General features: G+C 40.2%; 209 protein-coding genes, 8 pseudogenes and 1 riboswitch (2 of these 218 running past the window's edge). Of the genes and pseudogenes, 126 read left to right on the plus strand and 91 right to left on the minus strand.

Annotated elements, in window-relative coordinates:
• Both Ana3638_RS12105 and Ana3638_RS12110 read left to right on the plus strand, forming a co-directional pair.
• A protein-coding gene (locus tag Ana3638_RS12105; protein ID WP_161838257.1) for a class I SAM-dependent methyltransferase crosses the window boundary here: on the plus strand, positions 1 to 154 show its final stretch. 314 nt of this gene lie to the left of the window's left edge; only the last 154 of its 468 coding nucleotides appear in the window; its start codon lies off the left edge, out of view; the stop codon is at positions 152 to 154.
• A 180-nt stretch (positions 155 to 334) separates the two neighbouring features.
• Positions 335 to 988, plus strand: coding sequence for a flavodoxin family protein (locus tag Ana3638_RS12110; RefSeq protein ID WP_161838258.1), 654 nt, complete (start codon positions 335 to 337; stop codon positions 986 to 988).
• A 287-nt stretch (positions 989 to 1,275) separates the two neighbouring features.
• Here Ana3638_RS12110 and Ana3638_RS12115 read toward each other — a convergent pair whose 3' ends face one another.
• The 44 genes and pseudogenes from Ana3638_RS12115 to Ana3638_RS12330 all read right to left on the minus strand — a co-directional run bounded on the left by Ana3638_RS12115 (position 1,276) and on the right by Ana3638_RS12330 (position 41,410).
• The gene (locus Ana3638_RS12115; protein WP_161838259.1) at positions 1,276 to 2,844 is read right to left on the minus strand and encodes a recombinase family protein; all 1,569 of its coding nucleotides are present in this window, start codon (positions 2,842 to 2,844) and stop codon (positions 1,276 to 1,278) included.
• Positions 2,831 to 3,262, minus strand: a complete 432-nt coding sequence (locus tag Ana3638_RS12120; protein WP_161838260.1) for a serine integrase family protein — start codon at positions 3,260 to 3,262, stop codon at positions 2,831 to 2,833. Before Ana3638_RS12120 ends, Ana3638_RS12115 begins: the two co-directional genes overlap by 14 nt.
• The gene (locus Ana3638_RS12125; protein ID WP_161838261.1) at positions 3,263 to 4,825 is read right to left on the minus strand and encodes a recombinase family protein; all 1,563 of its coding nucleotides are present in this window, start codon (positions 4,823 to 4,825) and stop codon (positions 3,263 to 3,265) included.
• 50 nt (positions 4,826 to 4,875) lie between these two features.
• Positions 4,876 to 5,097 (minus strand): SHOCT domain-containing protein, encoded by a 222-nt coding sequence (locus Ana3638_RS12130; protein WP_161838262.1) that lies wholly within the window; start codon positions 5,095 to 5,097, stop codon positions 4,876 to 4,878.
• Positions 5,098 to 5,234: 137 nt separating this feature from the next.
• The gene (locus Ana3638_RS12135) at positions 5,235 to 5,933 is read right to left on the minus strand and encodes an N-acetylmuramoyl-L-alanine amidase (protein WP_161838263.1); all 699 of its coding nucleotides are present in this window, start codon (positions 5,931 to 5,933) and stop codon (positions 5,235 to 5,237) included.
• A 27-nt stretch (positions 5,934 to 5,960) separates the two neighbouring features.
• Positions 5,961 to 7,379, minus strand: a complete 1,419-nt coding sequence (locus Ana3638_RS12140) for a hypothetical protein (RefSeq protein ID WP_161838264.1) — start codon at positions 7,377 to 7,379, stop codon at positions 5,961 to 5,963.
• Positions 7,376 to 7,807, minus strand: a complete 432-nt coding sequence (locus Ana3638_RS12145) for a phage holin family protein (RefSeq protein ID WP_161838265.1) — start codon at positions 7,805 to 7,807, stop codon at positions 7,376 to 7,378. Before Ana3638_RS12145 ends, Ana3638_RS12140 begins: the two co-directional genes overlap by 4 nt.
• Before the next feature lie 76 nt (positions 7,808 to 7,883).
• On the minus strand, positions 7,884 to 10,355 hold the full coding sequence (locus tag Ana3638_RS12150; RefSeq protein ID WP_161838266.1) for a fibronectin type III domain-containing protein: 2,472 nt from the start codon (positions 10,353 to 10,355) through the stop codon (positions 7,884 to 7,886).
• Between the two features lie 11 nt (positions 10,356 to 10,366).
• Positions 10,367 to 10,789 carry a hypothetical protein gene (locus tag Ana3638_RS12155; RefSeq protein ID WP_246240167.1) on the minus strand — a complete coding sequence of 141 codons (423 nt, stop codon included), beginning with the start codon at positions 10,787 to 10,789 and terminating at the stop codon, positions 10,367 to 10,369.
• A 97-nt stretch (positions 10,790 to 10,886) separates the two neighbouring features.
• Positions 10,887 to 12,854: a siphovirus ReqiPepy6 Gp37-like family protein gene (locus Ana3638_RS12160; RefSeq protein WP_161838267.1), complete on the minus strand. Its 1,968-nt coding sequence runs from the start codon at positions 12,852 to 12,854 to the stop codon at positions 10,887 to 10,889.
• Between the two features lie 2 nt (positions 12,855 to 12,856).
• Positions 12,857 to 13,708, minus strand: a complete 852-nt coding sequence (locus tag Ana3638_RS12165) for a phage tail family protein (protein WP_161838268.1) — start codon at positions 13,706 to 13,708, stop codon at positions 12,857 to 12,859.
• Between the two features lie 14 nt (positions 13,709 to 13,722).
• Positions 13,723 to 16,188 (minus strand): phage tail protein, encoded by a 2,466-nt coding sequence (locus Ana3638_RS12170; protein WP_161838269.1) that lies wholly within the window; start codon positions 16,186 to 16,188, stop codon positions 13,723 to 13,725.
• Positions 16,189 to 16,380: 192 nt separating this feature from the next.
• Entirely contained in the window at positions 16,381 to 16,779 is a 399-nt protein-coding gene (locus Ana3638_RS12175) for a hypothetical protein (RefSeq protein WP_456298137.1), read from the minus strand.
• A gap of 8 nt (positions 16,780 to 16,787) precedes the next feature.
• Positions 16,788 to 17,378 carry a major tail protein gene (locus Ana3638_RS12180; protein WP_161838270.1) on the minus strand — a complete coding sequence of 197 codons (591 nt, stop codon included), beginning with the start codon at positions 17,376 to 17,378 and terminating at the stop codon, positions 16,788 to 16,790.
• Positions 17,379 to 17,380: 2 nt separating this feature from the next.
• Positions 17,381 to 17,722, minus strand: a complete 342-nt coding sequence (locus tag Ana3638_RS12185; RefSeq protein ID WP_161838271.1) for a hypothetical protein — start codon at positions 17,720 to 17,722, stop codon at positions 17,381 to 17,383.
• A complete protein-coding gene (locus Ana3638_RS12190) occupies positions 17,719 to 18,150 on the minus strand; it encodes an HK97 gp10 family phage protein (RefSeq protein WP_161838272.1) in 432 nt (143 codons plus the stop codon). The genes Ana3638_RS12185 and Ana3638_RS12190 overlap by 4 nt, the downstream gene beginning before the upstream one ends.
• Before the next feature lie 10 nt (positions 18,151 to 18,160).
• Positions 18,161 to 18,490 carry a head-tail adaptor protein gene (locus Ana3638_RS12195; protein WP_330587551.1) on the minus strand — a complete coding sequence of 110 codons (330 nt, stop codon included), beginning with the start codon at positions 18,488 to 18,490 and terminating at the stop codon, positions 18,161 to 18,163.
• A gap of 1 nt (position 18,491) precedes the next feature.
• Complete coding sequence (locus Ana3638_RS12200; RefSeq protein WP_161838273.1) at positions 18,492 to 18,809, minus strand: head-tail connector protein; 318 nt, start codon at positions 18,807 to 18,809, stop codon at positions 18,492 to 18,494.
• A 19-nt stretch (positions 18,810 to 18,828) separates the two neighbouring features.
• Positions 18,829 to 19,044 (minus strand): head fiber protein, encoded by a 216-nt coding sequence (locus Ana3638_RS12205; RefSeq protein WP_161838274.1) that lies wholly within the window; start codon positions 19,042 to 19,044, stop codon positions 18,829 to 18,831.
• Between the two features lie 13 nt (positions 19,045 to 19,057).
• Complete coding sequence (locus tag Ana3638_RS12210) at positions 19,058 to 20,263, minus strand: phage major capsid protein (protein ID WP_161838275.1); 1,206 nt, start codon at positions 20,261 to 20,263, stop codon at positions 19,058 to 19,060.
• 19 nt (positions 20,264 to 20,282) lie between these two features.
• Complete coding sequence (locus tag Ana3638_RS12215) at positions 20,283 to 20,969, minus strand: head maturation protease, ClpP-related (protein ID WP_161838276.1); 687 nt, start codon at positions 20,967 to 20,969, stop codon at positions 20,283 to 20,285.
• Positions 20,966 to 22,213 (minus strand): phage portal protein, encoded by a 1,248-nt coding sequence (locus Ana3638_RS12220; RefSeq protein WP_161838277.1) that lies wholly within the window; start codon positions 22,211 to 22,213, stop codon positions 20,966 to 20,968. Before Ana3638_RS12220 ends, Ana3638_RS12215 begins: the two co-directional genes overlap by 4 nt.
• On the minus strand, positions 22,210 to 23,814 hold the full coding sequence (locus Ana3638_RS12225; RefSeq protein WP_161838278.1) for a terminase large subunit: 1,605 nt from the start codon (positions 23,812 to 23,814) through the stop codon (positions 22,210 to 22,212). The genes Ana3638_RS12220 and Ana3638_RS12225 overlap by 4 nt, the downstream gene beginning before the upstream one ends.
• Before the next feature lie 78 nt (positions 23,815 to 23,892).
• Positions 23,893 to 24,081, minus strand: a complete 189-nt coding sequence (locus Ana3638_RS12230) for a DUF5049 domain-containing protein (protein WP_161838279.1) — start codon at positions 24,079 to 24,081, stop codon at positions 23,893 to 23,895.
• Positions 24,074 to 24,532 carry a gamma-glutamylcyclotransferase family protein gene (locus Ana3638_RS12235; RefSeq protein ID WP_161838280.1) on the minus strand — a complete coding sequence of 153 codons (459 nt, stop codon included), beginning with the start codon at positions 24,530 to 24,532 and terminating at the stop codon, positions 24,074 to 24,076. The genes Ana3638_RS12230 and Ana3638_RS12235 overlap by 8 nt, the downstream gene beginning before the upstream one ends.
• A gap of 45 nt (positions 24,533 to 24,577) precedes the next feature.
• Positions 24,578 to 25,477 (minus strand): amidoligase family protein, encoded by a 900-nt coding sequence (locus tag Ana3638_RS12240; protein WP_161838281.1) that lies wholly within the window; start codon positions 25,475 to 25,477, stop codon positions 24,578 to 24,580.
• 138 nt (positions 25,478 to 25,615) lie between these two features.
• A complete protein-coding gene (locus Ana3638_RS12245; protein WP_161838282.1) occupies positions 25,616 to 25,840 on the minus strand; it encodes a DUF4314 domain-containing protein in 225 nt (74 codons plus the stop codon).
• Entirely contained in the window at positions 25,833 to 26,642 is an 810-nt protein-coding gene (locus Ana3638_RS12250) for a virulence protein (protein WP_161838283.1), read from the minus strand. The genes Ana3638_RS12245 and Ana3638_RS12250 overlap by 8 nt, the downstream gene beginning before the upstream one ends.
• An 88-nt stretch (positions 26,643 to 26,730) precedes the next feature.
• A complete protein-coding gene (locus Ana3638_RS12255; protein ID WP_161838284.1) occupies positions 26,731 to 28,419 on the minus strand; it encodes a DNA cytosine methyltransferase in 1,689 nt (562 codons plus the stop codon).
• Positions 28,412 to 29,653: a site-specific DNA-methyltransferase gene (locus tag Ana3638_RS12260; protein WP_161838285.1), complete on the minus strand. Its 1,242-nt coding sequence runs from the start codon at positions 29,651 to 29,653 to the stop codon at positions 28,412 to 28,414. Before Ana3638_RS12260 ends, Ana3638_RS12255 begins: the two co-directional genes overlap by 8 nt.
• Positions 29,654 to 29,659: 6 nt before the next feature.
• A complete protein-coding gene (locus tag Ana3638_RS12265; RefSeq protein ID WP_161838286.1) occupies positions 29,660 to 30,238 on the minus strand; it encodes a P27 family phage terminase small subunit in 579 nt (192 codons plus the stop codon).
• 113 nt (positions 30,239 to 30,351) lie between these two features.
• Positions 30,352 to 30,708, minus strand: a complete 357-nt coding sequence (locus Ana3638_RS12270; RefSeq protein WP_161838287.1) for an HNH endonuclease — start codon at positions 30,706 to 30,708, stop codon at positions 30,352 to 30,354.
• A gap of 127 nt (positions 30,709 to 30,835) precedes the next feature.
• Positions 30,836 to 31,072, minus strand: a complete 237-nt coding sequence (locus Ana3638_RS25175; RefSeq protein WP_246240170.1) for a hypothetical protein — start codon at positions 31,070 to 31,072, stop codon at positions 30,836 to 30,838.
• Between the two features lie 208 nt (positions 31,073 to 31,280).
• On the minus strand, positions 31,281 to 32,639 hold the full coding sequence (locus tag Ana3638_RS12280; RefSeq protein ID WP_161838288.1) for a DEAD/DEAH box helicase: 1,359 nt from the start codon (positions 32,637 to 32,639) through the stop codon (positions 31,281 to 31,283).
• The gene (locus Ana3638_RS12285) at positions 32,620 to 32,901 is read right to left on the minus strand and encodes a VRR-NUC domain-containing protein (RefSeq protein ID WP_161838289.1); all 282 of its coding nucleotides are present in this window, start codon (positions 32,899 to 32,901) and stop codon (positions 32,620 to 32,622) included. Before Ana3638_RS12285 ends, Ana3638_RS12280 begins: the two co-directional genes overlap by 20 nt.
• 166 nt (positions 32,902 to 33,067) lie before the next feature.
• Positions 33,068 to 35,463, minus strand: a pseudogene (locus Ana3638_RS12290) (VapE domain-containing protein).
• Positions 35,460 to 35,884 (minus strand): annotated as a pseudogene (locus Ana3638_RS26775) (DUF7768 domain-containing protein). Before Ana3638_RS26775 ends, Ana3638_RS12290 begins: the two co-directional pseudogenes overlap by 4 nt.
• A 15-nt stretch (positions 35,885 to 35,899) precedes the next feature.
• Positions 35,900 to 36,568 carry a Rha family transcriptional regulator gene (locus Ana3638_RS12300; RefSeq protein WP_161838290.1) on the minus strand — a complete coding sequence of 223 codons (669 nt, stop codon included), beginning with the start codon at positions 36,566 to 36,568 and terminating at the stop codon, positions 35,900 to 35,902.
• A 79-nt stretch (positions 36,569 to 36,647) separates the two neighbouring features.
• On the minus strand, positions 36,648 to 38,588 hold the full coding sequence (locus Ana3638_RS12305; RefSeq protein WP_161838291.1) for a DNA polymerase: 1,941 nt from the start codon (positions 38,586 to 38,588) through the stop codon (positions 36,648 to 36,650).
• Positions 38,585 to 39,163 (minus strand): DUF2815 family protein, encoded by a 579-nt coding sequence (locus tag Ana3638_RS12310; protein WP_161838292.1) that lies wholly within the window; start codon positions 39,161 to 39,163, stop codon positions 38,585 to 38,587. Before Ana3638_RS12310 ends, Ana3638_RS12305 begins: the two co-directional genes overlap by 4 nt.
• A 12-nt stretch (positions 39,164 to 39,175) precedes the next feature.
• On the minus strand, positions 39,176 to 40,297 hold the full coding sequence (locus tag Ana3638_RS12315) for a DUF2800 domain-containing protein (protein ID WP_161838293.1): 1,122 nt from the start codon (positions 40,295 to 40,297) through the stop codon (positions 39,176 to 39,178).
• The gene (locus tag Ana3638_RS12320) at positions 40,290 to 40,622 is read right to left on the minus strand and encodes a DNA ligase (RefSeq protein ID WP_161838294.1); all 333 of its coding nucleotides are present in this window, start codon (positions 40,620 to 40,622) and stop codon (positions 40,290 to 40,292) included. Before Ana3638_RS12320 ends, Ana3638_RS12315 begins: the two co-directional genes overlap by 8 nt.
• A complete protein-coding gene (locus tag Ana3638_RS12325; RefSeq protein WP_161838295.1) occupies positions 40,606 to 40,788 on the minus strand; it encodes a hypothetical protein in 183 nt (60 codons plus the stop codon). The genes Ana3638_RS12320 and Ana3638_RS12325 overlap by 17 nt, the downstream gene beginning before the upstream one ends.
• Before the next feature lie 145 nt (positions 40,789 to 40,933).
• Positions 40,934 to 41,410 (minus strand): RNA polymerase sigma factor, encoded by a 477-nt coding sequence (locus tag Ana3638_RS12330; RefSeq protein ID WP_161838296.1) that lies wholly within the window; start codon positions 41,408 to 41,410, stop codon positions 40,934 to 40,936.
• A gap of 221 nt (positions 41,411 to 41,631) precedes the next feature.
• Here Ana3638_RS12330 and Ana3638_RS12335 point away from each other — a divergent pair, with 221 nt between their 5' ends.
• From Ana3638_RS12335 to Ana3638_RS12405, 15 genes are all read left to right on the plus strand, one after another.
• Complete coding sequence (locus tag Ana3638_RS12335; RefSeq protein WP_161838297.1) at positions 41,632 to 44,472, plus strand: NACHT domain-containing protein; 2,841 nt, start codon at positions 41,632 to 41,634, stop codon at positions 44,470 to 44,472.
• A 124-nt stretch (positions 44,473 to 44,596) separates the two neighbouring features.
• Positions 44,597 to 44,788 carry a helix-turn-helix domain-containing protein gene (locus Ana3638_RS12340; protein WP_161838298.1) on the plus strand — a complete coding sequence of 64 codons (192 nt, stop codon included), beginning with the start codon at positions 44,597 to 44,599 and terminating at the stop codon, positions 44,786 to 44,788.
• Between the two features lie 35 nt (positions 44,789 to 44,823).
• Positions 44,824 to 48,054, plus strand: coding sequence for a helicase-related protein (locus Ana3638_RS12345; RefSeq protein ID WP_161838299.1), 3,231 nt, complete (start codon positions 44,824 to 44,826; stop codon positions 48,052 to 48,054).
• A 9-nt stretch (positions 48,055 to 48,063) separates the two neighbouring features.
• Positions 48,064 to 48,675, plus strand: a complete 612-nt coding sequence (locus Ana3638_RS12350; protein ID WP_161840537.1) for a DUF4391 domain-containing protein — start codon at positions 48,064 to 48,066, stop codon at positions 48,673 to 48,675.
• A complete protein-coding gene (locus tag Ana3638_RS12355) occupies positions 48,672 to 49,148 on the plus strand; it encodes a hypothetical protein (protein WP_161838300.1) in 477 nt (158 codons plus the stop codon). The genes Ana3638_RS12350 and Ana3638_RS12355 overlap by 4 nt, the downstream gene beginning before the upstream one ends.
• Before the next feature lie 12 nt (positions 49,149 to 49,160).
• Entirely contained in the window at positions 49,161 to 51,056 is a 1,896-nt protein-coding gene (locus tag Ana3638_RS12360; protein ID WP_161838301.1) for a site-specific DNA-methyltransferase, read from the plus strand.
• Positions 51,057 to 54,227: a type III restriction-modification system endonuclease gene (locus Ana3638_RS12365; protein WP_161838302.1), complete on the plus strand. Its 3,171-nt coding sequence runs from the start codon at positions 51,057 to 51,059 to the stop codon at positions 54,225 to 54,227.
• A gap of 70 nt (positions 54,228 to 54,297) precedes the next feature.
• Positions 54,298 to 56,517: an AAA family ATPase gene (locus tag Ana3638_RS12370; protein WP_161838303.1), complete on the plus strand. Its 2,220-nt coding sequence runs from the start codon at positions 54,298 to 54,300 to the stop codon at positions 56,515 to 56,517.
• A 507-nt stretch (positions 56,518 to 57,024) separates the two neighbouring features.
• Positions 57,025 to 57,495 carry a hypothetical protein gene (locus Ana3638_RS12375; protein WP_202621488.1) on the plus strand — a complete coding sequence of 157 codons (471 nt, stop codon included), beginning with the start codon at positions 57,025 to 57,027 and terminating at the stop codon, positions 57,493 to 57,495.
• 284 nt (positions 57,496 to 57,779) lie between these two features.
• Positions 57,780 to 58,091, plus strand: coding sequence for a hypothetical protein (locus tag Ana3638_RS12380; RefSeq protein ID WP_161838304.1), 312 nt, complete (start codon positions 57,780 to 57,782; stop codon positions 58,089 to 58,091).
• A complete protein-coding gene (locus tag Ana3638_RS12385) occupies positions 58,088 to 58,372 on the plus strand; it encodes a hypothetical protein (RefSeq protein WP_161838305.1) in 285 nt (94 codons plus the stop codon). The genes Ana3638_RS12380 and Ana3638_RS12385 overlap by 4 nt, the downstream gene beginning before the upstream one ends.
• 273 nt (positions 58,373 to 58,645) lie before the next feature.
• Positions 58,646 to 58,927 (plus strand): hypothetical protein, encoded by a 282-nt coding sequence (locus Ana3638_RS12390; protein WP_161838306.1) that lies wholly within the window; start codon positions 58,646 to 58,648, stop codon positions 58,925 to 58,927.
• 382 nt (positions 58,928 to 59,309) lie between these two features.
• Complete coding sequence (locus Ana3638_RS12395) at positions 59,310 to 59,795, plus strand: GNAT family N-acetyltransferase (protein WP_246240174.1); 486 nt, start codon at positions 59,310 to 59,312, stop codon at positions 59,793 to 59,795.
• 560 nt (positions 59,796 to 60,355) lie between these two features.
• On the plus strand, positions 60,356 to 61,318 hold the full coding sequence (locus Ana3638_RS12400; protein WP_161838307.1) for a helix-turn-helix transcriptional regulator: 963 nt from the start codon (positions 60,356 to 60,358) through the stop codon (positions 61,316 to 61,318).
• Between the two features lie 107 nt (positions 61,319 to 61,425).
• Positions 61,426 to 62,052 (plus strand): type 1 glutamine amidotransferase family protein, encoded by a 627-nt coding sequence (locus Ana3638_RS12405; protein WP_161838308.1) that lies wholly within the window; start codon positions 61,426 to 61,428, stop codon positions 62,050 to 62,052.
• Positions 62,053 to 62,846: 794 nt separating this feature from the next.
• On the opposite strand, the gene Ana3638_RS12415 is transcribed toward Ana3638_RS12405, so the two are convergent.
• From Ana3638_RS12415 to Ana3638_RS25180, 3 genes and pseudogenes are all read right to left on the minus strand, one after another.
• Positions 62,847 to 64,058, minus strand: coding sequence for an MFS transporter (locus tag Ana3638_RS12415; RefSeq protein ID WP_161838309.1), 1,212 nt, complete (start codon positions 64,056 to 64,058; stop codon positions 62,847 to 62,849).
• 13 nt (positions 64,059 to 64,071) lie between these two features.
• Positions 64,072 to 64,905: a helix-turn-helix domain-containing protein gene (locus Ana3638_RS12420; RefSeq protein ID WP_161838310.1), complete on the minus strand. Its 834-nt coding sequence runs from the start codon at positions 64,903 to 64,905 to the stop codon at positions 64,072 to 64,074.
• 499 nt (positions 64,906 to 65,404) lie between these two features.
• Positions 65,405 to 65,750, minus strand: a pseudogene (locus Ana3638_RS25180) (type IV secretory system conjugative DNA transfer family protein); the annotation flags it as partial.
• A 226-nt stretch (positions 65,751 to 65,976) separates the two neighbouring features.
• On the opposite strand from Ana3638_RS25180, the gene Ana3638_RS12430 reads away from it, so the two are divergent.
• On the plus strand, positions 65,977 to 66,408 hold the full coding sequence (locus Ana3638_RS12430; protein WP_161838311.1) for a hypothetical protein: 432 nt from the start codon (positions 65,977 to 65,979) through the stop codon (positions 66,406 to 66,408).
• A gap of 241 nt (positions 66,409 to 66,649) precedes the next feature.
• Positions 66,650 to 67,096: a staygreen family protein gene (locus Ana3638_RS12435; protein ID WP_161838312.1), complete on the plus strand. Its 447-nt coding sequence runs from the start codon at positions 66,650 to 66,652 to the stop codon at positions 67,094 to 67,096.
• 246 nt (positions 67,097 to 67,342) lie between these two features.
• Here Ana3638_RS12435 and Ana3638_RS12440 read toward each other — a convergent pair whose 3' ends face one another.
• Positions 67,343 to 68,248 (minus strand): DMT family transporter, encoded by a 906-nt coding sequence (locus Ana3638_RS12440; protein WP_161838313.1) that lies wholly within the window; start codon positions 68,246 to 68,248, stop codon positions 67,343 to 67,345.
• Positions 68,249 to 68,369: 121 nt separating this feature from the next.
• Between Ana3638_RS12440 and pdxR the strand changes: the two genes are divergently transcribed.
• The 4 genes from pdxR (at position 68,370) to Ana3638_RS12460 (ending at position 73,568) form a co-directional block, all read left to right on the plus strand.
• A complete protein-coding gene (gene pdxR / locus Ana3638_RS12445; RefSeq protein ID WP_161838314.1) occupies positions 68,370 to 69,785 on the plus strand; it encodes a MocR-like pyridoxine biosynthesis transcription factor PdxR in 1,416 nt (471 codons plus the stop codon).
• A gap of 509 nt (positions 69,786 to 70,294) precedes the next feature.
• Positions 70,295 to 70,762 carry a hypothetical protein gene (locus Ana3638_RS12450; protein ID WP_161838315.1) on the plus strand — a complete coding sequence of 156 codons (468 nt, stop codon included), beginning with the start codon at positions 70,295 to 70,297 and terminating at the stop codon, positions 70,760 to 70,762.
• A gap of 779 nt (positions 70,763 to 71,541) precedes the next feature.
• Positions 71,542 to 73,002, plus strand: a complete 1,461-nt coding sequence (locus tag Ana3638_RS12455; RefSeq protein ID WP_161838316.1) for a DNA-3-methyladenine glycosylase 2 family protein — start codon at positions 71,542 to 71,544, stop codon at positions 73,000 to 73,002.
• 26 nt (positions 73,003 to 73,028) lie between these two features.
• Positions 73,029 to 73,568 carry a methylated-DNA--[protein]-cysteine S-methyltransferase gene (locus tag Ana3638_RS12460; protein ID WP_161838317.1) on the plus strand — a complete coding sequence of 180 codons (540 nt, stop codon included), beginning with the start codon at positions 73,029 to 73,031 and terminating at the stop codon, positions 73,566 to 73,568.
• A 498-nt stretch (positions 73,569 to 74,066) separates the two neighbouring features.
• On the opposite strand, the pseudogene rsmH reads toward Ana3638_RS12460, so the two are convergent.
• A pseudogene (rsmH, locus tag Ana3638_RS12465) lies at positions 74,067 to 75,117 on the minus strand (16S rRNA (cytosine(1402)-N(4))-methyltransferase RsmH).
• Between the two features lie 313 nt (positions 75,118 to 75,430).
• On the opposite strand from rsmH, the gene Ana3638_RS27050 reads away from it, so the two are divergent.
• From Ana3638_RS27050 to Ana3638_RS12485, 4 genes are all read left to right on the plus strand, one after another.
• Positions 75,431 to 75,592 (plus strand): DEAD/DEAH box helicase, encoded by a 162-nt coding sequence (locus tag Ana3638_RS27050; RefSeq protein ID WP_161838318.1) that lies wholly within the window; start codon positions 75,431 to 75,433, stop codon positions 75,590 to 75,592.
• Between the two features lie 292 nt (positions 75,593 to 75,884).
• Positions 75,885 to 76,430, plus strand: coding sequence for a hypothetical protein (locus tag Ana3638_RS12475; protein WP_161838319.1), 546 nt, complete (start codon positions 75,885 to 75,887; stop codon positions 76,428 to 76,430).
• A 375-nt stretch (positions 76,431 to 76,805) separates the two neighbouring features.
• Positions 76,806 to 77,597 carry a MerR family transcriptional regulator gene (locus Ana3638_RS12480; RefSeq protein WP_161838320.1) on the plus strand — a complete coding sequence of 264 codons (792 nt, stop codon included), beginning with the start codon at positions 76,806 to 76,808 and terminating at the stop codon, positions 77,595 to 77,597.
• Positions 77,598 to 77,649: 52 nt separating this feature from the next.
• The gene (locus tag Ana3638_RS12485) at positions 77,650 to 78,420 is read left to right on the plus strand and encodes a YhgE/Pip domain-containing protein (RefSeq protein ID WP_161838321.1); all 771 of its coding nucleotides are present in this window, start codon (positions 77,650 to 77,652) and stop codon (positions 78,418 to 78,420) included.
• On the opposite strand, the gene Ana3638_RS12490 is transcribed toward Ana3638_RS12485, so the two are convergent.
• The 3 genes from Ana3638_RS12490 to Ana3638_RS12500 all read right to left on the minus strand — a co-directional run bounded on the left by Ana3638_RS12490 (position 78,397) and on the right by Ana3638_RS12500 (position 80,599).
• Positions 78,397 to 79,308, minus strand: a complete 912-nt coding sequence (locus Ana3638_RS12490; RefSeq protein ID WP_161838322.1) for a DMT family transporter — start codon at positions 79,306 to 79,308, stop codon at positions 78,397 to 78,399. The genes Ana3638_RS12485 and Ana3638_RS12490 overlap by 24 nt on opposite strands.
• A gap of 75 nt (positions 79,309 to 79,383) precedes the next feature.
• The gene (gene tnpB / locus Ana3638_RS27055; protein WP_161840539.1) at positions 79,384 to 79,620 is read right to left on the minus strand and encodes an IS66 family insertion sequence element accessory protein TnpB; all 237 of its coding nucleotides are present in this window, start codon (positions 79,618 to 79,620) and stop codon (positions 79,384 to 79,386) included.
• 97 nt (positions 79,621 to 79,717) lie between these two features.
• A complete protein-coding gene (locus tag Ana3638_RS12500; RefSeq protein WP_161838323.1) occupies positions 79,718 to 80,599 on the minus strand; it encodes a PHP domain-containing protein in 882 nt (293 codons plus the stop codon).
• A 322-nt stretch (positions 80,600 to 80,921) separates the two neighbouring features.
• Between Ana3638_RS12500 and Ana3638_RS12505 the strand changes: the two genes are divergently transcribed.
• The 9 genes from Ana3638_RS12505 to Ana3638_RS12545 all read left to right on the plus strand — a co-directional run bounded on the left by Ana3638_RS12505 (position 80,922) and on the right by Ana3638_RS12545 (position 90,429).
• Positions 80,922 to 81,779 carry an AraC family transcriptional regulator gene (locus tag Ana3638_RS12505; protein WP_330587555.1) on the plus strand — a complete coding sequence of 286 codons (858 nt, stop codon included), beginning with the start codon at positions 80,922 to 80,924 and terminating at the stop codon, positions 81,777 to 81,779.
• A 102-nt stretch (positions 81,780 to 81,881) separates the two neighbouring features.
• A complete protein-coding gene (locus tag Ana3638_RS12510; RefSeq protein WP_161838324.1) occupies positions 81,882 to 83,276 on the plus strand; it encodes an aminotransferase class V-fold PLP-dependent enzyme in 1,395 nt (464 codons plus the stop codon).
• A gap of 658 nt (positions 83,277 to 83,934) precedes the next feature.
• Complete coding sequence (locus Ana3638_RS12515; RefSeq protein WP_456298138.1) at positions 83,935 to 84,792, plus strand: sialate O-acetylesterase; 858 nt, start codon at positions 83,935 to 83,937, stop codon at positions 84,790 to 84,792.
• Between the two features lie 63 nt (positions 84,793 to 84,855).
• Positions 84,856 to 85,410: a PadR family transcriptional regulator gene (locus Ana3638_RS12520; RefSeq protein WP_161838326.1), complete on the plus strand. Its 555-nt coding sequence runs from the start codon at positions 84,856 to 84,858 to the stop codon at positions 85,408 to 85,410.
• 154 nt (positions 85,411 to 85,564) lie between these two features.
• Positions 85,565 to 86,473 (plus strand): AraC family transcriptional regulator, encoded by a 909-nt coding sequence (locus Ana3638_RS12525; protein WP_161838327.1) that lies wholly within the window; start codon positions 85,565 to 85,567, stop codon positions 86,471 to 86,473.
• Between the two features lie 221 nt (positions 86,474 to 86,694).
• The gene (locus Ana3638_RS12530; protein ID WP_330587556.1) at positions 86,695 to 87,273 is read left to right on the plus strand and encodes a uracil-DNA glycosylase family protein; all 579 of its coding nucleotides are present in this window, start codon (positions 86,695 to 86,697) and stop codon (positions 87,271 to 87,273) included.
• A 360-nt stretch (positions 87,274 to 87,633) separates the two neighbouring features.
• The gene (locus Ana3638_RS12535; protein ID WP_161838328.1) at positions 87,634 to 88,110 is read left to right on the plus strand and encodes a pyridoxamine 5'-phosphate oxidase family protein; all 477 of its coding nucleotides are present in this window, start codon (positions 87,634 to 87,636) and stop codon (positions 88,108 to 88,110) included.
• 310 nt (positions 88,111 to 88,420) lie between these two features.
• Positions 88,421 to 89,200 (plus strand): helix-turn-helix domain-containing protein, encoded by a 780-nt coding sequence (locus tag Ana3638_RS12540; RefSeq protein WP_246241132.1) that lies wholly within the window; start codon positions 88,421 to 88,423, stop codon positions 89,198 to 89,200.
• Positions 89,201 to 89,670: 470 nt separating this feature from the next.
• On the plus strand, positions 89,671 to 90,429 hold the full coding sequence (locus Ana3638_RS12545; protein WP_161838330.1) for a SagB/ThcOx family dehydrogenase: 759 nt from the start codon (positions 89,671 to 89,673) through the stop codon (positions 90,427 to 90,429).
• A gap of 202 nt (positions 90,430 to 90,631) precedes the next feature.
• On the opposite strand, the gene Ana3638_RS12550 is transcribed toward Ana3638_RS12545, so the two are convergent.
• Positions 90,632 to 91,129: an Rrf2 family transcriptional regulator gene (locus tag Ana3638_RS12550; RefSeq protein ID WP_161838331.1), complete on the minus strand. Its 498-nt coding sequence runs from the start codon at positions 91,127 to 91,129 to the stop codon at positions 90,632 to 90,634.
• A gap of 177 nt (positions 91,130 to 91,306) precedes the next feature.
• On the opposite strand from Ana3638_RS12550, the gene Ana3638_RS12555 reads away from it, so the two are divergent.
• Complete coding sequence (locus tag Ana3638_RS12555) at positions 91,307 to 91,675, plus strand: pyridoxamine 5'-phosphate oxidase family protein (RefSeq protein ID WP_161838332.1); 369 nt, start codon at positions 91,307 to 91,309, stop codon at positions 91,673 to 91,675.
• Between the two features lie 284 nt (positions 91,676 to 91,959).
• Here Ana3638_RS12555 and Ana3638_RS12560 read toward each other — a convergent pair whose 3' ends face one another.
• Positions 91,960 to 92,334 (minus strand): pyridoxamine 5'-phosphate oxidase family protein, encoded by a 375-nt coding sequence (locus Ana3638_RS12560; RefSeq protein WP_161838333.1) that lies wholly within the window; start codon positions 92,332 to 92,334, stop codon positions 91,960 to 91,962.
• Between the two features lie 759 nt (positions 92,335 to 93,093).
• Here Ana3638_RS12560 and Ana3638_RS12565 point away from each other — a divergent pair.
• From Ana3638_RS12565 to Ana3638_RS12575, 3 genes are all read left to right on the plus strand, one after another.
• Positions 93,094 to 93,843 carry a protein kinase family protein gene (locus Ana3638_RS12565; protein WP_161838334.1) on the plus strand — a complete coding sequence of 250 codons (750 nt, stop codon included), beginning with the start codon at positions 93,094 to 93,096 and terminating at the stop codon, positions 93,841 to 93,843.
• Positions 93,844 to 93,956: 113 nt separating this feature from the next.
• Positions 93,957 to 94,520: a hypothetical protein gene (locus Ana3638_RS12570; RefSeq protein ID WP_161838335.1), complete on the plus strand. Its 564-nt coding sequence runs from the start codon at positions 93,957 to 93,959 to the stop codon at positions 94,518 to 94,520.
• 141 nt (positions 94,521 to 94,661) lie between these two features.
• On the plus strand, positions 94,662 to 94,961 hold the full coding sequence (locus Ana3638_RS12575; RefSeq protein WP_161838336.1) for an MGMT family protein: 300 nt from the start codon (positions 94,662 to 94,664) through the stop codon (positions 94,959 to 94,961).
• 162 nt (positions 94,962 to 95,123) lie between these two features.
• On the opposite strand, the gene Ana3638_RS12580 is transcribed toward Ana3638_RS12575, so the two are convergent.
• From Ana3638_RS12580 to Ana3638_RS12590, 3 genes are all read right to left on the minus strand, one after another.
• Positions 95,124 to 95,900 carry an ABC transporter permease gene (locus Ana3638_RS12580; RefSeq protein ID WP_161838337.1) on the minus strand — a complete coding sequence of 259 codons (777 nt, stop codon included), beginning with the start codon at positions 95,898 to 95,900 and terminating at the stop codon, positions 95,124 to 95,126.
• A gap of 3 nt (positions 95,901 to 95,903) precedes the next feature.
• On the minus strand, positions 95,904 to 96,701 hold the full coding sequence (locus tag Ana3638_RS12585) for an ABC transporter permease (RefSeq protein WP_161838338.1): 798 nt from the start codon (positions 96,699 to 96,701) through the stop codon (positions 95,904 to 95,906).
• 202 nt (positions 96,702 to 96,903) lie between these two features.
• Entirely contained in the window at positions 96,904 to 97,683 is a 780-nt protein-coding gene (locus tag Ana3638_RS12590; RefSeq protein ID WP_161838339.1) for an ABC transporter ATP-binding protein, read from the minus strand.
• Positions 97,684 to 98,157: 474 nt separating this feature from the next.
• Between Ana3638_RS12590 and Ana3638_RS12595 the strand changes: the two genes are divergently transcribed.
• Positions 98,158 to 98,988 carry a nucleotidyltransferase domain-containing protein gene (locus tag Ana3638_RS12595; protein WP_161838340.1) on the plus strand — a complete coding sequence of 277 codons (831 nt, stop codon included), beginning with the start codon at positions 98,158 to 98,160 and terminating at the stop codon, positions 98,986 to 98,988.
• Between the two features lie 239 nt (positions 98,989 to 99,227).
• Here the strand turns inward: Ana3638_RS12595 and Ana3638_RS12600 are convergent, their stop codons facing one another.
• Positions 99,228 to 100,643, minus strand: coding sequence for a PQQ-dependent sugar dehydrogenase (locus tag Ana3638_RS12600; protein ID WP_161838341.1), 1,416 nt, complete (start codon positions 100,641 to 100,643; stop codon positions 99,228 to 99,230).
• A 435-nt stretch (positions 100,644 to 101,078) separates the two neighbouring features.
• Between Ana3638_RS12600 and Ana3638_RS12605 the strand changes: the two genes are divergently transcribed.
• From Ana3638_RS12605 to Ana3638_RS12620, 4 genes are all read left to right on the plus strand, one after another.
• Positions 101,079 to 102,806 carry a methyl-accepting chemotaxis protein gene (locus Ana3638_RS12605; protein ID WP_161838342.1) on the plus strand — a complete coding sequence of 576 codons (1,728 nt, stop codon included), beginning with the start codon at positions 101,079 to 101,081 and terminating at the stop codon, positions 102,804 to 102,806.
• Between the two features lie 206 nt (positions 102,807 to 103,012).
• Complete coding sequence (locus Ana3638_RS12610; protein WP_161838343.1) at positions 103,013 to 103,930, plus strand: chemotaxis protein; 918 nt, start codon at positions 103,013 to 103,015, stop codon at positions 103,928 to 103,930.
• Positions 103,931 to 104,103: 173 nt separating this feature from the next.
• Positions 104,104 to 104,838, plus strand: a complete 735-nt coding sequence (locus Ana3638_RS12615) for a LytR/AlgR family response regulator transcription factor (RefSeq protein ID WP_161838344.1) — start codon at positions 104,104 to 104,106, stop codon at positions 104,836 to 104,838.
• A gap of 14 nt (positions 104,839 to 104,852) precedes the next feature.
• Positions 104,853 to 106,193, plus strand: coding sequence for a sensor histidine kinase (locus Ana3638_RS12620; RefSeq protein WP_161838345.1), 1,341 nt, complete (start codon positions 104,853 to 104,855; stop codon positions 106,191 to 106,193).
• A 6-nt stretch (positions 106,194 to 106,199) separates the two neighbouring features.
• Here Ana3638_RS12620 and Ana3638_RS25185 read toward each other — a convergent pair whose 3' ends face one another.
• Together Ana3638_RS25185 and Ana3638_RS12625 are read right to left on the minus strand one after the other, a co-directional pair.
• On the minus strand, positions 106,200 to 106,766 hold the full coding sequence (locus Ana3638_RS25185) for a peptidoglycan-binding domain-containing protein (RefSeq protein WP_246240178.1): 567 nt from the start codon (positions 106,764 to 106,766) through the stop codon (positions 106,200 to 106,202).
• The gene (locus Ana3638_RS12625; RefSeq protein WP_246240181.1) at positions 106,760 to 108,025 is read right to left on the minus strand and encodes a peptidoglycan-binding protein; all 1,266 of its coding nucleotides are present in this window, start codon (positions 108,023 to 108,025) and stop codon (positions 106,760 to 106,762) included. Before Ana3638_RS12625 ends, Ana3638_RS25185 begins: the two co-directional genes overlap by 7 nt.
• Positions 108,026 to 108,475: 450 nt before the next feature.
• On the opposite strand from Ana3638_RS12625, the gene Ana3638_RS12630 reads away from it, so the two are divergent.
• The 9 genes and pseudogenes from Ana3638_RS12630 to ppsA (Ana3638_RS12670) all read left to right on the plus strand — a co-directional run bounded on the left by Ana3638_RS12630 (position 108,476) and on the right by ppsA (Ana3638_RS12670) (position 119,492).
• On the plus strand, positions 108,476 to 110,593 hold the full coding sequence (locus tag Ana3638_RS12630) for an EAL domain-containing protein (protein WP_161838346.1): 2,118 nt from the start codon (positions 108,476 to 108,478) through the stop codon (positions 110,591 to 110,593).
• 138 nt (positions 110,594 to 110,731) lie between these two features.
• Entirely contained in the window at positions 110,732 to 110,947 is a 216-nt protein-coding gene (locus Ana3638_RS12635; protein ID WP_202621489.1) for an effector binding domain-containing protein, read from the plus strand.
• 21 nt (positions 110,948 to 110,968) lie between these two features.
• Positions 110,969 to 111,433: a phage tail protein gene (locus Ana3638_RS12640; protein WP_161838347.1), complete on the plus strand. Its 465-nt coding sequence runs from the start codon at positions 110,969 to 110,971 to the stop codon at positions 111,431 to 111,433.
• Positions 111,434 to 111,653: 220 nt separating this feature from the next.
• Positions 111,654 to 111,754, plus strand: a riboswitch (guanidine-I (ykkC/yxkD leader).
• Positions 111,755 to 111,802: 48 nt separating this feature from the next.
• Positions 111,803 to 112,120, plus strand: coding sequence for a quaternary ammonium compound efflux SMR transporter SugE (gene sugE, locus Ana3638_RS12645; protein ID WP_161838348.1), 318 nt, complete (start codon positions 111,803 to 111,805; stop codon positions 112,118 to 112,120).
• A gap of 455 nt (positions 112,121 to 112,575) precedes the next feature.
• Positions 112,576 to 113,187, plus strand: coding sequence for a TetR/AcrR family transcriptional regulator (locus tag Ana3638_RS12650; RefSeq protein ID WP_161838349.1), 612 nt, complete (start codon positions 112,576 to 112,578; stop codon positions 113,185 to 113,187).
• A 15-nt stretch (positions 113,188 to 113,202) separates the two neighbouring features.
• Complete coding sequence (locus Ana3638_RS12655; protein WP_161838350.1) at positions 113,203 to 115,560, plus strand: PEP/pyruvate-binding domain-containing protein; 2,358 nt, start codon at positions 113,203 to 113,205, stop codon at positions 115,558 to 115,560.
• Between the two features lie 175 nt (positions 115,561 to 115,735).
• A pseudogene (locus Ana3638_RS12660) lies at positions 115,736 to 115,922 on the plus strand (MFS transporter); the annotation flags it as partial.
• Between the two features lie 296 nt (positions 115,923 to 116,218).
• Positions 116,219 to 116,797 (plus strand): TetR/AcrR family transcriptional regulator, encoded by a 579-nt coding sequence (locus tag Ana3638_RS12665; RefSeq protein WP_330587557.1) that lies wholly within the window; start codon positions 116,219 to 116,221, stop codon positions 116,795 to 116,797.
• Positions 116,798 to 116,867: 70 nt separating this feature from the next.
• Entirely contained in the window at positions 116,868 to 119,492 is a 2,625-nt protein-coding gene (gene ppsA / locus Ana3638_RS12670; RefSeq protein WP_161838351.1) for a phosphoenolpyruvate synthase, read from the plus strand.
• A gap of 134 nt (positions 119,493 to 119,626) precedes the next feature.
• Here ppsA (Ana3638_RS12670) and Ana3638_RS12675 read toward each other — a convergent pair whose 3' ends face one another.
• Entirely contained in the window at positions 119,627 to 120,160 is a 534-nt protein-coding gene (locus Ana3638_RS12675; protein WP_161838352.1) for a rubrerythrin family protein, read from the minus strand.
• Positions 120,161 to 120,434: 274 nt separating this feature from the next.
• Between Ana3638_RS12675 and Ana3638_RS12680 the strand changes: the two genes are divergently transcribed.
• The 5 genes from Ana3638_RS12680 (at position 120,435) to Ana3638_RS12700 (ending at position 128,842) form a co-directional block, all read left to right on the plus strand.
• On the plus strand, positions 120,435 to 121,730 hold the full coding sequence (locus Ana3638_RS12680; protein WP_161838353.1) for a LysM peptidoglycan-binding domain-containing protein: 1,296 nt from the start codon (positions 120,435 to 120,437) through the stop codon (positions 121,728 to 121,730).
• Between the two features lie 294 nt (positions 121,731 to 122,024).
• Positions 122,025 to 123,725, plus strand: a complete 1,701-nt coding sequence (locus tag Ana3638_RS12685) for a S8 family peptidase (protein WP_161838354.1) — start codon at positions 122,025 to 122,027, stop codon at positions 123,723 to 123,725.
• A gap of 275 nt (positions 123,726 to 124,000) precedes the next feature.
• Entirely contained in the window at positions 124,001 to 126,613 is a 2,613-nt protein-coding gene (gene ppsA, locus Ana3638_RS12690) for a phosphoenolpyruvate synthase (RefSeq protein ID WP_161838355.1), read from the plus strand.
• 27 nt (positions 126,614 to 126,640) lie between these two features.
• Positions 126,641 to 127,552: a LysR family transcriptional regulator gene (locus tag Ana3638_RS12695; protein ID WP_161838356.1), complete on the plus strand. Its 912-nt coding sequence runs from the start codon at positions 126,641 to 126,643 to the stop codon at positions 127,550 to 127,552.
• Between the two features lie 177 nt (positions 127,553 to 127,729).
• Positions 127,730 to 128,842: a 5-methyltetrahydropteroyltriglutamate--homocysteine S-methyltransferase gene (locus Ana3638_RS12700; protein ID WP_161838357.1), complete on the plus strand. Its 1,113-nt coding sequence runs from the start codon at positions 127,730 to 127,732 to the stop codon at positions 128,840 to 128,842.
• 134 nt (positions 128,843 to 128,976) lie between these two features.
• Here the strand turns inward: Ana3638_RS12700 and Ana3638_RS12705 are convergent, their stop codons facing one another.
• On the minus strand, positions 128,977 to 129,861 hold the full coding sequence (locus tag Ana3638_RS12705; RefSeq protein WP_161838358.1) for an AraC family transcriptional regulator: 885 nt from the start codon (positions 129,859 to 129,861) through the stop codon (positions 128,977 to 128,979).
• Positions 129,862 to 130,073: 212 nt separating this feature from the next.
• Between Ana3638_RS12705 and Ana3638_RS12710 the strand changes: the two genes are divergently transcribed.
• From Ana3638_RS12710 to Ana3638_RS12725, 4 genes are all read left to right on the plus strand, one after another.
• Entirely contained in the window at positions 130,074 to 131,729 is a 1,656-nt protein-coding gene (locus Ana3638_RS12710; protein WP_161838359.1) for a DUF4091 domain-containing protein, read from the plus strand.
• Positions 131,730 to 131,944: 215 nt separating this feature from the next.
• Positions 131,945 to 133,129, plus strand: a complete 1,185-nt coding sequence (locus Ana3638_RS12715; protein WP_161838360.1) for a macrolide family glycosyltransferase — start codon at positions 131,945 to 131,947, stop codon at positions 133,127 to 133,129.
• 61 nt (positions 133,130 to 133,190) lie between these two features.
• A complete protein-coding gene (locus tag Ana3638_RS12720) occupies positions 133,191 to 133,730 on the plus strand; it encodes a PadR family transcriptional regulator (protein WP_161838361.1) in 540 nt (179 codons plus the stop codon).
• A gap of 215 nt (positions 133,731 to 133,945) precedes the next feature.
• The gene (locus tag Ana3638_RS12725) at positions 133,946 to 134,956 is read left to right on the plus strand and encodes a CgeB family protein (RefSeq protein WP_161838362.1); all 1,011 of its coding nucleotides are present in this window, start codon (positions 133,946 to 133,948) and stop codon (positions 134,954 to 134,956) included.
• Between the two features lie 153 nt (positions 134,957 to 135,109).
• On the opposite strand, the gene Ana3638_RS12730 is transcribed toward Ana3638_RS12725, so the two are convergent.
• Together Ana3638_RS12730 and Ana3638_RS12735 are read right to left on the minus strand one after the other, a co-directional pair.
• The gene (locus Ana3638_RS12730; protein ID WP_161838363.1) at positions 135,110 to 136,537 is read right to left on the minus strand and encodes a PQQ-dependent sugar dehydrogenase; all 1,428 of its coding nucleotides are present in this window, start codon (positions 136,535 to 136,537) and stop codon (positions 135,110 to 135,112) included.
• A 252-nt stretch (positions 136,538 to 136,789) separates the two neighbouring features.
• Positions 136,790 to 136,951 carry a hypothetical protein gene (locus Ana3638_RS12735; protein ID WP_161838364.1) on the minus strand — a complete coding sequence of 54 codons (162 nt, stop codon included), beginning with the start codon at positions 136,949 to 136,951 and terminating at the stop codon, positions 136,790 to 136,792.
• 268 nt (positions 136,952 to 137,219) lie between these two features.
• Here Ana3638_RS12735 and Ana3638_RS12740 point away from each other — a divergent pair, with 268 nt between their 5' ends.
• The 5 genes from Ana3638_RS12740 to Ana3638_RS12760 all read left to right on the plus strand — a co-directional run bounded on the left by Ana3638_RS12740 (position 137,220) and on the right by Ana3638_RS12760 (position 141,681).
• Entirely contained in the window at positions 137,220 to 138,398 is a 1,179-nt protein-coding gene (locus tag Ana3638_RS12740) for a PucR family transcriptional regulator (RefSeq protein WP_161838365.1), read from the plus strand.
• Between the two features lie 246 nt (positions 138,399 to 138,644).
• Positions 138,645 to 138,941: a hypothetical protein gene (locus Ana3638_RS12745; protein ID WP_161838366.1), complete on the plus strand. Its 297-nt coding sequence runs from the start codon at positions 138,645 to 138,647 to the stop codon at positions 138,939 to 138,941.
• 146 nt (positions 138,942 to 139,087) lie between these two features.
• Positions 139,088 to 139,510 carry a CoA-binding protein gene (locus Ana3638_RS12750; protein ID WP_161838367.1) on the plus strand — a complete coding sequence of 141 codons (423 nt, stop codon included), beginning with the start codon at positions 139,088 to 139,090 and terminating at the stop codon, positions 139,508 to 139,510.
• Positions 139,511 to 139,686: 176 nt separating this feature from the next.
• On the plus strand, positions 139,687 to 139,950 hold the full coding sequence (locus Ana3638_RS12755; protein WP_161838368.1) for a CD3324 family protein: 264 nt from the start codon (positions 139,687 to 139,689) through the stop codon (positions 139,948 to 139,950).
• 138 nt (positions 139,951 to 140,088) lie between these two features.
• Positions 140,089 to 141,681 (plus strand): ABC-F family ATP-binding cassette domain-containing protein, encoded by a 1,593-nt coding sequence (locus Ana3638_RS12760; protein WP_161838369.1) that lies wholly within the window; start codon positions 140,089 to 140,091, stop codon positions 141,679 to 141,681.
• Here Ana3638_RS12760 and Ana3638_RS12765 read toward each other — a convergent pair.
• On the minus strand, positions 141,655 to 142,557 hold the full coding sequence (locus Ana3638_RS12765) for an AraC family transcriptional regulator (protein WP_161838370.1): 903 nt from the start codon (positions 142,555 to 142,557) through the stop codon (positions 141,655 to 141,657). The two genes, Ana3638_RS12760 and Ana3638_RS12765, sit on opposite strands and share 27 nt — an antisense overlap.
• Positions 142,558 to 142,724: 167 nt before the next feature.
• Here Ana3638_RS12765 and Ana3638_RS12770 point away from each other — a divergent pair, with 167 nt between their 5' ends.
• From Ana3638_RS12770 to Ana3638_RS12780, 4 genes are all read left to right on the plus strand, one after another.
• Positions 142,725 to 143,693, plus strand: coding sequence for a uroporphyrinogen decarboxylase family protein (locus Ana3638_RS12770; protein WP_161838371.1), 969 nt, complete (start codon positions 142,725 to 142,727; stop codon positions 143,691 to 143,693).
• A 335-nt stretch (positions 143,694 to 144,028) separates the two neighbouring features.
• Positions 144,029 to 145,270 (plus strand): hypothetical protein, encoded by a 1,242-nt coding sequence (locus Ana3638_RS25190; RefSeq protein ID WP_246240184.1) that lies wholly within the window; start codon positions 144,029 to 144,031, stop codon positions 145,268 to 145,270.
• 166 nt (positions 145,271 to 145,436) lie between these two features.
• Entirely contained in the window at positions 145,437 to 147,161 is a 1,725-nt protein-coding gene (locus Ana3638_RS25195; RefSeq protein ID WP_246240187.1) for a type 1 glutamine amidotransferase family protein, read from the plus strand.
• Positions 147,162 to 147,303: 142 nt separating this feature from the next.
• Positions 147,304 to 148,392, plus strand: coding sequence for an ABC transporter substrate-binding protein (locus tag Ana3638_RS12780; protein ID WP_161838372.1), 1,089 nt, complete (start codon positions 147,304 to 147,306; stop codon positions 148,390 to 148,392).
• 255 nt (positions 148,393 to 148,647) lie between these two features.
• Here the strand turns inward: Ana3638_RS12780 and Ana3638_RS12790 are convergent, their stop codons facing one another.
• Positions 148,648 to 149,544: an AraC family transcriptional regulator gene (locus Ana3638_RS12790; protein ID WP_161838373.1), complete on the minus strand. Its 897-nt coding sequence runs from the start codon at positions 149,542 to 149,544 to the stop codon at positions 148,648 to 148,650.
• 168 nt (positions 149,545 to 149,712) lie between these two features.
• Here Ana3638_RS12790 and Ana3638_RS12795 point away from each other — a divergent pair, with 168 nt between their 5' ends.
• On the plus strand, positions 149,713 to 150,888 hold the full coding sequence (locus Ana3638_RS12795; RefSeq protein WP_161838374.1) for an MFS transporter: 1,176 nt from the start codon (positions 149,713 to 149,715) through the stop codon (positions 150,886 to 150,888).
• 204 nt (positions 150,889 to 151,092) lie between these two features.
• Here Ana3638_RS12795 and Ana3638_RS27245 read toward each other — a convergent pair.
• A pseudogene (locus tag Ana3638_RS27245) lies at positions 151,093 to 151,277 on the minus strand (transposase); the annotation flags it as partial.
• A 270-nt stretch (positions 151,278 to 151,547) separates the two neighbouring features.
• Here Ana3638_RS27245 and Ana3638_RS12805 point away from each other — a divergent pair.
• The 7 genes from Ana3638_RS12805 (at position 151,548) to Ana3638_RS12835 (ending at position 157,346) form a co-directional block, all read left to right on the plus strand.
• Positions 151,548 to 152,111: a TetR/AcrR family transcriptional regulator gene (locus Ana3638_RS12805; protein WP_161838375.1), complete on the plus strand. Its 564-nt coding sequence runs from the start codon at positions 151,548 to 151,550 to the stop codon at positions 152,109 to 152,111.
• A 50-nt stretch (positions 152,112 to 152,161) separates the two neighbouring features.
• Positions 152,162 to 152,926 carry a flavodoxin family protein gene (locus Ana3638_RS12810; RefSeq protein WP_161838376.1) on the plus strand — a complete coding sequence of 255 codons (765 nt, stop codon included), beginning with the start codon at positions 152,162 to 152,164 and terminating at the stop codon, positions 152,924 to 152,926.
• A 229-nt stretch (positions 152,927 to 153,155) separates the two neighbouring features.
• On the plus strand, positions 153,156 to 153,902 hold the full coding sequence (locus Ana3638_RS12815) for a DeoR/GlpR family DNA-binding transcription regulator (protein ID WP_161838377.1): 747 nt from the start codon (positions 153,156 to 153,158) through the stop codon (positions 153,900 to 153,902).
• 123 nt (positions 153,903 to 154,025) lie between these two features.
• A complete protein-coding gene (locus Ana3638_RS12820) occupies positions 154,026 to 155,114 on the plus strand; it encodes a Gfo/Idh/MocA family protein (protein ID WP_161838378.1) in 1,089 nt (362 codons plus the stop codon).
• A complete protein-coding gene (locus Ana3638_RS12825) occupies positions 155,115 to 155,945 on the plus strand; it encodes a sugar phosphate isomerase/epimerase family protein (protein WP_161838379.1) in 831 nt (276 codons plus the stop codon).
• On the plus strand, positions 155,938 to 156,729 hold the full coding sequence (locus Ana3638_RS12830; RefSeq protein WP_161838380.1) for an alpha/beta fold hydrolase: 792 nt from the start codon (positions 155,938 to 155,940) through the stop codon (positions 156,727 to 156,729). Before Ana3638_RS12825 ends, Ana3638_RS12830 begins: the two co-directional genes overlap by 8 nt.
• A 92-nt stretch (positions 156,730 to 156,821) precedes the next feature.
• Entirely contained in the window at positions 156,822 to 157,346 is a 525-nt protein-coding gene (locus tag Ana3638_RS12835; RefSeq protein ID WP_161838381.1) for a hypothetical protein, read from the plus strand.
• A gap of 386 nt (positions 157,347 to 157,732) precedes the next feature.
• Here Ana3638_RS12835 and Ana3638_RS12840 read toward each other — a convergent pair whose 3' ends face one another.
• Positions 157,733 to 158,434 (minus strand): glycosyltransferase, encoded by a 702-nt coding sequence (locus tag Ana3638_RS12840; protein WP_161838382.1) that lies wholly within the window; start codon positions 158,432 to 158,434, stop codon positions 157,733 to 157,735.
• Between the two features lie 332 nt (positions 158,435 to 158,766).
• Between Ana3638_RS12840 and Ana3638_RS12845 the strand changes: the two genes are divergently transcribed.
• The 7 genes from Ana3638_RS12845 (at position 158,767) to Ana3638_RS12875 (ending at position 166,130) form a co-directional block, all read left to right on the plus strand.
• Positions 158,767 to 159,495: a histidine phosphatase family protein gene (locus Ana3638_RS12845; RefSeq protein WP_161838383.1), complete on the plus strand. Its 729-nt coding sequence runs from the start codon at positions 158,767 to 158,769 to the stop codon at positions 159,493 to 159,495.
• Between the two features lie 242 nt (positions 159,496 to 159,737).
• A complete protein-coding gene (locus tag Ana3638_RS12850; RefSeq protein WP_161838384.1) occupies positions 159,738 to 160,049 on the plus strand; it encodes a glutaredoxin family protein in 312 nt (103 codons plus the stop codon).
• Between the two features lie 177 nt (positions 160,050 to 160,226).
• Positions 160,227 to 162,884 (plus strand): translation factor GTPase family protein, encoded by a 2,658-nt coding sequence (locus Ana3638_RS12855; RefSeq protein ID WP_161838385.1) that lies wholly within the window; start codon positions 160,227 to 160,229, stop codon positions 162,882 to 162,884.
• Between the two features lie 40 nt (positions 162,885 to 162,924).
• Positions 162,925 to 163,551 carry a stage II sporulation protein M gene (locus Ana3638_RS12860; protein ID WP_161838386.1) on the plus strand — a complete coding sequence of 209 codons (627 nt, stop codon included), beginning with the start codon at positions 162,925 to 162,927 and terminating at the stop codon, positions 163,549 to 163,551.
• 207 nt (positions 163,552 to 163,758) lie between these two features.
• Positions 163,759 to 163,872 carry a VOC family protein gene (locus Ana3638_RS26785; RefSeq protein WP_334297139.1) on the plus strand — a complete coding sequence of 38 codons (114 nt, stop codon included), beginning with the start codon at positions 163,759 to 163,761 and terminating at the stop codon, positions 163,870 to 163,872.
• A 136-nt stretch (positions 163,873 to 164,008) separates the two neighbouring features.
• Positions 164,009 to 165,970, plus strand: coding sequence for a leucine-rich repeat domain-containing protein (locus Ana3638_RS12870; protein ID WP_161838387.1), 1,962 nt, complete (start codon positions 164,009 to 164,011; stop codon positions 165,968 to 165,970).
• Between the two features lies 1 nt (position 165,971).
• Complete coding sequence (locus Ana3638_RS12875; protein ID WP_161838388.1) at positions 165,972 to 166,130, plus strand: hypothetical protein; 159 nt, start codon at positions 165,972 to 165,974, stop codon at positions 166,128 to 166,130.
• 19 nt (positions 166,131 to 166,149) lie between these two features.
• Here Ana3638_RS12875 and Ana3638_RS12880 read toward each other — a convergent pair whose 3' ends face one another.
• Entirely contained in the window at positions 166,150 to 168,084 is a 1,935-nt protein-coding gene (locus tag Ana3638_RS12880; protein WP_161838389.1) for a right-handed parallel beta-helix repeat-containing protein, read from the minus strand.
• Positions 168,085 to 168,339: 255 nt separating this feature from the next.
• On the opposite strand from Ana3638_RS12880, the gene Ana3638_RS12885 reads away from it, so the two are divergent.
• The 4 genes from Ana3638_RS12885 to Ana3638_RS12900 all read left to right on the plus strand — a co-directional run bounded on the left by Ana3638_RS12885 (position 168,340) and on the right by Ana3638_RS12900 (position 170,840).
• Positions 168,340 to 168,891, plus strand: coding sequence for a GNAT family N-acetyltransferase (locus Ana3638_RS12885; RefSeq protein WP_330587559.1), 552 nt, complete (start codon positions 168,340 to 168,342; stop codon positions 168,889 to 168,891).
• A 236-nt stretch (positions 168,892 to 169,127) separates the two neighbouring features.
• A complete protein-coding gene (locus Ana3638_RS12890; RefSeq protein WP_161838390.1) occupies positions 169,128 to 170,030 on the plus strand; it encodes a competence protein CoiA family protein in 903 nt (300 codons plus the stop codon).
• Between the two features lie 109 nt (positions 170,031 to 170,139).
• Positions 170,140 to 170,490, plus strand: a complete 351-nt coding sequence (locus Ana3638_RS12895) for an MBL fold metallo-hydrolase (protein WP_161838391.1) — start codon at positions 170,140 to 170,142, stop codon at positions 170,488 to 170,490.
• Positions 170,373 to 170,840: an MBL fold metallo-hydrolase gene (locus Ana3638_RS12900; RefSeq protein ID WP_330587560.1), complete on the plus strand. Its 468-nt coding sequence runs from the start codon at positions 170,373 to 170,375 to the stop codon at positions 170,838 to 170,840. The genes Ana3638_RS12895 and Ana3638_RS12900 overlap by 118 nt, the downstream gene beginning before the upstream one ends.
• A gap of 285 nt (positions 170,841 to 171,125) precedes the next feature.
• On the opposite strand, the gene Ana3638_RS12905 is transcribed toward Ana3638_RS12900, so the two are convergent.
• The 11 genes and pseudogenes from Ana3638_RS12905 to Ana3638_RS12950 form a co-directional block, all read right to left on the minus strand.
• Positions 171,126 to 172,244, minus strand: coding sequence for an ABC transporter substrate-binding protein (locus Ana3638_RS12905; protein WP_161838393.1), 1,119 nt, complete (start codon positions 172,242 to 172,244; stop codon positions 171,126 to 171,128).
• A gap of 10 nt (positions 172,245 to 172,254) precedes the next feature.
• A complete protein-coding gene (locus tag Ana3638_RS12910) occupies positions 172,255 to 173,016 on the minus strand; it encodes an ABC transporter ATP-binding protein (RefSeq protein WP_161838394.1) in 762 nt (253 codons plus the stop codon).
• 1 nt (position 173,017) lies between these two features.
• On the minus strand, positions 173,018 to 174,106 hold the full coding sequence (locus Ana3638_RS12915) for a FecCD family ABC transporter permease (protein ID WP_202621636.1): 1,089 nt from the start codon (positions 174,104 to 174,106) through the stop codon (positions 173,018 to 173,020).
• 133 nt (positions 174,107 to 174,239) lie between these two features.
• Positions 174,240 to 174,413: pseudogene (locus tag Ana3638_RS27250) on the minus strand (IS5/IS1182 family transposase); the annotation flags it as partial.
• 389 nt (positions 174,414 to 174,802) lie between these two features.
• Positions 174,803 to 175,108, minus strand: a complete 306-nt coding sequence (locus tag Ana3638_RS12920) for a spore coat protein (protein ID WP_161838395.1) — start codon at positions 175,106 to 175,108, stop codon at positions 174,803 to 174,805.
• 27 nt (positions 175,109 to 175,135) lie between these two features.
• Positions 175,136 to 175,360 (minus strand): spore coat protein, encoded by a 225-nt coding sequence (locus tag Ana3638_RS12925; protein WP_161838396.1) that lies wholly within the window; start codon positions 175,358 to 175,360, stop codon positions 175,136 to 175,138.
• Between the two features lie 18 nt (positions 175,361 to 175,378).
• A complete protein-coding gene (locus tag Ana3638_RS12930; RefSeq protein WP_161838397.1) occupies positions 175,379 to 176,515 on the minus strand; it encodes a zinc-dependent alcohol dehydrogenase in 1,137 nt (378 codons plus the stop codon).
• Between the two features lie 18 nt (positions 176,516 to 176,533).
• Positions 176,534 to 176,896 (minus strand): spore coat protein, encoded by a 363-nt coding sequence (locus Ana3638_RS12935; protein WP_202621490.1) that lies wholly within the window; start codon positions 176,894 to 176,896, stop codon positions 176,534 to 176,536.
• 40 nt (positions 176,897 to 176,936) lie between these two features.
• The gene (locus tag Ana3638_RS12940; protein ID WP_161838398.1) at positions 176,937 to 177,146 is read right to left on the minus strand and encodes a spore coat protein; all 210 of its coding nucleotides are present in this window, start codon (positions 177,144 to 177,146) and stop codon (positions 176,937 to 176,939) included.
• A gap of 423 nt (positions 177,147 to 177,569) precedes the next feature.
• The gene (locus Ana3638_RS12945) at positions 177,570 to 178,295 is read right to left on the minus strand and encodes an aspartate/glutamate racemase family protein (RefSeq protein WP_161838399.1); all 726 of its coding nucleotides are present in this window, start codon (positions 178,293 to 178,295) and stop codon (positions 177,570 to 177,572) included.
• 213 nt (positions 178,296 to 178,508) lie between these two features.
• Positions 178,509 to 179,678, minus strand: coding sequence for a PucR family transcriptional regulator (locus Ana3638_RS12950; RefSeq protein WP_161838400.1), 1,170 nt, complete (start codon positions 179,676 to 179,678; stop codon positions 178,509 to 178,511).
• 557 nt (positions 179,679 to 180,235) lie between these two features.
• On the opposite strand from Ana3638_RS12950, the gene Ana3638_RS12955 reads away from it, so the two are divergent.
• The 6 genes from Ana3638_RS12955 to Ana3638_RS12980 all read left to right on the plus strand — a co-directional run bounded on the left by Ana3638_RS12955 (position 180,236) and on the right by Ana3638_RS12980 (position 187,682).
• Positions 180,236 to 181,261: a hydroxyacid dehydrogenase gene (locus Ana3638_RS12955; protein ID WP_161838401.1), complete on the plus strand. Its 1,026-nt coding sequence runs from the start codon at positions 180,236 to 180,238 to the stop codon at positions 181,259 to 181,261.
• A gap of 14 nt (positions 181,262 to 181,275) precedes the next feature.
• Positions 181,276 to 182,178, plus strand: coding sequence for an AEC family transporter (locus Ana3638_RS12960; protein ID WP_161838402.1), 903 nt, complete (start codon positions 181,276 to 181,278; stop codon positions 182,176 to 182,178).
• Between the two features lie 79 nt (positions 182,179 to 182,257).
• Positions 182,258 to 183,262 (plus strand): NAD(P)-dependent oxidoreductase, encoded by a 1,005-nt coding sequence (locus tag Ana3638_RS12965; protein WP_161838403.1) that lies wholly within the window; start codon positions 182,258 to 182,260, stop codon positions 183,260 to 183,262.
• A 42-nt stretch (positions 183,263 to 183,304) separates the two neighbouring features.
• Positions 183,305 to 184,513, plus strand: coding sequence for a pyridoxal phosphate-dependent aminotransferase (locus tag Ana3638_RS12970; protein WP_161838404.1), 1,209 nt, complete (start codon positions 183,305 to 183,307; stop codon positions 184,511 to 184,513).
• Positions 184,514 to 184,868: 355 nt separating this feature from the next.
• Positions 184,869 to 186,134, plus strand: a complete 1,266-nt coding sequence (locus Ana3638_RS12975) for an FAD-dependent oxidoreductase (RefSeq protein ID WP_161838405.1) — start codon at positions 184,869 to 184,871, stop codon at positions 186,132 to 186,134.
• Positions 186,135 to 186,314: 180 nt separating this feature from the next.
• Positions 186,315 to 187,682: a hypothetical protein gene (locus tag Ana3638_RS12980; protein WP_161838406.1), complete on the plus strand. Its 1,368-nt coding sequence runs from the start codon at positions 186,315 to 186,317 to the stop codon at positions 187,680 to 187,682.
• 119 nt (positions 187,683 to 187,801) lie between these two features.
• On the opposite strand, the pseudogene Ana3638_RS27065 reads toward Ana3638_RS12980, so the two are convergent.
• Both Ana3638_RS27065 and Ana3638_RS12995 read right to left on the minus strand, forming a co-directional pair.
• Positions 187,802 to 189,912, minus strand: a pseudogene (locus Ana3638_RS27065) (GH39 family glycosyl hydrolase).
• 206 nt (positions 189,913 to 190,118) lie between these two features.
• Positions 190,119 to 190,307, minus strand: coding sequence for a cupin domain-containing protein (locus Ana3638_RS12995; RefSeq protein ID WP_161838408.1), 189 nt, complete (start codon positions 190,305 to 190,307; stop codon positions 190,119 to 190,121).
• 368 nt (positions 190,308 to 190,675) lie between these two features.
• Between Ana3638_RS12995 and Ana3638_RS13000 the strand changes: the two genes are divergently transcribed.
• The 5 genes from Ana3638_RS13000 to Ana3638_RS13015 all read left to right on the plus strand — a co-directional run bounded on the left by Ana3638_RS13000 (position 190,676) and on the right by Ana3638_RS13015 (position 195,470).
• Positions 190,676 to 191,980: an ABC transporter substrate-binding protein gene (locus Ana3638_RS13000; RefSeq protein ID WP_161838409.1), complete on the plus strand. Its 1,305-nt coding sequence runs from the start codon at positions 190,676 to 190,678 to the stop codon at positions 191,978 to 191,980.
• A 109-nt stretch (positions 191,981 to 192,089) separates the two neighbouring features.
• Entirely contained in the window at positions 192,090 to 193,007 is a 918-nt protein-coding gene (locus Ana3638_RS13005) for a carbohydrate ABC transporter permease (RefSeq protein ID WP_246240191.1), read from the plus strand.
• A gap of 16 nt (positions 193,008 to 193,023) precedes the next feature.
• Positions 193,024 to 193,545: a carbohydrate ABC transporter permease gene (locus tag Ana3638_RS25205; protein WP_246240194.1), complete on the plus strand. Its 522-nt coding sequence runs from the start codon at positions 193,024 to 193,026 to the stop codon at positions 193,543 to 193,545.
• Entirely contained in the window at positions 193,455 to 193,874 is a 420-nt protein-coding gene (locus tag Ana3638_RS25210) for a carbohydrate ABC transporter permease (protein WP_246240197.1), read from the plus strand. The genes Ana3638_RS25205 and Ana3638_RS25210 overlap by 91 nt, the downstream gene beginning before the upstream one ends.
• Positions 193,875 to 193,943: 69 nt before the next feature.
• The gene (locus tag Ana3638_RS13015) at positions 193,944 to 195,470 is read left to right on the plus strand and encodes a glycoside hydrolase family 43 protein (protein WP_161838410.1); all 1,527 of its coding nucleotides are present in this window, start codon (positions 193,944 to 193,946) and stop codon (positions 195,468 to 195,470) included.
• A 248-nt stretch (positions 195,471 to 195,718) separates the two neighbouring features.
• Here Ana3638_RS13015 and Ana3638_RS13020 read toward each other — a convergent pair whose 3' ends face one another.
• Positions 195,719 to 197,200, minus strand: coding sequence for an alpha-L-fucosidase (locus Ana3638_RS13020; protein WP_202621491.1), 1,482 nt, complete (start codon positions 197,198 to 197,200; stop codon positions 195,719 to 195,721).
• A gap of 218 nt (positions 197,201 to 197,418) precedes the next feature.
• Here Ana3638_RS13020 and Ana3638_RS13025 point away from each other — a divergent pair, with 218 nt between their 5' ends.
• The 3 genes from Ana3638_RS13025 to Ana3638_RS13035 all read left to right on the plus strand — a co-directional run bounded on the left by Ana3638_RS13025 (position 197,419) and on the right by Ana3638_RS13035 (position 199,503).
• Positions 197,419 to 198,252 carry an AraC family transcriptional regulator gene (locus tag Ana3638_RS13025; protein WP_161838411.1) on the plus strand — a complete coding sequence of 278 codons (834 nt, stop codon included), beginning with the start codon at positions 197,419 to 197,421 and terminating at the stop codon, positions 198,250 to 198,252.
• Between the two features lie 49 nt (positions 198,253 to 198,301).
• Entirely contained in the window at positions 198,302 to 198,895 is a 594-nt protein-coding gene (locus Ana3638_RS13030) for a GNAT family N-acetyltransferase (protein WP_202621492.1), read from the plus strand.
• 182 nt (positions 198,896 to 199,077) lie between these two features.
• Positions 199,078 to 199,503 carry a DMT family transporter gene (locus Ana3638_RS13035; protein ID WP_161838412.1) on the plus strand — a complete coding sequence of 142 codons (426 nt, stop codon included), beginning with the start codon at positions 199,078 to 199,080 and terminating at the stop codon, positions 199,501 to 199,503.
• Between the two features lie 166 nt (positions 199,504 to 199,669).
• Here the strand turns inward: Ana3638_RS13035 and Ana3638_RS13040 are convergent, their stop codons facing one another.
• Positions 199,670 to 199,987 carry a hypothetical protein gene (locus tag Ana3638_RS13040; RefSeq protein ID WP_161838413.1) on the minus strand — a complete coding sequence of 106 codons (318 nt, stop codon included), beginning with the start codon at positions 199,985 to 199,987 and terminating at the stop codon, positions 199,670 to 199,672.
• A gap of 144 nt (positions 199,988 to 200,131) precedes the next feature.
• On the opposite strand from Ana3638_RS13040, the gene Ana3638_RS13045 reads away from it, so the two are divergent.
• From Ana3638_RS13045 to Ana3638_RS13130, 17 genes are all read left to right on the plus strand, one after another.
• Positions 200,132 to 200,389, plus strand: coding sequence for a CD3324 family protein (locus Ana3638_RS13045; protein ID WP_161838414.1), 258 nt, complete (start codon positions 200,132 to 200,134; stop codon positions 200,387 to 200,389).
• Between the two features lie 250 nt (positions 200,390 to 200,639).
• Entirely contained in the window at positions 200,640 to 201,530 is an 891-nt protein-coding gene (locus Ana3638_RS13050) for a GNAT family N-acetyltransferase (protein ID WP_161838415.1), read from the plus strand.
• A gap of 237 nt (positions 201,531 to 201,767) precedes the next feature.
• On the plus strand, positions 201,768 to 202,412 hold the full coding sequence (locus Ana3638_RS13055) for a TetR/AcrR family transcriptional regulator (RefSeq protein ID WP_161838416.1): 645 nt from the start codon (positions 201,768 to 201,770) through the stop codon (positions 202,410 to 202,412).
• 1 nt (position 202,413) lies between these two features.
• The gene (locus Ana3638_RS13060) at positions 202,414 to 204,747 is read left to right on the plus strand and encodes a PEP/pyruvate-binding domain-containing protein (RefSeq protein WP_161838417.1); all 2,334 of its coding nucleotides are present in this window, start codon (positions 202,414 to 202,416) and stop codon (positions 204,745 to 204,747) included.
• Positions 204,748 to 205,093: 346 nt separating this feature from the next.
• Complete coding sequence (locus tag Ana3638_RS13065) at positions 205,094 to 205,681, plus strand: TetR/AcrR family transcriptional regulator (RefSeq protein WP_161838418.1); 588 nt, start codon at positions 205,094 to 205,096, stop codon at positions 205,679 to 205,681.
• Between the two features lie 13 nt (positions 205,682 to 205,694).
• Positions 205,695 to 208,331 carry a phosphoenolpyruvate synthase gene (gene ppsA, locus Ana3638_RS13070; RefSeq protein WP_161838419.1) on the plus strand — a complete coding sequence of 879 codons (2,637 nt, stop codon included), beginning with the start codon at positions 205,695 to 205,697 and terminating at the stop codon, positions 208,329 to 208,331.
• Positions 208,328 to 209,584, plus strand: coding sequence for an MFS transporter (locus Ana3638_RS13075; RefSeq protein ID WP_161838420.1), 1,257 nt, complete (start codon positions 208,328 to 208,330; stop codon positions 209,582 to 209,584). Before ppsA (Ana3638_RS13070) ends, Ana3638_RS13075 begins: the two co-directional genes overlap by 4 nt.
• Positions 209,585 to 209,785: 201 nt before the next feature.
• The gene (locus Ana3638_RS13080) at positions 209,786 to 211,180 is read left to right on the plus strand and encodes a L,D-transpeptidase family protein (protein WP_161838421.1); all 1,395 of its coding nucleotides are present in this window, start codon (positions 209,786 to 209,788) and stop codon (positions 211,178 to 211,180) included.
• Between the two features lie 274 nt (positions 211,181 to 211,454).
• Complete coding sequence (locus tag Ana3638_RS13090; protein WP_161838422.1) at positions 211,455 to 212,555, plus strand: 4Fe-4S binding protein; 1,101 nt, start codon at positions 211,455 to 211,457, stop codon at positions 212,553 to 212,555.
• 3 nt (positions 212,556 to 212,558) lie between these two features.
• Positions 212,559 to 212,999 carry a GNAT family N-acetyltransferase gene (locus Ana3638_RS13095; protein ID WP_161838423.1) on the plus strand — a complete coding sequence of 147 codons (441 nt, stop codon included), beginning with the start codon at positions 212,559 to 212,561 and terminating at the stop codon, positions 212,997 to 212,999.
• Positions 213,000 to 213,017: 18 nt separating this feature from the next.
• On the plus strand, positions 213,018 to 213,188 hold the full coding sequence (locus tag Ana3638_RS13100) for a chorismate--pyruvate lyase (protein ID WP_161838424.1): 171 nt from the start codon (positions 213,018 to 213,020) through the stop codon (positions 213,186 to 213,188).
• Between the two features lie 267 nt (positions 213,189 to 213,455).
• Positions 213,456 to 214,214 (plus strand): nucleoside phosphorylase, encoded by a 759-nt coding sequence (locus Ana3638_RS13105; RefSeq protein WP_161838425.1) that lies wholly within the window; start codon positions 213,456 to 213,458, stop codon positions 214,212 to 214,214.
• On the plus strand, positions 214,211 to 214,813 hold the full coding sequence (locus Ana3638_RS13110; RefSeq protein WP_161838426.1) for an ECF transporter S component: 603 nt from the start codon (positions 214,211 to 214,213) through the stop codon (positions 214,811 to 214,813). Before Ana3638_RS13105 ends, Ana3638_RS13110 begins: the two co-directional genes overlap by 4 nt.
• Positions 214,814 to 214,992: 179 nt before the next feature.
• Positions 214,993 to 215,769: an energy-coupling factor transporter transmembrane component T family protein gene (locus Ana3638_RS13115; RefSeq protein WP_161838427.1), complete on the plus strand. Its 777-nt coding sequence runs from the start codon at positions 214,993 to 214,995 to the stop codon at positions 215,767 to 215,769.
• A complete protein-coding gene (locus Ana3638_RS13120) occupies positions 215,757 to 216,608 on the plus strand; it encodes an energy-coupling factor ABC transporter ATP-binding protein (RefSeq protein ID WP_161838428.1) in 852 nt (283 codons plus the stop codon). Before Ana3638_RS13115 ends, Ana3638_RS13120 begins: the two co-directional genes overlap by 13 nt.
• Entirely contained in the window at positions 216,605 to 217,399 is a 795-nt protein-coding gene (locus tag Ana3638_RS13125; RefSeq protein ID WP_161838429.1) for an energy-coupling factor ABC transporter ATP-binding protein, read from the plus strand. The genes Ana3638_RS13120 and Ana3638_RS13125 overlap by 4 nt, the downstream gene beginning before the upstream one ends.
• Before the next feature lie 267 nt (positions 217,400 to 217,666).
• Positions 217,667 to 217,957 (plus strand): hypothetical protein, encoded by a 291-nt coding sequence (locus Ana3638_RS13130; protein ID WP_161838430.1) that lies wholly within the window; start codon positions 217,667 to 217,669, stop codon positions 217,955 to 217,957.
• 182 nt (positions 217,958 to 218,139) lie between these two features.
• Here Ana3638_RS13130 and Ana3638_RS13135 read toward each other — a convergent pair whose 3' ends face one another.
• The 7 genes from Ana3638_RS13135 to Ana3638_RS13165 all read right to left on the minus strand — a co-directional run bounded on the left by Ana3638_RS13135 (position 218,140) and on the right by Ana3638_RS13165 (position 226,732).
• Positions 218,140 to 219,423: a LysM peptidoglycan-binding domain-containing protein gene (locus Ana3638_RS13135; protein WP_161838431.1), complete on the minus strand. Its 1,284-nt coding sequence runs from the start codon at positions 219,421 to 219,423 to the stop codon at positions 218,140 to 218,142.
• Between the two features lie 171 nt (positions 219,424 to 219,594).
• Entirely contained in the window at positions 219,595 to 220,668 is a 1,074-nt protein-coding gene (locus tag Ana3638_RS13140) for a methyltransferase domain-containing protein (RefSeq protein WP_161838432.1), read from the minus strand.
• A gap of 298 nt (positions 220,669 to 220,966) precedes the next feature.
• Complete coding sequence (locus Ana3638_RS13145; RefSeq protein ID WP_161838433.1) at positions 220,967 to 221,707, minus strand: CPBP family intramembrane glutamic endopeptidase; 741 nt, start codon at positions 221,705 to 221,707, stop codon at positions 220,967 to 220,969.
• A gap of 112 nt (positions 221,708 to 221,819) precedes the next feature.
• Positions 221,820 to 222,629, minus strand: a complete 810-nt coding sequence (locus tag Ana3638_RS13150; RefSeq protein WP_161838434.1) for a MerR family transcriptional regulator — start codon at positions 222,627 to 222,629, stop codon at positions 221,820 to 221,822.
• Positions 222,630 to 222,740: 111 nt separating this feature from the next.
• Complete coding sequence (locus Ana3638_RS13155; protein ID WP_161838435.1) at positions 222,741 to 224,252, minus strand: ATP-binding protein; 1,512 nt, start codon at positions 224,250 to 224,252, stop codon at positions 222,741 to 222,743.
• Complete coding sequence (locus Ana3638_RS13160; RefSeq protein WP_246240200.1) at positions 224,242 to 225,627, minus strand: vWA domain-containing protein; 1,386 nt, start codon at positions 225,625 to 225,627, stop codon at positions 224,242 to 224,244. The genes Ana3638_RS13155 and Ana3638_RS13160 overlap by 11 nt, the downstream gene beginning before the upstream one ends.
• Positions 225,628 to 225,736: 109 nt before the next feature.
• Entirely contained in the window at positions 225,737 to 226,732 is a 996-nt protein-coding gene (locus Ana3638_RS13165) for a leucine-rich repeat protein (RefSeq protein WP_161838436.1), read from the minus strand.
• Positions 226,733 to 227,006: 274 nt separating this feature from the next.
• On the opposite strand from Ana3638_RS13165, the gene Ana3638_RS13170 reads away from it, so the two are divergent.
• From Ana3638_RS13170 to Ana3638_RS13185, 4 genes are all read left to right on the plus strand, one after another.
• Entirely contained in the window at positions 227,007 to 227,519 is a 513-nt protein-coding gene (locus Ana3638_RS13170) for an NAD(P)H-dependent oxidoreductase (protein WP_161838437.1), read from the plus strand.
• An 82-nt stretch (positions 227,520 to 227,601) separates the two neighbouring features.
• The gene (locus tag Ana3638_RS13175) at positions 227,602 to 227,919 is read left to right on the plus strand and encodes a nucleoside triphosphate pyrophosphohydrolase family protein (protein WP_202621493.1); all 318 of its coding nucleotides are present in this window, start codon (positions 227,602 to 227,604) and stop codon (positions 227,917 to 227,919) included.
• 489 nt (positions 227,920 to 228,408) lie between these two features.
• Positions 228,409 to 229,665 carry an alkaline ceramidase gene (locus tag Ana3638_RS13180; protein ID WP_161838438.1) on the plus strand — a complete coding sequence of 419 codons (1,257 nt, stop codon included), beginning with the start codon at positions 228,409 to 228,411 and terminating at the stop codon, positions 229,663 to 229,665.
• 510 nt (positions 229,666 to 230,175) lie between these two features.
• Positions 230,176 to 230,686, plus strand: partial view of a MarR family winged helix-turn-helix transcriptional regulator gene (locus Ana3638_RS13185; RefSeq protein WP_161838439.1) — the 5' portion only. Its footprint extends 53 nt past the window's final position; the window shows 511 of its 564 coding nt (coding positions 1–511); it begins with the start codon at positions 230,176 to 230,178; the stop codon falls past the right edge of the window.

Raw genomic sequence — 230,686 nt, forward strand, 5'->3', positions numbered from 1 at the left:
AAACAACTATGATTTGCTGCTCTCAATCTATGCCGGAGGTATAACAAAATCCTGTAAGAAATATATAAAGCCTGGAGGAATTATTGTATCAAACAACCATCACAAAGATGCTCAGCAGGCTTTAGGGATTCATCTGTCAGACTGGAGGCACTGATCCGCAGAAAGGGAAATAAATACCGCATTGAAAATGGTATAGGTGAAAAAATGCTTAAAGCACTGCAGGAGCATAGTATGCCGTTAAAAAATATGAAGAATTCAAGTAGTGGGATGGAATATGTGGATAATGAATATTATTTTGTGTTTAGAAAGACATTTTAATATGGAGGGATAATCTTTGAAGATATTAGCATTTAACGGGAGTCCAAGAAAAGAGTGGAATACGGCAATTTTATTAAACAAAGCACTTGAAGGGGCAGCATCACAGGGCGCAGAGACAGAACTCATTCATCTTTATGATCTTAATTACAAAGGCTGTATCAGTTGCTTTGCTTGTAAAATGAAAGGTGGGAAAAGCTATGGCAAGTGTGCTGTTAAGGATGATTTAACTCCTATACTCAAGAGTATTGAGGAGGCAGATGGCATTATACTCGGCTCACCGGTATATTTTGGAACTGCTTCAGCTGAAATGAGAGCATTTATGGAAAGGCTGCTTTATCCATATGTAGTATATGAAGCAGAACCACCAGCTCTTTTGAAAAAAAGAATATATACAGGCTTTATTTATACTATGGGTGCTACTGAAAGCCAAATGTCACAATTAGGATATGAACAGCATTTTAAGTTTAGTGAGATGTTTATGGAGCATATTTTTGGTTCGTCGGAAACTTTACTTGTTACAGATACTTATCAATTTGATGATTATTCAAAATATGTATCAACATTATTTAATGCGGATGAAAAGGCGAGAAGGCGTGAAGAAGTATTCCCAATTGATTGTCAAAAGGCCTTTGAAATGGGGGCAAGGATTGCTAAACAAAGCAATATCTAAGACGGATACAATATAGAATATATAGTTTGGATGAAAGCAATATGCATGTTTAATGCGGAATAGAAATGCTTGAAATATCGGCAAACGTTATGGGGAAGCCAGATGTGATTTATCCTACAATAGTTTGGGATGATGAAGCTGTAATTATAATGTTAAATAAAAGATAATAAGCAGATTACTTTAAAGGATAAGCGATTTTATAAGTAAAATTCTCAAAATTTTAAGTCGAAAAGCAAATTAGAGCAAGGCCCTACAATCTATTTTGAAGGATGCCTTGCTTTTTTACTTTATTTTTCCACATCCACCGTCACGCCGGACTTGAATTCCACGGTGAATTTGTCCTCGCAGACGGTCACTTTTTCAATCAGCCGCCGGATAAGCGGCTCATTATATTCAGTAAAGGCGGTAGGCTGCTCCCGGAGGAATTCGCTCATATCGGCAATCCGTTTTCGCAGTTCATCTCGGTTGGCGTTTTCTACCTGTAATTTTTGCTTCTGGTCTCGCAGGTGATAGATTTCATCGGCAACATCCTCATAGTCGGCCTTGGAACTGGCGAGTTTTAATAGCTGTGCTTGTAATTCCTCCAGCCGCTTATCAATGTCAGCCAGGGTTTTGTCATTTTCCTTGCTTAAGACAGTGGTTATGTTGTTCTGCAGGGTGGTAAGGAAAGTATCCTTGCCGCTCAGGGTATCATTGATGGCGGTGACCAGTAACTGTTCGATGGTGCTCTCCGAGACTGTGCGGGCGTCGCAGAACAAGCCGGTGTTCTCCAGTCTGCTGACGCACCGCCAGACGATGGATTTCTTCCCACGGTTGTTCCAGTGGACCCTGCGGAATACCTCGCCGCAGTTGCCACAGATAATCATTTGTGCGAAGCAATGGTTACTGCTGTAACTGCGCTTTTTACCGTTCTTGCTGAGATGGACGCAGCGCCGTCTAATCAGTTCTTCCTGTACCTGCATGAAAATTTCACGAGGGATGATGGCCTCATGGCTGTTTTCCACATAGTATTGTGGAACAAGACCGTTGTTCTTGACCCGCTTTTTCGTGAGGAAATCAACTGTGTAAGTTTTCTGCAGCAGGGCATCCCCGATATATTTCTCGTTCCGCAAAATCTGGTTGATGTTGCTGGTATGCCACCTTTCCTTACCGGCACCGTTTAGGATGCCGTCAACTTCCAAGCCGCGGGCAATTTTCAGCATGCTGGCTCCCTCAAGGTATTCCCGGTAGATACGCTTTACAATTTCTGCTTCCTCGGGGACAATCACCAGGTGCTTATTCTCGTCCTTGGTATAGCCGAGGAAGCGGTTGCAGTTGACTTGTATTTCACCCTGCTGATAGCGGTACTGCAGACCCAGTTTCACGTTCTGACTTAAGGATTGGCTCTCCTGCTGGGCAAGGGACGCCATGATGGTGAGCATGACCTCACCTTTTGAATCCATAGAGTTGATATTCTCTTTTTCAAAGAATACCGGAATATTTTTTTCTTTCAGCTGGCGGATATATTTCAGGCAGTCCAGCGTGTTTCTGGCAAAGCGGCTGATAGATTTGGTAATGACCATATCGATGTGGCCTGCCATGCACTCATCAATCATACGGTTGAATTCCTCGCGCTTTTTGGTGTTGGTGCCGGAGATTCCGTCATCCGCATAGATACCCGCAAGTTCCCAGTCCGGATGGCCGTTTATGTAGGCCGTGTAGTGTTCAATTTGGGCCTCATAGCTGGTGGCCTGCTCATCGCTGTCGGTGGAAACGCGGCAGTAGGCTGCCACACGGAGCTTCGGCTTTTCTTCATCTTTATTTTTTCGGGCGTACTTCCTCGCAGGAATCACAGTTACATTCTTACTGACTTCCATCCTCATGCACCTCCATTTCTATCAAACTATAGGCGTATTCCGCCTGCTGGAACGGGTCGTCAAATTGCTGTTTTGCTTCTTCTGTATAAAAGGCAGTGGGAAAGACCACCTTGGTTTCTTCTTTTGGTTCTCGGATACGGCCCAGTTTCTCAGCCCGCTTGTTACGCTCGGCTTCAGCAGCCGCAAACGTGTCTGGGTCAATGATTGCAGGATAATACTCATTTCCAAGATAACAGGCATTCCGCAGCATCCTGCCGATACCGGCATGGAAGGATTTGATACCGGCTTTTTCGGCGGCAGTATCCAAAGAATCGCCGGACAGATAGGATTGGTATAGAATCTTTATCTGCTCGGCGGAGACCTTGTCTACCACGGCTTTCCCATTCTCAATCCGGTAGCCAAATGGTGTGTGGCCCATTTATTTCACCAGCCTTTCTTTCGGCGTAATGCCGCATTTTAACTCAAATCCTATTTCTGTCCTGGAATAAACAATAATCCGCTCCACAAAGCGTTTAAAAATATCCCCGTCAAAGCCTGTCAGCATCACCGCTTTTGAAGTGTAGTGCAGCAGCTCACTGACTTCGCTTAAGTGTTGGGTGTCGCTGTTTAAGAAGCGGACTAAGGATTCCTTCTGACGCTGCAGGCGTTCGGCCTCCTGCAGCAATTCATTGTTGCCCTTATTGTAAACGGCAGGCTCAAGGTATCCTTTGGTGAGAAGCCCCACCAGTACCTTTCGCTGTTCCGTGTTTTCTTCGAGTTTCTTATCAAGTTCACGGAGATTCACCAGACTATCATCGGAATTTATTCCGCGCAGACTCATAAGCAGCGGCTTGAGGACAGCTTCATGAGCGAAAATGAGCTTATTCATCATGGTGACGAATGCGTATTCAAAATCGGACTCTGAAATATATTTCATAGGACATTTTTTAATGTCCGCAATGTGAGTGGAACAGCACCATGCGGTGTATTTTCTGCCGCTCCCATGGATTCGGCGTTTGAATTTACCGCCACACTGACCGCAGATGATTTTACCGGAAAAAGGATAACGACTCTGGTATTTTTCGTTATACTTTACTACACCTTTTTCCTTGCCGCGCTGCTCGATGGCTATCTGTGCAGCTTCAAAATCTTCATGGCTGACAATAGCCTCATGATGATTTTTAATAAGGTACTGGTCTTTTTCACCGTGGTTGGTGTGGCGATTGAAGTGCTCATCGGTATAGGTCTTTTGAAAAATGGCGTCGCCGGTATATTTTTCGTTGCCGACCATCCCGCGAATGGTTGTTGCCGTCCAGCGCCCACCTTTCTTGGTAGGCACTTTGCGATGGTTCAGCTCATCCGCAATTTTATGGGTGCCTTTGCCTGACAAGATTTCAGCAAAGATGAACCGGACGATTTCAGCCTGGGATTCATTGACGACCATCCTCCCATCAACGGCATCGTAGCCATAAGGCGGATAGGAGATTTTGAAGGTGCCGTTTTGGAAGCGGCGCTTTACCGACCACTTGTTGTTTTCCGAGATGGAGACCGACTCGCTTTCGGCCAGTCCACTCAGGATTGACAGCATGAGTTCGCTTTCCATTGACCCGGTGTTAATGTTCTCCTTCTCGAAATAAATGAAAATACCAAGGTCAATCAGCTTCCTGACCAGTTCCAAACAGTCGGTGGTGTTTCGGGCAAATCTGCTGATAGACTTCGTAATTATAAAGTCAATTTTCTTATTCTCACAATCAGCAATCATCCGAAGCAGCTCCGGCCGTTTTTCCTTTTTAGTGCCAGTAATGCCCTCGTCATAATAAAGACCTGCAAACTCCCAATCGGGATTTGCATTGATGTAAGATTCATAGTGCTTTAATTGCGCCTGCAGGCTTTCCAGCTGTTCATCGCTGTCGGTGGAGACACGGCAGTAGGCCGCAACACGCAGCTTTTGCCGTTCGGTGAAATCAGCCGTATTTTGGGCGATTTTCGTTACCTTTTTCAAATTCTCACCTCCTTGTCAGCATGACATATTACCTCTGAAACCAAGTAATATCAACGATATCTGGGCATAATCTGCGCCAGCGCAGGTGAGAAAGATTGGCGGTTTAGTGTGGTTATCTTGTTGAATTCATCCACAGTAATCAAGTTGTTTTTCAACATGGCTTCTAATATTTGCTGAGCCAGAAAATAATCATACTCATGCTGCAGCCGTTCCTGCGGAACCGGCTTTTTCTCGTAACTGATTTCCAGCTTTTCACCTGTAATGTTTGTCATATTCGTTTCCTCCCATCGGAGGGCAGATAACCCTCTCACCATCCACAGGACAGAAGAGGGCGGTTTGAGTACCGAAAACATGAAGTAAAAAAATAACCGCCGGGTGAAATCAATCACCCGGCGACATCGAAAGGCATTTATTCGGTTTTGATGAAAGCGTCCGTAAATCCGGCTGCTTTAACCTTGGCGAGCATCGCCTCGGCATTGGCCTTGACGCTGTACGCTCCAACCTGAACGCGGTAGAGCTTATTTGGCTCTCCGGGCGTAGGCGCCGGGGCGGTAAGAAGTCTTTTAACATCGGCACGGAAAGTATCCATAGATTTCCCAAACTTCGGGAACCAGTGCATCACATCGGAGTGGTTTGATGCGATACCTTGTTTATAGCCTTCGGAGTGGCAGATGATGTTTTTCTCAGTCAAGCCGTATAGCTTGCAGAGATATACGCAAAGCTCCACGGCTTCCGCATATACATTGCCGAAATAAGATGTGTCAGTCAAACCATCCTCGCAGATTTCGAAGCCGATGTGCGTATCATTGCCTGAACCGCCGCAGTGCCAGCCGCGATGGTTCCACGGAAGAGTCTGGTATGTTGCGATTGATCCATCCGCCAGCTTGCCGATAAAGGCATGGACGCAGACCTGACGGCCATCAGGCTTATCCTGATTCCAGTGGTTGCCGTACTGGTTCTTTCCCAGCAAGCCGTCATCGGGTGCTACGTAGCGTTTCAGCCAAGGATTATTCGCCCCGGTAGAGTGAACCATGATGCCTTTTGGTGTTATCGTTTTTCCCGCCTTATAGCAGGCGTTGTTTGTCAGTATTTGTTTTCGCAGATTCATCGTAATTCTCCTCAAAATTGGAATGTGTTATAGATTTGCAGGATACAGGTGGTAGGTAAACTTCAAGTCACAATAAGCGGTCGACGATGTGCCGTTGCTTCCCAAGCGGATGTACAGCCCATATCCGGCGGGAATCCGACTCTGACGCATTTCAATATGGATGTGCTGGGCTTCATTGGTGCTGTCCGCTCCGATAGGTGTACTCCGGGAGATTCTGGTGAAATTCTGCTCATCGTTGGAGATATACAAGTCCAGCTCTTTCTCACTCGTATCCGATTGGCGGCAAAGGGTTACCAGATGGCAGTCGTAAGCCACCGGCAAAAGCAGACCGCTTTGACCTTCTATAGGCACGCTGCCGACAGGTAGTATTGTGTGCAATGGCCCTCTGATACTGTTGGTACCGCCAGCACCTGTGACATTGCCAGACATGACGTATCTCAGATACGCCGCTCGGGTAAAGGCGTTGATTGTTGCCGCTGCGGTGGATGTCAGCATCAAGGCTGTGTTCGAGTCCTCAGCCTTTTCCAGCAAGAACAGGCTCTCTCCAGGGGCAATGGTAATATCACCGATGGAAAACCTCTGGTTCGTCCAATATGCGGTACATGCTGGATTCGGTTTTGTTCCTGTCCCATAGGCAATATTCGTGTCATCTTGGACGCCCCTTACGGCTTCGGCAAGTTTACTGATGGTATTACGGAGGGTGTCTTGAATCAGTACCTGCACATTGTTTGCTGCGGGACTGCCCAGGGATGTAACGAAGGTATATGTTACCGGACCTATTGCCACGTTGCTGCCAGCCGATATATTTGTGAATGTGATGGCCGCCCTACGGCTCGCCATATCTGGTGCCGTAGCCGTTTCCACCGGATGCCAGTGGTTGAGCAGAATCCCCGTCCGCGTGTACAGCGTGCCACGGGCATCTTCGAGCAGATTGTGCGTATCGTCGATCTGGGAGTTGGCACTGACTAAAAGATCGTGTGTGGTGTTTAGCAAATTATAGTTGTTATTTAACAGGTCATAAGTGAGATTTAGCAGGTTATATATGTCATTCACATTCAGCGCGGCCAAGGCTGAAAGCACTTGATTCAGCCACTCCTGGGCGGGAGGCTCCGGCGGTTCGGCTATACCATCCGCAAGGGCTTCCTCGACGATGGTGAGTATACGCACGCTTTTCCCGACAACATCATCATAAGTGACCCTGATCTCCAGCCGCCCGACGCCAACGAGTGATGTGTCCGTTGCGCTGGGCGACCATGTCAGCACGCCGTTGGCGTAGTCCGTGACCACGGGATAGGCGACACCGTCCGGACGCTTGTAAATGGCGGTTAAGGCGGCGCCGGGATACGTATCATTCAACAAGCTGGAAACGTCAAACTCAAGATGCCGGTAATGGTGCTCGCCGCGCCGCCCGATGAACACCGTTGCCGCTTTTGTCAGGTCAATCAAGTTCTGCCACCTCCAACGGGCGGCTCCTCATTTCGCCCATGAAGCTGCTGGAGCACCGCCTTGAGTTTGTCGGGGATAGGCAGCCCAAGGTGAGCCGAATTTTCAAGGAGGGAAACCCCTTCATTGCTCAGGTAGAAGAAAATCACCGCCGTGCGGAGAGCACCGCTGTTGCCGCCCAGTATCTGCGTGTCGAGGATATGGGCAACACCTACCAGCACGAAGATGAGTACCTTTTTGAAGATGCCCCTCGCGCCGATCTCGCTGGACAGCTTCTTATCCGCAATGGCGCAAAGCACGCCCGTCAGATAATCTACGGCCACAAAAGCAATCAGCGCGTAGAGAAAGCCATCCAGACCGCCCAGATACCATCCAAGGAAACCGCCAATAGCCGCAAGAGCCAGCTGTACCCAATTCCAAATCTCTTTCATTGAAAACACCTCCGTTCATGAATTTGGTTATAAGAAAAGCGCCCCCATGAAAAGCGAGAGCGCTGAAAGTGATGCCTTATAGTGTCAGAATCAAGTTTTGGAGCTGCTGCATCACATCCGCTTTTGGCCGCCCCATTCCGATAGGCAGCCATGTCACGGGCGGGATATCAAAGGTCGGCGAAGCATCGAAGTCGTTGATCATTGTGATGACCGGTTCGATAGCTTTCCGAAGTTCCGTAATATGAAACGGCCAGCTTTTGACGGCGGTCTTGCCTGCGATGATTACCTCGCGCCAAGCCGCCTGTGACAGACAGTGATAGTGGCGTACCGTATTTACAGCTGTTCGGAGTGCTTGGATATGTGCCTCCTTCACATGAGTCACGTTTGCGGTGATTGTCTCAAAAGGCGAAGGCAATATTGTAAAGGTGCGGATGACCTCCGGGCTTGACGACTCGATATCGCTGTCGAGGCAGCGGAAGGCTACGGTATGGTTCCCGACAGGCAATGATTCCGCTTGATATACTGTTTTGGCGCCGCCCACGAGATAGCCGCCTGTAGAGAACTTCTCGGGATTATCCACGCTGTTATTCCACGGTCCCGCATCAATCTTCACTTCCACGATTTGAGTCTGTCCATCCGGCTCAATGCCCGTAGTAATCATAAAACGCGGCGTGGTGTTGTAAGTGGAGCTGCCGGATATTGGGCATATGATTGATGGCGCGGCGGGCGGGCTGTTTTTCTTGACCGTGCCGCTCACCACATAGGGGGAAACGGCATCCAGTACGTCGGTAACGCTGATACGGTATCGGGTGTAAGTTCCTGCTACAGGGGAAGCGGTTGCTTCGTAGGTGCCGGAGGTCGCACTTGAAACGACAATCGCCAACGCCTCGTATGCCGACCAATTCGTGCCGTCCGTAGAGGTAGCCCGCTGGATGACATACTGCTTGATGGCGCTGGTACCCGGAGCTGCGCCGCTCCATGCGAGAGTTACAGTGTTGACCTCGTAGATGGCAGGCGTGGCGTTAAAGGAGGACGGCGGTGTAGGAAGTGTGTTTCTGCGAACACTATTGCTTGATACCGTCCAGTCGGAGTAGAAGCCCTCACCGGCGGTACCACGGGTCCTCACCCGAAAACGGCGGTAATTGCCGCGTATGGCCGGAGGGCTGACACTCACGCTGCCGCTTGTCGCGGAAGTATTGACGGTAGTCAGAGCTGTCCATGCACTCCATGCGCTATTGTCGGAGGAATCGCTATACTGTATTTCATAGGATATGATGGCGTTACCCGCGCCGCTTGCAGCACCGCTCCACGAAAGAGTGACGTTCCCTTCAGACAGCGTAGTGCTTACCGAGCAAGCGGTCGGCGCTCCGCAGGCCGTGATGTCGCAGTAGATGCTGCCCGTGATCTTCTTGGAGGAGTAAACATCCAGTGTGTCGATTGTCCAGATGCCAAACTGTGTATATGTTCCTGGTGTTCTCGATACATTCGGGGTGTAGCTGCCGCCACTGGCCGCCAAGGTCAGCGTAGCCAGAACATTCCACGCGCTCCATGTACTGTTATCCGTAGATGTGCGGCTGGCAATCTGATATCCCTTAATTGGGCTGGTACCGCCTGATGCTCCGCTCCATGTTAGTGTAATGGTTTCGTCGCTGTACGTTGTGGGAGAAGCACTCGCTGTAGTTGGCGGGTTGGGTACCGTATTCCTCCGGACGGAGTTCGTTGAAACCTTCCAGCCTGAGTAATAGCTTGCCCCGGCTGTGCCGCGTGTTCGCACCTGGAATCTGCGGTAATTGCCTCTTGTGGAGGGCGGCGATACTGTCACGCTCCCGCTGGTAGCGGAAGTGGCTACTGTGGTAAGAGCCGTCCACGATCCCCACGTGATATTGTCCGAAGAATCGCTGTATTGGATTTCATAGCCGGATATAGCGTTATTTGTGCCGCCTGATGCTCCGCTCCAGGATAGGGTTACACTGCCTTCCGAGAGTGTGCTGCTCACAGAACAGGAGGTCGGCGCACTGCAGGCCGTTGTTCGGCTTGCCCAGTTAATGGTCAGAACAATCTGGCTTAAGTCGTCTCTTCCACCAAAGCCCATATAGTTGAGGGTACTGGAACCCGCATCCATGAATAGGCAATTGCTGGCGCCGCTGCCGATGGAATCAATGAGAGCAGTAGAAATGGCGATATCCTTGGCACCCTGTCCGGCGGAAACAGTGTAGTTATATCCGGCAGTAACCTTTGTAGGTCTGCTCCCGGATACACTTGAACCCGAACTGGGGGCTGGCATACCGTACGCATTTCCGGCATACAGCGTCATGGTTCTGGCAGAACCCCAGTCACCCGCAGCTATCCTGACAAGGTGAATGGTGGCAGAGGTAGGGTAATAGTTCGCATAAGTATTTCTGATGCTGGTAAGGTCAAACAGCATGGCGCCAACGTTTTCATAATTATTAGCCTCAGGATAAACCCCTTGTCGTACGTAATCAGTTACGCCCGCGATCCAGCTACCGTTACGCCAGGTACACGCATTTATAGCCTGATAGGTTGCCATAGGAATTCACCTCACTCGTAGACCGCCGTTACCAGCGAGTTGACCAGCCCGCAAAGGCTGGTATTTAGCCGGGTATCGGTGATGTTATTTGCGACTATTGATGTGGCGGCAGCCGGTACAAGCACATCGGCAATGCCAAGCTCATAGACGTCGCTGGTTCTCGTCAGTGCCGGAGCTACCGGGTTTGGAGCGGGAGTGCCGGTGACAACGGCAAGCTGAATGCTCCGGCTTATCATGCTTAAGCGAACCACGACCCGGTCGATTCTGGGATTGCTTCCGTTTGCTGTTGCCAGAGGAATGTTTCGGGCATCCGTATTCTCATACCGGTATCCGTTGATCCATGCGCTTCCCGCCGCCACGCTCACGGCCAAGCCGGTTCCTGGTGTGACCTGCAGGTTTGTCGCGGCGGCATAAAAAACACCGTTTGAGACCAAACTTCCGAAATATGCCGCAAAATCCGCTGCGTCATAGACCCTGTCCCGCCGGATGAGTTAAAAAAACCGCTTTTCTCCATATGCCATTACCTCCTTTTCAGATGGTTTTCGTATACTCCAAAATCACGAAACCAGTAAATGCTGTCCGGTCATTACCTGGTTCCACAACGACATTGGTTGTATCCGCATAAAGACCGATTTGCGAGGCAAAGTTGTTGTACCGCGCAAGCGGCAGCGGTAAAAAGAAAGTCCCGTTTGTCGCAATGCCGGTTAAGCCAGTAACGGTGCTGATGTTTGATATGCCGTGCGCTACGCTTTTAGGGGTCGCATTCGTAAGCGAACCCAAGTTTACCACTTTGCGGTAGATCGTCCTGCCGTCTATCCATATACGCCCTGTGTTTTGCTCTGTCGTGGAGTAGTCAGTAAACGCTGCCGCGATTTTGGCAGTGGTAATCGTACGGTCTGCAATCTTAGCGCCGGTGACGGCACCGTCTGCGATCCTCACACCGGAGACTGGAGCGTTATAGACATTGTTGATACTGGCTGCGAAGGTGCTTCCGCGGATGGCGGCTGCTATGTCCGTAAGCGCACCAAGCGGGAAACTCAGCCAGTTTGCCTGACCGGATGGGTTGTTATATAAAAAAACCGAAATCACGTAAAACGTCATAGTGTTCCGGCTGATAAAAAAGCCCATTGCCCGCTGATAGCCGTTTCCTGTGCTGGCCCCGCTGTGCTTGACCAAAAAGATATGCCCGTCGTCACTCGGCTGGTCGCTGAACTTATTACCGCTCCACGAGGTGAAATATATAGAGTCTCCCGGAGCCATGTTGTGCAGGGCGTACTGGCCGGCTGATATGGTTCCCGCGCCTACGATTACCTCGAGAGCAGGGAGTTTTCCGAACAGGTTGTTGATGGTATCTGCAACGGTGTCGCCCTGGATTGCCGGGCTTACTTCCGTCAAGTCGCCGATGGCTTCCGCCACCTCTGACACGCCGGTCGAAGCCGAGAGCGCTGTTTTGACCTGACTCATATCGGAGCGGATCTTCTGGGCAATCGTAAGCTCAGACTTCCCGAATGTCACTCCGACGCTTTGGCCGTCCGCGTCATAGGTTTCCTCGATCTCCATAATCCGGGTGGTCATGGATACACCCCAAGTTTTTGAAACCACTTTGACGGTCTGCCCAATGTCAAAGTCCGTTTTGTAGATAAGGTTGCCATGGGGATTGACCGACGCATCGAAGGAATAGCGTATCGCAAGCTCGCTCAGCTTGCTTTGACCCCGGAAGGTCAGAGCATCCGTGTAATCCCCGCCGAAGTCCTCGCTCCGCAGGTCTTTGGCATCCACGAAAATCTCGCGGCGGGATTCCCCGGAGCCGCCCGTGATGGCCACAAATGTCCGCCCGGCGCCTTCGCCTTCGCCGCCGACAAGCGCGGAGTTGGCGTAATCTGCAGCACTTTCCGTATAGGTCTGCTCGGTCAGGTTTTCATATTCCTTGGAGAACACCGCCTGTGAGACGGCTCCCGCATACAGTGTTACTGTAAAAATACCAGTTGCCGGGGCGAACACGGTCTTTATTCCAATGCTTGATGTGTCGCACATCTCCGTCACCGCATCCAGCAGGTTGCGGTACGATACCTGGGCGCTGATGGGTATGCCGAGGTTCGGTGACGAAAAGGATATACCTGGAATCTGCCGTGCCGGGTCGGAGGGGCTTATGAGGTTGTTGTTTAGAAGCTGCTCCACACAAGCCGAGAGGTCGCCGGAGAGTGTTTCCGTTTGCCACACTATGCGCCGGGCGAGGAAGGATGTAGCGAAGCGACCGCTTGCCGTGATGGTCTCGCTGTCGGTTTGGGATAATTCCAGATGCTCGATGATCCCGGCTTCCTCATCATCGCTCTTCCAGAGAATGTTTCCTTCCTTCAGGAGCGCGGTATTCTCAGGTGTTGCGGTGGCTTTCAGTTCAAAGGAGCCGCACTGGGAGTACCGACGCGTCCAGCGCAGGTATTCGAAGGACTCCACAATGCCCGCCAGTTCCCGGTCTTGATTGAAGATATACAGTTCCATGTTCACACCCCCAGAAATTGAGGTCGGTAGAAGATGCTGACCTCCAGCAGTTCCATATTGACCGAAGCGTCATAGCGCAAAGTATTGACCCCGGCGGTCAGTTGGAAGAAGGCCGAGCCGGTGTCTAAAAGCGAGAAGGCGTTCGTCTCAGTCGAGCCGTCCACTCTGACCACGCGCTTGCCAGCGAAGTGGGTGTATATTCGTAGCTCTTCTCCGGCGCTCATTGTCGTAAGGAGTCGAATATACTCGCCGGTATCTATGTTCAGCAATTCGGGGTTCGCTACTGTGCCCAGTGCCCGGAACACAATTTCACAGCCGCAGGGCACATCGCCGATATTGTCCACCGTGATTATCTGGCTGGGCTGTCGCATCCCAAGCTCCATTCCGCTTTCTGGTATCTCCAGTGCAAACCCAAACAGTGGTATCCACGACGCCAGCTCCTGCCGCACCTCGTCCGGCGTTTCGAAGAACGGCGACGGACAGAGCAGGCTGACAAAGAAGTTTGGCATGCGTTGCCTGGTAGAAACGGTAAAGCCTGCTTCCTCAACCACGCAGGCAATCTGCCGTCCCCGATACAGGAGCGTGCCGCGCAGCTTCGGGCTGAATATCTGAAGAAAACGCTGTCTGCGGGTATACGCCTCATCCGGCGTATCCGCGATGACCGTGCCTTCCAGCGTGATGTTGCGCATATCCAGCGTGGAGGATATATAAAAGGCGCCGTCCTGCTCCGGTGCCTTGAAAGTATTGACGGTTTGGCGCACGTTGCCCGTGCCATCTATTTTTGTAAGAAAATAAGGGCGGCTCTGTTTGAGTGTGATGCTCTCGCTGCCTGCATTGGTATATGTCAATTCCATATATACAGCCCTCCTTAATACGCCAGAGCCAGCTTGCGGGACAGGTTTTTGAATTCCCGCGCCAGTTCCTTTTCAGACAGTGCCTTGGGCGTGACCACGGAAATGCTCTGGTTGATGGTGGTGCCGCCGCTTGTTCCTGCAGGGCTGCTGCTCCGCGCAAGGGAGCCGGACAAATTCAAACCCGTATCCACGTCGAAGCTCCTGGGGATGGCGTTCTTCATATCCTCGCCAACCTTAGCCATCGCCCGCTCAAAGCCTACGCCGATGCCAAGACCCATGTTCTCACCGAGTCCGGCGAACAGTGATGAGGGGCTGTGGATGCCGAAGAAGTTCTTTATCCTATCCATGATGTTTCCAAAGAAACCGGATATCTTATTCCAAAGCCAGGCGGCCGCATCGTTTATACCGTTCCAAAGTCCTTTAATGAGGTTGAGGCCGGCCTGTGCCATCTTAGGAACGCTCTGAACGATGGCCTGCACAATGGCGCCGATGATCTGCGGGATGGCTTTGACGACCTCCACAATGATGCGCGGAGTATTCGCAACCAGCGCGACCAGAAGCTGGACACCGGCAAGGATGATCTTATCGATGTTACCGATGATGGCGTTGACCAGCGATGTGATGATCTGCGGGATGGCCGCCACAATGGTAGTGATGATCTTCGGCAGGTTCTGGATGAGCGAAACAAGGAGCCTTACCCCGGCATCGATAAGCTGGGGGATGGACTCCAGCACGGCTGTAACGATGCCGTCAATGATCTGCGGGATCGCTTCTACGATTGCCTCGATAATTTCCGGCAGTGCGTCAATCAGTGAGGTAAGCAGTTCAATACCCGCATCGATGATTTCAGGAATTGCACTGATTAGAAAATCTACGATGGCCTCAATAACGGCGGGCAGTTCCGCAACAAGCAGGGGTATCGCATCCAAAAGTCCCTGCGTAAGGCCCACAATCAGCTGAAGCGCCGCATCCAGAATGAGCGGAAGGTTCTCCACCAGCGTGCGGGCTACCAAAACAACTGCCTGCACGATGGCTGGGATAAGCTGCGGCAATGCTGCGCCGATTCCGCTGACCAGCGTGGCAATCATCTGCACAGCCGCCTCAACGATGGCAGGCAGGTTGGAAACGATGCCATTCACCAGCGCCAATACAAGCTGGAGTGCGCCTTCGGTCAGCGCCGGAAGCGCGTTAATCAACCCCTGCAGCAGCGTCATGACAATCTGTGAAGCCGCATCCACAATGATGGGTAGGTTCTCCGTGATCGCTCCGCCAATGGATGTCACGATGCTTAAGGCCAGTTCGATAACCTGGGGCAGCTGCTTGAGGATTATGTTTACGATACCGCCCACGGTGCTGCTGATGACCTGGCTTATCTTCGTCCAATCGCCATTTGCTTCGTTCAGTCCCTGGGTAAATTCGCCCAGCAGGCCCACGCCGTCATCGGCAAGTATCTGAAGCTGGGGCAGGAGCACCATGCCGAGGGCGTTCTTCGCCGCTTCGCTGCCGGATTTGAGCCGCTGCATGGAGTCATCGAACCTGCCGAGGGCTTCCAGCGATTCCTGGCTCATAACGGCGCCCATCGCCTGTGCCTCAGTGGTGAGCTGCTTGATACCCTCCGAGCCTTGCGCAATGAGAGGATTCAATTCTTGTGCGCTCTTGCCGAAAAGTTGCATGGCAAGGGCATCTCTCTCAGTTTCATTCGCCACGTTGCCCAGCGCGTCGATGGCCTCCCAATACACGGTTTCCGAATCCCGGAGGTTGCCGCTGGCGTCGGTCACGGAAATGCCCAGTGCCTTATATGCAGCCGCAGCGGTTCCCGTGCCTTCGCGGGCGGAGGACATGGAGCGGATGTTTCGGGCCATGCTGCCTGTCAGGGTTTCCATGGAGGTGTCCACCAGTTCGGCGGCATATTTATATGCCTGGAGCGATTCTGTGCTCATGCCGGTGACCGTGGACATGGTGAGGATTTCGTCTGCGTACTGCGAAGCACCCACGGTCATATCGGTGAGGGCCTTGGCCGCCCCGACCGTGGCAGTGCCGACAGCCGCGAACGCGGCGCCCATTGCGATGCCTATCCCTTTGAGGACGCCGCCCAGCTTCTCGAACTTGACTCCCGTATCATCGGCCGCGCTGCCGGTTTCATTCAGTTCGCGCTCCATATTGTTGAGTTCAGCCTCGGCATTGTTCAGCTGTATAGTCCAGTTCTGAGTGCGCCTGTCATTCTCGCCGAAGGAGTCGGTGGCGTTCTGTAATGCCGCCCGAAGGGTCTCGATCTTGGCCTTCTGCGCATCGATGGACTTATTTAATACCTCATTGCGGGCCGCTACCGCCTGCACACTCTGGTCATTTTTGTCAAATTGCGAGGACACCAGGTTCATCTCGGAACCCAGCACCTTGAAGGACTGGTTGATGTCCGAGAGCGCCTGCTTAAATTCCTTTTCGCCCTCCAGCCCTATCTTCAGGCCAAAATTATCCGCCATACCGTCACCTCCTTCTATATACCTTCCGGGATAATGTCATCTATTGTCATGGTTTTCTTGGGCTTCTCAATTCCGTGCCACTGCTTATGGCAAGCCCATAGGTCGAGGAACAAACCAATGGGCATAAGCCAGAATTCCTCCGTGCACATGCCCATTTGCACCGTGCCGTAATAATAAAGCCGGGTAAAGACTTCAGCGTCCGTTACCCGACTTGCACGTTTTTTGTGGTTTCTTCCTCGCTTTCGATGTTGCGCTTTGTGCCCTGAACATCGCTTCGGTGATGGCGCTCTTATACGCTGCTAATTCCAGCGGCGATGTAAGAAGCTCCACATCCTCCTCCGACAGAGTAGCCTTCGGATTTTCCTTGTTCTTCAGGTTATGGACGAGGATGGACTGGTTCGCAAGAAGCGTGATCAGCCACACAATTTCGTCCAGCGCCATTTCGAAGTTTTCGGACTTGAGTAGCTTTTCACCCAGGTTTTCTAAGCCCCCGTAGCGGCGGGCGATTTCCTTTGTGGCGCGTGTTGTGAGTATCAGTTCAAACTCTGTGCCGCCGATATTGATGACGGCGCTTCTCTCATTATCCATCATCACACCTCCTATGGTTCCGGCGTGTAGACCGGCTCGTAAACCTGCGAGAACCAGCCGGTGATGGTGGCCGAAGAGACACCGGGTGCGCCCTCGGTGACCTCCGCTTTCCATGGGTGCTTGCCCATGCCGTCCAGCTTGTTCCGGCGCATGACCGTTCCCTCGATGGTGGGCGTGGAAAAGGTGATGGAATCAGCCTTCGTCTGCAGGTTGGTGGCAGGAAGGCCAAACTTCACGCGATAGAGCCAAAAGTAGCGGTAGGTGCCGTTGGCCTTCTGCGCACGGAAGCCCACCGCAACGGGCGTCCCCACGTTTTCGCTGGCCGAGATCAAAACACCGTTGTCGTCTGTGGTTGCGCCGGTCAAATCCGCCGCGACAGTCGGGCCGATATCGTCCACGCCGAGGGTGAGCGTCCCGCTGTTGAAGTCTTTTACGACCTCGGCGGCGCCGTCATCGGCGTAAAGTATGGCCTCAACGAGTTCCACCGATAGCTCGGCGGTCATGGCTTTAGCAAGGACAGCGGGCGTTGAATAGGTTTCTTCGCCGTTGACATCCTCGGTTATCTTTGCATAGTACAGTCTGTCAAGACCGATAGTTGCCATAGTTATTCCTCCAATCCGTAGTTTTTTGCCACATCAATGGCGTATTGGTGATACCCGGTATCACTCTCATAGCCGATATACCGACGCTCGGTCACCGTGAAATCCTCGTTCAGCAAGGCTGTTGTGATCTGCTGTTTGCGTTGAAGGTAATTGCCTTTTGAGAACAGGGATATCCGCGCTTCCTGCACCTCGAAGCCTGGGCGGTTATCCGCGTGGACTTCAAAGATATCTGAAAGCGGAAGTATCACGGCATATTCATCCGGAGCTTCACCTGAAAAAATGCCGGTCTCCACGGGGAGCGGGACGGCGGTTATAAGGGTATTCAGTTCCGATAAAATGTTCATATCTTGCCGATCTCCTCCTCCAGTTTAGCGATCATCGCATCGGTGCAAGGCTTCCGGGATGCTGTTCTCGCTGGCTTCAGGAAGGGCTTTGCAGGCTGGCCGTGCTTGCCATATTCAATGATGTTGGCGATTTTTGCATTGCTCCCGCCATCAGAGCGCGGCTCTGCAAAACCAACCTTCACGTTATAGTTGCCGTCCCTGTCCTGTTTTGCATCCGAAAGGCCCAAGGAGGAGACCAGCTCACCCGTGGTTCTGGAGGGGTATTTCGTGTCCTTGCCGATAGCTGTACGAAGGTTGCCCCTGACTTTCTCCAACACCACATTGCCGCCGGCCTCCAGCACTCGTGGCACGATCACATCGATCTGATCTCCCAGCCGGGATAACCGCAGGAGGAATTCATCCGGCATCTTTACATTGACTTTTGCCATATTAATCACCTCACTGATGGCTCCAGCCGCTCGGCCAGAACCTCGGTATACATTCCACGGCCCTGACATCCTCCGCGCTGAGTATACGGTATCTGCCATCTGAGCAGGTGATAATCATCTCAGCCGTAACCGTCAAGCCGGGTATCTTCCTGAACCGGAATAGAGAGGACGCAGATGAAAACGCCGCCATATTTGTCCAGCGCTCACTGCCATGCCGGTCTTCCTTATAGGCACGAACAGAGGCGAGGACGGAGTCGCCTATGGTAGCGAAGCCTTCCGCGTCTTTGGTTGGTGTCGTGCTGATAATTTCGATGAATGTATTCATCTTCCCAAAGCCCATATCAGACACCCCATTTCCGTTCAAGACGAAGTAGGAGGTTCACCGTGTTCCATACCTGCTGGCTTGCCTGAACGTTGTCGGAGAAGAAACCGGCCGTTGAGCCATCCCTGCTTTCATAGAAATGGCTCGACAGCATGATTACTGCCTGTTCGGTGGTCGGAGGCATGGTGTTCTCGGTATAGTAGCCTTCGGCGACATGCTGGTAGCTCTCCGCATAGGAGACGGCGGCTTTGATGTAACCCATCAGGAGGTCGTCGTCCGCATCGTGCTTAAGGATTAGGTTTGCTTTTACCTTGGGGAGAAGGTTATCTGTTGTCATGCCGCCCGCCTCCTTTCGGTCATTCGTCGGCCGCCATAAGACCCGCCGCTTTCAGTTTGGCGAGCAAGGCGTTGAAGTCCGTGATCAAACCGGCGGCATCGGTGGCAGTGCTGTCTGGCTGATTTTCCGCCGCCGGGAGTCCCGTTACCGAGGCTCCCGGCAGAATTTCCAGCGTACCGCCGATGACCCACTTTTCGCCGCCCTGTTCCATATGGTTCTTTGAGTTGTAGCCCATAGGTCAGCCCCCCTTACGCGTGCTGCTGGAGAACCTTTATAGCTTCCGGCAGTATTAGCTTTCCGTCCACGCGCTGGGTAGCCACGAAGCCTACCTGCCCGGTGACGGCATAGAGTTCGTTGAGCCGCTTGAACATACGTCCCTGACGGTCGGCCACCCAGTAATAGCTGAAGTCGCCGAACACGATGGTCTTGGCGGTTGCGGCGATGGTAGGAACATATGCCGAGGTGTACAGAGGCCGGTTCAGGATGGTATCGGGCGTACCCGCCTGCAGGGAGGGCTGCCAAAGGTACTGGCCCTGACCGTCCTTCAGTTTGCGGATTGCCTTGACGGTGGCGTCATTCATTACGAATACAGCCCTGTTGCGGTAGGGCGCCTTAAGCGAGTAGAACAGGTCGAGCACCTCGTCCATTGTTACAGCCGTAGCCCCTGCCGTAGTTACGCCAATTTGGGCGCCGCCTGTGGCGGCAAGGATGCCGGTAGGCTTGCCAATGCTATCTCCGGTAAAGAACGCTTCTTCTTCCTTGTTGCCGATACGCCTTGCGAATTCCCTTGAGATGTAGGCTTCAAGGTCGAACACAGAATCGTTTAAAAGTTCCTCGGAAACCTTGATTAGGGTTGCCAGTTTGTAGGCGCCAACGGATACCTGACCGAAGCTGTCATCACTTTCGGGGATAGCGCCTTCCTCATCGACCCAGGAGGCCGTGCCCTTGGTTGCCACAACGGGGATTTTCCTGTCGCCGGAAGAGGTGGTGATGACATTGGCCAGTGTACGGAAGATGTTCTCATCTTCGAGGGCTTCCACGAGGGTACGCTCGAATTCGTCAGGCACGAGGTATCCGCCCTCGGTGTCTGTACCGATTTGAAGAGCGTTTTTAACACTTGGATCAAGTCCTTCTCCTGCGCGGGTGCGCATGGCGTTCCAGAATGCTTTCCTGTACTCGGCGGACGCACGGCCGGTTTTTTCCTCGGCGCCTTTGGAAGGTGTATTGGTTATTGGATCTCTGGTTGCATGAGAGAGTTCAAGGTCGATGGCGGCCTGGCGTTCAAGGCGCTCGATTTCCTTGCCCAGTGCCACAACATCGCTTTCCATCTTCTCGTAGGCAGCGGTATCCTCGGCGGACAAAAGTCCGTCACCGCCACGCTTTGCATCGAGGAATGCTTTTGCCGCGTCCCACGCTTTAGCGCGCTTTTCGCGCAGTTCCAAAATCTTGCTCATTGTATTTTCCTCCTTCAATTTAGTGAGAAATTAAAGAGAGCCGCTTTTCCAGCGACTCTATCGGGGTGCCTTTTTTCGGTTGTTGTTTTGGCAGCTTGCGAATAAGTGAGTTAGTGACCGCCATACGGCTGAAAATAAGACTATCCTCCGAATCAGGCGGCTCACTCTCCATAAACATGATTTTGTCTGCAAAACCAAGCTCAATGGCCTTATTCGCATTCATCCACGTCTCCGCATCCATGAGATGCGAGAGTTTTGCGCGGGAAAGCCCTGACTTCAGTTCATAAGCATTGATGATGCTCTCCTTGACTTCATCCAATAGAGCCTTTGCTCGCAGCATTTCCTCACTGTCGCCGATGGCAATGGTGGAGGGGTTATGAATCATAAGCATGGACACGGGGGACATATATACGTCGCCGCCCGCCATTGCGATGACAGAAGCCGCACTTGCCGCCAGCCCGTCAATCTTTACGGTGACTTTTCCGGTGTAGTCCATCAGCATATTGTAGATTTGCGCAGCCGCGAACACATCACCGCCGGGAGAGTTAATCCACACCGTAATGTTGCCTGAGCCTGCCTGCAGTTCGTTTTTGAACTGCTTCGGAGTGACCTCGTCACCCCACCAGGTCTCCTCGGATATTACTCCGTTCAGATAAAGGGTGCGCTCCTCATCGGAATCCCGCACCCAGTTCCAGAATTTTCTCATTGGCCGTTAGCCTCCTTCTGATAAAAATTGCCCGCCTGTGAAAGCGGGAGCATATTGCCGTTGACCAGATACAGGTCGCCGCCTTCCTCGGCAGGGATGCGGTTCATGTCTTCCAATTCACGGATATCATTTGCCGACAGCCAGCCGTTCTGCCGACCGAATGCGTACCCGTTCATGCGGCTTTGGTAATCGCCGCGAAGCAGGCCGTCAAGATTGAACTTGATGAACAGCGAAGGTTTCTCGGAGGGCAGGATAAGCGACTGCTGAAGGCTCTGTTCCCAGCGCACAACCCATGGATCGAGTGTATATTTAACGAACTCCAGCGACTGCTGCTCAATGTTGGAGAAGCTGGACTTCTCAAGATCACCCACCATGTGGGGCGGTACACGGAAGATACGGGCGATTTCATTGATTTGAAATTTCCGTGTCTCCAGAAACTGGGCTTGTTCCGGCGGTATGCCAATGGCCTGAAACTTCATGCCTTCCTCTAAAACCGCCACACGGTGGGCGTTAGCACTGCCTTGGTAGGCGCTGTTCCAGCTGTCCTTTACCCGCTGTATATCCTTGATGACACCGGGATGCTCCAAAACACCGCCGGGATTGGCCCCATTTGAAAAGAATGCTGCGCCATACTCTTCAGTAGCCAGCGACATGCCAATGGCATTTTTCGCCATAGCGATGGGGCTGTAGCCAATGAGACCGTCAAAACCAAGGCCGGGGATGTGGAGAATTTCATCCTTTCGGAGCGTTACATAGCCGCCTTTCGGCTTTAGGCCGCTTTCGTCAGCATCCCGGTAATAGGTGTAGACCAGTTCGCCGTTTGGAGCACGGCTGACATCCATCTTATTGGGCAGTAGTGGGTAAAGCGCGACAGCCTGCCCGCGGCCGTTCCGAACAATCTGCGCGTAGGCATTGCCCCAAAGCAAAAGATGACTCATCAGCGTTTCACGGAACACGAATGAAGTCATCTCAGGATTAGGTTCATTATGAAGCAGATAGTAGAGCGGATGTTGTGCGACACGTTCTTTGCCGCCGTCTATGCGGTACCGGTAAACATGCAGCGGCAGTCCGGCGATTGATTCGGCCAATATCCTCACACAGGCATACACCGCAGTCGATTGCATGGCAGTCCGTTCATTGACCGTTTTGCCGCTGGACGTGCTCCCGAATAGGAAAGAGAACGCTCCGCCCACACGGTTTTGGGGCTTATCCCTTGAGCGGAACAGGCCTGAAAATATACTCATAGTATCAATAACCCCCTTTCGTTGTACACCGACTCGCCGCCGTTGCCATTTCCGCAGCGGATGGCCCGGTCGAGCGCCATAATCGTTGCCACTGCACCGTCTATTTTTTCGGTGCTTTTTTCCTTATCCGGCTTTAAATTGCCTGCAGGGTCGGTCTTGACGAAGATGTTATCCATCATCCACCGTAGGACGGGATGCCCGCCGTGGGCGATTCTTTCTTCCAGCGTCAGCTTCATAAGCTCTTTTGTCGGAGGAGACATATCTTTGAAGCCCTGACCAAATGGGACGACCGTATAATCCAGCCCCTCTAAGTTCTGAACCATCTGAACGGCGCCCCACCGGTCAAAGGCGATCTCACGGATGTTATATTTCTCGCCGAGTTCCTCAATGAAACGCTCGATGTACCCATAATGCACAACGTTGCCTTCGGTGGTTTTCAAAAAGCCTTGCTTCTCCCAAAGGTCGTACTGTACATGGTCACGCCGGACACGCAGGTCAATATTTTCCTCCGGTATCCAAAAGAACGGCAGGATTTCATATTTGCCTTCCTCATCCAGCGGCGGGAATACCAGCACGAAGGCTGTTATGTCCGTGGTGGAGGAAAGGTCAAGCCCGCCATAGCAGATACGCCCCTCAAGGCTTTCAGCGTCCACCGGAAATGCGCAGGCATCCCATTTCACCATCGGCATCCAACGGACGGACTGCTTAACCCATTGATTGAGCCGGAGCTGCCGGAAGCTGTTTTCTTCGGCTGGGTTCTGCTTTGCGCTCTCGCAGGCGGCCCGAACCTTATCAATGCCGACCGTGATGCCAAGGGAGGGATTGGCTTTCTTCCATACCTTTGGGTCTGTCCAGTCATCGTCTTCCTTGGCTCCGTAGATCACCGGGTAGAAAGTGGGATCGTGTTTTCGGCCTTCGAGGATATCCAGCGCTTTCTGATGTGTTTCATAGCAGATGCTCTGCGTATCAGATCCCGCTGTAGTGATGAGGAAATACAGCGGCTGCATACGGGCATCGCCGGAGCCTTTCGTCATAACGTCAAACAGCTTGCGGTTGGGCTGGGTATGCAGTTCGTCAAACACCACGCCATGGATATTGAAGCCGTGCTTGGAGTACGCTTCCGCAGACAGCACCTGGTAGAAACTGTTGGTTGGAAGATATATCAGCCGCTTGGTGGAAGAGAGCAGCTTGACGCGCCGGGATAGCGCCGGACACATGCGTACCATGTCTGCTGCCACCTCGAATACGATGGATGCCTGCTGGCGGTCAGCCGCGCAGCCATACACCTCGGCACGTTCTTCGCCATCGCCGCAGGTCAGAAGCAGCGCAATGGCTGCTGCAAGTTCCGATTTGCCTTGCTTTTTGGGAATCTCCACATACGCTGTGTTGAACTGGCGGTACCCGTTAGGTTTGAGAATTCCAAATATGTCACGGACAATCTGCTCCTGCCAGTCAATGAGTTCAAACGGCTTTCCCGCCCAGGAACCTTTTGTATGGGAGAGAGCCTCTATAAAGGACACGGCGTAGTCAGCTGCGTTTTTGTCATAGCAAGATCCCTCGGCCATGAAGGTGGTCGGCTTGTATTTCTTAAGTTTTCGCATGGGCACCACCTCCTTTGCAAAAATGGGCAAAAGGAAAGAGCCTCCGTAGAAGCCCTTTCCTTTTGCATGCCTGTTTGTTTAATCAGTTTCCTCTGACTCGCCGGTCAGGATGAAGCGGCAATATTCAGCCCTGTGGTCTATAAGGAACACCACCAGTTCGTAGAAGCCTCGCTTGTTGGCCTCGTACTGGACGCGGTTCACATCAAACATATTCGTGACGCCGCTTTCCCGTATGGCGAGAATTTGCTCTTTTATTTTCTCAGTCATAAGTGACACCTTCAGTCTCCACCGAGTCGGAGGTAGCCTGGCGCAGGATATCCAAATCGAAGCCCGCGTCCTTGTAACCCTCCAATATGGTGGTATAGTAATAGCAGCTTGGCTGGCCCAGAGGCCTGCCCTCGTTCATAACGTAAACCATAGCCTTTACGGTCTTGCCGTCCAGTTTCACTTTCACTGTTTCCTTACGGTAGAGGAAGGGCCAGCCTTCGTAACGGTCAAGCGCCGCCTCGTCTGCGGGCGTCAGTTCCCAGACTAATACGGGAACGCTGCCGCCTTTGTAAGGTTCTACCGTGGCCACGGCACCCGCGTGTGCTCCCCGGAACAGGAGCCGCCAATTTTTCATTTCGCTGGCGCCAACCACCTTCGCGGTGGGGCACCGATTCGCCATCTGTGCTATATTCAGGTTTGAGCCGTAGGCGATGTACAATCTCTTATCCATTGTTCTCTATGTCCTCCTTCTTAGGGTTTCGGCTTCTCGGGCGGTTCAGGCCGCCCGAAATCGCCATGCCGCCGAGCCGTCCAGATGGGCGGTCAGGTGTTCGCGGCAGTTTGCAAACTCCTCGCCGATGAAGCCGATGCGGTTTAAGTAAGTCCTCATGGCGAACTTTTCGTTCTCAGTCTGCGGCTTCTTTGCCGATGCGCATTTCTGTGTCAGGGCTTGGTGGTTGAGGGCCAGGGCCAAGACCACGTAGCTTCTGACCTTTCCGGCATGAAGCTCGCTGTTGAAGCCCCTCAGTTCCACCGTGTGGTTGCCCGTAAAAAAGCTGTGCAGGTTCAGGAAGTGGTAGCGGCTGTGGTGGTAATGCCTGTCGCGGCTCTCACTGTAGCCTTCGTACCAAAGCTCCTCAATCGCCCGCATGGTCTTGGGCTTACGGCGGTTCATCTTGTCGACCAGAAGGGCGTCCATCTTCTTGCAGTAGCTCATCCGCTCCGGCGCTATCTGCAGGGCCTTATAAAAAAGGTCGTTCTTGCTGGCGATGATGTTCACGAAGTTGCGTATGCTCCTCGGTGTGTGATTTGAACCATCGAGGTGAATGTGAATCCCGCAGCTGCTGTTGGTGAAGGCACCAGCCTTGCGCAGCCTTCGCACCAGTTCTTGCAAGGTTTCGATATCCTCGCGGTAGGTGAGGATGGGGCTGACCAGTTCGACACTGTGCTCCCTGGTGGCGGCTATCTTCTGGCGGCCGTTTTTCTTTTGGCAGTTGATACTGCCGTCGCTCATTATCTTCCAAACTCGGCCGTCCGAAGTTGTGACCTTTTTTGTATCGTAGTAGTCGCCCGTACTGGCAACCGTGGCGCCGAGGTATTCGGCCGCAACCTTTGCCGCTTCGTTTCTTGTGATGCCTGTGAACTCAATCTCAATCCCAAATCTGTTTGTAAACACTGTGGTTTTCCTCCTGAGTGTGTATGTTTTGTGCCTTTCGGCATGTACATATATCACTCTAAAGGCTTGATATATCAAGCAAATTCGGCTCGAAAAATTACATCAATATATGGGTGTATCTTTGCTAAACCGGGCGTCTTACAGCTTCTTGACTACATCCTCTCCGTACACAGCTCCGAGGGTGGAGCCGTTATCCCAAGAGCAGAAAATCGTACCCGTGTCGTCCACGAAGTCCACGGTTCCTTTGTCGCCCGGTTTCAGCTTGGAGTAGGGGTCATTCATCCACACCAGTTCCACACGTGTGCCCGAAGGGTATTGTTTTCGGAGCCGCTCCACGGTCTCCTTTGAAGGGAACTTATTCATCGGCTGCTACCTCCGTGGTTTTCGGCGGCGCACCGTTCTTAAAGGCACTGTTGCCCGATAGGTTCCTGAGCAGGATTTTCCGCGCCGTCTTATAGTCGTCGCCCACAAAGCCCAGCCTGATGAGGAACACACGGAAGGCGAACTTCTCATTCTCGACAGACTTTTCCTTGGCGGTTACCCGATGCTGCTCCTTTGCCGCCGCACAGAGGGCGCCAATGAAGCGGGAGTAGGCATTGACTTCTTCTGGTTCGATTCCGAAGCGGAACCAGGGGAATCTGAGCGTTGTTTCCGTCCGCTCGACTGGAAGTTCATCGGTACCAATGGCCTTTTTGATAAGCGATGCCTTGCTGGCGATAAGCCGATCAAGGTTTTCGAGCGCCGCTTGGGTGAAACCATCCAGCGGGATTTCTATCGTCAGCGTATCGGGAATATCCCTTTCAGAAGGCCCTTCCGCGTAGTAGTCGTGGTCGGGGTTTCTGCAGGGTGCCAGTTCGGGAATGTAAATCTCGACCGGCCCCCGTCGGAATTCCTCCATGACTTCCTCAATATCGTAGGGCATCCCAGTTTCTGGGTCCTGTGAAACAAAACCCGCCGCGTGTAAACCCTCCAGAAGTCTCCTTGCGGCTGACTCGTCGGTGCGTTCATCAAAGGAGAGGGTTCCGTCCTTACTGATGATGACGTTTGCTACCACATAGGCGAAGCTGGGTGCTCCTTTGTAGACTGGAGCCCAACCGAGAATCCCGCTTGCCGCTTCGAGCAGCTCCTTGCGCCTGGTTCCTGTAACATTAAATCTGATTTCCATTTGATAAGCCTCCTTAGCCTTTGGTGATTACATATATCACTCTAAAGCTGTGGAATAGCAAGCTGTTAATCCGAGAAATGAGCGGGAATTACTGCACGTCGGACTGCACTAATTCCGCGATTCCGCGCATAGCGAAACAAACGCACGGCAGGGCTACGCCGTTGCCCCACATCTTGTAAGCCGCGCTGTCCGTATATGGGTTATGCAGCCACTTCACAATCTGGCTACGGCTTTTGGGCTTTGAGGGAGAACCAGTGATTCGGCGATGGGTCTCGAACACCTCAGACCACCAGACGATTTCCTCCTCCGTAGGTTGAGGTGTTTCAAGCCCATCACACCACCAGTCGGGGAAGCCTTGCAAGCGGGCGCATTCGAGCGGCGTAAGTCTGCGAACGATGTACTGTGGTCGGACAACAAACTGCGGGTCTTTATAGTCCCGCGCCATAAGTGTCGACGCCTTTTCCTCATATATATCAGCGAAACCGCCGGTTGTCATGGAATAGGCAACAGCGTGCTTATCACAGGTGTTGAGGGTAAACGATACATCCTCGTTCACACCATAGCCCCGAGGACCGTTTTTATCCTCCCGGCCTATCATAGACCCCTGGATACAGACAGCGATGCCGCCCTGATTGCAAGCCGGGTTACCGCCGTTTGCGTCAAGGGTACGTGAAGTTTTTGCTTCATAGATTCCGCTGTGTGGGTTCGCCGACTTCATTGCATTGGAGTCCTTTGAGCAGATGCCGTAGACTTTCGGCATAAGTGTCAGCGGAACATTGCCGCCGCCCGTCCCCATTCGGGAAGTCAGTGTCTGGACTTTGCCGCTCTCATCCAGTTTCAGCCTGCTGTCGGCGGGATGGTTTTCGATAACGACCACGGCCTGATTATCACCGGCATCGGCGCGAAGCGCACCGGCGAATCCTTCCCAGACATGGCCGCCGATTCTTGAAGCCGCGCCAGGCTCAAATACGATGGGCTGGTGCCCATGTTCCTCGGCGCGTAGGGTGGCGGTCTTTTCTTCCGTGATAGACATAAAGGAGCCGCCCATATCGTTTAGGACACAGACTGGTGCTCTAAAGCAATCCGCAGGACTTCGGGAAGGTGCTTGCCCCGCAGGGAAGCACGGCGTAAAATCCCTTGACATGCCTTCGGACTCAAAAAGAACCTCTCCGGCGCGTTCGCTTCCAAAATCCGCGACAAGGTAGATTCTTTTGCGCCGTTGGGCGACTCCGAAGAATTGAGCGTCAACAGTCCTGTAAGCAACGCTCCATCCGTCACCCACGAGAATGTCGGTGTAAGGCCATCCGTTCTTGTCAGGCGCAGGCACCTTGGCATCCGGCTCTGCGATTTGGATGATGCTTTCGAGCACTGCCCTGAAGTCCTCGCCCTTGTTTGAGGAGAACGCGCCCGGCACGTTTTCCCACAATATAAATCTTGGATAGTGGCCATTAGTCGCACACCTCATTTCTTTGATGATTCGAACAGCCTCATAAAAAAGGACGGATTGTGTCCCGTCCAGACCGGCGCGTTTTCCAGCAACCGACATGTCGGTGCAGGGTGAGCCGAGGGTGATGATATCGACCGGCTCAATTTTTGCTCCATCGATTTTGCTGATATCGCCGTAGTGCTTCATAAAAGGCAGCCGTTTGGTAGTTACCCGTATTGGGAAAGGCTCAATTTCACTTGCCCACACGGGAATAATGCCGTTTAAAACGGCTCCGAGCGGGAAACCGCCAGAGCCGTCAAAGAGGGAGCCGAGGGTAAGCTGTCTATTCATTGGCAGCTACCTCCACATCTGCGAAATGTACTTTTTCGCCATTCCTGATGAGAAACACATTATCTGAACCACCAACCTGTTCAATGTACCGCTTTACAATTACATCGCAATACTTTTCGTCCAGTTCAACGGTATAGCAAATTCGCCCGGTCTGCTCACAGGCGATCAATGTTGAACCGCTTCCGCCGAAGGGGTCAAGAACAATACAGCCCGTCATGCTGGAGTTAAGTATAGGGTAGGCTACCAGCGGCACCGGTTTCATCGTCGGATGGTCAGCATTCTTCTTGGGCTTATCGAACTCCCAAATGGTTGACTGCTTGCGGTCGGAGTACCAGGCGTGCTTGCCTGACTTCTTCCAGCCGAACAGGATCGGTTCATGCTGCCATTGATACGGTGATCGGCCAAGCACGAGGCTCTGCTTCTTCCAGATACATGTACCGGAGAGGTAGAAGCCAGCAGCATCAAATGCCCGCCGGAAGTTTAGCCCTTCTGTATCCGCGTGGAACACATAAATAGACGCATCCTTTGCCATCGCCTTTTCGGTGAGGGTGAACGCGTCCAGCAGAAACTGATAAAACTTTTCATCAGCCATGTTGTCGTTTTTGATTTTGCCAGCCGAGCCTTCATAGTTAACGTTATACGGCGGGTCGGTCACCGCGAGGTTAGCCAGTTTGCCGTCCATGAGCAGATTAAAGGTTTCGGCCTTCGTGGTGTCGCCACATACGAGGCGGTGCTGTCCGAGCAGCCATAGGTCTTCCGGTTTAGTGACGGCAGGCTTTGAAAGCTCATCGTCTACATTGAAGTCATCGTCTTTTACATCCTCAATACCGCCCAGCAGTTTGTTTAGTTCAGCCTCGTCAAAGCCCAAGAGCGACACATCGAAATCGACACCCTGTAATTCTGAAAGCTCTACCGACAGCATCTCGGCATCCCAGCCAGCGTTCAGGGCAAGACGGTTGTCGGCGATGATATACGCACGCTTTTGTGCTTCCGTTAGATGTTCGGCAAACACACAGGGAACTTCGGCGATGCCTTCCTCTTTAGCGGCGAGGACACGGCCATGCCCGGCAATGATGTTTAGCTCTTTGTCCACGATGACGGGATTGACGAAGCCAAACTCCCGCAGACTCGCCCGAAGCTGGAGAATCTGCTCCTTACTGTGGGTGCGGGCGTTCCTTGCATATGGTATCAGCCGGTCTATATTTACTTTTTCAAAACGTTCGGTTGTTTTCATGTTCCGTTACCGTCCTTTCCTGCCCGACAGCAGTGCTTCCATGATATCGTCCTGCGGATTGCCAACGAAAGCCGTGGTGCAGTTTTGCTTAACTATGTCAAAAATCTCATACCAGATGAGATTGGCCTGCTTCTGAAACGATTGGCTCATCTGCACAAACGGACTTGCTATCGCACCGCCGGTGGTTGGGTGCTTTCCAAGCAGACCGTACAGGCTGATGGCTTCCTCACATTGGATGTATCGCGTAAATGCCTGTGCATAGGCTTCAATCAGCCTGGGGTTCACGAATTTCTCACACCCGCGTTCCTTGAGCCATTTCCAAGTTTCAATAAAAAGCACATCCGCGCCCAGAGGTTTTCCGTCTTTTTGCCTTGCTCTGAGGTAATCGCTCGGCTCCGGCATGTCTTCGCCATATAGATCCACTGCGTCGTCAAGGTCGCTTGCTTCGAGCATCGACTCGGGCTGCAGATCCGGTGCTTCTAAAATGCGGGCGGCTTTTCCGGCCGTGATTTTATCTGCAAGGGGCTGCGGTTTGTCCCCGGCGCGCACGCGGCGGCCGCCTCTATTTGTTCCGTCTTTTGCCACGTGCTTCACCTCCTTGCTGTGGCGGGGTTAATCCCCCGTTTGAACCGGTATTTTTTCGCGCGTGACCCCACGCCCGTTGCACGGGAGAAGAGCCACAGAGATTTCGACCGCCCCTACCGTCCCCAGCGTCCACCTTCACGGGCAGTAATCTCGGAGTGGCAGGGTGTACATAAAGACATAAGGTTGCCCATGTCATTGGTGCCGCCTTGGGACAGCGGCTTGATGTGGTGTACTTCCTCGGCGGGGGTGATCCGTCCTTGCTTCTCGCATTGCTCGCAAAGCGGGTGGGCTGCGATATAGCGGTCACGGATACGTTTCCACGTCCGGTTGTAGCGTTTCCTTACGGCGGGGTCGCGCTGGTAGCGTTCGTATCGTTTTGCTTCTTCTTTGGCGTGTTCCTCACAGAATCTGCCGTCTGTCAGCTTGGGGCAGCCGGGGTAGGAACATGGCCGCTTTGGTTTGTATGGCATCGGGTCACCTCGCTTCGGGCAAACAAAAAGCCCCCGCGGGTTTCCCCGTGAAGGCTCTTGTCACAGTTTTCGATGATACCATTATACAATGCCCGTCTGCAAACAAACCGCATGAATTCCGCACAATTTATCCGAAGAGAAGAATCCGCAGGTGTTTTAGGGCATCGCTGCGCATCTGCTCAATCTTCCGTTCGCTGTAGCTGAGTTCACTCATCAGGCGGTAGGTTGCGCCGGACTTCCGGTTATCACCCATGTAGAATTCCGATAGGATATGCTGTTCGGTATCGGTCATGCTCGACCACGCAGGCTCAAACCACGCCATGTACTCTATCGCTTGGCTGTAGCGTTCCCGCAGGATGTCCAACTTGTCAATCTGCGCGGCCAGCTTGTCGGCTCCCGCCTGGGGTTCCTTGCGGACGGCAGCCCGGTCAGTTTGGGTCCTCTGGGTGAAGCCATTTGCTCATACACGTCCTTGATTTCTTGTGGTGTGTTGTTGATAATAAACCGCATGTTTTCATAGTCGCGTATGGCGGCTACCGTAGCGGCGTTCTTATTGATATATTTTAGTGCGATCATATGCCAGCCTCCTTTTCAAGGTTTGCCCTGACCGCATCAATCAAAGCGGCCTGGGTTTTGTCTTTGAGCCGTAACGCTTTCATAACTTGTTCGTCAATCGTACCCTTGGTGATGATGTGGTGGATGACCACGGTATCTTTTTGCCCTTGCCGCCAGAGCCGGGCATTAGTCTGCTGGTAGAGTTCCAACGACCATGTCAGCCCAAACCATACCAGGGTGGAACCACCGGTCTGCAGGTTCAAACCGTGACCTGCCGAAGCGGGGTGGATAACCGCAACTGGGATTTCTCCGTCATTCCATCGCTTGATGGAATCGATACTGTCAAGCCGCTCGGTGGGAAAACGTTTAAGTATCCGCTGAAGATCATGCTTATACCAGTAGGCGATCAGAACGGGCTTGCCGTTGGCGGCTTCAAGGATATCTTCTAAGGCATCCAGTTTACGGTCGTGGATAATGACAACTGAGCCATCATCGGCATAAACGGCGCCATTGGCCATCTGCAGCAGCTTGTTCGACAGGCTTGCGGCGCTTCCGGCATCAATTTCTTGTCCTTCCAGTGAAAGAACAAGATCCCGCTTCATGGTGTCGTAAACCTTTCTCTCTTTTTCCGACAGCTGCACGGGGATCTCGTTTATCACGCATTCCGGCATCTTGAGGTAGTCTGTATTTTTCATGCTTATGGTGATGTCGGAAATGCGGCGGTAAATCTCGTCCTCCGCCCCGGGAAGCGGCTTATAGCTGAAAATAATCTGCTGATTGCGCTTATCCGGGCTAAAGAAGCTGTTGCGGTAATGGGTGATGAATCGACCAAGCCGCTGGCCCATGTCGAGAATGCCGATTTCAGCCCATAAATCCATAAGGCCGTTGCCGGAAGGGGTGCCTGTTAGCCCCACGATGCGCTTTACCTTCGGACGGACACGGCGCAGTGCCTTGAACCGCTTTGAACCGTATGCCTTGAAGGAGGAAAGCTCATCAACCACCACCATGTCGTAGTCGAAAGGCAGATTGCTCTTGTTTACAAGCCAGTCTACGTTTTCACGGTTGATGAGGTACACATCAACGTTTTGCATAAGCGCAAGTCTTCGTTCCTGCTCCGTGCCGACAGCCACGGAGTAGGTCAGGCCTTTTAGGTGATCCCACTTTTCGATTTCAGCGGGCCATGTATCCCGTGCGACTCGCAGCGGGGCGATAACCAGCACTTTGCGGATAAGGAAGCTGTCAAGGGCAAGGCCGAAGATGGCGGTAAGGGTAATAACGCTTTTGCCAAGCCCCATATCCAGAAATACCGCTGAGATGGGATGCTCCAGTATGAAATTGGTCGTATAGGTTTGATAGTCATGAGGACTGTATTTCATCGAGTATCCCTCCAATCTGTTCGGTATCGTCAATGCAGAATACTAAAAAGCCTAACGCTTCCAGTTGTCTTTTTCGTTTTTCCTGCAAAGGGCGCGGCCGTTTCCCAGGTGCCTTGAGTTCTATGAATGCCAGCTTCCCATGGGGGAGCAGCACTAAGCGGTCGGGCACCCCATCGAAACCCGGTGAGACCAGCTTCAGGGCGATGCCGCCCATTGATTTGACTGTGCTTTTGAGTTTTGATTCTATCGTTTTTTCTCTCATACAAGTCCTTTCTGCCTTTTCCGGGGTTCCAAAGTTCCAAGGGAACCAAGAATTCCATATAGCCTATACGCGCGTATTCGCGGGTACACATGCCAGCTCTTTTCCTATATCCATAATTCTTTATTTATATTGGAACTATGGAACCCTTGGGAAAAGCATTGATATATCAAGGTTCTAAGAGGTTCCGAGATTGAGGGGTTGTGTTTTCATCTGAGACCCGTACCCACACATACTGGGCGCCATAGCCCTTGATTTTCTTTTTCTGGCCGGAATATACCCAGCCGCCAATCCTTTGCATAATCAGCTTGATTTTGTAGCTGTCAGCCTGACGCTCGAACTTGCCTCGGTCATTGCCGAAGCATTCGCACCAAATTTCCATATTGCTGACATGCTCGCGCTTAATTTTGCCTTCCGGCTGCAATGGGTCGTCCGAGGAAAAGTAATGCTTCCGGCTGTACAAATCCATGTCATACCAGTTCTCCGGAAGGAGCATATCGAGGTACTCGCGGACCACGCCCTCGCGTTCATCAGCTTCAAGGGCCGTGGTCTGCTCAGCTTTTGCCTGTTCTGCCGCACTGCCTTCCAGATAAAGCTTTTCGCCCTGCATCCAGTAGTGCTTTGCTTCCGCCCATATTTGAGGCACATCGCTTTCGGGCAGATCCCAGCCTTTTTTGCTGCCGCCCCAGACACGCACTACCCAAAATCGGCGGTTTCCGGTGGTGTCACGCAGGAACCCCGCGTTTTCCGCATTTGTGGAACCTACGATAATACATTGGCGTGGATGGCTTTCGACTGTTCGCCCATAGGAGGGCGGTACTGGTCATCCTGACGGGAGAGGAAGCCTTTAATGTTGTTGACGTCCATTTTTGACAGGCCTGCCAGTTCGGGGATTTCTACAATCCAGACACCCTGGATTTTCTCTGCGGCATCTTTGCCTTTGCCCATATCGGTAAAGTTCAGGCTGTCGGAAAACCATTCTCCGGCAAGCCGGGCAAAGAAGGTGGACTTGCCAAGGTCGGTCTTGCCGTTTAGGACCAGCATGGAATCGAACTTAATGCCTGGCTGATAGATGCGGGCCACCGCCGCCGCGAGGGTTTTGCGGGTGACCATCCTGGTATACTCCGTATCCTCCGCGCCAAAATACTGGACGAGCAAGGTTTCCACCCGTTTGGTGCCATCCCATTCGGGCAGGTTGTCGAGGTAATCGCGGATAGGATGATAGGCACGGTCGTCCGCAGCCTTAGTGAGCGCAAGCTCATAGTTGCGGGATGAAAACGTGCCATAGGTTTTATCCACATAAGCCACAAGCTGCGCCATATCCGCATCCCGCCATGCCTGGTACGGACGTTCCCACGGTAGGGCGTCATCGCCGTAAATCTGGTTCGCAAGGCGGTTATATCGGATGCCTTGCAGCTTTGGGTCGTTTTTCAGGATGAGCAGAAGGTTGCCAAGGGAGTTTTTAAGCACTGTGGAGCGCGGTTCATACTCGAGGTTTTTCTCCCAGTCCGTATCATCCTCGGCAAATTCGGCCGATGCCTGCGCCCGGCGTTCTTCTGCCAATAGGAGCTTCACACGCTCATCATTTACCGCAAGCTCCGTCATTGCCTTAAAGGATGGCAGCTTGCTCACCGGGGTATCTTCGGCGGACTTGTCGTCAAGGCCACGGAATTTATGGAGCCGTACCAGGTCAAAAGCATTCAGCAGTTTTCCGCAGGCTGGGTCGGTGGCGTGATGGCTGTATGCGAACACGCTGTCGTAGATAACCACGCCCGCGCTGCTGTCGGCGGGTATATAGTCGTATCTGCCGTTCATGGCGGATGGCTCATACACATCGTAGAGGAAGGCTTCGATTGCCTCCTCAACGGTATAGGCTCGGTTAAACGCCCCGATGATGCCCGGCTTGGTGAGCGGATTCCCTGCTTCGGCGGCACTGCTTCTCACTACCTCGGATTGGCGGCTGGAGCGCGGCCAAGTGGACTCATCTTGCCAATCGTCATAGCGAGTAAGGTAGACGTCCGGGTTAAGGTCGCTGCCATCCTTTTTCCGGAACCAGAACTCTCCGTTCATAGAGGTGGACGGCCAGTACATGAGCCGGTGTGCCTCATAGGTCGTATCGTCAAAAAGGTCGATTCCAATGTCCTTTGCTGCCATCCGAGCTACAGCGGGGTATTCGGCTTCGCTTATGTCGCGGGTGAGCGGAATGGCAAGGCGGATACGAGGCTTTTCAGGGGTATGCTTATGGGTGGAGTAGGCACAGCACCTAAAGTCGAACTTCATAATGACTTCATCCCAAATGCCCGGGGTGCCGTAGTCCATGTCCAGAAGGATCATGGAGCGGCAGAGTACAAATCCCTTTTTGCGGCGGCCTGCCTTAAGGTGGCCGGCCACATAGCCGCCGACATCTTTGATAACGTCCTGCTGGCCTTTCTTCAGCTTTCGGTATTCCTCCACGGTTTCCGTGGTGCGGACAGTGGAACTAACCCGTGTGCAAAAGTCATCCCAGGAGATGTCGCTGTTTTTCCACTTTTTATCCATGCGGCTGTTGCCGTACGAAATCTTCATTCTGAGACCTCCTTGCAGTCATCAGAAAAATATCTGATGGTGTATTTCTTCCGCTTGGCTCTCTCAATCTCAGCATTCATACCGGAGGAGATATAGCTGCCAAACACCCAGACCTCTGCGCATTTTGACATAAGTACATTGCCAAAGAGTAAACCCAGGCTGCGTTCAGCCGGGTTATCGTCATCTAAAAATAGAGGGTAAAGCAAGTGCGGTGTGAAAGGGATATATCCCATTTCAACCGCAAACCGGCTGTACCGTCTGGCCGACTTGATATTGCTTTCGACATCCCCGGAATAAGGGGAACAAATATATACAAGGGGCGGAAGGCTTTTGCGGCTTTTTCCTCTTGCTCTACAGCTGTCAAGGCTTCATAAGCGGTGGGGTCAAAGTAGCCTTCAGAGTTGAATTTATTGATGCTCATAGGTCGACCTCACTTTCACGCGGGCTTTTCGAGCAGCTTCAGCTTATACCATTCCAGATGGCGCTTGCGCTGTTCGTAATCCGGTACGGCAACCAGCAAGCCGATATCAACCTTCTGCAGCGTTTCCATCATCCTGACCTGTTCGTCCGTCAGATAAGGACGGATACTGGTGCCTTTTTCAAGGCCGTGTGCCTGCCTGAACTGCTTTGCCGACATCCCGGTAACAATGCGGTTTATCATGTCGCACTCGTTGCTGAAGTGGTATGGTTTGGGGTTTTCATGCAGCAGCTTGATATTTTCGGTCAGCAACGGGAATTCCTTACGGGCGGTGACAAGCGTTTTGATGAACTGTTCCATCTCATTAAAGCGCCTGATATACAGCTCCTTGAACCTCATTGCTTTCTGCCCCGTGTATCCCATGACCAGCATGGTGAAACCGTCGCGGGTCATTGCGTAACAAGGTAGTTTCCTTCCGGTTCTGTCCTTATAATAGGTCAGCTCAAAATTGGATTCAGTAAATTCCTCACTCAATCCAGATTTGGTGTCAGTGATTTTCGCGATATCACGAAGGACATGAAAATGTTCCTTCTCAAAAAACTGAGCAACAAACAGGCTGTCAACCCTTGCAGTGTCATTGGTATCGGCGAAAACACCGTACTTATCCTTTGGGATTAATTCCTTCATCTGTTTCCCTCCAATCTTGAAGGCATCATTGCCTTCTAACATCCACAGGACAGGAAAGAGGTTTTTGAGTACTTTTCTGTCAGTCCTTTTTATAGAAATCTGTTTCGTATCCGTCCGCCCGAAGTAAAAGGCCTTTTGCCCAGGGCGGAGTTTGCCCCATTTGCTTGCATACAGCCTCGGTGGACATCCGATGATCAGCTTCGATAACAATCTCATCGTGGACGTGCATCACGATGGAGCAATGCCTAAGATTCAGCATGGCGTAGCAGAGGATGTCCCGGCTCGTGGCCTGCACGATATTTTCCGTGAGTTTCGGGCCATAGCTTTCAATCCGTTCCCATTTCTTTGTACTGCCGACGCCTTCGTAGGTGATGCAGTCTGATCCAAATCGGTTCTCGCCGATACGCGGCTTTACATAGGCAAGGCGTCTGCCGGAGGGGAGAGTTATAAAGAGCATTCCGCTCTGATAGGAAAAGCGGATACCGTGTGCTTCCGTAGCGGTGCGATCCTTGGCCGCCTTCATAGCGGCACGGTCAATATCCCACCAGAGCCTCACGATATTGGGGTTAGATGATCTCCAGGCGGAAACAAGTGGTTGAAGTTCTTCCTCTTCAAGCCCCATCTCCAATGCGCCCATAGCTTTGAGAGCACCGACTGATCCGCCGTATCCGAGGGCGAGTTCTGCGATTTTGCCTTTTTGCCGCAGGTGGCCGTTGACACTGTTTTTTTCTACGGGAACGTGGAACATCTGGGAAGCGGAAGCGCAGTAGATATCACCGCCGGACTCAAAGACTTCCTGCCGCCATTTTTCGCCCGCCAGCCATGCAATGACCCTTGCTTCAATTGCCGAGAAGTCCGCCACTATGAATTTACAGTTATCTTTAGGCACAAAGGCGGTACGGATGAGTTCCGACAGTACCTCCGGCACGGAGTCGTAGAGCATTTCCAAAGCTGTGAGGTTGCCGGAACGCACGAGGCTTCGAGCCTGCTTAAGATCGGGTATGTGGTTTTGGGGCAGGTTTTGCAATTGTATTAATCTGCCGGCCCATCTACCGGTTCGATTGGCGCCGTAAAACTGGAACATCCCACGGGCGCGCCCGTCGGCACAGACTACGTTTTCCATAGCCGTGTATTTCTTGACCGATGACTTAGCAAGTGACTGCCTGAGTTCCAGCACCTTACAGAGCGGTTCTGATGCAGCCTTTAAAAGTTCCGCCACAGCCTTTTTGCCAAGCGTGTCGGTTTCAAGGCCATTGTTGGAAAGCCATTGTTTCATTTGGACAATGGAATTTGGATTCTCAAGTTCAGTCAATTCCCGCATCATGCCAGCCAGTTTAGAGCGGGAGAGGGTATCTGCTTCGATAGCTTTATGAACAAAATCCATGTCCAGAAAGACGCCGCGATCGTTAATCTCTTGGTCGAGGCGGTATTCCTCCCAAACCCTATCCGGCACGGGGAACTTTGCCAGCTTCTGCTGTATCGCCATTTCAGTTTCAACGTCCCGAAGGTTGTAGGCCTTGAACGCAGCCCATTTATCCGGGGCGTGGGCTGGCAGGTTCCTTGTACGGCCCCCATTGGAGACTGCAGGTTTGCACGGCACAGAAAAATACCGGATTAAATCTTTGCCCTCCGTGAGCTTTTGCTTTTCAAGGCCAAGGACGGCGCCGGTTCCTTCAAGGGAGAGGGGCAGGCCCATGTATGCTGACCATACCATCGTGCAGCGCCATGACTTTGGGTCAAGATATTGGCCCATGGGTAACCCTAACCACTTTGACAAACAGATGCGTTCAAACTGGGCGTTGAAAGCCCACTTTGTCACATCCTCATCTGCGAGCGCAGCGACGACTTCGGGTGGGATTGCTTCACCGCACGTGAGGTCAACCACCCGAACCTCACCGCCATCAACGGAATAACCGAAGAGAAGGACTGCAAAGTCCGGTGATTCCGTATAGCGGTAGACCCCGCTTTTGGCGAGGTCTACACTGCTGTACGTTTCTATGTCGATACTGAGCGCCCTCACGAAAGGAAGTCCTCATCGATTTCGGTGGCGAAATCGTCCTCAGCCCTGGACTTGCCGCCGAGAGGTTCGCCATCGCGGATTTTCTGCAGATTGTTCAGCCCGCAGGCAATGCCCCGGTTTCCGTTGCTGTTAAAGGCATAGAAGTTGATGCTTACCCTGCCATAGACTCCGCTGTAAACCTCGGAACGGTCAAGGATGGGCTGGCGGTCGGCATCCACAATGCCGGGTGCGGTCGAGGAGTTGGCGTTAATGAAATATGAATTGGCATAGGCAGGATCGTCAGGGCGTTCGGTATCGCCGTCGCGCAGAGGTGTCTTGATAGCGGAAAGGGGCGGTACGGTTTTGCCGTTGCCTTTCAGCTTTGCTTCACCCTCACGGTAGGCGGCTTCAATTGCGGCCTTGATTTTTGCTATGGTACGGGTGTCGGACTTGGGGATGATGAGTGATACCGAGAACTTAGGAGTGCCTCCGTTAATAGACTTGGCCTCCCAGACGTTGGCATAAGACCAGCGAGTATCGGGTCCGGTGATAACCTTCATAGGATTTGCGTTAACTTTGTTTGTGTTATTTGACATAAGATTTTCCTCCTAAAATTCATTAAAGTCTTGCTGTGCATTATGGATTGCCGGGCGTTTATCGCTTTCCGGCACAAGCGTTGGTTTGCCTTGAGGCTTTTCAATGTAACCGCCGAGAACTTCTTCAAAGCGTTTTTTGCCAAGCAGAGAGGTCATGGCGGTGATGCCCAGGACTTTGCGTTCGTATGGGTCAAATCCCGCCGCGCTGACTGCGTCAGCTACCGCCGCCTCGTCAGTGTATCTGCGGTTGGAGCGGCCTTCGACCAGTTTCCACCCGTTCCACTGCTTGCCGCTAAGGGCAGCCTGCAGGGCGTAATCCTTGATGTCATTGGCCCAAGAGACCAGGCCGTCGATTTTGCCAAGGATATCCTCAACCTCGTCATCCTCCAGCAGAGGAGGAAGCTTGAAGTCATATCTGGCGAGTTCCAGGTTGTGTTCGGCTCTGGCGCGGCAATCATGCTTTACTTTGCAGAACTGGCACCATTCGCCGCACTTAAATTTCCCGTCACCGGCGTAAGCGAGTTCTGCTGCCGGTTTCAGGACTTCCTCAGCCCATTGGTATAAGGATTCCTTGAATACCGTATGGGTGGATACGTTGTCGCGCCTGGGTTGGTAGATGGTCATGGAAACCGTATCGATATCATAGAGACACTCGAAGATTTCCAAAGCACCCAACGCGTACAGTATCATTTGCGGATTGCCCTCCGCTTCTACCAGCACTCCTTGCCCGTGTTTATAGTCCACGATGTGGAGCGTACCGTCTGCGATAACCAAACAGTCGCCGGTGCCAAAGCCGCCCTCAACGTATTTGGAGAAGTCGAGCCGCTGTTCAATGAGGACAACCGGGTCAGCGCAGGTCTGCTTTGCCGTTTCCACAATTTCGAGGATGAAGGCGGCATAGCCGTTGGCGCAGTCCTCCATCTCTTCGTTGTAGTAGGTAAGGTTGGCGGTTGGGTCTTTGGCACGGATACCGAGTGCGGTCTTCAACTTATACTCGCAGAGTGCATGGGCGTCCGTTCCTTCGGCGGCATAATCGCTGCCCGTATCCTCATAACTCTCGCAAAGCCTTGCGGAAGGCGGGCAGTTTAGCCACCTGTGGGAAGAGGAGGCGGAAAGGAGAGCATGCTTACCCATTTCCCAGCACCTCGGCTTCCGCAAGCAGTGCCGGATATTCTGAAGGGTTGATTTCCGACAGCTTCGCGGCACCGTGCATTTCCAGCAGAGCGCGGACTTCGGCGGTATGACCGGCACGGCTCTTTTCCGCAAGCACAGCCCTGACCACCTCAAGGGTTATGGGCTTTTCAGCCGGAGCAGAGACTTCCGCTTTTGGCTGATCCGCATCCTGGACATCCTCATTACCTCTGAATAAGTCTGCAAGCGACTCTGATATGCTGATAAGGGCTTCGCCGCAGCGCTTTAGTTCCGTTACCGCAAGGGACAGTTCACTCATCTTGCTCATCCGATTTTCCTCCTTCAGCCTTTTGTTCGTCTTGCCGTGAAAGCATCGTCAACTTCCGGGCAAGGCGTTTTGACACCACGCTGATTGCCGTGAGGACATCCGCCAATTCCTCGTCAATCTCACGGTCTCGGCATTCGATGTCGGTTTGTTTTGCTTGTGTTTCCATTTTTGAACCTCCGTTCCGAGGGCTGTTTCACTTCCCTCACCTTCCACAGGACAGAAGTTGAAAAGTTGAGTACTTGTTTTAGGAATTTTCTTTTTTGGCTCTGCCCTCTGATATCCCCAGGACACCAGAGGGCGTAAGTCCAAGATCAGATAAAGTCTTTGAGGCGTTCGCGCAGCTGGGCGAACAGCTTTGTTTTCCTTTTATTGATGGCTTTCTGCGATAGGCCGATATCGTTGGCAATTTCCCGCTCGGATTTGCCGATGCTGAAGAGTTCCACGATCCTGCGGTTGTCCGGGTCGAGTTCTTCCAGGGCTATGTACAGTTCTTCCAGGAGCAGCTTGTCTGCTACGAGTTCGGCGATGTCAATGGTGTCGGCGACATCGAAACCCTCTTCGGTGAACTTGTCCAGTGAGAGGACGCTGCCTGTCCGTTGCTTATCGCATTTGCTGCAGTCGCCAGTGCAGCGTTTTGTGCCGCCCTTGCCATTGCTGATAACACAGCGCTTTTCACGTTCCCTCCGCTTGCGTTCTGCCCATGCCGGACGCTTGTAAGCACGGTAACTTTCTTCGGTGACGGGGATTTGTTGTTCGTTGATTTCAATGTGACGTTGTTGATTTTTCATACTGATTTCCTCCATAGATTGACAATTTTTGTGGTTCGTGTTATAGTGAATAAATAGGAATTAGTAGGAACGACTCTTATTTCAAGCAACAAAAAAGCTGATGCCAGAGCTTCCGGCATCAGCTTAATTCCAGAGGGGTTTGCGTCGATATTGAGCGGTGTTTACTCCTCATTTGCATGTATTTACAATGAATTGCTTATGAGTTACAAGGGAGTAAAACTATGACAAGACTGTGTTTTGGGACGTTTGCACAGATTCTCCGTTTGTGCAAATTAGATAATGTCACCGATCCAATTCTTGTTGGAACGATGACACGGACAGTAGACCCTGGCTGCCAATATATAAATAGCGATAATGCAACTGCTGTATCTCGACTGATTAGTTGTGATGGCAATCTTTCAAGTGGGCGTATGAGCGGACGTGGTAGTGGCGCATTAAAAAAGCCTGGTGAAAGTATCAGCAACGTCATTAATGCTGCGCAGAAAGCTAACAAAGAGGACGTAGTGCAAAAATTTAGGGAAAATGTATTGTGCTTGCTTGACGAAGACAAAAAAGAGCGAGTTGTACTCGCTTTGTTTGATGTTATTGAAAGGGACTCATTCCTTGACGATGAAAAGAAATTAAGTTTTGAAAAATACCTCGGTATAACAAAAAACGCCCTGCTTTCACAGGGCGAAGTTGCGTTGGATGAATTGTTGGCAGGTGTTTTCCTTTATACCGTCGCCGCAGGGGTAGTGAATACGGTTGGCAAGGAAACAGTTAAGGGAATAACACCAGATTACATAAATGGGCTGATAAACACGAGGAGAATTAAGATAGTTGACCATATATCTAAGGAAATTCATATTCCTTCAAATATATCTATAGCTCAGGAACCTTACTGTGTTACAAAAGATAATTCCTTTGACCAGCAAGTTGATGAGTTGGAAGAAATAATGCGCCTTATTGTAGATAGTCTCGGTAAGAATGCAAAGAGACAGCCAAGTAGCGATGATTGGCGGGCTTTTTATCTCGCACTTGAAGAGACAGTTCGCTTAGGACGGTCTCAAAGTTGTGCCGCTGGAGAATTAAAAACTTTCATTGACAACATTACGAGTCTTTACAAAGACTGGGAAGAAATAATGATAAGGCGCAGTTCAAATCTGCCAGTCGATAATGCCAGTGAAGTATTTGGAAAAATTGTAAAGGAAGTGGATTGTTATATAACGTTTAGGGATTTCTTATCGGAGCCACTGACCGAAACAATCCCGGTGAAGGCGAAACCGAACTTTAAAGCGTATCTACGGAACGCTAAAGACAAATACAGCATGATTAAGACGTTACTCTACAATGATCAGCCTAAGCCGTTTTATGATTTTTATGTCTGCAACGATATTGAACGCCGTATTTCTGTCCCAGGGAAATTCGGTACGTCATATAAACTATCCAGAATCGGGAATGTTACCGTAAAATCCCTTTTGGAATGTTCGCGATTTGTGATTCTTGCTGGAACTGGCGGTCTCGGAAAGTCTATGATGATGCGCCATTTACTGCTAAACTCGGTCGAGAATTATTCCGATATGCTAATGATCCCTGTTTTCATTCCACTTAAAGATTTTGATGAGACGGTTGACACCTTGTTTGAGTATGTCTTTTCAAAAGTCATAAGCCTTTGCAATGAAATTACGGAAGAGCAATTTGAAGAAGTGCTGAATCAAGGCAAATGCCTCTTGCTATTTGATGGGTTGGATGAAATTGGATCGACTTATGCAAAACAGTTTGAGCGTGAGTTAGAAGTGTTTACAGACAAGTATCCGGAAAACTGTTTTGTTATATCTTCACGCCCATATCAGTCATTTATTTCATATTCGCGTTTTACAGTTTTGCAGTTAAAACCCTTTTCTAAAATGCAGGCATTAAAGCTGATTGACAACTTGGAGTTTAGGCCAGATGAGCCGATTATAAAAGAAAAATTCCGTAACGAACTAAACGACAACCTATATCGCACACATAGCACTTTTATCGAGAATCCTTTGCTGCTAACCATCATGCTATTAACTTTTGAGCAATACGCTGAAGTGCCATCAAAGATGCACGTATTTTATAGGGAGGCTTTTGCCGCCCTGTCTGTAAAACATGATGCAAGCAAAGGGGCATATAAACGCACACTAAAAACTGGATTGACCGCTGATAAATTTGCCGATTATTTTGCCGAACTGTGTTCGCGATCTTATTATGATGAAAAATTCGAGTTAACTGAAGAGGAGTTTGTGAAGTATTACAGTTTATTAAAAGAGCGGGAAAAAGCTAATGACAGAACAACTACTGCAAGCGATTTTCTATATGATCTTTGCTCCAATATGTGTCTTATGTACTTTGAGAGTGGGAAGTATCACTTTACTCACCGGTCGTTTCAGGAGTATTTCTGTGCCTTATATTTTTCAAAACAAAAGGATAAGAACCTTGAAAGTATCGGAGATTTTTTCGAGAATCGACATAGCCGGATGTATGGAGATAAGACCTTCAACATGCTGTACGATATGATCTCCGATAAGATAGAGGAGTACATATTTTTGCCGTTTTTATCCGGACTTTATGAGCGATGCGATGATGAGGAGGGATACTGGACATTCCTTGAAACGATATATCCCAGTCTGAGTTATGAGAAGGGTGAAACTAACGAATTCATATCGAATTCCCCACAATCATACCTTTTCGATTTTATTAAACAGCTTAATGGACGATGGGCAGTAGATTGTAATGATTTTCCACACTACGACTCGTTGGTTAGGACTGAATACGTTTATGTTATTGACGAGAATGAAAGTCAAACTTTAGTTGATGCTGATGATGTGGGATGGGACTATAAAAACGAATATGGTATACCAGATATTGTTGGTCGGGTGTACGAGTTTGATGTTGAAGCTGTACGTAAAAAACCAACTGAATATAAAGAATTGTTAGATTGCCTTGATAATGACCAATTTGCCTTAAAAGAGGAATATGTGGAGATGAGGAGGTATCTTGAAAAGCTGCAAGCAAAGCAAAAGCCTACAGGTGGTAGCCTGTTTGACTTGTTTTAGCGGTGTTTTTATAAATTGCACAAATTACTAACAATGATCTCGATTAAAAAATATGGTAATCCTTATAACCGTAGTGTATTTTTTGCACGTGAATCACAGGGTCATTCCAAGAGGAGGAACAATAATGACGAACGAACCTGAAAAATGGTCGAGCCTTGAGGAGATTGCCGAGCATCTCGGCGTTAGCAAGGACACTATCCGCAACTGGATTAAGAAGGGTGTTATCCCCTATCGCAGAATAGGTAGACAATACAAGTTTAAGATATCTGAAGTAGATGCTTGGGTGGATAGTGGTAAAAGTGCTGATATTGAGTAAATAAATGTAAACCATTGTAAACGAGGGGGAAATATATGCAAATCCTTGATAATGTGAATAAAACCGTCAAAGATGACTTGGCGGCAACAATATCGAAAGGTGATAAGCTTTCGATAGCTGCCGCTTGTTTTTCAATATATGCTTATGAGGCGCTTAAAAAGCAACTGAACAGTATTGATGAGTTACGCTTTGTGTTCACCTCACCAACATTCCTGCAAGAGAAAGCCCCAAGGCAAAAGCGGGAATTTTATATTCCACAGCTTAACCGAGAGCGTTCCCTGTATGGTACGGAATTTGAAGTAAAACTTCGTAATGAACTGACTCAGAAAGCAATTGCCCGTGAGTGTGCTGAGTGGATTCGTAATAAGGTTAGATTCCGTTCCAATGTTACTGGCGGAACCATGGGAAGTTTTTTAAGTGTCGTTAAGCCTTCTGAAACAATAGCATATTCCCCATTGAATTCATTCACGACCTCAGACTTGGGTTGCGAACGCGGCAACAATATAATGAATCTTGTCAACCGAATTGATGCGCCTCTTGCAGATGAATATGTCAAAATGTTTGAGCAAATCTGGAATGACAAGAATCTGCTTCAAGATGTCACCGATCAGGTTATTGAGGGCATAACTGCTGCATATAACGAGAATTCTCCTGAGTTTGTTTACTTTGTCGCTATCTATAACATTTTCAATGAATTTCTATCCGACATTAGCGAAGATGTATTGCCCAACGAAGCTACAGGATTTAAGGAAACAAAAATCTGGGGAAAGCTGTACGATTTCCAGAGGGATGCTGTTCTCGCTATTATCAATAAGCTTGAAAAGTTCAATGGATGTATTCTCGCAGACAGTGTTGGTTTAGGTAAAACCTTCACTGCTCTTGCCGTTATTAAGTATTATGAGCTTCGTAATCGTAATGTACTTGTACTATGCCCAAAGAAACTCGGTGATAACTGGCTAACATTCAAGGAAAATTACCTTAATAATCCTATAGCTGAAGACCGCTTACGGTATGACGTTCTATACCATACCGACTTATCCCGTGAGAGAGGGTTCTCTGGAAGTATAGACCTTGCGAAACTCAATTGGAGCAATTATGACCTTGTCGTCATTGATGAGAGTCATAATTTCCGCAATGGCGGCGACTATTCGGGGCGTGGTGATAATAAGCGAGAGAACCGTTATCTCACATTGCTGAACAAGGTTATTCGCCAAGGCATAAAGACAAAGGTGCTTATGCTTTCGGCGACTCCTGTAAACAATGGTTTTTCTGATCTGCGGCACCAGCTCGAACTTGCTTATGAGGGCAACCCAGAGCTAATAAATGACAAACTGGACACCGCAAAGCCGATTGACGTTATATTCCGCAACGCTCAGACTGCCTTTAATAAATGGAGTAAACTCGATCCCGAGGAGCGCACAACCGAAAATCTTCTGCGCTCTCTGGACTTCGACTTTTTTACTATGCTCGACAGCGTGACAATAGCTCGTTCGCGCAAGCACATAGAGAAATACTACAATACGGAGGCGATTGGCAAATTTCCTGAAAGACTTAAGCCACTTGCACTGCGCCCTAAGCTGACCGACCTACCCACGGCAATCGACTACGACGAGATTTACGACCTGTTAATGAAGCTAAACCTCGCTGTATACGTTCCGACCGATTTTTTGCTTGATAGTAAACGGGCTAAATATATAGACCCGAGTGTTAACATTGACCGTGCCGGACGTGAAAATGGTATAAGACGTTTAATGTGCATCAATCTCTTAAAGCGGCTCGAAAGTTCTGTTTACTCGTTTCGTATTACACTTGAACGTGTGAAGATGTTGATAGACGGCACCATTGCTACCATTGACGATTATGAAAGCGGAAGCAAAAAAATAATTAATACACAGGAAATTTCCGAAAGTGAGTTCGACGGAGATGACCGCAACACTGATTTCTTCGAGAACAGCGGCAAGAAGGTAGATATTGATCTTGCCGATATGGACTATGTATCGTGGCGTGAAAAATTATCGGAGGATTCGGATATTCTCGAACTTCTGACGATGATGATTCAAGACATTACGCCTAAACACGACACAAAGCTACAGGCCCTTATTAACCTGATGGCTGAGAAAGTCCAGAACCCGTTTAATGCAGACAATAAAAAGGTGCTAATTTTTTCGGCATTTTCGGATACAGTGGATTACCTCTATGCGCAAGTCGCACCATATATAAAAGAACGGTTTGGGCTTAACGTGGCTATGATAACTGGTACCACCGATGGCAGGACTACCGTGAAACTGCCACACACAGATATGAATACAATACTCACGCTTTTTTCACCGGTATCAAAGGACAAAGCTCTGCTTATGCCTAACAACCCCAATGAGATAGATATACTTATAGCAACAGACTGCATATCTGAGGGTCAGAACTTACAGGACTGCGACTACTGCGTGAATTACGATATACATTGGAACCCTGTACGCATTATTCAGCGGTTCGGGCGCGTTGACCGTATCGGAAGCCGCAATGAAACAATTCAGCTTGTCAACTTCTGGCCTAATATCGACTTGGACAAGTACCTTGAATTAAAAGGACGCGTGGAAACTCGTATGAAAGCGTCGGTTATGACTTCTACAGGTGATGATAACCCGATTGACCCAGAGGAGCAGGGAGACCTTGAATACCGTAAGGCGCAGCTTGAACGCTTGCAAAACGAAGTTGTGGACATTGAGGATATGCAAAGCGGCGTCTCGATTATGGATTTAGGGCTGAATGAATTCAGGCTTGACCTACTCGAGTATGTTAAAAACCATGACAATTTGGATAAAGTCCCGTTTGGTCTTCATGCTGTCGTAAAAGGTAATGAGGATACGCCAAATGGTACAATATTCATATTGAAGAATCGAAACGCAAATATAAACCCACAGAACAAGAACCAATTGCATCCATTTTATATGGTGTACGTCCGCGATGGTTCTGTGATTCATATCGACCACTTACAGCCGAAAAAGTTGCTTGATGCTTTTCGCCAGCTATGTAAGGGAAAATCGGAACCAAACTATGAACTCTGTGGGCAGTTCAACGCCGAGACAAAGGACGGAAGGAATATGCGACATTATTCAGACCTTCTGTACTTTGTCGTAAAATCCATAGTAGATCTAAACGAGAACGACTCACTCGATGGCTTCCTTTCCGGCAAACAGATATCTCTTGCTGCAAACACGATTGATGGTCTGGATGACTTCGAACTGGTTTGCTTTGTGACAGTGAAGTGAGGTGTTTTGATGTTTGGATTGCCGAAATCGACTGAGATAAATAAACCGCTTCCGAAAAAAGCGGTATTTGATAAGTTCAAGCTGAATGCCAATGACCGAAAGTTATTTGACGATCAAATAAGCCGCCTTGCGATAGTTTCGGAGATTTCCCCTCAGACGGTGAGCATTGCAGCGAGTGAGGATGTTCCTGCAATATACATCATTCTCGTCACTTTGAAAGTGGCTGATTGTGATAAGAAGAACATCGCGCTTTTATCAAAGCTGATCGACCAACGTATGCTGTTTGCCTTGCAATACGAGGATTCGATGCGTTTTGCCGTATACCGTGCGGAGCGTGTACTTATGTCAGATAGCAAACGTCTTAATGATTGGGAGCTTAACTTACGAGGACTTGGCCTCGGTGCAGTATGGGAGAACATTATAGCTGATTTTGCCGGAATTAACCTCACGGGTGCAAAAGGCCTCGATGAATCTATTATAGCGAATGAACGTAAGGAAAAACTGACAAAGCAAATTGCCACACTTGAAAAAAAGGCAATGGACGAAAGACAGCCACGCTTCAAATGGGAGTTGGTACAACAGATTAAGAAACTGAAATCGGAATTGGAGGGATTGCAATGAGTGATAAGGTAAATGGTTTTGATATAAGTAAGATAGATGTATCATCTCTTATAAAAAATATTGATTATTCGGCTTCGATGCCGAAGTTTACGCAGCCAGCTATGCCGGAAATAATTCCGTATGGCAAATTACAACTTGAAGAGCAACAGGAATTCAAGAAACTCTTTCAAGCTTATCAGGAAGAGAGTCTTCGTGTACTCCGAGCGATAGAACAAAACACAGCCAACCTTTACACACTTGTTGATTTAATCAGTAAAAATAACGAACAGCAAGATGAACTGATAGCTATTATTGCAGAAGTTCTTACAATAGCAAAAGCAAAGAGTAAAAAAGAGGCTGAGTCAACATATACCAAGGTTATGGGAAGGATAACGCAAACTGTTAAAGATGCTGAGACACTCGCAAAAGTTGCTGGATACGCCACAACCGTTTGGCAGTTAGCTCAGCCGATAATCGATAAATTACCATTTTAGGAGGACACCAGAATGAATAAATATGAAAAACTTGCTATGTGCACCTCAAGTCTTGCCGACAACAACTTCGCTGTACTTGCCAAACTATTTCCCAATGCTGTCACGGAGATGATTGATGAAAATGGCACAGTTGTCCGTGCCATCGATGCGGACGTGCTGTCGCAGGAGATAAACACTCGCGTAGTAAGCGGTAAGGAGGAACGCTACCAGTTCACCTGGCCGGACAAAAAGAAATCTGTGCTTTTGGCCAACTCGCCGATTGCTGCTGCTTTGCGTCCATGCCGCGAAGAAAGCGTGGATTTTGACACAACCGAAAACCTCTATATAGAGGGTGACAACCTCGATGTACTGAAGCTGCTTCGAGAAACGTATCTCAACCGTGTGAAAATGATATATATAGACCCACCTTATAACACTTCGAACGATTTCATCTACAATGACGATTTCTCTGAGGACACCGATGCATTTTTGAGCCGCGATGGACAGTATGATGAACAAGGCAACCGCCTTGTGAAGAATCTTGACAGCAATGGGCGTTTTCACACCGACTGGTTGAATATGGTTTATCCGAGGTTGCGCGTGGCAAGGGACTTGCTGGCGGATGACGGGGTTATATTTATTAGTATAAGTGAAGAAGAAGTACATGCAATGAAGACAATTTGCAATGAGATTTTTGGTCAAAGTAACTTTAGGAATACAATTTTTACCCGTCGATATGATAAGAATTTGAATCGACAGTTCATGGAACAAGGGCTTTTTTCAATGAATACTGGCCTGGAATATATTTTGATGTATTCAAAGTCTCCGGACACTAAATTCAATCCTGTTTTCCGTGAAGCAAGCGAAGAAAGAGCTGCCACTGGGTATTGGAAGGGCTTTTGGAATGATGCAGACAGACCAACTATGCGATATGATATTCTTGGAGTGATGCCAGAAAGTGGTCAATGGAAATGGAAACATGAAGTTGCTAATGAAGCTGTTGAAAATTACATTGAGTATGTTAAGCATTATCAATCTACTATGACATTGGAAGAATATTGGGAACACACCGGCAAAACGAAGAAGTTTATTCGCAGAAATCCAAATGGAAATGGAAAAAATAAGGGCGTAGAACACTGGGTTGCACCTGCCGAGGGAATATTGCGCAACACTAACTGGTCCGATTTATTAGCATCAAAACCAACTGGTGTTGATGTTCCATTTGATAGTCCTAAAAATGCTGAAGTCCTTCTTGAATTAGTCAAGTTATCTAACGTTGAAGATGACGGAATAGTCCTCGATTTCTTTTCAGGCTCAGCTACGACCGCTCATGCTGTAATGCAGCTTAATGCTGAAGACAGCGGCAAGCGCAAATTCATAATGGTGCAATTGCCAGAAGTCTGCCCGCCTGACGGTGAAGCGGCGAAAGTAGGCTATAAGACTATATGCGAAATCGGCAAAGAGCGCATACGTCGTGCCGGTAAGAAAATCAAGGAGGAAAACAAGGACAAGCCCGGTATTGAAAATCTTGACATCGGCTTTCGCGTTCTCAAACTCGACAGCAGCAACATGAAGGATGTGTACTACAAGCCGGAGGAGTATGCACAAATGAGTTTTGTCCTCGACGATTTTATCGACAACATCAAAGAAGACCGCACGGATGAGGATTTGCTATTTCAGGTTATGCTCGACCTGGGTATACCGCTATCAAGTAAAATTGAGCAAGACGGCAAAGTCTTCTATGTTGATGACAACTACCTAATTGCGTGCTTTGACAAGATTGACATAGCTCTTATCACAGAGATTGCCAAACGTCAGCCATACTACGCTGTGTTCCGCGACAGCAGTTTCACCAGCGACAGCGCACTCGTCAACTTTGAGCAGGTGTTCAACACCTACAGCCCAAAAACGATAAGGAGGGTGCTGTAAATGAAGTTCCAATTTAAGGTACAGCCTTTCCAGACCGAAGCCGTTGAAGCGGTCATTCGGGTGTTTAAGGGTCAGCCGAACCACAGTGAGAGTAAATACCGCCTTGACCTCGGCAAGCGCAAGGGACAAATCGAGCGCAATTTCGAACAGGGCAACTTGTTTGGTGAGACCGATGAGCAAAAGCGCAAGCGGCTTGCGGACAAATACTATAACACGAAAGAAGATTTGACTGCAGAAGAAATCGAAATTCTCGAAGCCGCCTACCGCAACGCCGACGTGGAACTCACGCCACAGCAATTGTTGAAAAACATTCGCGAGGTACAGACGGCGAACAATATTAAATACTCGACGGAACTTGCCGCCGGGCTTGGCGCGGTGTCGCTTGACGTTGAGATGGAAACAGGGACGGGCAAAACATATGTCTATATTAAAACAATGTTCGAACTTCACAAAGCATACGGGTGGAGCAAGTTCATAGTGGTTGTGCCAAGCATTGCTATTCGCGAGGGTGTGAAAAAATCTTTTGAAATAACGCAAGAACACTTTATGGAGCAGTACGGCATCAAGGCGCGGTTCTTTGTGTACAATTCCTCGAACCTTCACCAGCTCGACGAGTTTTCACAGAACAGCGGTATCAATGTAATGATTATTAATACGCAGGCGTTCAACACCACGATGAACGAGGAGAAGAATGTCGAGGGCCGAAGCGGCAATGAGGCGGCGCGCATTATCTACACCAAGCGCGATGAATTCGGCAGTCGCCGCCCTATTGACGTAATAAAGGCAAACCGTCCGATTATCATTTTGGATGAGCCTCAAAAAATGGGTGGTGCAGCAACGCAGAACGCACTGAAAAAGAACTTTAACCCGCTGTTCAGCCTAAATTATTCTGCTACCCACAAGACCTCACACAACCTCGTCTATGTTCTGGATGCACTTGACGCATTTAAGAAAAAGCTGGTTAAGAAGATAGAGGTTAAGGGCTTTGAACTAAAAAATCTTGGAGGCACGAATCGCTATCTATATCTTGCCTCCATTGTCATAGATCGCAAGAAGCCGCCTCGCGCTCGCTTGGAGTTTGAGGTTAAGTACAACACAGGCATCAAGCGAGAAACGCACCTGCTCAATGTAGGTGATAGCCTGTACGTCGAATCAAAGGGGCTTGAGGAATATAAGGGTATTTCAATCGCGGAGATTGACCCCATTCGTGCTATGGTCACATTCTCCAATGGAGCAGTGCTGGCAACGGGCGAGGCAAGTGGAAATGTCAACGAGGACGATATTCGCCGTATCCAGATTCGGGAAACGATCATTTCCCACTTTGAAAAAGAGGAAAAGCTGTTTGAGCAGGGGATCAAGTGCCTTTCCCTTTTCTTCATCGACGAGGTAGCGAAGTATCGTCAGTATGGCGAAGACGGTGAAGAAATTCTCGGCGAGTATGGGCGCATATTCGAGGAAGAGTACAACGCTGCGCTGAGTGAGCGGCTGACGCTATTCCCTACAGCGTATCAAAATTATTTGCGTGGTATTGAAACCTCCGAAACGCACCGCGGCTACTTTTCGATTGACAAGAAAGGTCGTGCCGTAAATAGTACTATCAAGCGCGGGAGCGAATTTTCGGACGACATCTCGGCGTATGACTTGATATTGAAAAATAAAGAGCGGTTGCTATCCTTTGACGAACCCACGCGGTTTATCTTTAGTCACTCTGCCCTGCGTGAGGGCTGGGATAATCCGAATGTGTTCCAGATATGCACATTGAAGCACTCTGACAATGCAACGGCAAAACGTCAGGAGGTCGGACGCGGCCTACGTCTGTGCGTGAACAGCTCAGGCGAACGGCAGGACGTTGACGTCTGCGGCGAAACCCTTGTCCATAGCATGAATTTGCTGACGGTCGTCGCCAGTGAGAGCTACGCCGGATTTGTTGCCGATTTGCAGAGTGAAATCAAGTCCGATCTTTACGACCGCCCGACTAAGGCGAGCGTGGATTACTTTGCGAACAAAACCGTACAAGTTGGCGAAGATACGCATACCTTCACGGTTGCAGAAGCCACTGCCGTTTATAACTACCTTGTCCGCAACGACTATATTAACGACAACGGCGAAGTGACGGATACCTACCGTGTTGCTGCTGAGTCAGGCAGTTTTGCTCCAATGAAGTCGGAACTCGCGCCACTTGCCGAGAACATCCATAAACTCGTTCAGGGTATCTTTGACCCAAGTGTCCTGAAAGACATCGCTGTGAACGGCCACGAAACGAAGGTCAAGGACAACCCACTGAACGATAACTGGAAAGACTTCAAGGAGCTGTGGGAACGTATCAACAAACGGTATGCCTATACTGTGGAGTTCAACAGCGCGGAACTGATAACCAAATCTATCTCTGCCATCAACACTGAACTGCGTGTGGCTCGTCTGTCATATACCCTCACCAAAGGCGAGCAGAAAGGCACCGACTTTAATATTGAGAAAACCGAAACAAAGAAACTCGACCGCACACAGGGTAGTTTTGCGGATTACGACATTATTGGCAAGATTGCCGAGGGTACAACACTGACTCGCCGTTCGGTAGCAGCGATACTCATGGGGATAAATAAGGATAAGCTTTGGTTGTTCAGGGCTAACCCTGAAGAGTTTATCACAAAAGTGGCAAACATCATTAATAAGCAGAAAGCCTCGGTTGTGGTGGAGCATATTACCTACGTCCCGAGTGCAGAGGAACCGTACACTCAGGACATCTTCAATATGAGCCGAGCTTCAGATGAATATGCTAAGGCATTTAAAGCAAAACACGCCATTCAAGACTATGTGTTCACGGACGGCACAGCGGCTGATAGCATTGAGCGCAAGTTTGCAGAAGATTTAGATGCCGCTGACGAAGTAGTTGTCTACGCAAAGTTGCCAAGGGGGCCGCGCGGCTTTTATATCCCTACCCCTGTTGGCAACTATTCACCAGACTGGGCGATTTCATTCAAGAAAGGTGCGGTGAAGCATATTTTCTTCATCGCCGAAACAAAAGGTACAATGGACAGCCTCGAACTCCGCCCGATTGAACAGGCGAAGATCTCTTGCGCAAGGAAGCTGTTCAATGAAATTAGCACCACTGGTGTGAAGTACCACGATGTGGATAGCTATTCAAGCTTGTTGAATGTAATAGAAACTCTTTAATGTAAAATAAAAAGCCCATAATTTCGACAATCGCCGAAATTATGGGCTTAGTGAAATGGAGGGTTACAATATGTCTGACACCACGATAAGAATTAAAAACTGCAATAACATCACGAGCGGTGAATTATCTATTTGCGCTAATAAGCTGAACATCTTGTTCGGGCGTAACGGAACTGGGAAATCAACAATTGCGCGGGCTATTTCACTTGCTTCTCAAGGCAAACAATTGACTGAACTTGCGCCATACGGAGTTAACAACGAAGATACTTCACCGCAGGTAGATGGAGTTCCTATTGGAAACATATCAATCTTCGATGATGATTATGTTCGCCAGTATGTTTACCAGCCTGACACTCTTATCAAAGATACATTTGAAGTTCTAATTCGCTCCAAAGAATACGATATAGCCAAAAGGAATATTGACGATGCCTTATCAAAAATAAAGACAACTATAACCGGTCGCCAAGAAATCATTAATCTGCAAAGTCAAATCGGAGTATTGATAGACACGATAAAGATTACCAGCGGCAACAAAATTGCCAAAAGAGGCGGTGCTAAAGGCCTTCTTGAAGGAAGGGGAGCTTACTTCAACCCTCCGGAAGAACTAAGTGAATTGAAGCCTTTCTTTGAAGAAAACACAGTGTCAAAATGGGCGGCATGGCGCTTGCAAGGATATGAACAGTTTGGAAATAAAGGACGCTGCCCTTACTGTTCAACTGGGGACTCAGAAAAGACGGTTAGTATGAATAAGGTGTTTACGGATAGCTTTGATAAAGCAAGCGTTGAAACAGCAGCAGCAATACTAAAGGCACTGGAGGCACTAAAGCCTTATTTAAGCGACGAGAAGATTGCTGAATTAGTATCATTATTTGGTGTAAAAGAAGATTTGGAAGTCCTCGAAACACAGTTAACTAAAATACGAGCGGAAGCATATTATCTTCATGAGAAATTAACGGTGATAGTATCCTTTAATGGATCATCTGTAGATAGGGATAATATTGCAGATTTGGAATCTAAGCTAAAAGAAATGAAAGTTGATTTTCGGGCTATTGATTCATATTTTGTTTCGGAATTGACAAAGACAGAAATGAATGCTGTAAATGCTGAAATTGATAGTCTTTTAGATAAGGTTGGAGTACTTAAAGGTGAAATTGGAAAGTACAACAAATATATTCAGAACAAAATAAAAGATAGGAAACAGGATATTAATGAATTCCTGAACATAGCTGGATTTAAGTATACATTTGATGTAGTGGTCAATGGCGAAAATGATGCAAAAGCAATACTGAAATTTATTATGCCTGATGGAAACCCAGGTGATGTGCAATCGCCTGGAAAACACCTTAGCTGGGGGGAAAAGCACGCTTTCGCATTAATTCTGTTTATGTTTGATGCTATCAGTCGAAATGCTGAGCTTGTAATACTTGACGATCCGATATCTTCATTCGATAGTAACAAAAAATATGCTATCATTAATAGATTGTTTAAAACACGTGATAAAGCAAACAGCCTTTACCAGAGGACTGTCTTAATGCTAACACATGACTTTGAGCCAGTTATTGATTATATCCAAGTTGGATCTGGCCGACAAGACCCGTCTGCGGTTTGCGCGATGTATTTAGAAAATATAAATGGGCAATTGCATTGTACTTCTATCAGAAAGAATTATGACCTTATGTCCTCAGTGGTTTTACTGAAAGAGCTGGCGTTAGATGAAAATATTGATATTGCTGCCAGAATCGGTTGCCTAAGAAAATTCATTGAGCACCAAAACAGAAATCCAAGGGAGGAGTCGGAGGCTTATAATATACTTTCCAGTTTGATACATGGGCGCAGCAAACCAACCTATGATACAGAAGGAAATGATAATTTGAGCGACGATGAAATAGCAAATGGAATCGAAGTGATTAAATCATATATACCCGACTTTGATTATGACTATGTTCTTTCACAATGCACACCGCAATGCCTGATGGAAAGGTATTCAAATGAGCAATCTGCATATATAAAAATGCTCATCCTCCGTGCATATACAGAGCAAGACGGAGAAGCCCGAGAACGTCTTCGTCAAACAAATGACGTTCTAAGAAAATACGTTGATGAGACCTATCACATAGAAAATGATTATCTTTATTCGCTCGATGTTCGATGTTTCAATATCGTTCCTGAACATTACATATCTGATGCAGAACAATTTGTTGCAAATGAAATAGCTCGTTTTGATTTTGAAGAAAGCGATTATTATACTTACGAAATGGTGGCTGTAGATAAGGCAGTCAGTAATTTATAATTGAAATATCGAGATAGTTGACTTGTTTCCGAGAACGGATTAAAGTATATAAAATACTGTGGACATATTTCCACGAACGGAAAATACCCCAAAAACCACTATCGACCTATTCCCACGAACGGGCAAAACGAAAAATACAGACCAGACATCAAGGTGAGCCTATCGCCCCACGTTGAAACAGTTTGCTTAATGTCGAAATAAGAGAGTACTGAAAAAGCTGAAAAACTGAGTTTGATAGTTGATGTAATATAAAATTTAAAAATTCGACTTACTTTGCCCTTTGATATGTGTTTGTGGGAACATGAAGGGGATTTTTGTGGGAAAAAATATGTTGATTGTGTTAATAAGGATTTAAAGATAGAAGATTGTAGAAAATTAGAATAAAATTTTGCAATATTGAAAATACTGGTATATAATAAAGTTAAATTATTACATTTCTGATATGTTTTATCATGTCAAGACCCTGGTATATAGAATAAAAATGCTATCTAAAATGAGGTGATATTTTTGCGCTCAAATAATAATGATTTATTCATACGTCATATTTCAACCCATTCTGTACGTTCAGCTGAAGATCGTGCAGCAGTTTCAACTTTAGAAACATTTCTGACTTCAGGTGGGAAAATTAATACTAACTTTTCTAGTGATGATAAGTGGCCAAATCATGATGGTACATTTGAGTTTGTCTCAAACCCTGAAATATCTAGATGTCCGGAACAAAACTTTATAGTTCAGATAAAAGGAACACATAATTATAGCGAAACTGATAGAATAATTTCATATAGCTTAAAAAGCTTGGCGTTTCCGGCTTTTATAGCTAGTGAAGTAACTGCAGATCCAGGGATTTTATTTATCGTTCTTAACCCAGATGTTAGAGGCGATACGAGTGGTCCATACAACATGTATGCAAGATATTATTTTCCAGAGTTACTCAGCAACGTTGCAATTGAACGTAAAAATCCTGCAAAAATAATATAACTTTTGGCTATCCAAACAGGTAAAAACATTGGTTGCACTTGTCCATATTGTAATTCTCAGAATCCAGCCAATCTTGTAGGTGATGGATTAACTAGAAAACATTTTCTTTTTAGAAGAAATAAAGAAATTGAAGAATTACGAAATCTTGATTCTACGTTAGAACGTGTCGAATATATGGAAACTAGAATTAAGAATGCCATTGTACACTATAAAAGTTTGAAGCCGATTTTTAAAGGTTTGGTTAGATGTTTTACAAAAATTAAAACAAGATTGGGTGAGATAGAATGCTAGATGTTGATTTAGTTAATAATATAAATCATTATTTGGAAATGAAAGGTATACGCTATTCAAATGAATTACGTATGGGAATTGGAATCCCTGACATTACTATAAATTTTGGGGCTAATCGTAGACTAAAGCCCTTAGATGATTATTTTCTAGTTTCAATTCTTGCGTATGTAAATGATAGACGAATGGTTACATTTACTGAGATTCAAGAAACTTTTCTACTTGGACTAGAAAAGGTAAAGCAATATGTTTCTACTTTAGTAAATCTTAGTATAGTTATAATAAAAACACCTTGGTTAAAATTGTGAAAAATATTATGTCTATTAACTTGGGTATAACTATTTCTATAGAAGCAAAACTGAAGGATTGGATAGGCGCATGTTTACAGGCCCAAAGATATCTTTGTTTTTCTGATTATTCATATGTAGCTTTGCCAAGTGAAACAATTAAAAATGTAAATTTGAGTATCCTTCAGGAATCAGGGATTGGATTGCTTTCCGTCCATGGTAAAAAGGTCGAAGAAATTTTACCTGCTAAGAAATCTATCTCTTGTGATTATGGATTAAAATATATTTGCAAAAGTTATTGAGAAGAATTTAAATATAGAAAAAAGGCACTTAAGACCAAATGTTTTTACATCCCATATTTTAACATGATATATAATGTCTATAAAATAGATTTTTTCTTTTACCACAGAAAATAGCAAAGGATTCCTGTTATTGAACTTGAGATTGAACCAGAGTATATAGATCAATCTTTATTTAAGAAGATTGAACAAATATGAAAAAGTAGATTGAGAAGAAGTAAAGTGGATTATAAAACCTAGAGATAATAAATTATTCAGAAAGGAAATTATAGTTAGATGGATAAAAATGTTAAGGAATTTGATGTAAACAGTTTAACAGAATTCATAGACTTAATTGATACTGAAAAATTAGATAATTATTATTATAGAGGTGAAAACACTAAATATAAAAAAATAATAAGTTCTTCTTTATTACGAGAATATAGTGATACTACCAAAGTAAACGTATTATATGGTTATAAAAAATTAATTAATCAATATTATTATGAAGTAGCAAATGAATTATCCGAAGTTGAAAAACGTCATTTTGTAATGGGAAACTTTAAAAAAACTGTTTAAGATTTGTTAAATAGATGTGGACATTTTGTTATGAGTCATATTTATGTATCCATTAATTCAATAGAAAACATATTACGAGTGACTGCTATTGTTGTCCTTGTTGAAACCACACTTTTTATGATTAATTGTTTATTGAAATATGGAATAAAATTTCTTTGTAAAGAAGATATAGATGACTATTGGAACAAGTTACTTGGATTTATGTAAAGAGACTTATTGTTTATTATAAAAGTGAAAAGTGAAAAACTTTAGAGATTTTGCCGCAAAGGGGGTACCAGCTTCAAATGGCATCTTTTTTGACCGTTCAAGGCATGTGGGGTGTGTGGTATTGATAACAAGGAAATAAAGTTAAATATTGTAAAGATGATAGTGAGGAAATCATATGATAAGAGAAATGAAGGCAATAGATTGGGATGCCATGATGGAAATCTATATGCAGAGCCTGGAAAAAGGAACGGTAACCTTTCAAACGGAGTGTCCGACCTATGAGGAATGGGATGCGGCGCATTGTAAGGAATGTAGATATGTATATGAATTAGATGGTAAGGTAGTGGGATACACCATGATAGCACCAACTTCTAAGCGGGAGGCTTACAGAGGAGTAGTTGAGCTTAGTATCTTTGTAGATGAAAAGTATTTGCGTCAGGGTATTGGAAGACAAATGCTTACAAAACTTTGTGTGGAGACAGAAAAAAGAGGATACTGGACACTCTACTCTGCAATTTTTTCAGTAAACGAAGCAAGTATAGAATTGCATAAAAGGTGTGGCTTCCGTGTGATTGGCTATAGGGATAGAATAGCAAAAGATAGATTCGGTAAATGGCAGAATACTACAATCATGGAGAGACGAAAAGAGGAGAGTGAATAAAAAAAGGTAGGATCCTTTCAATGGATACTGTAAAGAATTAGTTGGAAAGTTGTAACGTAAAGTATTCAGAAGGCAGCTACTTTTGAAGGTTTTATTGCTTATAATTTACTTGAATTGCAAAGCAAAAGAGTTGTCAAAACACTGAAAAAAGCGGTCTGACTAGGCGACTGTTTCTAAAATATACCTTTCCGCCAAGGGGGTATCAGGTTAGCGCGTCATCTTTTTTACGTACTCAAGGCATGTGGAAACAGTTTGCTTATTTGAGTGATGAAAATCCTGCTATACAATATTGTACAAAGTCGGAACTGCTTAGAGAACCGGCTGCTAATGAAAAAGTTTTTAAATGGATAAATACATTTCTGCCTGAAAGAACCACCAGGTCCTGCCGTCATCATTATTGTCGCTTCAAGGCATGTGGAGTGCTATGTTAGGATTGAACGGGTGAAATGCATATGAATAGTGGGATGCAGATGATCCGTAAAGCAGATAATTTAGTGCGACCCTTGAGCAGATAATAAGAATATTTAAAATATTGAGCTTCAAGAAAGGGGGTTCACATTATGGCTAAAAACGATAATATGCTGGCAATTCTGTGGATGCTGAATTCAGGCGTAAAAATGACTGCAAAACAAATATCCCAAAAATTAGAAATAAATATAAGGACGGTTTATCGGCATATTGATGCACTATGTGCCAGTGGAGTTCCTATAATATCCGACCCAGGTCATAATGGCGGGTATAGCCTGCTGAATAATTTTATCAGAGCACCTCTGCTATTTGATATGGAAGAAAAAAAGGCACTCCTGCATGCTGCTGTTTTTGCAAAAGAAGCTGGATACCCTTTGAGTGAGGCATTAGGCAATGCGACATCAAAGTTGAAAATGTATTCGAATCAGGAACAGGAAAGTATACTTAACCATCATTTAGCCGGATTTGAAGTTATAAACCGCATGGTAAACCCTTCCATTCAGACGATATTGGCGGAATTGGAGCAGGCTATAGAAAAGGAATTCTCTGTAGAAATTGATTATCGCACAAGCCGTGAAGAGCAACCAAAGAATAGGATGATAGACCCCTATGGAATGGTTTACTGGAACAACAAATGGTATACTGTTGCATTTTGCCACCTAAGGAATGAAATACGAAGCTTTCGGGTAGATCGGATTTTACGAATCAAGTGTACTCAAATAATATTTAAGCGTCCCGAAGCGTTTTCGACCCGTGAATTTTTTATGAAAAACCTGTTACCTGATTTAGTGGGTAAGGAGGGGTTAATTTCTTTAATTATCGAAGGCAGGTCAGAGACGCTTAATGAACTATGCATGCATTGGTTTTTAGGACATCATCTGAAAGAGCGAACATCTAATCAAGCCATCTTTTTATTTGAGGAAAAATCAATACATATTTATGTTCCTTATTTTCTCCTATCCTATGGTAAATCCATTCAAATAATCGAACCACAGAGTGTGAAAGAAAGACTTGTTGCTATTGCATCGGAGTTAATGGAATATTATCAACATTAATAGCTTCACTGACAGCAGATGTCAGTGAAGTTGTTTTATAATGAGGGTAGTCACTGAGTACTGATGGTCGGTATTCCTTGATGAATAAAATAAGGAGAAATTGCAAAATGAATAATACAGTATATCTTTATGTGTTTGACACAATGTCAGACTGGGAAATAGGTTACTTAACTGCCGAGCTGAACTCGGGAAGATATTATAAAAAGGGACTTGACCCATCAAAAATAGTGACTGTTGGAATTGAAAAGACGCCTGTAACAACAATGGGTGGATTGAAAATACTGCCTGACATCAAACTGGATGAGTGTTTTATTGAAAGCACAGATGCATTGATTTTACCTGGTGGAGATACATGGACAGAAACAATGCACCAACCCATCTTAAAAATCGCCCAGAGGTGTTTAAAGGAAGGCATATTGGTTGCAGCGATTTGTGGTGCTACAATGGGACTTGCTCAGACAGGCTTATTGAATGCACATTGGCATACAAGCAATGATCTGGAATACCTTAAAATGATCTGTCCCACTTACACGGGCGAAAAATATTACAAAATGGAGTCGGTAGTAACTGATGGAAAATTGATCACTGCATCTGGAATAGCTCCGTTGGAATTTTCTGTACACGTCTTGAAATCTCTGGGTGTGTTTTCTTCAAAAACATTAGATGCCTGGTATAGTCTTAATAAGACTCATGAATCCAAATATTTTTTTGAGTTGATGAGTTCAATCCAATAAAGATATAAGCATAAAATTGATATGTTATGATCATTTAAAGGAAGAGTAAAAATGACTAAAAGCATAAAATATATGGGAGTGTCAGGTAAATATTAAAGAATGGAACACCCTAAGGATTTACATCTATTACCCCATTTATAACAGTGAAGAATCCTTCTGAAGAAATAAAGTTCTATAAAACTGTTTTCAATGCAAGGGTTAAGGATATTACTGAATATCCTGATGGAAATGGCAACAAAATAATTGTTCATGCAGAATTAGATTTTGGAAATGGTTTTTTGCAACTGGGAGCAGCGAATCCGGCATATAAATTAGCCTTGCCGCCAGATGAGGATATTGGATCCTTTTGGAGTAAGATGGTCTATTATGACTAGGATTGAGGATTTTGTCAGAAGAAGAAAGTAGTCGCAGGGTTGCTGAATGGCCAAAAGCTTTAGTGGAGAATAAATACAATAAATGTTTCAGTAAAAAATGTTAAAAGTGACAATTTGCTGATATGATGTAATAGAAATGCTAGTGCCAAATAGTTGACGGGAATAGAAACTTCAAAATTTTGAGGTTGAAAAAGCGATCATTTGAAAATATACCCTGCCGCCAAGGGGCTACCAGCTTCATGCGTCATCATTATCACAGCTACAAGGCATGTGGAGACAGTAATATTAATGTCAAGGGTGGCGAAGTAGAGAAGTCAAAAAGACTGGAAATATAGGGTTTCCAAGCAATTGGAATTTTTACTGGTAAGTAGGAGTAGAAGTTCCGGTGCTAGGAAACCCTTATTTTTTTCCATATTACACCTATTCATCTTCTAAATGACGATTACAGCGTGTGACTATAGCAATAAAAAATAATGCAATACCTGAACAAACCATAATCCACTGAAGTGGGACAACATCTGCTAATGGTCCGAAAATCGCCATGCCAATAGGTAAAAAACCTGAGTACATCGAACCAAGCAAACCAAATATGCGTCCTTGCATAGAAACTTCAGTTTTCTCTTGAAGCAGCGTCGTAATAGAAGTCTGAACGATAGTCATTGCTATGCCATAGAATAACATTAGAGTAAGATATAACATAAAGTTAGTGGCAATCCCCATACCAATGGTAAATGCACCAAAGGCAGCAAGACTTAAGAATAAAGTCTTGACACGACTATTGAAACCGCACCATGTACTCATTACAAGACCGCCTGCCATCATTCCTGCAAATCCTACTAACTCTACTACGGTTAGATACCAATATGTATTACCGTAGACACGACGCACAAAAAGCCCTGCAAGGAAGCCAGCCGGAACAGCTAAAAAAGTAAATGATCCATACACAATTAGAAGCTTTCCAATCACTTTATCTGAAAAAGCATATCTAACACCCAATTTCATATCTGTAAAGACAGATGTTGTTTCCATGATAATAGTTTGCTTCGGGAGCAAGACAAAAGATAGAATACCTATACCAATAACTGCCGTAAAAATATCCACCATCATTGTAGAGCGCAGTGTGCTAATAGAAAAAATAGCTCCAGCAGCGGCGGGAGCTGCAAACTGGACAATGGATTGCATGGTAGCGTTGATACCGTTGTAACGCATTAGTTGTTCTTTAGGCACAAGCTGTGGTATAACAGCGTTAACCGCTGGGGTTTGAACACCTGCACCAAGAGAACGAATAATCGACAGTATAAGCAATCCAATTAACAAAGCTGGTTTAGAGGTTATGTAGGGCATTGCCAATATCATTACCAGCGTTACAGCAGCAATCGCCGCATCTGCACCAATAATCAATTTTTTACGGTTATATCGATCCGCCCACACTCCGCCGACAAAAGAAATAAGAAACTGAGGCAGATAAGAACAAATAGTAAATGCGGCCACCCATGTACCAGATGATGTTTGCATAGTTACATACCATACAATTGCCATTTGAACTAGAGTAGAACCAAACAGCGTGATACATTGGCTGATAAAAAAAAGGATTGTCCGTTTTTTCCAATCAGACTGTAGTTCCTTATACATTTAAGTTATCCTCCTATTTATATGGAGAAAGCACGAAACGTTGTGTTGGATAACCAAATTCAACAAGAAGCTCTCTTTCTGCAAACCCAAGCTGTTTTAGCTCTTCACGGTAGCCGGTGTCAGCTTTATCATACTCACGGAAGGTTGTCGTACTAACTTCCCTCTCAGGAAGAAAATCTTCCATCAATCTATCCAAAAAGACCTTTTGAATCCCGCAACCCCGATACTGTGGGTGTACTCCCATAAACTCAATGCTGCCTGTATCATAGGAAAATACCATGATACCAATAACGATATCTATGTCTTTTAAAATCAGTGCCTGTTTTTCCTTAATACTGTCATTTAATTTTTGAAGATACTCTGCTTCATCAAGATGGGGATATCCATCAATCACCAAGCGTACAAGCTCCATCCATTCAGGAATGTCACTCTTTTCGGCAAAACGAATGTCATTTTTTTTAAACTCCATAGCAGTCACCTTTCTGTGTAGAGAAAACCGCAATTGCAAGGGATAAAATTCTCTCTGCTCTCTATATTCCGCAGGAGGTATCTTATACATAGATTTAAAAACCGTAGTAAACGCCTGCTGGCTTTCATAGCCACAGATAAAAGCAATCTCAATTATGGGCTTCTCGGAAAATACTAATAATTTTGCCGCTTCGGTAAGCTGCCGTCGCACCACATAATCATGGATTGTCATTCCCACCGTACCATTAAATATTCGGTGTAAATGGTATTTGGAATAGTGAACGGCTGTTGCTACGATATCAAGCTCCAGTTTACCGTCAAGATGATTTTCGATAAAGTCAATGACTGTTTCAATGCTTATAATCATTTGGTTTTCCATTTTCGCTTCCTCCTTTCAGTTAATAGGATAGCAGAATTGCCAACCCTTGTTTTAATAATTCTTGCTGTGTGTAATTAAAATTATTATAAATATTCATTAGAGCAATTAGTTATTTTCCATTTTTCGCCCATCAACAAGCTTTTCTGCATCTTTTGATATTAGCCGCATACGGCTTGAGCAACAAAGATAGACCTACTGGAAGTCAGCCCGTTTTCGCGTTAGATGATATTTCAATCCCTATCCGTCCTCATTACAAGGTCGGCATTCGCTTATTCCAGCGTTCCTTACCCGCGTTTCTATCGGATTTCCTTGCGGTCAGCTTCCCGGTTTCAGAGAGAGTGCGGGCTTACCACGTTCCGCGTAATCAACAGTGTAGGTTAGGTGCCGCCTATTTGCCGAAAGTCATATTTGTCGATGTGTCCCCATCCGTACAGGGGAACATCCGACTGCATACCTTTTGTTCAGGCTTATCAGTAACTTTAGCCTGTATCCCTCTAGCATAGGCAAAGGGGTTATAGTGATGGATTTCTTGAAATTGACGGTGTTTAATATTTTCAGCTTATACCCATTGCGAAGCAGCATTTTACCGCACTCAACCACAATGCAGCCCTTCGGATCAGTAACGACTTAGGAGCTGTGGCATTACATGAGATTGGGTTTTAGCCAAAACCTTGTTTTACCGGAGCCGGAGCAGCCTACAATCAGCACATTTTTATTCCGTGCATTCTTGGGTTTTTTAGGGCGGCTGGACATCGTAAGTTTTCAGTTTGGGTGAGAATGACATTGTTTTAAAATACAGGGTCTTGAAAAGGCTCTATATCCTTTGTACCTCCCCATGATGCGTTTTGTCAACTGTAGATATTATTGTATTGACGAAATTTTATTAAAGACACTTTTACAACGTCCATCACGGCGATTTTAATAGCGGTTGCTTTCATTCGTTTGAAGTTTCTTGTTTACGCTCAAAGGCTGTTTTTTTCATTATGAAAGTCTAAAAATAACAGTAATAGAATGTATAAAAAAGAGAATTATTTACCATATTATTAAAAAAGCTTAAGAAAGGTTTATATTATGAATGACGATACTATAAAACTCTTAAAAGAATGTAATGCTGGATGTAAATCAGCAACCAATAGCATGGAACAGGTGCAACCATATATTAACAATGAAGCCCTAAAGAATCTGATTGATGAATACAATGATAAACATATAAAACTAGGGGATGAATGCCATCAGATGCTAAATGAACTTAATCAAGAAGAAAAAGATCCAAAACCAATGGCAAAAGCATTTTCATGGATTAGTACAGAAATAAAATTAATGATGAATGATAATTCACATAAGATAGCAGATTTAATGATAGATGGTTGTAACATGGGTATAAAATCAGTCAGTGAATATATTAATAAATATAAGACTGCTTCCAATGAAAGTATGGATTTAGCGAAGAGGCTTGTTAAGATAGAGCAGGAATTTATGGATAAGCTACTTATATATTTATAAAATATTCGCTATAATGAAATGCATATATTTGTTTTGTATTATAATTTCCATATAAATAAAATATAGGTCATTGAGGTTACTATGGACTCACTTATTTTTAGGGAAAAGAGCATGTCAATTTTTAATTCAACATTTACCAAACAGCATTAAACTTTTATGGTAGTTGGTTAGCCCATGAAGGGCTAACAATTTTTCACTCTCTGAATAGAATAAAGGTGAAAACATAAAAGAGGTTTGGAAAGTGAGAGAACTTAATCCTCAAAAAATATTTGTACAATATCGGGATATAATGAAACCATATGAACCTATTATAGACAGAAAATATACGATTACACATTCGGATATAACTGCGGAACTATTTGTATTTGTGGCCCAAAATTATGCTGAAGATCAAATTACAAGAATGCGTGACGAGGTAAGGGTTGCCTGGGAACAAAACAGAAAAGGACTTGCATTAATAGGTTCGGTGGTTGTGGATGGTAACGGTGTAATAGGAGATGCTTATATTAGAAATAATATATTCTATAAAGAAATGCCTACAGCACTTCAAGCCTTACACCAAGCTGACAGATTCTTGTTTGCCAAAAACCTTAATCTTGACAATACACCGGTATTCATTCACTTTATCTCAAGCAATTCTATATATGACAAGACGTATGATTTTGGAATTATTGGCACATATAAGTAATTAGCAAGGGGTGAGACACTGGACAAGGCGAATTTCTCCTAGCAAAGCAGCAGTATTCTGATATTACAGGCAGGCATCCGGACAATAATGTGATAGCTTATCAGATACGACAGTCCCTTAAGCCGGGGATTGAGCATGCTGTTAACTTGATTAAGGGTGGTACAATTGGATTATTACATAATGTTACTATGGAGGAAATCAAAATGGCAAACGAAACAATGCGTATCTTTTTCCCTCTGAAGATTTTCAGCTATCCTCAGTAATGTTGCATACTTCTATTGATTTTATATTGTACTGTGCTTTAACCAAATAAACACCTGCCATGATAATTATAATCCCTATAACTTCTATCGCGGATAAGTTCTCAGAGAAAATAAAGAACGAGTAGATAGATGCTATTGCTGGCTGAGATAAGCAAATAACTGAAGATAAATTAACTGTTACTTTTCCCTGACAATGAGCTAGCAGATTATGCCCTATAACCTGCAGAAAGAGAGTCAGCCCTAAGAGAGGCCAGAGCTGGCTCGCTCCATGTGGTACCTGAAGCCCTTCTACCAGACTTGCTGTGATTAGTAGTGTAATCACGCTTCCGAAGCCGCTGACAAACATAATGACACTACTGCTGATTCTGTTTCGTAAACGGTAGGATATCAACAGAAATCCAGCATAAAAAAGTGATCCGCATAGTGCTAGAAAATCTCCAAAAAAGCTTGAACCGTTTGTATCAGTTTTTCCTGTAATCAAAATAAATACACCAGCTATCGTTATAGCCGCACCAGCTAAAAAGAATTTTGGTATTCGTTCTTTGAAAATCAAATAGGAAAAAGGTATAACGGTAAATGTAGTCAAATTGGTTAGTAGATTCGCATTTGCCACAGAGGTATAATGAAAGGATAAATTCCAGAGTGAAATATCTCCGGCAAGAAATATACCGGCTAAGAGCAAGATCATTGTGTCCCTCTTACTAAGCTGTTTCAAATGTTTGTAAGCTATAGGAAAAAGCAGCGGTAGGGAAAACAACACTCGGTAAAAGCCGGTATTGATTGGGGATAGTGCGCTGATTTTTACCAGAATGCCTCCTGTAGCCAGAAAGGCTATTGCCAGAAGTTCAAGTATAATATATCTTGTTTCATTATTCCTTACTGTATTCATAGAATATCTTCCTTTCGATATTTCGCTTAAGCGGTATATATGATATAATACAAACAATATGGCACCAAGGAAAGAGCCTCGAAAAGAAAAAATGATGGTGCCACTCGAAGGGGGATTGAGTATGATATTTATAAATAAAGAAAGCAAAGAACCGCTATATATGCAAATCTATCTGCAAATTAAAGATGAGATTTTAAATGGTATAATAAAAGAGGGCGACGTATTGGCTGGAAGCAGAAGTATGGCAAAAACATTAGGAGTAAGTCGTAATACGGTGGACAATGCATACAGTCAGCTGTTAATGGAGGGATATATAACACCGGAGCGTGGAATTGGTTATAACGTTTTGGAAGTTCCTGCGCTTCCAAAAAGCTTTAGACCACAGTTCATGGAGACTCCTCCAAAACCCAAAATTGATAATGATGATTCGCAACATGTGGTTTATGATTTGACTAACAGCAGCCATACGAGCGATCTTTTTCCCAAGAAACTATGGAGAAAGTATGCGCTGGAATGTCTAGACAGGTTGGAACAAGAAGAAAGATTATCAATACATCTCGATAAGCAAGGTGAACTGTATTTGCGAAGCAATTTACGTGTCTATCTTGGACGGATAAGAGGTGTTAGCTGCTCTGTGGAGCAGATTTTAATTACCAGTGGCATACAGCAATCCTTGGATATTATATGCAAATTGTTGCCGCAAACAAGACCTATGATTTTTATGGAGGAGCCGGGTTATAATAAAGCGGCCGCGGTATTCTTAAATGCAGGGCTGATTGTCCAGACATTTCCGGTAGACGGCAACGGGTTGGTTGTATCAAAGCTTCCTGCATTGCGAACAGTAGGTGCAACTTATGTAACACCTTCTCATCAGTTCCCGACTGGTGCGATACTTCCCATTGGACGAAGATATGAATTGCTTAAATGGGCTGTGGAGAATGACTCGTATATTATTGAAGATGATTTTGATAGTGAGCAGCGGTATTACGCTAAACCAGTCCCTTCTTTGCAATCAATTGATACGGATGATCGTGTGATTTACCTTGGAACATTTTCGAAAGCTCTTTCGCCCTCCATAAGAATGGGATATATGATTTTACCCATGAAACTTATGAAAAGTTACCTTAATAAATTCCAATATTACAATAGCACGGCACCATTACTTAACCAATATATTATTGGAAAATTAATTGAAAATGGTCAATATGACCGTCACATCCGTCGATTGAATAAAGTATTCAAGAAAAGGCTTGAATGCTTTCAGGCTGAGTTTTTTAATGTTAATGATAAAATTAGAATTTCAAGTAATGGTACGGGACAGTATTTTCTATTACAGTTCTCTGAAAACGTAACTCAGGAAGTTCTGATAGAAGAAGCACTAAGGTATGGGGTAAAAGTATATTCTACGATGCAGTTCTGGCAGGATAAGGCCGAATGCCCCCCTAATACACTGTTTCTCGGTTTGAGTAAAATTGGTATTGATGATATTCCGGACTGTGTGATGCGGTTAAAAAAGGCTTGGGCAAAATGGCTGTAACTCGATGGATACAGAGTATGATTGATAATGTGTTTATGGAAACATATCGAGGGGATGTTTTTGAGGTTGGGTTGAGTAAACTCGAAGGGTCGTTTCAGACGTACGGGTAAATTTCCAGAGTATATCCGAAATAATCGAAAAATAGATTCTTTAATATGACATACTATTGTCTTATTAAGGGTGATATACTCATCATATTAACGTAATGGAGTAGTTAAGTTATTTAAGGGTGAGGTAAGATATAAGCAACTTATAAGTGCCACAGTGTATTTTGAGACTGGAAAGGGTTGTAAAATAAGTGTGAGTGAAACAGTTGGAAGGAGGTGGCTGTGCATAATGCTAATTAAATATAGTGATTAATATAAATTGAAACAAAAATGACTGATTATAAAGGTAGAATTCCAGTGATAAAGATACCTTAAGTGTATAGTGAAAATATTGAAAATCTATGTGAATGATTAAAAGCTAGTTCTGTGAGAAGAACAAAATTGAAGGGAGAATTATAAGATATGAATTGTAAGTTATTATTTCTTAAGGAACAGAAGTATATGGGAATTATGACAAAAATACTTTTCAAAGAGCATGATGAAATTGACTTCAGGAAGCTACATATAAATGTTATAAATTCTGATATTAAGAATCGTGATGTTAATGAAAGATTTATGGCTTTGGATTCTGATTTTCAACCTGATAGCTTTACCTATACCCCTTTAGTGCCCGTAACTTCATTTGAGGGAGAGGAGTATTACAGATATACAAGAATAGAAGGTGAGTATTACTGCTTTGAAGTTCATGTAAAGGAGTTGGGACCGAAATGGTTTCAAGAATGTAATGAATATATTGAACAAAACAACCTGAAAATCGATAGGTTATTTGATATGGAGTACTACGCCGAGGACTATCTGAGTAAAGTGAAATCAGAGGATTCTAACCTTCAGGATCAAAGGATTTGCGTGATTTTTAGAAAGGTGGATTAAACACTCTGTGTGGAGTAGTACAAATGAAGTCGTTATTCGAGTATACTTGAATGAGGAAGATGTCATTTTACTGTGGATAATTTTGTGGGTTGTGAGAATCTGGATGGAACAACGCTGCCATTGAACAAATAGTTTCCGCCAAGGAACCAGTGGGTCTTCACTACATCATTTTTGTCCTCTCGAGCCACGTTGAGACGGTAATAATGATGGCGAATTGTGGTTAGAAGGGCAAATAAAGTCAGTTAATCACATCACAGCTTAAGACGACTTGGAACGAATTACATTGACCTTTGCCAAATTCATAATGATTTGTACAAAAGCGAGCTGCACCTCTAAAGGGGTGCGGCTTTTTCAGTACTATTGAGATTAGAAAAGTCTCATGATGGGCTGAGAATTTCAGTTCCGCCGACTGAAATTGATAAAATGGGTAAATATGTAATTGTAGCGGTTTTGGAGCTAAAAATACTTATGCAGAAGTAAAAAAAGCACTTTAATTCTCCAGCTTTTTTGTTTTCGGGAAGGAGGAAATTATGTTAGTACGCTACAAGAAAAATAAGGAATCAGTCTGCTAAAATTCGGATATCCTTATGGCAATTGGTAGATACCGGCGGCCGAGCGACCATGCGGTTCATTCAAAAGCTGTTCATATGCCAAACTTTTAATAACGCATTGTGATTGTTTCAAAAATCGACTAAACAAAAAACCATGTCCGAAAATAGCCAGCTATTTACGAAAAATATGATATAATTAAGTTGAGAACAAATAAGGAGGTGAAAGTAATGCTGGAAAACAAAAGCGGACTATATGCGGCATTTATGGCGAAAGATGCGCGCTTTGATGGACGTTTCTTTGTAGGTGTATCGTCTACGGGAATATATTGTCGTCCAGTGTGCCGGGCAAAGCAGCCCAAATCTGAAAACTGTACTTTTTATCATACGGCAGCGGAAGCCGAACAAGCAGGATACCGCCCATGCCTTTTGTGTAGACCGGAACTTGCCCCTGGTTCTTCAATAGCTGATGCTACCGCTAATTTGGTTTACCGGGCAGCAAGAATGCTGGAAGAAAACTGCGGGAGTGGACATAGTTTAGACGAGCTTTCCGGAAGGCTTGGTTGCACTGACAGACATTTACGGCGTGTTTTTAAAGCGGAATACAATGTATCGCCGGTGCAATACCTGCAAACATGCAGATTGCTTCTTGCCAAGAATTTGCTTACAGATACTGACTTGCCGATACTTGAAGTTGCAATGGCTGCTGGTTTTGGAAGTCTGCGTCGATTCAACGATCTTTTCAAAAAGCATTATAATCTTTCTCCCACAGCATTGCGGAAACGTACTTTGGAGGAAAAAAAGCATAATAGTGATTTGACTTTGGCGTTAGGCTATCGCCTGCCTTATCCTTGGGAAGAAATGCAGCACTTCCTCGCCGGACGTGCAATTCCAGGGATTGAAATAGTAAAAGATAACACATATATGCGAACAGTACATTTAGTAACCGCAGATGGAAAGCATGTGTATGGTTGGGTGCGAGTAGGCCACAGACCGCAAAAGAATGCTTTGACCGTAACAGTGAGCGAAACTTTGATGCCTGTATTGCCACAAGTATTAGCACGGGTAAGACACCTGTTTGACTTGTATTGTGACCCGGATGCAGTGTATGAAACGCTCCGAGTAATGAACGACATACGTCCCGGCCTTTGTGTTTTGGGTACTCGCTTGCCGGGTTGCTTTAACGCTTTTGAGATGGCGGTGCGAGCAGTGCTTGGACAGCAAATCACCGTTAAGGCGGCAAGCACATTAGCCGCAAGAATTGTTGATACTTATGGTATGCCGATTCAAACAGGGATTGAGGGCTTAACCCATGTTTTCCCTTCACCCGAAGATATATTGGCTTTAGACGGTCCTATTGAAAATCATTTCGGTCCGTTAGGTGTTATTGCAGCACGTTCAAGAACGATTTATGAACTGGCAAGGGCAATTGTGCAAGGGGAAATTGATTTTGATTTCCCGGCCCAACCGGAAGAAGAAATAAAAAAGCTGATGACAATTCGAGGCATTGGCAGTTGGACGGCACAGTACATCGCCATGCGGGCTATGGAATGGCCGGATGCTTTTCTTGAAACGGACGTTGGTGTAAAAAAGGCGCTCCAGCCTTTCACATCAAAAGAGCTGCTGGAAATGTCGGAAGCGTGGCGGCCGTGGCGCAGTTACGCTACGATCAATCTTTGGAATACGCTATAAAGAGAAAGAGTGTAAGGAGGATTCAAATGTATTATTCAACAACTTATCCGTCACCCGTAGGTAAAATTACGCTTGCGTGTGACGGCGGTAACCTTGTCGGCCTGTGGATGGAGGGACAAAAATACCACGGTGATACCATCCCCGAAGAAATGGTAGAGAAAAGCGATATGACGGTATTCGATGATGCGAAAAAATGGATGGACAGGTATTTTGCAGGTGAGACACCCGATGTTTTTGAATTACCGCTCCGTCCCATCGGCAGTAAGTTTCGTCAGGAGGTATGGAGTATTCTATGCGAGATACCATACGGCAAGGTTATAACCTATGGCGACATTGCAAAAAAGATGGCTGTGAAGATGGGCAAGGAAAGCATGTCCAGTCAGGCGGTGGGCGGTGCCGTTGGACATAACCCTATATCTATTATTATTCCTTGCCATCGGGTTGTAGGGGCAAATGGCAGCTTGACGGGTTATGCCGGGGGCGTTAGCACAAAAGTGAGATTGCTTGAACTGGAAGGTGCCGATATGTCCCGGTTGTTTGTACCTACAAAGGGTACGGCTCTTTGATGCTAAAAGTAAGAATGCTATTGAAGTTAAAGAGTTAAAATACTCGATTAGCAATTCGAACCTTATTAGACCTTGCAGCAATTTAGTTGAAATATGCATTGGCATGAAAAAAACAATTGCAGAAATTGAAAGGGTACTCAAACCAAATGGTGAGGTATATTTGTCATTTTGCTCAAAAGAAAATACAGAATTTATTGAGAATAGATCTAACAAATTGGATAAAAATACTCTTATAAGCCGCGATGAACTTGAAAAAGGTATACCTCATTTCTACGCCGATTTAAATGATATCAAAGAACTTTCAGCAAATTTTAAGATAGAACTCATAAAACATACAGAGTATTTCTACAGTGACTTCAACACCCGGATAACCATCGAAGGGAAAAGTTTTATTATGTTAATGCGATCTTAAAGTGAAGAAAATATAGCCTATCAACTAAAGGGGCAAGCCTAACCGAAATTAGTATTATTTTTCTGTAAGGGCTTACCCTTTTCCTATTAAGATTTTATAGCCCAACGTAATTTTGCACATCGAGCACGACTATTGGAACTGCATTCGGCTGCTGATGGTCGAATTGCCTCAGGAGCTATTTCTCTATAGATACCTTCACGATAGAAGTGTTGGAAAGATTTTTTAACGAGACGATCTTCGCCAGAATGAAAAGTAAGGATAGCAACACGCCCGCCCTCAGCCATGGCAGCAGGTAGTTTTTCTAAAAATTCATATAACACTTCATATTCATTATTGACATCAATTCGCAATGCTTGAAAGCATCTTTGACAGGATTTTTTAATTGCATCGTTTCTTTCTTTTTCTGGAATAAATTTCAGAGCATCTTTGATAATTTGTTGGAGCTGACTTGTTGTTGTAATATCTGCTCCTTTTTTTATTGCGGTAATAATGGCAAGAGCGATTTCTGCAGAATGAGGCTCGTCCGCATTTTCTAACAACATACCGTATAATTCATCTTGTGAAATTGTTTTAAGACGATCCGCCGCAGAGATGCCTTTAGATGGATTTAGTCGTAAGTCTAATGGCCCATCTGTTTTAAAAGAAAATCCTCTTTCAGGATTGTCTATCTGCATGGAAGAGACACCCAAATCTGCCAATATAAAATTCAATGGTCCCGATTCGGAAGTAATTTGATCGATATTGGAAAAGTTTGTTTGCTTGATTGTTAAAATATCTGAACCATAACCTAAGTGCTCTAAACGCTCCCTTGTTCGTGGTAATTCGATAGAATCTACATCAGTAGCATACAAGTGTCCCTTTGAATTTAAACATTTAAGCATCTCTAAAGTATGGCCCCCATAACCTAAGGTTGCATCTAATCCAGTTTGTCCAGGGGTAATTTGTAAGAATTCTAATATTTCTTTCACGCATATTGAACGATGCATACCAGCAGGAGTATTGCCCTTTTTGAATTACCTTTGCCACAGCATCAGCATATAACTCTGGTTGCAGTTCCTTATATTTATCTTTAAAAGCTTTTGGGTGAGTACCTTTATACCTGGGGCGACGCTGATGTTTATGTTCTTGATTCTCCATTCTTGCTTCCACCTTTTTAAATATCTATTTTTAATATGAAATTCAACTCGTCTGCGAAGCTGACGGTTTTAAATATTCCTACAAATTACATGATAACAAATTCATGTCATAATAGCAAACGCATAATAAAAGAATTAAACGAACCTGTATGAAAAATCAAGCCTATAGTGAAAGGGTGCTAATGAAACCGTTTTTATTGCAATGAACGAAATCTTCATGTAAAATAGGTTAGTACTTAACTTTAAATATACATTTTTTAATTGAATGAGAGGCTTAGATATGGATCATAGAAGTTTTCGTGAATTTATAATTAGTGAGGATTATTGTAAAGGCACTGAATGGGCTGGAGTATGATATCCCTACAGAAGTTCAGGCTAGAGTCATCCCATCCGCTTTAGAAAAAAATGACCTTATCGTCAAAGCACAGACGGGCAGTGGCAAGACTGCCAGGAGCTATGGATACCGATTTTTTTAAGACATTGTCAATAAACTCTGATGAAAGAATGAACAACAGTGCTTCGCCGTATTTTTCCCTTTACCAAAAAGATTTGAACTTTAGAAGCAGGCAGGAACGCGCTGATATTGAAAAGTCTGTAAAGTCTTTTTGCAAAATCATAGGAAAAAAGAATCTGAGAGCGAGATATACAGTTTCACTTCCAATTATATTTAAAATTTTAATCAGGTTGCCGGACAGAATCAGAGAGCAACTAATACTGAGGTTTAGTTGATAGTGAAAGAAGTTTACGAGAGAGCAGGTGGAAATATAAATGCCGGTTTATAAAAATAAGAGATATGTAATGTGGGTTATTGCAATTGTTGGCTTCATAGCGGCGCTTTATTTGACAGAGTATCCTCCATATGGAAAAGCATCTGTCAAGTTACATAATGATGGATATGGCACCTTTGATATGACTAATTATGATGGCAAGATTGTTGAATCGGTACTGAAGAACACTGATGATATGCAGGTTTATTATAAGTACTATATATGCGATTTCATCTTTATTGCGATGTTTGCTTTTTTTCAGTATATGGTTACGACCGCAATTGGTAAGCTCAGACAGGAAAAAATCCTTCGGGTGGGTTTTGTGCTGATAGCAGTAAGAGCATTACTGGATGCAATAGAAAACGTAAGTCTTATAATCGTGACAAATAATTTTCCGGCGTTATCATATCGACTAGTAAATTTATCATCTATTATAACGAAATTTAAATTTATATGCATGGGAGCATGGTTTGTGACCATCATTGTTATGATGATCGTCAGAAAGCGTAAGCCGATTCGAACAGGGCTTCATAATGAAAACTTCTAATGAATCATGTGGCTGCTCAACTAGGAAAGGTTTTTCAATAGCATCCAACGCTCGCCCGATCTCAGATATGAAAGCCCGGTAATGGGATTGATGAAAATGTTAACGGATAAATTGTGCTCTTTGGTTTCTTATGAAACGGAAGGGCGCTTTTTAGTTACTGGCTCAACTGCTTACAAATTGTAAGCAGTTGAGAATGAAAATATTAAAAAAACACTTGCTAACGACGTAACGTCGCGTGATAGTATGTAAATATAAAAAAGAAGAAAGGTGATTTATATGAAAAATAACATGGAGAAAAACATAACTGGCCCATCGAGAAACATCATCATAAGAACACAACAAGGAGAAATGAAAGTTACTGTGAGGAGGAATAGTGTGGAGAACGATGAAGAACATCTATTTACAATTGGGGAATTGGCAAAACTTGTCGGAGTATCCGTAAGAACATTGCAGTATTACGATCAGGCAAACCTGCTAAATTCTACTTATACCGAGAGCCATAAAAGAGTATATACCCGTGACGATATACTTAAGCTTCAGCAAATTCTTTTTTTAAAATCATTAGGTTTTCCCCTTCAAGAGATAAACAACAAAATTCTAAAATCAAAAAATTCGGCTGATTTAAAAAAAGTTTTTACCCAACAGCGTGAAATACTGCTACATCAAATCGCAAACTTAAATAAAATCGCTGTTACTTTAGATCAGGTGATATCAGAGACAGAGGGTGGGCAAGAGATTAGCGTGGATAGACTGATTACCATTATAGAGTTAATGAAGCAAGGCAACCCGTACTCCTTTGTTGTCAGGTATTTTAATGACGAGCAACTCAAAAGTATTGAAAATAGATTATTAGCACCGTCTGGAGAAAATGAAATCTTGGTAGAAGAAGTTTTTGCGCAACTGGAAAGCTTGTATCAAAAAGGTGCTGATCCCGCCGGAAAAGCGGGGCAGGAGCTTGCAGAGCGCTGGTGGAACATGGTAAATTATTTTACAACAGGTGACATTGATATGTTGGAAAGGCTTATTTCGGCTGGGAGAGATATCGGTAACTGGCCTGAAGAAACAAAAAATATAAGCGAACCTATAGAAAACTTTTTAAAAAAGGCACTTAACATTTATCTTCTTACCAACGGAATTAAGATAAAGATCCAAAACGAACATGACTGAGTTTAAAAAGCAGATTTTATCATCATGAATACTTGTTAAAGGAGAAATAACTATGAAACTTACAAAGTTTTTGATAAGTAAGGGTGTTATCTATGCCATAGTTTTGGCAGTATTTTACCAGATCGCTATGGTGGGACTTTATATTTACGGTTATCATGTGCTACCAAATGGGGTTAATTTACTTACGATAAATGTGGTAAATCAAGATGGTGATAAAGGAACAACAATCGAAAAAGAGCTTGTTCCCACTTTATCCAAATCATTTCACAAAGTAATTACTGACAAGGGTTTCGACGAGAGCAAAGAGGAACTCGATAATCGGCAGATTCAAATGATTATAGTCATCCCTGAAAATTTTGTGAATGACTTAACACTAGGAAAATCCACGATTGATTTTTATATTGATGAATCAAATACAACTACGGTTATAAATACAATGGAGGCAGTTGCCAAATCTATAACAGACAATTTTAACCAAGCTATCAATCAGGGTAAACTAACTAACATACTGAATTCTCTTAATGTAAATGTCACGCAGCAAGAAAAGATTACGGAACAGTTGAATAATTCAGTAGTTCAAAATAATGTTTATATCAACAAAGCGCCCGGCAGTATGGATTATGTTATGGCACCATCATTTTTATCTATAGCAGCTTATGCTTCTTCTATGGTTGTAGCGATTGTACTGATGAATATTTTCTTTGCTTTTATCCCTATTATCGGAAAATGGTTGCTAACAGTAAGGCAAACAGCCTCAGCAGAACTTCTGAGAAGACAGGCGGAGTCTGAATTCCATTCCCTACTGTATATTGTCAGTTTTTGATATGGATTTCATGTGATGACCATTATTTTTAAACAGCAACGCAATAACAAGTCCTGCCAGCACAAGGACCCCGCCGATTATATGGTAAACCGTGAACACTTCATTCAGGACAATTACGGCAAATACAGCGGTAAGTATCGGTTGAAGCAATGTAAGTATGGAAACTGTGGACGAATCAATATATCCGAGGGCATAATTGATTGAAAAGTATCCACCAACCTGTGTGATCAGGCCCAGGCATAATAAATAGGCCCAGGATGGCAGGGAGAAACCATATAACGCGCTTCCCGTGGCAATGCAGCAAATCAATAATGTAATGGTACACCCTAAGAAAGTGAAAAAGACGACTTGAATCGTACTGTTTTTCTGTCTGACTTCTTTTACCGACAAAACATACAGTGCGAGAAATATACTTGCGATAATGGAAAACACAAAACCGGTATCGATTTTCATATGTAGGATATTATTGATCCCGATGATCATAGCAACCCCAAGAATTGCAATAATATTGCCCGTCCAATGGAAACGGTTCAACTTCTCCCTGAACAGTATCATTGCCCCTATCCCGACCCATACCGAGGAAAGATTGACAATCAATGTAGGAAATGTCGTATTGGATACAATTACAGCAGTATTCCAGAATACCAGTTCAAATGCGAAAAACATACCGCCCAATAATGAAAGGCAGATTCCTTTCAAATTCATATCCTTACTTTTTACCCGGATATAGAAAGGCAATATGAACAGCGCGGCAAAAAAAACCCTATAAAATGAAACAGATATGCCATTGACAGAAGCTTTCTTTACAAAGAATGCCGATATGGATATGCATACGATTCCAAAGAACAGCAATATCCAAGGTAACTTTTTTAATTTTCTTTCATTCATACTTGTACCTGCCTTTTTTCCACTAATTACTAATTTGTAAAATCTGTTACATTATAACTTATTACAGAATCCTAGTCAATGCAATTGCGATATATAATATAGAATAGGATACACCTGTAGCCAAAGATAACCAGCTTGTGCTTGATGTAATGCGAATGGGGCGGGCTTCTGTTTCATGACGTGGCATTGGAAGTTGCCGTTTTCTAATCCTTTGTATCGAAGAATAAAATCATCACCTTTCCACAGAAGAGCTTTTATACGGTCCCTATATCTTCCACAAAAAAGGAAGAGACATTTTGAAAATGGATCCAGATATAATGGAGATTTGGAATGCTAATTACGTAAGTTTTGTACAAACATGAAGTTTGAAATGTAATATATTAGATACCATAAAGGGATTTTAATAAATTTATTTTAATAGTTTATATTGAATTTCATCATCAGAAATAAAGCAGTGGTGACTGCCTAGTTTCACGAATGGTTTTGTTTTTCCATGAAAATCACTACCGCAAGTGATAATAAGTTGTTTTTCTTTTGCCTTTTGATAAAAATAATTTGATTCAACGGGGTTGTGATAATTGCTAAATACTTCAATACCATCTATTCCGAGATTTATGATCTCATCAAGTAGATGATTCTTATTTTTAAGGTTTACGCCGGGGTGAGCCAATACTGAAATACCATTATTACATTGTATAGTATCAATAATTTGTTCCATTTTCGGATAATCAATATTCACATAGCAAGGTTTTCCTTGTGAATAATAATCCCAGTAAAAATTAACATAGGGATTATCACCTCTCGAACCACCAGGACGGTAAGGGTTCAGTAGAGGGTGATTTTTGTAATCTGGGTTTGCCAATAATACCTCAGCAAACATTTCTCCTGACCAAGAGCTTTGCCAATAATTATTTTTTGATAGGTTCCACATATCATTTTCAGTTACCCTGAAACCAAGAATTTGTGTTTTCTCAAGTCTTTCAAGGGAAGCTTGAAAACTCTGCTTTTCAATATTTTTTTCAATAATGTTAAAATCATTACTTTGAAAATCGATTCCATATCCAAGGACATGAAAATTAGTATTCTTATAAACACAATCAATTTCAATACCGGAGATATATTTCATGCCTTTTGATTTGGCTAGAGCTTGAGCTTCTAAGTTAGCTTTAACGCAATTATGATCTGTTATGGACATAACACTAATTTTTTCTACCAAACATTGTTCTACCAGTTCAATTGGTGAATATTCGCCATCCTCGCTGTAATGACTGTGCATATGTAAATCAATCATGATTATCCTCCATTATACAATTAATGTCTTTCAGGTGCTTGCTTTTTAATATCGATTTTTCATGAATTAAATTCAGTATTCATAGTTGGCCAAGCCGATCCCAGTAGGGAATCAGGTAATCCAAGGCTGATAAAAGAAAGGTAAATTATAACTAATAGTAATTGAATCATATTTCCTCCTAAACGTTTGATAATTATAATAATAACGACATATATTGATTGAAACAATCAGATTTTAGTCGTATAATATAAAAAAAACGCCCGAATAGGAGAGGATTGATATAAGTCTACAAAAATGTGAACTGAATTTAAATCATGCGAAAATGGAACTGCAACCACATGGTACACTTGAGTTTCCATGTGCAGGATATTTAGCACAGCTTAAAGATAGACCTGAAGACATTATTCCGTGGCACTGGCACGAAGAGATGGAAATTGTATATGTCAAATCAGGGCAGCTAAAACAATACATTCCAACAAAAATGTTTAATCTGGAACAAGGTGACTGCATTATTCTAAACTCCCGTACAATCCATCATGCAGTAGCTAATCCAGAATGTGAAATTAATTCTATCGTTTTTAGTTCTAACCTTATTACAGGGAGTAACGACTCGATATTCGCTCGAAAGTATATATTGCCGTTAATATCAAGTGCCTCATTTGATGGATATAAACTAAGCACATACAGTAATGAAATTGTGATAAGCAAATTCAATAGAGCTTTTGATGCATTAGTAAATGATAGCTTAGGATATGAATTTGTTGTTAGAGAAAATTTGTCTAGTCTATGTTTTGATATTTACAGGCAATTTGCACACGAAATTGCAATAGGAGATATTGGATTGAATCAAGATAATCTGCGTTTAAGAAAAATGATTGATTACATTCATAAGAACTATTTCAATGATATTTTTTTAGAAGAAATTGCAAAAGTGGTTGATATAAGTGAAAGAGAGTGTTTACGCTGTTTTCAAAGAACAATACAACTTTCACCTATACAGTATTTATTAAAATATAGAATTATGAAAGGAGCAAATATGCTAATAGAAAATCCATCAAGTAGTATTTCTGAAATTGCAAACTTATGTGGATTTGATAGCCCAAGTAATTTTTCTAAACTATTTAAGCGGTTTTATAACTGCACTCCTAAAGAATACAGAATTAGCAGGCTACAAAATTGAGTGTAAAAACTTCAAAAAGATAAATGTAGTACAAGAATCCCGCATTAACCTTTGTTAAGCTGAATACATACATTATATTGTATTATACAAAGGGAGCAACATATGAGACATGATCCATCAAACAATAACTTGCGAAATCTAATTATAGGTGCCGAGCAAAAAATTCCCTTGTCAGACGGTACAGATGTAACTGCCATCAACTTTGATAATGCTGCCACTACTCCAATATTATATTCGGTTCTTAAGGAGATAAACCAATTTGCACCGTGGTATTCCTCCGTACACAGGGGAGCAGGTTATAAATCAAAGGTATCGTCGGATATTTATGAACAATCAAGAGATGTCGTCCAAAGCTTTGTTAATTCCGATAAAGAAAGAGATATCGTTATATTTACAAAAAATACAACCGAATCCATTAATATGCTTTCATTCGTCTTAAGTCAGCAAAAATCCCATCAGAAAGTGATTCTTTCGACATGTATGGAACACGCTGCCAATGATCTTCCGTGGAGAAACAAGTTCAAGGTCGATTATGTAGAAATTGACAGCTTGGGTAGATTATCCATTGAGGATTTGGAGAATAAACTTATAAGGTACCGGGGCAATGTCAAATTGGTGAGTGTTACAGGAGCTTCCAATGTAACCGGGTATTTGAATCCAATACACAAAATAGCTGCTATTGCGCATAAATACGATGCAAAGATACTAGTGGATGGTGCTCAGATGGTACCTCATACTTCTGTTGATATGAAGGGTTTTGACACTTTAGAGCATATTGATTATCTTGCTTTTTCCTCACATAAGATGTATGCCCCATTCGGTTCCGGTGTCCTTATCGGACCCAAAAGGGATTTTGAGGAGGGCAATCCATTTGTTCAAGGAGGAGGAGCCATAAGACTTGTGACACCAAGGCATGTCGAATGGGATGAGCCTGCGGGCAAGGACGAAGCGGGGACTCCCAATATCATGGGTGTCGTTGCTTTGACAGCGGCGATAAAAACCCTTCAGTCAGTGGGGATGGATAATATCTATAAGATTGAAAAGGCTTTATATGATTATGCAATAAGTCGTATGAAAAATATACCTGGTATCAAATTTTACAGTGATCCTTTCAAAGAAGATACAATAAGTGTTATTCCTTTTAATCTTGAAGGTGTGTATCATCATATATTACCTCTTATACTTTCCGGTGAAGCCGGAATCGCGGTTAGAAATGGATTTTTCTGTACACATCCATATTGTGAAAGATTGCTGGGGCTTAGTGAGGAAGATTTGAATCATTATCTTGAGGAAGATGATGATTTATTTCCCGGTATGGTAAGGGCTAGTTTTGGTTTTTATAACAACTACAAAGAAATAGACAAATTCTTAAGTATTCTACGTAAATTAGCAGAGAATAAAGAATACTACATCAACAAATACTCAAACGACCTCTCTTTGAACCAAATTAAAAATGAAGCTGGTTTGTGCACTAGTTTTTCAAACTTTGGATGCTAAGAATTGCTAATGCAGATTGTATGTGGGATAAAATAGGTTTGTATTCTACAAATCTATAGCTATAAAAAGGCTAAAATATTTGGGTTTTGGCTTAACATTAGCCGTTTTAAAGAATAAATTATAAGGTTAAACGTTGTCTGTCCAATCACCGTCACGCGGCGGATACCAGCAGGCACATGTGGAATTAAACCTTCCTTGGTAGTCGAAAATCTATTCCAACCACGTTAACGGCTCCGCTTTATATCTGGATTATTTTGGGTATATAAAAGAATAAGAGCCGTTGCATCAGGTTAAGATGCAGCGGCTCTTGAAATTTTCGAGACCGGGTAGATTTCGTTTAAGGATAAGCATTTGCATGGTAGATGCTTGTTCATAACACATAGTAACCGGCAATTCCAATCAGCAGTCCTAATACTGCCGGCATGATAACCATAGGAGGAACTGACTTTTTTTCATTCTTAGCCACAAGAATGATAACAGGCTTAAATATATTTTGACCTTACTTCTGAGAAAAATATAGTTGACAATTAGTCTAATTAGACTATAATATTTTAAATGATGTTGGTCTAATTAGACTAATTATGAATTAAATAAGTAACTACTTAACATCTATTAGGAAATGGAAGTATTTCTTCATAAAGATGAAACAAAAGAAAGGATGAAAAAAATGATTAAATCGTTTTTAATGTTAGGGCAATCAAATATGGCTGGACGAGGGTTTATTCATGAGGTGCCCCCGATATATAATGAAAGAATACAAATGTTACGTAATGGTAGATGGCAGATGATGACTGAGCCCATCAATTACGATCGTCCTGTTTCAGGAATAAGTCTCTCCGGTTCATTTGCAGATGCATGGTGTCGTCAAAACCAAGAAGATACTATTGGTCTAATTCCTTGTGCTGAAGGTGGAAGCACACTGGATGAGTGGGTGGTAGACGGAGTGCTTTTTAGACATGCTGTAACGGAAGCTAAATTTGCTATGCAAAGTAGTGATTTAACAGGAATTCTATGGCATCAAGGAGAAAGTGATAGTGTTAATGGTAACTACAAAGTATATTATAAAAAGTTACTTTTAATTATTGAGGCTCTTAGAAAGGAGTTGAAGGCTCCAGATATTCCAATTATTATTGGTGGTTTAGGGGATTTTTTAGGCAAAGAAGGATTTGGAAAAAGTTGTACTGAATATAATTTCATTAATCAAGAGTTACAAAAATTTGCTTTTGAACAAGATAATTGTTACTTTGTCATAGCATCAGGTTTAACTTCTAATCCTGATGGTATTCATATTGATGCAATTTCTCAAAGAAAATTTGGTTTACGATATTTTGAAGCCTTTTCTAATAAGCAACATGTATTGAAGCCATTAATTAATGAAAATGAGTTGATAAATCTTAGTTATGCTAGAACACATACCAAAACAGAAAAGATATATATAAAAAGTATGGAGTTTGCATTAGAAAAAATATCATATGAGGAATTTGTATCTCAAGTCATGCAAATCAACAATGATTAAATCTTATATTTATGAAATAACGATTAATATAAATTTCATGAAGAACATAAAGGAGGTGTTTTTTTGATACCATTATTAATTTTAGGTTTATTAAAACAAAATCCAGGTTCTTACGGATACGAATTATTAGCCTTAATGGAAGAGAGACACTATAAATATATAGTCAATTTCACGAAAGGGTCGTTCTACTACAATCTTCAACAATTAGAAGAAAAACAATATATTAAAAAAGTTAACCGATCAGACAATACTAGAGAGACGAATAATTACATCATCACTGAACTAGGAGATAGGGAATTTGAAGAATTGATGTATAAGTATGGTTCTAAGACAGAGTATATCAATTTATCTTTTTATGCTGCAATGCTATTTGCTAATGAGTATAAAAGGGAGGAGCTAACAAAACTATTAGAGGTACAAATCGAACAAACGAAAAAGAAAATTTCTTTATTAGAACAATCTATTCAGCATAATGAAACTATTCCTGCTTATTTTAGAAAAATGTTGGAAAATTCACGATCTCATCATTTAGTAAATGTTCAATGGTTTGAAGGACTGTTAAAAGATATAAGGAATGAAAGTGAAGCAACAAAACCTAGTAACAGGATTTTGAAGTGAAGAAGCAGGTGTGTTTATAAAAATAACAAGGTTGAATTCTTACTTTTCTGGTAAGGGTAAGGAATTTTGTAATTAATGATCAATAAAAAGGGCAGATACGGTCAAGTGGAATTTAATAATTTATATTATCCTATCCATAAAGGAGGTGCATATTATGCATGCATGGGAAGCAATCCAGAAAACTCTGGATTATATTGAGGAGCATATAGGAGAGGATATAAAAATTGAGGTATTGGCAGATACTGCTTCTCTGTCACTATTCTATTATCAGCGGTTGTTCAGCCGTCTGGTTAAAAGGCCGGTACGGGAATATATTAAACTGCGGCGTTTGGCTAGAGCCTCAGAGGTGCTGGAAAACAAAAATAACCGCATTCTTGATATTGCGTTAGATTACGGCTTTGGCAGCCATGAAACTTTTACGAGAGCATTCAAAGAGGCATATGGCATGACACCTGAGCAATACCGAGATAATCCAGTCTCTCTCAACCAGTTTGACAAGCCTGATCTATTACTTGGCTATACCTTAATTGACGAGGGAGTACCGCTGATTAGCGATGGGCTTGTTCTGGAAATGAACCGCAAAATTCTAAAGGAACCGGTTGATTTTATGGGGGTGTTTGGTTATGTTCCTATTGCGGGGCAGTTACCCGTTGGGGAATCGACCGGTGTTGATATGCCCGGTGAAATATGGAGGCGTTTCCATCAGGAGAAAGGCCAGATTCGTCGCATACCCAATGGGCGTGAGATAGGTGTTGCTTATCTGGGTGACGCACCGGAGGGATGTTTTACCTATTTCGTCGGAGCAGAGGTAGAGTATGGAGCGACGAATGAGCATTTTCAAACCTGGAGGCTTCCTGCGCGGGAATATGTCGTCTGCGGATTTGAGGCGGAGAATTTCCTGGAACTTGTTACAGTGGCACTCAACAAAGCAATAAAATACAGCGGTTTATGGCTCGAGAAGCACGGCCTAATGAGTGACGTGTTTGCTCCAGAGATATATTATGGAAATACACCGGAAACAACCTATATGGAATTACTGTTACCATTCAATAAAAAACAGTGATAGGAAAGGAATTGAGTTGAATATTAGAATCAAAAAAATCGTCTAATCTTCCGCTAAGAAAGTTTATAGGGCTAATTATATTTAGTTTAAGTTATTATTAGTATAGGAAATTGGATAGAATTAACTTATGAGGTTACATGATTTATAATAGGTAATACTGAACTATGGCAACCCGCGATATCATAACGATAAATGTTATAAAAATATAATGGAAGTGAAATATGATGAAATTCGAAAAAATCAAACAAGAAATTATGGCTGACCCAATGAATGAATCCTATACAAAAATGGGAATTCCACCATTATTTAAAGCTTCTGTAGATGCTCGCATTGCCATAGTCGGGCAAGCACCGGGACGTAAAGCAGAAGCAACTCAATTGTTTTGGAATGATTTAAGTGGTGACCGTTTAAGAGATTGGATGGGAGTATCTCGCGAAGTATTCTATAATACGAATCGCATCGTTCATTTGCCTATGGATTTCTATTATCCAGGAAAAGCGAAAACCGGTGATGCCCCACCTAGGAAAGGCTTTGCAGAAAAATGGCATCCACGTTTACTAGATGAGATGCCAAATATTGAAATCATGATTCTAATCGGTAGCTATGCACAGAAATATTATTTAAATAAAAGACGTGAGAAAAGTTTAACTGAAACAGTGAGAAATTTTCAAAAATATTTACCGGAATATTTTCCACTGGTTCATCCTTCTCCTTTAAATCATGGCTGGTTGAAACAAAATCCATGGTTTGAAAATGATGTTTTACCTGTTCTAAAAGAAATTGTGGATAAGAACTTATAAGGAATCATTAAAACTACAATGGGAAAAGACATTTGGGACACAAAAACAATTCAGAAGATAGGTTTTACAAATGATTCCCAAGTTTAAAGGATGTTTCAGAATCGCTGAAGCGTGGTATGATAGTTGTCAAAAAAAATGTAGATAAATGGATAAATGCTTTGAAACTTCTAGATTATTGGTGTATAATGGAATTGGCAAGAAAAGTCAATGGAGCAGCTTAACCACGCAAGCGAGAAGCATAGTAAACTTGAGGATAAAGATGTACGGATTGTTTACCATCCGCCCATGACCTGCGGCTTCGGTCAAATAGTGTGACTATAGTTACAGCATAAATTCAATATTCTTTAAAGGAGAATTAAAATGAGCAAATACGAAAACGCGATGAAACTTATGGAGGAACGTTGCGGAAATGGTAAAGAAGAAGTTATTGCCCTTGGGACAATATCACTATCTCCGAACGCTTCCGGTAATCCCCGCCCTGCTGTCCGTATGGTTTGCGCTTATTATGAAGACGGCGTATTTTATGTTTCTACCGACGCAAAAAAAAATAAAACACTGCAAATTGAGAAGAACAACGAGGTTTCCGTCGCTGGGTTAGATTGGTACACTTTCCAGGGCACAGCTGAAAATCTCGGTTGGGTCAAGGACGAGAAGAATGCGGAAATCAGAGCGAAATTTAAAAGAATCTTTGACTGGTTCGATGAAGTTGGCGACGAAGACAATCCGAACTCAATCGTTCTGCGTATCACTCTCACAGAGGGTACTATTATTGATAATGAAAAAAAATATGGTGAACGGCAGTATGAAGTTGATTTTATCAATAAAATGGTGAAGTAAATAAATTCATATATGATAAGCATAATGTGCACAAGTAAATAATAACCTTACGAGTTTGTTGCATTATGTGTTTAAAATAAGTATGACGTGTAATAGCAGGCTTTAACGTTATCGTAAGAAAGCATGTTTTTTTATGTCCACTATCAGAATATAGCAACGAATAAGTAAGGCATCCTACGCCCAAGTTTTATAGTATGCCTTGCTTATTTTTATTAATTTTAGTTCGGACAAATTTGTGCACAGTTTATCAAGAGAATGTCAAAGAAATAATATATTATTTAACTTGTGAGGAGGTGAGAATGTGGATTGGATGACTAGTATTCAACAAACAGTAGATTATATCGAAGATAATATTGGAAATGATTTTGATATTGATATGTTGGCAAATAAAATCTTTACTTCCCAATTTTATTTTCAAAAAATATTTACTATTTTATGTGATTGTACTGTAAGTGAATACATACGAAATAGACGAATGACTTTAGCTGGTTATGAGATTATAGATTCGGATATTTCTATTTTAGACATAGCATTAAAATATGGTTATGAATCCCATGAAAGTTTTACAAGAGCGTTTACAAGATTTCATGGAATTACACCTTCCGATGCTAGAAAAAATCATTCAAATTTAAAAGTATTCTCATGTATCTCCGTAAAATCTAATATATCAGGAGGTAGAACACTTATGAGTGATATTTCGGAAAGAGGTTATGTTGTTAAAGAAACTGGAGCAGTATACTACACACTAGATATGGATAATACTCTAAAATGGTTTAAAGAAGTATTAGGGTGGTATGGTCAAATTGAAGAAAGAGATGAAAATAACATAGGATTATATGGTTGTGTAAATAATATCCCTATTGAGTTTGAGGCTCTTCATATTGCACCTTTTACTGGTATTCATATGTTTAAGGGTGAGCCATTAAAAATGATGGCAGGTTTTATGTTGGTTCAAGGCGTTGAGCAATTATATCGGTTTGTAAAAAAGAATGGTTGGAATCAGATTACAGAAGTTAAGGAGCAACCATGGGGTGGTAAAACTTGCTCTATAACAACAATCGATGGGAGCATTTTGACTTTTTTTGAATAATGCGTTTTAATAAAAGGGCACGGCCAGTTTCTGGGCGTGCTTTATTATTAGTGTTATGGAACCTATCAGTTATTTCATTCGTCTAATCATAAACGAATAAAGAAAGGGGAATTTTTATGAATTTTGGTTTTATATTGATTATAATATCCTTAGCAGTGATTATAATAACTTTCATATTAAATCTATTGTTTAAGAATAAAAGATATGTGAAATATATACCGGCAGTTGTATTGTTTCCTTTTATGATATACAATTTTATTACCATGTATAGTGTAACAAGCGAGAACTTTGAGTCATTAGGCAGATTTGTAATGGGGATTTTATTGCTAGCTGCATGCGCAAGTTCTCTTATTGCTTCGATCACTTTCGATATTACTCATAGGATTATGGGTCGAAGGAAATAAAGTTATACATTTCCTCCGACTATTAATATGAGGGTTTTACTTATTTTAAAAAAGGAGCAAATGGAAATGGGAAAATATGAAGCAGAGAGAAACTTTTTAAAATCTAATTTTTATAAATTGAAGAGTATTAAGACTGATAAAATGAAGGGATTGCCGCAGCCAGAAGGAATAAAGCGGTATGATCCTGATTCAAAAATAATCAACCTACCTGCCGTCAGTGCTGATATTATAAAAAAACAGGACATTTTCCAATGTATCAAAGATAGGAGAAGTATTCGGCATTATAGTGAGGAAGCCATAAGTCTTGCAGAGTTATCATATCTTTTATGGGCAACACAGGGTATAACCGGAACAAATAAAGCAGGTTTTACTTTTAGGACAGTTCCCTGCAGCGGAGCAACACATACTTTTGAAACCTATCTATTCATCATGAATGTGGTTGGCTTAGAGAAAGGGATTTATAGATATTTACCAATAGAACATGCGTTAATGTTCCTGTTTCCATCAGAAGATGTAGATAAGAAACTAGACGAAATTTCATTGGACCAGCCTTTTGTTCCTCATTTTACAAAAAAATCTGCATTAACCTTTGCATGGAGTACGACACCTTATAGATCGGAATGGAAATTTGATGTGTCAGCGCATAAGAAAATATTAATCGACGTTGGACATATTTGCCAGAACCTTTATTTGGCCGGTGAATCTCTGGATTTGGGCGTTTGTTCTATTGGCATATATAATCAGGAGGCGGTTGATAAACTCTTGCAATTAGATGGGGATGAAGAATTTATCATATACTTAGCAGCCGTTGGTAAAAAGAAATGATGTTGTGGCAGATGACATTCGTTATTTTTGAAGATAACACCCTAAATTTAATTGTACAGATGAAAAGCAAAGGCATCAGGATGATAAAGTCCTGGAGCCTTTGCTTTCATAGGCGTCAGGCTAAATGGAACAATAATACCGATTTTCTTTAATGTTGTGCAAAATGAACAGTCTTATAGAATTATCAATGTATTCTAAAATCTTATTCTTTTCGAAACCACCTATCAGTAGCTTCTCTTGCTTCCTCAGACAAAATATTGTTATAGACTTCACTGTGCAGCCATGCTAAAGTTTTTTGTTCCAGATATTTTTTCATTTCATTTTCTGCATTATTCATAACAACTTTAATCAGACAAGGACATTTTGTATAGGAATCAGGTAAATTATTTTTATCTAATAATATATTGTTCTGCCTTATTTCAGCACACTGAAAGAATGGCTCATTTCCTTCTACAGCAACAACGACATCCCAAAAGGTTATGTCTTTGGGGTCACGTGCCAAAGCATAACCTCCCTTTACTCCAGATACAGATTTGATGAGCCCGAATTTACTAAGTTTTGCATATACTTTTGATAAATAACTTTCAGAAATTCCTTGAAATGTTGCCAGATCTCTAATGCCAACAGATTTGTCTTTTTCAATATTTATCATATATAATAAACAATGCAGCGCGTATTCGACTCCAATAGATAATTTCATTCAGTCAACCTCCTTATAAAGTGCTATGTTATATCATATATGATTATGTGAATGAATACAAGACATAAGTTGTCGACAATTATGAAAATGCTATTGACATTTCTAATTGAGTAGTATAATATAATTAACGACAATATAAATCGACGATAATAAAAGTCGACAATAGGAGGATAAAATATGTTTACAGAAAAATTTTTAGAAGTATTAAAACAGGAAGGGGTTGTATCCATTGTTACATGTGCTAATAATGAAGCCCATGTAGTAAATACATGGAATAGTTACTTAGAAATTGTTGATGATAGTAAACTTTTAATTCCAGCAGCAATGATAAAAACAGAGACAAATATTAATGAGAACCCACATGTAAAACTGACTTTGGGCAGCAAAGAAGTAATGGGATATAAGTTTATGGGAACAGGATTTTTGATAGAAGGAACAGGCAAATTTTTAAAAGAGGGTGATTTATACGATAAGATGTTTAAGAAATACCCTTTTCTTACCAGAGTATTAGAAGTGACAGTTGAGTCATGTAAACAGAAATTATAATCACTGTGACAGATAACCGAAAAATCTTAATGCTTCAGTCTAGCGGCTCAGTCTACACCAATCAAGATCGGTATACACCCATTAGAATTCAGCCATTTTTACCTGGAAGCTATGTTAAGGAAATAATGAGATTCGATAGCTTTGATATTGTAAGAACTCAAGGTTCTGCCAACAGGATTATTTACAGAGGAGCAGATTTGATACCCTAAAATGTGATAAACATCTCTAATGAAAAAGGGCGCCGCATTTAGTGCGACAGCCCTTTTTGCAAAATTACTTTAATTTTATAGTAGTTGCTTTGCTGATGAAACTGTTATTTCTAACACTCTACTTAAAAACGGAAACTTTTCCTTCATCATGTCAAATTCTGAACCTGATTCAATAAACTTTGCAGTTCCTACAATTTCAAAACCTGTTCCTTGATAGTTATTACGTCCCATAACATCTCTGGAACCTAAAGTTATTTTAACTTTATTATTTTGTTTTACATCACCTTCTGTACTGTGCATACCAGCAGCAGGGATTAATATTTTTTTATCCTCTGTTACAACTAAATATGAGTTCCATGTACAAGTTACATGTGCTTCCTCTGCTCCCCATGATACGATAGAAACTACACCTTCATGTTGTAATACTTCATAAAACTTTTCTGTAAGCATTATATGGCCTCCCTAAAATTTATTATATAAATAATAATGTTTTTCATATAATAGATTAAACAAAAGCAATAAAAATAATACGTGAAATATAAGATCGATTCATTTACACCGTACTCGAGAGATTGGTTAAGACCCAGACTTTTTATAATAGCTTAGGAATTTGGAGTGATATATGAACTAGTACGTAAAATTGTATATTAAGATTAAATTAGAGGAGGACTTGGTAATCCAGGTACCTCCCTTTTCCATGATATAGACTGATTATATTTAAAGTTGGAATATCTTTAAAATTAATATGCTTATATAATGATAACAAAGTATTATCTTGTTATGTTAAAGTACTACGATGAAGGTATGTAAATGAAAAATGTCAGGATTACACCGGCTTTCCCTAAAGATAAGAGTTAATAGAACTAAGGAATGCACCTTACTATTCATACGGATGTCACTATTAGACACATTATGTCGAATTGGGAATATATTATTAATGCATAATAGAATTCTATATTAATGCAAAAATATCATAGAGAGGTGTTAGTATGAGCTTTAACAGAAATGAATCCTTTAGAGGGCATGGCTTTTATTCTTCATGGGACAGTTCAAGGAGCAATATTGGCAGATCATTTAGTAGGTCCAACAGCAGATTTAATAGCAGGTTTAGCAGTAGATCGCTAAGCAGGTCAAGAAGCAGATCAAGAAGCAGATCAAGAAGCAGATCAGATAGGCGTTTTAGAAGATCTTTCTAATTATGTGTCGCTTATGGGCCTTCATCTGAAAAATAAGAACGGTAATTTAGATAAATATTACGAAGAGAACGATACAATTGACATTTATACCATTCAAAAATTATTGGGTGAGGGGAGATATGGAATAGTATATCTGGCTGTTGACGAGGATAAAAATAAATATGTTGTAAAACAACTGAAGAAAGAAATGATTAAAAAAAGTAAAGATAAATTATTTTACGAAGAATTGTGTTTAAAGAAGTTACAGCATCCTTATTTCCCGAAGTTTATTTCAAGGTTTAAAGATAAGGACAGAGAAGGTTATATACTTGAGTATATAGAGGGGGAAGTATTTGAGGATATCTTACGAAAGAAAAGATATCAATTCAACCGTGAAGAGATTTACGAGGTCTGTGGTCAGCTGCTTGATATGGTGGAGATATTGCATAGCTGCAATATCGTTCATAGAGACATTAGGCTGCCGAATATCATAAGAAAAGATAATAAAGAGCTTTCGCTCATTGATTTTGGTTTGGCTAGAATAATGGATAATGATCACTACACGAAGGAGATAGATTACTGGTATATAGGTGATTTTTTAATTCATCTATATTACACAACCTACCAAAAAGTAAGTCGAATTGATAAACCATGGTTTAAAGAGCTTGATTTGAAGCCAGAAGAAAAAGTATTCTTAAAAAAACTTATGGGTATTGAAGAATCCTATGAAACTATTCATGAAATCAGGCAACAGTTGAATAAAATTAAGAATAGTAATAAATAGAGAAACCATGTGGTTTAATATTCCCGGGATATTAAATCCCATGGAATCTCTATATCCTGCTGTGTTTTGGATCTATTCATGCTTATTAAAGATCATTGGAAAGAGGGATATTAATGATACGTTTAGGGGAGATAATAAGATTTTATCCGGATAGTTTTCGAGCAAACATATTTACAACAAAACCTTTTCGAATGATTGGCCTTATTGATGTAGCGATACGTTATTATTATGGGATTGAAAGAGTAATTCTGGCTTTCTATAGATCCTCTGGTACCAACAGCGGCAAAACTCAGGGATTATGGTATCCTATCGTTGGAATTAAGATAAATTCAGGTGAATTTACAGAGTTTACAAAATACATAAACTGCGTACTTACGGAAACTACTGAGGGTGGATATGCAGATAAGGGCTGGTTGGCAAAATCACTTTTTTTCAGTGGTAATAAGGACGGAGCAGAATTAAGAGGCTTTTCCTGCGGAGTTCATAGGGACAGCTTATATGCAATAGGAAAGAGTCTTTGCTGTCTTTATGAAAATAACAAGTATTATCTTATAGAGGAAATGGATGCTGAATTCATCAATTCAATGGTGACTTTAAATAGCAAGCTCTATAATAATATACATACGCAACGAGAGAATTACGAACAATTCATTTATGATGTTTATATAGGAGGCTAAGGTCTGTTCATTAGTTTTGGAAATGACTATGGAACTTTTGCCAAAGATAGTGTATATTAGAATGCAGCAGCCCTATTGGCAGTAACAGAGCTCTATGATGAAATAATCAATTTAAAAGTATGATAAGGAGATTTGTTTGTTATGACACAGTTTACCGAGGAAGTCCTAGTAATAATAAAGAGAATACCATATGGGAGAGTTATGAGCTACGGACAGGTTGCAAGACTTGCAGGAAATATTAGAGGTGCGAGGCAGGTAGTCAGGATACTTCATTCTATGTCTGAGAAGTACAATCTCCCATGGCACCGGATAATTAACTCCAAAGGCAAAATATCAATCACGGATCAAAGATATGCAGCTATTCAAAAAGAACTTCTTATTTCGGAAGGAGTAGAAGTATCTGAGGACGGATACATAGATATTTCTACATATAGAGTATGAGCTTAATACTGCCGTTGCTTTTGGCGGCACCTAACCCGATGCCGCATTCATACCGCTATTCAAAGAGCAAATTAGCTTGCTAAACTGATAAGTTTGTTTCACAAGGGCTCAAACACCTGAGTTAGAAGCCGGCATTTGCTGTCAATGCCAATATTGGACATATTACATCCCCATACTCTCATACTTCTGGATACCCCTGTAAAAAATAGTTTTGGCAAGCAGGAAATATAAACCGGTTGCGGCAAATACAATCAGGGTATACAAGAAAATATGTTCTCCCCGGAGGATTAAAGCCGGGACAAAGCCCACAAATCCCGCCGGAATCACAAACAATAAAACAAACTGCATCCAGCCCGGATAGATAGTGACAGGATACTTGGCGTACTCGCCGACACTATAGATAAGAAAGGTCGCATTTGTCTGCTCTCCTTTGCTCCAAAAGACGCTGCATGCGCCGATCAGATTATAGGATAGGCGTATCGCCGTACCGGTCAGGGTAAAGATCATACAAAGGAAAATGGATAAAGGTGATACCCAGTCTAAGGACACCAATCCCACACCAATGTTGAGAATACCCATAATCAGAACACCGATACCTTGGAGGCCGATCTCGTAGGACAAAATCTGGTATAACGGGGAAATCGGCCGAGCCAGCATAACATCAAACTCACCACGGAACACAAGGGCGGGGAGGTGCCAGATACCGTCCACGAAAATACTGGTCAGGCCTTCGGAGGCGCACATGAAACCCAAAATCAGGTAGAGTTCTCCCTCCCGCCACCCGGCGATATCCGGGATGTTGCGATACAGTACGAATACGATCCCCATCATAAGCGTTCGCATCAAAATCCCGGAAAAGACCATCATCCAGAAATTAACCGGGTATTCCATCTGGGTTTTTATGTATTGAGCTTTAAATTGAAAAAATATTTTCAGCATATTTCAACCTCCGGCAAAAGTCAGATTTTTACGGATTTTGGCATACAGCACCTCGTGCAACACCAGGAACACAGCCGTCCAGCCAATTTGCAGTCCAAACGTTACTGGCAGCGGCAAAGGTGTGGCCTCGCCTAAGAACAGGGAGATTGGTGTCTGCAGCATGAGGGGGAAAGGTGTAGCATAGCTTACTGTTTTAAGCCACCCAGGGAACATGGAGATGGGGATTAAGGCTCCGGAAAAAAACTCGGTTAGAGCGGTTCGGGTCCAGCTAAGGCCCAGGTGACTGGTAGTGAAGAAGCACAGCAGGCTAAAGCAGCTGACCAACATCATCCGCAGAAGAATACCAAACAGTAAGCTCAATAATGCCAGAGGTATTGCTGCCGGCGAGGGCAGGGCCAGATGGCTTCCGAATAAGGCGAACAGTAACATTGCTATCGCAAAATTCACCAAGGCCTGGGGCAGCATAGAACCCGTAAGCCCCGCCAGGCTCTGGTACAAAAAGGGTACGGGCCGCATGCACCGGGCTACAATAAGGCCGGAGCGAATCTCTCTGGAGATATTGTTCTCGCTGGACCAGGTCAACAGGTTGTTTATGGCAAAGGCCACAATGATGTACGTGTACATCCCTGCCCGGTTATAGCTGCCGATGGTACCGGTTTCGCTTAGATTATAGAGAGACCGCCACAGCATAAACTGGCCGCCCAACAACACTAAGGGTGAAAACAGATTAAGCAGAAAAGCCTTTTTATAGAACAGGGCACCCTGTAGATACAATCCCATCAACTTATTAAACCGCCTCATGATTTGGCCCCCTCAGTGAAGATTCGGGAGACCACATGGTCGATACCCGGCTCTTCAATCGTAATATCCTGAATGTCAAAGCAGCGGGAGACAATATCCATCATCTCACTGGAAGTATGGCTGCGAGTATCGAACGTCAGCTTTGTAGTACGGTCATCAGGCTGTACCGCAATATCCGCAGCGATAGCGGTGATATCTCCGGTTACCCGCCCTTGACCGTAATCAGCCGGGTGGTGGCGTAGTTGCTCTTCAATTCCGACAAAGAACCATGGTAGAAGATTTTCCCTTTTGACAGCACCAGTGCGTTATCGCTGATTTGTTCAATGTCATCCAGGTCATGGCTGGTGAGCAGCACAGAGATGCCGTTTTCCTGGTTCATTTTTCGGATGAACTTACGGATGGCAAATTTAACGTTAATATCAAGTCCGATTGTAGGCTCATCCAGATACAATATCTTAGGGCTATGAAGGAAAATCAGGCCGATGTCCGCTTTCATCCTTTGCCCTAAAGAAAGCCGTCTGGCCGGAGCATGGAGGATGGGTTCGAGTTCTAACAGATCCGTGACCATCTTCATGTTTTTTTCAAAGAGGTTGTTGTCTAGTTTGTACAATACCTGGATAGCCCGGTAACTTTCGATAACGGGGATGTCAAACCATAAATTCGTCTTCTGACCAAAAATAACTCCGATTTTACGGAGATAAGCCTCGTGGTGGTGCATGGGGTTTCCGTCATAGACTTTTACGCTGCCGGAGGTGGGATTCAAAATACCCACCAGCATCTTGATTAAGGTGGATTTGCCCGCGCCGTTTTCACCGATGCAAGCTAAGGATTCACCTTCCTCCATAGTAAAGGAGATGTGATCCACAGCGGTTTTTTCCGCCCACTCGGTTTTAACAAGGCTTCTCAAGGCTCCTTTTAAACCGGGCTGTTTGATATTCTGGCGATAGACTTTGGTTAAGTTTTCAGCTTGGATCAATGGCATTATAGGGATACCTCCTCATCTTTATTTCTTCTGTAAAATGGATGTGGAACCATTACAATTTTAAGTACTTCGGTAATTACCGATAAATTCACCGATGATTATATATTCACATTGTACTAAATTAGCTTCTTTTAATAAGATATATATGGTCATATTTACTTGAATATAGGATACATTACCATAAAAGGAAACTACTGTCAATAAATTTGAAAAAAATGGTAAAGCTAAATTCTGAACTATAGTTTTCGGAGGATTTGTATTGTGAAAATTGAAATTGTAGAGTATAACTCGGATTGGGTAAAAGCATTGGAAGAAGAAAAAAGAAAGAAAAAGACTTACCATTGTAAAGTGTTTTGGAAAAATAAAAGGGAATAAGGGAATAATGAAATTTAGAGGATAAACAAATGGATTTATTAGATTTAATAATTGATTTTCATAAGTGATCTGATAGAAATAGGAAGGGAGGTTTTAGATATGCAGATAGATAAAATCGTTAAATCGATATCGACAGTCCGGGGCGTTATGGCAATTGCCCTTGGTGGTTCTCAAAGCAGAGGCGAAGCGGACAAACAGTCTGATTATGACATAGGAGTTTATTACGATGCAGATATATTGGATATAACGGCTCTGGCGGAGTGTTTGAAAGAACTGGATGACGGACATAAAGACGACCTATTAAATGCCCCGGGTCAATGGGGGCCGTGGATTAACGGAGGTGCGTGGATTACTTTCAATGGTATGCCCGTTGATATACTTCTCCGCGATATAAAAAGAGTTGAAGAAGTTTTGCAGGACTGCATTGAAGGAAAGATAACGGTTGATTACCAGTCAGGTCATCCCTTCGGTTTTATCAATACGATATACGCTGCCGAAACTCATTACTGTAAGCCCCTATGGCAGGATGAATCTGCACTGCTTAGCAGACTGAAAGCACTGCTCTACTCAAAGGGCGAATACTCGCCACTCATGCGAGAAGCTGTAGTAAGAAAATTCTTGTGGGAGGCATGGTTTTCCCTTGCTTGTGGACGCAAGGCGGCATTTAAGGGTGATATCAACTATGCCATAGGTTCGGTGTTTCGGGCGGTTTGTTCCTGGGTTGAAGTATTGTATGCCTTAAATAACCGCTATTTAATGAATGAAAAAGGAGCTCTGAAATGGGTAGATGGTTTTAAAATGAAACCGATCGGTATGGAAGTAAAAGTAATGAATCTATATAAGCTTTTTGTTGCTGAAGAAGCAGAGAAAGCTTATCAAATTCTGGATGAGCTGCATAGTGAGATTGAAACATTATCAAGTGGAATATAGTTGGTTCATTCCAAAACTCTATAGGCTGATGACCACTAATCCAGGAGAACAGGCGCAGATGCAGGATAACGATATAAGAAACGGTTGGCTGTACTTACGGCCAACCGTTTCTTATATATATGATGAAAAAATATTACTGCCATAATCGCGCTCATCATTACAATCGTCCTCATCCCTCCGCCGCTGACAAATGATTTCGCAAGGAGAGTACATTTGCTGCAGTACACATCGTGTGAACATTACGGAACAATTTCAAAAATCGTACCTTGATTAAAATCAGCCACTTTCGTAGACCCATAGACTCCTAAATATAGCCTGGTTTGATCCAGGTTGGTTCCCAGACCAACATAATAAGAGGATTGGGATCCAAAATCATAATCGGTATCAATAACACTATAATCATCAAGGTTACAATCTGATCTTACCCTGGCATAAGCCAATACGCCTCTGGCCGGCTGCGGAGAACTTTCATTCCGAGCCAGATCAGTGAACACAATGTTTCCCGTTAATTCAGGGATTGCATTCCCCATATAGGGATGGACTCCTGTTAACGCGGTTCCTCCGAACTTATCAGGCCGGGGATCTTGATGGAAATAACTCACCAGAGGCTGAAGCCGCTGTGCGCAAGTTCTTACGGTATCCTCGTAATAAGCCAAGGTTTTCTTCGTCAAAGCTGTATTTGAAGGACAGCTTCTTATGACCGCAGTGGGAAAAGCACCTTCCCAGCCCCGCCAGCCAAAGTTGACAAAGCCTTCCTGATCAGGCACTGCCTGCATGAAAGAAGCCTGAACAAGCTTATCCACCGGGATCGGTTTGTAATCAAGGAAAGAAAAAATCGATTCTACCAGATCCTGTCCCACATTCCCTATGTATTTGATGTAATTGTGAAAAAACTTCTGAAATGAAATGCCTGATATATTGCGAACCCCTTTGGCAATCACCGCAAGGGTTTCCTGAACAGGTACGGGAAGCTCATGAAAGCGTGTAATAACAGGCGGATTATCGTTAAAGAGATTTTTATTTACATCAATTTCAATTATTTTACCAAAAAACTCCATGTTATTCTGGCTTAAATGAAACGGATCGTAGCCTGATCCGCCGTCTCCGGTTGTAAGAATGAGCTTTCCTGTCTCGGGTGAAAAGTTCAAGCTGTTGATACCGTTATGATTTGCAAATGGTCTTCTGAAATTCAGTAAGGTCCGTCGCCTTTGAGGCTGTACCCTGGGCTGCCAGATCCATTCTTCAACAGTATCAATATGATCATATTGAACTTCTCTGTTATCCCAGGTTCGATGTAAGGCTGCAGGGTCGCAGGGATCAGGTGCAGTGGGTACAGGATGGATACCAGGACCTTGTGATCCGGCAACGGAATAGTGAAGATAAAACAAGCCGTTATAACAAAATTCGGGATGAAATGCCAGTCCCAGCAATCCCCGTTCATCATATCCGCCGGATGTAGTGCCTAACTGTAGGACAAGCGGGCGGATATCCAGAAAAGTCTCTATCGTTCTGTCTCCTATATAAAAAATCTCTCCCAACTGAGTTGCAATAATCAGCCGTTCAGCCCTGTCACCCGGAAATATCGTTGTCTTTAAAACTGTGGGTAAATTTATGTTACGCACAGTAGGTCTTAAATGAACTTTTACCTTTACCAATGTCTTTCCCTCTTCTATTGTTTTTTATAAAATATGACCGGAACCGTTCTATTAGTACAATATTGATGCGGGTAGGACAGCAATTCATTTCTTGAAAATTGAATAAAAAATGACGAAGAATGAAATTTATGACAAAAAAATGTCAATTCGGAACATAACCTACATCATAGGTTACAATTCATCTATAATGATAAAAAATAGCTACGAAATAAATACAAACCAGAATAAAAGGAGAATATTATATGAATGTTTATTCAGTAAAGAGCACCTCTCCCCCCCACTTAGAGTGTGACTCTTATTTTTGATTAGAGCAGGCTTCTTCTCAGCCTGCTCTTTACCAAGGTTATGGCATTGCCTGAATATAACCTGATTTTAAACTCCATAAAGTGCAGAATAATGGAATGAAAGCAGAAAACACAGAGGAGGATATCTCAGATGAGAAGTTTTAAGAAAGGTAACTTTCAGCTAAAAAATATGAAAATAGGTCAAAAACTGAGTACCACATTTATTATTATAGGTATTCTTTTTATGATTACGATTATCGGAAATTTTATAAGCAGGTTAATTAGTTCATCGAATTTCACTTCCTACCATAACGGACCTTATGTTACCAGTACTGCTGCAGTTCGCTTGCAGCTCGGTTTAGAGGAGATAGAAAAGAGTATTATTCTTTTATGTACAACAGAAAGTTCCGATGAAAATCAACAATACAAACAGGATGGAGAGGATGCAACAGTTGTTGTCAACCAGGTAATTACAGATTTGGATGAGCATTTAATGCTTCAGGTAAACAGAGACAAGCTGGCTAAAATACGTACTGCTTTGAGTGATATCCAGGAAGACAGGGATCAGATTGCTGCCTTAGGCGTGAACAACAAGAATAAAGAAGCTTTGGCCCTGTATAAGGAAAAAATCATACCGGTATTCGAAGAAGTAAGGAGCATATCGGACGAAATAAAGAAGTCAGCAAATGATTTGGGAAGTGAATTTTATAGCAGCAGCAAAACTTCCGAACGGAATGCCTATATTTTATCGGCGGTTTTGGCTGTCGTATCCATTACAATTATGATTGTTTTATGCCTCTATATTATTCAAAGCATTACAAGGCCCTTAAAAGAAATAGAAGCAGCTACCAGGCAGCTTTCCACCGGAGACCTGAATGCCGTGATTACATACCAGTCTGAGGATGAACTTGGCTCTCTGTCAGACAGTACACGCTCGCTGATTGAGATGCTTAATCAATACATCCATAATATTTCCGATGTGCTTGGCCGGATGGCAGATAGTGACATGACCGTTACGGTTGACCTGGAATATTCAAAGGACTTTGCGCCAATTAAGGTATCCATGGAAAATATTCTCTCCTCTTTAAATAGCATACTTTCAAAGGTCAGCCAGGCCTCCGTACAGGTAGCCGCCGCTTCTTCGCAGGTGGCTTCCAGCGGCCAGATGCTTGCTGAGGGTGCTACGGAACAAGCCGGTACCATTGAGGAACTGACTGCTACCATCACAGATGTCTCCGACCATGTAAAGCACAATGCGGAGAATGCACAGCAGGCCAATGCAATGGTTGCCAAAACAGGAGTGGAAATTGAAAATGTGAATCGTCAAATGAAACAGCTGGTATCTGCGATGGACGATATATCAAGTACCTCTGACCAGATCCAGAAGATTGTAAGAACCATTGATGAGATTTCACAGCAGACAAATCTGCTGTCACTGAACGCCTCCATAGAAGCAGCAAGGGCAGGAGAGGCAGGAAGAGGTTTTGCCGTGGTTGCAGATGAGGTTCGCAAGCTTGCCACCATGTGTGCCGAAGCAGTTAAGAATACCACCATACTGATTGAGAATGCCGACCGCGCCATAGGTAAGGGAATGGAGATGGTCAAAGAAACTGAAAAATCCCACCAGGTTATGGCGGAAGAAGAGGCACAGGTTATTCAATTGGTTAATGAAATAGCGGATGCTTCTGTAACACAAGCTGATTCCATCAGCCAGCTTAATATAGGTATCGAACAGATTTCAGCAGTTGTACAGAATAATGCTGCAACTGCAGAGCAGAGTGCTGCCGCCAGTGAAGAACTGTCGGGACAGGCAGAGACCATGGCTCAGCTCATCGGTAAATTCCGACTGTCAGGAAGTACCGGCAAAACAAATCGCTGACTCACCTTTAGATAGACTCCTATAATATGGCACCTGCACCTTCCCATTCTGATTAGTCTTAAAAATATCTGACGTTTTAAATCTTATTATTGAAAAAGAAAACATACCAGCAAGTTATCGGAATAAAGGGAAGGTTCCAGCAAGGCCGAAGAATAGTGATGCAATGCACTTGCTATTTCCAATGATTAGGAAAGGATTAAGGGATTATGAACCATAGAGAGAATAAAATTCTTTTAGAAACAGGAACCAATGAGCTGGAGGTGTTGGAATTTGTTATTGCAGGGGAGTATTTTGGTATCAATGTAGCAAAGGTCAGAGAATTGATACGCTATCAGACTGTTCATAGAATTCCTCATTCCCAATCTAGCATCGAGGGTATTATACGGTCCAGAGATGAGCTGTTTACTGTAGTAAATCTCGCAAAATTTTTGAATTATCATGATTCAGATAGCCCGGATCAGGATATATTAATCATTACAGACTTTAATAAAATGAGCATTGCCTTTCATGTTCATCTTGTCGCAGGAATTAACAGGATTTCATGGGAGATGGTTGAAAAACCCAGTTCGGCGATCTATGGTAATAGCGAAGGCTTAGTCACCGGCATTGCTAAGCTGAAGGATCGGATTATCACCTTGCTTGATTTTGAAAAAATCATGTATGAAATTTATCCATACTCAAATATAGAAACAGGCAATATTGAATTCAAAGAAGAGTTTGAAGATAATAATGACGGGATGCGTATCCTGATTGCTGAGGATTCTCCAATGCTGAACAGAATGATTATTGATGCACTGCATGAAGCAGGATATCATAATATTATTAAAACCTCCGATGGGAAAGAAGCATGGAATTATTTGCAGAGCATCAAAGATAAACCGGATTATATCACATGTGTGATTACTGACATTGAGATGCCGCAGATGGACGGGCATCATCTGACAAAACGTATCAAAGAGGACAATATATTATCCGCGATACCTGTAGTCATTTTTTCATCCCTGATTTCGGATGAAATGAGAATCAAAGGCGAAAAAGTCGGAGCCAATGCCCAACTGTCAAAACCTGAGATAGGCCAATTGGTTCAGACAATCAATCAGATTATCCGTAAGGAATCAGAATAAAAAGTCTGAATTAATAAATCTGAATAAAAAATCGATGAATATAAAATCCATCGATTTTTTGCCATATTCTGATATTATAGTTCTAAAATAAACAGCGAATGGCAAGATAGATTACCCCTGATGGTCAATCAGATAATAACAGCATGCCGTATTTCGAATGAGGGATTGAACAAATGGTAACAATATTCTTATGCGATGATAATAAGCAGACGATCAATAAATATGATAGCTTAATTACGTATTTGGCAAAAAAAAACCGGATCACCTTCACACTTTCAACCTATGAAAGTGGCGAGGCATTATTATTTCATTTGGCCGATTCCCCTAATCTGGCAGATATCATCTATCTGGATGTTCTGATGGGAACGTTGAACGGTGTAGATACAGCTAAGCGGCTGAGAGAACTGGGATGTGACTCCCAGATTATTTTCCTAACCACAAGTGAAGACTATGTATTTGAGGCATTTGATGCTTCCCCTGTTCAATATCTGATCAAGAACTCTACATCAGTAGAACGGTTTGAAGAGATATTACTTCGGGCTATCTCACGTGCAGAAGGAAGAAAAACGGAGATGTTTGTATATGAATCAGGTGGTGTCCGTAAGGTAATACCCATGAAAGAAATCTCCTATTTTGAGATATGGAAGCGTTTGGTGAAGGTTCATACAAAAAATGGTGAGAGTGTTGAATATTACGGTACCATGGAGCAGTTGGAAAAGCAGATGCAGGACAAGGATTTCCTTAGGGTACACCGATCCTATATGGTCAATTTACAGTATATTGGTAAATTTACAAGGCCAAGCCTGATTCTGAAAACAGGGGAGGTTATTCCCATTGGCGTAACCTATGCCAAGCTGGTAGACCAGGCTTTTTCAGAATATATCTCAAGACTTAGTATTCATCGGTAACAGAGGAGTTAACAATGCTGATAATAGCTTCCATATCGATAATCGCTTATAATTTAACCTGTCTTCTGTATTTTAAAAGGCATTTTCAGTCGAAGCGAAAGCATTGGATTTATTATGCCATTGCAGTAACGATTAATTTAGCCTGCAGTTCTGCCATGGATAGGTTAAACCTCCATCAATTGGGGGTTATTGTTATCATGGCATCCTTTATGCTGGAACTGAAGCTGCTGTTCCAGATGGATATTTTACGGATATTGCACGGTGCAAGTGCATATATTATTGTTTTTTACAGCAGCAGAGGTATGATTGTATCCCTCTTTTCCATCTTCCAACAGGAAAGTATTAACGGAGTGCTAAATCTGGATCATTATTACTACATGATAGCCGCCATAGCAGGATTGATTGGGGTATTCTTTGTTCTGCTTGTCAGAAGGGTAATCGCTCCCGATACCAAGACAGAGCCATTATTTCCTCATACCAAGGCATTACGATCAATTGTTTATTATCAGTTTGCAATAGTTGTTTATATGCTTCAGTTAAATGAAGGACGTTTTTTGGATATCAATGCCCTATGGTTTTCTCTTCACTATCTGGCATCCTGCGCAATTACCTTAGCGTTGCTGGCTTTTATCTGGAATACGATCGTCCAGGTGACCGGGTTGTTGGAATATGAATTGAACACCAAACGGCTGCAGGAGCAGCTGGAGTGCCAGATCAGCCATTACAATTCCTACAAGAAATTCACAGAGAGTTACCGGATATTCCGGCATGATTATGGGAATGTAATGTCAGCAGTAAAAATATTAATCAAAAACAATGAAAATGAAAAGGCCATTAAACTGCTGGATGAAATACATGATACCATGCAGAAAAATGTCCTGATGCATAAAACCTATTCCAATAATGTACTTCTGGATGCCATCCTGCAGGATTCAGCTAATACCTGTGAGGAGCACAATATCAGGTTTGATGCAACCCTTCATTTATTTGAAAGCTTGATACTGTCTGATCTGGATATAATACGTATCTGCACGAATATCCTGAATAATGCAATTGAGGCCTGTGAAAAAATTCCACAAACCTCTGACAGATTTATCAAGGTTACCGGTAGTACAAATCCGGATTGGTCCTTTATCGAAATAGCTAATTCCTTTAACGGACAGTTAGAATATCAGGACGGTGAGCTTGTAAGTACCAAAAAGGAGAAAGATTTCCACGGCTATGGCTTGACAATCATTCGAAAAACCATTGAGGACACCGGCGGTATGGTATTAATTGATGCTGATCAGGAAAAGAAAATCTTTTCGCTGAAGCTCCATATTCCCAGAAATCAGCAATTGCGAAACCCGTCGTGATAGAATCTAATTACCGGGTATGAAGAGTACCTGCCCAATCATGAGAACATCGCTGGTAAGGTTGTTGGCAGCTCTGATGGCGCCAACGGTGGTATTGAATCTCTGTGCCAGTAGCCAAAGGGTATCGCCGGAGCGGACGGTATAAGAAAATCCGGGAGTTGTAGTTTCCGTGGAGGGTATCAGCAGCACCTGTCCGATCATGAGAACATCACTGGTTAAATTGTTGAGGGCTTTGATGGCGTCAACGGTGGTATGAAACCGCTGTGCCAGTAGCCAAAGGGTATCACCGGAGCGGACAATATATTCGATATATCCGCTTTCAGGACCGGGTTCCGGAAGGGGTGCATTCTCCCGGATACCCCAGTAAGTATCATATAGAGCATTCCAGGTGGAGGAACCTACAATACCGTCCGAGGGCAGTCCCATCACCTTTTGAAAGGCCATCACAGCCTGTGCAGTATCATTTCCAAAGATACCGTTCTGTGTCACGGAGGGAACGGTAGGATAAAATGCACTGATAAAGCTTAAAATATATTGCAGAGTTATTACATCAAAACCTCTTGAGCCTAACATGAGAACAGAACTGGGGGGACAGTTCCGATTCCCAGTGAGGTGCCCTCGCTGGTTAGCTCTGCCAGTTTTGTTACGGCAACATAAATGGACGAAATCTTATTCCAGGTTGCCTTTCCTACAACACCATCGGCAGTCAGATTAAAGATACTCTGGAATTTCGTTACTGCGGCTTTTGTGGTATTGCCGAATTTACCTGGTTCATCGGTTATCACCGGAATAGCTGGATAGTTGCGCCTGATCCGGTTCAGATAAGTCTGTATGGTCAGCACATCCAGACCTGTACTGCCTAATTTTAAGGATGTACCCGGATAGGATACTACAATGCCTGTAATAATATTGGTTTGTGAAATTTCGATATCATCGGGGTAATAATAGCGCAGTATCTGTATCGCTGATTTTCCCTGGTTCGACAAGCTTACGGTTCCCCACTGAGATAATCCGGCACAGGTAGCAGTGGTGCCGTTGCAAAAGGATGTAAAAAATGGTGCGATCTGATCCTGGCGGCGGACATACTGGTTGAAAATCCGGTCAACAATAACACTTATGGACTCGTATATAGTTCTGCCGTATACAAAGTATTGGTCATAGGCAGTGCTATTTGTAATATCAAAATTATATCCCCGGTTTCTGTACCACTCCGTAAATACTCTGTTCAATGCAAATGTAATGATGGCATAAATATTAGCCTCCAGCGCTGACTGGGGCCAGGTGGGGAATATTTCACTGCTGGCAACATTTTTTACATAATCGATAAAGGGTACCTGAACATTGGAGGCATCCGAGGCAGGAGTACCAAGGTGAACGGTGATTGGATTGGGAATGATAACGTGGCGAAGAACAAAGGGATCAATGAGCGGACCTGCCTGATTGCGCGGTTCTGTCATTTCCACGGCATGTTTTCCTATATATACTGTAAACGTCATCGGTGTGGTCTGTCTTTCCAGCATAGGTATTAATGCCACCGGTTGAATTGCATTCTCACCGTCAAAAATTTGTACATCAACGATATGTAAATTATTAAAGCCTGGTGCTTCTACATCCAATTGATAGGTAGTATATGGTGTACCGGTATAATGTGGATCAAGAGACAATTCCCGGTCCGCCGCTTCCAATGATATCTGTTGGGTCTGCCCGCTTTCATCAGTGATAAGATCGTATAGTAAGGTACCCTCCTGATCTGTGATTTTAATCCTTGCACCGCTGATAGGCAATGAATTTGTGGAGGTACGGACTTGAATGATTAGATTACCTCTCCCCATATCTTGCTTCCTTCCTAAATGACTTGCCTTATAACAATCAAATAAGACAAGTTATTTTTATAAGCGTTCATAATTAATTTTATTCCGTATCCGGGTAAAGTATACTTCCGGTTGGAGCCATTCATTGAACTTTATTTGGAACAAAAAACTGACAATTAAGTACGGTAGTAGCACAAATTTTTTTCATAGAGTTACATTTTAATAGTGCAGGTTTGGATATATGCTCTGCCTTGATAACAGAAAAGAAAGCTGATTGGCCCGAAGATGTACCAATATAAAACCCTTAAGAAGAAAGAAGAGAAAAAGGGATAGCCGGTTTCCGGCGGATACGAAAGATAACTGCATTGTATAGTCAAGATAATTCTTATCTATTTCTCATTCTTCTATATTCGAAGAAGATCATGTTCAAGTACCTAACAACCCATGGATTACTTTTGAGGAGGAAATACATTGTTCGAAAAGCTTGATATACTTGCATCAAAACTGGCAAATCAACAAACAATCCGGGCGCTTCGCAAAGGATTAATATATATGATGCCATTGATTTTAATCGGCTCTATTATTTTGGCACTGATTAATCTGCCCATCCCGGCTTACCAGGAATTTCTGATTCGTTTGTTTGGGGAGGGCTGGAAAGAGATTGGTCTGTCAATACATAAAAGTACTCTTAAGATCATGGCGATTTTAACATTAATTACGGTCAGCTATGCCATCGCAAGGGAAAAGAAACTGGTAAAGTCCGGTGAAGTCAATTCTATCATTATAGTAATAACTGCATTTTCCTCATTTTTTGCATTTAAAGATAATACAGAGTTGATATTAAGTGAAAAGGCGGCGGGTTCAGGCGGAATGTTTGAAGCCATAATCATATCCATACTGGCATGCAAACTGTTTTGCTTTTTGTATCAATGCTGTGACCGTGTTTTGCCTTCGAATCTAATGGATTATAATGGAAGTGCTCAGATCAGGGCTTCTTTTCGTGCAATAATCCCTGGGATGTTTACCATTTTATTTTTTTGTGTTGCAAGAGAATTATTTGAGCTGATCGGCCTGAATGCTATCAAGGCGATGCTTTTACAGGACTTATATAAAAATTGGTTGACGGGTCATAACTATTCTTCTTCAGTAATCATTCTTCTTCTTACTCATATTTTATGGTTTTTTGGTATACATGGAGGTAATGTTGTCATAGATGCGCTTTCAGAAGCAACACCGGTTGTAAACTCTGGAGCAGCTATTACTATCTTAACCAAAGAATTTTTTGATACCTATGTTTACTTGGGAGGTGCCGGCGCAACCTTAGGGCTGCTGGTGGCCTTATTACTGTGCGGGATAAAAAGCGGAGGAAACAAATGGTTAAAAGCTTCGTTATTTCCTACAATTTTTAACATAAATGAATTTATGATATATGGGTTGCCTATCATATTTAATCCCTATTACCTTATTCCGTTTTTGCTGTCTCCCATTGTTTTAAGCTTAACTGCATGGGTATCTGTTCGAATGGAATGGGTGCCTCCGATAACACAGGAGGTTGCATGGACAACCCCTATTTTTTTGTCCGGTTATCTCAGTACGGGGTCAGTGGCTGGGATTGTGTTGCAGGCAGTGAATTTGGTTTTAGCCGTATTGATTTATATTCCCTTTGTCCGATTGCAGAAAGGAAGTCATCAACAAACCTGTTTTACGGTTTTCGCTAATCTGGTCAATGAAATTAATTATATTCAGGAGAGACAGCAAAATACAATCCTTAACCGCCACGACGAAACAGGTGTTCTCGCCCGTGAATTGATGAATGAGATGAAACACGGACTGATGAATGATTGTGTTCCGATGCATTTAGAATATCAGCCAAAAGTAAACTACAAGGGTGAAGTTATGGGAGCGGAAGCTCTCTTAAGATGGAATCACCCTATTTATGGCAATGTATCTCCACTGATCATATTAAGGATATGCGATGAGGCCAACCTAACCAATGAATTGGGAAGGTGGGTGATGAAGCAGGCCTTCCGTGATTTTGAGCATTGGAGTCAACAGAAGTGTGATAAAATATGCCTTTCTGTGAATTTGAGCCCACGGCAATTGCAGGAGGATGCTACTCTGGTTCAATATATAAAATCCTGCATTGAGCTTTTTCACATTGATCCCGGTTTTATGGAATTGGAACTTACGGAAAATGCCACCATTGACCTGAGTGCTTCCACCCAGAATAAACTAAAGCAAATAAGAGAGTTTGGTATGAATCTCTCCATTGATGATTTTGGGATGGGACATAGTTCATTGTTATACCTCTGTAATCTATACACAAATGTGGTGAAGATAGATGCTTCCCTGATACACAATGTCAGCAAGGATGGATATTACGGACTGATTATTAAATCCATTCTTTCCCTCTGTGATCAGTTGAACGTAAAGGTTATTGCAGAAGGTGTGGAGACAAAGGAACAGGTGGAGATTCTGCATGAACTCGGATGCCGGTATTTCCAGGGTTTTTATTTCAGCAAGTCACTAACTTCAGACAAGTTCCTGGAATATGTTATGGAGAATGGTTGTATACAGAAACAGGAATAATTGCCTTTATTATTCCTGTTTCTTATATACAAATTTTGCTGTTATAAAAAGTACCTATCTTACATAATATAAGAATAATCGATTCTCTAAACTTTCCAGGATTTCTTTTGGTACTTCCCGTATCTTGAAGAAGCCCGGGTGATCCAGTTTCCCAAGGGAGAATACCTGGTTGTTACAGGAGAAGGAAAGACGGCTGAGGAATTAAACAACAAGCTTGCCGGACTTGCCTTTGGACAAGCCTTGCCGGAAGCAACAAATTATGCCTATGTCGGCGGACCAAATACAGCGGTGGAGATGGGTTTAAGAAACGGCTTACTTGTAGGTGAGATGTGGATTCCTGTTGTCAGGAAATAGTAAGATAAAGGAGGAATGGAAATGTCCTATATCGTTGATTTTAATCAGGTATCGACAACCGGTTTGGAGTCTTCCCCTGTTGCAGAAGCGCTTGCCGGTTTACGGGCGAATGAAGCCCGTTACCTTATGAACAAATATAAGCATGAATTTACAGTTGTACCGGCAGAGGAGAGCCGGGAGACCCTGGAATATGTGAACCGGATTTTAAAAGAAGAACGTAATATTGAATTTGCGGCGAACCCTTTGGAGACATCGCGCTTTCAGGTAGAAAATATCAAAATGGCTTATATCTTTTATGAGGATGGCTTGGAGGTCAATGTTATGTATACGGTTGACGATCCGAAGAAGAGGGCGGTTGGTTTAAAGCTTTCGGAGGGGATGGAGGTGCCGAAAGAGTTAGAAGATAAGTTTAAGTTTGCCAGGCAGAAGTCGAAGCTGGCCGGAACCATTCGCGGTTCATTTTTTGTAATTAAAGGAGAGTATTAAAGTAAGTAAATAGCTGTATAGCTCCTAAGGGTATGAACTATTTTGAATCCCCTTAAACCGCCTTGTACTATTTTGCAAGTCCGGATTGCATTATAGGGCCTGATATACTCTGGATTTGGAAGATACTGCGGGCAGAAACTTCAAAAGCATATTGACATATGAGCGCTTACTATTTATAATGATGATTGACTTAAAGAATATTGTCTTATGAAAAGTTAATATTTAAATTTTCTAGGGTTCCGCAGTTTCACTGGCCTGTGACCAAGAGAGAATTCGCAGCCTAAGATAGCTGTGTCACGGAAGGATAAAAGCCTGGGAGATATCAAGATGATATCTTTCAGGCTTTATTTATGTTATGGAGGTAAAAACATGGCTTGGATCTATTTGATCATCGCGGGTATTTTTGAAGTGATTTGGGCAACAGGGCTAAAATACTCGGAAGGATTTACAAAATTAGTACCATCTTTGATTACTCTGGGAGGAATGGCAGTCAGCTTTTATTTATTGTCACTTGCGACCAAAACGCTCCCAATAGGCACAGCATATGCCATTTGGACAGGGATCGGCGCTTTCGGTGCAGTGCTTCTTGGCATTGTCCTATTCAATGAACCTGTCAGCATCTGGAGAATTGTATTCCTCGGTCTCATAATGGTAGGGATCTTGGGGCTGAAGCTTACATCTGCATAAGCTTAGCTGAACTTTGTATTGATCAGAGCTGCCAAGACATTGGATGATTGCATTCCAAGAGCGAAATATCATATTCTGCCAGGTCAAGGCCACGACGTCGCCCCTGACACCATTGCTCCGTTATGAATCGAATGCTTCAACGGCTGAGAGGACAGTGTATTTATGGGGTGGGTCATAATTGACCCGGCGGGTATTTGTGAATAGAATAAGATTTATCAATGCATTTCTTACTGCCGCCAAGGTCCCACCGGGTCCAAGGGGCTTTTTTGTGCAGCAATTTTCATTGGGATTACGAACGTAGAGAATAACCAAAAACGCTTGGGCTCGGCGTAAATAAATTTTTAAATTTGTAATGATTAATAAATGATACGATTTATATTGACCAATGGTCAGCAAAGTGGTATTATTATATTGACCGATGGTTAGTATAGTTATTTGTTTAGGAGGAAAATCCCATGCCTTTGCAACTTTATGATAAGGAAAAAATTTTGGATGCTTGTTTTGATGTATTTGCCCGATATGGATATGCTAACACCTCAACTACAATGCTGGCGGACGCAGCGGGTATATCCAAAGCACTAGTCTTTCACCATTTTAAGAGCAAGAAAGAGCTGTATCTTTGTGTTTTGGACAGATGTTTCGAAAAAGGAAAAATTGAAATGGGTTTTGATACCCTTTTGGAAAACCAGGATTTTTTTGAAGCGAAAGAAAAATTCAGTATGATCAAATTCCATTATTATAAAAGTAATCCCAACTTAATGAGAATTATAAAAGAAGCTTTTTATGCGACACCGGATGAACTTAAAATTGAGATTCAAGATAAGTATGGAGTGCTGCTTGCGAATAATGAAAAAGAATGGAAGCGTTTATTTCAAAAGGTTTCTCTTAGAGAAGGAGTGGATCGTGAGCAGGCTTTCAGACTGGTCATGCTTACGCTGGATTATTTCGATAACAAGTATTTATCGGATGCAGAGAACAATGATGATTTGGAAGAAACGTATCTTCGGGACTTTCTTGAGGAGAGGAACAGTTTTCTTTCTATGATACGATTTGGAATAGAAAAGTAAGAAAGGGGTATATTTATGACAAATATGGTAAAAAGCTTTCAAGAGTTGACGCCTGAGCTTCAGACCTTTGCAGGTGGAAAAGGCGGTATGCTGTCTAGGATGTTCCAGGGCGGATATCCGGTACCGGAGGGTTTTGTTATTTTGCCATCGGCGTTTCAGGGAGAAAAGCTGAATGAGAAAGCATGGAGCGAGATATTGCTTTTTCTTAACGCAATAAGAAAGAACAAGGAAAGAGCATTATTCGCGGTAAGATCCTCTGCTTTAAGCGAAGACTCGGCTGGAGCTTCCTTTGCAGGAGAGTTTGAGACGGTTCTTAATGCAGGAACGGATGAAGAGATACGGGAGGCCATCTATACGGTCTTTCGATCAAAGCAGTCGGAAAGAGTAAAAGTATACAGCTCTGTTCAAGGTATTGAAGAGTCTCATCAAATTGCTGTTGTTGTTCAGTTGATGGTGCCGTCTGAAATTTCCGGGGTTTTGTTTACTGCCGATCCTATAACAGGGAGTTTCGCAAACATGATCGGCAATTATGTGCATGGGTTAGGAGAGCAGCTTGTTTCCGGAGAAGCAAATGCGTATGATTTTAAATTAAGCAGGCCGAAGGGAAAATATGACGGTCCTGGTGAGCTTAAGGAACATGCCGCTAAGCTGTATCAATATGCAGTAAAGCTTGAGAGGGAAGTGGGTAGCCCCCAGGATATCGAATGGGCTGTGGCAAAAGGAAAGCTCTATCTTCTCCAGGCAAGGCCAATAACGACCTTGACTCCAGGAAATCTGGATACCTATGAAATAAATGAGAGTTTGACAGGAGATACCCTTTGGGTAAATACAAATGTGGGAGAAGCAATCCCCGATGTTGTTACACCGCTCACATGGAGTTTAGTAAGGGCTCTGGATATTGAATCCGGTTTTGTACCAGGATACTATTTGTGGTCGGGTAATATTTGCGGAAGAATATACTCAAATATAAGCCAAAGATTATCTGCTATCACTGCAATGTATGGGAGTGTAAAATTGGGTCTGAAAATTCTAGGTGAAGTATTCGGACAGATACCGGAAGGGTTAATAATTCCGGTTCATCCATTTTCAAGAATGGATGTAATAAAAGCAATGTTACCTGGAATCAGATATTACTTGAAAAAGAATCGGGAAATTGCAAAAAACATATCGCAATATATTCAGGATACGCCGGATTGGTGCAGAAAAATGAAGAAAACAATTAAGAAACTAAACACCAAGGAAGAATTACTGAATTTATGGAAGTATGAACTGGAGCCCTATAATAAAAAAGCATGGTGGGGGCTGATTGTCAGCGGAAGCAAAGCTGTCCTTAGCTTAACCTTGAGTAAAAAGCTTACAAAGCTGGTGGGAACCGAAGATGCTAACACCCTTTTATCCAACCTAAGGGGAAGTTCAGAGCTGGCAAGTCTTGGACCGGTCTTAGGTATCTCAAGGGTACTAAAAGGTGAAATGAGCCGTGAGGAGTATTATAAGCAGTATGGTCATCGAGGCCCCCACGAATTTGAATTATCCATGCCAGATCCATCCGAGGATGTAAACTGGCTGGAAAGGCAGATTAAGGAATTTGAAGAGTCGGATGTTGATGCAGACGAGCTTTTACAGAAACAGCATACTCAATATGAGACTGCCCGTAAGAGATTTGCTGAGCGTTTTCCAAATAAGGTAAAATGGCTTAAAAAGCAAATGGCTAAAGCATCGGATGGTGCCCGTATCAGGGAGGCAGCACGATCTGAATTTGTAAGGGTTTTCAGGGTCATCCGAACCTTTGTAATCAGGGCAGGTGAACTTACAGGAATAGGAGAAGATATGTTTTTTCTCTACATGAATGAAGTGGAAGACCTCTTGTCTGATAGAGAAGTAAAAGTAAACTATATTCCAGCGAGAAAAGCGAACTATGAAAAATATAAAGCGCTGCCTCCTTTTCCATCAGTTATTCGGGGACGCTTCAATCCATTTGAATGGGTGAAAGAGCACAATAGAAGAATGGATTTCTATGATTCAACAATGTCAATAGTTATAGCATCCGATTCTGAAATGCTTAAGGGTTTTGCTGGAGCAGCAGGCAAAGTAGAAGGAATCGTACGTATCCTGGCAACACCTGAAGAAGGCGAAAAGCTTCAGCCCGGGGAAATTTTAGTTGCAACAACTACTAATGTAGGTTGGACTCCTCTTTTCCCAAGAGCTGCAGCGGTAATAACCGATGTAGGTGCTCCCTTGTCCCATGCTGCTATAGTAGCCAGAGAATTGGGTATTCCTGCGGTTGTGGGATGCGGCAATGCCACTTTAAGGCTCAAGACGGGAGACAGGGTTATTGTCGACGGTGGACAGGGTATCGTGCATATATTGGTGTAACTTAAGGTTTAGGCGGCATCTTTTTTATATCCGCAAGGCTACAGAGATAGAGAGCAGAAATTCAGATTTCTGCTAAATGTAAATATGTTACCCATTACATAGTGATTGGAGGAGAAGGCTATGCAAAATAATTTAAGCAATGAAACATTAAAAATCATTAAACAACGCAGGAGTATATTTAGGGCGTGTGTTTTCCCTGACAGGGAGCATCATATCTCTGGCTATGCCCATTGGATTAATCCTATCCGGATTTTTTGCTGACAGAATCGGTATAAAATCATTGGTTTCTGATATCAGGTATTTTAATTATCGGTATCGCTGTAATGTGTCCGCTGGTAACCGAAGTTAGGAAATTAGATTAATAAGTTGTATCAATAAAGAAAGCCTTGAAGCACATCAAATGTGTACCTTCAAGGCTTTCTTTTTTATTTTCTTGGTTCATATCTAAAGTAATGGTTTCGCGTACAATGAGAAAAAATAAAAATATGTATATTGGATTACCTACAAAAAATTATAAATACCCCTTGACCGAATCGGTTACAAGTGATATTATATTTGTAACCGATTCGGTTACAAATATTTAAGGATGTGATTATTTGGAGAGTTTTTTTAATCTAACAAAAGAGAAACAAAATATAATTATTGATGCAGCTCTTATATGCTTCGGTACAAACGGTTACAAAAAACTTCCGTCAGCGATATCGCTGCCGCAGCGGGGATTTCAAAATCATTGGTGTTTCGTTACTTTGGCACAAAAAAGTCTTTATATTTATACCTAATTGATTTATGCACCCATATTATCATGAATGAACTCGATGAAAAGTTTGATGATACGGTTACTGATTTCTTTGCCAGAATTAAGATTGCAACCGGCATTGAAATTTCGATTATGAGAAAACACCCTGCGATACTTTCCTTTTTAAGTTGTGTGTATTTTGAAAATGATGATGAGGTTAAAGCGGAGATAAAAGCTATTCTTGTTAATAGTGAAAGTGAAAGTTTGAGCAGTAAAATTGCTTTTGAAGGTACTGATACTTCAAAATTTAAGGATGACATTGATCCAAAGCTTGTTATGAAAATAATTAATAAGCTTGTGGATGGGTACTTAAGTAAAATGCCAATTAGAACAGGGATACACTCTGATGCTTTATGCGAAGAAATGGATGCTTTATGCAAAGAAATGGATGAATGTATAGATCTATTTAAAAATAATTTTTATAAGGAGAAATATTTATAGAGTATAGTCTGATTTGCCAAATTTCTTTTTATTAATAAATAAAACGAGAAAAATAGAAGGGGGAATATGTATGAATTTGTATGTACTTGGTTTTCAGGAAATCGATAAAACAAAGCTTGCGATGGTCGGGGGTAAAGGCGCCAATCTGGGGGAACTATCCAGGATTAAGGGGATACAAGTTCCAGAGGGCTTTTGCGTTACTACGAAAGCATATCAAGAAATGATTGGGAATAACCAGGAGTTTCATTCACTGCTGGATCAGTTATCCCTGCTAAAAGCAGACAACAGGGAAGGTATTGGTGAAATCAGCGCAAAAATCCGTAAGGTCATCGAAGGAATAGCTATTCCAAAAGACATTGATGATGAGATTACCCTTTATCTTACCAGGTTTGGCGAAAAAAATGCTTATGCCGTACGTTCCAGTGCTACAGCTGAGGATCTGCCGACAGCCTCCTTTGCAGGACAGCAGGATACGTATCTGAACATCATCGGAAAAGAAGCCATACTGAAACACATCAGTAAGTGTTTCGCGTCGTTGTTTACCGATCGTGCCGTGACCTATCGTATCCAAAACAGTTTCGACCACAGCAAAATCCACTTGTCCGTGGTCATCCAGAAGATGGTTTTCCCGGAGGCGGCTGGGATTATGTTTACAGCCGATCCCATTACTTCCAACAGGAGGGTTGTATCCATCGATGCAAGTTTTGGACTCGGTGAAGCTCTGGTCTCCGGTTTGGTAAATGCAGATAACTATAAAGTACGTAATGGCAAAATCGCTGATAAGAAGATATCCACTAAGAAGCTGGCAATCTATGCCTTAAAAGAAGGAGGAACTAAGGAGCAGAAGATCGAAGCTAAACGTCAGAATATGCAGACGCTGACAGACGAACAGATTTTACAGCTTGGACGTATGGGCAGAACGATTGAGGCTTATTTTGGACGTCCGCAGGATATCGAATGGTGTCTGTATGAAAATAAGTTCTTTATCGTCCAGAGCCGTCCCATCACCACCCTTTACCCCATACCGGACGAGCAGGATGGGAAAAACCATGTGTATATGTCTTTCAGCCATCAACAGATGATGACGGATGCCATGAAACCATTTGGGTTATCCTTTTTTCAGCTACTATCTGACGAGTTTCCACTATTTCAAATCGGCGGAAGGTTGTTCTTCGATATCGCCCACGATATGGCTTCTTCCACAGGACAAAAGATCGTGCTCATGGCTGCGGGTAAAATGGATCCCCTTATGCATAATGCGATCAAGAACATTATAAAGCGAAAAGCCTTTATGAAATCATTGTCACGTGGTAAAAAAGCTTTCAGTATGGGTTCAGGGTACTTTTCATGGGCACTGCTCGTTCAGTTTATCAAGATATACCACAGCAATGACAAAAGCCAGGTCCATACTCTAATGTCACAGAATGAGGCCGCAATTCATGATCTACAGCAAAGGATTGAAAAACTGTCCGGAGACGAGCTGTTTGTCTTCATTTTAGAAGTAAATAAACAATTAAAAGAAGCTATGTCCGGTCCACAAAGCATGGGAACGGTTTTTGCCGGGATATATGCTGTGACTTGGATTAATAAGAAAATGGAAAAGTGGCTGGGAGAAAAGAGCTCGGCAGATTCCCTTTCCCAATCGGTATCTGGCAATGTTACATCCGAAATGGGGCTGGCGCTATTGGATGTGGCAGACGTCGTCCGGCAACATCCGGCGGTGGTGGAGTATTTGGGGCATGCCAATAATGAGACTTTTTTTGAGGACTTGGCCAAGTTGGAAGGCGGCAATGCTGTCAGCAAATCCATAGGGGTGTATCTTGAAAAATACGGCATGCGCTGCCCCGGCGAGATTGATATCACGAGGCCTCGTTTCAGTGAACAGCCGACCGCTCTCGTTCCCATGATTCTCAGCGACATCAAAAACTTTGAGCCGAATACTCGTAACACCATATTTGGACGGGGCCTGCAGGAAGCAAAACAGAAAGAACGGGATCTCTTAAACCGTTTGGAACAGCTGCCCGGCGGAAAACAAAAGGCCAAAAAGACAAAGAGGATGATCAGCCGTTTGCGCAATTTCACCGGCTATCGGGAATACCCGAAATATATCATGGTCGGGTATTACTGGGTCATCAAGCAAGCCCTAATGAAGGAAGCCGATAAGCTCGTGCAAAAGGGGGTTATCCGGGAGAAGGAGGATTTTTACTATCTGTCTTTTGAGGAACTCCGGGAGACAGTACGTACAAACCGGCTGGATTACAACATCATAAGGTCGCGAAAAGAGGAATACGAGGTCTATGAGAAACTGACACCACCGCGGATATTGACGTCCGAAGGCGAGGTTGTATCCGGTGAATACGATACCGGTAAAATCCCCAAAGGTGCTTTGGCGGGCATACCCGTTTCATCCGGAACCATCTGTGGCCGGGCACGGGTTATTTTAAAAATGGAGGATGCCCACATAGAGGACGGTGATATTTTAGTCACTGCATTTACCGATCCCAGTTGGACACCGGTGTTTGTATCTATCAAAGGTTTGGTGACGGAAGTAGGCGGGATGATGACCCACGGTTCTGTTGTTGCAAGGGAATACGGTTTACCGGCTGTAGCAGGCGTGGAAAATGCTACCAGGATGATTAAAGATGGGCAAAGAATTCGGGTAAACGGAACAGAAGGGTATATAGAAATCCTTTAAGGTGCAAAAATACGATACAAGGGGAATTTATTGTTGCTAAATTCTCATTTCATAATATATCACGGAATTTTTAATCCGGGATATATTATGAAATACAATATGGTGCCTCATATGACATATTTCTCATTCCAAAATTAATTACAGCCGTAAACCCGGTAGTAACCTTGTGGATATCCGCAAACAGGGCATATTTCGGGAGCACATATTCCGCTTATTATATTACCGCACCCCATACAAATCCATAAATTTTCACGATCTTTGCAGAACAGACGGTTATTTTCCATATCTTCCACAATGGTTTGTAAAGTACTGTAATGATTCAACTTTATATTTGCAATTCCATTAAATAAAGAGGCTAACTCATTAAAACCTTCTTCTGTTGCAATATGGGAAAATTCACTATATAGATCATTTGCAACAGAGCTTTCTCTATTAGCTGCATCTACTAAATTTTGAAAGGTACTGGTATCTCCATCGTTAAGTATCCGGCGTAATCTTTCGCCTATAAATTGAGCATTTCTGGAGAACGTCTCAAAAATACTGCTGATTTCCAAAAACACCTCTTGATCGGAACGTTTCCTATAAAGCCCATATAAAGCATCAGTTCTTAACTCATTTTCTAATGCAGTCTGCAGGTTAAGATAAGTCCTACTGTCTTGAAATTCCAAAATATCTCCTTACAATACTTCTATATTAGTTTGCTATATAGTATGTATTTCAGATGATTTTTGTGTATTTGCAAAAACCGTTGGCGTATAGTATAAGTAGTTTCCCAAAGTACATTGCACTTCTATAACAGAGCCCGAAAAACGGTATGTTTTTTCGAAATAATGAAGAGGAATCTCAGATTGAAAGGGAAAAACGAAAAGGTTAAAAAGACCTATAATAATAATTTACAAAAAAAAACATATAATTAATATAAATTGATAAGTCGAGGAATCCATGATTATACATGTAGTAAATTCCGGTGAAACAATTTATTCCATAGCAGCGTATTATAATGTGTCGGTAATGAGATTAGTAGAGGATAACGGGTTAATCAATCCTGAGCGTCTGGTTGTCGGGCAATCCATTGTAATCGCATATCCTGAGCAGATATATATAACGCAGGAAGGAGACACCTTGGATAGTATCACCAGAGCATTTGGGGTTACCATAATGCAGTTACTGAGGAATAATCCCTTTCTTTCAGACAGAGAGGTTATTTATCAGGGTGAGACGATCGTTATTAGTTATGAAACACAGGGCAATGTCTCCATAAATGCATATGCCTATCCGTTCATAGACGTGAATATACTTAGGAAAACACTGCCCTTTTTAACGTATTTAACGATATTTAATTACAGAACCATTGGTGCTGGTGAAATTGAAGGAGTTGACGAAACAGAGATTATCCAAATTGCTAAAGATTATGGTGTTGCTCCCCTCATGTCTTTATCTACCTTAACATACCAGGGAACAAGCGATAGCGGAGTTGTGTATAATATCTTATATAATAATGAAAATTTAGAGAAGCATATTAATGCTATTTTAACTATCCTAAGAGAAAAAGAATATTATGGTTTAAATATGTCATTAGTATATTTAAATCAGGAAAACATGCCGGCTTATGAAAATTATATAACCAGGTTATCCTCACGCTTAAAAGCAGAGGGATTCATGTTATTTATTACCATAACTCCGAGAATCGTCGTAACTCCCAATGAAATAACTTATGAAAGAATGGATTATACGGTTTTGGGTCAGTTGGCGGATTCTTTTCAAATTCTATCCTATGGCTGGGGTACCTTTGCAGGTCCGCCTTCTGCAACAACACCTGCCTTTTTATCAAATCTGCTGCTTGAGAATGCGGTTACCATGGTACCTCCTGAAAAAATATATACTGGAATCTCTATTATCGGATACGATTGGCAAACTCCATATGTAATAGGTGTTTCCAGGGCTAATGCACTAAATACTGATGCAGCAATTGAATTGGCCTTACTGAACGGGGCAACCATTCGGTTTGAAGAAAATTCCATGGCTCCGTATTTTGAATATTATAGTTCCGCTGAAGGGATACAAATCAGGCATATTGTTTGGTTTAGCGATGCGAGAAGTGTCGATGCTTTAATAAGGTTTATACCGGAATTCGGCATTCAGGGTGCCGGAATCTGGAATATAATGAGCTATTTCGCTCAAATGTGGCTGGTGATAAATTCCCAATATAATATAAACAAAGTATTTCCTGAATTTTAGAAAGGATTAAGGCATTATCAGACTGATAGATCGAATGGCGAGCCAGTTGGATGAACGGTGGTGAGAGAGGTGGTGCTGAACAATCAGCTTCCTGCCTCTTTTTTCCGCGAAAGCAAAGAGAGACTTCAGTAATGATACGGAAGCAGACAAGCGGGATTATTTATCTATATATGAAATATAAAAAGACAATGATATAAGTTTAGAAATAAATAGGAAAATATCTTAAAACGAATAATAATAAGAATAGGTACGCATATATTTATTAATGACATCTATTTGTCGGAGTTGATGACTTTGGACCAGAATTGCAGAGAATTTGTTCTAAGCGAAGATTATGCTGAATTTATCGTAGAAAATGGGCCAACTCTTGAAAGCTTTATGGCAATGCAAAATGCCTGCAGTGCTCCCATTAATGATACACATGCAGTTGTATACGTTCCGATAGCAAGCCTGCCTGCGAATTTAATTCAATTATACGGATACAGTATTTATCCAAATTGTTTTGGTTTATTGGATACCGGCAGTCTGGAGGCCTCCGGTGTTAACAGAATCCGGAACTTACCCGTTCTGGATTTTAGAGGGCGGGGTATATTAATAGGAATTATTGACACGGGAATAGACTATCGGCATAGTGCGTTCAAAAATGCTGATGGAACATCAAAAATAATTTCTATATGGGATCAAACGATTCAAACCGGTTCGTCACCGGAGGGTTTTTTCTACGGAACAGAATACACCCAGGAGCAGATAAATCTGGCTCTTCAAAATACGGATCCTTTATCCGTGGTACCCAGTGTTGATGAATATGACCACGGTACTTTTCTGGCAGGGATTGCTGCTGGTACTGCCAATGTAGAAATTAATTTTGACGGGGTTGTTCCTGATGCAGAAATTGTGGTTGTTAAATTAAAACAAGCCAAACAATTTATACGGGATTTCTTTTTTATTCCCCGGGATGCCGTGTGTTATCAGGAAATTGATATTATGTTTGCGGTAAATTACCTGCTCAGTATTTCCAACAGGTTAATGAGACCATTATCAATCTGTATCGGATTTGGAACCTCTCAAGGCGCCCATGATGAACGCGGTGCATTAAGCAGTTACCTTTCTGATGTAGCTGACACTGCAGGCAGAGCAGTTTCAATTGCCGGAGGAAATGAAGGAACCAGCAGACATCATTTTCAGGAAACGATTTCCCGCGGAACCGAGTCTGTGACAGTTGAGTTAAGGGTAGGACCAAACGAAGGCGGGTTTTCCATGGAATTATGGGGGAATGCTCCCAGTACTTTTTCTATTGATATCCTATCCCCCACTGGAGAATTTATTCCCAGGATTCCAGCCAGGATTGGAGAAACCAGAGTAATTCGTTTTATTTTTGAAGCGACCATAATTTATCTCGATTATCAGGTAATAGAAGCGCAAACCGGAGACCAACTTATTCTGATGCGGTTTAGCAGTCCTGCGGAAGGTATTTGGAGATTTCGCGTATATTCCAATATTGATCTGGACTCTCATTTTCACATCTGGTTACCAATGTCAAATTTTATCAGTGATGCAACTTATTTTACCCAGTCAAGCCCGGAAACTACTTTGACTTCTCCGGGAAATACCATTATTCCCTTAGTAGTAACTGCCTATGACTACACAAATCAAAGCCTTTATCTGAATGCCAGCAGGGGGTTTACAAGAACGAATAACATAAGCCCTGAATTGGCTGCACCAGGAGTTAATCTCATTGGACCGGCCCCGGATAACAGTTATAGGACTGGTAACGGTACCAGTATCTCGGCGGCTCATGCAGCCGGAATAGCAGCCATAATATTAGAATGGGGTGTTTCACAAAATGTATTATATGATAGCGTAGAAATTAAAAACTTTTTGATACGTGGTGCAACAAGAGATCCCAATATTAGCTATCCTAATCCGGAATGGGGATATGGAATTATAGATATATACGATGCATTTAGGAGTTTAAGAGAAGAGGTAATCGGTTAATAATACCCCTTTAAATTGTACTATTTATATCGGTTTCTTTGAAAATTTAATTTTTCCCTCTTTATTATAGCACATAAAAATTTGTAAAGATAGACTATTTGTTCTTTTGTGCTGATGTTATAATTCTATACACATTTATAAGAATTGTAGGAGGGGTATATAGAACATTACAAAGGGGACATTATAGATATGCTGGCCAATATTCCGGTAATTCGTTTTAACCTAAGAATGTAATCTAAATTATCAGAGAAGAAATTACCAAAGGAGGGAAACATATGAGTTCCTATGTGGTTAGGTTTAAGGACATTGACAAAACAAAACTCATGGTTGTTGGGGGTAAAGGCGCGAACCTGGGGGAAGTTTCCAGGATATCAGGAATTAGCGTTCCGGATGGTTTTTGTATTTCTACAGAAACCTTTAAAAGAATAACCCGGGAAACACCGTCGATTAAAGAATTACTTGATCAGTTATCGCTGCTTAAGGTGGAAGACCGGAAAAAAATAAGTGAGCTTAGCGGTGAAATTCGCAAGATCATTGAAAGGACTGCGATCCCTGAAGACATTCATGATGAAATTAGCGGCTTTCTCTTAAGGCTTGGAGAAAATGAGACTTACGCGGTACGGTCCAGTGCAACTGCAGAAGATTTACCGTCTGCCTCCTTTGCGGGCCAGCAGGATACGTATCTGAACATTATCGGAAAGGAGGAGGTCCTAAAGCATATCAGCAAATGTTTCGCCTCGCTGTTTACCGAGAGGGCTGTAATCTACCGTATTCAAAACGGCTTTGATCACCGTAAGGTCTATCTGTCCGTGGTTGTTCAGAAGATGGTTTTCCCTGAGGCAGCAGGAATATTGTTTACTGCAGATCCCGTCACTTCGAACAGAAAAGTGTTATCCATTGATGCCAGCTTCGGACTTGGTGAAGCTTTGGTCTCCGGATTGGTGAATGCCGATAACTATAAAGTAAGTAACGGCAGGATTATTGATAAGAAGATATCCGAAAAGAAACTGGTAATTTACCCCTTAAAGGGTGGCGGTACTAAGAAAAAGGAGATAGAGCCTGAGAAGCAGAATCAACAGGTGCTGACGGATGAGCAGATTCTGAACCTAACGGGCATGGGAAGAAAAATCGAGGAACATTTCGGCTGTCCCCAGGACATCGAATGGTGTTTGGCTGATGATATATTCTATATTGTCCAGAGTAGACCAATCACTGCGTTATTTCCCATACCTGAACCAAATGACGGGGAAAATCATGTATATTTATCTGTCGGTCATCAACAAATGATGACTGATCCCATTAAACCATTGGGAATGTCCATATTCCAATTAACATCTTTTGGACCCAGGTTTAAAGCCGGTGGAAGGTTGTATGTAGATGCTACAAATATATTGGCTTCACCTCAAAGCAGAGAAGCTTTATTAGATAACATGGGACAACACGATCCGCTTATGAAAGATGCACTTTTGACCATAATAAAGCGAGGAGATTTTATTAAATCGTTACCAAGCGAGAAGAAAGAAATAAGTTCCGTTAAAAGCAATAATAGTGTATCATCTTCGGATTCCGGTACTCAAATCAAAAACGATCCGGCAATTGTTTCTGAATTAATTAAAAGTTGTCAAAAATCAGTAGAAGAGTTAAAACAAAACATCAAATCGAAATCAGGATCGGATTTATTTGATTTTATTCTGGAAGATATCAATGAGTTAAAGAGGATTCTATTTGACCCACAAAGTACGGCAGTATTTATGGCTGCCATAAATGCTTCATCATGGATCAATGAAAATATGAACCAGTGGTTAGGTGAAAAAAACGCAGCGGATATACTTTCCTGGTCTGTACCAAATAATATCACGTCAGAAATGGGTCTGGCAGCAATGGATGTGGCAGATGTAATTCGTCCTTATCCGGAAATAATTGATTATTTACAACATGCCAAAGATGATAACTTTTTGGAGAAGGTAGTTAAGTTGGAAGGGGGAATTAAAACCAGGGACGCTATCTGTTCGTTCCTTAATAAATACGGAATGCGGTGTCCCGGAGAAATCGATATTACGAAAACTCGTTGGAGTGAAAAACCAACTGCACTTATTCCCATGATTCTCAGTAACATCAAAAACTTTGGGCCCAATGCCGGCAAGAGGAAATTTGAGCAAGGATTACAGGAAGCACTGGAAAAAGAACAAGAGTTATTAGAAAGATTGAGGCAGTTACCGGGTGGCGAAGAAAAAGCCGAAGAAACAAAAGAGAAGATCGGCTTAATGCGGAATTTTATTGGTTACCGGGAATATCCCAAATACGGCATGATTAACCGCTATTTCGTTTATAAACAGGCTTTATTAAAAGCAGCAGGACAACTCGTACAAGCAGGTCTGATTCATGAAAAAGAAGATATTTATTATCTCACTTTTGAAGAACTTCACGAAGCCGTACGCACAAAAAAATGCGATTACCGTATTATTAACAAACGAAAAGAAGAGTATAAATTATATGAAAAACTAACTCCACCACGTGTTATCACCTCTGACGGTGAGATTGTTACAGGTGAGTACAAACGAGAAAATCTCCCGGCGGGCGCTATTGCTGGTTTGCCTGTTTCTTCAGGAAGTTTTGAGGGACGAGCACGTGTTATCTTAAACATGGAAGATGCTAATCTGGAAGCTGGGGATTTAGTCACCTCCTTTACTGACCCTAGCTGGACACCATTGTTTGTATCCATTAAAGGCTTAGTTACCGAAGTTGGCGGACTGATGACCCATGGTGCGGTTATCGCACGTGAATATGGTATACCGACAGTTGTTGGGGTGGAAAATGCTACCAAACTTATTAAAGATGGGCAACGAATTCGTGTGCATGGAACAGAAGGGTATATAGAACTTCTATAAGGGAAGGAAATTAAGGAGAAAGGAAATATGACATTACAGCAGTTAAAATATGTAGTGACGGTTGCAGAGAAGGGGACGATCAGTGATGCTGCCAAGGAATTGTTTATTTCACAGCCAAGCCTTACGAATTCCATTAAGGAATTGGAAAATGAAATGCAGATTTCCATATTTAACAGAACGAATAAAGGTATCGTTGTATCCAATATAGGAGATGAATTTCTTGCTTATGCCAGGCAGGTTCTTGAGCAGGCTAATCTCTTAGAGGAAAAATTCCTGAACGTGAAACAGCAAAGCCCGAGATTTTCTGTTTCTACCCAGCATTATTCCTTTGCCGTAAATGCATTTGTAGATGTGATTCGTGAATTCGGCGGAAATCAGTATGACTTCACCCTTAGAGAAACCCAGACTTATGAGATTATTGAAGATATTAACAGATTGAAAAGTGAAATCGGGATTTTATATACTTCTTCCAAAAATGAGGAAGTGCTTTTAAAACTGATTAAACAGAACGGATTGGAGTTTGAGGAGCTTTTTGTCGCAAAACCACATGTATTTATAAGTTCCAAACATCCCCTTGCAGGGAAGGAGATAATAACATTAAAGGAACTGGATGAATATCCTTACCTTTCTTTTGAGCAGGGAGATTATAATTCCTTTTATTTTTCAGAAGAAATTCTCAGTACAATCGACCGAAGTAAAAATATTAAGGTAAGGGACAGGGCTACCCTTTTTAACCTGGTGATAGGATTAAATGGATATACGGTAAGTACGGGAGTAATAAGTAAGGAATTGAACGGGGAAAATATCATAGCCAGACCCCTTGCGGTAGATGAATCTATGCGTGTGGCTACAATAAAACAAAAGAATATGCCGCTTAGCAGGTACGGAAAAGCATATATGGAAGCATTAAAAAAGCATGTATCTGAATGTATTGGATAGATAAATAACAGGAGTATAGGGAAAATAACCTGATATAAAAGAAGAGTATGAATATGTGTTTGGTATAGCTTAAAGCTATATCAAACACATATTTTTTGTATTTTCCGTTGGAATAAAAATAATTTATAATAAGTTACAGCTATAAAAATTAAATAATTCAGACAGGAGATGGACAATATGAGTAAAAATGCACCTTTTAAGTATGATATTGTTGGAAGTTTTTTAAGACCTGATTATTTAAAGCAGGCAAGAAGGGAATTTACAGATGGAAAAATCAGCAGAGAAGAATTAAAGTCGGTTGAAGATAAAGCAATTATTGATCTGATTCAAAAGCAGAAAAATGCAGGGCTTCCGGTTATAACGGACGGTGAATTCAGAAGGAGTTCCTGGCACCTGGATTTCATGTGGGCGTTTAACGGTGTGGGACATGAAAAGACTAAGAGCGGAATACCATTTCATGGAGAACCTGCTTTGATTGACGATACCTTTCTTACGGGAAAAGTATCGGTTGAAAGTCATCCGTTTGTTGAGCATTTTAAATTTCTGAAACAATTCGAGGATGAGAATACGGTTGCACGCCAGACAATTCCTGCTCCTGCTCAGTTTCTGTTTCAGATGATCATACCGGACAATATAGAAAGTACGAAAGCAATTTATCCGGAGGAAGAGGAGTTAATTCAAGACATTGCAGAGGGTTATAAAAAGGTGATTCGGGATTTGTATGCTGCAGGCTGCAGAAATATTCAGTTTGATGATTGTACATGGGGAGTATGTGTTGATCCTAATGCCTGCTTTATCTTTGGAACTATTGAAGCCGGGTTACAGGAGAACATAAATAAATTAATCCGTGTCAACAATCTTGCAATAGAGGGTAAACCGGAAGACCTGGTAATTAATACACATATCTGCCGCGGTAATTTCCATTCCACCTGGGCTTGCCAGGGAGGTTATGACCGGATAGCAAAAGACCTTTTTGACAGAGAAAATGTAAATGCCTTTTATCTGGAATTTGATGATGAGCGATCCGGTGATTTTGAACCGCTTCAATATGTAAGCAAAGAGAAGAAAGTTGTGTTAGGACTTATCACAACAAAATCCCCCGTATTGGAGAATAAGGCGCACATAATCAAACGTATTCACGAAGCCGCAAAATATATTCCCCTCGAACGTTTATGCCTTAGTCCGCAGTGCGGATTTGCCTCCACTGAAGAAGGTAATAAACTGACCGAAGAAGAACAGTGGGCGAAATTGCAATTAGTACGGGATATTGCAAATAGTATATGGAAATAAACGAAAAAAGTAAGACCTGACCGAACCGGCTTACGACATGGATAAGTTCATGTCGTAAGCCGGATAAATTACGTAATTACCGGTAAATAGAAGACAGGATTAAGCGGATAAGTTATAATAAAACAGATTTAGCATTAGGATATTGATTTTATGGAACATATATATTCAGTTGGAGTCATTCCCGTAGACTTTTTAAAATGTTTGGAAAAATAATGAACGGATGAATAACCAAGTTTTTCGGAAATCTCAGTAAAATTTAATGCTTCCTCCCGCATAAGTTTTTTGGCTTCTTCAATTTTTAATAACTTATAATATTCGATGACACCCGTACCGGATTTACTTTTAAAGACTGTTTTTAAAGTTGTCTTACTCATGTGGGCAAATTTGCATACATCCTCAAAAGTTATATTGTCATATATATTACTCTGCAAATAATTTACAATCTTATTTACAATACTTTCCTCCGACCTTTCTTTTACGGCAGAAGAAAGCCTTATTTCTTTTGTTATACTGGAGCCTTTTCTAACCAGATATATTAAAAACATCTCAAGGTAGAGCTTTATAAGCTGTTCACCTCCGAAGAGGGTAATTTCCCGCTTTTCCAGTTTTTCCAGGGTAGATACATAAAGGGGGGAAGAAAACGAACCTTCAGCCTCCTTTTTTATTTTCGCTAATAGAAGCCTTTCGTTTTCGCCTATGGATAAAATTTTATTTTCAAAATAGGACATGGAAGGGGAAGAACAGAAAAAAGAAATAACCATTAAATTAGGACCAGCTTTTCCATTCGCCCAAAGATTATGAAATTCATTTGGCTTATGAAAGATCACATCTCCCTGTTTTAATTTGTATCCCTCGGTACCGGCCATAATCTCAACTTCCCCTTTGTCAACATAGACGAATTCCCAAAAATTATGGGATTCGCCCTCATAAATATAATCCTTGGCAAATTCAAAGTAATGTATGGTTACAATATCTTTTATGGTAAATTCTTCTGTAAGAGCGGTTTTTACATAGTTCATAATATCACCTGAATAATAGAGAATAAAATATTAACTGGGAATACAATTGCTTGCTGCCTGATAATTTTTATAAGGCTAAAAGTACAAAAAAATAGGCTTTTTGGACAAAGTATTTACGGGAACAAAGAAATATAATTTATTATAACAGACATATAAATATACTTCAACAAAGCCTACGAATAATAAATTTACGATTTAAATGAGAGGTAAATATGAGCAATAAAATACTCCAATATGAAATCAAATTATTGAGTTCTTTAGCGAAAGTTTTTCCGGATGAACAGCCTGTCTATCAACCGGAATGTTTAATGTTAAGTGCTCTGAGAGGGGAAACAGTATCCTTTCAGGCAGCTTATACCGGTAATATTTCTTTAAAAACCGCTGCAGAGGTGTCGGTTGTTTCGCCAATTAAGGAATATATCCATGTCAGAAGCGTAGAAACGGTTCCGGTTTTAGTTGCCTGCGGAGCGGATACGGATGACAATTATTTGAAAAAAACCTCGGGACTTTATCCGGATATTTTAAGGGAATTAAGAGACAGTAAGACGGAGATTTTGCCGGGTAAATGGAAAAGCCTATGGATTGATATTGAGGTGTCAAAAAAAGCACGATCCGGTATTTTCCCGGTAGAAATCTGCCTGAAGAAAGAGGAAGAAATTTTGTGCAGTGCCAACATATCAGTCACCATATATGAGGCAGTTCTGCCAAAGCAGAACATGATACATACGGAATGGATGCATGCCGACTGTCTTGCGGATTATTACCGTGTACCGGTATTTTCGGAAGAGCATTGGGATATATTGGAGAATTTTTTCAGGGAATATGTAAAACGGGGATGCAATATGATGCTGACACCACTGTTTACCCCGGCCCTGGATACTGCAGTCGGAGGGGAGCGAACAACGGTGCAGTTAGTTGATATTACCGTTCAGGACGGCAACTATCGTTTTGGGTTTGAACGTCTGAAACGTTGGATCAATCTTTGTAAAACCTGCGGTGTGGAATATTATGAAATGTGCCATCTGTTTTCCCAGTGGGGGGCAAAACATCCGCCTAAGATTGTAGGTAATGTCAATGGCAGGGAAGAGAAGATATTCGGGTGGCATACACCTGCAATCGGAGAATATACGAAGTTTCTGCAGGTATTTCTTCCACAGCTTATTGATAAATTAAAAGAATGGGAAATTGACAAGGTTACTTATTTCCATCTGTCAGATGAACCGGATGAAAGTGATTTGGATTCATACCGCCAGGCAAAAGAATCAGTGGAAGAATTATTAAAAGATTTCCATACTTTTAATGCGTTGTCCAGTTATGAATTTTACCGTCACGGACTGGTAGACCACCCGGTTCCTCAAGTCAACAAAGTGGTGGAGTTTCTGAATCATGGTCTTACGGATCTATGGATGTACTATTGCGGAAGCCATGGGTATAAGGTTACCAATCGTTTTCTTTCCATGCCATCCCTCAGAAACCGTATCTATGGCTTGCAAATATATAAATACGGCATTGCAGGTATTCTGCACTGGGGATATAATTTCTATAATACCCAGTATTCTACGGCTCATATTAATCCCTATGAGGTAACGGATGCCGGTGGCAGCTTCCCGTCCGGTGATTCTTTCCTTGTCTATCCAGGAGCAGACCGGCATCCGGAAGAGTCCATCCGGATGATGGTCCATCAGGAAGCACTTCAGGATCAGCGGGCATGCCAGTTACTGGAGTCACTTACGGATAAAGAGTATGTATTAGAACTTATAGAAGGAGAACTTGCAGAGCCATTAACTTTCCAATGCTATCCTAAATCCGACATGTATCTTATTCAGTTAAGGAATCGCATTAATAAAGAAATAGCCGGGAGAATTTAATAGTTAAAAATGATATGTAACTATACACCGCCAACCATTCAGGATTCCGATCAGAATGGTTGGCGGTAACTTTTATGTAACAAATGCATTCCGCATATGGTTTGAATGGTTCGTAACATGTACCTTATATGTGAGAATTATAAATATTAGGGTTGACAAATATATCACTCTGATATAATATGAGTATATCAGAGTGATATATTGGAGGTGGCATTATGGCTAACATTTTATTTATCAATGCAAATCTATACGGACATATTAACCCGACCCTTCCGTTAGTGAAAGAATTAGCAGACAGGGGTAATCAGGTGGATTATTTTTGTTCACAGCAATTTAAAGAAAAAGTTATGGAGACAGGCGCAGCATTTCTGAATTATTCTGCGGAACTGGATGATTTTCTTAAATCCTACCGTCCCACGGACAGGCATCCTTTTTATATGCTCATGGAGTATGTTCTTCTTTACGCAGAAGTGATGCTTCCGGGAGTTTTAAAGTTGATTGAAAAGAATCGGTATGATATGATAATCGGAGATTCTTTGTTTGGCGGGCCATGTTTTTTAAAACAGATTCTTAAGATACCTGTGGTTGGTTCACATTCCAGCTTTGCTATGAGCGGTGCTCCGGTGCCGCCGTCTATGCTTGAGCCGGGATACCACCCGCAGTTGGATCATTGTTATGAAATATTGGACAGGATATGCAGTAAGTATGCGATTCCTACTCCAGGCTTAACTGACATTTTCATCAGTAAAGCCCAATGGAATGTGGTATATACGATTCCGGAGTTTAACGGAGTTACTGTACTTGACAGTTCGGAATATCTTTTTACTGGCTCCGTGATCCAAAAAAACTCGGAACCGGAGTTTGGAGGATTAGCCGATACAAATGACCGGCCGGTAATCTATATTTCACTTGGCAGCATTAATACTGATTTTATAGAATTTTATAAAATGTGTATTAAAACATTTGAAAATTCGGATTATTATGTTGTTATGTCAATCGGTAAAAAATGTGATAAAGAGCAATTGGGGATAATTCCGCCTAACTTTTATGTTGATAATTTTCTGCCTCAATTAGCCGTTTTGAAACAAACGGATGTTTTTATCACCCATGCCGGTTTTAATAGTGTTAATGAGGCACTTTATTACGGTATTCCTTTATATGCACTGCCAATGGTTAATGACCAGTATATGGTTGCAAAAAGAATCAAGGATATGGAACTTGGTATCGTAGGTAGTTTTAATGAAATAAATTCACAGAACTTAAGAGACGGAGTGGAAAAATTATTATCAGATAAGCAAATACGGGAAAATTGCCAAAAAATATCATTGAAGTTCAGGGAATATAAACGTTTGTCTTATGTGGCCGAAACGTTAGAAAAGATTAGCATGAGACAGCAATAAGACCGAACTTGTTGTTTTAAAATAAATGGAATCCGGCCGTAAGGAAAGGAAGAAGTAATATATGATGAAAAATAAATCCAGATATGCTATTTTGGGGATATTAAATATCTCACCAAGTACGGGTTATGATATTAAAAAATACTGCGACACTATAATCTCCGGAATTTGGCATGAAAATTTCGGACATATTTATCCCACACTAAAAATGTTAGAACAGGAAGGATGTATTCGGCAAGTATCAGAGGAGAAGGAATCAAGAAAAATTAAGTATGAGATAACAAAAGCGGGGAAAGATGAACTCCTTGGCTGGCTTTCGGAGGAAACACTTATGCAGCCGGTCCGTTCCGAATTTATGCTGAAATTTCTGTTTTCCAGCCAGATTCCCATAAAAAATGTTATAGAAATGCTGAATCAATATAAGAAACGTCTGGAAGAAGAACTGAATCAATATATGGGTTTAGAAAAAGAATTAGCGCAAGGGATTCCTGAAATTTCCGCAGAAAGAGCACGTTTTCTGAAAGCAACCTTAAGAAGAGGGATATTAACATCACAGGCTTCAATTGAATGGTGCAAGGAAACGATATCCGAATTAGAAAAATAAACTAAAAATAAAAAATGATAAAAAAAGACATTATTATACATCACTGCATATATTATTATTAGGATTTATTCTTTATGGGCTAAACAAAGTTTGCTTTGGCCTGTGAACCAACTGGGGTTTAAGTTCCTGTTTACTGCAACAGTTGGAATGTGGTTCCTTTAATATATAACATTTGATACAAGCTTAAACTGAAAATATCAAAGAGGTGATGTGAAATGTATAGGATTCTTACGTGTGTATTTAGCCCCCATGTTTATAATGAAATACACAACGGTTTTTTGGAGGCGGGATGTGAAGTTCGAAATATTTTAATCGGTGAGAAATATATTAATAAATTTGATTCACTGAAGACAGTCTTGACAAGTGCTATTGATGAATTTAAACCGGATTTTGTATATTCCTACGGCTGGTGGAAAGATATTATTGATATAAATGTATTTTTTGATGTTATTAAGAAAAAAGGTTTATTCCATGTTTGGTGGTCTGCAGATGACCCTGTTTGCTGTGGTCAGGTTTCCCTGCCTGCTGCAAGAAGGGCGGACTTGGTTTTTACCCCGGTAGATTATCTGATACCGGAATATGATAAATTTGGTATTAAAGCTTATTTACAGCCCAATGCCTGTGCGCCCCGTTATGTAAAATTACCGCCTAAACCTGAATATCGGAACGATATAATATTCGTAGGAAACAATTATAGCTTTAGGCATGTCGATGAAGAATCAAAAAAAAGTATATTTTATAAATTCAGAGTTGATGGTATCTATCAAATTATAAAACCTTTGGCAGATAAAGAGAAGAACTTGAAAGTTTGGGGAAGATGGTGGACCGATTATGACAGGGCATATATACTTCCGACAGCTTATTACGGAGGTATATTACCGGTTGAAGAAATCCCTTATGCATATTCATCTGCAAAGATTGCATTGGGAATCCAGCAGGTAGCTACTTCAAAAACCTATGTATCTACAAGAACTTTTGAAGCACTTGGATGTAGAGCATTCCATATTACCCAATATTCCCCGGGTGTTGAGTATTATTTTAAAAAAGGGGTACACCTAGAATGGTCAAATTCAGTAGAAGAAACGTTAGAACTTGTTGATTATTATCTGGCGCATGAAAACGAAAGAGAGAAGATTGCACTTAACGGGCAGAGGGAAGTGGATGAAAAGCATAGACTTGTTCATAGGGCAAGAACTGTATTGGATACAGTTGCAAACCATATCTAGAAAACTAATTCATATGAATATCCCCCCAGTATAAAAAGAGACTGCAGATAGTTACATGTAAATTATGCAACTGCCTGCAGTCTCTTTTTATACTGCTTTGTTCAAATCTCTTAAAAACCGGTGGTTCAAACACAGATAGTTACATCATTCAGATCAGGGAACAATTTCAAAAATAGTTCCCTGGTTAGAATCAACCACTCTCATTGAACCATAAACCCCTAAATATAGCCTGGTTTGATCCAGATTCGTTCCCAAACTGACATAATAAGCTGACCTTGATTCAAAGTTATAATCGGTTTCTATAATGCTATAATCATTTGGTTTACAATCCATTCTTACCCTGGTATAAGCTAAAACCCCTTGAACCGGCGGCGGAGAATCTTCATTCCGAACCAGATCGGTAAATACAACACTTCCGGTTAACTCAGGGATTTCATTTCCCATATATGGCTGCACTCCTGTAAGTGCAGTTCCTCCAAACATATCAGGCCTGGGATCTTCATGAAAATAATTAGTAAGGGGCTGAAGGCGATGTACGAAAGATGTTACCGCGTCGTCATAATAAGCTATTGTTTTCTCATTAAAATCCGCATTAGCTGAGCAGTCGCTTATAACCGATGTTGGAAAAGCTCCCTCCCAACCCCGCCAGCCTAAGTTAATAAATCCTTCCCGGTCAAGTTCAGAATTCTTGAAAGAAGTCCGGGTAAGTTCTGTAACCGGTATCGGTTTATAAGGAACGAAGGAAAAAATTGACTCTACCATATCCTGTCCGACATTTCCTACATATTTCATATAATGATTATAATATCTTTGATAAGAAATACCTGGTATATTGCGAACTCCTTTTGCAATTACCGTAAGTGTTTCCTGAATAAGCAACGGAAGTTCATCAAAACGAGTAACTATGGGTGGATTATCGATAAATGTATCCATATTTACATCGATTTCAATTATTTTACCGGCAATTTCCATATCATCCTGGCTTAAATTAAAGGGATCGTAACCTGAACCACCATCGCCGGTCGTTAAAACAAGTTTTCCTGTTTCAGGTGAAAAGTTTAAGCTGTTGACACCATTATGATTTAAAAATGGTCTTCTTAAATTAAGTAATGTCCGTCTTTTCTCGGGCCGGTCATTCGATGGTAAAATCCATTCCTCAACGGTATCAACATGATCATATTGATTTTCTCTATTTGTCCATTTAAGAGTTAAGGTTCGGGAATCACACGGGTCAGGCTTAAAAGATTCCGAAGGAGCACCGGGAAAAGCACCTGGACCTTGTGTTCCGGCTACTGTATAATGAAGATAAAACAGTCCGTTATAACAAAAATCGGGATGAAAAGCGAGACCCACCAATCCCCGTTCGTCATATCCGCCACCGGTAGTACCTAGTTCTATGATACGCTGGCGAATATCTAAAAAAATTTCTAAACGTCCGTCCCCTACGTAAAAGATTTCTCCTACCTGAGTTGCAATAAATAATCTTTCGGCCTTTTCATCCGGAAGTATTGCTGTTTTTAAAACAGTGGGTAAATTTATACTAGTTATAATAGGCCGCAAACCAACTTTAACTTTTATCAATTTAATTTACCCTCCTTCTTATTATCTCCTTTTATAAGAATATGATAAAAACCAATCTGATAGTACTAAATTTAGGCTGCGGATCTTTATCCTTTTGTAGAAAAATAATCTGCACAGGTGCGTAACTTTTTATAATGGTAATATTTGAATTATCCGGGACATAAAATAATCCCTCCAAAGTAGTTTGTGTATTTATACCTACTTTAGAGGGATCATATCAATTACAGGCTCTTAATATTATTCTAAACATTTTTATTTCTTTCTTTGAAAGAGCTTTAGTCTGTTATGCTTTCCTGCCATATACTGGTAAAATCCTTCGCAGTTTTCATATTTTTCAGAAGTAATCCAGCTTGCAGGAACTTTGGTACTAGATTTCACGATATCCAGAAACAAATTTGTGCTACCAATATACATAAAGATCTCCTCCTTCACTATAATAACATTATTATTATTTCTTATCTTTGATTTAATTATACGTAAAAGTTGACTTTTTGTATATGATCTGCTAGTCTGAATATAGAGGTAAAATTTGTATTAAAAATACAAAACAAGTGTTCACAAAAATGACAGCGGAGTTCTGAATTTAATATAAAATGCAGGTAATCCGAGAAATATGATTATTGTATTTATATACCATATAATTTACGATTTCAGCTCTTATTAAAAAAGGAGGTTGGTTAGAATGGCGGTACGTTTTTGGGAACTGTATGAAGAAACAAAGGAACAGTTTCGGCTTAAGATAGCTGCCGGTAAAGCCGGTATGGATACGGTGGTAAGCTGGGTGCACATGCTGGAGGATGAAACAATTGTATCCAGATTCCACGGAGAAGAATTAGCAATAACAACAGGCATGAAAGCGGTTCAATCCGGCTGGCTGCTTAAGTTAGTTCAGGAAATGGCCAAGGGTGAATGTGCAGGTATTATTATAAATACCGGAATGTATTTACAAAGCATTCCGGAAGAAGTGGTGAACTGGTGTGAGGTACATAATTTTCCACTGCTTGAAATGCCCTGGGAAATTTCCATAACTGAACTGATTCAGGCTTATTGCATGAGAATCATAGATCAGAAGCAATTTGAAAAAAAGATAGGAAATGCCTTTAGGGAAGTTATTCAGGGACGTTTCTCAGAAGAAAATATCAGACAGGTGTTAGGAGAAAGGTATGATATAGAGGGAACTTTCCAGGTTTTTTGTATTTGTATTAAAAAAACTATGGAGGATGAACTAAGTTATAATCAGGCGATTATAAAACTTGAAAATTTATTTGGTTTATGGAAAGGAAACGATAAAATCAATACTTCTTATGGTCTCATTCGTATGGAAGATTTTCTTGTGCTGATTCTTAACAATAGTAAAGATAAGCAATATATGGAATTACCGGCATTGATTTTGCAAAGCTTTTCTTATTTTGCAAAAGAAAAGCGTTTTCATTTAGGTATCGGACCCGGTGTTAAACTTATTGAAAATTTATCTGCAAGCTATAAAAGAGCTAAAACTGCAATGAGGATGTCTATGGGAACAGGAAAGGAGATGATACATTTTGAGGAGATGGGTTTCTTTAAAATACTTTTTTCCATTGATGATGCGGATGTACTTACGAGTTATGCCAATGATACATTAGGTACTTTAGAAGCCTACGATAAAGCCCATGATACCAGTTATGTTAATACCTTGAGAAGTTATATAAAAAACGACAGAAGTCTTATACGGGTAGCTGAGGATACTTTTACCCATAGAAATACGGTGAATTACCGTATACAGAATATTAAACGGATTCTGGGGTGTGAACTTAGTGATACGGAGGAATTATTTCCTTATCAGGTTGCTTTTTATATAAGAGATATGACGAAAAAGAGTTAAATACATTTTTTGTTCCTTTACTCTTGTAATACGAAGTTTGCTTATGAAATAAAATCAATTGTTACAAGAAATAATATTAGTATGAATAATCTGGAATCACTTTTGCTAAAATAATCTTTACAATCATTTTTTAGGTAAGGGTGAAAGAAAATATAGATAAAGAAAGGTTGCCGCAATGTGATTTTTTCACTCTTTTTAATTGTGGCAATTTCACAGACAAGGATGTGAAATAAAACGGGTTACTGTATGGAACAATTTCCAATCATTCATACTAATTTTTGGGATGCAGTGATAGCTGTACCTGTAGTTGTAATAGTTACGCAAATTATTAAAGTAACTTTACCAATTCCGCGTTATTTAATTCCGACGGTAGCAAGTATCATCGGACTTATAATTTCAATTTTCATTGCACACAAAGGAAACATAAGTGCAGGAATCTTTATGGGATTTTTTTATGGTAATGCAGCAGTAGGAGTTTTTTCTTCACTTAAATTATCATATATAACATATAAAAATAAGAAGAAAAAAGGAAATGTAAGTTAACTGATTGGGTCAAAATTGTTAAATATTGATATTTATTTTGATTTGCTCTTGACGGCCGTTAAATTTGCGTTATGATAATAAGTATAAACTTTTCTATCTGCAGTTATGCCGATATGAATTATTTTATTTCTAACGGAGGTAAATTTATGACTAAGCTTACGAAAGACTTTTTCAGTGATAACGAGGTTTTGATTCTGGGTTATCCGCTTAAAGATGATCCTTCCATGAAGATGATTATGACGGCATTCCGGCAGAATGATATTAATGTTTACCCATTTAATCCGAAGGCTTCCGGGGATTTGGGATTAAAAATCTATAAGAGTTTTTCCGAATTACCCAAAGTACCCAAATGCGCGTATATCTATCTTGAAAAAAATGAAATTACACCGTGGATTCCCAAAATGAAAGAAAACGGTGTGGAGCGGGTCTTATTCCACAGCAAAAAGGACGTGGAGCCTGCTGATGTGGACGAATGCAAAAAAGCCGGTCTTGAGACGGCAATTGCCTGTCCGATGATGTTACTTAGCAATGGAATTCATAAGTTTCACAAGTTCCTGGCCGGTGTGTAGAAGTTAATTGTTCTGAACGAACAAAGGCGGTGATAATTTGAATATTGAAAAAAGAACGGAAGTCTTACTCCATGCAAGCTGGTAAATGATTGCGACAACTGCATGGAGTAATAAAAGTCGCATTTACATTATGCCAGCTTTTCAACTTGAATTTTAATATCAAGGAGTGAGCTTGCATGAATTATATAAACGCAACTAAAATATTACCGGAATACCTGATAAAGGAGTTACAGGAATATGTTCAAGGGGATTATCTTTATATTCCTGTTAAAGAAGGAAAGCATAAGGAGTGGGGAGAATTATCCGGCTGCAAGGCAGCCATACTGACAAGAAATAAAGAGATTATTATGGAATATCAAAACGGTATCACAGTTGATGAACTCTCTGAAAAGTATTTCCTATCAACCCACGCTATAAGAAAGATATTATATCAAAAATAGTGCAAGAGGATTTTCCACTAAATATGGGAAGTCCTCTTTTTTCGTAAAAAATAACCCTGTATCAAATAGTAACTTGCCATATGACCGCATAAATTGATAACATTTTAAATAATGAATTAAATTTATGAGGTGATTATTATGCTTTATCAGATTATAGATTGTTACAAATCTTTTGGTTCACAGGATATATTTCAAAATCTCTCATTTGAGATAAAAGGAAAAGAAAAGATTGCGGTAGTTGGTAAAAACGGCTGTGGGAAATCCACTTTATTAAAAATAATTGCAGGGTTGGAACAAAGGGATTCCGGTGAAATAATAAGCGATAAAAAGTGTACCATAGGTTATCTGGAACAGGTGGCATTTTCCGATGAAGATATACCGGTTGAAGACGAGTTTGAAAAATCTTTTGAAGAAATACACCATTTTGAAAACAAATTAAAGGAAATGGAAGTATTGATGCAAACAGATTATAACCAAGATATTTTAGAGAAGTATGGGAGGTTATTACAACGATTTGAGAGTATGGGCGGGTACACTTATAAAAGAGAAATTGAAACGATTTTTACAAAATTCGGGTTTCCTATTACTGACCGGGAGAAAAAGATAAATGAGTTTTCCGGTGGGCAAAAAACTAAATTAGCTTTTATAAAACTTTTATTAAGTAAACCGGACATTCTGCTTTTAGACGAACCCACCAATCATTTGGATTTGGAAACGATAGAATGGCTGGAGGGTTATGTAAAGCATTATCCCAAAGCCGTGATAGTCGTATCTCATGACAGGATGTTTCTTGATAATGTTGTGGATATCGTATATGAAATTGAAAATCGTACGGCTCTTAGATACAGCGGAAATTATTCATATTTTGTAAATACAAAAAGGGACGATATTATCAGGCAGAATAAGGAATATGCAAACCAGCAGAAAGAGATTAAACGGTTGGAAGAATTGATTGAAAAATTCAGATATAAAGTAAATAAAGCTAAATTTGCCCAGTCAAAAATCAAATACCTGGAGCGTATGACTGTAATAGAAGAGCGGAAGGAAGATACTTCTACATTCCATGCAAATTTTTCAAGCCGTATTAAAGGAGCTAAGAAAGCATTGATAATTAAGGAGCTAAGTGTTGGATATAATCAGGAATTATGTAAAGTCAGCTTAGAGGTTTACAATGGCGACCGGATAGCTGTTATTGGTAAAAATGGAACCGGTAAATCAACATTTGTAAAAACTCTGGTTGGCAATTTAAAACCGCTAAAGGGCAGTTATTCTTTCGGAAAAGAAATTGAAATTGGGTATTTTGATCAGGAGGTTGCACAACTTAACAGCAATAATACTGTAATTGAAGAATTATGGGATAGGTATCCCTATCTGGGAAAGACCCAGATATGTAATACTCTAGGGTGTTTTCGATTTAGTGGAGATGATGCCTTAAAGCAGGTAAATATTTTGTCCGGTGGTGAAAAAGTCAGACTAACACTTGCTAAACTTTTGTTAAAACACGATAACTTTCTAATATTAGATGAACCGACGAACCATCTGGATATTCGGGGAAAAGAAGCTTTGGAAAAATCCCTGAGAGAATATGACGGCACTATACTTTTTGTATCCCATGACCGTTATTTTATCTCTCATATAGCAACAGCCATATTAGAGATAGATAATAACAAAGTTAATTTTTATCCTATGAAATATCAGGAATATTTAGTTAAGCGGCAATCGGTTGTATAAAGTGGTATCATTCTGTTTTTTATATTCAGTTGGTGTCATTCCAACCTGTTTTTTAAAGAGGCTGAGAAAATACTTGATATCATTATAACCAACCTCAGCGGCTATATCTGCAATCTTCTTATTGGATTTATCCAGAAGTATGCAAGCCTCCTTTATTCTAATTTTTTGAGTAAATTCTTTTACCGTCATACCGGAATACTCTTTAAACAATCTGCAAAAGTGAGATTGGCTTAAAAATGCCATCATAGAAAGTTCTTCAATCGTGATATCCTTATAGTAATTACAATGAATATAGTCAATGGCCTTTTCCAGAAGGTCATTTTTTATATAGACATTGTTGTTTATAATGGTCTCTTTTTTAATCGTTCTTAAGATTAATATAATAAGCTTGATTAAATCTGCTTTAAAAACTTCTATATAACCCTCATCCTTAATAGTGTATTCTATTAACATATCTTCATATAGTGTTTGAGTATAGGTAAAATCTTTTGGGAGCAGAGCAATTTTGGGAGTTTTAAAGGTTACGTCTCCATCTAATATTTTTAGCAGAAAGCTATGGGTAATATTGTAAAATTTCTTGCTGTCAATAATAGAGTAATCAAGGAACATTGGTTTAAAAATACAATTATATATTTCCAATTCGCAGTTCTCATCAGCAATAAACTGATGTGGAATATCGTGATTTATAATATAAACTTCTCCCTTTTTACAAATTAAATCATCATTCCCGATTTTATGAATACCATTTCCGGCTGAGATAAATGCAATTTCAATATAACTATGAGCATGAAGCAGCGTTTCTTTCGTTATGCATTTATTAATAAAAATGTCCGAATCACAAAAAAGCGTTTCACCGGTGTCATAATAAGCAAGCATAGTCAATTACCCCTTAAAAAAAGTCCAATACCCCAATATGAGAAATTATACATTATTGTATAATAAATTAATTCCAAGTGCAAGAATTTGAAAGGGGTATTAGTTTGAATAAATGAAAGAAACCGTCCTGATTAGGAGACGTGTTGGGCACGCAGAAAGGAGCTTAAATGAAATCTTATGAATTAGTTTCGCAAACCATTAAAGGAAATAACCCTGGCAGGACCCCTGTTTATGGCTGGATTGCCTGGAATTTAGACTGGGCGGATAATCAAAAGTATAAAACCTATACTGCTTTTGAGGACCGGTATGAATTTGATATGGCCCATCTTTTTGGCGGACCGGGTTGTTTTAACAACGAAAAATTAAATGAACTTAGAAACAGTGGTGTTGAAATCACACCGGAAGTTTTATTGGATATCCCTTTAATGCCTGTTGACCGAATGGAGGATTATAAATCAATAATAGAACAGCTGAAATTTTACAGGGAAGATAGAGGCCGTTTTTGCTATGTGCAATCCAATGGAATTTTTGAATGTTTAAATGAAGCGTTCGGTATAGAGAACCATTTAATGTATTTAATCCTTTATCCTGATGAACTAAAAGAAGTATATAAAAGACAGGCTGAATGGAATATTAAATTTAATCATATCATGGCAGAGCTTGGCGTAGATATGATACATATTTCTGATGACTGGGGTTCCCAAAATAGTTTGATGTTTAGCAAAAATATGTTTAGTGAATTTATTCTGCCTTATCATAAAATGATGGGGGAGAGCGTTAAAAAAACGGGTAAATTTTTAAGTCTGCATTCAGATGGAAATATAAATGAAGCACTTGATGGAATTCTGGACATTGGGTTTGATGTGCTGCACCCCTGGCAGGAATCAGCCGGAATGTCGTATGAAACCTATCTGCAAAAATATAGCGATAAATTTGCTATTCTTGGTGGTGTATGTGTACAATCAACACTGGGGTTTGGCAATTATGATAAATTAGAAACCGAAATAAGAAAAGTATTTAAGCTGTTAAAAGGCAAACGATTCCTATGCTGTACCACTCATTTTGTACAAGACCATTGCACTTTTGAGGAATTGGAATTTGCTTATGACTTAATTTATAAGCTTGCCAGATCGTAGAGAAGTTAATGTAGAACCGGTAAAAGCTGAATATGCTCAGCTGCAGGCTGTGGAAACTGAATATTTATCGCCAATCACTAAAGAAATAAACTAAAAAGAAAGGTGTCGTTATAACGGCACCTTTCGTATATAAAAAAGATTAAATTATTCATGTGGTTAATTAAATAATCCATGTATCTATAAAGAAAAAAGGAGTAGAGTATAATTAATTATATGATTCGAGCGCCAAAAGCCAATTTTATTTTATGGCAACGAATCATTATATGGCATATACAATGCAGAAATATTGTTTCTAAATTACCAGAAATAATTAATATTAAACAGGAGGAAGAGGTATGTTATATCCAAGAAAAACAGAAACTGAATTAAGTAAGGATCTATTTACAAATCCCACCGCCGAATACAGGGGAACCCCTTTTTGGGCGTGGAATTGTAAGATGACAAAAGAAAGTGTGGATAAAACCATTGAAGCATTACAGGATATGGGGATGGGTGGTGGACATATCCACTGCAGAACAGGAATGAACCTTCCGTATCTGGGGAAAGACTTTATGGAGCTCGTAAAATACTCTAATAATGAATTTAAAAAGAGAGGAATGTTGACCTGGCTTTATGATGAGGACCGCTGGCCATCCGGGGCAGGTGGTGGAATTGTTACTAAGGACTTAAAGTACCGTATTCGATATCTGGTATTCTCTCCGAATAAATCAGATAAAAACGAGATAGAGAATCAAAATTTTTCTTCCTCAGGGCAGGCTGTGAGAAGTGAAAACCGTACCTTTTTAGCACGATATGGTGTTAGGTTAGAGAAAGGATATCTGGCCGATTATAAAAGGCTGGAAGAAAATGAGGTTTTACCTAGTGGACAGGAGGAATGGTTTGCTTATTTAGAAATATCAGGTGATAATCCCTGGTTTAATAATCAGGCATATTTAAATACTTTGGATAAGAAGGCGGTAGAACGATTTGTAGAAGTAACCCATGAAAGTTACCTTAAGGAAGTGGGGGAAGAGTTTGGAAAGACAATCCCGGCAATTTTTACAGATGAACCGCAATTTTCCCATAAAATGAAGCTTGGGTTTGCAGCCGAGAGGAAAGAGATTACCATTCCCTATACGGATGATTTTGATGATACTTTTAAGAAGGCTTATGGGACTAGTATATTAGACCAACTTCCGGAATTATTCTGGGAATTGGGAGAAGAACAATATTCTGTAGCCCGTTACCATTATCATGATCATATCTGTGAACGTTTTGTGGATGCTTTTGCCGATACGGTCGGAGGCTGGTGTAAGAATCATGATATTCTTCTGGCAGGGCACATGATGGAAGAACCTACGTTAGAATCCCAGACTGCCGCACTGGGTGAGGCAATGCGCTCATACCGCTCATTTACCCTGCCGGGTGTTGATATGCTTTGTGACAGAAGAGAATTATCTACGGTTAAACAGACACAAAGTGCAGCTCACCAATATGGAAGAGACGGTGTATTAAGTGAACTATATGGTGTTACTAACTGGGATTTTGACTTCAGGGCCATAAACTTCAAGGAGACTGGCAGGCGGCACTGGGGGTAACCGTACGTGTTCACCATCTAACCTGGACCTCCATGGCGGGAGAAGCAAAGAGGGATTATCCGGCAGCCATTGGTTATCAATCCCCTGGTATCAGGAATATCCTTATGTTGAAGATTATTTCTCAAGAATTAATACGGCACTTACAAGAGGAAAATGTGAGGTAAAAGTGGGAGTGATTCACCCGATTGAATCCTACTGGCTGTATTGGGGTACGGAGGAAATGACCGGTGGAATCAGGAGAGAAATGGATGATAAATTTGAAAAATTAATCGAATGGCTCCTTTATGGCCTGATTGATTTTGATTTTATCTCAGAGTCTTTATTACCGGAATTAAATGAGGAAACATCAATTAAAAACAGCAGCTTAAAAGTAGGTGAAATGAAATATGATGTCATTGTGGTGCCTAATTGTGTGACAATCAGGGAAACTACCCTTAGCAGATTAAAAAAGTTTGTAAAGTATGGCGGCAAAGTTATATTTACAGGCGGCACGCCAAAGCTCGTAGATGCTGTTCCGTCGGAGTCACCTATGGAGTTGATGAAGAATTGCAGGAATATAGGTTTTGACCGCTATGAATTATTAAATGCCCTGGAGGAGTATAGGGACATCGATATACGAAACGAACTTGGTATCAGAACAAATAATATCATATACCAGCTTCGTAAAGATGGCGAGAATGAATGGTTATTCCTTGCCCACGTAAATAAGATGAGTAATCCTGATATTCCTAAAAAAGAAGAACTTACTATAACTATAAAAGGAACCTGGAAGGCAATTATTTATGATGCTGTTACTGGTAAAACCCGGGAATGCAAATGTGAATATAGTCGGGATAATACGATTCTGTTTCAAACAATGTTCGAACATGACAGTTTACTGTTGAAACTGGTAAAAACGGATTTAGCTGTAAACGTAACCAGGGAAGATATGAATGAAGATTATATTGAGGGTAAGGCAAGTATGGAAATTACTGTACCCTCAGAGGTTTCTATTACATTGAGTGAACCAAATGTATACCTGTTGGATCTGGCTGAATATCGGTTTGACGAGGAAAACTGGCAGCCAAGGGAAGAAATCTTAAGAATCGACAACCTGTTTCGGAAGAAACTGGGATACCCGCTTCGAATGGAAGCTTTTGCACAACCTTGGGTAGACGAAAAAGAAGAAGGATATGAACACAAATTGTCTCTAAGATTTGAGGTGTTTTCGGATGTTGCAATCCAAACAGCTAAACTTGCATTAGAAAATCCGGAAATAACAAACGTATCTGTAAATGGAATAAAAGCAGAGAAAACGATTGACGGCTGGTATACCGACCGTGACATCAAGACAATTATATTACCGGAGCTTTTTGCCGGCAGAAATGAAATTATAGTCGAGATACTTTATAATTCCAGAACCAATATTGAAGCAATGTATCTGCTTGGTGACTTTGGTGTTAAAGTATCCGGAAGCAACCAAAAGATTATTTCCCCGATGAATAAGATAGGATTTGGAGATATCACAAGTCAGGGATTACCTTTTTATGGCGGAAATATTACATATAACCTTGAGATAGAAACAATGGAAGGAGATCTTACAATACAGGTTTCCCAGTTCCGTAATCCGGTTATTAAAGTACTTCTGGATGGTGAAGAAAAAGGATATATTGCCTATTCACCTTATATATTGCAAATGAAAGACGTAAAAGAAGGAGTACATAAATTACAAATAGTTACATATGGAAACCGTGTAAATACTTTTGGAACAATTCATAACTGCAATAAGACAGAAAGCTGGATTGGGCCGAATGCATGGAGGACAACGGGAACTAGCTGGGCGTATGAATATCAGCTAAAACCAACTGGGATTCTTATTTCACCTCAAATAAGACTTAGGAAACATATTTAACGAAAGAAGTATTGGTAGTTAAAGAAACCATAAAAGTTTTTTAGAATGAAAAACAAACGATAAAAGGTCTCTGCAGGGAAAAAGCAAATCACAATAAAACCTCTCTCAATAAAATGCTGAATTTTACATGTGGGATAGCTGGATGCTCCATGTTATAAACAGCAAAATGATGATAAACTTGATTTATCAAAAAAGGGAGGATTTAAAAGATGGGGATAATATTATAAAAACCCGTTTAGCTTCCGGGAAAATGTCAGATATTTGTATTTATAATTCCGGTTCTATGTTCTCCGCATTAAATCCTACGGAATATTTTACGGATATTTCGGGTGATGAAGCAGTTTCACGTCTGGACGATACCTATAAAAGCACTGTAACGGTAAATGGGGGCGTCTACGGCGTACCATTTTCATCCGCACAGGCCGGAGCAATTCTCTACTATAAACCGGATTATGAAGAACTCGATTTAAATGTGCCGAAAACGTGGGATGAATTTTTAGCTAACTGTGATACTTTACAAAAAGCCGGCAAGACAGCTTTAATTGGTACGTTTGGGGACAGTTGGACCTCACAGCTTATATTCCTAGGTGATAATTTTAACATTTTGGCGGCTGAACCTGATTTTCCAGCTGAATTTGAGGCCGGTGAAGCAAAATATGCAACTACAAAAGCTGGTTTAGAGAGCTTCCAGAAGATGGCGGATGTTCAAAAGTATTATAATGAGGATTATTTGGCAGCAACCTATGATGACGGCGTTGATATGCTGGCTAATGGAGAGGGCAGCCAGTGGGTTATGCTTACACAAAGTTTAAGCAGTATGTACACCTTATATCCGGATAAGGTTAAAGATATCGGAGTATTTGCTATTCCTGGAGATGATGCCAACAATAACGGACTTACCGTATGGATGCCGACATCTTTATATGTGAATAACAGCTCTAAAAATAAGGATGCAGCTTTAGCTTTTATTAACTTTTATACAACGGATGAAGCATTGGATGCATATACATCGGCAGTACTTCCCGATGGTCCATACCTGATCAAAGGATACAATCTGCCGGATAATGCTTATGATGCAGTAAAAACGGATATGCAGGCATATTTCGATAAAGGAAATACTCAGGTTGCATTAGAGTTCTTAACTTCCGTAAAAGGAGCAAACTGCCCGGCTATCGCCGGCGATGAATTCCGTCATCATTCTTTTATTAATAGGAGGACTTCGAAGCTTTGACCTAATATGGGTTATGACCGGAGGAGGTCCGGGATTCGCAACAGACGTTTTATCCTCTGTTATTTATAAACAATATGCTTCCGGATTTTATGGACTTTCAACTGCAGGTAATATTATTATGTTTATCCTGATTGGGGTAATTGCATATCCTTTGCAGAGATTTTTACTAAGCAGAGAGGAGGTGTAAAATTAAAAGCGTAGGAAAAGAAAGTCTAAAAAGTTCTGATATTGAAACCAATATATAAGTTAGTATTTTTAAAGGGTTTGGTTTTTTAGGCTTTTCCTATAATCCCGTGGGGAAAAGCCGGTTATCTTGCGAAAGGTTTCAGCAAAATAACTTGCTCCATAAAAACCACATTCCTGTGCAATTTCACTGACTGAGAGGGAGTTGTCTGCCAGTAATTCGATACTTTTATGAATACGGTAGCTGGTGATAAACTCCATTGGAGTCTGATTCATGTTTTCACGAAAGAGATTACAACATTTGGTACGGGACATGATTCCCGCAGCTGCAATATCATCCAGTGAAATCTTTTCAGCATAATGGCCGTATATATATTCTATCATACTTTTCATAGATGCTACGGATACGGACATGTTGGTACGGGTTCCGTTAACTGCGACGGTGTTTTCGTAGAGAAGCAGCCAGAAATTAGGCAGCATACTCTGTAAGCGCATTTCATATCCGTTTTCCTTTTGGCGGCAGACAGAGAGAATATCTTTTGACAGTTCGCGGTTTTTAGTGCACCATATGGCCGAGTTATCCAACACAATGGCATCATTCTGCGAATCTCTAAGAAGGGGTTCGACATATTTATTATGAATAATACGGTTTGAAGTCAGTAAAGAGGGATGAAATAACAGTACATCAAAGATACATTCTGATCTTTTTACAGGTATTGCATAATGCAGGCGATCCGTATTTACTATAATTCCGGAATCTTTTTCTAATCGGTACGTATTCCCTTCAACATAATAATCCATACTGCCGTCATGGATAAGAATGATTTCGATTTCATTATGCCAGTGGCAGGTTCCGGTCATACCCGGAAATTGGGATAATGCATATACGGCAGACTTTATGGGAAGCCCATTATCATCCGTATAGATTACATTTTCTTTCAAATTACTTCTAATATAATTATCTGACATGTTAATATCTCCCGTTTTTAATCTATAATGTTGTTATTATTTTATAAATTCCTGAAAGATTGTTATTATATTTAAGCACAAATTGATAGAATCGTCAAGAAACATGTACTATAATTATAGCTACGCGGCTTATTTCATAACAGAAAACAAAAGAAAGATGAATGATTTATGAAAACTATGACAAAAAAGCAACTTGCTATCCGATTTGGAATTATTGAAGCAGTATACTGGTCTATTTTTGCAACATTTGCGGCATATATAACTGCCTTTGGGTTATCACGGGGTTATGCACAAAGTACAGTTAGTATCATGGTTTCTATTTATATGACAGGTGCTTTTACAGGTCAGTTTGTTTTGGGAAGTGTCTGTGACAAACTCCGAACGAATAAGAAGGTTTTTCTTTTTGGTCTTAGCATGGCTTGTTTCCTTCAGTTGGGAATGTACTTTTTTAAGAATCCCATCTTGTTTTCCGTTTTATATGGTTTATTTGGATTTATGCTTGGTCCTATGGGTTCCATCCTGGAGACCTGGATGCTAAAGTGTATTAATTATGACGGAGTGCTTTATGGAAAATCGAGGAGTGCTGGAAGTGCCGGGTATGCTGTTGTCATATTGATTATGGGTACGTTGATTGGTAAGTTTGGATTTTTCCTGATGCCAATCTGCTCAACAGTTTTTATAATCATTACATTTATTATTTCTTTGTTAACACAGGATTCGCCGGTGGAGGAGAGTGTTAAGACTTCCATTTCAATGAAAGACATTATGTCAATCATGCGAATTCCCATATATCTTCTGATTATAGTTATGATGTTTTTTATAGGGCTGGCGATTGCCCCGATCAATAATCTAAAAATAATGGTTTTAAAATCAGTAGGCGGTGATGTGGCAATCCAGGGGATAGATTCTTTCATTGGATGTATATCACAATTTACGCTTTTCTTCTTTTCGGGAGCTTTTGCTGCAATACCTGCAAAAAAGAGATTATTTGGATGTTCGATTATGATTTTTCTTGCCATTGTTATTAATCTCATAGCAACGGCACCATGGATGGTTATAACCGGATCGGTAATTTTATTCGGATCATATAGCCTCCTGATTCCGGCGGCTCGTGAGGTTGTAAGAGTACATATAGAGTATAAATATCAGACTACGGCAAATGGATTGGTAGATGCTTTTTATGGTTCCCTGGCTGGGACAATTTCACTGTTGTATGCAGGTACGCTGGCAGATACGGTAAGTGTAAAGTTTATGGTATTTGTCTCTATGCTGATTGCTTTTATACCAATCAGTATTATATCCGGTGTGATAATACGTGGAAGAAAAAATAAAAATATTATATAAAATTAGGATTAAAATGATTTAATATATTAATTTCAGGGGCTGTCGCTTTGACGATTGAAAAATCGTGAGGCGGCAGCTTCCTTTTTGTCTAAAAATACTTTTTTTCATCTATTTCATCTTGAGTTGAGTTGTGTTTGTTAAAAATAAAGTATCTTAATAAATCTAAATGTAGAACTTCAAAATATTATTTAGACAACTTAAAATTTAAGCACTTTTTACTGGAAATAAATGCATTTCAGTCTTTACATTTTAATCTTCTTATGTAGTTTGTTTATGTTTCTTACCATCGCTAGAAGTGTACTTTCTGCCAGAACATTTGATGTGCCTTTACTCAGATATCGTCTAAATTCCATGTCCTGTTTGAAATCTCCAAAGGAACCTTCTGCATCTCTAACCGAAGAAACACGCTTTGCGAGTTTCTTCGGTTCGCGTACGCGTTCGAATTATTGCAAGCAAGCTTGTTAATTCTCACTTTGCTTTCGCGGAAATGAAAAAGGGCACCGCATTTAGTGCGGCAGCCCCATTTCTATATTAGATAACATGAAAGAAATTTAGAGCTAATTAAATGAATTTATATAAAAAAATTGACAAGAGATACCAAATTTTGTATAATTGAACATGTTCAATAATTGTTCAATTATATAAAAAGGATGGTGCAAATGGGTTTAAAGAAAAAGGAAACAAAGAAAAAAATAATGGAAGCTACCATGCACCTTCTTAATTCTAATGAAAATCCGGATGATATTACTGTTCGAAAAATAGCAGAATCTGCGGGAATTGGAATTGGGCTCATTAATTATTACTATGAATCGAGAGATAAACTGATTAAAGAAGCTGTATCTATTAAGATGGAGTCCATAGCGGAAGTGATGGAAAAACTGGGTGGTGATTTGAGCGATCCGGTTAAATATATAAAAGAAATGCTTATTTCCATGTCTGATCTGGCAATGAAAAACAGCAGACTTAATAAATTCTCTATCGAGTATGACTTATTAAAAGGTAATTTTAACATATGTCTTTATCTGATTCCGGCATTAAGTAAAGTATATAATACAAGTAAATCAGATACGGAATTACGTGTGATTGCATTTCAATTAATAGTTACGATGCAAAGTATCTATTTAAGACAGGAAGCCTTTCACATGCTGACGGGTATAAATATTGAAATAAAAGAAGAAAGAGATAAACTGATAACTTCAATTGTGGATAATCTGATAAGGTAAAGCGGAGGAAAGAAAATGAAAAATGTTCGGGAGAGAAGGAGGTTTGTACTTTGAATATCCTTGCAGTAATCGGTAGTCCTAAAGTGGATGGAAATACGTATAAGACGGTTTGCCAGATAGAAAAAGAATTGTATAAAAAAAATGAAGAAATCGAATTTGAATATGTTCAACTAAGCCGTACAAAGCTTGAACTGTGCAGGGGGTGTTATTTATGCATCGAGAAAGGAGAAGATAAGTGTCCGTTAAAAGATGCCAGAGAAAGCCTGGAAAGAAAGATGAAGCAAGCGGATGCAGTAATATTTGCATCACCGGTATATACATACAACGTATCCTGGATAATGAAGAATTTTCTTGACCGATTTGCTTACCGCTGCCACCGGCCGGAATTTCATGGGAAGAAAGCGATGGTAGTTATAACAACAGGAGCAGTCGGACTGGGGTTTGTAGCTAATATTTTATCATTTATGTTAGGTTCAATGGGATTTATAATCTGTGCAAAAGCAGGAATAACCTTTGCCCCGCCTCATGAAAAAGATGAGAAGAAGCTGCAAATAGAAACGGGTAAATTAATAAGAAAAACAGAGGTATTTTACAAAAAAATAATTAACCCAAACCCTGTAAAACCATCACTGGTAAAACTTTTGACATTTAGAATGCAACAAAAAGTATTTTCAAAAGCACCGCAAAACTTAGCTGATTTTAACTACTGGAAAGAAAAAGGCTGGCTTGAGAAATCTGAGAATTATTATTATAAAGTACAAGCAGGAATACTAAATAAGCTAATTGTATCTATTATTTCTGGCTTAATAGCATAAATGCTAATGAGCATCTATTCGGTACCGGCAAACCAATGAAAGCTATCAGCGCAGGAAAATCACAGGAGAAGCTTGTCGGCATATTAAGAACAAGAATCGGGCGAAAGGTACTTAATGGCATGATAAAAAATCATGCCCTGTCAGCACTTAATTCTGGAGTAACGACTATAAGGGCATTGGGTGACTTGAATACGATTTAAGAAAAAAGGTGATTCGGGAGGTGATGGAGTTGTTAAAAGAGGAGAGGCAGCAGTACATATTAAATGAGCTCTATAAATATGGAAGGGTTGTTGTTAATGATCTTTCTAAACAGTTTGAAATATCCAAGGATACGATTCGAAGGGACCTAAGTGAACTAGAGAGCCAGGGAGTTTTAAAACGTGTATTTGGAGGAGCCATTCCTTATAAGGTACCTGTTCCGGGCATTGACACCCGGAATCACATCCGGAAAAATGAAAAGTATATCATTGCCAAAAAAGCACTTGAATTAATCAAAAAAGATAGTATGATTGCAATCGATGGAGGAAGCACGAATCTCATTTTGGCATCGCTTCTGCCCCTTTCCATTTCACTTCGAGTGGTAACTAACAGTTTCCCGGTAGCTGATGAACTTAGGAAAAGGCCGAATATTGAGGTTATTTTTATTGGGGGAAGATGTGATAAAGGGTCGCAGACAACCGTTGGAGATTTGGCTGTCAAACAATTGCTGAACTTTCATTTTGACCAATGTTATATCGGAGTATATGCGGTGGATTCGAAAAACGGTATCAGCGTTCCGGCACCCTATGAAGCTGAGGCTGGAGTGAAACAGTTGTTAATCGAAAACAGTGATGAAGTAATTGCTATGTGCGCAGTGGATAAACTGGAAAAAACAGCAAATTACAGAATTTGTTCCATTAATGAAATCAGTAAGATAATTTGTGAGAATCCGGTTAATGAAAAACTAAACAGGAAATACAAAAATAAAATCATCTAAGCACGCATTTTATATGCGTGCTTTATTTGGCTTTTCATTTAAACATGCAAAATACAGCATAATATTGTGGTTAATTTAATACGTACAAATGCTAAAATGGTTTCAAAAGGTGAGGTGACCATTATGAAAGTAAATATTAAAAAAGACAGTAATTGTTTAAAAATCGGTATTTTAGGCTGCGGTACTATCTGTCAGGCGGCACATTTTGAAGCTGCGGTAAAAGCAAGAAATGTGGAATTAATAGCTATTTGCGATGTGGCAGAAGATTTACTGACTAAAATGGAAGCGGTTTATTCTCCTAAAAGAGTTTATACGGACTTTTCTAAGATGTTAAAAGATACGGAAATAGATGCAGTTATCATCGGTATCGGTGACCAGTTTCATACGGCATGTACAAAAATGGCGTTAATGGCCGGTAAACATGTACTGGTAGAAAAACCGTTAGGAGTAAATCTTTCCGAATGTGAGGAACTACGGGATATAGCCAATGAAAAAGGTCTTATTGTACAGGTTGGAAATATGAAACGCTTTGACGGCGGTATTTCATTTGCCAGAAATTTCATTCAAAAAGAAATCGGCGAAGTAACCACTTTTAAGGCATGGTATTGTGACAGTACAGGCCGATATCAGGTATGTGATAATGTTATGCCATCGATTTATTCAAGCCCGGCTATGAAAAAACCGGCAGGAAATCCGAAAGCGGATCTGGAAAAATACTACCTTCTGGGTCATGGGAGCCATTTATTTGACACTGCAAGATACCTAATGGGAAATATAATCAGTGTGGAAACAAAACATGTTATAAAAGGAAATCTATATTCCTGGCTGATTGCCTGCGATTTTGAAAATGGTGCCATAGGGAATCTGGATTTAACAATCGCAGTACGTGCAGACTGGCATGAAGGTCTTCAAATTTATGGTACCAACGGTACTGTATTAGGGAAAGTATACAATCCTTGGATTCTTAGAACCTCAGAGATTGAATGTTGTAATGAGACAACCGGAGAGATTAAAAAACCATATGAACCGGACGGACATTTTTACCGCCGCCAATTGGAAAGTTTTGCAGAAACGATTTTAGATGGAAAAAAACAAGCTGGTGCTGATTTGGATGACGGGATAGCAGCACTCAGGGCAATTATTGCATCCTATGAATCTTATCAAAATAATGGACGAAAAACACATTTGAAAGATATGAAAGGAGGTATTTAAATGCAAATTGGTATTTTTTCAAAAACCTTTGAGGGAAATTTAGAAACAATATTTAAAAAACTAAACACTCTTGGAATTTATCATACACAATTTAATCTTACCTCGGCAGGAATGGAAACATTACCGGATCATATAGACGAAATTAGCATTAAAAAGGTTAAAGACACGGCAGAAAAATATAAAATTAAACTAGATGCCATATCCGGTACCTTTAATATGATAGATCCCGATACCCAAAGCAGAGCAGACGGCATCAGGCGTTTTGGTGTTTTAAGTGAAATTGCGTCTGTATTGGAAATTCCCATAATAACCTTATGTACCGGTTCAAAGAACCCGCAAAGCAAATGGAAATGGGATGAGAAAAACCTAAGTAGCGAGGCCTGGGACGATTTAATGAAAACAACTGAGCAACTCTTAGCATATGCACATAAAAGCAATCTAATTCTCGGTATAGAAACCGAAGCGAGCAATATTATCAATACACCCTATAAAGCCAGAGAATATCTGGATTCTTTTAAGAGTAAGCACTTAGGGATTATTATGGACGGAGCTAATCTTTTTTTGCCTTCCCAGGTATGTAATATGGAAGCTGTATTAAATGAAGCATTTGAATTATTGGGTAAAGACATCGTGCTCGCACATGGGAAAGATTTTACAAATGGAAGTGAATTGGATTTTGTTGCAGCCGGGGACGGAGTTTTGGATTTTGATATTTATATTCAATTACTTAGAAAATATAAATATCATGGTCCGTTCATCATGCATGGTTTATCGGAAAAGCAAATTCCGGGAAGTTTGGAGTTTTTGAAAGGAAAATTGGGGTATGTCTGATTTTATTCATAATAATATACGTTTGCATTATGAAATTATGGGAGAAGGAATTCCTTTTATTTTTCTGCACGGTTTAGGGGGAAGTATAGAGCAGATTAGAAACATTTATGTTCAAATAAAAGGGGTAAAACTTATTATGCCGGATCAACAGGGGCATGGAGAGAGTGAAGTAAATTGGGAAAACTTTAATTTTCAAACACTGGCTGATGATGTGATAGCATTGGTAAATTATCTGAAAATTGAAAAATTTTATTTGGCGGGAATTTCCATGGGGGCGGCAATCAGTATAGCCATTGCGGTCTCAAATCCTGAAAAGGTTAGTGGTTTACTTCTGATTCGGAATGCGTGGACCCACAAACCGATGGAAACAAAAATTCAGGAACTGTTCGCAGAATGTACAATCTGTTTAAAAAACAGAAGCCTGTCGGATTTTAAAAAAACAAAATCGTATCGTTATATTTCTGGAATTTCTCGCTATACAACACAGGCTTTTTGCGGATATTTTACAGATGAGGCTTCGGTAAGAAATTACCGGAAGTTTCTAATCTTACCCGGTTTATCACCGATTGAGGATTCTTCTGTCTTGTCAAAAATAAATATACCGACAATAATATTAGCCAATCAAGATGATTTAGTTCATCCCTTTGAATATGGAATATACTATCAAAAGTGTATATCCGGAGCAAAATTATATGAAATTGTGAATAAAGATATGGATGCGGCGGCCCATAAGGCAGCTGTTAATCAGTATATTCTGGAATTACTTCGTACTAATAAATATTAGATTGTTTTCTCTAATACCGAGGTACTTTTAAGATTAATTTTAAACTTAATTATTTCCTTGTTTATTTGTGGAAAATTGCAGGCAATTGGTATTTGTTAATAAGAAATAAAGACAAAAATTATATTTATCAATTAGACGAACATCTGTGTGTTAAATATAAAGTTTGCGTTTCTGACTTAATAGACAGCCAATTATCCAATTTCTACATATTAACGAATGGAAAGGTATTTATAGATACTTATGATTCCGCTGATACTACTACTAATGAAGCCAGTTGGAATGAAGCTGCAAGGCTTTATAAAAACCTGCAGCTGATTTTTATTATCGACTCCGGCTCAGGTAAGGTAGTAAAAATTATAGATCTGTCAGAATATGACGATCTGATTAAGCCTTTTGATTACTCGGAAGAATTAGGGACTCAATACGACTATGATTATACTATATCAGGAAAGTATCTCTATCTCTTGAAGAAGACAGGGGTTTACAGCTACAAGCCGTTTGGTATTCAGGATATGCAATTCTTGGATTTTAAGGGGAAGAATGCTGATACATTTTATATTCAGGCAGTAAATTTTGACAGTGAATGTGCCACTCATTTTTACACCTATACAAAATAATTACTGAATTAAATCATATAAATATAGATAGGATCCCTATCAGTAAGACTGTGAAAATAAAAATTCTAAGGGGCTGTCGCTTTAACGATTGAAAAATCGTGAGGCGGCAGCTTCCTTTTTGACTAAAAATACTTTTTTTCATCTGTTTCATCTTGAGTTGTGTTTGTTAAAAATAAAGTACTTTAATAAATCTAAATATAGAACTTCATTCTTAGCAGTATTCCTTTTGTAATCGCATACAAATATTTTACCATAAATCCCTTACTTTTCGAAGTTTGGGATTTATTTTGTTGTCGAAAAAGTAGGACGGCGCCTCAGAAGTCTTGAATGTTTATCACATAGTTTAGGATTTTATATATAATAGATGTTATCTTATTAATTTCGTTTTAAATTCTGTTTACCCAAGGTTTATAGTCGTCAACCTGGGCAACAAATTGGCAATATTGCTGTAATAATTGGCGGTTATCCAATTTGTAGGTATGAAGCCTGAGGTCGTCATGCCGGATATATGCAAAATTGTATTTGTTAATCGCATAGAGTTTAATACCCTGTCGGGTACAATCTTCTCCAAATTGTTCGTCTACAACATTATCGTCAATAAACTGGACTTTTTGAAAAACACTTTTTTTCACAAAAAGCGTACAGTTAATAATATAGTCGACATAACTGTTTTCCCTGCCCGGATGGATAAGCGCCAGCTTTTTGTGGTCTTCGAAAAAGACATAGTGCGTTTTTTTTCCGAATACATCCGCATCGATTACTGGTGTTATGTCCATAAAATCATTTAAATAGTTTGACGCATAATAATCATCATGGTCAAAATTAGCAATGTATGGATAGCTTGTTAGTTTAACTGCAAAATTCAAGCAGGTTCCAACCGAATCACGTTCTGGCCGCTGATAAATTTTAACATTGTCATAAGCTTGCGCTTTCTTATTCCAATCGGTAAGGTTTAAGTGGGAGCTGTTAAGGATGATGATTAATTCCTTAACAGGATAATTTTGCCTGGCATAATTGTCAAATATATTATCCATATAAACAGGTAAGTGAGTACAGGTTATGATTGATACGCCGTCTTGATTAGTCATTGGCCGCTCCGAAAATAAATATTTTACTGTTATTTTAATACAATGTATGATACTTCGGTAAAATAGATGCAAAGTCAGAAGCGCAAATTATTTGGATTCATTATATAGGGTAGGCATCTATTCTTTAAATATTTTTTCAGATACTTTATCTCATGGTAGATGATAGATGGCTATCAATTTAAAATAAACCTCTGCTGCGTTTACATTTTTAATTGTTTGTATTATAATAATACCAAAAAAATTGTATGGTATGCTGTTTTACCAGGTACCTGAATTGGTAATTGAGAATGGTCCAATTTGATAAAAATTAGAAAGTGCTAGAGGTATTATTTATGAAACTAATTATAATCCGTCACGGAGACCCCGATTATTCTATAGATTCCCTTACCGAAAAAGGGTGGAGAGAAGCTGAATTACTGTCCAATAGAATTAAAACTATGAATGTAAAAGAGTTTTATGTATCACCTTTAGGCAGGGCAAAGGATACCGCATCCCTTACTCTTAAAAAGATGAACCGGGAAGCCAGAGTACTTCCTTGGCTTAGGGAATTTCATGCACCAATTAAGGACGAGATAACGGGAGAGGAAAGAATCACCTGGGACTGGCTTCCTGGCGAATGGACCAAGGTAGATGAATTTTATGATAAAAACCTATGGCACACAGTTCCGGTTATGAAAGAGGGACACGTGATAGAGGAAGCAAAACGTGTTTACTCCGGACTTGATGATATATTAAAAGAGCATGGGTATGAACGTGAGGGGCAAATATACCGAGCAGTCAGACCCAATAATGATACAATTATTCTATTCTGCCACCTTGGTGTTGAGTGTGTAATGTTAGGTCATCTTTTAGGAATCTCTCCGATGGTTATGTGGCATGGTTTTTTTGCCGCTCCCACATCCGTGACCATTTTAAATACCGAGGAACGCAGAAAAGGAACGGCATACTTTCGAGTAAGCTCTTTTGGAGATATTTCACATCTTAATGCAGCAGAAGAAAAACCCTCTTTTATGGGCAGATTCTGTGAAACATACGATAATATGGACGAACGGCACGATTAAGTGATACATTGATAAAATAGTTTTTTAAAAAATATATGGCAGTTTACAAAAACAGGGCAAAGTACTTATGCCCTGTTTTTGTTATATGTTCCTGTTATAACAAACTGGGTTCCACTTTCCTGCTGTATAAATATAAGAATTCATGTTATAATGTTTTTAAATAAACAATATATATAAACTATTTAAATCATATTCTAAATATGAGGCAGATTATTAGTTGGATTAAGGAGGATTGAATCGGAATGAAAGTAATTATGTATGGTACGGAGATTTGTCCGGATTGTGTTGAGGCAAAAGCTGAATTAAGTACATCTGCAGATATTCAGTTGGATTACAGGAATATCACAAAAAATACAGTTACCCTAAAAGAATTTTTATCCTATCGTGATAATGATGAAATATTTACCCAGATTAAAAATGACGGCAAAATCGGTATTCCTTTTTTTATTCTGGAGGATGGAACAAAAACATTTGATGTATATGATTTTTTAGAAGTGGAAAAACCGGTAAAAACCGCGAATTACTGTTCTATTGATGGAAAAGGAAACTGCTGATTATAAGGATATACCAAAACATTGATTGAAAATACAGGAAAGTAGTTCGATAAAATTGTCAGATTCCAATGAAACTGGTATCATAATAAAAAACAATGGGGTTGTCTAAGGAAATTCAGGCTATAGTAAGACAGCTCCATTTTAAACAGACAATTAACGAAGGATTTGAAATAGATTATGAAAAAATTAGTGATAGGAATACTGGCACATGTGGATGCGGGTAAAACAACATTATCGGAAAGTATGCTTTATCTAAGCGGTAAAATCGGAAAATTGGGCCGGGTGGACAAGGGGGATGCCTTTTTAGATACCTATGATTTAGAAAGGTCAAGAGGAATTACCATTTTCTCCAAACAGGCCATGTTAGAAATAGAGGATACACAGATGACCCTACTGGATACCCCGGGGCATGTGGATTTTTCAGCCGAAATGGAGAGAACCCTGCAGGTCCTGGATTATGCCATTTTAGTAATAAGCGGTGCCGATGGTGTTCAGGGACATACCAAAACATTATGGCGTCTCCTTGAAATGTACGAGATACCGGTTTTTTTATTCATAAATAAGATGGATCAGAACGGGACGGATAAAGAAAAGCTGCTAAAAGAATTAAAGCAGCAGTTGGATGACGGATGCATTGAATTTGGACAAGTTAGGACCGAGGATTTTTTTGACCAGCTGGCTATGTGTGACGAGGGAATGCTGGAAGCTTATCTGGAGTTTGGGCAGGTTGAAAACGGACAGATTACTATGGCGATAAGAGACCGTAAAGTGTTTCCATGCTATTTCGGATCGGCTTTAAAATTATACGGTGTTGATCAATTCATGGAAGGTATTGCAAAGTATGCCATGATACCGGCTTATCCGGATGAATTTGGGGCCAAGATATTTAAAATAGCAAGGGATGAGCAGGGAAACCGCCTTACTTATATGAAAATTACAGGCGGGAAACTTAAGGTGAAAGATGTCCTTACTAATGGCATGTGGGAAGAGAAAGTCAATCAGTTAAGAATCTATTCCGGACCGAAATTCGAGGCGGTGAATGAGTTAGGGGCAGGTTCGGTAGGTGCAGTCATAGGACTTAGTAAGACCAGGCCGGGTGAGGGCTTAGGAATAGAGGAAGCTTCTGCCGCACCTGTACTAGAACCCGTATTGTCCTATCAGATCTTATTGCCGATGGGTTGTGATCCGAGAGAAATGCTCCCTAAATTACGTCAGATTGAAGAAGAAGAGCCGGAGCTTCATATCGTCTGGGATGAGGGACTACAGGAAATTCAGGCACAAATCATGGGAGAGGTACAGATAGAGATTTTGCAAAGCCTTATTAAAACCCGGTTTGGTGTGGAGGTAGCTTTTGATTCGGGAAGAATTGTATACAAAGAGACCATAACCAATACCGTAGAAGGCGTGGGTCATTTTGAGCCATTACGGCACTATGCGGAGGTTCATCTGTTATTGGAACCGGGTGAACCGGAAAGCGGTCTGGAGTTTGGTTTAAATTGCAGTGAAGATATATTGGCGAAAAGTTGGCAGAGACTTATCTTAACCCATCTGGAAGAAAAAAAACATAAAGGAGTTCTAACCGGAGCAGCGATTACCGATATGAAAATTTCACTAATCTCAGGACGTGCCCATAATAAGCATACCGAAGGCGGGGACTTCAGGGAGGCTACTTACCGCGCTGTACGCCAGGGATTAAAAGAAGCTAAGTCCATACTTCTGGAACCTTATTATAGTTTTCAACTGGAATTACCGGAGAAAATGGTGGGAAGGGCTATGACTGATATAGAAAAAATGTATGGTACCTGCGAAATATCCCAGACAAACGGTGAGATGGCAATACTGATTGGCAGTGCAGCGGTTATTACTATGAGAAACTACCAGAAAGAGGTAATTGCGTATACGAAAGGACTTGGCAGGTTGTTTTGCAGTCTGAAAGGTTACGAACCATGCCATAATGCGGAAGAAGTTATCAAAGGTATTGGGTATGATTCGGAAAGAGATATTATCAATCCGACAGGTTCTGTTTTTTGTGCACATGGTTCCGGCTTTTTGGTGGATTGGGATAAAGTGAAGGATTACATGCATGTGGAAGGATATCTTCAAAAAAGGGAAAATTCACCAAGTGTATTATCTCCAAACAAGGAGACATATGTGGAAGAGAGCTTTATCAGTTTGGAGGAGATCGACCATATTATAAATTCAACTTTCTATTCGAACCAGGGTAAAAAATCAACCTGGAAAAAACGTAAAACAGCCAGAGACAGCTATTATGCCCCTTCCCCTCGTACAAACATTCAGAGAGAAACCAGAGAAAAATATCTCCTTGTGGATGGATATAATATTATCCATGTTTGGCCTGAGCTAAAAGAACATATAGATGACAATATGGACGGTGCAAGAATGAAATTACTTGATATATTAAGTAATTATCAGGGAATTCGAAAATGTCAGATTATTGTTGTATTTGATGCGTACCGCGTAGAAGGACATAATGAGGAAATCATCGACTACCATAATATTCATATGGTCTATACGAAAGAGGCACAAACGGCGGATCAGTATATTGAAAAGTTTGCCCATTCCAATCGGAATAAATATGATATTACGGTTGCAACATCGGATGGTTTACAGCAGATCATTATCCGAGGGGCAGGTTGTGCCTTACTATCTGCCAGAGATTTAAAGGCGGATATTGAAGAGGCAAATAATAGTTTAAATCAGGCATATCAGGAAATGAAGGGGAAAAACCGCAATTATCTGATAGACACTTTGTCGTCGGAAGCAAAACAGCAGATGGATAAAATTGCTGAAGAAAATGATAAGCACAAAGAGTAGCTTATATGAATCAGTTTATTATAGAAAGGTGGTATATAGTATGTTGAATTATTTTCATAAAAAGCTGAGCAGTGATAGTGTATGGGAGCGTGTTATTTATGCATTTCTGCTTTTTATGATCTTATTTTTTGGAGTAACGATTTTAAGTTATTATTTTCTTCCTGAGGGATTATTGAAAAACAAAAATCCCTTACAACAGTGGGAAACTTCCGTTAATACTTTCATTCTCATATTCCAAATATTCTTTTATAATATGATTTCGGTATTAGTTATTGTATTTGGCAGCCTTTTTGGCCAGAAAAAAGAATTGGATGATAATTATCTTTCTATCGGATACCTGGGCTTTTTTACGATGATTTGCATAAACGCCACAGTATTGGGTACTTGGTCATTTTCAGTGGAGAGAGAAGCTGTTCCTCTCCTTGGCAGGATTATCAGGACCTTTGATCTCATACACAGGGCGGGTCTTTGGGAGATGACGGGGCAGTTGTTTATTACCTGTGCGATTGCACATATTTCAACGGTATTGACCAGCGGCAAAAATACCGTTACACGGAAAATAAGAGATATCCAAATGACAAAAGAAGAAAAGTTGGTATTGATAATAGGTTTACTTATCATGTTTATTGGAGCTGTTATAGAGGGTAATGCTATTAATACACTGTAATTACTGGGGTGGAGCAGTAGGAGGTACTGCTTAAAATTCAGCAGGTTTTTATTTTACTAAGATTAATCGAATTAATTATATTTTGGAGGTAGAGTAATATGACGGAACAAATCTTATTAGGCAATATTACAATGGATTGTAAAGATCCAAAATCTCTTTCAGATTTTTACATCCGAATGCTCGGATGGGAAAGACCATATGAATTATATGGTGGAATATGCAATTACATGTGGAGCTGCGAAGGCAAAGGAGCAATTCTCAGACCTATGGACCGTAATGATTGATCCTGCCGGTCATCCATTTTGTTTTGATACTTTATAAAATGTTTACAAAGATACATGTAAAAGAAAAGCCTGTCGAATAGTATACATATCTTTAAATTATAATTTATTGAATTCCATCTCTACATTTAGTAAAATAAAGGAAATAGATACATTTTGAAATGGAGAATGTGAGGATGAAGTTTAAATCAAGAGCCGCAAGATATATAAGTATTGGGTTTTTATTAATATTGTGCTTTGGCAGAACATTTATATGCACAGCAGCGGAAGATAAGCCAAGTGTTTCAGCGGATAAGGAAGACAAGAATGCGGATTCGTTGTCTAGCTATCTTGGTGTTTGGTATGATAAGGCATCGGTGGATTCAGGGCAGACGGAATATACGAACCCGAATGTAAAACTTGTTATCACTGGGATTTCGAAAGATAAGCTGTTATTTTCAATCAGTCAGCAATATTGTATACTCGATTCTGCCATTGCTTTGAAACAGGAAGACGGTTCTTATCAGTTTTCCTTTAATGAGGTAAAGGAAGATGATCTTACAGAGTGCGGCTATGGAACTGAGTATAAAGGAAAATTTATATTTAATGGTATGAAACTGACTGCTGAAATCGGGGGAAGTACTGAGGAGGGAATCGGCTATACCGGAGAGCTGATTTATTATAGTGGACTGGATACAGGTACTCCCTGCAATCTGGTTGATTTAATGACCGATTATAAAACAGCATACAACGGCGCCCCAGGAGATATTACACTGGTGGAGGATAAAGATTCCGGACTTGTAGCAGGAGCGTCATTTGAAATGGGTTCCGGTTTCTGGACATCGGTAAGGTCTTTCGAGGTAGATGGTATTACCATATGTTCCTTTCAGGAGGATTGCATTGCCAAATTCGGGCAGCCTGTTTCAACTCGAACAATGGGAGAGTTTACGGAAGTGGTATATCTGGTGGATGAAAAATATTATCTGACTTCCCCATTAAACCGGTATGGTGTTATGAAAACAATGAAATTAAGCTATGCAAATGAAGAAAAGGTACTGGGATATGAAATAGATGGTGATTTTAAAATTCATGGAACAAAAATAATCGAGTATTTAGGCGGATATGATACGGCAAGGACAATAGTCATACCTGAGAAAATTACAGAGATTGGAGAGATGGCTTTCTATATCCAGGATGATATTACTTTTCCGAATCAGGCTGTTAATATGAAAAAAGTATCTTTGTGTATTCCAAAGGATGTTCGGATTGATGAAGATGCATTTAACACAATAGGTCCAATGAATATAACGTTTGAAGAAGGGCGGAGTATAATTGAAAAAAGAGCATTTCGGGGATGTTCCGCTTATACGGATTTTTGCAATGAAAGTATTGAAATTACCTTACCGTCTACCATCAAATCAATAGGAGAGAGTTCATTTGAGACATTTATATGCGGTAGAATCATACTCAATCTAAATGAAGGCCTTGAAGAAATAGGTGATTATGCTTTAAGCGGAACGAAATGCAAGCTGCCATCCACGGTAAAGAAACTGGGGGATTATGCCCTAAATAATTGGTGGTATGATTCTAAGGCAGAAGGGGAATTATCAGGTGGATATGTGATATTACCAAAAAGCCTTGAGGAAATGGGGGATCACTGTATTTATCTAGAGATGCCTACAAAGAAAATTACGATTCCTGCCTCGGTTAAAAAAATGGGAGAACGCCCAATAACCTATGGAGATAATGCATACATGGGAGGAGTGGTAGTGGAGAAAAAAAGCCGTTACTTTAAAAGTGATAAAAATGGTTGGTTATATACGAAAAACGGAAAAAATCTGCTTTATGCTGCCAGTTTTCATGGCAATCTAGTTGTACCGGAGGGTGTGGAATATGTAGCGGAAGGATCACTAAATCTTGATTTAAACGGTGAGGGAGGACCTCAGAAGATTATATTGCCTAAAAGCCTAAAAAAGTACAATCAGAGAGCTGCTACTAATTGTACAGCTGTATTTAAGGGAAATCCTCCACAGCTGGTTGGGGTAAAAGGTGCCGCTCATTTTACTATGACGTTTTATGTACCAAAAAACAAATTGAAATCTTATAAGAATGTATTTCAGTTGTGGAAAAGTGATTGTAAGATTTTGGAGGCGGAGTAATGTGTCTGAAGAAATATTACTAAATAATGTTACAATGGATTGCAAAGATCCAAAAGCTCTTTCGGAATTTTACATCCTAAAAACAGGGCTGTTGGAACAGCCCTGTCAGTATTTGGATTCCCTTCATTATGCCCGAATGTATGTATTATTTAAGTGTTAAATTATTATTATTTGAGGGATCATCCCCATACTTTAATACGGTTGAAACCTGATTTCAGATCCTCTATAGGTCCGGCTGCCGGTTTTTCTGACCTTTTAACACCAGTATAATCGTTATCCAATACGATCGTATTTCCATTTGGGTCATCGAAAATGGCATCTACGATACGAACTGTGCCAAGTGTCTGAGTGGAAATGATTTTAGTTGGTATATCTAGCATATCTTCACACACGTTCATTTCCAGATAAACTTCCTTACCCTCTTCAACAATCTTAATCTTAGGGTCAAACTCTTTCTTGCTAAAGCTGGCTGTTTCACGGTTAAAGCCATCTGCACCATTTAAATAAACATTAGCAAAGATGTATACTGGTTGTTCGGTTTTCATAAATATTTCAAGATCTCCGACACCGTGATTTAATACTTTTTCGATATACTCTTCGTAGGAGGCCGTATTGGGATTATATCCCGCTGTACCGCAATCCTCTATGCCCTCACCACCGACAAAGATATTATTATAAAATCTGTCATCACCGCCATATACCACTGCTGTACCGGCTACTTCTGTAGTATGAGGAAAGTGGTACGGTGTAGAGCGGTCCGGTACTTTTGCCAGGCGCACTTTACCACAGCACAGATTGTTTACATATGCGCCGCCCTGTGAAACATTATCAAAGGAATAATCAGAAGCAAAAATATTATTATCAACCAGATACGGGCCGTGGCTTACTTCCACCATCAAATCACGGTCGTTATTGTAAAACAGGTTATTACTTACCCGTACTCCCTGAGCCTGCCAGTCAAGCCATGTACCCAAGGTACAGTTATGAATACGGTTATGGTGTATCTTTACGTCAATTGCTGCATGCAGCTTAATCCCGGCGATTTCATAACCGAAAAACTCATGTTTAACGGCAATATTATAGATATGGTTATTATAGATTTCGCTGAATATACCTCCCATATGCCCAACTATGCCATTTTGTCCGCAGTCATAGATACAATTATTTCTAATAATGTGGGAACCGATTTTCTCTTTGCTCCAACCAATCTGGAGTGCGCGAAAAACCGCTTCCATCTGATACTGGTAGCCAGGTTTCTGATGCCTTCTTGAGCAGAGATTATGTCCGGTAGATGCTTCCTTGCCAATACTGATAGCACTGCATTTAGCATCATGGATAATATTATTTTCAATAATCCATCCCTTACTCCAATTTACTCCTAGAAGGCCTGGCTGATCGGCTGTCGGAGGTGCCCACGGGCATGCAGCTTGTGACATCTCAAATCCTCTTACAGTAATATAATTCAAACCTGTTTTCATAGGGTAAAAACAGCATTTTCTAACATTAATTTCAACAAATTCTTTATTAGGGTCCACTCCTTGAAAGTTTGCATAAATTGTAGTATTTTCATCATCTACCATACTATACCACTGGTAAATGGTTTGCTCCGGATGAAGGATTTTCTCAAACTTTCCGGTCCATGGAACAGCAACTACTCCGGTGCGTTCTACCGGATTTTTTACTTCATCTAAAGAGTTAGCTTCATAAAATGATACCCCATTTAAATAAACATCGCCTAAATGGCGGTAAATACCGGGAGTATAAATCAGCCAGTCACCTGTAAGAATTTCTTTATAAGGGTTGAATTCACCAAAGAAGGAATTGGGAAGGATTGTTCTCCATACTGTTCCCACTACTTTCTCCCAGCTCTGGATTCTCTCAGAACCTTTGATTATAACCTTTTCGCCCTCGGCAGCTTCGTATGTAATTCTGCTAAGATTGCTGTAACCGCTGTGTTCAGGTCTTACCCATTCACGGTATTCACCTTCATGGACTATAACCGTATCTCCTGTTTCCGCAACCTTTGCTGCCTTTGAAATCGTCCTAAACGGATGTTCTTTCGTACCCTCTGCAAAATCACTTCCTGTAACCGCTACATGAAATTCCTTTTTCATCTTAACACCTTTCCTTTCTTTTATTATTTTCTTCCAACCTTTAAACAACCATATGATTAATTTTAGTATTACATATGGCATCTAATCTGACATTGATCCATTGATACTTAATTTATGTTTGAATTTTATCATAATTAATACTATAATGCTTGACAGATAATATTATTTTTAGCCAAATATTGCAGATGGTGAATAGAAAAATAAATCTTAGGCAATTGCCAAACTAATTGGAAAAAAATCAATGTGAGAGGAGAAATGATGAATACAAATTTAAGATTATTTCATACCTTGGAAACGGACAATATTTGCTTTAAATCATTAGTAGCAGATGATACCAGGGAGATTCATACTTATGCATCAGATGAAGAAGTTTCCCGCTTTATCGGCTGGAAGCTAATGAAAACCGTGGATGAAACAAGGGAATTTATTGAAACTATGTTAAAACGAGAGGCTGCAGGTACTCATATGTATGCTTCCGTTGTACTGAAAGCAACGCAGGCAATTATCGGGACGGTTATGATTTTCGATTTTGACCAAATCACTAATCACGCCGAAATTGGTTATGTTTTTCACAAAGATTATTGGGGAAAGGGTTATGGATCTGAGAGCGTTGCATTGCTAACTGATTTTGCATTTGATACGCTTAAACTTCACAAACTACATGCCAGTGTAGTAGATGCCAATATTGGTTCTGCCCGTATACTTGAAAAAAATGGTTATGAATTAGAGGGACGGATAAAAGACCACTTTTTTATTGAGGATATATACTATAATCAATTACTTTATGGTAAAATTAATAATAAATAATATTTAAACATTAATTCCAAGTGGATTTAGTGTGAAGAAGAAACTGCTGTGCATTTTTCATCTGATTTTCATGCAACAGTTGCGGCTGATAAACGGCCATGTTGCGTAAGTGTGATTTATTGAAAAGCATAATTTATACCCGCTGGTAGTGCCACATCTGTAAGCAGATGCAGCATGCAATGGGAGCTAGTATGGGCAGTTTCGCAAGTAAACTTGCCCAATGCATGGAGTGTAATATGGAGAATTGTTTTTATAATGGTAAAGAAATATGTACCTATAATTTAAAGGATAAACAACATTATTATATCAATGAGCTTGTAGAAGAGTGGAAATTAGCTGCCAATAGAGGTAAATTAACTTGCAGTGAGTGCGGCGGGAGAGTCTATTTAGCAGCTGGACCAATTAAGGAGCCATACTTTGCCCATTATGATAAACAATCCTGCCCATACGGAAATTTAACTGAATCGGAAGAACTGAAAAAGGGTAAAAGACTGCTGTATACTTTACTTAGAAAAAGTTTTCCCGATGGTGAAATACATGCTAGATATAAAATGAAAAATGGCTTATTTAACACCTGTTATGTAACAAATCCCAAGAGGAATGATATAGCCATTGATTACCATTTACAGCATAGTAGTATCGTAAAATTTCAGGAAAGAGATAAATATTACAAAGACAATCAAATTATTCCCATTTATGTATTAGGAATCAATAAAAGCTGTTATGATAACCAGATATCCTGGTACGAAAACCTGATACAGAAATCGATTGGATTTTGTGTATATCTTGACTCATTGAATGATAAAATACTTCTGAAAAGAAGTTTTGACTATAAATTAGGAAGTTTAAGAAAGATACGCTTTTGTCAGAGAAGTTATTCACTTGATGATATCACGATTGATAGTAAGGGAACTTTCATCTGTGATTTTAGTGATGAATGCAATAAGATAGAATTATTATTAAACGAAGAAAAGCATCTATATGAACAGACGATACGGTTTAAAAATATAAATGCCTCCAAAATGAATGAGATAAGGCCGGATATACTGGAAACTGCCCTTGAATGCTTAAAGCGTGGAGAAGGGCAGCTGGTCTCAAAAAGGTATATGGATTATATAATTGAGAATAAATTATTATAGAGCATTATTAATTACAGCATTAAATAGTATTATTATTAAATTTATTATGATAAACAATATTAAGAATATTTATAGGTACATATCATCAGAGATTAAGGAGAGTATAAATATGACAAGTTATAACACGGTTAAAATCGCCAAGGGTTTTTACAGTATCGAACAGGACTTTGTTCGAAGCTTTCTGATTGAGGGAGACAAGGAAGCGCTGCTAATTGATACGGGAGTCGGCGGAGGAAATCTGAAAGAATATGTAGAACAAATTACAAAACTTCCGGTTACAGTAATTTTTACACATGGGGACGGTGATCATGTGGGGGTGCTGGTCAGTTTGAGAAACGTTTTATGCATCCTGCTGAATTTGACTATTATAAGAATAAGCATGAGAATAGAGATACGGTTTCTATGGAACCTATCTGGGAGGGAGATATCATCAACCTGGGCAGTTACCGTTTCGAGGTAATACTGCTGCCTGGACATACTCCCGGAAGTATCGCGCTCCTTGAAAGAGAGAAACATTTCCTGATCGGAGGAGACAGTATTCAGACAGGAAAGATATATATGTTTGGAAACGGCCGTAATTTCGAAGCTTTCCGTGCCAGCATGAAGAAGCTGCAGGGCATGTTAAAGGATTTTGACACGGTATATGCATCTCATGATGCGCTCTCGGTTCCTGCGGATACGGTTAATCAGCTTTATATTGGTGCAGGCAGGGTTATGGAGAAGAAAGTTATAGGAAAACCAGGAGAATTAAGTTTTGATAAAAATGTTAAAAGTTATGAGACAGACGGCGTGGCTTTTTATGCATATTAAAATATGAGATTTGTAAAAAAGCGGAGCAGGGATTGATATTATCCTGCAGTTACAGTTCGAATGATGTATGGATAAGCCGATTACCTCAATTAATCAGAAATGACAGCTATTATTCATGATAAGCCGCCGGTGAAGAAATTATATGCAGCATTTTAGATACAATGGAATACAAATTAAAAATACAGAGCAGTATTATCATGTTCGTTCAACATGCCATACTGCTCTGAGTTATATCTGTATTTTAAAATACAGCCGGTATAAAAGAAAGTTGGTTTTTATACTTTCTTATTGAAATAATTCCGGATACAACTGTTTTGCAAGTCTTTCCAGTCCATCTAAACTCTGATAGCTATAACCAAACAGATGATTGTAATCGGCAACGAACACCTGCTGGTTTTTAATGGCATTCAAACTTTCCAGTTTTGGATTGGTAAGAACATCATTCAGGTTTGCCTTCCCATCTGATTGTGTTGCATCTTCACTTTCCGTAGCCCATTGTAAAGTTACAAGAACATCCGGATCGGCCTCAATTAATGATTCTACACTGACATCACCCTGTACATCTTCAAATACATTTTGAAGCTTGAGCATTCGGAACATGTCGTTAAAGAAAGTTTCGTTATAAGCTGAGTAGATCAACAGACTTTCCGGATCGCTGGTGTGTATATAGGCAAAGGTTTTATCTTCTTTAATAACACTTAAAGCTTCTTCAACTGCCTGTTGTCTTGCCCTTAATTCACCCGCGAATTTTTCTGCTTCTTCTGATACATTAAAAATTTTTCCGATCATTTCAATATCCTTGTAAATGGAATCAAAGGTACCGCCGGTTATGGAAGATTCCATAACATATGTTTTTATACCCATTTCATTTAAATCATCAACCGTTCCTACACCCCAGTCAGCATTGTCAAAAAGTCCACCCCTGCCAAAAATAAAATCAGGATTAACACTCATTGCAACCTCTTTACCAATATAGGACTTGCCAAGATTAGTGAGTTTGTCGAATTCATCCTCCACGGTAGCATCCGGTTCACCAAATACACCGCCTACCCCTACGATTTTATCAGCGAGTCCAAGGTGAATCAAAAATTCAGCAGCAGTACGGGTCGTTGCAACGATTCGTTCCGGTGCTTTATCAAAGGTAATATCTTTTTCTTCCCATTCAGTGCCGCCTTCTGCTTTCGTATAGTTTTTAACAGTGAGGGGATAAACTGTGCCGGTACTTTCAGAAACAGTGGTTTCGGCAGAAGTTTCCGCCTGGGTTTCATCTTTGGTATCTGTCTGTTTTTCTTCCGTGACGATTTTGGTTTCCGTTCCACCCGATGTTACCTGTCCTTTCGTACTGCAGCCGCCTAGTGCAAAGGTTAAGATTAATGCCAGTGAAATCGCTAATATTTTTTTCATAGTAGTCTCCTTAAATTTGATATACAAAGCTTAAATTGTGAGTGATGGGATTCTCATAAATCTTACAATTAACATCATATAGAGCAGCAACCAGTTCTTCGGTAAAAAGCTCCTTTGGTTGTCCGTGTGCGATAATTTTACCTTTTTTCATAGCATAAATATAATCACAGTATTCTGCAGCCATTTGCAGATCGTGTAGTGCGGCAAGCACGCCAATATTCAATTTTTTAACACAGGAGAGTACTTCAAGCTGATATCGGATATCCAGATGATTAGTCGGTTCATCCAACACCAGAAAAGCAGGCTGCTGGGCAATTGCCCGAGCCAATATGACACGCTGTTTCTCTCCGCCGGACAATGTTAAATAGCTTCTGTCAATATATTCTGTTAAATTGGTTTGCTTTATTGCTCCATGAACAATATCAATGTCTTCTTTTGTATCGGACTCTAATAGCTTCTTGTGTGGTGTTCTGCCAAGCATAACCATTTGAAATACGGTCAAATCAAAATTTAATTCATTGAACTGACCAACCACGCTCATTTTCTGAGAAACCTTTTTAGACGGTGTTTTCAGCAAGTCAATATCATCTAAAAATACGGAGCCTTCTTTTGGCTTTAAGCACTTATAAATACTTTTCAGCATGGTTGACTTACCACAGCCATTAGCGCCGATAATTCCAACAAATTGCCTGTTTCTCACAAGCAGGGAAACATCTTTTACTATTTCTTTCTTGTCGATTGAAACGTGTAGATTCTGAACTTTAAGCTGCATATTATCCTCCAAAATTATAGCCCCTTTTCACAATGATATAGATAAACATCGGTGCACCTATAATTGATGTAATGATACCAATTGGCAGTTCGACATTTTCTACGATTACTCTGGAAATTACATCTGCCCATATCAGGAACAGTGAGCCAATTAATGCTGTTGTTAAAACCAAACGTTTATGATCGGAGCCGATGAAACCTCTTACAATATGGGGGATAATAAGGCCTATAAAACCAATCATTCCTGAATATGCAACAACAACTCCTGTTAAAAGTGAAGTCAGCAGCATATAAAACCTTCTATACTTGGAAAGAGGAATACCTAATGTAGCGGCAGCCTCATCGCCTAACAGCATAGTGTTAAGTATACGGTGCTGGAAAAGGAAAAATACGGTTATCCCACTGACGGTAATAATGAGTATCGGTACTTTGCTCCAGCTTGATGCAGCGAGACTTCCCATTGCCCAAAACGTAACTGTTTTCATTCCTTCTGCGTTGTTTGCGAAATAGACAATAATACTGGAAAATGAGCTGCACAAGGCGCTGATAACCGAACCGGATAACACTAGCTTCATAGAAGTCATCCTTCCGCCAACGCTGGAAAGCAGTAAAACTGCAAGTGAGGCGATCACTGCACCTATAAAGGCACTAAATGCCAAGCCAAACTGAGAGAAAATTGATCCGCCGCCAAATCCAATCAGAATAGCGAAAGTAGCCCCAAGGGATGAACCGGATGAAATACCTAATATATACGGATCAGCAAGGGGATTTTGTACCAGAGCCTGCATAACGGCGCCACTTACTGCTAGAGCCATACCTATAAAAACTGCAAAAATAACTCTTGGAATTCTAACCTGCCAGACAATGTTAACAAAGGAATTTGGTATATCGTTAAGAGAGCCTAAAACACCTCCTGATATTTTGTTAACCAGTATTTCATATGTTTGCCTAAGGGGAACATCAGCTTGTCCAACTGAGGCGGAAAAGCATAAAGAAAAAATGATTGCAGCCAGTAAGAGGAATATTGTAATGACATATACCCCCATATTCTCAAATAATAATTGTTTATTCTTTATTGAAAACACCTCCATATTGTGCAATATTTTTCTGCTCAAGCAGAGTTAAGTATATACTAACTCCTGAAATATATCATACGGTTTTAGCAGCGTCAAGGACAAAGCGGTTAAATGATAATAATTATCATATTCAAAATACAATCATATATCTATGTTGTATAAACTTTTTCGCTGCCTGAAGAACCTTATTTCGTTCCTCCAAAGGTGTTTTGCAATTGTTTCCCTTAATACAATCATTTTTGTAGGAACACCCGCTGCAATCACTGCATTTATAGGTTGTTTTTTCACTCATATACCCGGTCTTTGATTTGGAGTGTTTAATTGATTCGGCATTTTTGTAATCGCATACAAATATTTTACCATAAATCCCTTACTTTCCGAAGTTTGGGATTTATTTTGTTGTCGAAAAAGTAGGACGGCGCCTCAGAAATCTTGAATGTTTATCACATAGATTTGTAAAAAGACTAGCGTGTGATTATTAATCCATTAAGAGACCGTTTGCCGCCATCGGTACATAAGGTTGTGGCAGAATCACTTATCTGCCACGACCTTATGTACCGATGGCGGCAACCGAGTGAGAACGTGTCTCTGTTGGATAATAATCACACGCTATTTTGATACCCTAAAATGTGATAAACATCTCTAATGAAAAAGGGCGCCGCATTTAGTGCGACAACCCTATATTTATTATATATATACAAGGAAGATTGGTTAATGTATAAAATCTTTGAGGCTCAAAGCAGTATCAGTAGCGTTCCTGTCAACTTTATATTGCTCCTGTAAATCATAAGCATGATAATAACCCTTTTTCATCATATAATCACTAATAGCTTCATGAGATGCAATCATGTCATTTAACTGATTAATCAGGGTATTCTTAAGTTGTGGTGATAAGGTTTCCGTTATAGCTACGGCATAATTTTGGACACCGCTTTTCGTTGAAACCAAAAAATCTGTTGCTATGACTTGATCACTCATTTTATCCATACCTGTTAATTTTTCTATTAATGCATTCATAAACAACCTTCTTTCTATCAATAGATATTATTCTTTATTGCCTGAGGAGGCAATCATGGATTCATCCAGATACTCTCTTAACTCTTTGATATGCTGCACGGATTTTTGAATATCATTTTTTATAATGGTTTTTAATTCTTCATCTGAAATTAATGGAGACATAGTAATTGATTTTGTCAGGCATAAGTTTTTCAATGTTAATATTTCATGCAGCTGCATAGTTTCGTTTGGTGCAAGGTCCTGCTGTTGCATAGTTATTCTCCTTTCTTATTAAGGTTTTAAGACAACTTTGATACAGTTATCGGTTTTAGTGTCAAATGCTTCATAACCAAAAGGTGCCTGTTCAAGAGGAAGCTTATGGGTAATTATGTCACTGGGGTCTACCTTGCCTTTGGCGATCAGGTTATAAAGAGTCGGCATAATAGGTATTACGGGAGCTTGTCCTGTTCTCACATTAACATTACGGTTCATAATATCCCCGAAAGGAAACGCATTATAACGGCCTCCGTATACTCCGGTTACTTGAATCATACCGCCTTTTCTTACGGCCTGTGTTGCCATTACAAAAGCTCCTAAGGAACCACTTTGAAGTTTAAGACCCGAACCTACAAATTCCATAGGGGTCATTTTTCCATCCATACCGACGCAATCTATAACTACATCTGCTCCGCCATGGGTTATTTCTTTCAGGTATTCCCCTGTATTTTGATGTTGTTCAAAATTAACGGTTTCCACTTTATTATGTTTTTTTGCATGTTCTAAACGATAGTCAATATAATCTACGGCAATAACTCTTTCCGCACCAAAGATCCAAGCGAATTTTTGAGCCAGTAAACCTACCGGACCACATCCTAATATGGTTACGGTATTGCCTTTTTCAACCCCTGCATTTAATACACTCCAATAGGCTGTAGATACCGCATCGGAAATCAGCACCAGTTTCTCATCCTCTAATTCGCAATCATCAGGAATGCGAAATGGTGTAAAATTACCGTAAGGAACCCTCATATATTCTGCCTGGCCGCCCGGATATCCGCCGAAAGTTTCCGAATAACCAAAAAATCCTCCTGCTTCTCCATTCGGGTTGGAGTTATCACACATACAAGTAAGCCCATGGGTGCAATAATAACATTCACCGCAGCTAACGTTAAAAGGTACAATAACACGATCCCCTTTTTTTACCTTAGTAACTTCCGAACCCACCTCTTCAACAATTCCCATGGGCTCATGCCCAATAATATAATCCTGAGGCAGATTAGGAATCATATCGTGAATCAGATGCAAGTCAGAACCACAGATTGCACTGTTTGTTATTTTTACTATAATGTCATCCGGCTTTTGAATGGTTGGAGCCGGAACCTCTTTAACCATTACTTTTTTAATACCCTGAAATGTTACCGCTTTCATTTATTATTTCCTCCCTCTTTATTTATCAAGTGTTGCAAAGGTTCCTCGTCTGCTGGTATCACCTGGAAATAAATCCATACTTGCTATCTGTACAGCGGTTGTTGAGGATTCCAGATCCATCTGAAATTGTTTTTCCAGTTCCACAGGATGGAACCAACCTTTCTCAATCATGAGTGCTGTTATTTCTCCATGCATACGTATCGCATTTGTTAGTTCGTTCCGCAATACGGTTCTGACTTCAGGAGAGGCTGCTTCTGTGAGGGCAATTGCAATATTTCTTACTCCGCTTTTGGAATTTAATAAGAACGCCGTAGACATTGTTGTATCAACAAGTTTCGGCATTCCCTCGGCATTTCTTATTTCTAGATAGTCATTAATCAATGTGTTACCTCCTTCTAATATCACTTTGCTTAATCCGGTATTATCTGATAAGCGGTGCTTTCTCCAATAATTTTTGTAATGTTTGGATGGATATAATGGATTGCTGAACATCACGTTCTAATAATGCTTTTAGATCCTGATCGAATACAACTCCCTCCATCATTTTTGAAGTGGACATGCAAACTGTCTTTAGATTAAGTACTTCATGAATTTGCATGGTTTCATTAGGAGCCAGTTTTTCATTTGTCATAGTATCACCTCGGCTTTTTTTAATTTGTTCAAACTTGGAATGTGAATTTATTCATGGGAATGAGTCTTGTAATATTTTCTCATAAAATATCAGAAATATTCTAATGGCCTTGTAATTGAGTAAATAATTAGCATAAGTGATATTACTCAGAGCAACAAATGCTTAACGAAATTGAACAAAGGAGAGTGAATATAAGATTTTAAAAAAGTTGAATTGATAGAGTAAGGAAATGCTAAACTAGCTGGTTAATAGGAGAGGTGCAGCAGAATAATATAAGAAAAACTAATGTAATTCAAACGAATTCATGAAATAGTAGATTATCACGGAAATTTAAAATCCGAATTTATCCAAATAATGAATATGAAGATATAAAAATAAAAGCATTACCGTGAGAAAAGCGTGCCTCACGGTAAGTATATTAGACTAATAATATTCAGGTGCACTGATACAGGAATCCATATATTCAAGCAGTTGATTTATTCCAAAAACTGGAATACCTGATATGTTTTGTATAAGATTAGTAAATGGAGCGAAATTGGTGCATTCCAGGATGATTGCACCGGTATCGGGATTTTGCTCCATGTGTCTTAAAGTAAGTTCTTTGATACAATCCTCCAGTACCTCAAGGTCTTCTTCCAGATTGTCATGGATAAAGAGTTTTGAGAATGGTGAATCCTCTGTCATACCGCTTATGTTAACTGGAATATCATTACTTGACCAGCCAAGCTGTTTAAAGGTATCATCATGTATAAGGTCTGCCCGTTCGGTTAAAATCCCTATTTTTAGTTTGCTGTTCAGCATGGTATGGATAAAAGGAGCAAGAATCAATGTATTGGTAAAAACAGGGATATTAACGGCATCAGCAAGTTGTTTTTGAAATCCGGTCAGAAAACTGCAGCTTGTAGTAATTGCCTTACAGCCTTCTTTTTCTAATTCTTTTGCAGCCTCAATGAAAGGCTGAAGCAATAATTTCTCAGCATTGGATGGATTCATTTTATCCGTATTGATATTTCTTACTGTGTAATATTTGACAGGAATTTTATAAGTTCTGGCATTTCCTATATCTCCGACAAGTCTGGGAAAAACCGTATCCATCATTAAAATCCCAATATATTGTCCATAACTTGTATAACCGCCTTTTATTCTCATTATCCGGACTCCTTTCGCATTAAAATTGTAAGATGATCGCGAAACAAGAAAATTATGTTCAAAAACTTTATGGTTTTGCAATCATCTGTTAAAATTTCTGAATTTAAAATAGCATAATGATAAAACGAAGTAAAGTATTATAAGGGATTTATTAAAAGAGTAGTCACTTTGATAAAAAACATATACAAGTTGTCCTTATATAAATTATGTCGTTTAGAAAGCAAAGTAATCGTGAAAAAGCAGTGATATGGACATATATAATCTTGCAAAATAATCATCTGAATTAATCCCGCATAAATCATAGATTTTTTCAAGCCGCTTTTGAAGAGTATGCCGGTGGATATAAAGCCGCGCTGCTGTTTTTGAAGCATTGCAGTTATCCGCAAGATAATATCTTAAGGTTTGAACATAATTGGTTTGATTAATCCTGTCATAGTTAAGAAGAATCTGCAGAGCCTGATTGTCTGATACAAACGAGTGCTCATTCTGGTGAAGAATCCCAAACATTTTGATGAAAGTCATATTATCGTAGGAACATACACCCCTTTTGGCATGTATGGACTTTAATAGATCAGTACATTCGGTAACATGCTCTAATGAAAGATAGAGGGATTCGAGAGATTTAATCCTGTCAACACCAACATAATAATTAATACCCTGCTGTTCAGATAAAAATGTCAGTTCAATACTAAAATCGTAGATCATGGACAGGTATTTATTTTCTGTTTCAAAAATAATGAGAAAAGAGGCTGTACCATTTTTACCAGTATGATATTCACAGGTATCAGCCCGGTCAGTCAGATAGGATTTAATCCTGTTCATACAGTTAAGAGCGATTGTTTCACTGACTGCATATTGATTTATGGGCTGAACATAAAAAAGATGTGCAACTTTGCCGGTATCTTCATTAAATAATACTTGTGAATATTGTTTGAGTGTTTCAAAAATAGAGTGAAATCTGGACTTGGCTGCTTCATCTGATTGCTCATTTTCTGATTTTCCCGTATTGATTTTTTGAATCAAAATTCGAAGAATATCTGAGAAAGTCAAATCTTTCGGAATTTCAAGTACAGGAAAACCAAGCCGGTCTGATTCGTCTAAGATATAACCGGGTATTTTATCAATGTAATATCCGGTTTGAATTGCAATACCGCTTACACCATTATTTTTAAGTGTTAAAATTAGATCGGAATATAATTCATGTTCGTTCAGATTATAACCGGTTGTTACAAGCAGCTCACCTCTCTGCACGGAGTTAGGTGAATCAAGAATCTCCATTACATTAACCCATGATATCACATTGGATTCTCCTGAAAAACCTGCTGCCATCTTTACACCTCTTAGTAATTGATTTTCAACGATATGTCTGATCATTAAGCTCATTAAATCACCGCACTTTCCTGTTTTTATAAGAATACAGCCAATATATGTTGTTCGTCAACGATATTTTTTTATGGACAATGCTAAAATGGACAACGTGTCCAATGAATTAAATTAATTCAGTACATAGTGATTATTGTAAGATAATGCACATACTTTTATACTTTCATATATCAATAATTAGGATTCGAGCGTCAAAAACCATACAAATAATTTACATTTGTCGATTAGCACATCTATAATTCAACATTAGCATGATGCAGAATATAGTTCGATGAGTAACTGTATGAAGTCGTTGGTACTTAGGTCCTGCATTTTAGGGCCTTATGTACCACTACGAACTTCATCCAGGCGAGAGCATGTTATGAATGAACTATATTCTGCGTCACGCAATCAAAATATTAATTGTGCAAATTGACGAAACCATAATATAAAATTGTCTTTTGACACTCGAATCATAATTAGGTAATTGCAAAAGGACCAGAAACAAGTATTACTTGGTATATCTGAAAACTATATAGTTTTGCAATTACCTGATATATAAAAAACGGAGGTGCTGTATGGGATATAAGATATTAATTACGGAGCCAATTGATAAAAAAGGTATTGAATATCTGAAAGAAGAAGGTTATGAGCTAAAGATGGGATCCGGTATAACGGAAGAAATACTGATGGAAGAAGGAGCCGACTGTGACGGCATACTGACACGGAATGGGAATATTACGGAAAAGGTTCTTACATCATGTAAAAAACTAAAGGTTGTAGCCATGCATGGAGTTGGAGTCGACTGCATCGATGTGGATGCCGCGACCAGGCTTGGAATTCAGGTTACTAACGCTGCAAGTTCCAATCAAAGCTCCGTAGCAGAATATACAATCGGTCTTATACTGATGCTTGCTAAGAAATCTATTCATTATAATAATGGATTAAAAAGCGGTAATCTTGAAGTGAGAAAATTGTATGGAAGTGATGTATCCGGCAAAACACTTGGTATTATTGGAATGGGAAATATCGGTACGCAGGTGGCTAAAATTGCGGCCTTTGGACTTAATATGCATGTAATAGGTTATAACCGAAGGATAAAAGGGAAAAAACAAACAGACTATGCACTTCTCACCGATGACATGGACGAAGTGATTTCATCCGCTGATTTTTTATCACTCCATTTGCCGGGAAGCATATCTACAAAGCATATAATCGGAGAGCGGGAACTTTCTTTAATGAAACCGGAAGCATATCTCATTAATACCGGAAGGGGAGAAATTATTAATGAAAGTGCACTAATCAATGTCTTAAAAGAACATAAAATCATGGGAGCAGCACTTGATGTATTTGAAGGAAATCTTCCTAAACCCGATAATCCTCTTTTACATATGGAACACGTAATTGTTACACCTCACACCGCGGCATTTACTACGGAAGCTCTTGAGAGAATGGCATACCAGGCCGCTTTAGGAATTACGGAAGTACTGGAAAAGCGTCCGGTTTCCTATCCGGTTAATAAGATAAAAGACAGCTTTGAGGAGAACAAAGGTATTACGGCTGTGATGAACTATTACCGGTATGAATTCGGTAATAAGTACTAAGATGGAGATGAGAGATGAGATCTATGCTTGATATGCAGGGAACCTTGTTTCTGTTAATACTTGTTGGAATATATGCCCAGAAGAAAGGTATTATTACAAGCCATAACAGGAAAAAAATGACTGATCTGATTATAGAAATAATACTCCCATGTAATATTGTTAATTCATTTCTGATTGATTGGTCTTACAACATTCTAATTAATTGCATCACAGTTTTAGCGGTAGCATTCATTACCCAGGTTATCTATGTGATAGTGAGCAGGATGCTTTTTCAAAAAAGTAGTAAGGACAAACAGGCTGTTTTACGGTATGCAATTATTTGTTCCAATGCAGGTTTTTTGGGAAACCCCATTGTTGAATCCGTCTTCGGGAGCCAGGGCCTATTATTTGCGTCCGTTGCTCTTATTCCCCTTCGGTTTGCCATGTGGTCCTCAGGCCTTAAGCTTTTTACCAATAAGGACGGGAAGTCAACAGCAAAAAAATTGATGACACATCCCTGCATCATTGCAGTATTTGTTGGATTTGTTTTAATGTTTACACAACTTAAACTTCCGGGGTTTATGCTAAAAACCCTTTCCGGAATCGGAAGCTGTAATACTGCAGTCTCCATGATTGTGATAGGTTCCATTCTGGCAGAAATACATGTGAAAGAAATTTTGGATAAAGAACTGTTTTATTACTCAGCTATAAGGTTAATTATCATACCTGCTGCTATACTGGTAATATTAAAATTATCCGGAATCGACAGTCTGGTAACCGGCGTGATTGTATTACTGTCCGCGATGCCGGCCGGAAGTACAACGGTAATGCTTGCGGATAAATATGGAGGGAATTCGGTGTTCGCATCCTCCTGCGTATTTATCAGTACGGTATTATCTTTGATTACCATACCGTTCGTTAGTTTCGCAATTACATAAGAGTACTTAAACAGATAATTGCGAAACTATATCGTTTTCCGAATATCCCATACAATTGATACGAAAAGGAGAGGAATAGATGAAAGTTTTATTGTTTCATGTGAATCAGGATGAAATAGATTATATTCTGGAATGTAACCAGAAATTTAAGTTTGATCTGGAAATGGCAGACTTTGATTTTAATTTTGCCGATTCAGATAGATTCACAGGTTTTGATGCGGTATGGATTACAACCAACTGTAAAGTGACAAAGTTGAAAGCGGAGCAGTTAAAAAAGGCCGGTGTCAGATATATTGTATCAAGAGCAGCCGGTACGGATCATATGGATCTTGCTGCAATGAGGGAAAGCAGCATAAAAGGAGCCAATGTTCCAAGATATTCGCCGAATGCCATAGCCGAGCATACCCTTTGCCTGATTTTGATGTGTCTTAGAAAAATGAAGCGTGAGTTTACTATGATAATGAATTATGATTTTACATTAACAGGATTAAAAGGCAGGGAACTTCGCAATATGACAGTGGGAGTTTTAGGTACCGGCAGAATCGGTACTGAAACCATAAAATTATTAAGTGGTTTTGGATGCCGAATACTGGCTTATGATTTGTATGAGAATCAGAGTATAACAAATTTCGCTACTTATTCGGATTTAAATGAGATCCTTTCTGTAAGTGACATCCTCATTCTTCACTGTCCTTTGACCGAGGAAAATAAAAGGCTTATTAATACCGATACCATAACCGGTATGAAGGACGGAGCAGTGCTGATTAATACGGCCAGAGGAGGGCTTATGGATTATGATGCAGTATTAAATGCCATAGAGATTGGGAAAATCAGTGCGGCAGCTTTTGATGTATATGATGCTGAAACTTCCTATATACGAAAAAAGGCAGATCGTGATAAATTTGATAGTAAAACACTGAAAAAGCTCATGGAGAATGAAAATGTTATATATACTGCACATATGAGTTTTTATACGGATACGGCAATCGAAAATATGATCAAAACAACCTTTGAAAATTTAGAGGAATATGAAAAAACAGGATTTTGTTCAAATGATATTACAGGTAATTGTGAAACTATATAATTAACAGTTAATACGAAATTCATCTAAGAAGGAGTGAATTTGATGAATAATGATTATGATATAACCCAGGACTCAAACCGTGTTAAAAAAGTGGAGCCCTCACTTATAAGAACAGTTCTTAACCGGGTAGATGAATTAAGAAAGAGCGGCAATGAAATAATCGCATTAAGCGCCGGTGAACCGGATTTTAATACGCCCGTCGATATTAAGGAGGCAACCATTAATGCAATTAACCAGAATCATACCCATTATAGTTCTAACAGGGGTTATGAAAAATTAAGAAAAAAGATATCAGAAAAGACATTGGAGGAAACCGGTATACTATATGATTACCGGTCTGAGATATTAGTAACCAGCAGCGGCGCCGAGGCCATAAATAATACGATTTTGTCCATTATTGACGAAGGGGATGAAGCCATAATATTTTCCCCTGCCTTCGTAAATTATGAGAACATGGTTAAAATAAGCGGGGGGATACCTGTTATTATTAATCTGAAGCCGGAAAACCAGTTTGGGATTGATATCGGGGAAGTCAAGAAACATATTACTGAAAAAACAAAAATGTTAGTAATCAATAATCCCAATAACCCGACCGGAGCGGTTTATGATAACTCCATACTTAAACAGCTGTGTGAATTATCCATAAAGCATAACTTTATTATTGTATCAGATGAAATGTACAGCAGTCTGGTATATGATGATGCCGGGTTTACCTCGGTTTCATCCTATCCCGGGATGAAAGAACGTTCTGTAATAATTAACGGATTTTCAAAAACCTATGCGATGACAGGTTGGAGATTAGGATATATTACAGCCAGTGAAAAAAGAATCAATGGAATATTAAAAATACATCAATATTCTACCACATGCTCACCGACTTTTATTCAGATCGGGGTAGAAGCGGGTATGGATACGGAACATACGAAAAAAGATATTTCTGCGATGATTCATGAATTTGCGGAGAGAAGAATTTTACTTATGAAAGGGCTTGATAAAATAAACGGGCTTTCCTATGTAATTCCGAAAGGAGCATTTTACATCATGGTGGATGTCTCTGAAACAGGGCTGAGCGGAATGGAATTTGCAAGCAGATTGTTAGAGGAAAAAAATGTCGCTGTAATTCCGGGCGTGGGTCTGGGTAAGATGTGTTCGGATTTTATAAGAATTTCTTTTGCGGCATCAACGAAGAATATATTGGAAGCTCTTAATAAAATTGATGATTTGATTAAGGAACTTGAAAAGAAGAATTAGATTTGACCTTACAAGTAAGCCGGAGTTTTGATTCGATTAAACTAAAAGCTGGTAACAGGGCGGCTGTTAATATCCGCTAAAACTTGTAAGTATACAAAGTGTCCATAACTTTTGTCGAAAAATGTACAAAGTGGTTATTGTAAAGTTAGTTAACTCCATGTATACTCTTTTCATTAATAAAATAATAAATAAGTTATATTACAAAAAAGCAAAGAAGCAGAAAAAATTTACTGCTTCTTTGCTTTTTTGTTTATACCGGATAAACAGTTTGGCGGTTGACTGGTATATATTATAAAAAATTGCAGCAATATGGAAAAGATAATATTAATTTAGGAGAAAGGCGGAGAGGATACAAATGAACATAATTATTACCGGAGGCGGATGGGCAGGATGTTCCGCAGCATATATGGCAAGAAAACAGGGAGCAAATGTTATTTTGATTGAAAGAACGGATTTACTTTTAGGAACCGGTTTAGTCGGCGGAATCATGAGAAATAACGGAAGATATACCGCAACAGAAGAAATGATTGCCATGGGCGGAGGAGATATATTTAAGATAATTGATGAAAACTGCCGGCATACCAATATCAATTTCCCGGGACATGCCCATGCAAGCCTGTATGACATAGCAAAAACACCCGTAGCAATTACTAATTATTTAAAAAAAATCGGAGTTGAAATCAAACTCCAGGAGAGAGTAGTAAGAGCACAGGTGGAAGATGGAGCTATAAAGAGTATTCAGACATCAAGCGGTGAGGTTTATGCGGGAGATGCTTTTATTGATACGACAGGAACTGCCGGGCCTATGAATAATTGCAGTAAGTACGGTAATGGATGTGCAATGTGCGTGCTTAGATGTCCGAGTTTCGGCGGCAGAGTAAGTCTTACCGGTGTCTGCGGTATAACCGAGAAAACAGGTAAAAAAGCAGATGACTCTATCGGTGCAATGAGCGGTTCCTGTAAGCTTTATAAAGAATCCCTTGCACCTGAAATAATAGAAACCCTGAATACGACAGGTGTTGCTGTCATTCCGCTGCCGGAGGAATTCGTTGAAAACCATTTAAGTGTAAAAGCCTGTCAGCAATATGCTCTAAAGGAATTTGCAGAGAATATCATTCTACTTGATACCGGTCACGCAAAGTTGATGACACCATATTATTCAATTGAAAAACTTCATAAAATTCCAGGGTTTGAGAACGCCCGTTACGAGGATCCCTATGCCGGGGGTAAAGGCAATTCTATGAGATATTTTGATATGTCTCCAAGAACCAATGCATTACAGGTAAAAGGTATAAAGAATCTGTTCTGTGCCGGCGAAAAAGCAGGTCTCCTGGTTGGACATACGGAAGCTATTGTAACAGGAGTACTGGCTGGGTTTAATTGTACAAGATTCTTACGTAAGGAACCATTGCTTGAATTGTCCAGAAAAACTGCAATCGGTGAAGCAATCGCATATGTGAATGAGGAGATGGAAAAACAAGAGGGACTTGGTAAAAAATACACTTTCTCCGGTTCCGTTTTATTTGAGCATATGAAGAAGCTTGGGTTATATGAAAACGATGTTAACAAAATAGAAGAAAAAATCAAACAAGAAGGATTATTTAATATTTTTGCATCGTAAACAGGTTAGGTAATTGCGAAACTTAGTTTTCTGAATATACCATGTAAATTATTAAGAATTTCATAGCTTCAGTTGCCCACCTGGCAAGATTCAGCTCTGAAATTGTATTAATTGCATGGTAAATACAATAATCATGTTTCATAATTACCTGAGTAAACAGGAGAAAGGGAGGAAATCGGAATGGAACTTACATCATTGCATATTGCCTATATTATCATTACCATTATTATACTGATAGCACTTTTATTTAAAAAAGAAATAGTAGTTCCTTGTATTGCAGGTACCCTAATTATCGGATTTATCTATTCAGGAAGTGCTGTTAAAGCAATTCAGATACTTAATAATGCATTGATCAATTCATTTATTGAGTTATTGAGTATCATTATAGTTATTGCAATGGTTGTATCAATGTCAAAAGCCATGATAGATCTTGGGGCGGATGAGGTAATGATGCATCCGGTCAGAAAAATTATTAAGAATAATAAGTCTGCTTTCTGGATTATAGGTTTTACAATGTTAATTGTTTCCTGGCTGATATGGCCGTCTCCGGCTGTTGCATTAATCGGAGCACTATTACTTCCGGTTGCCGGAGAAGTTGGACTTCCGGTTATCTGGGCAGCGGTAGCAATGAATATTTTTGGTCATGGTATCGGGCTTTCTTCGGATTTTGTTATCCAGGGAGCTCCCTCAATCACAGGAGCCGCAGCAGGAATTGATGTGAATGAAGTAATAAAAGCGTCTATACCATTGTGGATCACAATGTCGGTGGTTACAGCAGGTGTAGCATTTTGTATGATGTTAAGGGAAATGAAGTTAAATAAGGGTATGCAGACAATTACCAAAAAAGAATTTGTAATTAAAGAAATCAAGAAACCTAAGCGGGCCAGATTGATAGCGATAATTATGCCGCTTTCCTTTATCGCCGATATTGCTCTCATGATTACCTTTAAAATTAACGGCGGCGATGCAACTGCACTTGTTGCAGGTACATCACTTATCTTAACCTGTATTATTACATTTTTAGATAAAGGTGTTGGACAGGCACTTGAAACGGCAACAGATCATTTAAAGGAAGGATTTAAGTTTGCAATAAAGATATTTGCGCCGGTAATTGTTATAGCATCATTCTTTTTTATGGGAAGTGAAGGTTTTGCGAAGACCGTACTTGGTCCGGAGGCAACAGGTCTTTTAAATGACATCGGGCTTTGGATTTCCTCGCAGGTTCCTCTTTCAAAATTAACTATGGTATTAACAGAAACTGCAGTCGGAGTTATTACCGGGCTGGACGGATCAGGATTCTCGGGACTTCCGTTAGTTGGTTCCATAGCGCAGACATTTTCATCTATGGGTGATATACATATAGCGCCGCTTGCAGCACTGGGCCAGATTGTTACAGTATGGGTCGGCGGCGGTACCATTATTCCTTGGGGTGTAATCCCTGTTGCAGCTATATGCGGAATCGAAGCAACCGAACTTGCAAGAAAGAATTTGATTCCTGTTTTAAGTGGATTAGGAGCAACAATAATTGTAGCACTGTTTTTAATTTAGATTACATATAGAAAAAACTGATAGAATAACTAAAAGGGGCTTTGCAAAATCCTTAGTTTATTTAACTAGCACCTGTGCTTGTTTTACACTAAGAATTTTGGCAGATGCCCACTTTTTTGCTATAACCGTTTAATTTCAAAAAGAATAAACCCAAAAGGTTCTACTTCTGCATTTAATATAAGGTAATCCCTGCAGCTCCGGTATTCCATGCTTTGTCTAAGATGATTGTTCTCTTTAAAAAAGTTTAATTGCGAAGCAGTAAGATATTCAGGTGCCCCATTTTTCAGCCAAAAATCATAAATACTTCCATTCTCACGGTCAAATTGATATTTGACTATTTCATAAGAGGAATCCCCTTGTTCTAAAATTGTGAACTGAAATTGCTTTTTTGGTTTCTGCTCAAAGATAGCATAGCGGTCGTAATAGGATAACGTAATTTCCCGCCCGGAAGCGAATTCTTCAGTATAGTGGCAGTGATTAAAACATAGGATCTGATAACCGTCTTTCGACTTTGTTACAATATAGTCGGTTCCATAACCAAGAATTTCCTCTGATAATTTGGATAAAACTAAAAAAGCAAAAAATGAGGGTTTTTTTAAACCCGAGCGGTTCATTAAGCCATACTTGCCTCCGAATTCATTAAACGGAACATAATCCTCATCCATCAGATCGGAGATTTCCCAAAATACCAGCTGTTCAACCTGGTCTAAGTTTACAATAACATTGTGGAGTATAAAAGTAGCCATAAAAGCGGTATCATGGATGTAGTCATTGGCAAAGGGTGACGAATTCCATTCGGTAATATGAATGGGAACATCAGTGAAAGAAGTTCCGCTTAACTGGGTATGTATCCAGGAAAAATTTCTCGTTAAATCATTAATATCATGGTAAATACGTTGTTTATCCGTTGAAGCAGGTGTTACTCTGAAAGAAATAGGATAGCAATGAACACTTAAGAAATCTAATGGAATACGTTTTGTGGAACAAAAGGATAAAAAATCAGTAAGGATATTGTAATCCCAAAAAACCGCACTGGATGCAGCAGGACCGCCTACCTTAAACCCCTGGTCAAAAGCCTTGATGGTTTTGGCGGTAGCTTCATACATTTCTAAATATTGCTCTATAGTACCACTCCAAAAATCTTTCAGATCCGGTTCATTCCATACCTCAAAGAACCAGGTCAATACTTCATCTTTTCCATATCGGCCAATTATGTGTTCCATAAATGCCTGAATTAATTCTGTCCATTTTGTCATGGAAGAAGGAGGCGAAATATGGCCTTTATAAAAAAAGATAGTCTGATTATCCGATTTAATGGCTTCAGGCATAAATCCGAGTTCGATATATGGTTTACAACCCTGGCTTAGTAAATAATCAAAAATATCATCAATATAAAAAAATTATAATGGTAAGTATCATTAAATTGTGTAATTACCCCGATTTCATCATTGAAAATACCATGAAAGCGAATGTATTTAAAGTGTAATATGCTTTGTATTACTTCAAATTGCTGCCGCCATTTTGCGAGCAGGATATCATGAGCCCGACCTGTAGATGTGGTAGAGAGAAAGGATTTTTTGAAAACATGCTCTGAGGTAGAAGTTGGAATCACTATTTGTATCAATTCATTATTGAATGCCACAGGGGGACGGGTTTCCTCAACTTGTCCGGTTAACAGGTACTTTTCTGAATTAAGTGTGGCAGAACTATAAGTAATATAGGTACCAATATCGGTATCCAATGTTTGGCTTTTGGGAATTACAGGAAATTCCTCCGGGGTTGTGACTGCATTATTTCTATATTCACTCGGCGAGCAGCCGGTCAACTTATGAAAAGTTCGGTTAAAAGTTTTACTGTTACTGAAACCGTGGCGAAGATAAATTTCTGTAATAGAATCATTCGTATTTCGTAAATCTTTTTGAATCATACTGATCCGATAGCTGCCCAGATACTGGGTGAAAGTTGTATTTGTATATTTTTTAAAACTATGAGATAGATAATAGGGACTGAAATTTTCCGATTTTGCTAAATCCTCTAATGAAATATCCTCGCGATACATCTTTTCTACATATGCAAAGATATTTTTTATTCGGTTAATCTGATTGTTTTTTATCTCAAGCTGTTTATCGGAAGAGGTGGTATAGGAACTGTCTATTGGCAGCATTGAAATAATATTGCAGCATAGAAGATTGACAGCGGATTGATCGGATGTTTTTTTGGGATTGATCATCGAACTTAGTTTTTTTGATAATTTTATTAATGCTTCACTGTTCTCGTGATAGTAGACTGACTTAATGTCCGTACTTATTTGATTTACAAAATGAATGGATGATAAATCGATATTAAGGCTTTTAAAAAGCTGTTCATTAATTTGAAGCAATAAAATCTGAGTTGTTTTTTCTTTGTTGCTAATACAGGAATGAATCTGTTCGCGGTTTATAATTGCGATTTCATTTTTTTAAGAGAATAGGTATCTCCGCTTATAATACACTCTAATGTACCGGATATAACAAAAATAATCTCGATTTCGTTATGCCAGTGAGGAATTGCCTTTAAGTAATTAATGTCATAAAAAAGGATTGACATTCCGTTTGGATATTTGATTAACTCATATTTTGCTACCATACATTTATCCTCCTTGTCATTTTGGTTAATAATGTTCCTGATATGTCGTTTGTTGTATAAAAATTATACAAAACCATATCTGTAAATACAAGTGTAAAAGCAATTTTTGAGTTATAATTCGCCGGAATAGCGGAGATGAGCAAAAAACGAGTTGTATATTCATAAAATAGACACGACTTACCGGAGATAAAAAAGTATAATTTATATACTATATTAAGTCACTAAATATTTTAAAAAGTATAGTCAGTAACAAACAGGAGAAACAATAAGACCATTATTAAGGTACTATATCAAAGTTAAGCGCGCAGCTTTGATGTATATATAACTATTATTTTATTTAAGAGTTTATTGATTGGAGGAAGGAAAAAATGATATTAAAGAAATTAGCAGCTATAGGTTTGGCAGGTATCATGGCAGCAAGTCTTATGGCGTGCGGTGGTGGAAATTCAGTTAAGACTGATGGCTCATCAGCAAGCGGGGGAAAACAAAAGCTCGTGATCTGGTCATGGGGTGCAGATGAAGAGAAGAAATCCAGAGAGTCCATGGTGGAGGTATTTAAGAAAGCTCATCCGGAAATTGAAGTGGAACATTCCGTTATTCCTACGGCTGACCATGTATGGGACCAGAAAATGACGGCAGCATTGTCAGCCGGCACCGGACCGGATGTTATCCAGATGTCTCCGGACTATTATGGATTGTATACAAAATATTATGAAGATTTAAATCCATATGTGGAAAAAGAAGGGGTAGATTTAAAGTCCGTAACTACGGAAGGAATGATTGATCCATATTACCGTCCGGACGGCAAACTTGAAGCTATGCCGCTGCTGGAAAATGTATTTGTACTTGCCTATAACAAAGATATGTTTGACAAGTTTGGTGTTTCCTATCCCACCGCAGACTGGACATGGGATGACTTAGCGGAAGCTGCTAAGAAATTTGCAGGAGGGGAAGGAGCGGATGCTACTTACGGTATTGTTAACCATTGGATTGATGCAGGTATGTCAATTATCTGTAAAGGCGGAAGCGCTTATTCCGATGACCTGAAAACGTTACAGATTAACAGCCAGGAAGTAAAAGATGGGCTGACGCTTTTCGGTGATTTAGTACAAAGTAAAGCAATGCCGGATGACACTGCAGCAAAGAGCCTTCCGAAAGAACAGTTATTTGTATCCGGACATGCGGCAATGTATACACTGGGTGGATTTGAAACAAAGCTGATTGCTGATGAAGTAGGTGAAAATTTTAAATGGGATGCAGTACCTATGCCAAAAGTTGCTGACGGAGGAAAGAACAATCTGATGTATGCAACCGGTTATGCCATGGTGACTACCTCCAAGAATAAAGATGCTGCATGGACATTCTTAAAAGAAGCTGCGTATGCCAATGAAGATATGGCAAAAGCAACCTGCACGGTAGGTTTGACATCCTGCAAAACTGTGGCAGAAAGTTATTATAAAGACCTGAAATACGGACCAATCAGCAACGGCATCTATCTGGAAGGTTTGGCCAGTGCAAAACTTAATATCTGGGGTGGCGCTTTCTCAGCAGCAGGTGACGTTTGGACACAAATTTGGCAGTCGGTTACAATTGATAAAAAGACTCCTGATGATGCGATGAATGAATATTATCCGGCTCTTGAAAAAGCATTTAATGAGGCAAACAGTAAGTAATGGTTATAAATACAGGGTTGTTGCAAAATCTTAAAATTACCTGATTTAAGTATGGAAAATGGGGTTAGCAACAACCCAATTTTTGAAAACAGCTATGATGATAGGAGGTATGGTAAAATTGAATGGTAAAATAAAAGAGAAAAAATATTCGGCAATGAAACGAAGAGAAGCGAGAAATTTTTATATCTATACTGCCCCATGGCTGATAGGATTCCTTGTACTGACATTATATCCGATTCTGTATTCTTTTTATCTTATGTTTACTAACATGAATCTTACCGGAGTCGGAGAATTTGTGGGACTTGAGAATTGGAAATATGCATTTACAGATGATAACTTATTTAGAAAAGCATTTTTAAATACATTAAAATATGTTGGTATGTTTGTACCAAGCAGTATCATTGTTGCATTTTTTATTGCTTTGTTATTAAGTAAGAAAGTAAGAGGGCTGGGGGTTTTCAGAACAGCTTTTTATATTCCATATATTACATCAGGAGTTGCAGTCACGATTCTATGGGGGTGGATCTTCCAGAAAGACTATGGAATCATTAATTATGTTTTATCACTCGTTGGATTGAAAGGACCTAATTGGCTGGGAGATAAAAATGTAGCCATGGTTTCTATCGTTATCTTATCGTTATGGACTATTGGTAATAATATCATTATTATGCTGGCAGGAATCCAGGACATCCCCCAATCCTATTATGAAAGTGCTCAGATTGATGGGGCAGGTTCTATACGGCAGACCTGTTATATTACATTACCATTATGCACACCGACTATTTATTTTAATCTGATTGTTACGGTTATTGCAGCATTTCAGGTCTTCCAGCAGCCTTTGATATTAACAAACGGCGGACCGCTAAACAGTACCTATACGGCTGCTATACACTTATATAATAACGGATTCCTATATGGAAAAATGGGTTATGCTTCTATGATGGCATGGGGCATGTTTGCCGTTATTATGATAATTACAGTCATTGTTGTATCAACGTCAAAATATTGGGTATTTTATGATGATTAAAGAGAGGAGGATGATTATGCATACAAGATCACAGAAAAAAACCAGAATTGCTGCAAGAATTGTCACATATTTTATATTGATATTTGCGGCGGTTGTCTGCCTGTTTCCGTTTATATGGATGATATCCACATCATTTAAACCAATGTCGGATATTTATAAAATGCCTCCGTCCCTGATACCGGAAAAAATAACCTTGGAAAACTTTGTGGAAGGCTGGAAAGGTGCTAATTTTCAATTGTATTTTAAGAATACGGCAATTATTACGTTTTTAGCCACAATCGGAACGGTTCTTTCCTCCTCCATAGTAGCTTACGGATTTGCAAGATTTCATTCCAGATTATCTAAGTTATTATTTATGGTATTATTGGGAACCATGATGCTTCCATCCCAGGTTACTTTAATACCCCAATATCTGCTTTACTATAAGATGGGTATGTTGGATACTTTTTGGCCTTTAATTATCCCCAGCTGGTTGGGGGAGGTGCTTTTAATATCTTCCTCTTTATCCAGTTTTTTAGAACATTACCAAAAGAGTTAGATGAAGCTGCGAAAATTGATGGTGCCAACTCATTACAGGTATTTGTGGGAATTCTGCTTCCATCCGTAAAATCGGTAATGTTAGCCGTTCTTGTTATGGCGCTTGTTTACAATTGGAATGACTTTTTTAATCCATTGATTTATCTAAATTCCAATGAGAAATTTACTATTGCAATCGGATTACAGTTTTTTAAAGGATCTCAAGGCAATGTACAAATCGGTCAGATGATGGCAATGGCACTTATCTCATTGATGCCTGTACTGGTAATTTTTGCAACCTGTCAGAAATATTTTATTCAGGGAATTAAAATGTCCGGTTTGAAAGGCTAATATATTTAAACAGAAGTTTAAAAGCAACTTCTGATAAGTTATATTCATTAAACTTAAGGAGAATAGCAGATGAAATACAAAAATCCAATTATCACCGGTTATAATCCGGATCCCTCCATATGCAGAGTAGGAGAAGATTATTATATTGTAAATTCCACTTTTGAATATTTTCCAGGTGTGCCGATTTATCACAGTAAGAATCTGGTAAACTGGGAGCTAAAGGGGTATTGCCTGACAGAGGAAAACCAACTTTGGTTAAAAGGCTGTCACCCATCGGGCGGTATTTATGCTCCAACTTTACGTTATCATAACGGGACATTTTTTATGGTTACAACAAATGTTTCCGGTAAAGGGAATTTTATTGTACATACTGATGATATTGAAAAAAAATGGTCAGAACCGGTATGGGTTGATCAGGGAGGGATAGATCCATCCCTTCTTTTTGATGATGACGGAAAAGTATATTTTGTATCAACAAATAGGGATGAAAATGGAAAAGCAGCTATGTTTCTATGTGAAGTAAATCCATTTACCGGAGAGCGTTTAACAGAAAGTGTTGTGATAAGCCGGGGCTGTGGGGGCAGATATCCGGAGGGACCCCACATGTATAAATGGTTTGGTAAATATTATTTGATGTTAGCAGAGGGTGGTACGGAATATGGTCACATGGAAACCATGCTAAGGGCAGATAATCCTTACGGACCTTACGAAGAATGCCCGTTTAATCCAATCTTGACACATAGAGATGACATGCGGGAGGAAATATATTGTACCGGTCACGCTGATATGATGCAGGACCATAATGGCAACTGGTGGCTGGTATGCCTGGGGATACGTCCCTGCCAGGAAAAATCTAACCGTGTGTTACTCCATAATCTTGGACGGGAGACATTTTTAGCACCGGTTAAATGGACAGAAGACGGATGGCCGGTAGTCGGAGAGAATGGACTTATTTCCCTGGAGATGGAGGGGCCGCTTCCCGGAAATGTACCCGAATTGGTAAACAGGAATTTTTATGATGATTTTTCAGGGAATAAATTTGACCTGCATTATAATTTCCTAAGAAATCCCCATATGGAAAATTATATCCTTAACGGTAATAAAGAATTACTTTTAAAAGGTACGGAAATTACTCTAAATCAGGTCGATTCACCGACCTGGATCGGTATCCGCCAGAAAGGATTTGAAACCGTATCAACGGTTAATGTGAGTATTCCAAAAGCTATACAGGGAATGAGGGCAGGTCTTACGGCATTTTATAATGACTCATACCATTATGAAATATATCTGACAGTGGAGTCGAATGTATATAAAATCTGTGTGGCAAAGCATGTTCATGACATTTTTACCGTTACTTCAAGTATTGAAATACCGAGAGCCGATAATATAAATCTGCAAATGATTTCAGATAAAACCTATTATAGATTTTCTTATAGTCTGGATGGGAAGAATTATATTGAAATTGGCTCGGGGCTTGTCGTAGGACTTTGCACGGAGAGCACAAAAGTCATGACTTTCACGGGAACCTATATAGGTTTATTTGCGGAAAACGGTCCTGGAATTTTTAAGGATTTTGACGTAAAAGTAATGGATTAGTATTTAACTAGTTAGTTGGGGGAAGACGATTAGTTACTGTAAAAAATATCATCTATATTAAGTTGCTATTCAGGAAATAAGACTAAGTATAACCGAGCCTTACCACAGAGTGCAAGTTTAATATATAGATGATATTTTTTAATAGAAAAGCATTGCATACTTCCCTATGAATTAATAAGCCCTAACGGCGGGATGCCCATGAAACGCAAAAGAAGTTTCCTCCATCTCCGTTTTGAATTTGCTTTCCGTCAATCGATTAGGATCTTTAAACAAACCGGATACTCTGAATCAATATTATCGTTTGCCTTAACAGATAAAACTTCTTTATTTCTCGTAAAGGCTACAGACACATCAAATCCCAGAACCTGAATTTCTTTTACAGCGCCGCGAAAGGTTTTTTCACCAAGGGAGTTAATAGTAACTTCACCATTTTTCGGCCATCTTAATACATTGGCATATAAATAAGGTGCTTTATAGGTAAAACGGATATCTTCACAGGTAAACGGAGCTCTGTCTACATCGGTGAATGCACCTTCTTTGATTTCCGTAGGTCCTTCCCCATATGCCTGCCAGAAAGTGGTATCATAGATAGATTCACCATTAACATTTAACCATTTACCGATGGAGAGCAGTACTTCCTTATCTTCTGCGGTAATAGTACCGTCGGATTTTGGACCGATGTTTAGGAGCATACAGCCGTTTTTGCTGACTATATCAATAAGATCACACACTATGTCAACAGGATTTTTAAAATCATTATTTTCTGTATAACCCCATGAATTTTTCGCTACAGCCGTATCGGTTTGCCATAGCCTTGGCCGGATAGTTTTTAACTGGCCTCTCTCAACATCAAAAACAGCCGTCTGATAAGCATAGGCATCAAACTTATGATTAATGGCGACTTCTTCACCCCACTCCAGTGAGCGGTTATAATAATAGGCGGCAAATTTCTTTAAGTATGGTTTGAAAGAGATGTTTTGAATCCACCAGTCAAACCAGACCACTTTCGGTTGATACTTATCTACCAGTTCGCAGGTTCTTGCCAGCCAATTATCCAAATGTTCTTTTGATGCGGGAGTGGAATATATATCGTTAGAAATAGTATCCACTGCTTCTGCCTTGGAATAATCGGGATGTGCATAACCATATGGTTCCTGAAACTCTATATCCTGTAATCCGGAATTAAAATCACGGGCACCACCAAAGAACCAATAGTTCTCCGCACGATGGTCGGAAGCGCAGAAGACAAGTCCCTCCTTTTCGGCAGAAACTTTCAATTCCCCCAGAATGTCCCTTTTCGGTCCCATTTTAGCCGCATTCCAATCAGATAAGGTGCTGTCATACATTTGAAAACCATCATGATGTTCTGCTACCGGCATAACATATTTTGCACCGGATGCTTTTATCAGTTTCATCCAATCGTCTGCATCAAAATGTTCTGCTTTAAACAACGGAATGAAATCTGCGTATCCAAAATCTTTATGAGCACCATAGGTATTAATGTGGTGTTCATATTCCTTTGTACCCTGGATGTACATATTTCTTGGATACCATTCATTGCCAAAAGCGGGAACACTGTATACGCCCCAGTGGATAAAAATACCGAACTTGGCATTTTCATACCATTTTGGAACAGGATAAGTTTGAAGTGATTCCCAATCATCCTTATAATATCCTTTTTCAATTACATTATTAATCTTTTCTAAATATTCAGCTACTTTAATATTCATAAATACCTCTCATTCCGCCGCCACAGCAGGCACAAAATTTGATGGAAGAAGCCGCAAGGCACCCTTCCTTCTGCAAAACATATCATAAAATTAATTATACGTATTTATCCCGTTATATTAATGGCGTATTTTAATATATATGTGGACAAAATTAATGTATTATCGTAATATAAATACAAACAGTTATGTTGCAGTCTGACTAGAAATGAGGAAAAAAATTGAGTGGATTAAATGAGGTAAAATCAATAAACAAAAACATATTTGATACGATAATGATGAAATGTTTATTACGTGGTTTTAATGTATGTGCACCTGATTGGGGAGAAACAGACTGTATTTACGGTTATTACAAATTTTATTATTTTAAAGAGGGGGAGGCAACTATAATTATCAATGGAGATACCTATTACCCGGAACCTGGAGAATTATATTTGATTCCCGCAAATACAAAGCATACATATATGCATAATCCATTAAATCCGGTATTAAAATACTGGTGCCACTTTGATTTGACCTTTAACGGAGAACAAAAGGTGGTTTACAGTAAGGAAACCTTACATTGCTTACCACCCCAGGAGGTAGTTACACCGCTCTTTGAGCGGCTTATAAGCCTGGATTCTTCGTCGAATTTGTTGGATATCTTATCAGAGAAAGCGATTCTCATTGAATTATTTAAGATTTTTTTGGAACATATAAACCCTCATAAATTAATACCGCAGAGTTCGGATAATTTTGTAACGAAGATAAATGATTATATTATTCAAAACCTTCAATCGGTTATAACGTTAAAAAATATTGCGGAAATCGTTCATTTGCACCCTAATTATTTCATACAATTTTTTGAAAAATACTTTTCCGTTTCACCAATGGAATATGTCAATATTGTACGGCTTGAGAAAGCAACTCAATTATTTATTACGAAACCTGATTTGAGTATAGAACAGGTAGCATATTCTGTCGGTTACAAAGATTACCGGTATTTTGGCAGGGTCTTTAAAAAAAGATATGGAATGACACCATCCGCTTACAAAGGATTGCAAAAATTTGTTTAGTATTTTTCATACATGAGACTCTAATAAAAAAATAAGGAGGCAAAACATTATGAGTGAGCAAGGTATGATCATAAAGCGAATGGCCGATTATGACCGGGATGTCCGTAATGATGTAGCCGGTGTTTTTGTAGATGCCTATTATAAGGATTTGTCTTTTTTTACTAAGGATAAAGAAAAGCTTAAAACTGCATTCAAAGACACCTTTTGTGCAGACATTTTTTATTTGGCTGAAATAGATGGTGTAATTGTAGGCATGCTGGCTTGTGCAAATAATAAACTGCGTGCTATTCCTACAGATAAAACAAGTATGAAAAAAGGCCTTGGAGTTGTCATGGGAAGTATTGCCTATCACCTATTGAAAAAGGAATTTAGTACTCCATTAACTTATCCGGATGATACTGCTTATATTGAGAGTGTTGCTACAAGTCAGACAGCGCAGGGAAAAGGTGTCTGTACGGCTTTGTTTCAATATGTAATTAAGGAGCTTCAATACCATGAATATATCTTAGAGGTAGTGGACACCAATGAAAATGCATACCGTTTGTATAAAAAATTAGGTTTTACCGATACACAGCGTGAACGGGTAAAACATTCTAAATTCAAAGGTTTTAATGAAATTATCTACATGAGTTATTGCAAATAAAGATTAAATTAAGCAATATTAATCTATTTGTAAAATTTGCGTTGTTTCTGTGTATATAATAATCTTCCTCCACATATCTAGTATTATAAACAAGTACTTTCGAAAGTATCCAGTTTTTAGTTATTTGCAATGATGAATTTTGAAATTTTCAAAGTATGATAGATTTTGGAGGAAGAATTACTATGAATATTTTTGCTATGCTGCTTGCCATATTGGCAGGAGTTTTTACCACAATTGAATCGGGAATCAATTCTCAGCTTGGCAAATATTTAACGCCAAGTATTGCAACTTTACACAGCCTGATTGTAGGTTTGTCTTTTATGCTGTTAATTAATCTGTGCCTGGGGAATGTTCCTAGGTATGCAAAAGTGACTACTGTGAATCCTGTTTGGCTGATAGGAGGATTTTTTGGTGCATTTATTATTTATCTGTCTTCAAAAGCAATTCCCAAACTGGGGATCTCAAATACTTTAATTTTAATTCTGGCAGGTCAGATGGTAAGCGGATTGCTGATTGATGCATTGATAAATAATACAGATATTAGTTTTAAAAAAATGGCTGGTATGATACTATTTCTTATGGGTGCTGTTATTTTTCTGAAGGGTTAAGGTAACAGAGGGTAAATGCATTTATAAAATAACTAGATAAAAAGTATGTCTTATTTCTCATAATTATAATCTTCATCAGGAAAAGAATAATTCTTTTTTTCATATACCTTTCTCACCCATTCACAACACTTCAGGTTAAGCAAAGCTGCATTTATAGATCTCTGTGTTAAAATATATGCTCCAAAGCTGGTGGTATAAAATTCTTCTGAATTTGCGGCAGCCTTTGATTTAATATTTTCAATATGAGTTTTCGAGTCTTTAATTTTCTCTTACATCGTTCTTCAAATTCATCAAGAATTTTATTTGCTGCTTCTGTATCAATGCATTTTATGTAATATAACTTAAGCATCCTTTCATCCCTGACAACTTCATCGCCGGTTTCTGTATTAAGATTAATTTGACACTTTCTACATATTGGTATATTGTTTTTATAAGCGGTAAATTCTTCTTCAAGGGGTGTTAATGTTATGAAAATCAGAATCATTTTACGAAATAGCCTTGATCAAGCATTATCCCATGCAGAGTAAGCGATAGAATACTATTCTGTATGGGAAAATAGAAAGCTGTCTGCAAAACTCTGCACTTTATTTTAATTAATGTAAATCCAGTTAAATAAGGAGCGGATATTATGAAGTATTTAAATGCAGCAGAAGTATTACCGGAAGAGCTGGTAATCGAAATTCAAAAACATATAAGCGGAGAAATATTATATATACCCAGCGGAGAGAAGCAAAAGTGGGGAGAAAAAAATGGCTCCAAACGATTTTTTGAGAACAGAAACAAAAAGATAAAAATTCAATATCAGTTGGGATATACCATAGATCATATATCACAGGAATTTGGATTAGCATATGAAACGGTAAGAAAAATTGTATATAAAGCATAAAAATAAGGGTCTGGTAATTTCAGACCCTTATTTTTAAGGATATTGCCATTAAAGCGACAGCACGCCATAGCAAGAGTTTGCAAACCGGACACTTTTTGTCTGGTCAAGAATAGGTATAGATAAGTTTGGAATTTAATTCTTTCCATAATGAATTATAATAATAATTGGAATGAGGTTTAGAAGATCAAAATAAAACTTTTAACATTGAAACGCAATAGGTGATAGTAAAAGATAAAGGGGGATTTTATTTATGCCAATTAAGTTTAGAAATTATACAAATATAGCCGGTATTACGGAGGATTACTTTAAGGTAAGAGCATTTCTTGTTAAAACAGGATATTCAGAATATACATACGCAAGATGGGACTGGATGGCTACTCATGGTTGGCTTGATAAGTCATCAGTAGGCAAGATTGGTATATGGGAGGATAAGGATGAAATTGTAGGGCTGGCCACTTTCGACTGCCATATGGGAGAAACTTTCTGTTTAACTCTACCGGAGTATACTGGTTTAAAGAAAGAAATACTGGAGTATTCGAAGGAAAAGCTTTCATATAATTGTAATTTTGGAGTAATTATAAAGGATACGGATGTAACATTTCAGGATATTGCTGCCAAGTCCGGCTTGATTGCTACAGATAGGAAAGAAAATGATGCCGTCTTTTATCTGGGAAAGGCCAGTACTGAATATAAACTGCCGGAGGGTTTTTATATTACAACAATGAAAGATACATTCGATCTGTATCAATATAGACGGGTTTTATGGAAAGGTTTTAACCACGAGCTGAATGGAGAGGGTGAATTTTCTTTTTCAAATGAAGCAGAAGAGGAGGCAAAACAGGAAATGCTTCGTCCGAATGTAGATTTAAATTTAAAAGTTGCCGTTGTTGCTCCTGATGGAAATTTTGTTTCCTATTGCGGTATGTGGTATGATCCGGAAGCTGGATATGCAGTAATTGAACCGGTGGCAACAGATCCGGATTACCGTAACATGGGCTTAGGTAAGGCTGCGGTTTTAGAAGGAATCAGCCGTGTGGGGAAACAGGGGGCCAAAATTGCTTTAGTGGGTTCATCGCAGCAATTTTATTATAGTATCGGGCTTCGTCCATATACTACCGCAACGGTATGGAAAATAAAATAGTTAAGTTTATCAATATAAAAGAGATACCAAGAGAGCAGGGTGGGATGATATACGCCTTCAATCTTATAATTAAGATTAATAAAACTCAAAAATTATGTGCCTGTATAAAATATACCGGCACATAATTTTTGAGTTTTAATATATAATATTTGTTTTAAAAACCTATTGACTAAATTAGTCAATGGCATTATAATGTCGTTGACTGGTTTAGTCAATAATCTTTTTGGGAGGTTTGAGATGGAGGATTTAGCTAAACATAAAATATTTACAATGGAAGAAACGAAGAGAGAGGCTTTACTTGCAGCCGCCATGAGTAAGTTTGCAAAAAATGGCTACAAAAAAACCACTACGGATGAAATAATTGCAGAGGCAGAGATATCAAAAGGGCTGTTATTTCATTATTTCGGTACAAAAAAGGATCTATATGTCTTTTTATTTAAATATGCCTACAAAATCATCATGGACGATTATTATGCACAATTAGATTTGAAACAAAGGGACGTTTTAAAGAGATTACGAGAGATGTTTTTATTAAAGTTAAAGCTAACCAATAAATACCCAGCTATCCTTGATTTTGCAGCATCTGCTTATTATGAAAAGGATCCAGCGGTAAGTACGGAAATGAATGAGTACTCCAATCTATTGTATTTTGATGCCCGTAAGGAGCTATTTAAGGATATTGATTACTCGCTTTTTAAACCGGGAGCTGATATTGAAAAAACACTGAATGTGATTGTATTTACCTTAAGAGGTTATAGTGAATCCCAGGCTTCTCCAGAAAAACGCAGCAACGATTATAGTAAGGAACAAGAGCGGTATATAAAAGAAATCGATGAATATATAGCAGTGTTACGTTATGCATTTTATAAGGAGGTCAACTAGTATGAATTATGCTTATGGTTTTAATGATATTACGCCGGAAGCCTTAAATTATACCGGAGGAAAGGGCGGCTCCCTTTGCAGGATGTTTAAGGCAGGAATTAATGTACCGAACGGCTTTGTTATTTTGTCCACAGCGTTTCATAACAATAAGCTGAGGACGGCCGCTTTTTCTGAAATTTCAAAATGTCTTGACATGCTGCCTGACGGTACCTTTGCTGTCCGGTCTTCAGCACTTTCGGAGGATAGTGCTAAGACGTCTTTTGCAGGTGAATTTGAATCTGTGTTAGATGTAGGTAAGGCAGATATTTTTAAAGCAATAGAAACAGTTGCCGCTTCGGCAAAATCAGAGCGTGTGACCGAATATAGTAAGGTTCATGGAATTAAGGAAGGACACAAAATTGCAGTCGTAGTTCAGATTATGATAAGGGCTAAGATGGCGGGAGTATTATTTTCAGCTGATCCTATTACCGGCAGTCATGTCAATATGGTAGGGAATTTTGTCTTTGGGGCAGGCGAACAACTGGTATCAGGTGAAAAAAATGCTTCGCCCTTTACCATATCAAGACGGGGCAGTAAGTATCAGGGTGATGAAGCCTTTGCTCCATATGCAAAAGCCATGTATAAAGCAACTTTGAGAGCTGAGGAGATTTTTGGCTGCAAGCTTGATATCGAATGGGTGGTTAAAGATAAAAACCTGTATATTGTTCAGGCTCGTCCGATTACAACGCTAAAAACAATAGATGAAGATACTTATGAAATCAATCAAAGTCTGGATATGGACGCCCTTTGGAGCAGCAACAACGTAGGAGAGGCGGTACCCGATGTAATGAGTCCGTTTACCTGGAGTTTACTCCATGAAATGGATATGGAGTGTCAGAAAGTTCCCGGGTATTTTATGTTCGGTAATATTTGCGGAAGAACCTATTCCAATATCAGTATCATGATTTCATCGTTAAAAGTATTGGGATATGATGTAAAAAAGGCTAAGGAACTGATTGGTGACGTTTTTGGCCATATTCCGGATCATATCGAAGTACCTATATACCCTTTTAGTACACCATATTTAATTAAGGAGATGTTTCTCCGGGCAAAAAAAAGCCTGAAACGCATGAAAGAATCAAAAAAGCAAAAAGATTATTATCTGGAACATACTCCGGTTTGGTATGTGAAAACCCTTGAAAGTATAGAGAAAGCAAATACCAGACAGGATTTGTTCCGGTTGTGGACATCGGATGTACGCCCTTATTTATCGGCTTTATGGTATATCTGGTTTGGCGGGGCAGGAAGCGCAACACTGGTTACACTCAGGAGAAAGCTTTCTAAGATGGCAGGGGAAGAACTGGCAAATTTATTATGTTCTAATTTCAGCGGTGAGCAAACCCTTGTAAGCATGAAGCCGTTGCTTGCCATAGAGCAAGTAATAAACGGCACCTTAACTCCTGAAAAATATCTGGAGTTATACGGCCACAGGAGTCCTCACGAATTTGAAGTTTATTATGAATATCCGGCAGATGATCCTTCCTTTATTGATAATCAGATAAAAGAATTTAATAATGCTAACCTCAGACCGGCTGAATTATTAAAAAAACAACAAAGTGAATTTCTGAAAGGTAAAGAGCTTTTTGCACAAAGATTTCCCGGAAAACAAAAGTGGCTTAATAATAAACTGGAAAGGATATCCAAGGATGCTAATACCCGCGAATCTCTGAGAAATGAATTTGTAAAGGTTTTTAGGGTTATGAGGCATTTACTTCTGAAAATCGGCTCTGTCACAGGAATCGGTGAAGATATATTTATGATGTATTGTTATGAAGTTCCAAGGTTTTTACAGGGTGATACGGAAATGCTGGATAAACTTATAAAAAGGCGTGAAAATTTTGAAGAATATCAAAAACAACCTGTTTTCCCGCAGCTAATCAGAGGCAGGTTTAATCCTAAAGAATGGATGAATTCTGAAGATAAGAGGCAGGATTACTATGATCCTAACGCGGAGGTTATAGCTAATAAGGAAGATTCCATCAAAGGTTTTGCAGGGGCCCCGGGTACGGTGGAGGGAGTAGTACGTATTTTGCACAGTTTTGATGAGGCAAAAGATTTTAAGAAAGGTGAAATACTTGTCACTACTGTTACAAACATTGGATGGACACCATTATTTCCTAAAGCAGCGGCGATTATTACCGACCTTGGCGCTCCTTTATCCCATGCCGCAATTGTAGCAAGAGAATTGGGAATACCTGCGGTTGTAGGCTGCGGAATTGGAACAACTGAGCTAAAAACAGGTGATTTGGTTATTGTAAACGGCAGTACCGGTACCGTAACTAAAAAATTAAGTTAGGGCATAAATACTCCTAAATTATAATCTTATCTTTATATAATCCTTCTATTAATTATTATTATATTACAATTCTATAACATTACTCTTCATACAGAACCCGCCCTGAGCAAAGGGAGGGTTCTGATATATTCTGTTTTCTGCTTAATTGTAAAAAACATTAATAATATGAAGTAATATTTAAGGTAATGACCCCAATTCAAACTACAATATTATAGATACGTTTCCTTAAATTAAAAACGTAAAGTGTTACTATACCATTATACAAAAAAAATGACAATGTTGTCATATGACATACTTGTCACATTTAAAAAATTGTGGTATGATATCCCCATTAGGAGGTAATAACATGCCAAAGGATACTTTTAATAATTTAAGCGAAGATAAAAAGAAGAAAATTTTTAAGGCAGCAGTGAAAGAATTTTCATCAAAACGGTTTAGTGAAGCATCAATAAACCAGATTGTTAAGCTGGCAGAGATACCGCGGGGCAGTTTTTATCAGTACTTTCAAGATAAAGAAGACATATATCTTTATATGATTGAGAAGATTGCCAAGGAAAAGCGTTATATTACACATCATGCAGAAAACCTGGACCGGAATGCTGATTTTTTTACTTTATGTATCGAGTCAACAAAAGCCACTTATGAATGGGCTCAGCACAATCCGGACTATTTGAAAATAAGTATATATATGGAGATTGATTACAGTGAATTCATTATCGGGTTACGAAAATCAATTATTGAGGATTTTGCTAAATTGATTGAACGTGATAAGGAACGGGGATATATAAAACCGGAATCAGATTCTTATTTAATTGCAGATATGGCTTATACACTTATCTGGAAACAGGGAACCATGTATATGGCTGATAAGGAAATGTTTATTAGAAAGATTAGTGAGGGAATTAAAATAATTAAGGAAGGTATCAGAAGATAGGGAGGTTATTGATATGAATACTTATGTATTAAGTTTTCGTGATATTGACAAATCAAAAATTGGCGCTGTGGGAGGTAAAGGTGCCAACTTGGGCGAATTATCAAAAATTAGCGGAGTGCGGGTACCGGAGGGTTTTTGTGTTACTACGGATGTTTACAAAAGGATAATAAAGGATAGTCAGGAGTTTCAGGTTTTACTTGACCGTTTATCCGGTTTAAAAGCGGAAGATCAAAAAAATATCAGTGAAATCAGCGGTAAAATCCGTGAAGTGATAGAAAATGCACCTATCCCAAAAGATATAGAGGAGGAAATCCACCGCCAGATCACCAGGCTTGGTGAAAATGAGCCTTACGCAGTGCGCTCCAGTGCTACGGCAGAAGATTTACCCACTGCTTCCTTTGCAGGACAGCAGGACACGTATCTAAACATCATAGGAAAAGAGGCAATCCTGAAACATACTGCTAAGTGTTTCGCATCTCTGTTTACAGACAGGGCGGTAACCTACCGTATACAAAATGCTTTCGACCATAGTAAGGTTCAATTATCCGTTGTCATCCAGAGGATGGTATTTCCGCTGGCTTCCGGAATCCTGTTTACTGCCGATCCTATTACTTCCAACAGAAAAGTACTGTCCATTGACGCCAGTTTTGGACTTGGTGAGGCTTTGGTTTCCGGCCTTGTCAATTCAGATATCTATAAAGTACGGGAAGGAAAGATTACCGATAAAAAGATATCGACTAAGAAAGTGGCAATTTATGCATTGGCCGATGGCGGTACGGAGGAAAGAGAAATAGAAGCCGAAAGTCAGAATAAACAGACGCTTACCGATGAGCAGATTCTTAAACTTGAGAAAACAGGAAGAATGATAGAAGCTTATTTCGGACGCCCGCAGGATATTGAGTGGTGCCTATATGAAGATAAAATATATATCGTTCAGAGCCGTCCGATTACGACCTTGTATCCGGCACCGGAGATAAATGATGGTAAAAACCGGGTATATTTTTCGTTTGGTCATCGTCAAATGATGACGGAAGCAATGAAACCATTGGGATTAAGTTTTTTCCAGGATTTTTTCAGCCTGATTTCTGGTTCGGCTATGATTAACATCGGAGACAGGTTATATATTGATATATCCAGAGAGCTTAGGTCACCTGTGACTGGTAAGATATTTGTTAAGAGTATTGATACAGTAGATGTTCTTATGCAGAAAGCTTTATTAAATTTAATGAAGCGTAAAGAATTTATTAAATCGTTAAATAAGCAAAAAGCAGCAATGATGAAAGCTTCCGTTTGGCTGAAATGGGGAGTGGATACCATAAGCGCCTACCGTAAAAATGATCATGTTGTAGTTAAAAATCTAATGGCTCAAAATGAAAAATTGATGCAGGTCCGGGAGAAAAAAATCACCGGTTTATCCGGAGATGCCCTTTTTGATTTTATCGTAAAAGATTTCGAAAATTTGAAAAATGAGATATTTAAAAATTATGGTGCGGTATTTGCAGGAGCCTATGCTTCCAGTTGGATTAACAAAAATATGAACAAATGGCTGGATGAGAAGAATGCGGCGGATACTCTTGCTCAATCTGTTTATGATAATGTTACCTCGGAAATGGGACTGGAGCTTTTAGATGTGGCGGATGTTGTAAGAAAGTATCCTGCGGTTTTGGATTATTTTGAACATGCCGGTGACGAAACTTTTTATGAAGATTTAGCCAGGCTTACAGGAGGAAAAGAGGTAAGGGATAGTCTGCAGGCTTTCCTTAAAAAATATGGTATGCGGTGTTCGGCGGAAATCGATATAACCAGAACCAGGTGGAACGAGAAGCCGACCATATTAATACCTATGATCTTAAGCAATATCAAAACCTTTGGTCCAGGTGCTCATACTTTGAAATTTAATCAGGGTCTAAAGGAAGCGAAAAAGAAAGAAGAGGATATCCTAAGACGTCTGAAAGAACTGCCGGGCGGAAAGGGTAAAGCAAGAAAGACAAAGAAAGTAATAAGTGTTTTACGTAATTATGCCGGTGCCAGAGAATATAACAAATATTTATTGGTATGGTATCTATGGACCGTAAAACGGGCTTTGATGAAAGAAGCCGATAAAATGGTGCAAAAGGGAGTAATACTGGATAGGGAGGATATCTACTATTTGACCTTTGAGGAACTTAGGAAAGCTGTTCATACTAATAAAGTTGATATTAATATCATAACAAAAAGAAAAGAAGATTATGAGGTTTATGAAAAACTGACGCCTCCCCGTGTAATTACCTCGGATGGTGAGATTATATCCGGTGAATATGACACGGGTAATATACCAAAAGGTGCTTTGGCAGGTGTAGCCGTTTCATCGGGAGTAGTTGAAGGCAGGGCAAGGGTAATCTTAAAAATGGAGGATGCCAATATTGAAGAGGGTGATATTCTGGTTACCTCATTTACCGATCCCAGCTGGACACCGGTATTTGTATCCATTAAAGGGCTGGTTACAGAAGTTGGTGGAATGATGACCCATGGTGCTGTCGTAGCAAGAGAATATGGTCTGCCAGCAGTTGTAAGCGTAGAAAATGCTGCAAAGATTATTAAGGATGGTCAGAGAATCAGGGTAAACGGAACCGAAGGGTACGTGGAAATTCTGGATGGTGCTGATTCATGAAAGGGGCAGGTAAAAAGATAAATAAAAACCTTCTGCTGCTGTTGCTTGGCAGAATGGTATCGGATACAGGGACTGGTATCCAAATGGTAATTATACCGCTCTATATTATAGATGTTGGTGGTTCCTCGGCAACGGTGGGATTGTTTTCATTTCTATGTTTAATGCCAACCCTTTTGGTATATCCTTTTGCAGGTGTACTGGGGGACAGGTTGAACCGTAAGCGGATTATGATAACGACGGACTTGGCTAGTGCCTTGGTTATCTTGATTTTAGCAGTAATTTCCCATAACGGCAGTATGAGCTTAACTGTGATGCTGCTTGTACAGGTGATCGTATCCATACTGTATGGCTTCTTTGATCCTGCTACGAAAGGTATGCTGCCGCAATTGGTATCCAAAGATGAACTGACACAGGCAAACTCCATTCTGGCATCACTCCGGACATTGGCCGGAGTGATAAGCCCGGTCCTTGGTGCGGCACTTTATACAAATTTAGGTGTTTCCGCCTTGTTTTTCCTCAACGGAATTTCATTTCTGATATCGGGGAGTTGCTCTTTGTTTATTCGGTATAAGCATTGGGATAGGGAGCAGGTTTCTGGTGAAACAAGGTTTTTAGCAGAATTATCGGAAGGTGTTAAATTTATTCTGAATAATCTTTCAATCCGCAGGTTTTGCACTTTTTTTCTTATTATATATGCTATGATTCAACCGTTATTTACCGTGGTATTGCCTTTATTTTTCCGAAACAGCCTTAAATACAGCGATACACAGTATGGTTATCTGCAGATGGCAATGATTTTAGGTGCACTTTTCGGAAGCATTCTCGTAGGACTTTTATTTTCAAAAGAGAAGGTAATAAAATCTCTGATCACCGGCTGCAGTATGCAGATGGTAATGTTAACAGCTTTTTATGCTTTATTGCTTCCGGGTAGTATATCCTTGCTGGGTAATGATACGATCCTTTACTTTTCTCTTTTGGCAGGAGTTCTTTGTTTACTAAGTCTTGCCATTATGTTCATTAATGTTCCGGTGCAGACTTTTATACAGAAAGCTACACCTGATGCATATATGTCCAGGGTATTTTCTATTGTTGGGATGATATCAAAAGGGGGGATGCCCTTTGGTGCGCTATTATATGGTATTATCTTAAGTAAAATTCAGTTACATTGGGTTTTACTTGGTGTTCTTTTATTAATGCTGTTGATCTCGGTTTTGTTTTCAAGAGGATTATTAAAAACTTCTGAGCTTAATTGAGCCATCATGGGGCTGTCCTGAAAACGTACCTTGATTGTGTCTTTAAATAACATCATCAAGGTACGTTTTCAGGACAGCCCTTTCATGGAATAAAACTGATTTACCAGTTATTTCTCAAGTTTTAAAATCAAACCAGAGAACATATGATAAATTAATTATTATGTTTAAGCAAGTTTTATTTAATGAGAGGCAAAAATCAGTATGAAGTCAATTAAGATTATGGTGTTTTCTAAAAAAAAGATTACAAGGAATATGATTATTGTTACGGCTTCTTTTTTGTTAATATACTTACTTATCTCGTTATTTTTTAGTAATCATTACTTTTTACATACGGTAATCAATGGAGTGAATGTCTCATTAAAGGCATATGATGAAACGGAGCAATTATTTAAACGGTACATAAAGGATTATAAACTGCAGGTAATAGAGAAAAACGGTGAAACGGATGAGCTGACGGGTAAAGCGATTGATATGAGGTATAATGAGAAAAATAATATCTCTCAAATTCATCATACGCAGAAATCTACCAGATGGATTGGTTCCTTATTCAAAAACCAGAATTATGATATAACAGGCTTATATATTTATGATAAAGAAAAATTAGAAAAAGAAGTAAAGGAGTTAAAGTGTTTAAATAAGAAAATAACGGAACCTAAAAATGTACGTTTTACATATTCTGATGGTTTCTATACTGTGATAGAAGAAGTTTACGGAAATAAGATAAATCAGGAAAAATTGTATGAGGTTATAACAAAAAGTATTTTAAAAGGGGATAAAAAATTAGATCTAAATGAAAAGCAATGTTATGAGAATCCTAAATATACCGTTAATTCGGTTAAAACCCGAAAAACCAGGAATCTTTTAAATAAATATGTATCAACAAAAATTACATATAAATTTGGCAATAATTATGAAAAACTGGACGGAAATATTATAAAAGACTGGCTTAGTGTGAACGAAGATTTAGATGTAATTATAAGTGAATCCGCAATTGAAAGTTATATAAAAAAACTGAGCAAAAAATATGATACTGTCGGAGTGCCGCGGGAGTTTAAAACCTCTGTTGGAAAAATCATAGAAATAAAAGGCGGGCTATATGGATGGAAAATTGATCAGAATATGGAAACGAAAGCATTAATGGATAATATCATACAGGGAAAAATAGTTGTAAAGGAACCGGTTTATAAACAAAAAGCTTTATCCAGGGAAGGTAATGAAATTGGTAATACCTATGTGGAATTAAACATAACAAGGCAGCATCTTTGGTTTTATAAAGATGGGAAACTCATAACGCAGGGTTCTGTGGTTACCGGGAATCCAGGTAGGGGAAATGCTACTGTAGTTGGTGTATATATGCTTAATTATAAACAAAAAGGTGCGACTCTAAAGGGACCGGGTTATAAAGTGGAAGTAAAATACTGGATGCCTTTTTATGGCAATATGGGAATCCATGATGCCAGCTGGAGATATTCTTTTGGAGGAGAGATATATAAAAGAAGAGGCACCCATGGTTGTGTCAATGCTCCGTTACATTTAGCCAAGAAAATTTTTGAACAAATCGAAGAGGGGATTCCTGTAATTAGTTATGAAGAGTAGTATAAAGTGGAACTTTACGAAGTTTCTGATAAGCCGTGAGGGAAAAGTTATCGCGCGTTATAGCCCTGGGGACAAACCTGAAAAGTTAGAAAAAGATATAGCAGCACTATTATAAAAGAGAAACAACAGAGATTAATAAATAAAAGATAATTTTAAATAGCAGCTGGTTAAGCATAAAATTTTAATTAGCGGTTATTTTTTTCGGATTGACTTAATAAATATACATAACTATAATTGTATTAAAGCAGCAGTTCAGAGAGGAACTTAAAAAAGGATGAGTACAAAAAAATCAAAAGAGCTAATAGTATTAAAAATGATTCTTTGGATTTATATTATTCTTTGTATCATTATTGCAGGAATAAATTACGGTTATGCCAGTCATGCCAGCCCAAAAGCTGCAGCATTTATAACATGGTTCTGGCAATTTTATGAGAACTGGATTAAGACCATATTTATAATACTATGCTCTGTCTTAACGGTGAAAATAATTGGGAAGTCCAGTAGGACAGGGAAACGGAAAAGGAATTTTATTGGATTTATCATTACTGCTTTAATTGTACATATTATTACACCCGTATTTTTAAATAACGGTGAAATTTACTTTTTTGCAATGCCGCTGCCCTGGTCTACGACGCCCTTGCAGTTGTTATATCCGGAATCATCGATTTATCAGAGCCACATACAGAGCTGGGGGATAGCAGGAATATCGGCAGCCTTAATTTTTTACCTCTGTTTCAGTATTTTAGTGATTGTAGGAACCCTGTTGTTCGGAAGACAATGGCAATGTTCAACTTTATGTCTTTTTAATGGTTTTGCTTCGGAAGTTTTTGAACCTGCCATTCCGCTTATAGGAAAAAAGAAAAAATTAAAATCGAAAATGCTTTTTGCATTAATGATAGTCCGCTGGGTTTTTCTAGGGATTGCTCTTTTCTTTACAATATGGTGGATATTATTTTTGTCAGGTATATCAATCCCAGGTATCCCTCAAGTAATCAGTAAAGTTGAAAATTATAAATATCTTACCGCCGAACTTCTTATGGCAATGTTCTTTTGGATTGCTTTCATCGGCAGGGGATATTGTTATTATTGTCCGTTGGGAACATTTCTGGGGATACTCAGTAAATTATCAGGACAGAAAATAACCACTGGTAATACAAAATGCATCCAATGCGGTCAATGTAATGAAACATGTCCTATGTCAATTGACATTAAGAGTAAAGCTATGTTGGGAGAATCGGTAGTGAATTTACGATGTGTTGGCTGCAGCCACTGTGTTGATACCTGTCCGACTCGGACCCTTTCTTATTCGACCAGGTTTCTGGATGCCAAACGCTTTAAGAAACACATGACTGATAAACAGGCAGGAGGCAGGTAAAAGATGGTTATAAGGAATATGACATTAGATGATTATGATGGTGTATATAATTTATGGATTCATACACCCGGTATGGGGCTTAATAATCTCGATGACTCCAAAGCCGGGATCGAGAGATATTTAAAACGTAATCCTGTTACTTGTTTTGTTGCGGAAGAGAAGGGGAATATAATCGGGGTTATACTAAGCGGTCATGACGGAAGAAGAGGATTTATTCACCACACAGCTGTAGCTTTACAATACAGGAAGAAAGGAATTGCGACTACTTTACTTGAGCATGCGATGGAAGCATTAAAGCAGGAGGGGATTAATAAAGCAGCCCTGGTTACTTTTGAAAGGAATGAAACAGGTAATTCTTTCTGGGAAAAACAAGGATTTACTAAAAGAGACGATTTAATATATCGCAATAAGAATATTCAGGATTTAAAACGTATGGACACTTAATAGAAAGAAGGAATCGGAATGGAAATATGGAGCTATATAGTCGAAAGAATTGATGGAGATTATGCGTATCTGAAGCGAACCGATATTACAGAAAATGAATTAAAGCTGGTTGCACGGGCTTTATTGCCGTCTGAAATCACAGAGGGTACCAATTTAAAATATGAGCTTTTCGAATATACTATAATATAACTTATCGAGCGATATTTTTTATCGTTCCATAAGAAAAGGATTTTTACTATAGAGTATATATTACCAAAGGTTAACCTCTATCTCATTTTCGGGAGATAGGGGTTTTTTATTTATTGAAATCTTATACAAGCCCTGTACATTTTACAATGAGCAGATTATAATAAATGTAAGAATAACCAGAAATGCAAGAAATTACCAGAGTCATTGATTATCAAACAAGTAGTTACGCAAATGGAAAACGGAATACCTATATGAAGGAGGATAACCATGTCAGAATTACAGGCACATATCAGATTATCTGTAGAGGACAGTGCTAAATATGCAATAATGCCGGGAGATCCGGGCAGGATTGATAACATTAAAACATTTTTAACGGATGCAAAAGAAATTGCTTATAATAGGGAACTTAGAAGTGTAAGCGGCTATTATAAAGGAGTTAAAGTATTGGCAGTATCAACCGGTATGGGTGGTGCTTCAACCGGAATTGCAGTTGAAGAACTGCATAATATCGGTGTGGAGTATATGATACGGATTGGCAGCTGCGGGGCTTTAGACCCCAAAATGAAACTTGGGGATTTACTTCTGGTAAACGGAGCGGTCAGAGATGAGGGAACTTCGAAAGCTTATATTGAAAGCATTTATCCCGCTATACCGGATACGGAACTATTGATTAATGTAATTAAGGCGGCTAAGGAGAATAAGGTTCCTTTTTATATTGGAAAGGCAAGAAGTCATGATAGTTTTTACACAGACAGAGAGGAGGAGATCGATAAGTACTGGTCTGAAAAAGGAATTATGGGAGCAGACATGGAGACTGCCGCTTTATTTGTGATTGGTTCCCTTAGGGGCGTAAAAACCGCATCTGTTTTAAATACTGTGGTGGAGTATAACGGGAATCTCACGGATGAAATCAATAATTATGTTGATGGAGAAGTATCCATGAAGCAGGGTGAAAGCAACGAAATATTAGTTGCACTGGAAGCTTTTGTTTTGGAAGAGAAGAGAGAAAAGGAGAGAATGAAATGAAAGGTAAATTATGGTCTTTAAAATTTAACACAGTTACTTTAGTATTAATACCGGCGGCCATTGGTATTAATTATTTAGGCAAATTATTTGCAGGTGTACTAAAACTTCCCCTTTGGTTGGATTCCATCGGAACATGCCTGGCGGCAGTTCTAGCAGGACCTATTATAGGAGCCATCTGCGGTGCGGCAAACAATATTATTTATGGGCTGACCATGGATCCCATATCAACAGTTTATGCCCTTACGAATATAGGTATTGGTATAGCAGTGGGAATACTTGCTTATAAGGGGTTTATGAAAAATATAAAAGGTGCAATCATTACAGCACTTATTGTAGGTTTGGTATCTGTGGTGATTTCCACTCCGTTAAACGTAGCATTTTGGGGAGGAACAACCGGAAACGTATGGGGCGATGCTCTATACGCCTGGGCAGTTGCACAGAATATGCCGGTATGGTTTGCTTCTTTCCTTGATGAGTTGGTAGTAGATCTGCCGGATAAAATAGCAGTTGTTCTTATCGTATTTGCAATCTTTAAGAGTTTACCAAAAAGTTTGGTTTCTTTATACCAAAGAGACGATAAGGTAGAAAGTCTGGATTAAGAATGCATGTGTGCAAAAGCATACTGGACAGAGTAAAATGAAAAAAAAAACAGTTTTTCATTGTTTTTATAAAAATTGTGTGCAAAAGCACACTAGCCGGAGTAAAATGAAAAACAAAAAACATGTTTTTCATTTCTTGATAATAGTGTGTGCTTTTGTACACAGATGGGAGTTGGCGATTGAAAAGTATTAGTTTATATGAGGAAAAGGGAACAAAACTCAATCTGTTAGCTCCGGAAAGTAAAATTATGTACATTATTGCAGCAATAACTGTGCCTGCCCTGTTAGGAAGCAGATGGGCAGGCATAGGGTTTATTATAATAAGCATCATTTTACTTTTTTCCGGAAAGGTATTGAGAAAAACTTTACCGGTATTAGGAGTTTCGGGTTTTGTCCTCTTGACAGTTCTGATTATACAAGGTATTTTCCGGGCTGGTAATACAATTCCTCTTTTTCACTTAGGACCGATTGTTTTTTATAGAGAGGGTGTTTATTTTGCCCTTGGGATTTTAATCAATGTGTTAAATATATTAATGAGTTTCTGTGTATTAATTCTTACCACAAAACCATCGGATATGATTGAAAATTTTATAAGAAAAGGATTTTCACCGCGGTTTGGCTATGTATTTATTTCCGTGTTTCAGATAATTCCGCAGATGACGGAAACCATGAGTACAATTACAGATGCACAACGGAGCAGGGGAATGGAAACGGAGGGGAATCTTTTTGTGCGTATCAAGGCGTTTATTCCGCTTATTTCACCTGTAATCATGAGTTCTCTGATTAATACCAAGGAAAGAGCATTAGCGCTGGAAGTCCGGGGATTTAATTCTAAGCATAAGAAAACATTCTTAAATGATGAGAGAAAAACAGGTGCTGATATTTATATACAGATTGCCTTGGTTTTGAGTATTCTTGCTGCTTTAGTATGGAGGATAATAATATGGCTGAGATAGTAATTGATCATCTGAAGTATAGATATCCCGGCAGCACCAAACTTGCACTGGATGATATTTCTTTCCAGGTGAAACCGGGAGAATTCATTGGAATTATTGGCAGGAATGAATCAGGAAAAAGCAGCCTGTGTCAAGCAATTGCAGGACTCATACCAAATTTTTATAAGGGTGCTTACGGCGGCAAAGTATTTGTCGATAAAGTAGAAGTGAAAACGGTCGAAGTGGATGAACTGTGTCAAAAGGTGGGAATTATCTTTCAGAATCCATTTAATCAGGTAACAGGATCTAAATTAACAGTATATGAAGAAATCTCCTTTGGACTTGAAAATATGGGAGTACCCAAAGAAGAAATGATTAAACGAATTGATGAGGCAATGGAACTTTTGGATATCGATAAATACCGTGACCGTTATCCTTTTGATTTATCCGGAGGCCAGATGCAGAGAATGGCGATTGCAAGCATCATCGCCATGAAACCGGAAGTCATTATTTTGGACGAACCCACTTCCCAGCTGGATCCTCAGGGAAGAGAAGAAGTATTTCAGGCCGTTCAAAAACTAAGTAAACAGGGAATCACTATCATTATGGTAGAGCACAATATGGAAAAAATTGCGGCTTATAGTGACCGGGTCGTTCTATTAAATGATGGCAAACTAATTGCAATCGATATTCCGCAGATTATCTTTTCCCGGGATGATTTATTGGAATATGGGGTAGAACCTCCGGTTTTTACCCAGATTTGCAGGAAGCTTAATCTGAAAAATGAAGAAACCGGATGTTATCCCGTTACACTTAAGGAGGCAAAATCTTTATTGGGACCGGAAAGGGGAAATGTATGAGTACAATTGAAATTAAAAACCTTCATTTTTCCTATCACTCAGGAGAAGAAATCCTAAAAGGAATGGATTTTATGATTGATCAGCGCTCCACCGCCATTATTGGACAAAATGGTGCGGGTAAAACAACTTTTGTTAAACTGCTTAAAGGTTTATTAAAGCCAACCCAGGGAGAAATATTCTTAAACGGGAAAACGATAAAGGATCTGACCGTAGCTAAACTGGCAGAACATATTGGTATGGTTTTCCAAAATCCCAATGATCAAATTTTTAAAAATGTAGTACTGGATGAAGTTATGTTTGGGCCGCTTCAAATTGGCATGAATAAGGACAAGGCAAATGAAAAAGCAAAACAGGCTTTGGAGCTTGTTGGTCTTTCTGACCATATAAATGCCAATCCATATGATTTAGGACTATCAAGAAGAAAGCTTGTTGCCATCGCCTCCATTCTTGCAATGGATACTGAGGTTATAATCTTTGACGAACCTACGATTGCACAGGATTATGCGGGGAAAGAACGGATTAAAGACATTATCCGTAAATTACGCGATGAAGGGAAGACAGTTATTACCATTATCCATGATATGAATTTTGTGGCGGATGTGTTTGAAAGAGCAGTAGTATTTGCCGGCGGGAGAGTGGTGCTTGATGATACAACGAAAAATGTATTTTCTCAAAAGGAAATACTGAAAGAAGCATACTTAGAACAACCGGACGTAATGAAGCTTTGCCATGAACTGGGACTTAACGAGAAGTTCTTAAATGTAGACGAATTTGTTCGGAATGCTTACTAACAAAAATTAATGTAACAGGTATAGATAAATAACAAGGAACGGTAGAAGATTATGATAACTACTGTTCCTTTTAATGTTATAATCCAACTATATATCAATGAATTTAATGTTATTTTGAAATTTTAAGGAAAAATCTATACAATATGGTAAATATGTCCTATTTTTTGTCATAACCCCAATTTTTATAAACTTTCTACGAAAATAATATATATAAGAGTAATCTTGTGTAACTAAGCAGCTATCGTAAAGAAAGTAGAGGATACTTAATTGGGGAAAATATTAACATATAACGAAATGATTCAGCTTTTTAAAGATGCAATTTGCGACAAAAGGTATATATTTGTCAATATAACTGGTATACAATGGTCTTGTGCATTGAATGTAGAGAATTTAGAAGTTCGTGATACAGGAGATTCTATACATATTAAGGACAAAAACGATTTTAAAAGCTTTATTGATAAAGATTGCATCGATGTTATGTTTTTAGAAAAGTTTGATTATAGTGATAAAATAACTATTAATACAATAACTAATAATTTTATATTTTATATTAATTAAGGCGTCTGTCACAGTTAAGTATTAAAAAATAGTATATTTTATACAGAGTATATTTTTACGCTGCTTAAAATATACTAATTTAATTTAGTCGGTTCACCATAAAGAAAGATTCTGAACTAAGCTATAACGAATCAATAGGACCCAGCCATATACTTCTGCATGTATCTGAACAGGAAAAGTTGTTATTCAATAACAATTTTTTTTATTTCATATTGTGAATTAATAATTAACCATAGCTGTGCATTATAGACCGTAATGTTCCATATACTCACACCATATAATTCATAACTTATTGCCAAATCCAGTAAAGAATTTATACTTCTGGCATCTATAAACCATACGATATGTTGTATATTATCTTGAGTATAAAGAAAGTATGGCGTTTGTGAAGGTTCGTCAAACTGTATAGTTGAATTATTACTGCACGCTAAAGCAATGGCACTGTTTAGTGTTAAAGAATATACACTTGAAAAGCCTGGTAAAAATGGAAGTTCCCAGTCATATCCTATATTTGGTATTCCTATAATTATTTTATCCGGTGATATAAAATTATTTACATAACCCAGAAAAACATCCAGATCATAGACTGAACTTATAGGTGATGGGGGACTAATATTACTTGCCCAATTATAGTTCATAAAAATTATATTTTGTGCTAATTGATTCAGATTTGAATAATCAACCCTTTCAAATCTAACATTGTTATTAAAATTACTTATATTGGGATTAATTGTTACAAATACATGAAACCCCGCAGCATTTAAACGATCTGTTATTAGAGTAAAGAATTGATTATATAAAAATATATTTGAGATATTAATATATTGAAAAGATATATTTACTCCATAATAACCTTTCGTTTTTAAAATATCTAATGCATTATTTATAAATCTTTGTTGAAAATCTTGATTTAATAATAAATCATATTCTATCCCTATATTAGCTGTACCTTGAATGGTTAATGTTGTTAATAACATAAGGGGCATTACGTCAAATTCTTTAGCCGTACTAATTATTTCCGTATCATCATAATAAGTAATTATTTCACCTTCTTTTGTGGCTGTAAAATTTATAATTGATAAATATGTCAGATACGGTAAGGTTTTTATTAGTATATCCCTATTAATATTTGGAGCGGTATTTCCATGTATTGTCATACTGCCTTTTTTACTATAACTGATTATAATAGTTTCCCCTGGATATATAAACTCTCTATTTGAAAGGAAAGGATTATTCATTAATAATTGCATTACTGGAACATCAAACGAATTAGCTATATTTACTAAAGTATCACCTTCTTTAATCGTATAAGTAATTTCAGGTATCGCAATAACTATCGATTGTCCTATTACTAAATGATTAGGAGCTTCCAAGTCATTATCTTGAATTAACCTTATTACGGATATTCCGTAATAATCAGCGATTGACTGTATGGTATCACCTATCTGAACGACATGTATTATCATGGAATGCCTCATTATTAATTTACTTTAATAATATATGATTTATTACAAAATTATTCTATTAAATTATTATGATCTACTGCCCAATTGAAAACTTATTTATCTGATAATGGGTAAATTTAATTTAGTGTAGTAAAAAACCCATCAACCTTATATTGATAGTTGATATGCGTATTACTTTAGGATTGCATTAACATAATAGAACTTTTCCCTTCGATGGTTATCCGGGTTGAAGTCACTGTAGAAATACTCTGTATGTTTTATGAGTTCTATCTTAAAATTTGCTAAAAGTTCTTTGATATCATTTAAGTCGGCATAGAAATGTGGTAGACCTTTTTCAAGTTTATCGCGGCTTATAAGAGTATTTTTATCTAATTTATTAGAGCTATTCTCCATAAATTCTGTACTTTCTTTTGAGCAAAATGATAAATATACCTCACCATTTGGTTTAAGTACCCTTTCAATTTCTGAAATTGCTTTTTTCATGCCAATTGAATCGGTATGAGATATAACATGGTAAGCAAAGATACAGTCAAACGATTGATTGGAGTAATGGAGAGATAACATATCACCAACCTCTGCATTTATAAGCAGATTTTCTTTTGCAGCCCATGTTTTTAAGTACTGAACAGCATATTCAGAAATATCCATTGCGGTTACGTTAAACCCTTGTTTTGAAAAATAAATAGCATGGCGGCCAAGTCCTGTTCCTAAATCTAAAAGATCAACATAACCTAATTCCCTCCATTTATTTGCTAAGTAAATGCAGTTATCGACAGGTTTAAGTTGTGGTGATGGATCAATAGCCCAATTATATCCTTTAAGGTTGACAATTTGTTCACACTTGTTATCCATTTCGTAATCCATTTCAATATCTCCTTTTACTGTGATTTGAAAAGTGATACGTGGAAATAGATTAAGCTGAACACCTTTTTTACGTGCTGCCGATGGTGATATCCCGTGAATCTCTTTAAAAGCGCGCGTAAATGCCTCTGGAGATTCATAACCATATTTCAAAGCTACATCGATGACTTTTATAGAATTTGTTTGTAATTCAATAGCAGCCAATGTCATACGTCTTCTGCGAATATATTCATATATTGATAGATTCATAAATATAGAAAATGTACGCTGGAAACTAACTGTAGATTGACACATTATATTCGCAACTTTTTCTAAATCAACGTTGTTATCTAAGTGATCTTCAATATAGTCAAATGCTTCGTTTATTCGTTCAAACCAGTTCAAACGTATCCCTCCTCTCAAAAACAGTATAGTAGATGAATAAATAAAATTCCTTGCACTTTTAGTTTCACTCATGCAAGGTTATTGCTCAAAATATTAATAACTGACGGTTCACATTATCTTTCAGATACAAGATAAATCAGCTATACAAATTGAAATCTGGAACACATTTAAATATGTATTAATTTCGAAATTCTTTGTAACCCATTTGGTTTTACCATTTATTCATACTCTATCATAAATTTTAGTATATCAAGATTATACCCGCAGGTGGTTTAACTTTCTATCTGATTTTAGTTGTTTAATTTTTTATCACACTGAGGACAGCCATAATAACACTCGCCGTGTTTAGTGAACAATGAACAATCATTCCTATATAAATGTTTTTCGTTTTATAAACGCAATATATAAAAGGTAAACAGGCGATGATTCTCGTAAAAAATTCCCACGGAGAAAACAGATGGTACGCAGAAAATAATACCGTAATGATAACCGGAGCACCTATGCCAAAGCGGCTAATCCGGGACATAAGAAATCCCCTAAAATACAATTCTTCCGCAATTGGTCCCAAGATACCATCAGAAACAGCATATAATAAGAAACTGACTATGATAATAAACCGTGGATAATCTTTATAATGTACAAAGAAATCGGAGAGTTTAAAATATTCCGGGACATTTTGATATATGGTTTGAAACATTATATTTCTTTCTAATGGTGAAATGAAAGTAAATACGATTCCTCCGATAAGTATTAACACCACCGATATCCCTAGTGTTTTATGTACCGGCATTTTTTCACACCTAAGAAATGCGCAGGACAGATTGAACTGGTTCGTTTCCTTTTTAGAAAAGTACAAGATTATACCAATCTCAATAGGGATTAATACCACTAAAATAATTACCATAAAGCTTAAGAAAGGCGGAATGATTGCCCGAAATTGAGTCGCCAAAGAATAAGTTCCAAAGATTAGTAGGGCAGGAATAAACACATATAAAAGTAATTTGGGCAGGGATAACTGTCGTATCTTATTATCTGTCATTTGATTACCTCCAAGATTTTTAATTTACAGTCACTCAAGTTAAATTGGTGATTGTTCTCTTTGCTTTCTTGGAGATTATAAACCTTGGTATCATCCCAAGGTCAATACCTTTTTATTCAATTGGAGCAAATACCTCCAGATAGGATTTTGCGTTTCCATGATTTACTGTAATTAAAAGCATACTTATTATCACAAAACCTTTTCCGCTCAATTGATTTTCATTTGCATAACTATAACATTTATGAAACATATCCTGCATGATATCACCTTTATTAATGGAATCTTCCACAATCGTATATAGGCATTTATCAAAAGAGATTATTTTATTATTTTCAGAAGTACTCTTACTTACGTTCCGGGTAATTAACATCTTATTACTTTCAATACCTTTTTCCGAATAGGTTAACATTCTCTTTATACTATGGATGATTGGTTTTCCCCTCAGCTCATTTTTATTTCTATGTATATTTTCATATTCTTTATAAGCCCTATAGTCAGACATTTCACCTAATACTTCAAAAGCAGGCATAACCTGTATGGAAAATTGGTTTAAATTCTTTGCAATCCTGTCACAGGCCTCTTTTCCTTTCCGAATATTAACAAGATAATTCTGCAGTTCATCTATTTTTTTAGTAATTTCTTTTTCTCTTTCTCCTAAAACGGATGAAATTTCTTCATAACTGTCACCTGCCCATATACTGCCGATTTCTTTCATGCTCAGATTCATGGAGAGATAAAATTCTATGGAAAGGACCTTATCAATATCACATATCGTATAGTTTCTATAATTGTTATCATTATTTTGGTCGGGTAAAAGCAATCCTTTTTCTTCATAATATCTTAAACGGTCTCTTGATATTCCGGTTATTGCTGAAACCTGCCCTATGGTATAGGTATCATATTTGTTATCTGTGTGACCCATTAAAGATTCCTCCGTAATATGATTGACTGCTCCAAAGGGCAGACCGCACCTGTGCTTCAAATCAATTATATGCTCTGCATGTATAGTTTTATAAACCGCTTAATTCTACTCTCATAATTTATTAATTTCTTCTATGATCTCCTTATGTCTTTCTTCAAATAACAGGCTTCGGTTGTATTTCGTATACATCTCACTTCCATATTCCCCGATAAACTTTGAACTGTAAAAGTTCACCGTAAGTTCCGTTACAAAAATAACCATTTCCTGACTTTCACCAAAAGCTGTTTCCATAAATTCAAAGACATGTTCCAAAGCTTCTGAGGTTTCGGAGATATTATCCTTACGTCTCCTGGTATCTTCATCAAAAAGAAGTTTTACCAGTTCAAAAGCTCTTGCCGGTTCTTCCACTGTTTTACTTTTTAACTCGGCAGCATACCGTTTTAGGCTTCCTCCGATTCGGTTTGATACGGTTGTTTCCGTCCTGGTTGACTGTCCGCTTTCAATTAATTGTGCAAGCTTCTCTTCTTCCTGTTCTAACAGCTTCTTAAAAAATTCTTCCGGAACTCCTTTTTCTTCCTGTTCAAATATCTGCTGTTTCCATTCTTTTAAACAGTTAAATAACCTATCCACATATAAATCCATCTGGTAAACTTCTTTAAATTTATCATTCAAGCTGCTTAAAAGAAGCCCGATAACATTCAGTTTCTCATCAAAAGGAGCCCGCCCGATCTTTGCGATAGCATTTTGCGTGATATTTCCCTTTAATATTTCCTCTATGGAATAAACTTCTTTGTATTTATTATATAATTCATAATAATTTGCAAAATCCCTTGCAATGGAATTATATTGAATGTATTGGATAACCAAATCTTCCGTAACCGGAAGTTTAAGTTTCTCACAAGTTAAAAGCATTTCCGAAAGATCTTCCCAGCCCCTGGCAGTTGCAAAAAAGGTACCGTCAGGAGTTGTTTCAACACGGTAAAAATTTTCCTTCCGAATATCAAGATAAGAAATGATGGAACCGTGGATCCCCTGCTTGTACGCATATTCTTTCCAGGATGATAGATCCGGTTCGATATCTATTTTTCTCACCCTGTCAAGGGTTACCGTATCAAAATCACGTACGGAACGGTTATATTCCGGAGGATTGCCGGCCGTAATAATAATCCATCCCTCAGGTATTCTACGGTTACCAAAGGATTTGTACTGCAGGAATTGCAGCATGGTAGGGGCCAGGGTCTCCGATACACAGTTTATCTCATCAATAAAGAGGATACCCTCTTTTAACCCTGTAAGTTCGATTTTGTCATAAACCGATGCAATAATTTCACTCATGGTATATTCCGTTACAGAGTATTCTTTTCCGTTATATAATTTTTTCTGGATAAAAGGGAGCCCTACCGCACTTTGCCTGGTATGATGGGTAATGGTATACGCTACTAAGGCAACCTTACATTCCCCTGCCACCTGCTCCATGATCTGGGTTTTACCCACACCCGGAGGTCCGATCAGCAGAATCGGTCTTTGCCTTAAATAAGGAATACGGTAATTACCATATTCATCTTTCGCCAGATATACTTTAACGGTATTTTTTATCTCTTCTTTTGCACGTTTAATATTCATTATCAGACGCCTCCCTGCTGTCATTTTCCTTTAAATTGATCAAATTTCCTTTTTTATAGCTTTGCTGTAATTCCTCCGGTTCGATGATCAGCTTTATTGCCCAGGGCGGAACCAAAGCATCTTCATAATCTTCTCTTAGAAATGCAAAAGCCGTATCATAAGGCGGTCTTGACTTTGGAAATGTCCCCTGCCCATCCGTAAAATAAATTAGCCCCTTTAAACTTGTAAAAGCTTTTTGTATAATCAGTTGATTCACATAATCAAATACCGGGCGAAAATCTGTTCCACCGTTTCCAATTAATTCAAAATGATCCATATAATCTTTTAATTCTTCCTGGCTGGTGATTTTCCGGTCGGAACGTACCTCTTCATCACATTGGATAATATGTATATTTATTTTTCGGAAATAACTTTCGCTTTCCTTTAAGACAGTATACGTCTGTTCTAAAAACTCTCTCACCAGCTCACCGGAACAGGATAGAGAAGTATCGATGGCAATGACGATTTCTTCTACTTTCTTTGTTTCTTTCGTTTCCTGGGGTTCAATTAAAGGCATATTGCCATAAAGCTGTAACCCATAGGTATACAGAAAAGTATCATAGGAATCAATGTCAACTACCGGTTCTTCTCTGAGAACGGCAAATTTTCTTAAAAAATTACGGTAATCATATCTCTTCCGATTCTCCACTTTTACTTCTTCTTTTAGTAATTCAGAATTTTCGGTTTCCTCATTGGAAAAGGTATCCATCTCAGTTTGCATCTTTTCACTGATATCTTTCCATTTTTGCTCTAACGATTCCATGTTCGGATTTGGGGTTTGATCCGTGTTCGGCCAAAAAGAATGGTCGTCCATTCGAAATTCCATCTCCAGCTGCTCTAAATCCATAGGAGCCATGTCAAGATCAAGGAGTAATCCATAGATTTTTTCCGCAGTGGGGACTTTAAATTTATTCGTAAGATTTTCATAGAAAACCAGGCGGAATCTGGAGGATGGATACCTGACACACCGATATCTTATTCCGTCAATAATATACTCCATGGCAATGTCACAGGCAAGGTCCCAAATCCCTTTATGTTCCCGGTGGGGTTTAAACAGATGGCGGAAAATACAGTGAAGAACTACATGAAGATAAGTTCTGTTAATAAGAATGGGGTTGTTTCGAAAACGGTCAATTAAAATATCGGGATCATAATAAAGCTCCACCCCGTCCGTACCTAAAAATTTTATCCCTGGTTTATTTTCATATTGTAAGCTGCTTAAAGGAAGATTTAAAAACCGCATATACAGGCTTAATTCTGACCTGGCTTCTGTCAATATGGTTTTTCCTACTTTCTGCAGTTGTTTTTCTCTGTCTTCTTCCATAATAACACCCATTGCATAACACATCTCCTCACTGATGTGTTACAGACGTCTCTTTCTGATATACTGATTAAGTAATTACATTCCTAATATATTTTTTTAACATTTTTATCTTAATTTACTGTTATAATTCAAACTTCTTCTCCCTTGGCGGATAATGATGCAGACGTTCTTTTAATAAAATCCCGGCACATTCCTTATGCCCTGTCCTGACCGCTTCTTCCAAGGTTTCAGTATAGATTTTCTCAGACATAATTCCAAGACCGGTTAAAAGAATAAGGCCATTTGTATTATCCTGATGAATCATGAATTTGACGGCTTTCTCAATATGTTTGGATATATAACCCAAATACAGTTCTTTTATACTTTCCTGTAATTTGTAGGGATATTTAAGTCTTAGAAAAGCAATGTTTAAAGCTGTTTCATGAATTGTCTGAATCTCTTCCAGTTGAAAAACCATATCATATTCCGTAATATTCAGCTTTCCCTGATCAAAACATTGGCGATAACGGTAACCTGCCCCATGCAGTTGATACTGAAAGACCCTTGCAGATATATTTTCAATGGATTCCTCATAATATTCCGGGAAAATAAATACTCCTTTTTCCTCCTTATCGGTAAATGTTATACACAATTCACTTGTAAGTTCCGTTAAAATTCCCCTTACCCCGGTTATATCATCCGGTTTTGCTTTTACATTAATAGAAACCAGCTTTTCGCAGTTCATAAAAGCACCGTTTTCTATTCGAATCCTTCCGCCAGACATATTGATCTTTTTCAGTTCTTTGCAATTATAAAATGCATATCCGTCTATTACTTCCAGACCGGCCGGTAAAGTAATCTCCTGTAACCTCTGCCCATAAATGTACTCTTTCTTACTGCCGGGAACTTTGAAACCTGTGATTCTTTCTTCAAGAATTTCTGTCCTGCCTTTAAATATTTGAAATGCCCTAGCAGGATCTGAGAAAGCATACGCTCCGATTTTCTTAACAGGATATCCTTTGATATAAGCAGGTAAAGTCACTGCAGTCCCATAACCTTTACAAGAGATAATGGTAATATCATCATCCCTAATAGTATATTGTATATGTAATTCAAGATCGGTGCTATCCTGATTCAACTTAATTATCCTTTCGAAATTGTTATTATCTTCGAATTATTTTATCAAATTATTTCCTTTCTATATTATATAGAAACGGATGTTTTTTAGCAAATAATTTTTATGTTTTAAGGTAAAGTAATTAAAAGAACTGCATTTACTTTAGCAATATTGATTAAAATACATCTGTTAAATAATGGTAGTATTTACTGTGTGTTTATTATATAATTAAGAATATTGTTCGCTATCGGTAGTGGTTGCGAAGCTATGAATTTATATTTAAGGGGGAAAAGAAATGAAAGTTTCAGTTGTTTTTGGCTCACATAAAATCGAAGGAAAAAATAAAGAAATTGAAACGGCAATTAAAAATCTTGATATGCCGCATGATTTTGATTTTATTAGATTAGCAGAAATGAATGTATCACCTACATTGACTCCACTTTATGAGAATGATATGTTTGAAAATATTTTAGCAAGAATGGTTTCTGCCGATGTAGTACTACTTGTTATACCCGTATATTGTCCTTATCCTGCAAAATTTGTTGCTTTGATGGAAAGGTTACTTGATGTTTCTTATCTAAATTCTAATAAACCACTATTAGGAAAAAAGACAGCAATAGTATATTATTGCTCAACTAAAATATGTGATGAAAGACCGATTAAAACTTTGTTTCAAAAATATTTAATGAATGATTACCGTTTTGATATTCCAAATTATGAGAATTATATAAATAACGAAATTAACCCAAACGAAAAATATGACAATGATGTTACAAAGTATGTTATAGATATTTTGAAAAACCTATAATTTGTCAATCTAATAAGCCTATTGAAAGGATTATTAATACACATTAGTTACAGAAAAATAATATTATGAGGTAATAAAACTTATGAATGGAAGCATTACAATAAAATACTTGCAAGAATATATAAAATCAAAAGATAATAACCCTGATATGGTTAAAGATTATTTTTTAAAATTATCAGAAGAAGTAGGTGAACTCTCTAAGGTTATGCGAAAAAATGTTGCACCTGCTACTGAAGCTGAAATAAAGGGTACTAAAGAGGAAGAAATCTGGGATGTCATATATTATGCCTTGGCAATTGCAAACTGCTATGATATTGATTTAGAAAAGTGGATACCCATAAAAGAAAATCTGAATAACAAAAAGTATAATTCTGGTATCGAATTTAAGCCAAATAATTAGAAACAGAGTATCTTTGGCAAAAAGGTGGTATTGAGAAAGACCATGTAGAGCTTAGAAAGATACTGCCCAACGGTACATCCTTTGATGAGTTGACTCAGGATGGTTTACTTCTGGCAGTTAATCACGTAAATAGTTATTCAAGAAAAAGCCTTAATGGTCGGACTCCATTTGAAATGGCATCAATCATTTTCGATGAGAACTTCTTTGAATTGATGGGGTTGAAAAAGATACCGCATGACGAGGTTAATCTTACCCCTGCATTATTAAAAAAGAAAAAGTAGAATTATGTTAAAACATATAAATTAACCAGGCGGTCGCATCTGTTAAATAGTGGTAGTATTTACGTTGTGCTTATTATATAATTAAGAATATTATTCGCTATCGGTTTAAATGGCGAAAACCATTTAACAATGAATGATACATATCAAATCTGAATTTAACGGGAAGTTTTGAACTACAGATTATTTATATTAAGAGGGAGATTAGCGGATGAAAGAAGAGAAAAGTTATAAAGCGGCGTTTTCACAAATTGACATAACGCCTGAATATCAAACAACACTCGTAGGGCGTTACCGGCCCGACAATTCTCAGGGCATATTGGATAGACTTTATGCTCAAGTTTTATTATTTCAAGCAGGAAATGAAATTTTTTGTTTGATTGCCATAGATAACCTTGGTTTGACTGTTCCGCTTGCTAAGATTATACGCTTGAAAACAGCGGAGATATTAAGTACGGAAATTTCTCATATTATGCTTAATTTTTCGCATACACATTCCGCTCCTGAACCGACGCCGTTTGGGCTCAACGGCGAGAGATATTTTGATTTTCTCTGCAAGCGGATAGTAGCGTGTGTGGAAATCGCAAAGATAAATTTTTCTGCGTGTAAAATTGGCTGGGCGTTGACCACCTCTGAAATAGGGGAAAATCGCAGAAATGGTGGTACTATTACGGATAACCGGCTCGGCGGGCTGATGATAGCCAGCGCGGACAATAGCAAGCCGATTGCTTTGATAGTGCGAATCGCAACACATAATAACATGCTTCCGACGAAAAACCTTAATGTTTCAAACGATTTTATCGGCGTTGCCCGTAAGAAATTACAGGATTATTATGGGTATCCGATTATGTTTTTGCAAGGTGCGGCGGGAAATATTAAAGCAATTGGTACAAATAAAATAGGTGAAGGCGGGGATGATGATTTAATCAAAGTTGCGGGCATTTTGTCCGAAGACGTAAAAAAACTGCATTTTGATTTAGAAGAGATAAAGAATATTCAGATGTTTTCAAGAGAGATGACCTTTATTGCTGATGTTCCGTCAAAAGAAGAAGCAGAAAAGATTGCCGCTGATTATCCTACGCAATATGTGTCAGAATGGTTGCAATCCTGTGAGGAGTTAAGATTCAAGGGTGAAAAGACACAGGAATTTACTGCTGAAATCAGCTTTTTAAAATTGAATAAAGGCTGTATATGCGGCGTTTCGGAAGAAATATTTTGTGAACTTGCTCTTGACGCTCAAGACCGCGCGAATAATCCATTGTTATTCTTAAACGGCTATACAAACGGATGCACAGGGTATCTTCCCAGCCGGGAGGAATGGTACAAAGGCGGATATGAAGTGATTGAAAGTAATTTTATAAATCATAAGTATAACGGTCATGTTATGCCGTACCGTGCGGAAACGGCTGACCAAATTGTCGATTTGGTGGTGAGGGAGTGGAAACGGCTGAAAAATTGCACAGTATAAGCATAATGGGAGCACTACAAATTCCAAGTTATAGAGATAATTTTGATTCAGCAGTAAATCACGTAAACAGTTATTCAAGAAAAAGCCTTAATGTCATACTCCATTTGAAATGGCATCAGTCATTTTGAATGAGAACTTCTTTGGATTGATGGGTTGAAAAAAATACCACATGACGAGGTTAATCTTACTCTTACATTATTAAAAAAGCAAAAATAGAACTATGTTAAAACATATAAATTAGCCAGGTGGCAGACTGCATTTAGTATGTCAATTAAGTAGTAAATTTATAAAGCGCTGCAATTTATTCAAAATTGCAGCACTTTTTTTCTTGCCACGTAAGATATAGAACAATACGGGAGATCAATAACCAATCAATATAATTAGGTACCTAATATATTGATTGGTGAATCAAATAAGTATCTAACAGAATTTATTGACAAATAAAAAATGAAATTTTAGAATAGAATTAATTAGGTACCTAAATAAAATTGCTTTGAAAGGAAAATATATATGCAGAAAACAGATCCCAATAATTTGTATCGGTCATTTATGAAATTATACCGTCAGATGTTTCGAGCAGCACAATTTAATCTGCAGGGAAACCACGACATTTATCAGGGACAGGCGGGCTTGCTTCAATTGGTTTTAAAGAATAACGGAGCCAGCCAGAAAGAACTTGCAGAGCAGCTGGATATCCGTCCATCTTCCATGACGGAGATGTTAACAAAAATGGAACGAACAGGATTGATCCTACGCAGTCAGGATGAAAAAGACCGCCGTATTATGCGCATTTATCTTACGGATAAAGGTAAAACCACGGCTGATTCCATTAGTGGAATTACGGCAGATTTTTTGAACTCTATTTTCAATACTTTGTCAGAAAATGAAAAGGAACAATTATCTGATATGATACAAAAGCTTTCAGCATATATGGAGAATACAAATGGGAAGATTAAGGATATATCCCTTGGAGAGGATAAATTAAATACAGAAAAGCATCAAAAATCCGGTCGGAAAGAGA

Origin of the sequence: Anaerocolumna sedimenticola, from assembly GCF_009931695.1 — a bacterium.
GTDB lineage: Bacteria > Bacillota > Clostridia > Lachnospirales > Lachnospiraceae > Anaerocolumna > Anaerocolumna sedimenticola.

Bases quoted from the DNA above. Each gene is read 5' to 3' on its own strand.
- Ana3638_RS12960 (WP_161838402.1), top strand. From the start codon at position 181,276: ATGAGATCTATGCTTGATATGCAGGGAACCTTGTTTCTGTTAATACTT.
- Ana3638_RS12420 (WP_161838310.1), bottom strand. From the start codon at position 64,905: ATGGAAAACCAAATGATTATAAGCATTGAAACAGTCATTGACTTTATC.
- Ana3638_RS12860 (WP_161838386.1), top strand. From the start codon at position 162,925: ATGTTGAATTATTTTCATAAAAAGCTGAGCAGTGATAGTGTATGGGAG.
- Ana3638_RS12805 (WP_161838375.1), top strand. From the start codon at position 151,548: ATGGGTTTAAAGAAAAAGGAAACAAAGAAAAAAATAATGGAAGCTACC.
- Ana3638_RS12540 (WP_246241132.1), top strand. From the start codon at position 88,421: ATGACTAGTATTCAACAAACAGTAGATTATATCGAAGATAATATTGGA.
- Ana3638_RS12355 (WP_161838300.1), top strand. From the start codon at position 48,672: ATGAGTGATAAGGTAAATGGTTTTGATATAAGTAAGATAGATGTATCA.
- Ana3638_RS12585 (WP_161838338.1), bottom strand. From the start codon at position 96,701: ATGAGGCGGTTTAATAAGTTGATGGGATTGTATCTACAGGGTGCCCTG.
- Ana3638_RS12345 (WP_161838299.1), top strand. From the start codon at position 44,824: ATGCAAATCCTTGATAATGTGAATAAAACCGTCAAAGATGACTTGGCG.
- Ana3638_RS12230 (WP_161838279.1), bottom strand. From the start codon at position 24,081: ATGACTGAGAAAATAAAAGAGCAAATTCTCGCCATACGGGAAAGCGGC.
- Ana3638_RS12745 (WP_161838366.1), top strand. From the start codon at position 138,645: ATGGAACAATTTCCAATCATTCATACTAATTTTTGGGATGCAGTGATA.
- Ana3638_RS12200 (WP_161838273.1), bottom strand. From the start codon at position 18,809: ATGACAACAGATAACCTTCTCCCCAAGGTAAAAGCAAACCTAATCCTT.
- Ana3638_RS12845 (WP_161838383.1), top strand. From the start codon at position 158,767: ATGAAACTAATTATAATCCGTCACGGAGACCCCGATTATTCTATAGAT.
- Ana3638_RS12475 (WP_161838319.1), top strand. From the start codon at position 75,885: ATGCCGGTTTATAAAAATAAGAGATATGTAATGTGGGTTATTGCAATT.
- Ana3638_RS12340 (WP_161838298.1), top strand. From the start codon at position 44,597: ATGACGAACGAACCTGAAAAATGGTCGAGCCTTGAGGAGATTGCCGAG.
- Ana3638_RS12245 (WP_161838282.1), bottom strand. From the start codon at position 25,840: ATGAATAAGTTCCCTTCAAAGGAGACCGTGGAGCGGCTCCGAAAACAA.
- Ana3638_RS13015 (WP_161838410.1), top strand. From the start codon at position 193,944: ATGAAATACAAAAATCCAATTATCACCGGTTATAATCCGGATCCCTCC.
- Ana3638_RS13150 (WP_161838434.1), bottom strand. From the start codon at position 222,629: ATGGGTCACACAGATAACAAATATGATACCTATACCATAGGGCAGGTT.
- Ana3638_RS13135 (WP_161838431.1), bottom strand. From the start codon at position 219,423: ATGATAATACATGTCGTTCAGATAGGTGATACCATACAGTCAATCGCT.
- Ana3638_RS12610 (WP_161838343.1), top strand. From the start codon at position 103,013: ATGAACCATAGAGAGAATAAAATTCTTTTAGAAACAGGAACCAATGAG.
- Ana3638_RS12930 (WP_161838397.1), bottom strand. From the start codon at position 176,515: ATGAAAGCGGTAACATTTCAGGGTATTAAAAAAGTAATGGTTAAAGAG.
- Ana3638_RS12500 (WP_161838323.1), bottom strand. From the start codon at position 80,599: ATGATTGATTTACATATGCACAGTCATTACAGCGAGGATGGCGAATAT.
- Ana3638_RS12185 (WP_161838271.1), bottom strand. From the start codon at position 17,722: ATGAACATTTTATCGGAACTGAATACCCTTATAACCGCCGTCCCGCTC.
- Ana3638_RS13065 (WP_161838418.1), top strand. From the start codon at position 205,094: ATGCCAAAGGATACTTTTAATAATTTAAGCGAAGATAAAAAGAAGAAA.
- Ana3638_RS12160 (WP_161838267.1), bottom strand. From the start codon at position 12,854: ATGGAACTGTATATCTTCAATCAAGACCGGGAACTGGCGGGCATTGTG.
- Ana3638_RS12220 (WP_161838277.1), bottom strand. From the start codon at position 22,213: ATGAGTATATTTTCAGGCCTGTTCCGCTCAAGGGATAAGCCCCAAAAC.
- Ana3638_RS12850 (WP_161838384.1), top strand. From the start codon at position 159,738: ATGAAAGTAATTATGTATGGTACGGAGATTTGTCCGGATTGTGTTGAG.
- Ana3638_RS12925 (WP_161838396.1), bottom strand. From the start codon at position 175,360: ATGCAACAGCAGGACCTTGCACCAAACGAAACTATGCAGCTGCATGAA.
- Ana3638_RS13030 (WP_202621492.1), top strand. From the start codon at position 198,302: ATGAGTGAGCAAGGTATGATCATAAAGCGAATGGCCGATTATGACCGG.
- Ana3638_RS12825 (WP_161838379.1), top strand. From the start codon at position 155,115: ATGCAAATTGGTATTTTTTCAAAAACCTTTGAGGGAAATTTAGAAACA.
- Ana3638_RS12560 (WP_161838333.1), bottom strand. From the start codon at position 92,334: ATGCTTACAGAAAAGTTTTATGAAGTATTACAACATGAAGGTGTAGTT.
- Ana3638_RS12510 (WP_161838324.1), top strand. From the start codon at position 81,882: ATGAGACATGATCCATCAAACAATAACTTGCGAAATCTAATTATAGGT.
- Ana3638_RS12455 (WP_161838316.1), top strand. From the start codon at position 71,542: ATGCTGGAAAACAAAAGCGGACTATATGCGGCATTTATGGCGAAAGAT.
- Ana3638_RS12975 (WP_161838405.1), top strand. From the start codon at position 184,869: ATGAACATAATTATTACCGGAGGCGGATGGGCAGGATGTTCCGCAGCA.
- Ana3638_RS12705 (WP_161838358.1), bottom strand. From the start codon at position 129,861: ATGAACTATGTAAAAACCGCTCTTACAGAAGAATTTACCATAAAAGAT.
- Ana3638_RS12880 (WP_161838389.1), bottom strand. From the start codon at position 168,084: ATGAAAAAGGAATTTCATGTAGCGGTTACAGGAAGTGATTTTGCAGAG.
- Ana3638_RS13095 (WP_161838423.1), top strand. From the start codon at position 212,559: ATGGTTATAAGGAATATGACATTAGATGATTATGATGGTGTATATAAT.
- Ana3638_RS12525 (WP_161838327.1), top strand. From the start codon at position 85,565: ATGCATGCATGGGAAGCAATCCAGAAAACTCTGGATTATATTGAGGAG.
- Ana3638_RS12210 (WP_161838275.1), bottom strand. From the start codon at position 20,263: ATGAGCAAGATTTTGGAACTGCGCGAAAAGCGCGCTAAAGCGTGGGAC.
- Ana3638_RS13005 (WP_246240191.1), top strand. From the start codon at position 192,090: ATGGTAAAATTGAATGGTAAAATAAAAGAGAAAAAATATTCGGCAATG.
- Ana3638_RS13090 (WP_161838422.1), top strand. From the start codon at position 211,455: ATGAGTACAAAAAAATCAAAAGAGCTAATAGTATTAAAAATGATTCTT.
- Ana3638_RS12870 (WP_161838387.1), top strand. From the start codon at position 164,009: ATGAAGTTTAAATCAAGAGCCGCAAGATATATAAGTATTGGGTTTTTA.
- Ana3638_RS12580 (WP_161838337.1), bottom strand. From the start codon at position 95,900: ATGCTGAAAATATTTTTTCAATTTAAAGCTCAATACATAAAAACCCAG.
- Ana3638_RS12700 (WP_161838357.1), top strand. From the start codon at position 127,730: ATGAGTAAAAATGCACCTTTTAAGTATGATATTGTTGGAAGTTTTTTA.
- Ana3638_RS26785 (WP_334297139.1), top strand. From the start codon at position 163,759: ATGGTGGAATATGCAATTACATGTGGAGCTGCGAAGGCAAAGGAGCAA.
- Ana3638_RS12530 (WP_330587556.1), top strand. From the start codon at position 86,695: ATGATGAAATTCGAAAAAATCAAACAAGAAATTATGGCTGACCCAATG.
- Ana3638_RS13120 (WP_161838428.1), top strand. From the start codon at position 215,757: ATGGCTGAGATAGTAATTGATCATCTGAAGTATAGATATCCCGGCAGC.
- Ana3638_RS12750 (WP_161838367.1), top strand. From the start codon at position 139,088: ATGACTAAGCTTACGAAAGACTTTTTCAGTGATAACGAGGTTTTGATT.
- Ana3638_RS12370 (WP_161838303.1), top strand. From the start codon at position 54,298: ATGTCTGACACCACGATAAGAATTAAAAACTGCAATAACATCACGAGC.
- ppsA (WP_161838419.1), top strand. From the start codon at position 205,695: ATGAATACTTATGTATTAAGTTTTCGTGATATTGACAAATCAAAAATT.
- Ana3638_RS13055 (WP_161838416.1), top strand. From the start codon at position 201,768: ATGGAGGATTTAGCTAAACATAAAATATTTACAATGGAAGAAACGAAG.
- Ana3638_RS12255 (WP_161838284.1), bottom strand. From the start codon at position 28,419: ATGAATAGACAGCTTACCCTCGGCTCCCTCTTTGACGGCTCTGGCGGT.
- Ana3638_RS12335 (WP_161838297.1), top strand. From the start codon at position 41,632: ATGACAAGACTGTGTTTTGGGACGTTTGCACAGATTCTCCGTTTGTGC.
- Ana3638_RS12325 (WP_161838295.1), bottom strand. From the start codon at position 40,788: ATGGAAACACAAGCAAAACAAACCGACATCGAATGCCGAGACCGTGAG.
- Ana3638_RS25205 (WP_246240194.1), top strand. From the start codon at position 193,024: ATGCATACAAGATCACAGAAAAAAACCAGAATTGCTGCAAGAATTGTC.
- Ana3638_RS12415 (WP_161838309.1), bottom strand. From the start codon at position 64,058: ATGTATAAGGAACTACAGTCTGATTGGAAAAAACGGACAATCCTTTTT.
- Ana3638_RS12300 (WP_161838290.1), bottom strand. From the start codon at position 36,568: ATGAAGGAATTAATCCCAAAGGATAAGTACGGTGTTTTCGCCGATACC.
- Ana3638_RS12280 (WP_161838288.1), bottom strand. From the start codon at position 32,639: ATGAAATACAGTCCTCATGACTATCAAACCTATACGACCAATTTCATA.
- Ana3638_RS12955 (WP_161838401.1), top strand. From the start codon at position 180,236: ATGGGATATAAGATATTAATTACGGAGCCAATTGATAAAAAAGGTATT.
- Ana3638_RS12120 (WP_161838260.1), bottom strand. From the start codon at position 3,262: ATGGGCCACACACCATTTGGCTACCGGATTGAGAATGGGAAAGCCGTG.
- Ana3638_RS12910 (WP_161838394.1), bottom strand. From the start codon at position 173,016: ATGCAGCTTAAAGTTCAGAATCTACACGTTTCAATCGACAAGAAAGAA.
- Ana3638_RS12855 (WP_161838385.1), top strand. From the start codon at position 160,227: ATGAAAAAATTAGTGATAGGAATACTGGCACATGTGGATGCGGGTAAA.
- Ana3638_RS12390 (WP_161838306.1), top strand. From the start codon at position 58,646: ATGGATAAAAATGTTAAGGAATTTGATGTAAACAGTTTAACAGAATTC.
- Ana3638_RS13160 (WP_246240200.1), bottom strand. From the start codon at position 225,627: ATGGGTGTTATTATGGAAGAAGACAGAGAAAAACAACTGCAGAAAGTA.
- Ana3638_RS13060 (WP_161838417.1), top strand. From the start codon at position 202,414: ATGAATTATGCTTATGGTTTTAATGATATTACGCCGGAAGCCTTAAAT.
- Ana3638_RS13100 (WP_161838424.1), top strand. From the start codon at position 213,018: ATGGAAATATGGAGCTATATAGTCGAAAGAATTGATGGAGATTATGCG.
- Ana3638_RS12460 (WP_161838317.1), top strand. From the start codon at position 73,029: ATGTATTATTCAACAACTTATCCGTCACCCGTAGGTAAAATTACGCTT.
- Ana3638_RS13020 (WP_202621491.1), bottom strand. From the start codon at position 197,200: ATGAATATTAAAGTAGCTGAATATTTAGAAAAGATTAATAATGTAATT.
- Ana3638_RS12790 (WP_161838373.1), bottom strand. From the start codon at position 149,544: ATGTCAGATAATTATATTAGAAGTAATTTGAAAGAAAATGTAATCTAT.
- Ana3638_RS12905 (WP_161838393.1), bottom strand. From the start codon at position 172,244: ATGAAAAAAATATTAGCGATTTCACTGGCATTAATCTTAACCTTTGCA.
- Ana3638_RS12720 (WP_161838361.1), top strand. From the start codon at position 133,191: ATGATGAAAAATAAATCCAGATATGCTATTTTGGGGATATTAAATATC.
- Ana3638_RS12570 (WP_161838335.1), top strand. From the start codon at position 93,957: ATGATACGTTTAGGGGAGATAATAAGATTTTATCCGGATAGTTTTCGA.
- sugE (WP_161838348.1), top strand. From the start codon at position 111,803: ATGGCTTGGATCTATTTGATCATCGCGGGTATTTTTGAAGTGATTTGG.
- Ana3638_RS12725 (WP_161838362.1), top strand. From the start codon at position 133,946: ATGTATAGGATTCTTACGTGTGTATTTAGCCCCCATGTTTATAATGAA.
- Ana3638_RS12315 (WP_161838293.1), bottom strand. From the start codon at position 40,297: ATGGGTAAGCATGCTCTCCTTTCCGCCTCCTCTTCCCACAGGTGGCTA.
- Ana3638_RS12740 (WP_161838365.1), top strand. From the start codon at position 137,220: ATGGCGGTACGTTTTTGGGAACTGTATGAAGAAACAAAGGAACAGTTT.
- Ana3638_RS12360 (WP_161838301.1), top strand. From the start codon at position 49,161: ATGAATAAATATGAAAAACTTGCTATGTGCACCTCAAGTCTTGCCGAC.
- Ana3638_RS12565 (WP_161838334.1), top strand. From the start codon at position 93,094: ATGGGCCTTCATCTGAAAAATAAGAACGGTAATTTAGATAAATATTAC.
- Ana3638_RS12620 (WP_161838345.1), top strand. From the start codon at position 104,853: ATGCTGATAATAGCTTCCATATCGATAATCGCTTATAATTTAACCTGT.
- Ana3638_RS12350 (WP_161840537.1), top strand. From the start codon at position 48,064: ATGTTTGGATTGCCGAAATCGACTGAGATAAATAAACCGCTTCCGAAA.
- Ana3638_RS12440 (WP_161838313.1), bottom strand. From the start codon at position 68,248: ATGAATACAGTAAGGAATAATGAAACAAGATATATTATACTTGAACTT.
- Ana3638_RS12695 (WP_161838356.1), top strand. From the start codon at position 126,641: ATGACATTACAGCAGTTAAAATATGTAGTGACGGTTGCAGAGAAGGGG.
- Ana3638_RS12590 (WP_161838339.1), bottom strand. From the start codon at position 97,683: ATGCCATTGATCCAAGCTGAAAACTTAACCAAAGTCTATCGCCAGAAT.
- Ana3638_RS12920 (WP_161838395.1), bottom strand. From the start codon at position 175,108: ATGAATGCATTAATAGAAAAATTAACAGGTATGGATAAAATGAGTGAT.
- Ana3638_RS12145 (WP_161838265.1), bottom strand. From the start codon at position 7,807: ATGAAAGAGATTTGGAATTGGGTACAGCTGGCTCTTGCGGCTATTGGC.
- Ana3638_RS12395 (WP_246240174.1), top strand. From the start codon at position 59,310: ATGATAAGAGAAATGAAGGCAATAGATTGGGATGCCATGATGGAAATC.
- Ana3638_RS12760 (WP_161838369.1), top strand. From the start codon at position 140,089: ATGCTTTATCAGATTATAGATTGTTACAAATCTTTTGGTTCACAGGAT.
- Ana3638_RS12380 (WP_161838304.1), top strand. From the start codon at position 57,780: ATGCTAGATGTTGATTTAGTTAATAATATAAATCATTATTTGGAAATG.
- Ana3638_RS13040 (WP_161838413.1), bottom strand. From the start codon at position 199,987: ATGATTCTGATTTTCATAACATTAACACCCCTTGAAGAAGAATTTACC.
- Ana3638_RS12505 (WP_330587555.1), top strand. From the start codon at position 80,922: ATGGAACTGCAACCACATGGTACACTTGAGTTTCCATGTGCAGGATAT.
- ppsA (WP_161838351.1), top strand. From the start codon at position 116,868: ATGAATTTGTATGTACTTGGTTTTCAGGAAATCGATAAAACAAAGCTT.
- Ana3638_RS12965 (WP_161838403.1), top strand. From the start codon at position 182,258: ATGAAAGTTTTATTGTTTCATGTGAATCAGGATGAAATAGATTATATT.
- Ana3638_RS12895 (WP_161838391.1), top strand. From the start codon at position 170,140: ATGACAAGTTATAACACGGTTAAAATCGCCAAGGGTTTTTACAGTATC.
- Ana3638_RS12205 (WP_161838274.1), bottom strand. From the start codon at position 19,044: ATGGGCTACAACTCAAAGAACCATATGGAACAGGGCGGCGAAAAGTGG.
- Ana3638_RS12945 (WP_161838399.1), bottom strand. From the start codon at position 178,295: ATGAGAATAAAAGGCGGTTATACAAGTTATGGACAATATATTGGGATT.
- Ana3638_RS12165 (WP_161838268.1), bottom strand. From the start codon at position 13,708: ATGGAATTGACATATACCAATGCAGGCAGCGAGAGCATCACACTCAAA.
- Ana3638_RS12840 (WP_161838382.1), bottom strand. From the start codon at position 158,434: ATGACTAATCAAGACGGCGTATCAATCATAACCTGTACTCACTTACCT.
- Ana3638_RS12735 (WP_161838364.1), bottom strand. From the start codon at position 136,951: ATGTATATTGGTAGCACAAATTTGTTTCTGGATATCGTGAAATCTAGT.
- Ana3638_RS25190 (WP_246240184.1), top strand. From the start codon at position 144,029: ATGTTATATCCAAGAAAAACAGAAACTGAATTAAGTAAGGATCTATTT.
- Ana3638_RS12450 (WP_161838315.1), top strand. From the start codon at position 70,295: ATGAATTGTAAGTTATTATTTCTTAAGGAACAGAAGTATATGGGAATT.
- Ana3638_RS12190 (WP_161838272.1), bottom strand. From the start codon at position 18,150: ATGGCAAAAGTCAATGTAAAGATGCCGGATGAATTCCTCCTGCGGTTA.
- Ana3638_RS13180 (WP_161838438.1), top strand. From the start codon at position 228,409: ATGAAAGAAGAGAAAAGTTATAAAGCGGCGTTTTCACAAATTGACATA.
- Ana3638_RS12655 (WP_161838350.1), top strand. From the start codon at position 113,203: ATGACAAATATGGTAAAAAGCTTTCAAGAGTTGACGCCTGAGCTTCAG.
- Ana3638_RS12970 (WP_161838404.1), top strand. From the start codon at position 183,305: ATGAATAATGATTATGATATAACCCAGGACTCAAACCGTGTTAAAAAA.
- Ana3638_RS12710 (WP_161838359.1), top strand. From the start codon at position 130,074: ATGAGCAATAAAATACTCCAATATGAAATCAAATTATTGAGTTCTTTA.
- Ana3638_RS13125 (WP_161838429.1), top strand. From the start codon at position 216,605: ATGAGTACAATTGAAATTAAAAACCTTCATTTTTCCTATCACTCAGGA.
- Ana3638_RS12310 (WP_161838292.1), bottom strand. From the start codon at position 39,163: ATGTCAAATAACACAAACAAAGTTAACGCAAATCCTATGAAGGTTATC.
- Ana3638_RS12235 (WP_161838280.1), bottom strand. From the start codon at position 24,532: ATGGATAAGAGATTGTACATCGCCTACGGCTCAAACCTGAATATAGCA.
- Ana3638_RS12605 (WP_161838342.1), top strand. From the start codon at position 101,079: ATGAGAAGTTTTAAGAAAGGTAACTTTCAGCTAAAAAATATGAAAATA.
- Ana3638_RS12270 (WP_161838287.1), bottom strand. From the start codon at position 30,708: ATGCCATACAAACCAAAGCGGCCATGTTCCTACCCCGGCTGCCCCAAG.
- Ana3638_RS13155 (WP_161838435.1), bottom strand. From the start codon at position 224,252: ATGAATATTAAACGTGCAAAAGAAGAGATAAAAAATACCGTTAAAGTA.
- Ana3638_RS12995 (WP_161838408.1), bottom strand. From the start codon at position 190,307: ATGGTAGCAAAATATGAGTTAATCAAATATCCAAACGGAATGTCAATC.
- Ana3638_RS12650 (WP_161838349.1), top strand. From the start codon at position 112,576: ATGCCTTTGCAACTTTATGATAAGGAAAAAATTTTGGATGCTTGTTTT.
- Ana3638_RS13105 (WP_161838425.1), top strand. From the start codon at position 213,456: ATGTCAGAATTACAGGCACATATCAGATTATCTGTAGAGGACAGTGCT.
- Ana3638_RS12915 (WP_202621636.1), bottom strand. From the start codon at position 174,106: ATGGAGGTGTTTTCAATAAAGAATAAACAATTATTATTTGAGAATATG.
- Ana3638_RS12770 (WP_161838371.1), top strand. From the start codon at position 142,725: ATGAAATCTTATGAATTAGTTTCGCAAACCATTAAAGGAAATAACCCT.
- Ana3638_RS12625 (WP_246240181.1), bottom strand. From the start codon at position 108,025: ATGGGGAGAGGTAATCTAATCATTCAAGTCCGTACCTCCACAAATTCA.
- Ana3638_RS12490 (WP_161838322.1), bottom strand. From the start codon at position 79,308: ATGAATGAAAGAAAATTAAAAAAGTTACCTTGGATATTGCTGTTCTTT.
- Ana3638_RS12555 (WP_161838332.1), top strand. From the start codon at position 91,307: ATGTTTACAGAAAAATTTTTAGAAGTATTAAAACAGGAAGGGGTTGTA.
- Ana3638_RS12615 (WP_161838344.1), top strand. From the start codon at position 104,104: ATGGTAACAATATTCTTATGCGATGATAATAAGCAGACGATCAATAAA.
- Ana3638_RS12980 (WP_161838406.1), top strand. From the start codon at position 186,315: ATGGAACTTACATCATTGCATATTGCCTATATTATCATTACCATTATT.
- Ana3638_RS13080 (WP_161838421.1), top strand. From the start codon at position 209,786: ATGAAGTCAATTAAGATTATGGTGTTTTCTAAAAAAAAGATTACAAGG.
- Ana3638_RS12545 (WP_161838330.1), top strand. From the start codon at position 89,671: ATGGGAAAATATGAAGCAGAGAGAAACTTTTTAAAATCTAATTTTTAT.
- Ana3638_RS12575 (WP_161838336.1), top strand. From the start codon at position 94,662: ATGACACAGTTTACCGAGGAAGTCCTAGTAATAATAAAGAGAATACCA.
- Ana3638_RS12640 (WP_161838347.1), top strand. From the start codon at position 110,969: ATGTCCTATATCGTTGATTTTAATCAGGTATCGACAACCGGTTTGGAG.
- Ana3638_RS12780 (WP_161838372.1), top strand. From the start codon at position 147,304: ATGCTCCATGTTATAAACAGCAAAATGATGATAAACTTGATTTATCAA.
- Ana3638_RS12820 (WP_161838378.1), top strand. From the start codon at position 154,026: ATGAAAGTAAATATTAAAAAAGACAGTAATTGTTTAAAAATCGGTATT.
- Ana3638_RS12595 (WP_161838340.1), top strand. From the start codon at position 98,158: ATGCAGATAGATAAAATCGTTAAATCGATATCGACAGTCCGGGGCGTT.
- Ana3638_RS25185 (WP_246240178.1), bottom strand. From the start codon at position 106,766: ATGTTAGGCTCAAGAGGTTTTGATGTAATAACTCTGCAATATATTTTA.
- Ana3638_RS12405 (WP_161838308.1), top strand. From the start codon at position 61,426: ATGAATAATACAGTATATCTTTATGTGTTTGACACAATGTCAGACTGG.
- Ana3638_RS12135 (WP_161838263.1), bottom strand. From the start codon at position 5,933: ATGAATCTGCGAAAACAAATACTGACAAACAACGCCTGCTATAAGGCG.
- Ana3638_RS12175 (WP_456298137.1), bottom strand. From the start codon at position 16,779: ATGATGGATAATGAGAGAAGCGCCGTCATCAATATCGGCGGCACAGAG.
- Ana3638_RS12950 (WP_161838400.1), bottom strand. From the start codon at position 179,678: ATGAGCTTAATGATCAGACATATCGTTGAAAATCAATTACTAAGAGGT.
- Ana3638_RS13000 (WP_161838409.1), top strand. From the start codon at position 190,676: ATGATATTAAAGAAATTAGCAGCTATAGGTTTGGCAGGTATCATGGCA.
- Ana3638_RS12285 (WP_161838289.1), bottom strand. From the start codon at position 32,901: ATGAGAGAAAAAACGATAGAATCAAAACTCAAAAGCACAGTCAAATCA.
- Ana3638_RS12430 (WP_161838311.1), top strand. From the start codon at position 65,977: ATGAATGACGATACTATAAAACTCTTAAAAGAATGTAATGCTGGATGT.
- Ana3638_RS12755 (WP_161838368.1), top strand. From the start codon at position 139,687: ATGAATTATATAAACGCAACTAAAATATTACCGGAATACCTGATAAAG.
- Ana3638_RS12665 (WP_330587557.1), top strand. From the start codon at position 116,219: ATGCTTCGGTACAAACGGTTACAAAAAACTTCCGTCAGCGATATCGCT.
- Ana3638_RS12330 (WP_161838296.1), bottom strand. From the start codon at position 41,410: ATGAAAAATCAACAACGTCACATTGAAATCAACGAACAACAAATCCCC.
- Ana3638_RS13175 (WP_202621493.1), top strand. From the start codon at position 227,602: ATGAATGGAAGCATTACAATAAAATACTTGCAAGAATATATAAAATCA.
- ppsA (WP_161838355.1), top strand. From the start codon at position 124,001: ATGAGTTCCTATGTGGTTAGGTTTAAGGACATTGACAAAACAAAACTC.
- Ana3638_RS12130 (WP_161838262.1), bottom strand. From the start codon at position 5,097: ATGACAAACATTACAGGTGAAAAGCTGGAAATCAGTTACGAGAAAAAG.
- Ana3638_RS13050 (WP_161838415.1), top strand. From the start codon at position 200,640: ATGCCAATTAAGTTTAGAAATTATACAAATATAGCCGGTATTACGGAG.
- Ana3638_RS13110 (WP_161838426.1), top strand. From the start codon at position 214,211: ATGAAAGGTAAATTATGGTCTTTAAAATTTAACACAGTTACTTTAGTA.
- Ana3638_RS12150 (WP_161838266.1), bottom strand. From the start codon at position 10,355: ATGGCAACCTATCAGGCTATAAATGCGTGTACCTGGCGTAACGGTAGC.
- Ana3638_RS13170 (WP_161838437.1), top strand. From the start codon at position 227,007: ATGAAAGTTTCAGTTGTTTTTGGCTCACATAAAATCGAAGGAAAAAAT.
- Ana3638_RS12260 (WP_161838285.1), bottom strand. From the start codon at position 29,653: ATGAAAACAACCGAACGTTTTGAAAAAGTAAATATAGACCGGCTGATA.
- Ana3638_RS12320 (WP_161838294.1), bottom strand. From the start codon at position 40,622: ATGAGCAAGATGAGTGAACTGTCCCTTGCGGTAACGGAACTAAAGCGC.
- Ana3638_RS12365 (WP_161838302.1), top strand. From the start codon at position 51,057: ATGAAGTTCCAATTTAAGGTACAGCCTTTCCAGACCGAAGCCGTTGAA.
- pdxR (WP_161838314.1), top strand. From the start codon at position 68,370: ATGATATTTATAAATAAAGAAAGCAAAGAACCGCTATATATGCAAATC.
- Ana3638_RS12515 (WP_456298138.1), top strand. From the start codon at position 83,935: ATGAAAAAAATGATTAAATCGTTTTTAATGTTAGGGCAATCAAATATG.
- Ana3638_RS12830 (WP_161838380.1), top strand. From the start codon at position 155,938: ATGTCTGATTTTATTCATAATAATATACGTTTGCATTATGAAATTATG.
- Ana3638_RS12485 (WP_161838321.1), top strand. From the start codon at position 77,650: ATGAAACTTACAAAGTTTTTGATAAGTAAGGGTGTTATCTATGCCATA.
- Ana3638_RS12900 (WP_330587560.1), top strand. From the start codon at position 170,373: ATGCATCCTGCTGAATTTGACTATTATAAGAATAAGCATGAGAATAGA.
- Ana3638_RS13045 (WP_161838414.1), top strand. From the start codon at position 200,132: ATGAAGTATTTAAATGCAGCAGAAGTATTACCGGAAGAGCTGGTAATC.
- Ana3638_RS12400 (WP_161838307.1), top strand. From the start codon at position 60,356: ATGGCTAAAAACGATAATATGCTGGCAATTCTGTGGATGCTGAATTCA.
- Ana3638_RS12535 (WP_161838328.1), top strand. From the start codon at position 87,634: ATGAGCAAATACGAAAACGCGATGAAACTTATGGAGGAACGTTGCGGA.
- Ana3638_RS12250 (WP_161838283.1), bottom strand. From the start codon at position 26,642: ATGGAAATCAGATTTAATGTTACAGGAACCAGGCGCAAGGAGCTGCTC.
- Ana3638_RS12940 (WP_161838398.1), bottom strand. From the start codon at position 177,146: ATGACAAATGAAAAACTGGCTCCTAATGAAACCATGCAAATTCATGAA.
- Ana3638_RS12715 (WP_161838360.1), top strand. From the start codon at position 131,945: ATGGCTAACATTTTATTTATCAATGCAAATCTATACGGACATATTAAC.
- Ana3638_RS12215 (WP_161838276.1), bottom strand. From the start codon at position 20,969: ATGAGAAAATTCTGGAACTGGGTGCGGGATTCCGATGAGGAGCGCACC.
- Ana3638_RS12890 (WP_161838390.1), top strand. From the start codon at position 169,128: ATGGAGAATTGTTTTTATAATGGTAAAGAAATATGTACCTATAATTTA.
- Ana3638_RS12180 (WP_161838270.1), bottom strand. From the start codon at position 17,378: ATGGCAACTATCGGTCTTGACAGACTGTACTATGCAAAGATAACCGAG.
- Ana3638_RS12195 (WP_330587551.1), bottom strand. From the start codon at position 18,490: ATGGGCTTTGGGAAGATGAATACATTCATCGAAATTATCAGCACGACA.
- Ana3638_RS12225 (WP_161838278.1), bottom strand. From the start codon at position 23,814: ATGCGAAAACTTAAGAAATACAAGCCGACCACCTTCATGGCCGAGGGA.
- Ana3638_RS12765 (WP_161838370.1), bottom strand. From the start codon at position 142,557: ATGCTTGCTTATTATGACACCGGTGAAACGCTTTTTTGTGATTCGGAC.
- Ana3638_RS12115 (WP_161838259.1), bottom strand. From the start codon at position 2,844: ATGGAAGTCAGTAAGAATGTAACTGTGATTCCTGCGAGGAAGTACGCC.
- Ana3638_RS12680 (WP_161838353.1), top strand. From the start codon at position 120,435: ATGATTATACATGTAGTAAATTCCGGTGAAACAATTTATTCCATAGCA.
- Ana3638_RS12795 (WP_161838374.1), top strand. From the start codon at position 149,713: ATGAAAACTATGACAAAAAAGCAACTTGCTATCCGATTTGGAATTATT.
- Ana3638_RS12885 (WP_330587559.1), top strand. From the start codon at position 168,340: ATGATGAATACAAATTTAAGATTATTTCATACCTTGGAAACGGACAAT.
- Ana3638_RS12550 (WP_161838331.1), bottom strand. From the start codon at position 91,129: ATGAAATTATCTATTGGAGTCGAATACGCGCTGCATTGTTTATTATAT.
- Ana3638_RS13035 (WP_161838412.1), top strand. From the start codon at position 199,078: ATGAATATTTTTGCTATGCTGCTTGCCATATTGGCAGGAGTTTTTACC.
- Ana3638_RS13075 (WP_161838420.1), top strand. From the start codon at position 208,328: ATGAAAGGGGCAGGTAAAAAGATAAATAAAAACCTTCTGCTGCTGTTG.
- Ana3638_RS12170 (WP_161838269.1), bottom strand. From the start codon at position 16,188: ATGGCGGATAATTTTGGCCTGAAGATAGGGCTGGAGGGCGAAAAGGAA.
- Ana3638_RS13145 (WP_161838433.1), bottom strand. From the start codon at position 221,707: ATGACAGATAATAAGATACGACAGTTATCCCTGCCCAAATTACTTTTA.